This is a genomic window from Sorangium sp. So ce124 (assembly GCF_051525235.1).
GTDB classification, from domain to species: domain Bacteria; phylum Myxococcota_A; class Polyangia; order Polyangiales; family Polyangiaceae; genus Sorangium; species Sorangium atrum.
In genome coordinates this window covers 13,313,330-13,544,015 of record NZ_CP150312.1, presented here as the reverse complement: position 1 = coordinate 13,544,015, position 230,686 = coordinate 13,313,330, and the positions used below count along the sequence as shown (strand labels likewise).

The 230,686-nt window shown below is 71.1% G+C and carries 178 protein-coding genes, 1 tRNA gene, 1 other RNA gene, 4 pseudogenes and 1 CRISPR repeat array (2 of these 185 cut by a window edge); of the genes and pseudogenes, 81 read left to right on the top strand and 103 right to left on the bottom strand.

What is annotated here, in order from left to right:
- A protein-coding gene (locus tag WMF19_RS50820; RefSeq protein WP_437896958.1) for a hypothetical protein crosses the window boundary here: on the top strand, positions 1-1,353 show its 3' portion. Its footprint begins 675 nt before the window's first position; only the last 1,353 of its 2,028 coding nucleotides appear in the window; the start codon falls outside the window, past its left edge; its stop codon occupies positions 1,351-1,353.
- 227 nt (positions 1,354-1,580) lie between these two features.
- The gene (locus WMF19_RS50815) at positions 1,581-2,006 is read left to right on the top strand and encodes a TraR/DksA family transcriptional regulator (RefSeq protein ID WP_437326622.1); all 426 of its coding nucleotides are present in this window, start codon (positions 1,581-1,583) and stop codon (positions 2,004-2,006) included.
- Between the two features lie 159 nt (positions 2,007-2,165).
- Here the strand turns inward: WMF19_RS50815 and def are convergent, their stop codons facing one another.
- Positions 2,166-2,741 carry a peptide deformylase gene (gene def / locus WMF19_RS50810; RefSeq protein WP_437326621.1) on the bottom strand — a complete coding sequence of 192 codons (576 nt, stop codon included), beginning with the start codon at positions 2,739-2,741 and terminating at the stop codon, positions 2,166-2,168.
- 104 nt (positions 2,742-2,845) lie between these two features.
- Here def and WMF19_RS50805 point away from each other — a divergent pair, with 104 nt between their 5' ends.
- Positions 2,846-3,769 (top strand): hypothetical protein, encoded by a 924-nt coding sequence (locus tag WMF19_RS50805; protein WP_437896957.1) that lies wholly within the window; start codon positions 2,846-2,848, stop codon positions 3,767-3,769.
- Positions 3,770-3,859: 90 nt separating this feature from the next.
- Here the strand turns inward: WMF19_RS50805 and WMF19_RS50800 are convergent, their stop codons facing one another.
- Entirely contained in the window at positions 3,860-4,648 is a 789-nt protein-coding gene (locus WMF19_RS50800) for a hypothetical protein (RefSeq protein WP_272096757.1), read from the bottom strand.
- A gap of 345 nt (positions 4,649-4,993) precedes the next feature.
- On the opposite strand from WMF19_RS50800, the gene ffs reads away from it, so the two are divergent.
- An RNA gene (gene ffs, locus WMF19_RS50795) (signal recognition particle sRNA small type) lies at positions 4,994-5,083 on the top strand.
- Between the two features lie 91 nt (positions 5,084-5,174).
- On the opposite strand, the gene WMF19_RS50790 is transcribed toward ffs, so the two are convergent.
- Positions 5,175-6,644, bottom strand: a complete 1,470-nt coding sequence (locus tag WMF19_RS50790; protein WP_437326619.1) for a hypothetical protein — start codon at positions 6,642-6,644, stop codon at positions 5,175-5,177.
- A 55-nt stretch (positions 6,645-6,699) separates the two neighbouring features.
- A complete protein-coding gene (locus tag WMF19_RS50785) occupies positions 6,700-11,055 on the bottom strand; it encodes a serine/threonine-protein kinase (protein ID WP_437896956.1) in 4,356 nt (1,451 codons plus the stop codon).
- A gap of 300 nt (positions 11,056-11,355) precedes the next feature.
- Between WMF19_RS50785 and WMF19_RS50780 the strand changes: the two genes are divergently transcribed.
- Positions 11,356-12,849: a sigma 54-interacting transcriptional regulator gene (locus tag WMF19_RS50780; RefSeq protein WP_437896955.1), complete on the top strand. Its 1,494-nt coding sequence runs from the start codon at positions 11,356-11,358 to the stop codon at positions 12,847-12,849.
- A 78-nt stretch (positions 12,850-12,927) separates the two neighbouring features.
- Here WMF19_RS50780 and WMF19_RS50775 read toward each other — a convergent pair whose 3' ends face one another.
- Positions 12,928-13,368 (bottom strand): deoxycytidylate deaminase, encoded by a 441-nt coding sequence (locus WMF19_RS50775; protein WP_437896954.1) that lies wholly within the window; start codon positions 13,366-13,368, stop codon positions 12,928-12,930.
- 323 nt (positions 13,369-13,691) lie between these two features.
- Here WMF19_RS50775 and purD point away from each other — a divergent pair, with 323 nt between their 5' ends.
- From purD to WMF19_RS50755, 4 genes are all read left to right on the top strand, one after another.
- Positions 13,692-14,984: a phosphoribosylamine--glycine ligase gene (purD, locus tag WMF19_RS50770; RefSeq protein WP_437896953.1), complete on the top strand. Its 1,293-nt coding sequence runs from the start codon at positions 13,692-13,694 to the stop codon at positions 14,982-14,984.
- A gap of 9 nt (positions 14,985-14,993) precedes the next feature.
- Positions 14,994-15,443 carry a hypothetical protein gene (locus tag WMF19_RS50765; RefSeq protein WP_437326615.1) on the top strand — a complete coding sequence of 150 codons (450 nt, stop codon included), beginning with the start codon at positions 14,994-14,996 and terminating at the stop codon, positions 15,441-15,443.
- A gap of 202 nt (positions 15,444-15,645) precedes the next feature.
- Entirely contained in the window at positions 15,646-16,524 is an 879-nt protein-coding gene (locus WMF19_RS50760) for an FHA domain-containing protein (RefSeq protein WP_437326614.1), read from the top strand.
- Between the two features lie 3 nt (positions 16,525-16,527).
- Entirely contained in the window at positions 16,528-17,376 is an 849-nt protein-coding gene (locus WMF19_RS50755; protein WP_437326613.1) for an FHA domain-containing protein, read from the top strand.
- Here WMF19_RS50755 and WMF19_RS50750 read toward each other — a convergent pair.
- The 3 genes from WMF19_RS50750 to WMF19_RS50740 all read right to left on the bottom strand — a co-directional run bounded on the left by WMF19_RS50750 (position 17,267) and on the right by WMF19_RS50740 (position 19,384).
- On the bottom strand, positions 17,267-17,986 hold the full coding sequence (locus tag WMF19_RS50750; RefSeq protein WP_437901772.1) for a DUF721 domain-containing protein: 720 nt from the start codon (positions 17,984-17,986) through the stop codon (positions 17,267-17,269). The two genes, WMF19_RS50755 and WMF19_RS50750, sit on opposite strands and share 110 nt — an antisense overlap.
- Positions 17,987-18,255: 269 nt before the next feature.
- Positions 18,256-18,338, bottom strand: a tRNA-Leu gene (locus tag WMF19_RS50745).
- A gap of 182 nt (positions 18,339-18,520) precedes the next feature.
- A complete protein-coding gene (locus WMF19_RS50740) occupies positions 18,521-19,384 on the bottom strand; it encodes a Crp/Fnr family transcriptional regulator (protein ID WP_437896952.1) in 864 nt (287 codons plus the stop codon).
- 386 nt (positions 19,385-19,770) lie between these two features.
- Here WMF19_RS50740 and WMF19_RS50735 point away from each other — a divergent pair, with 386 nt between their 5' ends.
- Positions 19,771-20,757, top strand: a complete 987-nt coding sequence (locus tag WMF19_RS50735; protein ID WP_437896951.1) for a hypothetical protein — start codon at positions 19,771-19,773, stop codon at positions 20,755-20,757.
- Positions 20,758-20,768: 11 nt separating this feature from the next.
- The gene (nadE, locus tag WMF19_RS50730) at positions 20,769-22,688 is read left to right on the top strand and encodes an NAD(+) synthase (RefSeq protein ID WP_437896950.1); all 1,920 of its coding nucleotides are present in this window, start codon (positions 20,769-20,771) and stop codon (positions 22,686-22,688) included.
- Between the two features lie 99 nt (positions 22,689-22,787).
- Here nadE and add read toward each other — a convergent pair whose 3' ends face one another.
- Together add and WMF19_RS50720 are read right to left on the bottom strand one after the other, a co-directional pair.
- Positions 22,788-23,981 (bottom strand): adenosine deaminase, encoded by a 1,194-nt coding sequence (gene add, locus WMF19_RS50725; protein ID WP_437896949.1) that lies wholly within the window; start codon positions 23,979-23,981, stop codon positions 22,788-22,790.
- Positions 23,982-24,038: 57 nt separating this feature from the next.
- Complete coding sequence (locus WMF19_RS50720) at positions 24,039-25,433, bottom strand: vitamin K epoxide reductase family protein (RefSeq protein ID WP_437896948.1); 1,395 nt, start codon at positions 25,431-25,433, stop codon at positions 24,039-24,041.
- Positions 25,434-25,536: 103 nt separating this feature from the next.
- On the opposite strand from WMF19_RS50720, the gene rnr reads away from it, so the two are divergent.
- From rnr to WMF19_RS50675, 9 genes are all read left to right on the top strand, one after another.
- Complete coding sequence (gene rnr / locus WMF19_RS50715; RefSeq protein WP_437896947.1) at positions 25,537-27,909, top strand: ribonuclease R; 2,373 nt, start codon at positions 25,537-25,539, stop codon at positions 27,907-27,909.
- Positions 27,910-28,300: 391 nt separating this feature from the next.
- The gene (locus WMF19_RS50710) at positions 28,301-28,783 is read left to right on the top strand and encodes an MSMEG_0572/Sll0783 family nitrogen starvation response protein (RefSeq protein WP_437896946.1); all 483 of its coding nucleotides are present in this window, start codon (positions 28,301-28,303) and stop codon (positions 28,781-28,783) included.
- Between the two features lie 14 nt (positions 28,784-28,797).
- A complete protein-coding gene (locus WMF19_RS50705) occupies positions 28,798-29,826 on the top strand; it encodes a Nit6803 family nitrilase (RefSeq protein ID WP_012241613.1) in 1,029 nt (342 codons plus the stop codon).
- Positions 29,771-31,102 (top strand): MSMEG_0568 family radical SAM protein, encoded by a 1,332-nt coding sequence (locus tag WMF19_RS50700; RefSeq protein ID WP_437896945.1) that lies wholly within the window; start codon positions 29,771-29,773, stop codon positions 31,100-31,102. Before WMF19_RS50705 ends, WMF19_RS50700 begins: the two co-directional genes overlap by 56 nt.
- The gene (locus WMF19_RS50695) at positions 30,999-31,505 is read left to right on the top strand and encodes an MSMEG_0567/Sll0786 family nitrogen starvation N-acetyltransferase (RefSeq protein ID WP_437896944.1); all 507 of its coding nucleotides are present in this window, start codon (positions 30,999-31,001) and stop codon (positions 31,503-31,505) included. Before WMF19_RS50700 ends, WMF19_RS50695 begins: the two co-directional genes overlap by 104 nt.
- Positions 31,505-32,530 carry a sll0787 family AIR synthase-like protein gene (locus tag WMF19_RS50690; RefSeq protein WP_437896943.1) on the top strand — a complete coding sequence of 342 codons (1,026 nt, stop codon included), beginning with the start codon at positions 31,505-31,507 and terminating at the stop codon, positions 32,528-32,530. The genes WMF19_RS50695 and WMF19_RS50690 overlap by 1 nt, the downstream gene beginning before the upstream one ends.
- The gene (locus WMF19_RS50685; RefSeq protein WP_437326605.1) at positions 32,527-33,723 is read left to right on the top strand and encodes an MSMEG_0565 family glycosyltransferase; all 1,197 of its coding nucleotides are present in this window, start codon (positions 32,527-32,529) and stop codon (positions 33,721-33,723) included. The genes WMF19_RS50690 and WMF19_RS50685 overlap by 4 nt, the downstream gene beginning before the upstream one ends.
- 20 nt (positions 33,724-33,743) lie before the next feature.
- Entirely contained in the window at positions 33,744-34,031 is a 288-nt protein-coding gene (locus WMF19_RS50680; protein WP_012241608.1) for an MSMEG_0570 family nitrogen starvation response protein, read from the top strand.
- 40 nt (positions 34,032-34,071) lie between these two features.
- Entirely contained in the window at positions 34,072-34,983 is a 912-nt protein-coding gene (locus tag WMF19_RS50675; protein WP_437896942.1) for a methylenetetrahydrofolate reductase, read from the top strand.
- A 77-nt stretch (positions 34,984-35,060) separates the two neighbouring features.
- Here the strand turns inward: WMF19_RS50675 and WMF19_RS50670 are convergent, their stop codons facing one another.
- The 5 genes from WMF19_RS50670 to WMF19_RS50650 form a co-directional block, all read right to left on the bottom strand.
- Positions 35,061-36,224, bottom strand: coding sequence for a flavin reductase (locus WMF19_RS50670; RefSeq protein ID WP_437896941.1), 1,164 nt, complete (start codon positions 36,222-36,224; stop codon positions 35,061-35,063).
- Positions 36,225-36,364: 140 nt separating this feature from the next.
- Positions 36,365-36,733, bottom strand: a complete 369-nt coding sequence (locus tag WMF19_RS50665) for a cupin domain-containing protein (RefSeq protein ID WP_437326602.1) — start codon at positions 36,731-36,733, stop codon at positions 36,365-36,367.
- 14 nt (positions 36,734-36,747) lie between these two features.
- Positions 36,748-37,212, bottom strand: a complete 465-nt coding sequence (locus WMF19_RS50660; RefSeq protein ID WP_437896940.1) for a 1,2-dihydroxy-3-keto-5-methylthiopentene dioxygenase — start codon at positions 37,210-37,212, stop codon at positions 36,748-36,750.
- A 56-nt stretch (positions 37,213-37,268) separates the two neighbouring features.
- Complete coding sequence (locus tag WMF19_RS50655) at positions 37,269-38,267, bottom strand: FHA domain-containing protein (RefSeq protein WP_437896939.1); 999 nt, start codon at positions 38,265-38,267, stop codon at positions 37,269-37,271.
- Between the two features lie 34 nt (positions 38,268-38,301).
- On the bottom strand, positions 38,302-40,290 hold the full coding sequence (locus tag WMF19_RS50650) for a methyl-accepting chemotaxis protein (protein ID WP_437896938.1): 1,989 nt from the start codon (positions 40,288-40,290) through the stop codon (positions 38,302-38,304).
- Positions 40,291-40,697: 407 nt separating this feature from the next.
- On the opposite strand from WMF19_RS50650, the gene WMF19_RS50645 reads away from it, so the two are divergent.
- The gene (locus WMF19_RS50645) at positions 40,698-42,476 is read left to right on the top strand and encodes a sensor histidine kinase (RefSeq protein ID WP_437896937.1); all 1,779 of its coding nucleotides are present in this window, start codon (positions 40,698-40,700) and stop codon (positions 42,474-42,476) included.
- A 97-nt stretch (positions 42,477-42,573) separates the two neighbouring features.
- On the opposite strand, the gene WMF19_RS50640 is transcribed toward WMF19_RS50645, so the two are convergent.
- The 4 genes from WMF19_RS50640 to WMF19_RS50625 all read right to left on the bottom strand — a co-directional run bounded on the left by WMF19_RS50640 (position 42,574) and on the right by WMF19_RS50625 (position 50,384).
- The gene (locus WMF19_RS50640; RefSeq protein WP_437901771.1) at positions 42,574-46,458 is read right to left on the bottom strand and encodes a DUF4215 domain-containing protein; all 3,885 of its coding nucleotides are present in this window, start codon (positions 46,456-46,458) and stop codon (positions 42,574-42,576) included.
- 417 nt (positions 46,459-46,875) lie between these two features.
- The gene (locus WMF19_RS50635; protein WP_272096723.1) at positions 46,876-47,085 is read right to left on the bottom strand and encodes a TOBE domain-containing protein; all 210 of its coding nucleotides are present in this window, start codon (positions 47,083-47,085) and stop codon (positions 46,876-46,878) included.
- Between the two features lie 136 nt (positions 47,086-47,221).
- On the bottom strand, positions 47,222-48,151 hold the full coding sequence (locus tag WMF19_RS50630) for a phosphatase PAP2 family protein (protein WP_437896936.1): 930 nt from the start codon (positions 48,149-48,151) through the stop codon (positions 47,222-47,224).
- Between the two features lie 40 nt (positions 48,152-48,191).
- On the bottom strand, positions 48,192-50,384 hold the full coding sequence (locus WMF19_RS50625; RefSeq protein WP_437896935.1) for a beta-propeller domain-containing protein: 2,193 nt from the start codon (positions 50,382-50,384) through the stop codon (positions 48,192-48,194).
- 179 nt (positions 50,385-50,563) lie between these two features.
- On the opposite strand from WMF19_RS50625, the gene WMF19_RS50620 reads away from it, so the two are divergent.
- The 6 genes from WMF19_RS50620 (at position 50,564) to WMF19_RS50595 (ending at position 53,860) form a co-directional block, all read left to right on the top strand.
- The gene (locus tag WMF19_RS50620; RefSeq protein WP_437896934.1) at positions 50,564-50,755 is read left to right on the top strand and encodes a hypothetical protein; all 192 of its coding nucleotides are present in this window, start codon (positions 50,564-50,566) and stop codon (positions 50,753-50,755) included.
- Positions 50,756-50,843: 88 nt separating this feature from the next.
- A complete protein-coding gene (locus tag WMF19_RS50615; RefSeq protein WP_437896933.1) occupies positions 50,844-51,767 on the top strand; it encodes a DMT family transporter in 924 nt (307 codons plus the stop codon).
- A gap of 168 nt (positions 51,768-51,935) precedes the next feature.
- Positions 51,936-52,070, top strand: coding sequence for a hypothetical protein (locus WMF19_RS50610; protein WP_437896932.1), 135 nt, complete (start codon positions 51,936-51,938; stop codon positions 52,068-52,070).
- Between the two features lie 36 nt (positions 52,071-52,106).
- Positions 52,107-52,823, top strand: a complete 717-nt coding sequence (locus tag WMF19_RS50605; RefSeq protein ID WP_437896931.1) for a hypothetical protein — start codon at positions 52,107-52,109, stop codon at positions 52,821-52,823.
- A gap of 19 nt (positions 52,824-52,842) precedes the next feature.
- On the top strand, positions 52,843-53,358 hold the full coding sequence (locus tag WMF19_RS50600) for a hypothetical protein (RefSeq protein ID WP_272096718.1): 516 nt from the start codon (positions 52,843-52,845) through the stop codon (positions 53,356-53,358).
- Positions 53,359-53,362: 4 nt separating this feature from the next.
- On the top strand, positions 53,363-53,860 hold the full coding sequence (locus WMF19_RS50595) for a hypothetical protein (protein WP_437896930.1): 498 nt from the start codon (positions 53,363-53,365) through the stop codon (positions 53,858-53,860).
- A 15-nt stretch (positions 53,861-53,875) separates the two neighbouring features.
- On the opposite strand, the gene WMF19_RS50590 is transcribed toward WMF19_RS50595, so the two are convergent.
- The gene (locus tag WMF19_RS50590; protein ID WP_437896929.1) at positions 53,876-54,304 is read right to left on the bottom strand and encodes a MarR family winged helix-turn-helix transcriptional regulator; all 429 of its coding nucleotides are present in this window, start codon (positions 54,302-54,304) and stop codon (positions 53,876-53,878) included.
- 93 nt (positions 54,305-54,397) lie between these two features.
- Here WMF19_RS50590 and WMF19_RS50585 point away from each other — a divergent pair, with 93 nt between their 5' ends.
- From WMF19_RS50585 to WMF19_RS50570, 4 genes are all read left to right on the top strand, one after another.
- Entirely contained in the window at positions 54,398-55,483 is a 1,086-nt protein-coding gene (locus WMF19_RS50585; RefSeq protein WP_437326591.1) for an aldo/keto reductase, read from the top strand.
- Between the two features lie 93 nt (positions 55,484-55,576).
- Positions 55,577-57,427, top strand: a complete 1,851-nt coding sequence (locus WMF19_RS50580; protein ID WP_437896928.1) for a DUF459 domain-containing protein — start codon at positions 55,577-55,579, stop codon at positions 57,425-57,427.
- A 306-nt stretch (positions 57,428-57,733) separates the two neighbouring features.
- Positions 57,734-58,348 carry an RNA polymerase sigma factor gene (locus tag WMF19_RS50575; RefSeq protein ID WP_437326589.1) on the top strand — a complete coding sequence of 205 codons (615 nt, stop codon included), beginning with the start codon at positions 57,734-57,736 and terminating at the stop codon, positions 58,346-58,348.
- Positions 58,335-59,072, top strand: a complete 738-nt coding sequence (locus WMF19_RS50570) for a hypothetical protein (protein ID WP_437896927.1) — start codon at positions 58,335-58,337, stop codon at positions 59,070-59,072. The genes WMF19_RS50575 and WMF19_RS50570 overlap by 14 nt, the downstream gene beginning before the upstream one ends.
- A 124-nt stretch (positions 59,073-59,196) precedes the next feature.
- Here WMF19_RS50570 and WMF19_RS50565 read toward each other — a convergent pair whose 3' ends face one another.
- Positions 59,197-59,697, bottom strand: a complete 501-nt coding sequence (locus WMF19_RS50565) for a VOC family protein (protein WP_437896926.1) — start codon at positions 59,695-59,697, stop codon at positions 59,197-59,199.
- A gap of 154 nt (positions 59,698-59,851) precedes the next feature.
- On the opposite strand from WMF19_RS50565, the pseudogene WMF19_RS50560 reads away from it, so the two are divergent.
- Positions 59,852-60,721: pseudogene (locus WMF19_RS50560) on the top strand (PA4780 family RIO1-like protein kinase); the annotation flags it as partial.
- 234 nt (positions 60,722-60,955) lie between these two features.
- Here the strand turns inward: WMF19_RS50560 and WMF19_RS50555 are convergent.
- From WMF19_RS50555 to WMF19_RS50535, 5 genes and pseudogenes are all read right to left on the bottom strand, one after another.
- Positions 60,956-61,297 carry a hypothetical protein gene (locus WMF19_RS50555; RefSeq protein ID WP_437896925.1) on the bottom strand — a complete coding sequence of 114 codons (342 nt, stop codon included), beginning with the start codon at positions 61,295-61,297 and terminating at the stop codon, positions 60,956-60,958.
- The gene (locus tag WMF19_RS50550; protein WP_437896924.1) at positions 61,297-62,391 is read right to left on the bottom strand and encodes an esterase/lipase family protein; all 1,095 of its coding nucleotides are present in this window, start codon (positions 62,389-62,391) and stop codon (positions 61,297-61,299) included. The genes WMF19_RS50555 and WMF19_RS50550 overlap by 1 nt, the downstream gene beginning before the upstream one ends.
- A 49-nt stretch (positions 62,392-62,440) precedes the next feature.
- A pseudogene (locus tag WMF19_RS50545) lies at positions 62,441-63,348 on the bottom strand (hypothetical protein).
- An 880-nt stretch (positions 63,349-64,228) separates the two neighbouring features.
- Complete coding sequence (locus WMF19_RS50540; RefSeq protein WP_437896923.1) at positions 64,229-65,101, bottom strand: alpha/beta fold hydrolase; 873 nt, start codon at positions 65,099-65,101, stop codon at positions 64,229-64,231.
- A 38-nt stretch (positions 65,102-65,139) separates the two neighbouring features.
- The gene (locus WMF19_RS50535; RefSeq protein WP_437326583.1) at positions 65,140-65,268 is read right to left on the bottom strand and encodes a hypothetical protein; all 129 of its coding nucleotides are present in this window, start codon (positions 65,266-65,268) and stop codon (positions 65,140-65,142) included.
- Positions 65,269-65,424: 156 nt separating this feature from the next.
- Here WMF19_RS50535 and WMF19_RS50530 point away from each other — a divergent pair, with 156 nt between their 5' ends.
- Positions 65,425-66,411, top strand: coding sequence for a LysR family transcriptional regulator (locus tag WMF19_RS50530; RefSeq protein ID WP_437896922.1), 987 nt, complete (start codon positions 65,425-65,427; stop codon positions 66,409-66,411).
- Between the two features lie 19 nt (positions 66,412-66,430).
- Here WMF19_RS50530 and WMF19_RS50525 read toward each other — a convergent pair whose 3' ends face one another.
- Positions 66,431-67,639, bottom strand: coding sequence for a winged helix-turn-helix domain-containing protein (locus WMF19_RS50525; protein ID WP_437896921.1), 1,209 nt, complete (start codon positions 67,637-67,639; stop codon positions 66,431-66,433).
- 210 nt (positions 67,640-67,849) lie between these two features.
- On the opposite strand from WMF19_RS50525, the gene WMF19_RS50520 reads away from it, so the two are divergent.
- Positions 67,850-68,284: a VOC family protein gene (locus WMF19_RS50520; RefSeq protein ID WP_437901770.1), complete on the top strand. Its 435-nt coding sequence runs from the start codon at positions 67,850-67,852 to the stop codon at positions 68,282-68,284.
- Positions 68,285-68,479: 195 nt separating this feature from the next.
- Here WMF19_RS50520 and WMF19_RS50515 read toward each other — a convergent pair whose 3' ends face one another.
- A complete protein-coding gene (locus WMF19_RS50515) occupies positions 68,480-68,785 on the bottom strand; it encodes a hypothetical protein (RefSeq protein ID WP_437896920.1) in 306 nt (101 codons plus the stop codon).
- Positions 68,786-69,343: 558 nt separating this feature from the next.
- Here WMF19_RS50515 and WMF19_RS50510 point away from each other — a divergent pair.
- Complete coding sequence (locus WMF19_RS50510) at positions 69,344-69,520, top strand: DNA-binding protein (protein WP_437896919.1); 177 nt, start codon at positions 69,344-69,346, stop codon at positions 69,518-69,520.
- 41 nt (positions 69,521-69,561) lie between these two features.
- On the opposite strand, the gene WMF19_RS50505 is transcribed toward WMF19_RS50510, so the two are convergent.
- Positions 69,562-70,758: a glycosyltransferase gene (locus WMF19_RS50505; RefSeq protein WP_437901769.1), complete on the bottom strand. Its 1,197-nt coding sequence runs from the start codon at positions 70,756-70,758 to the stop codon at positions 69,562-69,564.
- 346 nt (positions 70,759-71,104) lie between these two features.
- Between WMF19_RS50505 and WMF19_RS50500 the strand changes: the two genes are divergently transcribed.
- The gene (locus WMF19_RS50500; protein WP_437896918.1) at positions 71,105-72,217 is read left to right on the top strand and encodes a hypothetical protein; all 1,113 of its coding nucleotides are present in this window, start codon (positions 71,105-71,107) and stop codon (positions 72,215-72,217) included.
- A gap of 162 nt (positions 72,218-72,379) precedes the next feature.
- Here WMF19_RS50500 and WMF19_RS50495 read toward each other — a convergent pair whose 3' ends face one another.
- Both WMF19_RS50495 and WMF19_RS50490 read right to left on the bottom strand, forming a co-directional pair.
- Positions 72,380-72,892: a hypothetical protein gene (locus tag WMF19_RS50495; RefSeq protein WP_437896917.1), complete on the bottom strand. Its 513-nt coding sequence runs from the start codon at positions 72,890-72,892 to the stop codon at positions 72,380-72,382.
- A 42-nt stretch (positions 72,893-72,934) separates the two neighbouring features.
- Positions 72,935-74,008, bottom strand: a complete 1,074-nt coding sequence (locus tag WMF19_RS50490; protein ID WP_437896916.1) for an ABC transporter substrate-binding protein — start codon at positions 74,006-74,008, stop codon at positions 72,935-72,937.
- Positions 74,009-74,413: 405 nt separating this feature from the next.
- Between WMF19_RS50490 and WMF19_RS50485 the strand changes: the two genes are divergently transcribed.
- Positions 74,414-75,262 carry an SDR family oxidoreductase gene (locus tag WMF19_RS50485; RefSeq protein ID WP_437896915.1) on the top strand — a complete coding sequence of 283 codons (849 nt, stop codon included), beginning with the start codon at positions 74,414-74,416 and terminating at the stop codon, positions 75,260-75,262.
- Between the two features lie 34 nt (positions 75,263-75,296).
- Positions 75,297-75,863, top strand: coding sequence for a hypothetical protein (locus WMF19_RS50480; protein ID WP_437896914.1), 567 nt, complete (start codon positions 75,297-75,299; stop codon positions 75,861-75,863).
- A gap of 109 nt (positions 75,864-75,972) precedes the next feature.
- On the opposite strand, the gene WMF19_RS50475 is transcribed toward WMF19_RS50480, so the two are convergent.
- Entirely contained in the window at positions 75,973-77,994 is a 2,022-nt protein-coding gene (locus tag WMF19_RS50475) for a hypothetical protein (protein ID WP_437896913.1), read from the bottom strand.
- Between the two features lie 346 nt (positions 77,995-78,340).
- On the opposite strand from WMF19_RS50475, the gene WMF19_RS50470 reads away from it, so the two are divergent.
- From WMF19_RS50470 to WMF19_RS50460, 3 genes are all read left to right on the top strand, one after another.
- Positions 78,341-79,567, top strand: a complete 1,227-nt coding sequence (locus WMF19_RS50470) for a hypothetical protein (RefSeq protein ID WP_437896912.1) — start codon at positions 78,341-78,343, stop codon at positions 79,565-79,567.
- Between the two features lie 220 nt (positions 79,568-79,787).
- The gene (locus tag WMF19_RS50465; RefSeq protein WP_437896911.1) at positions 79,788-80,711 is read left to right on the top strand and encodes a nucleoside hydrolase; all 924 of its coding nucleotides are present in this window, start codon (positions 79,788-79,790) and stop codon (positions 80,709-80,711) included.
- Positions 80,712-80,851: 140 nt separating this feature from the next.
- The gene (locus WMF19_RS50460; protein WP_437896910.1) at positions 80,852-82,534 is read left to right on the top strand and encodes a DEAD/DEAH box helicase; all 1,683 of its coding nucleotides are present in this window, start codon (positions 80,852-80,854) and stop codon (positions 82,532-82,534) included.
- A gap of 27 nt (positions 82,535-82,561) precedes the next feature.
- On the opposite strand, the gene WMF19_RS50455 is transcribed toward WMF19_RS50460, so the two are convergent.
- The gene (locus WMF19_RS50455) at positions 82,562-83,155 is read right to left on the bottom strand and encodes a hypothetical protein (RefSeq protein ID WP_437896909.1); all 594 of its coding nucleotides are present in this window, start codon (positions 83,153-83,155) and stop codon (positions 82,562-82,564) included.
- 195 nt (positions 83,156-83,350) lie between these two features.
- Here WMF19_RS50455 and WMF19_RS50450 point away from each other — a divergent pair.
- Positions 83,351-83,527 (top strand): annotated as a pseudogene (locus WMF19_RS50450) (FAD-dependent monooxygenase); the annotation flags it as partial.
- Positions 83,528-83,541: 14 nt separating this feature from the next.
- Positions 83,542-84,114, top strand: a complete 573-nt coding sequence (locus WMF19_RS50445) for a hypothetical protein (RefSeq protein ID WP_437896908.1) — start codon at positions 83,542-83,544, stop codon at positions 84,112-84,114.
- Between the two features lie 154 nt (positions 84,115-84,268).
- On the opposite strand, the gene WMF19_RS50440 is transcribed toward WMF19_RS50445, so the two are convergent.
- On the bottom strand, positions 84,269-86,713 hold the full coding sequence (locus WMF19_RS50440; protein ID WP_437896907.1) for a cellulose binding domain-containing protein: 2,445 nt from the start codon (positions 86,711-86,713) through the stop codon (positions 84,269-84,271).
- A 687-nt stretch (positions 86,714-87,400) separates the two neighbouring features.
- On the opposite strand from WMF19_RS50440, the gene WMF19_RS50435 reads away from it, so the two are divergent.
- Complete coding sequence (locus tag WMF19_RS50435; protein WP_437896906.1) at positions 87,401-88,690, top strand: peptide-N-glycosidase F-related protein; 1,290 nt, start codon at positions 87,401-87,403, stop codon at positions 88,688-88,690.
- Positions 88,691-88,818: 128 nt separating this feature from the next.
- Here WMF19_RS50435 and WMF19_RS50430 read toward each other — a convergent pair whose 3' ends face one another.
- Positions 88,819-90,066, bottom strand: a complete 1,248-nt coding sequence (locus WMF19_RS50430; protein WP_437896905.1) for an MFS transporter — start codon at positions 90,064-90,066, stop codon at positions 88,819-88,821.
- Between WMF19_RS50430 and WMF19_RS50425 the strand changes: the two genes are divergently transcribed.
- From WMF19_RS50425 to WMF19_RS50405, 5 genes are all read left to right on the top strand, one after another.
- A complete protein-coding gene (locus tag WMF19_RS50425) occupies positions 90,039-91,094 on the top strand; it encodes a LysR family transcriptional regulator (protein WP_437901768.1) in 1,056 nt (351 codons plus the stop codon). The genes WMF19_RS50430 and WMF19_RS50425 overlap by 28 nt on opposite strands.
- A 114-nt stretch (positions 91,095-91,208) precedes the next feature.
- Positions 91,209-92,429: an FAD-dependent monooxygenase gene (locus tag WMF19_RS50420; RefSeq protein ID WP_437896904.1), complete on the top strand. Its 1,221-nt coding sequence runs from the start codon at positions 91,209-91,211 to the stop codon at positions 92,427-92,429.
- Positions 92,430-92,618: 189 nt separating this feature from the next.
- On the top strand, positions 92,619-93,215 hold the full coding sequence (locus WMF19_RS50415; RefSeq protein ID WP_437896903.1) for a DUF4291 domain-containing protein: 597 nt from the start codon (positions 92,619-92,621) through the stop codon (positions 93,213-93,215).
- 31 nt (positions 93,216-93,246) lie between these two features.
- Complete coding sequence (locus WMF19_RS50410; protein WP_437896902.1) at positions 93,247-93,930, top strand: hypothetical protein; 684 nt, start codon at positions 93,247-93,249, stop codon at positions 93,928-93,930.
- Positions 93,927-94,985 (top strand): AraC family transcriptional regulator, encoded by a 1,059-nt coding sequence (locus WMF19_RS50405; RefSeq protein WP_437896901.1) that lies wholly within the window; start codon positions 93,927-93,929, stop codon positions 94,983-94,985. The genes WMF19_RS50410 and WMF19_RS50405 overlap by 4 nt, the downstream gene beginning before the upstream one ends.
- On the opposite strand, the gene WMF19_RS50400 is transcribed toward WMF19_RS50405, so the two are convergent.
- The 12 genes from WMF19_RS50400 to WMF19_RS50345 all read right to left on the bottom strand — a co-directional run bounded on the left by WMF19_RS50400 (position 94,961) and on the right by WMF19_RS50345 (position 112,558).
- Positions 94,961-96,256, bottom strand: a complete 1,296-nt coding sequence (locus tag WMF19_RS50400; RefSeq protein ID WP_437896900.1) for a tyrosinase family protein — start codon at positions 96,254-96,256, stop codon at positions 94,961-94,963. The genes WMF19_RS50405 and WMF19_RS50400 overlap by 25 nt on opposite strands.
- Positions 96,257-96,506: 250 nt before the next feature.
- Positions 96,507-97,082 (bottom strand): hypothetical protein, encoded by a 576-nt coding sequence (locus WMF19_RS50395; protein WP_437896899.1) that lies wholly within the window; start codon positions 97,080-97,082, stop codon positions 96,507-96,509.
- Between the two features lie 312 nt (positions 97,083-97,394).
- A complete protein-coding gene (locus tag WMF19_RS50390) occupies positions 97,395-98,225 on the bottom strand; it encodes a DUF4328 domain-containing protein (protein WP_437896898.1) in 831 nt (276 codons plus the stop codon).
- Between the two features lie 135 nt (positions 98,226-98,360).
- Complete coding sequence (locus tag WMF19_RS50385; protein WP_437896897.1) at positions 98,361-99,371, bottom strand: UDP-glucuronic acid decarboxylase family protein; 1,011 nt, start codon at positions 99,369-99,371, stop codon at positions 98,361-98,363.
- 69 nt (positions 99,372-99,440) lie between these two features.
- Entirely contained in the window at positions 99,441-100,640 is a 1,200-nt protein-coding gene (locus WMF19_RS50380) for a CgeB family protein (RefSeq protein ID WP_437896896.1), read from the bottom strand.
- Positions 100,631-101,821 carry a glycosyltransferase family 4 protein gene (locus tag WMF19_RS50375; RefSeq protein WP_437896895.1) on the bottom strand — a complete coding sequence of 397 codons (1,191 nt, stop codon included), beginning with the start codon at positions 101,819-101,821 and terminating at the stop codon, positions 100,631-100,633. The genes WMF19_RS50380 and WMF19_RS50375 overlap by 10 nt, the downstream gene beginning before the upstream one ends.
- Positions 101,808-103,100, bottom strand: a complete 1,293-nt coding sequence (locus WMF19_RS50370; protein ID WP_437896894.1) for a TIGR04295 family B12-binding domain-containing radical SAM protein — start codon at positions 103,098-103,100, stop codon at positions 101,808-101,810. Before WMF19_RS50370 ends, WMF19_RS50375 begins: the two co-directional genes overlap by 14 nt.
- Positions 103,097-104,185, bottom strand: a complete 1,089-nt coding sequence (locus WMF19_RS50365; RefSeq protein WP_437896893.1) for an SDR family NAD(P)-dependent oxidoreductase — start codon at positions 104,183-104,185, stop codon at positions 103,097-103,099. Before WMF19_RS50365 ends, WMF19_RS50370 begins: the two co-directional genes overlap by 4 nt.
- A gap of 896 nt (positions 104,186-105,081) precedes the next feature.
- Positions 105,082-106,440, bottom strand: a complete 1,359-nt coding sequence (locus tag WMF19_RS50360) for a hypothetical protein (protein WP_437896892.1) — start codon at positions 106,438-106,440, stop codon at positions 105,082-105,084.
- Positions 106,441-106,721: 281 nt separating this feature from the next.
- Positions 106,722-107,780, bottom strand: coding sequence for a hypothetical protein (locus tag WMF19_RS50355; protein WP_437896891.1), 1,059 nt, complete (start codon positions 107,778-107,780; stop codon positions 106,722-106,724).
- A 97-nt stretch (positions 107,781-107,877) separates the two neighbouring features.
- The gene (locus WMF19_RS50350) at positions 107,878-110,199 is read right to left on the bottom strand and encodes a substrate-binding domain-containing protein (RefSeq protein ID WP_437901767.1); all 2,322 of its coding nucleotides are present in this window, start codon (positions 110,197-110,199) and stop codon (positions 107,878-107,880) included.
- A 124-nt stretch (positions 110,200-110,323) separates the two neighbouring features.
- Positions 110,324-112,558 (bottom strand): substrate-binding domain-containing protein, encoded by a 2,235-nt coding sequence (locus WMF19_RS50345; RefSeq protein WP_437896890.1) that lies wholly within the window; start codon positions 112,556-112,558, stop codon positions 110,324-110,326.
- Positions 112,559-112,814: 256 nt separating this feature from the next.
- On the opposite strand from WMF19_RS50345, the gene WMF19_RS50340 reads away from it, so the two are divergent.
- The 4 genes from WMF19_RS50340 (at position 112,815) to WMF19_RS50325 (ending at position 115,995) form a co-directional block, all read left to right on the top strand.
- Positions 112,815-114,026, top strand: coding sequence for a hypothetical protein (locus WMF19_RS50340; RefSeq protein WP_437896889.1), 1,212 nt, complete (start codon positions 112,815-112,817; stop codon positions 114,024-114,026).
- A gap of 94 nt (positions 114,027-114,120) precedes the next feature.
- Positions 114,121-115,539, top strand: a complete 1,419-nt coding sequence (locus WMF19_RS50335) for a helix-turn-helix domain-containing protein (protein WP_437896888.1) — start codon at positions 114,121-114,123, stop codon at positions 115,537-115,539.
- Positions 115,536-115,688 (top strand): hypothetical protein, encoded by a 153-nt coding sequence (locus WMF19_RS50330; protein ID WP_437896887.1) that lies wholly within the window; start codon positions 115,536-115,538, stop codon positions 115,686-115,688. Before WMF19_RS50335 ends, WMF19_RS50330 begins: the two co-directional genes overlap by 4 nt.
- A gap of 79 nt (positions 115,689-115,767) precedes the next feature.
- Positions 115,768-115,995 carry a hypothetical protein gene (locus WMF19_RS50325; protein ID WP_437896886.1) on the top strand — a complete coding sequence of 76 codons (228 nt, stop codon included), beginning with the start codon at positions 115,768-115,770 and terminating at the stop codon, positions 115,993-115,995.
- Between the two features lie 417 nt (positions 115,996-116,412).
- On the opposite strand, the gene WMF19_RS50320 is transcribed toward WMF19_RS50325, so the two are convergent.
- From WMF19_RS50320 to WMF19_RS50285, 8 genes are all read right to left on the bottom strand, one after another.
- Positions 116,413-117,240 (bottom strand): hypothetical protein, encoded by an 828-nt coding sequence (locus WMF19_RS50320; protein ID WP_437896885.1) that lies wholly within the window; start codon positions 117,238-117,240, stop codon positions 116,413-116,415.
- Positions 117,241-117,547: 307 nt separating this feature from the next.
- The gene (locus tag WMF19_RS50315) at positions 117,548-118,024 is read right to left on the bottom strand and encodes a hypothetical protein (protein ID WP_437896884.1); all 477 of its coding nucleotides are present in this window, start codon (positions 118,022-118,024) and stop codon (positions 117,548-117,550) included.
- 56 nt (positions 118,025-118,080) lie between these two features.
- Positions 118,081-118,836, bottom strand: coding sequence for a hypothetical protein (locus WMF19_RS50310; RefSeq protein ID WP_437896883.1), 756 nt, complete (start codon positions 118,834-118,836; stop codon positions 118,081-118,083).
- A gap of 288 nt (positions 118,837-119,124) precedes the next feature.
- A complete protein-coding gene (locus tag WMF19_RS50305; RefSeq protein WP_437896882.1) occupies positions 119,125-119,538 on the bottom strand; it encodes a hypothetical protein in 414 nt (137 codons plus the stop codon).
- Positions 119,539-119,685: 147 nt separating this feature from the next.
- Positions 119,686-121,233 (bottom strand): hypothetical protein, encoded by a 1,548-nt coding sequence (locus WMF19_RS50300; RefSeq protein WP_437896881.1) that lies wholly within the window; start codon positions 121,231-121,233, stop codon positions 119,686-119,688.
- Between the two features lie 37 nt (positions 121,234-121,270).
- Positions 121,271-122,896, bottom strand: a complete 1,626-nt coding sequence (locus WMF19_RS50295) for a hypothetical protein (RefSeq protein ID WP_437896880.1) — start codon at positions 122,894-122,896, stop codon at positions 121,271-121,273.
- Between the two features lie 224 nt (positions 122,897-123,120).
- The gene (locus tag WMF19_RS50290) at positions 123,121-123,699 is read right to left on the bottom strand and encodes a c-type cytochrome (protein WP_437896879.1); all 579 of its coding nucleotides are present in this window, start codon (positions 123,697-123,699) and stop codon (positions 123,121-123,123) included.
- A 488-nt stretch (positions 123,700-124,187) separates the two neighbouring features.
- A complete protein-coding gene (locus tag WMF19_RS50285; protein ID WP_437896878.1) occupies positions 124,188-125,021 on the bottom strand; it encodes an alpha/beta fold hydrolase in 834 nt (277 codons plus the stop codon).
- Between the two features lie 268 nt (positions 125,022-125,289).
- Here WMF19_RS50285 and WMF19_RS50280 point away from each other — a divergent pair, with 268 nt between their 5' ends.
- Both WMF19_RS50280 and WMF19_RS50275 read left to right on the top strand, forming a co-directional pair.
- Complete coding sequence (locus WMF19_RS50280; protein WP_437896877.1) at positions 125,290-126,342, top strand: alpha/beta hydrolase family esterase; 1,053 nt, start codon at positions 125,290-125,292, stop codon at positions 126,340-126,342.
- 79 nt (positions 126,343-126,421) lie between these two features.
- Positions 126,422-127,690: a DUF3237 domain-containing protein gene (locus WMF19_RS50275; RefSeq protein ID WP_437896876.1), complete on the top strand. Its 1,269-nt coding sequence runs from the start codon at positions 126,422-126,424 to the stop codon at positions 127,688-127,690.
- 79 nt (positions 127,691-127,769) lie between these two features.
- Here the strand turns inward: WMF19_RS50275 and WMF19_RS50270 are convergent, their stop codons facing one another.
- The 5 genes from WMF19_RS50270 to WMF19_RS50250 form a co-directional block, all read right to left on the bottom strand.
- Positions 127,770-128,801 carry a hypothetical protein gene (locus WMF19_RS50270; protein WP_437896875.1) on the bottom strand — a complete coding sequence of 344 codons (1,032 nt, stop codon included), beginning with the start codon at positions 128,799-128,801 and terminating at the stop codon, positions 127,770-127,772.
- Positions 128,798-129,466 carry a hypothetical protein gene (locus WMF19_RS50265; RefSeq protein ID WP_437896874.1) on the bottom strand — a complete coding sequence of 223 codons (669 nt, stop codon included), beginning with the start codon at positions 129,464-129,466 and terminating at the stop codon, positions 128,798-128,800. Before WMF19_RS50265 ends, WMF19_RS50270 begins: the two co-directional genes overlap by 4 nt.
- A gap of 277 nt (positions 129,467-129,743) precedes the next feature.
- Positions 129,744-130,919, bottom strand: coding sequence for a glycosyltransferase family 4 protein (locus WMF19_RS50260; RefSeq protein WP_437896873.1), 1,176 nt, complete (start codon positions 130,917-130,919; stop codon positions 129,744-129,746).
- Positions 130,916-132,286, bottom strand: coding sequence for a phenylacetate--CoA ligase family protein (locus WMF19_RS50255; protein ID WP_437896872.1), 1,371 nt, complete (start codon positions 132,284-132,286; stop codon positions 130,916-130,918). Before WMF19_RS50255 ends, WMF19_RS50260 begins: the two co-directional genes overlap by 4 nt.
- Before the next feature lie 320 nt (positions 132,287-132,606).
- On the bottom strand, positions 132,607-136,548 hold the full coding sequence (locus tag WMF19_RS50250; protein ID WP_437896871.1) for a protein kinase domain-containing protein: 3,942 nt from the start codon (positions 136,546-136,548) through the stop codon (positions 132,607-132,609).
- Between the two features lie 130 nt (positions 136,549-136,678).
- On the opposite strand from WMF19_RS50250, the gene hisC (WMF19_RS50245) reads away from it, so the two are divergent.
- The gene (gene hisC / locus WMF19_RS50245; RefSeq protein ID WP_437896870.1) at positions 136,679-137,761 is read left to right on the top strand and encodes a histidinol-phosphate transaminase; all 1,083 of its coding nucleotides are present in this window, start codon (positions 136,679-136,681) and stop codon (positions 137,759-137,761) included.
- Between the two features lie 16 nt (positions 137,762-137,777).
- On the opposite strand, the gene WMF19_RS50240 is transcribed toward hisC (WMF19_RS50245), so the two are convergent.
- Positions 137,778-138,497, bottom strand: a complete 720-nt coding sequence (locus tag WMF19_RS50240; protein ID WP_437896869.1) for a hypothetical protein — start codon at positions 138,495-138,497, stop codon at positions 137,778-137,780.
- 352 nt (positions 138,498-138,849) lie between these two features.
- Entirely contained in the window at positions 138,850-140,043 is a 1,194-nt protein-coding gene (locus WMF19_RS50235; protein WP_437896868.1) for a cytochrome P450, read from the bottom strand.
- Between the two features lie 42 nt (positions 140,044-140,085).
- Between WMF19_RS50235 and WMF19_RS50230 the strand changes: the two genes are divergently transcribed.
- Both WMF19_RS50230 and WMF19_RS50225 read left to right on the top strand, forming a co-directional pair.
- Positions 140,086-140,832, top strand: coding sequence for a helix-turn-helix domain-containing protein (locus WMF19_RS50230; RefSeq protein ID WP_437896867.1), 747 nt, complete (start codon positions 140,086-140,088; stop codon positions 140,830-140,832).
- A gap of 99 nt (positions 140,833-140,931) precedes the next feature.
- A complete protein-coding gene (locus tag WMF19_RS50225; RefSeq protein WP_437896866.1) occupies positions 140,932-142,104 on the top strand; it encodes an aminotransferase class V-fold PLP-dependent enzyme in 1,173 nt (390 codons plus the stop codon).
- Here WMF19_RS50225 and WMF19_RS50220 read toward each other — a convergent pair.
- From WMF19_RS50220 to WMF19_RS50190, 7 genes are all read right to left on the bottom strand, one after another.
- Complete coding sequence (locus WMF19_RS50220; RefSeq protein WP_437896865.1) at positions 142,050-143,354, bottom strand: phosphatase domain-containing protein; 1,305 nt, start codon at positions 143,352-143,354, stop codon at positions 142,050-142,052. The two genes, WMF19_RS50225 and WMF19_RS50220, sit on opposite strands and share 55 nt — an antisense overlap.
- 108 nt (positions 143,355-143,462) lie before the next feature.
- Complete coding sequence (locus WMF19_RS50215) at positions 143,463-144,803, bottom strand: PAS domain-containing protein (protein ID WP_437896864.1); 1,341 nt, start codon at positions 144,801-144,803, stop codon at positions 143,463-143,465.
- 346 nt (positions 144,804-145,149) lie between these two features.
- On the bottom strand, positions 145,150-146,274 hold the full coding sequence (locus WMF19_RS50210) for an alpha/beta hydrolase family esterase (protein ID WP_437896863.1): 1,125 nt from the start codon (positions 146,272-146,274) through the stop codon (positions 145,150-145,152).
- Between the two features lie 76 nt (positions 146,275-146,350).
- A complete protein-coding gene (locus WMF19_RS50205) occupies positions 146,351-147,409 on the bottom strand; it encodes a poly(ethylene terephthalate) hydrolase family protein (protein WP_437896862.1) in 1,059 nt (352 codons plus the stop codon).
- A 334-nt stretch (positions 147,410-147,743) separates the two neighbouring features.
- Positions 147,744-149,153: a c-type cytochrome gene (locus WMF19_RS50200; protein ID WP_437896861.1), complete on the bottom strand. Its 1,410-nt coding sequence runs from the start codon at positions 149,151-149,153 to the stop codon at positions 147,744-147,746.
- Entirely contained in the window at positions 149,150-151,498 is a 2,349-nt protein-coding gene (locus tag WMF19_RS50195) for a PKD domain-containing protein (protein ID WP_437896860.1), read from the bottom strand. Before WMF19_RS50195 ends, WMF19_RS50200 begins: the two co-directional genes overlap by 4 nt.
- A 3-nt stretch (positions 151,499-151,501) precedes the next feature.
- Positions 151,502-153,250 (bottom strand): Ig-like domain-containing protein, encoded by a 1,749-nt coding sequence (locus tag WMF19_RS50190; protein ID WP_437896859.1) that lies wholly within the window; start codon positions 153,248-153,250, stop codon positions 151,502-151,504.
- 402 nt (positions 153,251-153,652) lie between these two features.
- Between WMF19_RS50190 and WMF19_RS50185 the strand changes: the two genes are divergently transcribed.
- Entirely contained in the window at positions 153,653-154,954 is a 1,302-nt protein-coding gene (locus WMF19_RS50185; protein ID WP_437896858.1) for a glycoside hydrolase family 43 protein, read from the top strand.
- A gap of 58 nt (positions 154,955-155,012) precedes the next feature.
- Here WMF19_RS50185 and WMF19_RS50180 read toward each other — a convergent pair whose 3' ends face one another.
- The 4 genes from WMF19_RS50180 to WMF19_RS50165 form a co-directional block, all read right to left on the bottom strand.
- Positions 155,013-156,398, bottom strand: a complete 1,386-nt coding sequence (locus tag WMF19_RS50180; protein WP_437896857.1) for a phosphatidylglycerol lysyltransferase domain-containing protein — start codon at positions 156,396-156,398, stop codon at positions 155,013-155,015.
- A 104-nt stretch (positions 156,399-156,502) separates the two neighbouring features.
- Positions 156,503-157,495, bottom strand: coding sequence for a hypothetical protein (locus WMF19_RS50175; protein WP_437896856.1), 993 nt, complete (start codon positions 157,493-157,495; stop codon positions 156,503-156,505).
- A complete protein-coding gene (locus WMF19_RS50170) occupies positions 157,492-158,082 on the bottom strand; it encodes an RNA polymerase sigma factor (protein ID WP_437326513.1) in 591 nt (196 codons plus the stop codon). The genes WMF19_RS50175 and WMF19_RS50170 overlap by 4 nt, the downstream gene beginning before the upstream one ends.
- A gap of 409 nt (positions 158,083-158,491) precedes the next feature.
- Positions 158,492-158,731, bottom strand: coding sequence for a helix-turn-helix transcriptional regulator (locus WMF19_RS50165; RefSeq protein WP_437896855.1), 240 nt, complete (start codon positions 158,729-158,731; stop codon positions 158,492-158,494).
- A 451-nt stretch (positions 158,732-159,182) separates the two neighbouring features.
- Between WMF19_RS50165 and WMF19_RS50160 the strand changes: the two genes are divergently transcribed.
- Positions 159,183-159,878 (top strand): HAD family hydrolase, encoded by a 696-nt coding sequence (locus WMF19_RS50160; protein WP_437326511.1) that lies wholly within the window; start codon positions 159,183-159,185, stop codon positions 159,876-159,878.
- A 119-nt stretch (positions 159,879-159,997) separates the two neighbouring features.
- On the opposite strand, the gene WMF19_RS50155 is transcribed toward WMF19_RS50160, so the two are convergent.
- Positions 159,998-160,717: an RNA polymerase sigma factor gene (locus WMF19_RS50155; protein WP_012241508.1), complete on the bottom strand. Its 720-nt coding sequence runs from the start codon at positions 160,715-160,717 to the stop codon at positions 159,998-160,000.
- Positions 160,718-160,933: 216 nt separating this feature from the next.
- On the opposite strand from WMF19_RS50155, the gene WMF19_RS50150 reads away from it, so the two are divergent.
- Positions 160,934-162,295, top strand: a complete 1,362-nt coding sequence (locus tag WMF19_RS50150) for an ATP phosphoribosyltransferase regulatory subunit (protein ID WP_437896854.1) — start codon at positions 160,934-160,936, stop codon at positions 162,293-162,295.
- Positions 162,296-162,407: 112 nt separating this feature from the next.
- The gene (locus tag WMF19_RS50145; RefSeq protein ID WP_437326509.1) at positions 162,408-163,691 is read left to right on the top strand and encodes an adenylosuccinate synthase; all 1,284 of its coding nucleotides are present in this window, start codon (positions 162,408-162,410) and stop codon (positions 163,689-163,691) included.
- Between the two features lie 57 nt (positions 163,692-163,748).
- Here WMF19_RS50145 and WMF19_RS50140 read toward each other — a convergent pair whose 3' ends face one another.
- Both WMF19_RS50140 and WMF19_RS50135 read right to left on the bottom strand, forming a co-directional pair.
- On the bottom strand, positions 163,749-165,029 hold the full coding sequence (locus WMF19_RS50140; RefSeq protein ID WP_437896853.1) for an esterase/lipase family protein: 1,281 nt from the start codon (positions 165,027-165,029) through the stop codon (positions 163,749-163,751).
- A gap of 438 nt (positions 165,030-165,467) precedes the next feature.
- A complete protein-coding gene (locus tag WMF19_RS50135) occupies positions 165,468-166,004 on the bottom strand; it encodes a hypothetical protein (protein WP_437896852.1) in 537 nt (178 codons plus the stop codon).
- 926 nt (positions 166,005-166,930) lie between these two features.
- Between WMF19_RS50135 and WMF19_RS50130 the strand changes: the two genes are divergently transcribed.
- On the top strand, positions 166,931-167,734 hold the full coding sequence (locus tag WMF19_RS50130) for a class I SAM-dependent methyltransferase (RefSeq protein WP_437896851.1): 804 nt from the start codon (positions 166,931-166,933) through the stop codon (positions 167,732-167,734).
- A gap of 467 nt (positions 167,735-168,201) precedes the next feature.
- On the top strand, positions 168,202-169,053 hold the full coding sequence (locus WMF19_RS50125; RefSeq protein WP_437896850.1) for a DUF4142 domain-containing protein: 852 nt from the start codon (positions 168,202-168,204) through the stop codon (positions 169,051-169,053).
- A gap of 132 nt (positions 169,054-169,185) precedes the next feature.
- On the opposite strand, the gene WMF19_RS50120 is transcribed toward WMF19_RS50125, so the two are convergent.
- Positions 169,186-169,854, bottom strand: a complete 669-nt coding sequence (locus tag WMF19_RS50120; protein ID WP_272096606.1) for a hypothetical protein — start codon at positions 169,852-169,854, stop codon at positions 169,186-169,188.
- A 186-nt stretch (positions 169,855-170,040) separates the two neighbouring features.
- On the opposite strand from WMF19_RS50120, the gene WMF19_RS50115 reads away from it, so the two are divergent.
- The 4 genes from WMF19_RS50115 (at position 170,041) to WMF19_RS50100 (ending at position 174,269) form a co-directional block, all read left to right on the top strand.
- The gene (locus tag WMF19_RS50115; protein ID WP_437896849.1) at positions 170,041-171,219 is read left to right on the top strand and encodes a hypothetical protein; all 1,179 of its coding nucleotides are present in this window, start codon (positions 170,041-170,043) and stop codon (positions 171,217-171,219) included.
- Complete coding sequence (locus tag WMF19_RS50110) at positions 171,216-172,250, top strand: tetratricopeptide repeat protein (RefSeq protein ID WP_437896848.1); 1,035 nt, start codon at positions 171,216-171,218, stop codon at positions 172,248-172,250. Before WMF19_RS50115 ends, WMF19_RS50110 begins: the two co-directional genes overlap by 4 nt.
- Positions 172,196-173,608: a hypothetical protein gene (locus WMF19_RS50105; protein ID WP_437896847.1), complete on the top strand. Its 1,413-nt coding sequence runs from the start codon at positions 172,196-172,198 to the stop codon at positions 173,606-173,608. The genes WMF19_RS50110 and WMF19_RS50105 overlap by 55 nt, the downstream gene beginning before the upstream one ends.
- A 208-nt stretch (positions 173,609-173,816) precedes the next feature.
- Positions 173,817-174,269, top strand: coding sequence for a hypothetical protein (locus tag WMF19_RS50100; RefSeq protein ID WP_437896846.1), 453 nt, complete (start codon positions 173,817-173,819; stop codon positions 174,267-174,269).
- 12 nt (positions 174,270-174,281) lie between these two features.
- Here the strand turns inward: WMF19_RS50100 and WMF19_RS50095 are convergent, their stop codons facing one another.
- Positions 174,282-179,630 carry an AAA family ATPase gene (locus WMF19_RS50095; protein ID WP_437896845.1) on the bottom strand — a complete coding sequence of 1,783 codons (5,349 nt, stop codon included), beginning with the start codon at positions 179,628-179,630 and terminating at the stop codon, positions 174,282-174,284.
- A 249-nt stretch (positions 179,631-179,879) separates the two neighbouring features.
- Here WMF19_RS50095 and WMF19_RS50090 point away from each other — a divergent pair, with 249 nt between their 5' ends.
- The gene (locus WMF19_RS50090) at positions 179,880-182,543 is read left to right on the top strand and encodes a hypothetical protein (RefSeq protein WP_437896844.1); all 2,664 of its coding nucleotides are present in this window, start codon (positions 179,880-179,882) and stop codon (positions 182,541-182,543) included.
- Positions 182,544-182,576: 33 nt separating this feature from the next.
- On the opposite strand, the gene WMF19_RS50085 is transcribed toward WMF19_RS50090, so the two are convergent.
- Together WMF19_RS50085 and WMF19_RS50080 are read right to left on the bottom strand one after the other, a co-directional pair.
- A complete protein-coding gene (locus WMF19_RS50085; protein WP_437896843.1) occupies positions 182,577-184,529 on the bottom strand; it encodes a protein kinase domain-containing protein in 1,953 nt (650 codons plus the stop codon).
- Between the two features lie 77 nt (positions 184,530-184,606).
- On the bottom strand, positions 184,607-186,484 hold the full coding sequence (locus WMF19_RS50080) for a sigma 54-interacting transcriptional regulator (protein ID WP_437896842.1): 1,878 nt from the start codon (positions 186,482-186,484) through the stop codon (positions 184,607-184,609).
- Positions 186,485-187,055: 571 nt separating this feature from the next.
- On the opposite strand from WMF19_RS50080, the gene WMF19_RS50075 reads away from it, so the two are divergent.
- Complete coding sequence (locus WMF19_RS50075) at positions 187,056-187,697, top strand: mannan-binding protein (protein WP_437896841.1); 642 nt, start codon at positions 187,056-187,058, stop codon at positions 187,695-187,697.
- Between the two features lie 145 nt (positions 187,698-187,842).
- Here the strand turns inward: WMF19_RS50075 and WMF19_RS50070 are convergent, their stop codons facing one another.
- The 3 genes from WMF19_RS50070 to WMF19_RS50060 form a co-directional block, all read right to left on the bottom strand.
- Entirely contained in the window at positions 187,843-188,406 is a 564-nt protein-coding gene (locus WMF19_RS50070) for a sigma-70 family RNA polymerase sigma factor (protein ID WP_437896840.1), read from the bottom strand.
- A 193-nt stretch (positions 188,407-188,599) separates the two neighbouring features.
- Positions 188,600-189,496 carry a helix-turn-helix transcriptional regulator gene (locus WMF19_RS50065; RefSeq protein WP_437896839.1) on the bottom strand — a complete coding sequence of 299 codons (897 nt, stop codon included), beginning with the start codon at positions 189,494-189,496 and terminating at the stop codon, positions 188,600-188,602.
- A gap of 120 nt (positions 189,497-189,616) precedes the next feature.
- Entirely contained in the window at positions 189,617-190,747 is a 1,131-nt protein-coding gene (locus tag WMF19_RS50060; RefSeq protein ID WP_437896838.1) for an RNA polymerase sigma factor, read from the bottom strand.
- A 427-nt stretch (positions 190,748-191,174) separates the two neighbouring features.
- On the opposite strand from WMF19_RS50060, the gene WMF19_RS50055 reads away from it, so the two are divergent.
- The 3 genes from WMF19_RS50055 to WMF19_RS50045 are packed head-to-tail and all read left to right on the top strand — an operon-like array spanning position 191,175 to position 195,353.
- The gene (locus tag WMF19_RS50055; RefSeq protein ID WP_437896837.1) at positions 191,175-192,095 is read left to right on the top strand and encodes a hypothetical protein; all 921 of its coding nucleotides are present in this window, start codon (positions 191,175-191,177) and stop codon (positions 192,093-192,095) included.
- A 20-nt stretch (positions 192,096-192,115) separates the two neighbouring features.
- A complete protein-coding gene (locus WMF19_RS50050; RefSeq protein ID WP_437901766.1) occupies positions 192,116-193,753 on the top strand; it encodes a hypothetical protein in 1,638 nt (545 codons plus the stop codon).
- A 37-nt stretch (positions 193,754-193,790) separates the two neighbouring features.
- A complete protein-coding gene (locus WMF19_RS50045; protein ID WP_437896836.1) occupies positions 193,791-195,353 on the top strand; it encodes a hypothetical protein in 1,563 nt (520 codons plus the stop codon).
- A gap of 188 nt (positions 195,354-195,541) precedes the next feature.
- Here WMF19_RS50045 and WMF19_RS50040 read toward each other — a convergent pair whose 3' ends face one another.
- The 5 genes and pseudogenes from WMF19_RS50040 to WMF19_RS50020 form a co-directional block, all read right to left on the bottom strand.
- The gene (locus WMF19_RS50040; RefSeq protein WP_437896835.1) at positions 195,542-195,703 is read right to left on the bottom strand and encodes a hypothetical protein; all 162 of its coding nucleotides are present in this window, start codon (positions 195,701-195,703) and stop codon (positions 195,542-195,544) included.
- 143 nt (positions 195,704-195,846) lie between these two features.
- Positions 195,847-196,422, bottom strand: a complete 576-nt coding sequence (locus WMF19_RS50035) for an energy transducer TonB family protein (protein WP_437896834.1) — start codon at positions 196,420-196,422, stop codon at positions 195,847-195,849.
- Positions 196,423-196,548: 126 nt separating this feature from the next.
- Positions 196,549-196,944 (bottom strand): hypothetical protein, encoded by a 396-nt coding sequence (locus WMF19_RS50030; protein ID WP_437896833.1) that lies wholly within the window; start codon positions 196,942-196,944, stop codon positions 196,549-196,551.
- A 682-nt stretch (positions 196,945-197,626) separates the two neighbouring features.
- Positions 197,627-203,604 (bottom strand): annotated as a pseudogene (locus tag WMF19_RS50025) (RHS repeat-associated core domain-containing protein); the annotation flags it as partial.
- Between the two features lie 1,011 nt (positions 203,605-204,615).
- Positions 204,616-205,380: a CRISPR direct-repeat array (repeat unit 31 nt; unit sequence CCTCCGCCGCTGAAAGGCGGCGGCCCCATTG).
- Positions 205,381-205,674: 294 nt separating this feature from the next.
- Positions 205,675-206,058: a hypothetical protein gene (locus tag WMF19_RS50020; RefSeq protein ID WP_437896832.1), complete on the bottom strand. Its 384-nt coding sequence runs from the start codon at positions 206,056-206,058 to the stop codon at positions 205,675-205,677.
- A 113-nt stretch (positions 206,059-206,171) separates the two neighbouring features.
- On the opposite strand from WMF19_RS50020, the gene WMF19_RS50015 reads away from it, so the two are divergent.
- Positions 206,172-207,113, top strand: a complete 942-nt coding sequence (locus tag WMF19_RS50015) for a hypothetical protein (protein ID WP_437896831.1) — start codon at positions 206,172-206,174, stop codon at positions 207,111-207,113.
- A gap of 490 nt (positions 207,114-207,603) precedes the next feature.
- On the opposite strand, the gene WMF19_RS50010 is transcribed toward WMF19_RS50015, so the two are convergent.
- Positions 207,604-208,446, bottom strand: coding sequence for a Uma2 family endonuclease (locus tag WMF19_RS50010; protein WP_437896830.1), 843 nt, complete (start codon positions 208,444-208,446; stop codon positions 207,604-207,606).
- A 510-nt stretch (positions 208,447-208,956) separates the two neighbouring features.
- Between WMF19_RS50010 and WMF19_RS50005 the strand changes: the two genes are divergently transcribed.
- The gene (locus WMF19_RS50005; protein ID WP_437896829.1) at positions 208,957-211,464 is read left to right on the top strand and encodes a beta-propeller domain-containing protein; all 2,508 of its coding nucleotides are present in this window, start codon (positions 208,957-208,959) and stop codon (positions 211,462-211,464) included.
- A 64-nt stretch (positions 211,465-211,528) separates the two neighbouring features.
- Here WMF19_RS50005 and WMF19_RS50000 read toward each other — a convergent pair whose 3' ends face one another.
- A complete protein-coding gene (locus WMF19_RS50000) occupies positions 211,529-212,257 on the bottom strand; it encodes a glutathione S-transferase family protein (protein ID WP_437896828.1) in 729 nt (242 codons plus the stop codon).
- 85 nt (positions 212,258-212,342) lie between these two features.
- Between WMF19_RS50000 and WMF19_RS49995 the strand changes: the two genes are divergently transcribed.
- A complete protein-coding gene (locus WMF19_RS49995; RefSeq protein ID WP_437326491.1) occupies positions 212,343-213,071 on the top strand; it encodes a helix-turn-helix transcriptional regulator in 729 nt (242 codons plus the stop codon).
- 42 nt (positions 213,072-213,113) lie between these two features.
- Here the strand turns inward: WMF19_RS49995 and WMF19_RS49990 are convergent, their stop codons facing one another.
- Together WMF19_RS49990 and WMF19_RS49985 are read right to left on the bottom strand one after the other, a co-directional pair.
- The gene (locus tag WMF19_RS49990) at positions 213,114-214,226 is read right to left on the bottom strand and encodes a M23 family metallopeptidase (protein WP_437896827.1); all 1,113 of its coding nucleotides are present in this window, start codon (positions 214,224-214,226) and stop codon (positions 213,114-213,116) included.
- Positions 214,227-214,443: 217 nt separating this feature from the next.
- A complete protein-coding gene (locus tag WMF19_RS49985; protein WP_437896826.1) occupies positions 214,444-215,310 on the bottom strand; it encodes a helix-turn-helix transcriptional regulator in 867 nt (288 codons plus the stop codon).
- Positions 215,311-215,465: 155 nt separating this feature from the next.
- On the opposite strand from WMF19_RS49985, the gene WMF19_RS49980 reads away from it, so the two are divergent.
- Complete coding sequence (locus WMF19_RS49980) at positions 215,466-216,230, top strand: SDR family oxidoreductase (RefSeq protein ID WP_437896825.1); 765 nt, start codon at positions 215,466-215,468, stop codon at positions 216,228-216,230.
- A 54-nt stretch (positions 216,231-216,284) separates the two neighbouring features.
- Here the strand turns inward: WMF19_RS49980 and WMF19_RS49975 are convergent, their stop codons facing one another.
- Complete coding sequence (locus WMF19_RS49975) at positions 216,285-217,073, bottom strand: Uma2 family endonuclease (protein WP_437326487.1); 789 nt, start codon at positions 217,071-217,073, stop codon at positions 216,285-216,287.
- A 216-nt stretch (positions 217,074-217,289) separates the two neighbouring features.
- On the opposite strand from WMF19_RS49975, the gene WMF19_RS49970 reads away from it, so the two are divergent.
- Entirely contained in the window at positions 217,290-218,075 is a 786-nt protein-coding gene (locus WMF19_RS49970; RefSeq protein ID WP_437896824.1) for an HAD family hydrolase, read from the top strand.
- Positions 218,076-218,104: 29 nt separating this feature from the next.
- Here WMF19_RS49970 and WMF19_RS49965 read toward each other — a convergent pair whose 3' ends face one another.
- Genes WMF19_RS49965 through WMF19_RS49950 form a run of 4 tightly spaced genes read right to left on the bottom strand, consistent with a single transcriptional unit; the run spans position 218,105 to position 220,210 of the window.
- Positions 218,105-218,410: a type II toxin-antitoxin system RelE/ParE family toxin gene (locus WMF19_RS49965; protein ID WP_437896823.1), complete on the bottom strand. Its 306-nt coding sequence runs from the start codon at positions 218,408-218,410 to the stop codon at positions 218,105-218,107.
- The gene (locus WMF19_RS49960) at positions 218,407-218,646 is read right to left on the bottom strand and encodes a hypothetical protein (RefSeq protein WP_437896822.1); all 240 of its coding nucleotides are present in this window, start codon (positions 218,644-218,646) and stop codon (positions 218,407-218,409) included. The genes WMF19_RS49965 and WMF19_RS49960 overlap by 4 nt, the downstream gene beginning before the upstream one ends.
- A 30-nt stretch (positions 218,647-218,676) precedes the next feature.
- Positions 218,677-219,618 (bottom strand): hypothetical protein, encoded by a 942-nt coding sequence (locus WMF19_RS49955; RefSeq protein ID WP_437896821.1) that lies wholly within the window; start codon positions 219,616-219,618, stop codon positions 218,677-218,679.
- Between the two features lie 34 nt (positions 219,619-219,652).
- Positions 219,653-220,210 (bottom strand): glycine cleavage system protein R, encoded by a 558-nt coding sequence (locus WMF19_RS49950; RefSeq protein WP_437896820.1) that lies wholly within the window; start codon positions 220,208-220,210, stop codon positions 219,653-219,655.
- A 204-nt stretch (positions 220,211-220,414) separates the two neighbouring features.
- Between WMF19_RS49950 and hisC (WMF19_RS49945) the strand changes: the two genes are divergently transcribed.
- On the top strand, positions 220,415-221,512 hold the full coding sequence (gene hisC, locus WMF19_RS49945) for a histidinol-phosphate transaminase (RefSeq protein ID WP_437896819.1): 1,098 nt from the start codon (positions 220,415-220,417) through the stop codon (positions 221,510-221,512).
- A gap of 15 nt (positions 221,513-221,527) precedes the next feature.
- Here the strand turns inward: hisC (WMF19_RS49945) and WMF19_RS49940 are convergent, their stop codons facing one another.
- Positions 221,528-222,139: a hypothetical protein gene (locus WMF19_RS49940; RefSeq protein WP_437896818.1), complete on the bottom strand. Its 612-nt coding sequence runs from the start codon at positions 222,137-222,139 to the stop codon at positions 221,528-221,530.
- Between the two features lie 601 nt (positions 222,140-222,740).
- Between WMF19_RS49940 and WMF19_RS49935 the strand changes: the two genes are divergently transcribed.
- Positions 222,741-223,553: an alpha/beta hydrolase gene (locus WMF19_RS49935; RefSeq protein ID WP_437896817.1), complete on the top strand. Its 813-nt coding sequence runs from the start codon at positions 222,741-222,743 to the stop codon at positions 223,551-223,553.
- Positions 223,554-223,641: 88 nt separating this feature from the next.
- Here WMF19_RS49935 and WMF19_RS49930 read toward each other — a convergent pair whose 3' ends face one another.
- The 3 genes from WMF19_RS49930 to WMF19_RS49920 all read right to left on the bottom strand — a co-directional run bounded on the left by WMF19_RS49930 (position 223,642) and on the right by WMF19_RS49920 (position 226,299).
- On the bottom strand, positions 223,642-224,439 hold the full coding sequence (locus WMF19_RS49930; RefSeq protein WP_437896816.1) for a helix-turn-helix domain-containing protein: 798 nt from the start codon (positions 224,437-224,439) through the stop codon (positions 223,642-223,644).
- A 57-nt stretch (positions 224,440-224,496) separates the two neighbouring features.
- Positions 224,497-225,513, bottom strand: a complete 1,017-nt coding sequence (locus WMF19_RS49925; protein ID WP_437896815.1) for an aldo/keto reductase — start codon at positions 225,511-225,513, stop codon at positions 224,497-224,499.
- Between the two features lie 123 nt (positions 225,514-225,636).
- Entirely contained in the window at positions 225,637-226,299 is a 663-nt protein-coding gene (locus tag WMF19_RS49920; protein WP_437896814.1) for a glutathione S-transferase family protein, read from the bottom strand.
- A gap of 108 nt (positions 226,300-226,407) precedes the next feature.
- Between WMF19_RS49920 and WMF19_RS49915 the strand changes: the two genes are divergently transcribed.
- Positions 226,408-227,298 carry an AraC family transcriptional regulator gene (locus WMF19_RS49915; protein ID WP_437896813.1) on the top strand — a complete coding sequence of 297 codons (891 nt, stop codon included), beginning with the start codon at positions 226,408-226,410 and terminating at the stop codon, positions 227,296-227,298.
- On the opposite strand, the gene eutB is transcribed toward WMF19_RS49915, so the two are convergent.
- Entirely contained in the window at positions 227,288-229,489 is a 2,202-nt protein-coding gene (eutB, locus tag WMF19_RS49910; protein WP_437896812.1) for an ethanolamine ammonia-lyase subunit EutB, read from the bottom strand. The two genes, WMF19_RS49915 and eutB, sit on opposite strands and share 11 nt — an antisense overlap.
- 39 nt (positions 229,490-229,528) lie before the next feature.
- Positions 229,529-230,686, bottom strand: partial view of an ethanolamine ammonia-lyase reactivating factor EutA gene (locus WMF19_RS49905; protein WP_437896811.1) — the 3' portion only. The gene runs 255 nt beyond the window's last position; only the last 1,158 of its 1,413 coding nucleotides appear in the window; its start codon lies off the right edge, out of view; the stop codon is at positions 229,529-229,531.

The following is a 230,686-nucleotide window of genomic DNA, read 5'->3' as shown; positions in this document are numbered from 1 at the left end:
GAGGTCCGCTTCGTCCCGCTCAGCACGAAGTTCGGCGGCATGGCGAAGCAGCAGCTCGGCGGGCTCCCGATCCTCGCGCAGAGCCAGCTCTCGATCGGGCAGCCCCAGTTCGACCGGGCGCTCACCGACGCGGCGACCGGCGTCCAGCAGGAGCTCGAGGCGCTCATCAACGACGCGAGCAAGGCGGTCGTCGATCTCCAGGTCGACAACCAGTCCTGCGTGAACCTCACGGCTGCCCTGGAGCTCCGGGGCCAGTCGTCGTGGCTCGCCAAGACGATGGCCGACAGGGCGAAGCGCGCCGGGGCCGCGCCGGAGCTCTACTGGCGCGCGCCGAAGGACAGCGCCGGCGCGTTCTTCGACCACGGCTACGACCCGGCGCACTACGGCGGCATCCTGAAGACGCTGCGCGAGATGCTCGAAGGGTGGCTGGAGAAGGAGAAGATCGGCAAGCCCGCCGATCGCAAGGCGCTCGCGGACCTCCTCTCGCTGCCGATCAACCAGGGGCCGAGCGTCTCCGCCCACGGGTACCCCGACGCGCCTCCCGCCGCTGCCCAGGCCGGGAAGCCGGCGCCGAACGAGGCGCTCGACAAGATGATGGGGGGCTTCGTCGGCTGGAACCTGTTCGGGTTCGAGGAGGCCCCCGACGCGCTCATCAAGTACGTGAAGAACGCCGTCACCGCCTACAACACGCCCGGGCTGCGCAAGCGGCTCCCGGAGATCGACGTCGATCCGAAGGATCTGCCGACGGTCAAGACGGTTCAGGCGCCGAAGGAGCTCGGGAAGACGTCGCTCGCCGTCGAGATCCAGATCGTCCGCGATCTCCCGCCGCTCGACGGCGACGCGGGCTCGACCCCCGCCGCCAAGGGCAAGCAGAGGCCCAAGCTGACGATGATGCTCCACCTCCTCGTCATGGGTGAGGAGAAAGCGACGTGGATCGCCTTCGGACACGACAAGGGCGACCTGCTGAGGCGGCTCGCCACGGTGAAGGCGGGCGCGCCCACCGCAGCGACGCTCGCGTCACGTCCCGGGCTCGAGAAGCTGAAGACCGGGAAGTTCGCCTGGGGTGGATTCTCGACGCTCGCCCCGATCACCCGCACGTTTCAGAGCGTGCTCTCGACGCTGGATCAGCCCGGCGCGGCGCCGGTGGCGCTGCCTCAGGAAGCTCGAATCTTCGGCGAAGCGCTGGCAAAGCTCCCCCACAAAGGGGAAGGGCTGATGTTCGTCACGACCCAGCAGCAGGGCGGCGCCGCGCCGCGGGCCGAGATCTCGATCAACGTGTCGAAGCCCGTGCTCGAGGACATCGGCGCGCTCGTCGCGGCAGGGCTTCGAATGGCCGGCATCACGAAGCCATAGGCTCGTGGATGCGCTATCAACACAACCAGTAACCTGGCGCGGCTGCTCCTGCTCGGTCGTGTTCCCTGGTCACCGCGCCACGCGCGTGCTTCGTCCGCCCACGTTCAAGATCGGTACGCGAATTGCCACCGAAAAGATGAGAGGAAACAATGAACAACCGTGAAGGTGCGAGTCGCGACGGAATGAACCCGGCGCGGCCGGAGACGTCCGCCACGACGGCAGCCGCCATGCCGAGGCCGCCTGTGCGCCGCGCGGCGCCCGAAACGGACGACTCCGATCTGCCCGATCTCACGCAGGAGCAGCTCGACGAGCTCAGGCAGGCCCTCGAGGAGCGCCGGGCGAGCCTCGTCGCCAACATCGATGAGCGGCAGCACGCAGAGCGCGACATCTCGCGCGAGGTGGGCGACGAGATGGACGAGGCCAACGCCGAGGGCGCGACGTCGCTGACGTCGAAGCTCCTGGAGCGCGATGTCCGCGTGCTCGCCGAGATCGATCGTGCTCTCGCCAAGATGAAGGAGGGGAGCTACGGGATGTGCGAGGGCACCGGCGAGCCCATCGGTTACCGCCGCCTCAAGCTGCGTCCATGGGCGCGCTACAGCGTCGCGTACCAGGAGCAGATCGAGCGCGAAGAAAGAACCGGCGGCGGCTCCTGATCGCTCCCCGCCGGCAAACGCCGCACGTCCCTCCCCGCCAGCGCGGGCGAGAGACGTGCGGCCGGCGCTAGCGGAAGCGCATGTCCGCGAGGGCGCTCGAGCTCGTGCCGAGCGCTCTGATCCACGCGATCACGCGCACCGCGCGCGCGACGAGGCACATCAGCCGCCCATCCGCTGGATGAACGGGACGATGCGCTCGACGAAGGGCTGCTTGTGATAGCGGTCGAACTCCGCCCAGGTGCAGAGCGTCCGCGGATCCTTCACGCGATCGACGAAGAGCACGCCGTCGACGTGATCCTTCTCGTGCTGGAAGGTGCCCGCCGACAGCCCGCGCACGATGCGGTCGATCGGCCTCCCGTCGCGATCGAGGCCGGTGAGCCGGATCTCCGTATAGCGGTCGACAACACCCCTCAGGTTGGGGACGCTCAGGCACCCTTCGTAGTTCTCGAACGTCTCCTGCGTGAGCGGCTCGATCACCGGATTGACCACGACGGTGAGCGGGATGTTCGGCTTGTACGGGTAACGAGGGTTGTTCTGCACCTCGACCGCGAAGATGCGCACCGGCGCATGGACCTGAGTGGCGGCGATGCCCGCGCCGTTCGCGTCGCGCATCGTCTCCACCAGGTCGTCGATGAACGCCTGCATCGCAGGGGAGGAGAGCTCTCCTGGCGTGACCTCACGCGCTCGCTGCCTGAGGACGGGGTTGCCGATGTGGGCGATTTTCAGGAGCGTCACGCGGCGATCGTACCATGCACGCGCGCCGTCGGCCTGGCCGGCGATGGCGGCGCCCGGGCGCTGGCCCATGCGGCGCGCGGCGGCGTCAGCTATGGAGACGGGGCATGCATTACTTCCCTGACGAGCCTTGCGTCCCCGAACAGCAACAGGCGACCGCCGTCATGCACCTCCGCTTCGAGGACGTCAGCCAGAACGGACGGGTGATGCTGGACGCGCTGCCGCACGGCCTCGGGCCCGCGGTCTGGGTGAAGCTGCTGCAGGCGAGCCCCGTCGAGGCGCTCATCCGCACGCAAGGGATCGTCCCGATCCTCACCCGCCTCATCATCGAGGGCGGAGAGGGGCCGATCGCGACGCGGGAGGCGCTACAGCTGCAGGGCCGCTACCAGCTGGCGCACACGGAGGACGCCACCTCCCAGGTGAACCGGCTGATCCTCGCCATGTGGCTCTCGGCCGGCGGGCGCCGCAGCCGGACCTACGGCCCGCCGCCGCCCGGCGCGGGCGAGCCGATCCAGGTCGGTCGCGTGTTCGCGGAGCACGTCTTCACGCGGCCCTTCGCGGCGCCCGAGGCGCGCAAGGTGCTGCGCTTCGAGTCCCCGGATCTGCCGGCGGTGCCGCCCGAGCGCTACGACTTTCGCTCGCCGGAGGCGTTGATGGGCCTGCCCGAGGGCGCGGAGCCGCTCGACGCGAAGCCGACCCTGGATCCGATCCCCGTGGCGTTCGGCCTGGATCACACGGACGGGAACCAGCACGTGAACTCGCTCGTGTACCCGCGGCTCTTCGCGGAGGCCGCGCTGCGGCGTCTCTCGGCGCAAGGCCACAGCACGGCGGTGCTCGCCCGGAGGGTGGAGATCGCCTACCGCAAGCCGTGCTTCGCGGGCACGCAGGCGAGGATCCTGCTGCGCACGTTCACCCTCGGCGGCGCGCTCGGCGCGCTCGGCGCGTTCGTGCCGGACTCGCCGGAAGACCCCGCCAGCGCAGCCCCCGGCGCGCGCGCGTACTGCTACATCCGCACGCTGTTCCAGGGCTGAGCCGGCGCGAACGCGAAGCCGGCGCGCCCTTGGAAGGACCGGCGTTCCCGGTCGGCGCCGCGCGAAGCGGCGCGCGCGATGACCAGCCCGCTACGCGCTCGCCGGGCGGGGAAGGCCGGCGCGATCGGCGATCTCGTCGTGGAAGGCGCGGAACGTCGACTCCTGGGGCCAGGAGGGCGCGTCGGCGAGGAGCTCCTCGACGCGGGTGAGCTCGCCCTCGTCGATGGCGACGACGGCCGCGGCGTAGCGCATGGCCCAGAAGACGAGCGGGCTGGCCTCGCTCGCGCGCTCCAGCAGCGCGCGGTCGCCCGGCACGCTCGTGTGGGCGAAGGCGCGGGCGAGCGCGCCGGCCGCCGACCGCAAGGTGACCACCCGGCTGCGGAATGGCGAGCTGATGTCCGGGAGAGGGAGGCGCGCCAGGCGACCCGCCTGCGCGAGCGCCGTGTCGCGATCGCCCTCGAAGGTGCAGAGGAGCGTGTCGAGGAAGAGGCGGTGCTCGAGGGCCGCTTCCCACGCGGGCCCCCGCTCGGCGGCGGCCATCGCCGCGCGCGCCTTCTCGACCCAGCCATAGGCCGCGAACGCGGTCGCCGTCATGAGCGGAGCCATCGTGGCGGGGTGCGGGACGCGGTGAAGCGACGACGACCAGCGCCGCAGCACCGAGCCCACATCGCCCGAGCGCAGCAGCCGGCGCAGCTTGCGGCGAGCGAGCCAGCGGGCCGCGCCGAACGCGAGAACGACGCTGAGCACCGCCCCCATGATCACCGGCTGCTGCCAGGCGAACCGGAGCGCGGCCGCTGCCAGCGCTGCGGAGCCGATGAAGAGAAGCACCGGAGTCAGCCGGCTGCCCCGTCCCTCGTCCTCGGAATCGAACGGATCCACGACGCCTCCAAGCGTACGGGGCTTCCTGAACGAGGCAAGTCCCGGCCGATGCCGCACCGGGTCGATCCATCGCGCCGCGCTCACACCTCCACCCTTTGCACACCTCGATCGCATCTCACGCTCACACCTCACTCGCACCGCGCTCACCCCCGATGGCTCCGAGGAGGGAACCAGAGACGTCAAGAGAGACGTAGCCGTGAGACGTGGGTGGCGTAGGCGGCGCTGCGTTCGCCAGGAAGCCGGAACGCCATGGCCCACGAATCGCCGCCGCACGCGTCGAGGGGCTCGACATGGGGACGAGGTTCGACTACGAAGTCCCTGCATCAGGCGAAAGCGCCTGGGACCTCATGGGTCCGCCGACAGCGCGCCGTGAACCCCGCCAGGCCCGGAAGGGAGCAACGGTAGCGGAAAGCGAGTGTGGCGGGCCCACTTACTTTTTGTCGGTCCAGTTGTGGACCCGACGCGCTCCTGCGCTCATCTCGGGGCGCGGTCCCAGAACCGGGCCGTCGCCGCGGTGATGCAGGCCTCAAGGGGCGTCGAGCGCCGCGGGCGCGATGGGCGCGACGGGCACGGAGAACAGCGCCTCCGGGCTCGTCACGATGCGCGGGACATCCGCGCCGCGCAGCGGGCTGACGCCGCCAGCCGGCAGACGCTGCTGGACGATGCCCGCCGCTTCGTCGCCGCCCTCCAGCGTCACGGCGGAGAGGCGGCTGTCCGGGCCGACGCCGCCGTCGATGAGCACGCTCGCGCGGCGGGACGGGCTGATGGAGGGGTTGAGGGACTCGAGCCCGTTGCCGCTCAGGACGAGCCCGAAGATCGCGGCCTGCGCGCGCTCCTGCCAGCTCACGCCGTCGCCCACGACCTCCTGGGCGAGCCCGCCGTCCGCGCTCACCACCGCCGAGTCGGCGAAGGTCCCGGCGATGCGCATGCCGTCGATGATGATGCCGTGCGCGTCGCCGCTCATCCCCAGGCCGATGGCCCGGTTCTTCTCGAGGAGGCCTCCCGTGAGCTGGACCGTCTGCTCCGGCGTCGTGTTCTGGATCCAGATGCCGGGCTGGTTGCCGCTCACCTCGAAGCCCTCGCCGCTCTCGCCCAGGGCTGCGTTCGCTCGATCGATCAGGAGACCGAACCCGGTGTTGTCGGCGATCGTGAGGGCCGCCGCGTCGAGGGTCGAGCAGCCGGACGCGGAGATGCCGCCGCTCGGATCGAACCCGCTCAGGCCATTGCCGCTGACCTCGACGCGAGACATCGTCGCGCGCGCTCCGACGAGGGACACGCCGATCACCTTGCTGTCGCGGACGAGAGCGTCCTCGACGTGGAGCTCCACCGGCGCCTCGCAGTCACAGCCGCCGGTGCACTGCGCCCACAGCCCCGGCCCCTGCGAGCCCGAGACGACGGACCGCACGACGGCGACGCGGCCTGCGTCGAACGCGCTCAGGCCGTACCGCGCGGAGCCCTCGATCGCCGACGCGACGAGGTCGAGCGACGCGCCGAGGCCGAGCGTCACGCCGTCGGACGCGCTGCCGACGACGCGCACCGCCTCGATCCGCGCCCGCGCGCCGGCCGCGATCCGCACGCCGCCCTCGCCCACCGTCAGCCCCCGGAGGACGGCGCCCTCGCCGGCCGCGAGCGAGACCGCCGCGACGCTCACGGAGCCAGCGCCCCGGCCGAGGAGGCTCACGCCGGGGGGCAGATCGATCGGGCCGTAGGCGCCAGGGCCGAGCGCGATGCACGCCCCAGGTCGCGCGGCCTCGGTGGCCTGCGAGAGCGCGGCGGCGCTCGAGACCTCGACGACCTCGGCGCAATCGACCGAAGCGGCGCAGAAGTCGCTGTCGCAGAGCGCCCCCGCGGGGACGCCGATGCACGCGCCAGTCGCCGCGCGCGCGCCAGGGCATCCGCCCGGCGGCGCGGGATCCGACGCGCACCCGAGCGCCGCCGAGCCGAGCGCGGCCGCGGCGATCAGAACGAGAGCTGCCTGATTCCAAGCCTTGGTCATGACGAACGTCTCCCGCGCGACACGTCGCGCTACCTGACGAGAAAGGGTCAACCCCTCAGGGATCCGAGAGCAGCGCGCGGCACTCGTCGGCCCGCGCCGCGAGCTCACCGTCCCGGAAATGCGCCCCCAGCGAGGCGGAGAGCTGCGCCACGGCCGCCTCGGCGCGAGGGCGGGTCGAGGCGTCGCGGAGGGCCGCGCGGCAGATCCGCGCGAGGCCGAGCGCCACGTCCGCGAGGTACACGCGCCCGCCGCCCACCTCGGCGAGGCGCAGCGCCGCGCAGCCGGAATCGAGCGCCTCGCCGACGTGGCCGGCCGCGAGGAGCGCGGCGGCGAGGTTGCGGTGCGCGTCCGGGAGATCGGCGCCGGCCCCGGCCTGCTCGCCCAGCCTCACGGCGCGCCGCGCGTGCTCCAGCGCGGCGTGCGGGCGCGCGAGGCGGAGCTCGACCTCCGCGAGGTTGTTGTGCCCCGACGCGATCGCCTGGAGATCGCCGAGCCGCTCCTTCAACGCGAGCGCTCGGGCGAACACCTCCCGCGCGCCGCCGAGATCGCCCTTCGCGAACAGCACGGCCGCGACGCCGTTCAGCGCGAAGCTCAGCGCCTCGGGGTACGCGCGCTCGTCGACGGCCCGCGCAGCCTGGCGGTAGCAGCGCTCGGCCTGCACCAGCCGACCGCGCGAGTAGAACACGGTCCCGAGCGCGAGGAGCAGCTGCGACGCCGCCGCGCGGCGGCGGTCGTCGCCTCGAGGCAGCGTCCGGCAGATGCGCAGGCTCCGGAGCGCGACCGCGCGACAGGCGTCGAGATCGCCCGCGCGCCGGTGGAGCGCCGCGAGCAGCCCGTACATGGGGAGCGTCTCCGGGGCGGCGCCGCCGCGCTCCGCGAGCGCGATCGCGCGCTCGACCAGCGCGCGCGCGTCGGCCGTCGCGCCGCGCACCTTGAGCGCGAGGGCGAGGCGGAAATCCACGCGCGCATCCCAGAACAGCGCGGCCTCCGGGCCTTCCGCGGGCGGCGCGGAGGCGCGCCGCTCGACGCGGAGGATCCGCGTCCGCGCCTCGATGTACGCGCGCTCCGCCTCGTCGAGGCGGCCCGCCCTGCGGAGGGCGTCGCCGACGTCGAGCAACAGCGCCGCGCGCTCGTGCCAGGCGAACAGCCGGCGCTCGTCTCCCCCCGGCGCGGCGGCCGACGGGGCGCGCGCCGCGGAGCCCCTCGCCGGGGCGCCGTCCGCCGCGCTCGCGTGGATCTCCCGGGCCCGCTCGAAGTGCCGCAGCGCCTCGGCGTTCTGCCCGAGCGACGACGCGCTCGCCGCCGCGCGCGTGTAGGCGCGCGCCGCGGCGAGCGCGTCGCCGCCGCGATCATGGTGGAGCGCCGCGAGCGCCTCCCCGAGCCCCCGCGGCGCGCGCGCAGGCGAGCGCCCCGCCGAGACGCCGTCGACCCAGGCGGCGACCGCGCGGTGCATGGCCCGGCGCACCTTGAGGCTGAGCGTCTCATAGGCGATCTCCTGGGTCGCCGCCTCGGCGAAGACGTACTCGCAGTCCTCGGGGAAGGTCGACGCGTCGCGCGCCTGGATGAGCTGCTGATCCCGGAGCCGCCGCAGCACGTCCGCGGTGCTCGATCCGCCGCCGTGGAGCGGCGCGGCGCCGCGGAGGTGGTCGATCGCGCCCTTCCAGAACGTCCTGCCGACCACGGCCGCCTGCGCCAGGACCGCCCGCGCCTCGCCGTCGAGCCGATCGAGCCGCGCCTGGACGATGCCCTGGATCGTCGCCGGCAACGAGAGCCGGGCGAGCTGCTCCTCGTGCAGTATCCAGGGCTCGCCGAGGCGCCGCTCGAGCGCGCCGGCGTCGATGAGCAGGTACAGCGTCTCGGTCAACGTGAGCGGGTTGCCCTCGGCGCGCTCCGCCAGGGCGCGGAGCGCCTCGGCGGAGCAGCCCGCGACGAGGCGGAGGCGCTCGCGCGCCATGTCCTCGATGTGCCGCCGCGGCAGCGGGCCGAGATCGAGGCGCGCGTGGCTCGCTTTCCCTTCGCCCCAGTGCGGCCGCCGCTCGTAGAGCTCGGGCCGCGCCGCGCCGATGATGAGCAGGGGCGCGTCCGACAGGCGCACGGCGAGGTCGTCGAAGAGGTCGAGGCTGGCCTCGTCCGCCCAGTGGATGTCGTCGAGCAGCACGACGACGGCTCCGCGCGCGGCCATCGCCCGCAGCAGCATCGCGACGGCCGCGGCCACCCGCTTCGCCACCTCGACGCCGCCCTCGTCGGGGACGATCGCCGTCGCGGGCGCGGCTCGCGCCGCCGGGGACGGGCAGAGCACGGCCGCGACCTCCGCCAGCGCGTCCTCCAGGGCGATCGGGTGCGGCGCGCCGCCTGCCTCGCCTCCGGCGTCTGCGCCCGCGACGCCGCTCGCGAGCTTGCGCAGCACGACGTCGCGCGCGTCGCCGTCCTGGATGCGGAAATGCGCGCGAAGGAGCGACGCGGCGAGGTGGTAGCTCGCATCCATCGACAGCGACGAGCACGCCGCGCCGAGCACGATGCACGGCTCCGCCTGCGACAGCGCCCTCGTCCGGACCTCGGCGAGGAGGCGGCTGCGGCCGATGCCGCCCGCGCCGATCACCGAGACGAACATCGCGCGCCGCTCCGCGATGACCGTCTCCAGCGCCTCCGAGAGCCGCTGCACCTCCCCCGCACGCCCGACGAAGCGGGTGTCGAGGCCGAGGAAATCGGATCCCGCGCCCGATCCGCTCGCGAGCTTCAGCACACGGAAGCCCGTCGCGCCGTCGCCCTGCGGCTCGACCTGGAAGAGCCCGGCCACCTGCCGGAACGTCGGCTGAGCGATCAGCACCGCGCCGGGCGCGGCGGCCTGCTGGAGCTGGGCGGCCGCCTTCAAGGCCTCGCCGGAGGCGTCGACCGGGGCGCCCCGCCCGGTCGCGCCGCTCACGAACAGCCTTCCCGTGCTGATGCCCACGCGCAACATCGGCCGGGAGCGCCGCGGCAGGTGGACGGGGAGCGACGCGGCGTCGAGCGACGCGAGCTCCAGCCCGGCGCGGACGGCGCGCTCGGCGTCGTTGTCGCTCGCGCGCGGCGCGCCGAACAGCGCGGTGACGACGCCGTCGCTCCTGCCCTTCACGACGCCCCCGAGCGCCTCGACGCGCTCGCGGACGAGCTCGCGACACGCCTCGCGTAGCTCGAGCTCCTGCTCGGGATCGAGCGGCTCCTGCCCCTCGTCGCCGGCGACGATCTCCGCGGAGAGCACGGTGCAGACACGGTACTCACCCGCGGGCGCCGCGACCTGCACCGCGCCCGCAGGCGCCGTGACCTTCGTGGCGTCGGCGGGCGCCGGGGCGGCCAGGAGCGCCGCGCTCGGCCCCCGCGGAGACGCCTGGTCGGCCCTCGGCGAGATCGTGGAGAGCGGGGCAGCCGGCGGCCTGTGCGAGGAGCCGGCGCGCGCGGACGCGAGCGCTTCTCCGAGCTCGCGCGCGTCCCGGAAGCGCGCTGCCGGATCGACCGCGACGGCCCGCGCGACGACCGCCTCGAGCGCGGGGCTCGCCTCGACGCCCAGCCCCGCGAACGACGGCCGCCTGCGCGGGTCCACGGCGGCGAGGTAGAGCTCGGCCCAATCACGCCCGTCGATCGGCGGCTTCCCCGAGGCCAGCTGCAGCAGGACGAGCCCGAGCGCGAACACGTCCGTCCAGGGCCCCGTCGCGCCGAGCTTCGGCTCGAACTGCTCCGGAGCGCCGTAGAGCGGCGTGAACACGTGCAGCGTCGGCGACGTCGCGAGCACCTGCGTCGTGTCGCTGGCGCTCGCGCCCTGCGCCGCCGCCGCGGCTCGCCTCGTCTCCGCGAGCGCCTTCGACAGCGGCATCGACGCGTCGATCACCTTGGCGATGCCGAAATCGACGACCTTGATCGTCGTCGCGCCGGGCGTCTCGACGAGGAACAGGTTCGCCGGCTTGACGTCGCGGTGAGAGACCCGCTCGTCGTGCGCCATCGCGAGCGCCCCCACCGCCGGCGCCAGGAGCTCGATCGCCTCGTCGACCGAGTACGGCGCGCGCCCGGACGCGCGCCGCGCCTCGATGTGCTGCGCGAGCGTCTCGCCCTCGAGCCACTCCATGACGATGTACGGCGTCCAGCAGCCCTCCGGCGAGGTCGCGGCAGAGACGTCGAGCGCCTGGACGATGCCCGTCGTCCGGCGCGAGAGCCGGTGCAGCAGCCGGGCCTCGCGCTCGAACGTGTCGAGCAGCGACTGCCGCTCTTCCGGCAGGAGATCCGCGGGGATTTTCAGGCACTTGACCGCCACCTGCTCCTGGAATCCCAGGTGGGTCGCCCGGTAGACCACGCCGAACGTCCCCTCGCCGGCCACGGCGTCCACCATCAGCTTGCCGCCGATGGAGCTGCCCACCCAGCCGAACGGGTCCCGCGCGATCATCCGCGGAAACTCTACTGCCCGCGCCGCGGCGCCGGGAGCGCGCCGCCTCGCCGCGATGACGATCGCCGCCCCGCGCGCGCTGGACCACCTCGACCGCCACAGCGGGGGAGCCCCGCGAGCGGAAGGTGAGCGCGACGGAAGTCGCCCTGCGCGCGCGTCCGTGCTACGCCGCCGGCTGCTGGGCGCGCCCTCGGTCCTGGCGACCGTCCTGCGAACGCTGCCGCAACGGTCCCCGGAGCGGATCGCACACGCGCAGCGGCGGGGCGCCGCTCGTCGTCCGGCGCGACTCTGGGGTGCGATGTGGCTGATCCGGAGATTCTTTCCCGCGACGGTGGCTCGCTCGAGCTCCTGATCATCACCCAGAGCTCGATGAGCACCCGGCAGCTGCCGGGCTCGGGCAGCGTCGTCCTGGGCAGGGACGAGGACGCCGACATCTGCGTCCCCGACTCCTCGGTGTCGCGCCGCCACGCGGCGCTGCACCTGGGCCCGCCGCTCCGGATCGAGGATCTCGGCAGCAGCAACGGGACCCGCGTGCGCGCCCGGCACTGCAGCGCGGCGACCGAGCGCCTGATCGACGTCGGCAAGGGCGCGTCCGCGCGGGGCGCTGCGGTCGAGCTCTCGCCCGGCGACGTCATCTACCTGGGCGCCGCGCGCGTCGTCCTCCGCCAGAAGGGCGGCGAGCGGGACGCGGGCAAGGACGTCATCGTCAAGGACGACGCGATGCGCGCCGTCTACGAGCTGGCCGAGCGCGTCGCGAAGGGCCCGATCAACATCCTCCTCCTCGGCGAGACGGGCGCCGGCAAGGAGGTGCTGGCCGAGTCGATCCACAGGGCCTCGCCGCGCGCGAGCCGCCCGCTCCTGCGCCTGAGCTGCGTCGCGCTGTCCGAGTCGCTGCTCGAGAGCGAGCTGTTCGGCCACGAGCGCGGCGCCTTCACCGGCGCCGTCCGGGCGAAGCCGGGGCTGCTCGAGACGGCCGAAGGGGGCACCGTGTTCCTCGATGAGATCGGCGAGCTGCCGCCCTCGATCCAGGCCAAGCTCCTCCGGGTCATCGAGGAGCGGAAGGTGATGCGGGTCGGCGGGCTGACCCCCATCAAGATCGACGTCCGCTTCGTCGCGGCGACGCACCGCGACCTCGAGGCCGAGGTGAGCCGCGGCGCGTTCCGGCAGGACCTGTATTTCCGGCTGAACGGCGTGACCCTCGTCATCCCGCCGCTGCGCGAGCGGCCCGGGGAGGTCGCGGCGCTGGCGCAGCTCTTCGCGGAGCGCACGGCGAAGGAGCTCTTCCCCGGCGAGGCGAGCGCCTTGGCCGTTCCGATCTCGCCCGCGGCCCTGGCCGGGCTCCAGCGCCACAGCTGGCCAGGCAACATCCGGGAGCTGCGCAACGTGATCGAGCGCGCGGTGATCCTCGCCAACGGGGCGCCCATCGAACCGGAGCACCTGCTCCTCTCCCCGCTGGCCGATCCCACCCGTCCATCGCATGCCGTGCCCCTTCCGGTGCGCCCGCCGCAGGCGCCCGCCTCGGCGCCCTCGGACACGAGTGCGGCGGCATCTGCGAATGCGTCTGCGTCTGCGAGGAGCGTGCCCGACGTCGCGAAGAGCGCGCCGGACGGCGTGGACCCGGGCCCCACGCGGCTGCGCGACGCCATGGAGGCCCACGAGCGCGAGCGCATCGTCCAGGCGCTCGAGCAGTGCATGGGGAACCAGACGCGCGCCGCGGCGCTGCTCGGGATCTCACGGCGCACGCTGGTCGAGCGGATCCGCGTGTACGGGCTGCCGCGGCCGCGCAAGGCCTGAGCGTTGCGCAGGTCGCCGCGCAACCTGGCGTCGACTGCGCGAGGGCTCGCTCAACCGAGCGCCCGCCCGCGCAACGCCTCAGGCAGGCGTCTCGCGCTGCTCCAGCGGGGCGAGCTCGATCCCGAGCTCCGTGGCGAACCGGAAGATGCGCTCGTCGCGGTAGAACTCGCCGAAGACGACGCGCGAGAGCCCCGCGTTCGCGATCATCTTGAAGCACCCCCAGCAAGGCGAGGCCGTGACGTAGACCGTCGCGCCGTCGATCCGCACCCCGTTCCGCGCGGCCTGGATGATGGCGTTGGCCTCCGCGTGGATCGTGCGCACGCAGTGGCCGTCCTCGATCAGGTGCCCCTCCTCGTCGCAGTGAGGCAGCCCCCGGATCGAGCCGTTGTACCCGGTCGCGAGGATGCTCTTGTCGCGCACGATCACCGCGCCGACGTGCTTCCGATCGCAGGTCGCCCGCGACGCGACGACCTCGGCGATGCGCATGAAGTATTCATCCCACGAAGCCCGATGCGTCATCGCTCACCTCCACGACGGGGGATCCGCGCCCGCCGCCCCCTCGACGTCCCCTCGACGTCGAGCGGCCCGCGCTCGCCGATCCCTCCAGAATGTTCAGGGATCCGCCCTCCGGTCCCCCTCGCGAAGGGCCCGGCGGCGCGCGTCCGCAGCCCCGGCTGAGCCGCGCCGCGCGCCCCGCGGGCGCTTCTATCACGACGCCGGGCGCCGCGGAGCCCCCCCGCGGGCACGGGACCGCGCGAGGCGCCTCGACAGCGAGGCCCGGCGCGTGGTAGCGCGCGGGGGTGAGCTCCGCCGCCCCCCGAAGGTCAGATCGCCGCATCCTCGTGCTCGGCTCCGGGGGGCGCGAGCACGCCCTCGCGCGTGCGTTCGCCCGATCGCCCTCGGTCGCCGAGGTGATCGTGGCGCCCGGGAACGCCGGGACCCACGCGCGAGCAGGCGCCGGCCGCGCCCCGATCCGCCGCGTCGACCTCCCGTCCCTGTCGCCCGCCGAGGCGACCCGGCTCGCCGTCCGCGAGCGCGCCGACCTGGTCGTCGTCGGCCCCGAGGCGCCGCTCTGCGCCGGCGTCGCCGACGCGCTCGCCGCCGAGGGCGTCGCCGTCTTCGGGCCGAGCCGCGAGGCCGCGCGCCTCGAGGGGTCGAAGGCGTTCCTCAAGGAGTTCGCCGCCCGCCACGGGATCCCGACCGCGCCGTTCCGGATCGTGCGCTCCTTCGACGAGGCGGCCCGCGTCATCCGCGAGCGCGGCGCGCCCATCGTCGTGAAGGCCGACGGCCTCTGCGCCGGCAAGGGCGTCGTCGTCGCGACGACCGTCGACGAGGCCCTCGCGGCCGCGAAGGACATGCTCGTGGATCGCCGCTTCGGCGACGCCGGCGCGACCGTGATCCTCGAGGACGCGATCCTGGGCGAGGAGGCCAGCGTGCACGCCATCAGCGACGGTGAGGCGATCTTCGTCCTGCCGGCGGCGCGCGATCACAAGCGCGTCGGCGAGGGCGACACCGGGCCGAACACGGGCGGCATGGGCGCGTTCGCGCCGAGCGCCCGCGTCACCCCGGCCCTGACCGCGCGCGTCGAGCGCGAGATCCTCCGGCCGACGATCGACGGCATGCGGGCGGAGGGGAGGCCCTTCCGCGGGGTGCTGTTCGCGGGCCTGATGATCACGCCCGCCGGGGATCCCATGCTGCTCGAGCACAACGTCCGCTTCGGCGATCCCGAGTGCGAGGCGCTGATGGAGCTGATCGAGGGCGACGTCGCCGAGCTCTGCGCGTCTGCCGCGGCGGGCGCGCTCGCTCCCGGGGCGGCGCGCGTCGCCCCCGGCCGCCACGCGCTCACCGTCGTCCTCGCGGCGCGCGGCTACCCCACGGCGCCGGTGACCGGCGACGTCATCCGCGGCCTCGACGCCGCGGCCTCGGTCGAGGGCGCCTTCGTGAACCACGCGGGCACGGCCGAGCGGGACGGCGCGGTCGTGACCGCGGGGGGCCGCGTGCTCGCCGTCACCGCCGCGGGCGATTCGCTCGCCGAGGCGCGGGAGCGCGCCTTCCGCGCCGCGGGCGCCATCGACTTCGACGGCAAGGTGCTCCGCCGCGACATCGGGGTGGACGGAGCGCGCGCGGCCGGGTGAGGGGGCACCATGGAGCCCATCGTCGATCTCGCCCCAGGCGCTGAGGAGAACCCGCTCGCCGCCTACCTCGGCCAGCTCATCCGCGAGCACCTCGCGCGCGACCCGAAGCGCGCCGCCGATTTCCGGGCGCTGCGCGGGTCGGTGCTCGTCGTCGCGCAGGACGCCGACACGTCCATGACGATGCGCTTCGACCACGGGCGCCTCACCATCCACGACGGCGCCATCGGCATCCCGTCCGTCACGTTCTGCGGCGACGAGTCGGCGCTCCGCCGGCTCCCCGACGTCGCGTTCCACCGCTGGCTGCGCCTCCCGAAGCTGGGGGTGCTGCACCGCCGCCAGAGCGGCCCCCTGCGCGACCTCGCGCGCCTCGTGGCCAGAGGGGAGCTCAAGATCTACGGCCTCGTCGCGCACCCAAGGCTCCTCCTTAGGCTGCTCCGGGTCCTCTCTCGCCTCCCCTGAGCCTCCCCGAGCCGGTCGTAAGGGCGCGCGACGACACGCCACGCGACGACGACAGCGACGAGGACGACTGGTGTGATACTGTAAGACGGTAACAGACGTCCCGTCCGTAGTGCACGGCCCTTCTTGTGGGCTTGCAAACCAATGCTACGCGGCCCGAAAGCTGTCTTTTGACGGCCTGTTGGGCTGTTGGTATGGCTCGATCATGGGCATCCGATTGCGCTACCTCGCCCACGATCTCGAGGTGCCGCTCGGCGAGTTCTTCATCGGACGGAGCGCGGACTGCCAGCTGTCGCTGGACGACCCGCTGGTGTCGCGCAGGCACGCGCTGCTGACCGTCGGTGAGGGCGGCGTCGCGATCGAGGATCTCGGCAGCCGCAACGGCGTGCTCATCAACGGGGCTCGGATCGCGGGGCGCCAGATCCTGTCGGACGGCGACAAGATCGCGATCGGGGGGCAGGAGATGTTCCTGCTCGGGGCCATCGAGCCGAACTCGGCGCACTCGCCCCGGAGCGCGCCGCTCTGGACGAGGCAGCAGAACGCGCGCACGGTCGACATGAGCGAGATGCCCGGGGGCGAGGACGACGGCGCGACGGCCATCGCCTCCCGGAGGTCGCTCCCCGGGCTCGTCCCGCAGCACCCCGACAAGCGCGTGCACGCGCTCAGCCTCATCGGCAGCGTCGCCGACAAGGCGCTCGCCCTGGGGCGCGTGGATGAAGCCGAGCGCATCCTCCAGCGCTCGCTCACCGACATCCTCACGAAGGCGCGGGACGGGGGCGTCGGCGCCGTGCAGCCCGAGCTTGTCGAGAAGGCAAGCATGTATGCGGCCCGCCTCGCCGCGGCGACGGGTCGCGGCTCGTGGATCAACTACATTTTCGAGCTGAATACCCGGCTCGAGCTCCTCCTCCCCGCTTACCTCGTCGATGAGCTGTATAGTGTCCTGCGCAAGGTGAAGGCCGTCGACATGTCCATTCTCCGTGGCTATGCGAAGCGGCTCCGCGAGCGCGCAGGCGAGCGTACGCCGGCGGAGCGGTTCATCCTCCAGCGTATCGAAGGGCTCGAGCGCCTCGGCGCACTGAAATAGACCATGCCTTTCCGCCTCCGGTACTTGGCGCACGATTTCGAGCTCCCTGAAGGGCCCTTCGTGATTGGCCGGAGCGGCGACTGCCAGCTCTCGCTCGACGACCCGCTGGTGTCGCGGCGCCACGCGACGCTGCAGGTGCGCAGCGACGGCGTGGCCGTGCACGATCTCGAGAGCAGGAACGGCGTGTACGTCAACGGCACGCGCATCTCCGGCCAGCGCGAGCTGACCGACGGCGATCGCATCATCATCGGCAGCCAGGAGATGCTGCTCTACGGCGGGGAGGAGTCGCGCCCCCACGACGCCTACGGGGTCGAGTTCCGGCGCGCGACGGCGACGCTCGGCGCGATGGCGCTGACCGAGATGCGCAAGATGTCGGACGACCCGACGGAGCTCACGAGCCCGACGGGAGACGGCGGGTCCAAGGGCTTCCAGTCGCTGCGCCTGCTCGCGAGCCTCGCCGACAAGGCGCTGGCGATGGGCCGCAGCGAGGAGGCCGAGCGCATCCTGCAGACGGTGCTGATCGACATCCTGAGCCGCGCGCGGACGAACGTACCGCTCGAGATGCCGGCCGCGGAGCTCGCCGCGCGCTACGCGGCTCGCCTCGCGGGCGCCACGACCAAGGGGACGTGGGTCAACTACGCGTTCGAGCTCTTCACGATCGCGCGCCGCCCGCTTCCCGGCCCCGTCGTCGACGAGCTCTACACCGTCGTCCGGCGCGTCAAGACGCTCGATATCCAGCCGCTCAGGATCTACCTCGACGACCTGCGCCGGATGGCTCCGTCGTTCGGTCCGACCGAGCGGTTCTTGATGCAGCGGATCGAGGGTCTCGAGCGCCTCGTCGCGGCGAAGTAGCGGCCGCATCGCCGCCGGGCGTCGCGGGAGCGGCGGCCTCTGGCGACACGCGCGACGCGCGCGGAGCCGGCGGCTGCGCCGCGCGGGCGGCCCCGTGTGGGGCAGGCGGCTGCGCCGCGCGGGCGGCCCCGTGCGGGGCAGGCGGCTGCGCCGCGCGTGGAGCAGGCGGCGGCACAGGTGGGGCCGGCGCGGCGGAGGGCTGGAGCGGCGGCGGCGCGTTGCGGGGGCGCGCGCCCGCCTCGGCTTCCTGCCAGCCGAGGTTCCTCGCGGCGGCCTTCGCTATCGCATCGCGCAGCTCGGTATCGGCGACCTTCCCGAGCTCTCGCCGCACCTCGACCGGGAGCGGCGCCTCCTTCGGGGTCGGGCGGACCTCCTCGCGCCACGGCGGCCGCGCGACCGGCTCCACCTTGCCGACGCGGAACCGGAGCGACTGCACCGGGAGGCCGCGCGACCGGAGCTGCGCGGTGATGGCATCGCCGAGCAGCGAGAGCTCCTGCGCCCACATCGAGCTCGCCGCGCGGACGTGGAGCACGCCGCGCTCCAGCTTGAGCGGCCGCGCGCGCGCGGCGATCCGGGACCCCACGGCCGCTTCCCAGTCGCGGAACGGCATTGGCGAGGTGTCGACCTCCGCCGGCGCCGAGAACGAAGACGCGCGCTGGATCAGCCCGCCCAGCCGTTCGATCCCACCTCCGCTCCGACGCGACATGCGCGCCGAGCGTAGCAGCCTGACAGCGCCGTGCTCCGACAGAGCGCGCCGTCCAGGCTCGCCCAGCGTCACGGACGGTCAGCCTCTAGGGGCCGCCTGGTGACCAGACGGTGGCCCGCCAACCATCCGTCCTCGGCTGCCTGGCGACGAACGATCGTGAGAGGCGCTCTCGGTACCGAAGGTGGGACTCGAACCCACAAGCCCTTGCGGACAGCGGATTTTGAATCCGCCGCGTTTGCCATTCCGCCACTTCGGCTCAGCGCTGTGATGTCAGCGAGCTCCTGGAACCGTAGATCACCGGGCACGATCCTGGCAACCGTCTCAAGGCTGAAGGCTGAAGGCTGAAGGCTGAAGGCTGAAGGCTGAAGGCTGAAGGCTGAAGGCCTGAGCGCCTGAAAGCCTGAGAGGAGCAGCGCGGCCCGCGAGCGCGGCGAGAGGTCACACCACGAAATCCAGCATCTGGAGGCGTGTCAGGTAGTCCTGGAGCGCGGCGGCGTACTCGTCGATCAGGAGATCGAGCTTCACCAACGCGCCGTGATCGTCGACCGCGTCGATGGTCCCGCTCACCGGGATCTCGCGCCCGGGCAGGACGAGCACGCCGCTCCAGTGCGCGTCCTTCGCGACGTCGCGCACACCGGCGAGGCGCAGCCAGCCGTCCGAGAGCTCGACGACGGTGACGAGGGCGCCGCTGTCCAGGCGGACCGAGCTCTTCAGCGTGTGCGCCGGCTCGACCATGTAGTGGGAGCGCCGGTTCTTCTCGATGAGCTCCTCCAGGGTCGCGCAGATGACCTTGCTCAGCGGCGTCTCCTCGCTGTCGAGCACGAGATCGAGGAGCCGCTTCATCGCCTTCTGCGTGCGGATCAGGTTCGCGCGGGTCTCCTCGAGGCGGCGCGCGTCGCGCCGGATCTTGCCGGCCACGACGTTGAGCAGGTTGTTGTAGAAGGGGTACGCGACGTCCCCGTGGTCCTCGAAGAAGTTCTGGAGCTCGGCGACGCCGATGCGCCAGATCTCCGAAGGCTGCGTCGTCACCGCCGTCGTCGTCCGCCGGAAGCCGGTCAGCGCGCCGAGCTCGCCGATGGGCGAGATGGGGCTCAGGCGGAAGCGCGTCTCGCCCGCGTCGAGCAGCGCGACCTCGCCCCGGACCAGGAGGAACAGGTGCGCCGGGGCGCTCCGGGCCTCGAAGAGCACGTGGCCGGACGGGACCTCCTGGCGCTGGAACGCCTTCATCAGATCATCGAGGTGATCCTCCGTGATTCTCTCGAACAGGGGGATCGCGTGCAGGTCGGATGGGCGGACCGCCATGGGATGACACTCCTCTTCAACATGGGTCGGGCTCGGCGTCCGCGGCGTCGCGCGGCACGGAGCCTTGCGGCGCGCACGAGCTCTGCGTGGACCGCGGGAGCGGCATCCTACTCCAGGTCCCGAGCCGAGGAAGAGGGATGGCCTCGCCGCAGCGAGGTGCGTGCGCAGGACCGCGAGCCCGCGCACCTTCTCGCATCGTCGCCGTGCAGCGCGTCGTCGCGACGCGCGTCGACGAGCGGCGAACGACGATCGAGCAATCGGGCAATCGGTCGGTGGACAGCCGGTCGATAGCCGGTCGGTCGATGGGCGCCGACGCCACGCCCGGGCGCCGAGGAGGTTTGCCCCGCTGGCAGGATCGGGTAGGTGCCGGTAACGTCGTCCGGGTGATGTCGTCCGTTCGCCAAGGGCTCCCCGCCGCGATGCGCGTCTCGCCGCTGCGCCGCTCGCTGCTGCGGCTCGTCGTCATCGGCCTCGCCCTCCTCGCCGCCTCGTGCGGCTCCGCGTCGTCCGGAGCGCCGGTCAGCGCCGAGACGCCGCCGCCGCCGAAGCCGCGCAACGCGGCCGCGATCGCGCAGTCGATCGCCGGGGGGAAGGTCTCTGTGCTCGTCTACGGCGACAGGACCCGGGGACACCCCATCATGGCGCGGCTCGCGGCGCTCGATCTGTGGGGCCCCGTGCTCGCCGGCACGGGGCTCGATCCGGAGCGGGACGTCGAGCGCGCCTTCGTCACCGCGCCGCGCGCGGACGCGGCCCACGAGGCGGTGGTCGTCGTCCAGCACAGCGTGCCGCCGGACAAGCTGGCGTCCGGCCTCGACGCGCTCCTCTCGCGCAGCCAGCCGCCAGGGACCCGGGAGACCGAGCTCGGCGTGCCGGCGGTGCGCGTGACCATCAAGGGCCACACGCGCGTCGTGGCGACCGTGGAGCCCGACTTCCTCGTTGTGTTGCCGGTCGCCCGGGCGCGCGAGGCGCGGCGCTTCCTGGGCACGGGCGGCTTCCCCGATCCGACGGGCGACGAGGCCGCGATCGCCGCGGCGATCGATCCGGCGCGGACGCTGAAGGGACCGCGAGAGGCGCCACGGGTGCCGCCCACCCTGAGATCGCTCGAGGCCACCGTGACGCTGACCAAGGACGGCGGCGCCACGGTCGCGCTCGACGGCGCGAGCGAGAGCCCTGAGCTCGCCGCCCGCGACGCGGCCTTCCTCAACGAGGAGATCGAGCGCGCGACCTCGTTCCGCATCGCCATCGTGACGGTCCGCGTCGTCGACCCGATCGTCTTCTTCGCCGAGGGGGACCGCGTGAAGTCGAACCGGCGCGTGACCCCCGGGGAGCTCGACAAGCTCTTCGGCCTGCTCAGCGCCGTGCTGCCGCGGTAGGCTGCCGCCCGATGCGACTCGTCAAGATCGGAATCGCCAACGTCAACGCGACCGTCGGCGCCGTCCGCTCGAACACCGACCGGTGCCTCTCGCTCGCCCGCGCGATGGCGCGCGACGACGTCACCCTGGCGGTCTTCCCGGAGCAGGTCATCGGCGGCTACGCGGCCGAGGACCTGGTGCAGTGGCCGGCGTTCGTCGCGAGCCAGCAGCGCGAGCTCCGCCGGTTCGCCGAGGAGACAGCGCAGCTCCGCACCGTGTTCGTCATCGGCGTGACCGTCGGCGTTGGAGGCGACCTCTTCAACGCGGGCGCCGTCGTCCACGCCGGCCGGGTGCTCGCCTTCTCCCCCAAGGAGAAGCTGCCGACCTACAACATCTTCTACGAGGCGCGGACGTTCTCGCGCGGCATGCCGTTCATGGAGCTCGACGCCGACGGCGTGCTCTGCGGCGATCGCGTCTACGCCTTCGATTTCGGGACGATCGCCGTCGAGGTGTGCGAGGACATCTGGTCGCCCGACGGCCCGATGCGGCGCCGCTGCTACGCCGGCGCCGAGATCGTCTGCAACATCTCGGCGTCGCCGTTCCGCGCCGGGGTGACGAGCACCCGGCGTGAGATGCTCGCGACCCGCGCCTCGGACAACCAGTGCACGATCGCGTACGCGAACCTGGTCGGCGGCAACGACGGGCTCGTCTTCGACGGCGGCGGGTTCATCAACCAGAACGGCCGGCCGATGCTGGAGGCGCCGCGCTTCCGCGAGGGGTTCTCCGCGGCCGTCGTCGACCTCGACCGGACCACCCGCTGCCGCCGCGAGGCGAGCACCTGGCGCAGCGATCTCGAGGAGTTCCGCCGCGCCTCCGCCCGCATGGTGCAGGTCCTCCGGATCGGCGGGGAGACCGCGGACCGCGCGCGCCTCGCCTACCCCGCCCCGCCGGCCGGCACGACGCCGTTCCTGCCTTCGGCGGCGCTGCCCGCGATCTCCGCGCGCGACGAGCTGCTCGACGATTTCTACGAGGCGCTCGCGCTCGGCGTCGCCGACTACTACCGCAAGATCGGCGCCTTCAAGAGCATCGGCCTCGCGCTCTCGGGCGGACGCGACTCGCTCCTCACGTTGCTCGTCGCCTGGCGCGCTGTGCAGCTCATCCACCCGGGCCTCGAGGGCGCGGCGCTGCGCGAGCGGATGAGGTCGTCGCTCCACGCGTTCTTCATGCCCTCCCGCTACTCCAGCGACGCCACGCACCGCGCCGCCGCGCAGATCGCCGACGATCTCGGGGTGTCGTTCGCCGTGATCCCGATCGAGGACGCGTTCCCCAGGGAGCTCGAGGCCGCCCAGGCGATGGTCGGCGAGGGCGGGCAGCTCACCGAGCTCACGAAGCAGAACGTGCAGGCGCGCATCCGCGGCGGGCGCATGTGGAACTGGGCGAACACGAGCGGCGCGCTGTTCCTGCAGACGGGGAACATGAGCGAGAAGGCGCTCGGCTACACAACGGTCGGCGGCGACCTCGAGGGGGCGTTCAGCGTCATCGCCAACCTGCCGAAGACGGTGGTCATCGCGCTGCTCGAGCGCCTCTCGCAGCGCTTCCGCTTCCAGGGCATCCAGCAGACGCTCGCCACCACCGCAGGGCCGGAGCTCGCCGAGAACCAGTCGGGCGAGGCCGAGCTCATGCCCTTCGAGGTCCTCGACGCGTGCCTCCACCTCTACGGCGCCGAGAAGCTCGCCGCCGACGAGGTCGCCAGGGCGCTCCCGAGCCTGTTCCCCGACAAGGATCCCGCCGCGCTGCGGGCCTGGGCCGAAAAGTTCGCGACGCTGTTCTCGAGATCGATCTTCAAGTGGGTGCAGTCGCCGATCGCGATCCACCTCGGCTCGCTCGATCTCGACCGCGAGCGCGCGCTGCAGCTGCCCGTGGTGCAGCGGACGGAGTGGAAGGGCGGCTGAGCCCGCCGCGACGGCGCGGCCGCCGCCGTGCGCAGCGCGATCGGCGCATCGCTCCGCGGCGCGCGGCGCATCGCACGCGGCGAATCGACGGGCAGCGCGTCAGTTGGCGGCCTTCTCGACGGAGGCCGGGGCCCCCTGCCTGCCGTCCTTCCCGTCCTTCGAGGCGAGCTCGATCCCGTCGTGGCAAGCAGCCGCGCCGGGAGCCATAGGCGCCACCGCGGGGCGGATCGAGCCGTCGGCAGAGAAGCGCTCGAGATCCTCGGTGACGCGGCGGAGATAGGCCTGCTTGATGTGGAACGGCAGGAAGGCGCTCTTGAAGCCGGCCACGATGGTCGCCTTGATCTCCTTCAGCCCGAACCCCATCTTCGTGTGGCAGTGCCAGAGCTCGTGCGACACCGTCGTGTCGGTGACGAGCCGGTTGTCGGTGTTGACGGTCACGCGCAGGCCGAGGCTCTGGTAGAGCTTGAGCGGGTGCGAGGCGAGGTCGCGGACGGCGCCGGTCTGCACGTTCGACGACGGGCAGCACTCGAGCGGGATGCGGTGATCGTTGATGTAGTGGAGGAGGTCGCCGTCCTCGCGCAGGCGACAGCCGTGGCCGATCCGGTGCGCGCCGCAGACGTGCAGCGCCTGCGCGATCGACTCGGGGCCGTACGCCTCGCCGGCGTGGATGGTGCAGTTGATGTTGTTCTGCCGCACGAGCTGGAACGCGGCCTTGTGGTGCTTCGCCGGGTGGTCGTACTCGGCGCCGGCCAGGTCGAACCCGACGACGCCGCGGCCCTTGTACGCCACCGCGAGCTCCGCCATCTCCAGCGACGACTCCGGCGAGATGTTGCGGATGCCGCAGACGATGACGTTGCTCTCGATGCCCAGCGCGTCGCGCGCCGTCCTGAGCCCGGAGAGCACGGCCTCGACCACGCTCGTGAGCCGCAGGCCGAGGCGGGTGTGCAGCATCGGCGAGTAGCGGACCTCCATGTAGCGCACGTTCTCGCGCGCGGCGTCCTCCGCGAGCTCGTAGGCGACGCGGTAGAGGGCCTCCTCGGTCTGCAGGACGCGCAGCGTGATGTCGAACGCCTTGAGGTACTCGACGAGCGAGCCGCAGTTCTGGCCCAGGTTCATCACCCGGCGCAGCTCCGCCGGCTCGTACGTCGGGAGGTTGACGTGGTGGCTGCGGGCGAGGTCGATGATCGTCTCGAGGCGCAACGAGCCGTCGAGGTGGACGTGCAGATCGGTCTTGGGTAGTTGCCGGAAGAACTCCAGGGGGAGCTTGCCGGCTAGCTCGGGGTGATCACTCATGAGCTATTCTGTCACCCGGCGACCAGCCGCGAAAGGCAGCGCGGGGCGCGACGTCGCTCACGATCGCTCTGGCGAGGACGACGAGGGGGCGGCGCCGCCCTCGTCCGCCGCGCCGCGCGAGCGATCCCTTCCGCCCACGAGCACGGCGACGGCGGCCGCGCCGAAGAGGGCGACGAAGAGCCACGGGAGCGGCAAGCTCATGTCGTCCCCGGCGGCCTCACGGCGCAGCGCATCGCGGATCCGCTCGGGGTTGTACGCCACCACGAGCCGCCGGCCGACGTAGGTCGTGGGGAGCCCGCGCGCCTCCATCCGCCCATACAGCGCGACGTCCGCGTCGATGGCGGCCTGGGTCTCGGGCGCGGCGAGGCAAGCCGCGAGCTCCGCGGCGGAGAGGCCGAGCGGCGAGAGGACGGACGCGACGCGCTCGTCCGTGAGCTTGCTCGGCGGCGCGCTGTAGAGCAGCGCCGCGGCCTGCTCGCGCTTGTCCTCGGGCGTGCAGACGTAGGCCTTCGCGGCGGGGAGCGCGCCGGGGTGGATCGGGAGCGGCACCATCTTGCGCACGTGGCGCACCCTGTCGCCGTAGGGTTCCTCGATCTTGCTCAGCTCGGGGTGCAGCCTGCGACAGAAGGGACACTCGAAGTCGGTGAAGGCCACGATCGTGATCTTGCCCGGCTCCTGCAGCGCCGCGAGCTCCGGCGGGAGCGGCGGAACGACCGGGTGGCTGCCCCAGAGGAACGGCAGGCCGACCGCGGCCGCGGCGGCCGCGCCCCACACAGTGACGCCTAGCGACCCGCCCTGAGCAGCGCGCTCGAACGCCCCGGCCGGCATGCGCCACGCCTGCCGCGCGACGAGGGCAGACGTGATCGCGGCGGCGAAGGCCGCGAGATCGACCGCGACGCACCACGCGCAGAACGCGCCGATCACGAGGCTCTGGAGCGCGAGGAGCGCCGCGGCGGCGAGGCCGCCGACGGCCGAGGCGGCCGCGATCGCGGCGTGGTGCCAGCGCGCCCGCGCGAGCAGCGAGGCGGTGAGGAGCGCCGTGAAGGCGGCGAGGCCGAGGTTCGGCAGCGGGACGCCGAGGAAGCGGCTGTACGGCGAGATCCTGACGGCGAAGCACCCCGACGTGACGCCGCAGAACGCGGGATCGCCCGCGTTCTGGTACTCGACGACGAGCGCCGCGCTCGCCGCGATGGCGACGAAGAGCGCGAGCCGGAAGAGCGTGACGAAGAACCGGACGCGCCCAGCCGGCCGCTCGCCGCTCGAGGGCAGCGACGCAGGGGCCTCGGGGCTCGCCTGAGACGCTTCCAAGGGCGCGCGCCCAGCCCGTCCGTCGCGTCCTTCACGTCCTTCACGTCGGTCACCGGCCGGACGCACCGCGAAGACGTTGCCCCTGCCGGCGAGGGCGACGAGGAGCACCAGCGCGAGGAGCAGGGCGATCGAGTTCAGCAGCATCGGTCGTTGCGGGTGCGTTGCAGGTGGAGGAGGGGTGGGTTCGAGGCATACCGGACCCGGGCGGAGACAGCCAGCGCGAGGAGACTCGTGCTAGTCGAGTTTCATGCGTTCTTCATCCCGTGGAGATCCCCCGACGGCCGCCTCCGGCGCGCGCCGCCGGGAGGCCGTGGTCGACCTGCTGTCCACGTTCAAGCGCGCCCTGCACGCGAACGAGATCGCCGAGCGCCTCGGGGTCGAGCCGAGCCGCTACGCGAAGCTGCAGCGGCTGCTCGAGGAGCTGTCGCTGGAGGGCAGCATCGTCGCGCTCCCCGGGCAGCGCTTCCGCACGAGCCAGAAGCAGGTCGAGGCGCGCGGCGCCGAGCGCGAGGGGACGCTGACCGTGCACCCGCGCGGCTTCGGCTTCGTGGCGCTCGGAGGGGCGGCCGAGGACGTCTACATCTCGCCCGAGGCGATGGGCGGCGCGCTCCACGGCGACACCGTCGTCGTGCGCATCTCGACCCGCTCGCGGCGCGGCGTGGAGGGGGAGATCGTCCGGGTCGTCAAGCGGCGCCACGCGCGCGTGGCGGGCGTGCTGCGGCGGCGTGGCAGGAGCGCGTGGCTCGAGCCGGACGACGGGCGCGTCCGCGGGCCGATCGTGATCGTGCCGCGCGAGCAGGGTGGACCGCTCGTGCCGCCCGACGCGGAGGACGGCGCCGCGGCGGTCGTGTCGATCGCCCGCTTCCCGGACCTGGCCGACGAGAACCCGGAGGGCGTGCTCGAGGCCGTGCTCGGGACGCCCGGCGACCCGAACGTCGAGGTCGCCAAGATCCTGGTGCGCGAGGGCATCGAGGAGGAGCACTCGCCGGAGGCGATCGCCGAGGCCGAGGCGTTCGGGGGCGAGGTGCCGGCCGAGGCGCTCGAGGGGCGCACGGACCTCACCCACCTGCCCATGCCGACGATCGACCCCGAGGACGCGCGCGACCACGACGACGCGGTGTGGGTGATCCGCGAGGAGGACGGCTCGTACCGCGCCTGGATCGCGATCGCCGACGTCTCGCACTACGTGCGGCCGGGCAGCGCGCTCGACCAGGCGGCGCTCGGGCGGGGCAACTCGGTCTACCTGCCCGATCGCGCGATCCCCATGCTGCCGCGGGCGCTGTCGTCGAACCTGTGCTCGCTGCTGCCGGGGGTGATCCGCCTCTGCCTGTGCGTCGAGGTCGAGCTCGACGCGACGGCGACGGTGCGGAGGGCCCGCGTCATCGAGGGGTACATCCGCTCGATCGCGAAGCTCACCTACCCCGGCGTGGCGCGCGCGCTCGGGTTCACCCCCGAGCCGCCGCGCAGCCCCGAGGCCGAGGCGCTCAGGAACGACCTTCAGGTGATGTGGGACCTCGCCCGGCTGCTCCGCGGCAGGCGGATGCGGCGGGGCGCGCTCGACCTCGACCTGCCCGAGGCGAAGGTGGTGCTCGACCCGAAGACGGGCGCGCCCGTCGACGTGCAGAAGCGAAGCCACGACCCCGGCGTCGCGAAGGCCTACCAGCTCATCGAGGAGATGATGCTCCTCGCGAACGAGACGTGCGCGCAGTTCGTCGTCGACCAGGGCATCCCCACGGTCTTCCGGTACCACGCGCCCCCGGACCAGGCGAAGCTCGAGCGCTTCGCGACGATGTGCGGAGAGCTCGGGCTCGCGTTCGACCCGGAGGACGCGGCCGACCCCAAGCGGCTGTCGGTGTTCCTGAAGAAGCTCGACGCGCACCCGCAGAAGCAGGTGCTGCACATGCTGCTGCTCCGCGCGATGAAGCAGGCGGTGTACGACGTCGCCAACGTGGGCCACTTCGGGCTGGCCTCGAGCGCGTACCTGCATTTCACCTCGCCCATCCGGCGGTACCCGGACATCACCGCGCACCGGGCCATCCGCGCCGTGCTGCGCGGCGAGCGCGTCGACAGGAGCGAGGCGGCCACCGAGCGGCTGCGCGAGGCGGCCATCACGGCGTCGGAGCGCGAGCGAAAGGCGATGGAGGTGGAGCGCGAGGTGGTCGACCTGCACCGCGCGCTCCTCATGCGCTCCCGGCTCGGCGACACCTTCGAGGGCACCGTCACGGGCATCGTCGGAGGGGGCGTCTACGTCAACATCGAGGATCCCTTCGTCGACGTGCTCGTCCGCATGGAGTCGCTCGGCCCGGATCAATACGAGATCGACGACGAGGGGCTGCGCGTCATCGGCCGCCGGTCGGGGGACCGGATCGCGATCGGCGACGCGATGCTCGTGCAGATCGAGGACGTGGCCATCCTCCGGCGCGCCGTCTATGGCCGGCGCCTCGCCGGCGAGCCGGCGTCGGACGAGACGAAGCCGCGCCGGCTGCGGCGCGACGCGGCGGACGCACGGCCCCCCCGTCGTGTCAAGATCAGCAAGAGCACCAAGCCCCTGAAGGGCATTAAGACCAGCAAGCGCACCAAGGGCGGCAAGAGCGCCAAGGCGCGAAAGAAGCAGCGGTAGCAGCCCGCCCGAGGGCTCGATTCCCTGCAGGCTTTGCCGCCCGAACGCACGAGCGCCCAGCTCCTTCCCAGCCACGCTCGCTCTCGCGGACAAGCACGAAACCTCGTCGAAATCGCCGAGACGACCCGGCGAAACAGAACGAGTCGAACCCGTCGAAGCGCACGAAGCGCACGAAGCGCACGAAGCCGACGAGGCGCTCTAGACACACGCAACGACCCAGGCAAACAGCCGACCGGGGCGCTGCGGACGTCGGCGCTAGATCCAAAGTCGCACCCCCTCCGCGCCCCTCTGCGACTGACACCCGCTCAAAAGAGGGATGGCTCCTGCATTTTCCTTGCGTCCAGAAAACCACTATGTTCTCAACTAATTCATTCTAGGAGAGAGGTAACCAATGCCCAAGCCGACGTATCCCGCTTACAACGCTGGTGACTTCCTGGTCGATTACGAGGAGAAGGTCTTCGAAGACGTCAAGGCGAAGCCGGGAGAGAAGGCGCTGGTTACCTTTCACACGGTGGCCTTCGAAGGATCGATCGGCCTCGTCAACTTGCTGACGGCGATCCGCCTGCAACGTAAGGGATTTGAGACATCCATCCTGCTCTATGGGCCGGGCGTCACGCTGGGGCTCCAGCGCGGCTTCCCCAAGCTCGGCAGCGAGGCGTTCTCCGGGCACCTCGCGGTGAACCAGCAGATCGGCCGGTTCATGGAGGAGGGCGGCAAGGTGTACGCCTGCCGGTTCGCGCTGCAGGCGCTCTACGGCCACGGCGAGCACGCGCTGATCCCGGGCATCAAGCCCATCAGCCCGCTCGACGTGCTCGACATCCAGCTGATCCACCGCCGGGACAACGCATTCATGGTCCACTCCTGGACGCTCTGATCCGAGCGCCGTCCATGGAGTTCAACCGCAAAGTCCGGGCGGCCGCGGTGCAGGCCAGTCCCGTCCTGGGGAGCCGGGACGGGACGACCGAGCGAGTCGTCGCCGCGATCGCCAGGGCCGCGAAGGAAGGCGCAGAGCTGTGCGTCTTCCCCGAGGCGTTCGTCCCGTATTACCCGTACTTCTCCTTCGTGCTCCCGCCGCCCGCCATGGGGAAGGAGCACATGCGCCTTTACGACGAGGCGGTCACCGTCCCCGGCCCGGTGACGCGGGCCGTGGCGGCCGCCGCGCGCGCGCACGGGGTGGTCGTGGTGCTCGGCGTGAACGAGCGCGATCACGGGACGCTCTACAACGCGCAGCTCGTCTTCGACAGCGACGGCTCCCTGGTGCTCCACCGGCGCAAGATCACGCCGACCTACCATGAGCGCATGATCTGGGGGCAGGGCGACGGCTCGGGGCTCAGGACCGTGGACACCGCGGCCGGGAGGCTCGGCGCGCTCGCCTGCTGGGAGCACTACAACCCGCTCGCGCGGTTCGCGCTCATCGCGCAGCACGAGCAGATCCATTGCAGCCAGTTCCCCGGCTCCCTGGTCGGGCCCATCTTCGCCGAGCAGATGGAGGTGACGATCCGCCACCACGCGCTGGAGTCGGGCTGCTTCGTTGTGAACGCCACGGCCTTCCTGACGCCGGAGCAGGTCCGGGAGGTCGCTCCGAACGAGCAGATCCAGGGCGTGCTGCGCGGCGGGTGCATGACGGCGATCGTGACGCCCGAGGGCGTGCACGCGTGCCCGCCCGTGACCGACGGCGAGGGGATGGCCGTCGCCGAGCTCGATTTCGCGCTGATCACGAAGCGAAAGCGGATGATGGATGCGGCGGGGCACTACGCCCGGCCCGACTTGCTGCGGCTTTGGATGGATACGGCGGAGCGCTCCATAACGCTCGGCGCGGGCAGCCCCAAGGCCTCCTCCCTTGCCCCTGCGGCGGTGGACCATGGATACCCAGACGCTGATCACCGAGCTCCAGTCGTTCGGCCTGAGGCTGGCTGAAGCCCCCGAGGGCGCCCCCGAGGCGGGCGCCGCGCCCCCGCCGGAGCCCGCCTCCGGCGAGGCCTCCGACGAGGGAGAAGGCCGCCGCGCGGCGTGGACCTCGCGGCGCGGCGGCGCGGGGCCGACCCAGCACGTTGCGGCGACGCTGCGCGGGGCCACGGTGATGATCCCGATCCACACCGACCAGGCGGCGGCGTCGCCGTTCGTCGCGCGGCTCGGGCGCGACGGCGCGGGGACCGTGGAGCGGGACGGCCAGGAGCTCGCGCCCATCGCCCTCGTGAAGACGCCGCGCTTCTATGCCCTCTCGACGAGGGACGGCATCCCCTACCCCAAGATCGCGCTGCTGCACGGCGCGGACGTCCTCGCCTCGACGGTGCTCCAGACGTGCATCCGGTACACGGAGCGCGAGAAGGCCTGCACGTTCTGCGCGATCGGGCAGTCGCTCGCGGCGGGGCGCACCATCGCGAAGAAGACGCCGGAGCAGCTCGGCGAGGTCGCCGAGGCGGCGGCGCGGCTCGACGGGGTGCGGCACGTGACGCTGACGACGGGCACGCCGCGGTCGGCGGATCGCGGCGCGGCGCACCTCGCCGACTGCGCGCGCGGCATCAAGGCGCGCGTCGATCTGCCGGTGCAGGCGCAGTGCGAGCCGCCCGACGATTTCGGCTGGTTCGAGCGGATGCGCGCGGCCGGCGTCGACAGCCTGGGCATGCACCTCGAGGCGGTCGAGGACGAGGTGCGCGCGGCCGCGATGCCGGGCAAGGCCGAGGTGAGCGTGGCCCGCTACTTCGAGGCGTTCGAGGCGGCCGTGCGCGTGTTCGGGCGCGGCCAGGTGTCGACGTACCTCATCGCGGGGCTCGGCGACTCGCTGGCCTCGCTGCTCGACGCGAGCGAGCGGCTCATCGCGCTGGGGGTCTATCCGTTCCTCGTCCCGCTCGTGCCCATCCCCGGGACGCCGGGGGCCGATCGCGCGCCGCCCTCGGGGGACTTCATGCGGGCGCTCTACGAGCACATCGGCCCGCTGCTCGCGCGGGCGGGGCTGCGCTCGACCGACGTGAAGGCGGGCTGCGCCCGCTGCGGCGCCTGCTCGGGGCTCTCGGGCTTCGAGGCAGAAGGCCGGCCCGCGGCGCGGCCGGAACCCGGCGCGGCATGGACACCAACCTCGGAGAGCTCCGATGACGCCACGTTACAGCTTCGAGCTTGTGCAGAGCAGGGACACGTACATCGAGTACCTCCGCTTGCGCCGGGCCATCTTCTGCGACGAGCAAGGGCTGTTTAAGACCACCGACGAGGACGACTGGGACGGCTCCGCGTTCCCCATCGCCGCCCTGGAGCACGGGGCGCCTGGGGGTCCGCGGCTCGTCGGCACCGTGCGCATCTACGAGGCGGAGCCCGGCCTCTGGTACGGCGGCCGGCTCGGCGTCGAGCGCGCCCACCGCAAGCAGGGCGTTGTCGGCCGCGGCCTCGTCCACAAGGCGGTCACCACCGCCCACGGCTGGGGGTGCCGCCGGTTCCTCGCGCTCGTTCAGGCGGCCAACGTCCCGTTCTTCGAGGGCATCCACTGGCGCTCCCTCGAGGAGCGATCGCACCGCGAGAGGCCGCACCACCTGATGGAGGCCGACCTCGACAGCTACCCGCCGAGCGACGAGCCCCGCCCGCCGCCCGGGCAGAGGTTCCGCTGATGCTGGGCGGCATCGCGGCCGAGCTGCGCGGCGCGTTCGGGATCCTCGCGAAGCGGGACGTGCAGCTCCCGGCGCGGTACCTGTCCGGCGAGCCGGGCGCGGCCGGCGCAGCGCTCGCGGCCAGCGCGGGCGATACGGCCGCCGCGGCCGGCTCCGTCGAGCTGCCCGCGGCGCTCGGCGACGACTGCGCGGCCATCCCCGACGGAGACGGCTACCTGCTGCTCGCCGCCGAGGGGATCTGGCCGGCGTTCCTCGAAGGGGACCCGCGGTTCGCCGGCTACAGCGCCGTGATGGTCAACGTCAGCGACGTCTACGCGATGGGCGGCCGCCCCATCGCCGTGGTGGACGTCGTCTGGGGGACCTCGGCCGGCGCGCTGGAGCCGGTCTGGGAGGGCATGGTCGCCGCGTCGCGCGCCTACGGCGTGCCGATCGTTGGAGGGCATACGAGCGCGCGCAGCCCCTACAACGCCCTCGCCGTGGCCATCGCGGGCCGGGCGCGGCGGCTCATCACGAGCTTCGCGGCGCGCCCCGGCGACGTGCTCGTCGCGGCGATCGACCTGCGCGGCGAGATGCACGCGGAGCACCCGTTCTGGAACGCCTCGACGGGCGCGGACCCGGCGCGGCTGCGCGGCGACCTCGAGGTCCTGCCCGCCCTCGCCGAGGCGGGCCTGTGCGACGCGGGCAAGGACATCAGCATGGGCGGCGTCGCGGGGACGCTGCTCATGCTCCTGGAGACGTCCTGCGCCGGCGCGGTGCTCGATCTGGAGGCCGTCCCCAGGCCGCGCGACGTCCCGCTCGCGCGCTGGCTGCTCGCGTTCCCGAGCTACGGCTTCCTGCTCAGCGTGCGCCCCGGGGTCGCCGGCGACGTGCTCTCGGCGTTCGCGCGGCGGGGCATCGCGAGCGCGGCGGTCGGCGCCGTCGACGGCTCGCGGCGGCTCACCCTCCAGGCCGCCGGCGAGCGGCAGACGCTCTGGGACCTCTCCGCGGAGCCGCTCACCGGGCTCGCGCGCGAGGGCGCGCGATGAGCGCCCGCGCTGCCTCCGGCGCGCCGCTCTCGGTCGCGCTCCTCACCTACTCGACCAAGCCGCGCGGCGGCGTCGTGCACACGGTCGAGCTCGCCGAGGCGCTCCACGACCTCGGCGTCTCGGTCTGCATCTACGCGCTGAACAAGGACCAGGGCGGCTTCTACCGCGCGCCGCGCTGCCCCTCGGTCCTCGTGCCCGCCGCGCCCCCGCAGGCGGGGATCGACGCGGTCGTGAAGCAGCGCATCGCGGAGTTCGAGGACGGGCTGCGCCGCCTCGGGGCGCGGCACGACGTCTGGCACTCCCAGGATTGCATCAGCGCGAACGCGCTCGCGGCCCTGCGCGCCGAGGGGCGCGTCCCGCATTTCATCCGGACGGTGCACCACCTCGACGACTACGACAGCCCGTACCTGCGCGCCTGCCAGGACCGCTCCGTGCGCGAGGCCGACGCGTGCCTCGTGGTCAGCGAGGCCTGGAGGGAGGCGCTCCGGGCCGAGCACGGCGTCGGCGCGGCGATCGTCCCGAACGGCGTGAGCCTGCGCCGCTACACGTCCACGCCCGACGAGCGGGACGCGGCGCTGCGCGCGCGCCTCGACGCCACCGGATCGCCGCTCTACGTGACCGTGGGCGGCGTCGAGCCGCGCAAGAACTCGATCGGCCTGCTCAAGGCGTTCCTGTCGGTGCGGAGGCGATTGCCCGGAGCCCAGCTCGTCATCGCCGGCGGAGAGACGCTGTTCGACTACGCGCCTTACCAGCGCGAGTTCGAGGCGATCGCGCGCGAAGGCGGTGTATGGCCCCCGCCTGCGGGCGCATCGCCGCCGCCGCTCGTCCTCGCGGGCGTGCTGCCCGACGCGCTGATCCCGCCGCTCTACCGGCTGGCCGACGCGTTCGTCTTTCCGTCCGTCCGCGAGGGGTTCGGGCTCGTCCTGCTGGAGGCGATGGCCTCCGGGGCGCCGGTGGTGAGCTCTGCGCAACCTCCCTTCACCGAGTTCCTCGCGGACGGCGAGAGCGCGCTGCTCGTCGATCCCTCGAGAACAGACGATCTCGCCGGCGCAATGGAGGCTATCCTGGACGAGGGCGTGAGGCGGCGCCTCCGCGCCGCGGGGCTCGAGACCGCGGCCCGGTACACGTGGGATCGATCGGCCCGCATCGCGGCCGGCGTGTACCGCGAGTTCCTTGGATCCCGCCGAACCTAGGGCGAGCGAGCGAGCGACATATGCCGGAGATGCGATTCGTTATCGAGTGGCCGAGCGGCGAGCAGCAGGTCTGTTACTCTCCGTCGCTCGTCGTGAAGGAGCACCTCGACGTCGGGGAGAGCTACGATCTCGACGACTTCGTGTCGCGCTGCCGGACGGCGCTCGATATCGCGAGCGAGCGGGTCTTCAAGAAGTATGGGTTCCCATGCAGCCTGGCGCGGGCCGAGGCGGCGCGCATCGCGAGCGCGGCCGCGCGGTTCCACGGCCGGAGCGGGGCCAAGGTCCGGGTCCTCAGGTTCGTCGAGTGACGGAGTCCTCAGGTTCGTCGAGTGACGGAAGGAGCAGGAGATGGTGACGAAGTCGAAGATGGAGCGCCTCCTCAGCGAGCGCCAGTTCCTCGTTTCCGCCGAGCTGACGCCCCCGCGTCACTACGATCTGGAGAAGCTGCTGAAACACGCCCGAAATATGGCGGGCTGTGTGGATGTGGTGCAGATCAACGATCACCTGCTCTCGCAGGCGCGCTGCGCCAACATGGCAGTCGGCCATTTCGTGAAGCAGGAGGGGCTCGAGCCGGTCCTCCAGTTCTCGCTCCGCCACAAGAACAAGATCGCCCTCCAGGGCGACCTCCTCGGCATGGCGGCGCTGGGGCTCTCGAACATCATCGTCCTCGGCGGCTACCCGTGCGCCATCGGCTCCGATCCCGACGCGAAGGAGGTGAGCGACGTCGACAGCTACGCGGCGATCGAGCTGACCCGCCGACTGACGCGCGAGGGGAAGCTCTTCAACGGCGACGTCGTCTCGCCGGCGCCCTACTTCCACGTCGGGACCATCGATTTCCCGTGCGCGGAGCAGGCGATCCCCGGGGCGATGGACCGGCTCGCCGCGAAGATCGACGCGGGCGCGAGCTTCATCCAGGTGCAGGCGGTGTTCGAGCTCGCGCCGATGCGCCGCTGGATGGCCGCGGTGGTCGAGCGTCGGCTGCACGAGCGGGCGCACTTCATCGCGGCGATCTTCCCGTTCGCGGGCGTGGATCGGCTGAGCTTCCTGCAGAAGGTGCCCGGCCTCGTGGTCCCCGAGCACCTGATCGAGCGCGTCCGCCAGAGCGGCGACGCGGAGGGGGAGAGCTACCGGATCACGCTGGAGCTCATCCGGGGGCTCCGCGACATCCCCGGGCTCTCGGGCATCCACATGCGGTCCATCGGCGCGGAGGACTGGGTGCCCCGGCTCGTCGACGAGGCAGGGCTCCGGCGGGCGTCGTGAGCACCTAGCGCGGGGCTCCGCGCGCCGGACGAGACCGAGCGCCGGTGCGTGGCGACGGGACGCTTCGAGGGGCGCGCTCAGGCCTTGCTGGCGATCCAGAGCAACGCGAGGCCGTTCATCCGGCGCTCGCGGCGGTCGACCTGGAGCCCTGCGCCGACCAGCTCGCCGCTGAGCTTGTCCTCGGTGTGACGGTAGGTGACCTCCGCCGCGTCGGCCCACGCCAGCATCGCGTGGGCCGTCGACGGGTTGTACCGGTGGCCGCGCAGGTAGCCGGCCATCGCGGCGCGGCTCATCGTGGCCGTGGGCTCGAGCAGCGCCAGGCGGCCGCCCGGGCGGAGGACGCGCGCCGCCTCGGCCAGCACCGGGCCCGGCTCGGGCAGGTGCAGGAGCAGGTTCGACGCGGTCACCACGTCGAACGAGGCGTCGGGGAACGGGAGCCGCGTCGCCAGCGCCTCCCGGAACGTCACGTTGTCCAGGCCGAGCGCCTTCGCCCGCTGCGCGGCGCGCTCCACCATCGCCGCCGTCGCGTCGATCCCGATCGACTCGTGGCAGCGGCGACCCATCTCGCGCGTCAGGCGCCCCGTGCCGCAGCCGAGGTCGAGGCACCGGTCCTCGACGCCCGGATCGACGAGCGTGACGAGCTCGTCGACGAGCGTCGCATAGGGGCCCTCCGCCTGCATGCGATCGAAGAAGTCGACGAGCTCGTGGAACGGGGTCGCCTGCTCCCGCGCCGCATAGCGATCGCGCCATCGCCAGACGTCGTCGAGGGCCTGGTACGTGCCCCGGTAATACAGGAGCGGCGCGCCCGCCTCCCCTCGACCCGACGAGAGCACGCGGCCGACATAGACGATGTGATCACCCCCGTCGTACGCGTGCTCGACCTTGCAGTCGAGGAAGGCCAGCACGTCCTTGAGGATCGGGCTGCCCGACTCGGCCACATGAGCCTCCGTGAGCACCGCCTGCCGATCGATGTCCGTGCCCTTGCCGGCGAACAGATCCGAGATCTCCCGCTGCTGCTCCCGCAGGATGTTCACCGCGAAGACCCCGGACGCCGCGATGGCCGCGCTCGTGCGCGACCGCCTGTCCGCGCAGAACAGCACGAGCGGCGGGTCGAGCGAGACGGCGCTGAACGAGTTCACGGTCATCGCGTGCGGCGCGCCGTCCTGCACCGTGGTCACGAGGGTGACCCCGGTCGCGAACTGGCCCAGCACCTTCCGGAACTCCGCGGGATCGAAGAGCATGGGACATAGTACGCGCTCGGCGCCCAGCAGGGATCCAGGATCTGCGCAGCGCGCGCGCTGTCACCGCGCACCCGCGATGCGCGGATCCCGCGGCGGCGCCGCGCAGATCACGCGCCGGTGCCGCGCGCGCACTGCGGAGCTCACTCGGCGTCGCGCCGCGCCAGGTCGGGCGCGAAGGCCGGTATGCAGAGCGCGAAGTACTCGCTCTCCTCGTCGAACGGGTTGCTGTAGCGGACGCGCTGATCGGGCTCCGTCCAGAGGGCCTGGCCGGCCGAGACGTCGACCGTCTCGCCCGCGATCTCGGCGCGCACACGGCCGCGGATCACGAGCGTCAGCTCGCCGAACGAAGGCGTCTGCGCCGGCTCGCTCCAGCCCGGCGGGGCCACCATGTGCGCCAGGCTGAACCCGTCCGTGCCGGTGTTCACGCGGCCGAAGAGCTCCTCGATCAGCTTGCCGCCAGGGACGGGGATCCGGGCCCTGGAAGTGACGAGACGGTAGGGATGCGCCATCGGGTACCTCGAGTTCACATCGCGCGCGTCCGATCGTCGGACACGCGGTAGAGCTGCATGAGCAGGTGACGGCCGCCGTACGGCTGCAGGTAGCGGATCGCGCTGGCCTTGCTCGCCATGAAGCGATGGTAGCGCCGCGCCGGCACGGCGATGAGATCGCCCGCGCCGACCCAGATCCGCAGCCACTCGTCGTTCATGCAACGGACGTCGTAACAGCCGTGTCCCTCCACGAAGAGCCGCACCTCGTCGCCGAGGTGGCAGTGCTCATCCGCCTCTCTCGCGCTCTCCGCCTCGTCGCGCGGCTTGCTCCCGTCGCGGCGGACGTCCTCGTGCTCCGTCCATCCGCGGTCCGCGATCACGCGCTGCAAGGCGAGCGCCGCTGCGCCCGGGTCGAATGCGCCGCACTGGATCCCTTCCGCCTGAAGCTCCGCCTCGGTGGCCTCGCCCTCGCCGTCAGCTCTCATTCGGATCGCACGCATGCGCACCCCTCCGGGACTGCGCTCTTCGAACCCTGCGCGCGCGCGACGTCAAGACACTAAGAGCGCCCCAGCAGCCACAACAGGCCAGCAATGCTGAGCGCCAGCACACCAAGCGCGAGCAGGGCAATGAGCGCCTCTGTGAAGCCCCATCCACTTCCCTGCGCGGCGCGAGACACCGGAGCCGCTTCAACGGGCTGTGCGAGCGGCGAACTCGTGCTCACCGAGGCAGGCGGAGGCGTCGGCGTGGAATGCGCTGCCTTCGGCTCCTCGAGCGAAGGCGCCTCGAACACCGCATCTGGACGGAGCGGCTCACACGGGCTTCGCTCGATCTCCGCGAGCGCCTCGGCGGCCGGGTGCTCGAAGACGAGCCGATCGCCCGAGATCGCGAGCACCTGTCCAGGACGCCAGACCGTATCGAACTGAGGCACTGGAGCGCCGTCGAGCGAAGCGCCTGAGCGCGATCCGAGGTCCTGAACCGAGAATTGATCGCCCCTGCGGGTAATGGCCAGATGACGGCGCGAGACGTCCGGGTCGTCGAGGACGAGATCGGTGTCCTTGGCGCGCCCGAGGATGTAGGGCCGCGCCGCCTCCTCGATCCGCAACGCGCGGCCGCTGTCGGGGCCCTCGACAACGACCACGCGCGGCGCCGGATCCTCCCCTTGCGCCGCGAGGCCGCGCGCGACGAGCTCGAGGGCGAGCTCCTTGGCGGCCGCCGCGGGCGCGGCCTTCGCGACCGCCGGCTCGATCCGGAGCAGGAGCCACACGCGCCCGATGCGGATGCGGTCGCCGGTCTTCAGCGGCATCGCCGTGCGCGGGGCGATGCGCGTCTTGCCGAGGAACGTGCCGTTGTCGCTGCCCTCGTCGAGGAGCAGGTACGTGGCGCCCCGCTGCCGGATCGACGCGTGCCGGGGGCTCACGCTCGTGTCGGGGAGGCGCACCTCGCAGCTCTCCGCGCGGCCGAGGATGATGCGGGGCGCGTCCAGCGTCAGGGAGAGCCCGCCCCCGTCCACCTTCCCCGCCCCGTCGGGCGCGAGCACCACGATCGTCAACGCCATCGGTGCTGCCTGCGCGCGAGGGGGCGGCTCGGCCTCAAATCGCCGCCGTACGGCGCATCCGCTCGGAGGCGCTGAGGAGCTGGCGCACCGCCTGGTCCTGCTGCCGCGCCGCCTCCTCGATGCGCTTGCCGGCCTCGACGAGCTGCTCGCCGCCGCGCGTCTGGCTGCGGTGCGAGGCGTTGAGGCTGTGGACCATGTTCGAGATCTGCTCGATCGCGCTCGTGATCTGGCGCCCGCCGCGCGCCTGCTCCTGGCTCGACCGCTCCACGTGCTGCGTGATGGTCCGCATCTTCTCGGCGCTCTTCATGATGAGCTCCGAGCCGCGCGCCTGCTCCGCCGTGGCGGCGGCGATCTGCTGCACCGTCTCGGCGATGCGCCCGATCGCGTCCGTGACCTGCTTCGACCCCTTGGCCTGCTCGACCGTGGCGCGGGCGATGGCGCGCACCATGTTGGTCGACTTCTGCGAGCTCTCCAGGATCTTCTTGAGGGCCCGCTCGGCCTCGTTCGAGACCTCGACGCCGCGGTCGACGTTGTGGGCGCCGCGCTCGACGGCGGCGATCGCGTTCTTCGACTCGGACTGGATGGTCTTGATGAGTTCGGCGATCTCCTTCGTGCTGCCGCCGGCGCGCTCGGCGAGGTCCTTGATCTCGTCGGCGACGACGGCGAAGCCCTTGCCGTGCTCGCCGGCCTGGGCGGCGATGATCGCGGCGTTCAGCGCGAGGAGGTTCGTCTGCTCGGCGACGTCGTCGATGACGGCCAGGATCTGCCCGATCGCCTCGATGCGGAAGCCGAGGTTCGAGATGACCGCCACGGCCTCCTGGCTCGACTCCTTGATGCGGTAGATCTCGCCGATCGTCTTCAGGATCGCCTCGGCGCCCTTCTCGGCGTCGGTCGCCACCTCCTCCGAGAGCCGCGCCGTCTCGTTCGCGTTCGACTGGACCTGGTCGATCGAGACGTCCATCTGGTTCATCGAGGAGCTCGTCTCCTCGGCGGTCAGCGCCAGGGCGTCGACGTTCTTCGCGACCTCGCGGATGGAGTAGGCCATCTCCTCGATCGAGGAGACCGTCTCGCGCACGCTCGACCCGAGCTCGCCGACGTTCTCGGCGACCTCCTCGTTCGTGGCCGTCATCTCGAGGATGCTCGAGCTCGACTCCTCGGCGCTCGACGCGAGCGACTCGACCGACTGCGCGATGTTGGCGAGGGCGGTCGTCATCTCGCGGATGTACACGGTCGCCTGCTCGCTCGCGTGCATGACGCTGCTCACGCCGTCGCTGAGCTTGGGCAGCAGCTCGTCGAGGAGCACCGTGGCCTGCGCCAGCTCCGAGCGGCGCTGCTTGTCGCGCAGCTCCGCCTGGGTGATCCGCTCCGCGATGCCGCTGAGCTCCGAGTAGAGGCGCGAGAGCTCCTGCGGCGAGCCCGGCGGGACGCGCACCCGCTCGCCGGCGGTGGCGCGGAGCACGGCGTCCACGAGCGAGTCGACGTCGATGTCGGGGCCGCGCTGCGCGAGATCGTTCACCTTGCGGGTGAGCGTCGTGCACTCTCGCTCGAGCGTGTCGCGCTCCTTCGCGAGCCCGTCGCGCTCCCGGCTCAGGTTGTCCCGCTCCCGCTCGAGCGTGTCGCGCTCCTTCGCGACGCCGTCGCGCTCCCGGCTCAAGCCGTCGCGCTCCCTCGCGAGCTTGTCGCGCTCCTCGGCGAGCGCGTGGCGCTCCTCCGCGAGCTCGAGCTGACGGCCGGCGATCTCGGCGATCTGCTCGTAGGTCTCGGCGACGTCGGCGGGGGCGCCCTCGGGGAGCTTGGGCCGCTTGCCCCGGGCGGCGCCGCGGAGCGCGTCGCGCAGGCCTCCGAGCGGGACGCCGCCCTTGGCCCCGAGGCTCGCGTACAGCACCGCCACCGCCGCGGAGAAGCCGAAGAACATGAACAGCTGGCCCGAGAACTCCGCCAGCGACTTCGACGCGAAGCTCAGCCCGAAGCCGATGAGCGCCAGGATTGCGGCGATGGGGATGGAGAGCTGCTTGGAGTTCATTTCGTGCGTTCCAGCGCGGTCGAGCTGCGGCGCGCGTTGGCCGGCGCGCCCCCGACGACCCCGAAGGACGACCGAGCGTAAGAGGCGAGTGCCCCCCGGTGCAAGGAGAGCGCGCGGCAGAGGCGCGGCAAGCTGCCGAGGGCAGGCGAGCCGCGAACCGAGATCTCCTGGGCAGAGGCGCAGGGGGCGGGCCCGCGCGGCTGGGGGAAACGCGATGAACTTGGACGATCTCGACCCGATGGCGTATGCACGGAGGTTGCGGCGGAGAAGGAGCCCGCCGCGGGGGCTCGGCGCGGGCGCCGTTTCCTCTAGGTTCGACCGCACCGACCCTGAACACCGCCGCGGACCGCGGCGGCCGCCCGGCCGTACCGGCGGCCGCGCGGCCGGGCGGGCGTGGCCGTCCTGCCATGTCCCTCGCCGCTCGCCTCCTGCTCGCCTTCGGGCTCGTCGCGATCATCGCGACGGCGTTCGTCGGGCTGACCCTCCGCGAGGCGTCGCGCGAGATCATCGAGGGCGACTTCGCCGAGCGGATCGACGCGGCGCACGCAGGCGTCCGGCAGCAGCTCGCGTGGGAGGCCGACGCGCTGCGCGATCTCCTGCCGCCGCTCTGCCGGCACGACACGTTCGTCGACAAGGCCCACGTCGAGCTCGAGCGCGCCAAGGGCGACCCGGACGCGATGGAGCCGGGGAGCCGCATCGCCCTCCAGCGGCTGGTCCCGAGCCAGGCCAAGGCGCTGCGCCTCGACGAGCTGTCGCTCGTGGCGGGCGACGGGAGCGTCCTCGCGGCCGAGGACGCCGCGCGCATCGGCGCGCGCGACCCGCGGCTGGCGGAGCTGATCCAGGCCCCCGGGGGCGCGCCGCGGCTCCGGCCGGCGAAGGCGGGCGGCGAGCCGTCGCTGGAGGTCCACTGCGCCCTGTCGAACCACGGGGTGACCATCGGCCTCGTCGGGTCGCGGCGGATCGGCCCGGTCCTCGCGCGGATCGGCGAGGCGTACCATGTGCGCCTCACGGCGGCGCGCCAGGGGGAGCTCGCCCCCCGGAGCAGCGAGGCGGAGGTCGTGCGCGTCCTCCATTTCGCGGAGATCCCGGGCCTCGACGTCGTCGCCTCCGTGCCGCGCGATCCGCTGAGGCAGGCGCTCGCCCGGCTCGATCGCGCGATCGCGCTGACCGGCGCCACGGTGCTGGCGATCGCCGTCGCGATGGCTGTCGTGCTGGCGCGCAGCCTGTCGCGGCCGCTCGTGGCGCTGGCCCGCGAGACGCGCGAGGTGATGAGCGGGGCGCCGCGGCGTGTGGAGGGGCGCGGCGGGCGGGAGATCGCGGATCTCGCGGCGGCGTTCAACGCGACCATCGACGAGCTCGCGGCGATGCGCAAGCGCCTGGCCGCGACCGAGCGCATCGCGGCGCGGCGCGAGGTCGCGCGCCAGATCGCCCACGAGATCAAGAACCCGCTGGCGCCCATCCGGGCGGCGGTGGAGACGCTGCGCCGGCTCCGGCAGCGCGACGACCCGGCGTTCGACGACTATTTCACGGAGGCGACGTCGACGGTCCTGAACGAGGTGCACCGGATCGCGAACATCGTGACCGAGTTCACCCAGTTCGCGCGCCTGCCGCCGCCGAACCTCACGCCCATCGATCTCGTCGCGGTCGCGCGCGGGGTGGTCACGCTGCACGCCGCGCCGGCGTCGGTCGAGGCGACCTCCGGCGCGGGGTCGACCTCCGGCACCGGCGCGCCGTCGCCGCGCGTAGAGCTCGTTGCGGATCCGATCCCGCAGGTCTCGGCCGATCGCGATCAGCTGATCCAGGTGCTCACGAACCTGGTCCAGAACGGCCTGGACGCGGCGAGCGCCGTCCGGCGCGACCCGCGCGTCTCGGTGACGATCGGCCCGCTGCCGAACGACCGCGTGCGCATCGTGGTGCGCGACAACGGCCCGGGCGTAGCGGAGGAAATGGTGCCGCGCCTGTTCGAGCCCTACGCGACCAGCAAGGACAAGGGGACGGGGCTAGGCCTCGCGATCGCGCAGCGGATCGTGTTCGAGCACGGAGGGGAGATCACCTACCGCAAGGCCAAGAAGGGGGGCGCGGTCTTCGAGATCTGGCTACCCGTCGCGGGCCCTCCCCTCCTCGAGAAGCCCCTGGGCGACACCACGGTACGGCCGAGGTCGGAGGCGCCGAGATCTGGGGGATAACTCTCCCGCGCCGCGCGCTCACGTGACGGCGCGGCTGCGGGGGTGCGAGGGGGCGCGCGCCTGGGCAGCGCGCGCCACGCCCGCGGGCCAGCGGTGGCTATTGAGGCTGGCCGTCGTGCTTGCACGCGGAGCTGCAGCCATCGCCGCTCTTGTTGTTCCCGTCGTCGCACTCCTCGTACAGGCTCTGCCGCACGCCGTCGCCGCAGTACGGGCCGTAGACGCACCCCGGCGCGCACTTGCCGTAGCCGCCGGTGTTCTTGCCGTCCCCGTCGTCGCACTGCTCGGGGCCGTTGACCACGCCGTCGCCGCAGCGCGGGCCGTACAGGCAGCTGGGGCCGCACTCGCCGTAGCCGCCGTCGTTCACGCCGTCGTCGCACTGCTCGCCGAGGTTGGTCTGCACCACCGAGTCGCCGCACTGGGCGCCGAGGCGGCAGTTCTCGCTGCAGCCGGTCGCCGCGTTCGGGGGATCGCACTGCTCACCCCAGTCCTCGTCGACGCGGCTGTCGCCGCACTTGGCCGCCGGCGTGCAGTCGGGGAAGCAGCTGCCGTAGAAGCCGTCGTTGACGCCGTCGTCGCAGGTCTCCGTGCCGTTGACGGCCGCGTCGCCGCAGTACGGCCCGTACGCGCAGTGCTGGGTGCACCCGTTGTAAGCGCCGTTGTTGTCGGCCTCGCCGAGGTCGCAGTCCTCCTCGTCGGGCTGCACCACGCCGTCGCCGCAGCGCGGGCCGTAGAGGCACATCGGCGCGCACTCGCCGTAGCCGCCGTCGTTGACGCCGTCGTCGCACTCCTCGCCGTAGCTCGCTTGCACCACCGCGTCGCCGCAGAGCGCCCCGAGCTGGCAGCCCACGCAGTTCGGGTCGGCCGGGTCGTCGCACTCCTCACCCCACTCATCGTCGACGTTGCCGTCGCCGCAGCGCGGGGCGGGCGTGCAGTTCGGGTTGCACGTGCCGTAGAAGCCGTCGTTCCGGCCGTCGTCGCACTGCTCGGGGCCGTTCGTCGCGCCGTCGCCGCAGTACGGCCCGATCTCGCACTGGCGCGTGCAGCCGCCGTAGCCGTTCGCCGTGTTGCCGGAGCCGAGGTCGCACGCCTCGTACGGCGTGTTGACCGCGCCGTCGCCGCACCGGGGCGGGGCCACGCACCCCGGCGCGCAGGCGTTCGAGGCGTTGGCGTACGCGCTGTTGTTGACCCCGTTGTCGCAGGTCTCCATGCCGTTCCTGACGCCGTCGCCGCAGTACGGACCGAGCTGGCAGTTGTTGCACTGGCCGTAGCCCGTCCCGTTCTTGGTGCCGTCGTCGCACTCCTCGCCCGGCGTCACGACCGGCGGGTCGACCCCGCACTGCGGCGTGCACACCGACGTGCCGGCGCTGAAGCCCGACAGCGTGAGCTGGTAGTTCGACCCGGTGACGTGGCGCTCGGCCTGGAACACCGCGATCTCGTAGACCTTGCCCGGCTCGAGGTTCAGGTCGACGTCGTAGGGCGTGCGGGCGTCCGCTGGGCAGGTGTTCTGGGTGCAGGGGGTCACGCGGGCGTCGCCGTTGTCCAGGATGGTCACGCTCTCCTGGAGCTGCCCGTGGATGCCGCCGATGTCCGCGGTCAGCGTGTTCTTGATGAACACCCAGACGTCGTCATCGCCGAAGAAGGTGAGCACCGGATCGGCCGCGGCGCCGTTCGGCGTGAACTGGAACCAGTACCGGACCTCGCTCGTGAAGTAGTAGTTGTGCGAGGGGTTGCTCTGCTGCGCCTTCTCCAGCCCGGCGGAGACCAGGTTGTTGCTGAGCACGGGATCGCCGTTCGGCGGGGTGGGGTCCACGGGCCAGAACGGGCTCCGCTGGTACACGTACCTTCCGGCCTGCGGGGTCAGCTCGATGGAGGTGACGAGCGTCCTATTGTACGTCGGGTTGTCCCGGTACCACCACTGGAAGTTGTTCTGCCCCGTGGTCCAGCCGTTCGCGTCGCTCGGCGTGACGAAGCCGGGGCCGAACCTGCTGACGGGCTTGCCGGCGGCGTCGAGCGTCGGCTGGACCATTTGATCGATCTGATTGCCGCTGGGATCGATCTCGAAATCGAAGTGCCCGACGAGGGTGTCGTTCAGGTTGTTGTCGCACGCGCTGTTGCTGACGGTGCGATCGTACGAGGTCGGGCACCAGCCGATGAAGTCGCGGATGACCATCGGCAGCCGCATCTCGGTGGGCTGAACGGTGCAGGCGTAGCCCGGCTCGATCGTGCACGTGGCGGAGCAGCCGTCGCCGCTCGCGGTGTTGCCGTCGTCGCACGCCTCGGTGGGGTCGCCGGGCAGGAGGATGCCGTCGCCGCACCTCGAGATGCACGCGCCGCCGCTGCAGTTCGGCTCGCCCTTGCAGTCCGGCGTGCAGCCGTCGCGCCAGTTGCCGTTGCCGTCGTCGCAGGCCTCGGTGCCCTCGCGGACGCCGTTGCCGCAGACGGAGTAGCCCGTGCAGTCCTGGGGCACGGCGCTATTGCACACCCGCCCGGGCTCGATGCGGCACGTATCGTCGCAGCCGTCGCCGGAGAGGAGATCGCCGTCGTCGCACTGCTCGGCGCCGCGCTTGAGCCCGTCGCCGCAGATGGTCTTGCAGGGGAACCCGACGCGCGAGCAGTCCCAGCCCGTCTCGATCGTCTGGCAATCGGCGCTGCAGCCGTCGCCGCTGGCCGGCGGCTTCTGCCCGTCGTCGCACACCTCGGTGCCGCCGATCTTGCCGTCGCCGCACACGGGCGGCGGCGGCGGGGTGCAGCGCCCGCCGGCCGGCGGGCACGTCCAGCCGACCTCGATCTTGCACTGCGCGGTGCAGCCGTCGCCGCCCGCGGGGGACGCCCCCCCGCCGTCGTCGCACTGCTCGCCGAGCTGCACGACGCCGTCGCCGCAATAGGTCCTCACGGTGCAGGGCTGGCCCGGCCTGCAGACCCAGCCCTCCTCGAGCCGGCAGTCCGCGCTGCAGCCGTCGCCGCTCTCCGGCGGGTCATCGCCGTCGTCGCACTGCTCGTTGCCGCTCACGCGGCCGTCGCCGCACTCGTAGAGGGGGATGCAGGGCTTGCCCGGCTCGGGGCACACGTACGCCGGGTCCTTCACCTGGCAGTCGGCGCTGCAGCCGTCGCCGTCCGCGGCGTTGCCGTCGTCGCAGAGCTCACCCGGCTGCACCTTGCCGTCGCCGCACGCGATCAGCCGCACGCAGGGCGATCCGGGGGTCGGGCAGTTGTAATAGGGCTCCTGCCGGCACAGGCTCGAGCAGCCGTCGCCGCTCGCGGTGTTGCCGTCGTCGCACCCCTCGCCGGTCTCCTTGGCGCCGTTGCCGCAGACGGGCAGCCGCGTACACGGCTGACCGGGCCGGCTGCACTGGAACCCCGCCTCGCGCTTGCAGTCCGCGCTGCAACCGTCGCCGGAGGCGGGCGGGTCGTCGCCGTCCTCGCACTCCTCCGAGCCGTTCACGCGGCCGTCTCCGCAGTCGTAGAGCAGGATGCACGGCTCGCCCGGCTTCGGGCACACGTACGAGGAGTCGACGTAGTAACAGTCGGCGCTGCAGCCGTCGCCATCCACGTTGTTGCCGTCGTCGCAGAACTCGCCGGGGTCGACGACGCCGTCGCCGCACGCGATGGTCAGCTCGCAAGGCTGGCCCGGCGTCGGACACGCCCAGTAAGGCTCGATCTGGCACTGCCCGGAACAGCCGTCGCCCGGCAGCGTATTGCCGTCGTCGCAGGCCTCCGACGCCTGGTTCAGCGCCGCGTCTCCACAGGCGGGCCCGGGAGGCAGGAAGCACTCGGGGGGCGGATCATCGACCTCGCACGGGTCCGGCGCACCGCCGCCGTTGCCGCCGAGCCCGATGCCGCTGCCCACCGTGAAATCGGGCTCACCGCCGGTGCCGCCGGCGCCGCCGACGCCAGGCCCGCCTCCGCCGGAGTTCGCGCCGCTCCCGGTCGCCTCGCTCGTGGTCGCGCCGCCCCCGCCGCAAGCGACCGTGATCTGAAGCAATCCCACCGCCAAAGCCAGATAAGAAGTCCTTAAACCCACGGCCACCTCGATAACGCACGTTGCGCTCCGCCCGAGCAAACGGCGCTAGACACACTTTATCGTAAAAGTGCACCCCGGCTCCAGGCGAAATCGGCGGCGCTGCTGTGCTCGGCGCAGGTCTTCATCGTCCTCGCCATCGTGCTCGCCCGCCGATAGCCGCGTGGGTTCTGCGCCTCGGCTTCCACCTCGGCTCTGCACCTTGGGTCTCGGTGTAAATTTTGATAATAATGTCTATTTCCACCGTGACTCAACTCGACTTCTGCCGAGGAGCTCGCGGCTTGATGTCGAATCGAGCACGGCCGGAGTTCGATCTTGACATCGCCGGGCTCGCTGCGGATCAGGGCAGCGGCGGCGAGGTCCACGCGGATCAGCCGGCGTTCACCCGGCGATCACCATGATCTCGGTCGCCTTGATGAGCGCCTGCACCTCCTTGCCGACCGCGAGGCCGAGCTCCTTCGCCGCGTCGCTCGTGATGACCGCGACGAGCTCCGTGCCCCCCGGCCCCTCCATCACGACCTTGGCCATCACGTCGCCCACCACGAGCTCCGTGATCTTCCCGGGGATCTTGTTCCTGCCGCTGATCTGCATCTCCTGCCTCCTCCCGCGCGATCGTAACGCGGGGCGGCCGGGGCGTCGGCCCGCGCGCGCGCCGCGGGCCGGCGGGCGCCGGAGCCGCACAGGCCGCCTGCGACTGGCCACCTCGGGCCGGACGCGACTGGCCGTCTCAGGCGGGCAGCGACTGGCCGTCGATCCGAGCCGGCCTGCGCCGCGCGACCTCGATCCCGGAGATGCAGACGGCCAGCCACACGGTGCCTGCGGCGAACCCCGCGAGCACGTCGCTCAGGTAGTGCACGCCCAGGTACATGCGGCTGAAGCCCATCGCCACGGTCCAGCCGAGCGCGAGCGCGACGAGCGCGAGGCGAGCGCGCAGCGTCCGGAGGAGCAGGATGCCCAGGTACGAGAGCATGCCAAAGGCGACGAACGTGCCCATCGAGTGTCCGCTCGGGAAGCTCCACCCCGCGGCCACCGCGAGCGGATCGGCGAACGTCGGCCGCGGCCGGGCGAACAGCGCCTTGAGCGCGGTGTTGAGGAGCCCGCCGCCGGCGAGCGCGAAGAGCCACCCGACCGCGAGGACGCGCCGGCCCCGCCTCAGCAGCGCCGCGGCCACGACGACCGCGAGCAGCGCGAGCGCCCAGAAGGTGCCGAGGAGCGTGAAGGCGCGGAGCGCCGCCACGCCGGCGCTGCTCGACGACGCGTGGAGCGCGCGCGCGAGCGCGAGATCGACGCCCACGATCGGCTCGCCGTCGCGCACCCCCTCCGCGAGCCAGACGAACACGAGCGCGGCCATGCTGAGCGCCAGCCCGAGGCCGAGGTGGATCACGAGGTACTCGGCCGCGGAGAGCTCGCGCAGCACCCTCGCGATCGCGGGGAACCGGGCCGAGAGGCGCCGCGTGACCGGGTGCGCGGCCGCCGCGGCGTAGGCCCGGACGGCCAGCGCCCACAGCGCCCGCGCGTGGCGGCCGGAGAGGCGCGCGACCGCGACGAGCCCGAGGAGCACCCCCACCGTTCCGGTCACGAGCAGCGCGAGCAGCAGAAAGGGCCGCGCGCCGACCGCCGAGGCCAGCTGCTCGGCGGGGAGGCCCAGCGCTTCCATAGAGGGGGGCTCTAGCACGCGGCCGCGCCGCGGAGCTCGCTCAGGGGACGAGCGACACGACGGCTTCCGGCGCCGCGAGATCGCTGATGTTGGCGACCCGGATCTCGTCCTCGGAGACGGAGTAGACGTGGTCCTCCATGAAGACGCTCCGCTTCACGAACGACGTCGCGCTGCTCCACCAGTTCCCGCAGCTCGGGCCGTTCCCGTCCGCGCTCGCGTCGGGCAGCGGGTGGGGCACGCCGCCGACGGACGTGAAGCCCGCGCCGGGATCCACCTTGTAGACGAGCAGCCCGCTGAACGTCATCGTGTCGCCGAAGTCGCCGCCGCTCCCGCCCTCGCAGATGACCATGGGGATGCCGAGCAGCCCCCGCTGGGTGAAGTAGTTGAACGCGAGGTGGTTGGTCGCGGCGTCGCTCGCGGAGCCGCGCGTCCCGATCACCTCCTTGTGCGTGAGCGTCGGCGCGTCGAGATCGGTCACGTCGAAGATCTGGAGCAGGATCCCCTGGAACCAGGCGAAGTCTCCCTGGTCGTCGGCGTCGTAGCCGATGCTCATGACGTGCCCCTCGTCGATCATGTGCATGTACGTCGAGAAGCCGGGGATCTTCAGCTCGCCGCGCACCCTCGGCGCCTCGGGCTCCGAGAAATCGATGGTGTAGAGCGGGTCGGTCTTCTTGAAGGTCACGACGAACCCGACGTCGCCGTAGAAGCGGGCGGATCGGATGTCCTCGCCGGGAGCGAGGTGGTCCACCATCCCCTTGACCACGAGCTCGCCGCCCTCCTGCTTCAGCGACGCGACGGTGTTGTGCGTGTCCGGGTCGGGCAGGTGCCCGGTGGTGGTCGCGACGCGGAGATACCCCTCGTGCTCGCTGAGGGCGAACTGGTTGAGCACGCGCCCCTTCACGACGCCGCTCCCCAGGTACGCGCTCGGCGCCGCGCGCTCGCTCAGCGCGAACTTGTGGATGGTCGTCGCGTCGGGCGTCGCCTTGCCGTCGTCGTAGAACCAGCCGTACGTCTGGCCGTACTGGTGCCGGCTCGCCACGTAGAGAGAGTCCGCGGTCGCGTAGACGGCGCCGGGCCTGCCCACGATCGTCGTCTGGCCGAGCGCCTCGGTGCCGAGCTCGGTCGAGACGACCGAGAGGAAGCTCTGCCCGTCGCCCGTGTTCGACAGGTAGAAGTTCTCGCAGCTCGCGAACGGCTCGTGGCTCTTCGGGGACGCCACGCCGTCCCGGTACACCGTGTCCTCCACGCTGGGCAGCTGGATGTCGAGCGGGGCCGCGTCGATGAGGGCGATGTTCTTCTCAAGGAGCTTGTCATACGCGCTGTTCACGGCGGCCACCGTGGACGGGTTGACCCCTTGGTCGGACAGGGAGCAGACATCGAGTCCCTCCGGCCAGGTAGAGAGTCCCTCCACCGTCGGCTCGTGGGAGGCGACGATCGTGTGCACCGCGGCCCCGATGCGCCGGGCGTTGATGAACGATCCGGAGAACTTCAGCGTCCGCACGACGGTCGGCGCCGTGAGGTCGCTGATGTCGAATTCGGTGACCAGGAGCGGCGTGCCGTCGCCCGTGAACTCGCAGTCGTATCCGTACGTGCACTCACCGCTGGAATAATAAGCGATCTCGCCGTCAGGCGACGAGGACGCGGACAGCGAGGAGTACACGAGGGCGCGCTTCTCGTGCACGAAGAGCTTCTTCGGCTCCCCCTCGATCGCGACCGACGCGACGCGGTGGATGTCGGCGGCGGGCCACGCGTCGAAGATCTGGAATTGCCCGTGCGCCAGGATATAGACGTTCTCTCCGTCGTTCTTGATGAAGTCGGCCTCGTCGACGTCGGCTTCCTGCGTGTTCGTCGTCGAGTACTCCTTGGCACCCCCGTCGTCGACACCCCCGCCCCCCTCCTCGGTCGGCGCCGAGACGGGCCCTCCCGAGGAGGCGGAGCCGGAGCTGGAAGCGCCGACTGGCCCGCCGTCCTCTCCGAACCAGACGCACCCGGCCTCGAGCTGCTGCAGGGCGGACTCCCGCGCCGCTTCGACCGACTTGGCCATGTTCTGCTTCAGCCGTTCGCGGAGCAGCGCCTCGACATCGTCGCAGCTCGTCGCGGGCGTGAGGGCGCTCTGTGCCAGGCCCGTCTGCGCGGGTCCGCCAGATCCGCCCGATCCGCTCGAGCAGGCGGCGAAGCCGGCGCCGAGCGCGAGCAGAGAAACAAGCGTACAACCCCTGTAAAATGATCGCATGTGAGTCTCCGTGTCCGTCTGTCGTTCGAATCGCTTGCCGCAGGAGAAGCACTCGACATGCCGAGCCATTTCGTTAGTGATTACCGCGAGATACAATCCGCACCAGCTGGCACATGTCGGCACATAGTGCGCCTCATGCATGATCGCGTCGAGTCGGCGCCCTCGGTCTGCGAGGCGCGATGCTGCGACGGTTCGCCGAGGAGTGGACGGTGGGCGTGGAGGACATCTCGGAGCTCGTGGCAGCGCAGAGGGAGGTGCTGCGCGGCCGGGGTGCCGGACAGATCGAGATCCCGCGGGAACGGGAAGAGGTGTATTGGCCGACAGCCGCGCAGGCAGCGAGGCGGGTTGGTATAGAGCGCTGGGAGGCGTAGCGCGCGGACGACCTGCTCCGGACACGGCCCGGCAGCGCCAGGGAGAAGCCCTGGCCATGGTAGCGGCGCTCCCCTACTGTCCGCGCCAATGGCCTCCACCTCTCTCGGCTTCGCCGAGTCCCGCCAGCAGCGCATCGCCCAGGTGCTGCTGTTCGTCACCCCGGCGCTCTTCACCGCCAACATGCTGCTGGCCCGCGCCACAGCCGATTTCATCCCGCCGGTGGCGCTGGCGGAGCTCCGCTGGACGGGCGTCGTGCTGGTGCTGCTCCCCTTCTGCGGCCGCGAGTTGTGGCGCGCCCGCACCGCGCTGCGGCGGGACTGGGCCCGATATGCCCTGCTCGGCCTGCTGGGCATGGGCATCTGCGGCGCCGGCGTCTATTACGGCGCCGCCACCACCACGGCCACCAACATCGGCCTGATTTACGCCGTCTCGCCGGTGATCATCATCCTGCTGTCCCGGGCCATGTTCGGAGAGCGGCTCAGCCGGCGCCAGGGCCTTGGCGCGGCGCTGGCGCTGGCCGGCGTGCTGGTCATCGTGCTGCGCGGCGACCCGGCGGCGCTGCTGGCGCTCAGCTTCAGCACCGGTGACCTGATGATCCTCGGCGCCGCGATCTCCTGGGCGCTTTACACCGTGCTGCTGAAGCGCTGGCCCGATCCGCTGGGGGTCCAGGCGCGCCTCACAGCGATCGCGCTGGCCGGGGCGATCCTCCTGCTGCCGCTGCTCGGCTGGGAGCTGTCCAGCCGCGGCGCGCCGCATTTCGACCTGCGCACCGTCGCCACCGTCCTGACCCTGGTCCTGGTCCCGGGCGTCGGCGCCTATGCCACGTACGGCTATATCACCGAGCATCTCGGCCCGAGCCGCACTGGCCTGCTGCTCTATCTGTCGCCGGTCTATACCGCCGTGCTGGCCTGGCTCCTCCTCGGAGAGGCTTTTGCCCTCTACCATTGGCTCGGCGCAGCGCTCGTATTGCCGGGCCTCTTCTTCGCCACCCACAAGCCGAAGGCGACCTGAGCACCCCGCGCCTCGTTTGGCGCCGTAGTGCCCTGCGCCTCATTTGGCGCCATGGCGAGAGGGGCCCGCTCCGAGCCCAGGAGCTCCGCCGAGCGGGCTACGTCCGCGACCTCGGCGAGCGGGTGCGGTTCGCGGAGGACGCCGGTTACGCCACCGCGTCGGGCGTCGGTGTTCGCGGAGACGAACGCGCTGGGCTCTGCCTGGAGGGCCCGGTCGGGGAACATCTTGCCGATCCGGGTGTTCCAGCTCGACGCGGATCCGTGCGCCGCGTTCGAGCTCGAGCGCACCGCCCCGCCTGCTTGACAGAATCCCCCGTCGGCACCAGACAGATTGTTCCAGATGATGATGAAGACCACCCTGCCCGTCGTGCTCTTGACAGCCCTCGCCGTCGCGACCGCCGGTTGCGATACAGGCGGCGGGCGGTCCAAGGACCGGTGGGCGACCACCGAGAACACCAACGTCGAGCTCGACTTCGACAAGGTCAACGAAGCCTACAAGGCGGCCGAGGGGCCCGAGGACTTCGAGCGGCGCGTCAACGAGATCTACCAGGGGAGCGAGGTCATCAGCGTCGCCGTGCAGGACCTGGACGCCAAGACGCAGGTCGTCACCGGGTTCTTCGACAAGAACAGCGACGGCAGCGTGCAGGACCCCGAGAAGGTGTTCACCATCCGCCGTGACGTCTCGGGCGAAGGCGCCGCGCAGATCCAGACGTCCGGGTTCGGCCACTACGGGTACTACCACTCGCCGGTGATGAGCCTGGCGTCGGGCATGCTCCTCGGCGCCATGGTGTCGTCGGCGCTGCGCCCGAATTACGTGCCTGTGTACACGCAGCCGTACGCCACGCCGCCCGGCCGCTCGCTCGATCTGCGATCCCACCGCGAGGCGTACCGCGCCTCGAACCCGTCCAGCGTCGACCACAGCAGGTCGTCGCAGACCGGGCGGCGCTACAACAACGCTGGCGGCAGCCGCTTCGGGAGCGGCAAGTCCGGCGCCGGCTCGCGCTTCGGCGTCCGCCGCGGCGAGCGAGGCCGCAGGCCCGAGCGCCTGGTCGCGTAGCCGCGCGCCGGCCGCCGCGATGCAGCCTCTGCGAAGCATCTCCGAGCTCCCGTTCCGCTGCCGTCCCGCGCTGGAGCTGCTGAACCTCGAGCAGCACCGCGACGAGCCGGACGTGGAGTCCACGCAGTTCGGCTGGTGCCGGGTGGACGCGCTCTGGCTGGATGGCCGCGCGGATCGAGGGCCGCTCCGGGTGACCGACGCGCTCGTCGTGGCCGTGCACTCCGCGGACGAGCCGGAGGTGCTGCCCGATGACGTGGAGCTCGAGTTCTTCGTCGAGGAGGTCGCCAAGGACTACTCGGTGACCGTGCTCCTGTCGGCGTTCCTCGAGCGCTGGCTGCCGGCCGCGTTCTCCGGCGAGCGCGCCATCGTGCTCGCCATGTGCAACCCCCACGCCGCGCGCATCCGGCGGCCGGAGGCGGCGGGGCGCACCCCCGTGTACTACGCCGACGGCGACGTCGACGCGTGGCTCGACACCGACCCAGACGGCCGCCGGCACATCCGCCTCGAGGCCGATGCCTGGCGCACCGCGGAGTGAGGCGATGTTCGAAGGACGCAGACAGCCTATCGTGTCGCGCGAGCAGAAGCTGGTCTATGCCGGCATCTACGTGCTGAAGAAGATGGACCTGAAGCCCGCCGATGGAGGCATGGAGATACCGCTCGTGCTGCCGTCCGAGCTGAGCCCGCTGGAGGACGTCCTTCAGGAGCTCGTGAACGCGGACCTCGTCGAGGTGAACCGCCGCAAGGCGCGGTTCGAGCTCACCAAGAAGGGGCTGGCCTACCTCGGCGAGATCATCGATGAGGCGGAGGCGCTTGTCGACGAGTTCGACGACGAGTCGCTCGAGGACGCGGTGGCCGAGCTCCGCAGGCGAAACGTGGACGTGCTGCGGGCCCGGTTTTTGTGGGGCTGGTACGACGGCGAGCTGGACGATCTGGTGCTCTTCCAGCAGCGCCGGGGCGCGACGCCGGTCGAGCAGTGGTGGGCAGACTACCTCATGAGCGACGCGTTCTACGACGAGCTGAGGCGCGACTACGAGTGAGCGCGAGGGCGGCCGTCAGCGCGGACGGGCGCGCTCCCCCATCAGCCGCGTGAGGAGCCGCGCCAGCTCGGCGCGCTCGCCTGCCGAGATCCGCGCCAGCCGTCGCCCGAAGGCGTCGTCGAGGATCGCCCGCGCCGCCTCCATCGCCTTGCGCCCCGAGCGGGTGAGCGTCAGGCGAAAGCGCCGCAGATCGCCCGCCTCCGTCTCGCGCTGGATGAAGCCAGCCGCCTCCATCCGCTTCACCATGAAGGTGATCGAAGGCTTGGGCGTGAGCAACGCGCGCGCGAGCTCGGCAGGGTAAGGGTGATCGTCGAGCTTGCCGAGGAGGAGGAACTCCTTCATCTCGAGCCCCAGCGCGCGCACCTCGGGCTCCACCTCGGCCATGACCGCCATGCTGAACTCGAAGTTCAGCGTCCAGAGCTCCCAGGGCGAAGGCTTGTCCATGTTCTCTCTGCTCGCGCTTGACGATGGAGCGATGCAGCGCTACTAGTTTAATATTGAACTGTTCGAAATGGAACAAGTTCCGGAGGTGATGCGATGCCGCTCGATCATTATGTCACGCTCGGTCGCTCAGGGCTGCGGGTGAGCCCCTTTTGCCTCGGCGCCATGACGTTCGGCGAAGACCTGGGCTGGGGGAGCAGCGTCAAGGACTCCGAAGCCATCCTCGACCGCTTCATCGAGCTCGGGGGGAACTTCATCGATACGGCGAACCTCTACACCAAAGGGCACTCGGAGAAGATCATCGGTGATCACCTCGGCCACGACCGGCAGAAGCGCGACCGGCTGGTGATCGCCACGAAGTTCAGCGGAAACCTGTACGTCGGCGATCCCAACGGCGGCGGCTCGAACCGCAAGTCGATCCTCGCCGCTTGCGAGCAGTCGCTCCGCCGGCTGCGCACCGACTACATCGATCTCTACTGGCTGCACAACTGGGACAAGTTCACGCCGATCGAGGAGACCATGGCGGCGCTCCACGATCTCGTCCAGTCGGGGAAGGTCCGCTATATCGGCGTGTCCGACACCCCCGCGTGGAAGGTGACTCAAGGGCAGCTCATCGCTCAGTTCCGCGGATGGGCGCCGTTCGTCGGGCTGCAGATCGAGTATTCGCTCCTCGAGCGGACGGTCGAAGGGGAGCTGATTCCCATGGCCCAGGAGCTCGGGCTGGGGGTGACGCCGTGGTCACCCCTGCGGAGCGGGATCCTGAGCGGCAAGTACACGCGGAAGAACGCCGCGACGGTCAAGCCGGAGGGGCGGCAGTGGACCGCGAGCTACCTCGACGAGCGGAGCTACACGGTGATCGACGAGCTCGAGCGGATCGCCAAGCAGCTCGAGACCACGGTCGCGCGCGTCGCCCTCAGCTGGGTGCAGGCGCGTCCGGCGGTGTCGTCCACGATCATCGGGGCGCGCACGCTGGCGCAGCTCGACGACAACGTGAGGGCGCTCGAGGTGAAGCTCACGCCGGAGCAGACGGCGGCGCTCGACGCGCTCACCGCTCCGAAGCTGAACTTCCCGGCCGATTTCCTCAATCTGGCGCACATGATCCAGGCCGGGGGGACGACGATCAACGGGCAACCGTCGCAGCTCATCCCCTTCGGCGTCACGAAGAAGGGGGATCATTACTGACGAGTAACCTCGACCACGGCGCGATCCGCGCGACGCGAGCGCGCGGCATGAGAGGCGCCGCCCGGGCGTTTTGATAGTCTCGCCCCTCGCCTCGTGGACACTCCCGCCCGCCGCCCGCTCTTCCCTCACCTGCCCGCGCTCGACGGGCTGCGCGGGCTCGCCCTGCTCGGCGTCCTCTTCTTCCACGCGAACGGGATGCTGCGCGGCGGCTTCCTCGGCGTCGATCTCTTCTTCGTCCTCTCGGGCTACCTCATCACGTCGCTCCTCCTCGCGGAGCACGAGGCGCGCGGCTCGATCTCGCTCAAGGACTTCTGGATCCGCCGCGCGCGCCGGCTCCTCCCCGCGCTCCTCGCGCTCGTCCCGGTCGTCGTGCTCCACGGGCGCCTCTTCGGGCCGCCGAGCGCGCTCGCCGGCCTCCGCGCCGATGTCCTCGCGACGCTCGGCTACGTCGCGAACTGGCGCGCCATCTATGCGCACAGGAGCTACTGGGAGATCTTCACGTCGCGCTCGCCGCTCGAGCACACGTGGAGCCTGGCGATCGAGGAGCAGTTCTACGTCGTCTGGCCGCTCGTCATCGTCCTCGTGCTCTCGCGGTGGGCGCGCCGCGGCGTGCTCGTCCTCACGCTGACGCTGGCCGCGCTCTCCGCGATCGCGATGCTCGTCCTCTTCGCGCCGGAGAGCACGACGCGCGTGTACATGGGCACGGACACGCGCGCCTCCGGCATCCTCCTCGGCGCCGCGCTCGCGACGGTGCTCACGCCGCGCGCCGCGCTCTCCCCGGGCGCGGTGCGCCTCCTCGACGGCGCCGGCGTCGCCTCGGCGATCGGCCTCGCGATCGCGTGGTCCGTGTTCGACGGCCAGTCGTGGCTCCTCTACCACGGCGGGTTCTGGCTGACGGAGCTCGGGGCCCTCGTCCTCATCGCGTGCGCGGTGCAGGGCTCGCGGAGCCTCGTCGCGCGCGCGCTCGCGTGGCGCCCGCTCGCGTGGGTCGGCACCATCAGCTACGGCGTCTACCTCTGGCACTGGCCGGTGCACGTGTTCGTGTCGAGCGATCGCCTGCACGGCCCCGCCCTCACCGCGCTCCGCTTCGCGATCACCTTCGCGGTCGCGCTCGTCTCCTACCGCTTCCTCGAGAGGCCGATCCGCGAGCGCGGGCTGCCGAAGGGGCGCTCGTTCTGGGCGGTGCCGGCCGGCGTCACGCTCGGCCTGCTCATCGCCGTCCGTGCGACCCACGCGCAGGACGGCGAGGCGCCGAAGGGCTCCGCGATGATCAACGCGCTCGTCAGCGCGGTCGTGAAGGACGAGGCCACGTTCCGCGTCGTCGTCGTCGGCGATTCGACCGCGAACACGCTCGGCTGGGCGCTCCGCGGTCTGCAGGAGCGCGGGCTCGCGGTGGACCTCCACGGGCGTGACGGCTGCACCATCATGGCGGACCTCTGCGGCATGACCGAGTGGCCCGCGCTCCTCGCGCAGGCGAAGCCCGACGCCGCGGTCCTCTACCTCGGCGGCGCCTTCATGCACGGCATCACGGTGAACGACGAGTGGACGAAGGCGTGCAAGCCGGCGTGGCACGAGCGTTTCGAGGCGAACCTCGTCACCAACCTCGACAAGCTCCAGAACCCAAACGTGCGCGTCTGGATGGCGACCGTCCCCTACGCGCTCGGCGACTGGGAGACGAAGGACGTCCGCGACCAGGTCACGTGCATCAACCGCTCGATCCGGAAGGTCGTCGCGACGCTGCCCGACGTCGCGCTCCTCGACCTCCAGGAGCAGATCTGCCCCGGAGGCGAGTGCCGGCGCATGTACGAGGACGGGGCGATCCGGCCCGACGGCGTGCATTTCACGATCGAGGGGGCGCGCGGCGTGGCGCGGTGGACGCTCGCGGAGCTCCGCGCGAAGCCGCGCGTGACCGGGGCTGCGGCGGACTCCGGGCCGCCCCGCTGAGCGGGCACGCCTCCTAAATGAGCCGCCGGTCCGCCTCGAGAGTCGGAGAAAGCGCGCCGTGAGGTGGAGCTGCAGAGATACGAGGCGCTGTTCCACGCATTCCTCGAGTACATGCCTGCCATGATGTTCGCCAAGGATCGGGACAGCAGGGATGTCGTGATCAACTCTCAGCGACCATCGCCATCATCGACATCACGGGGGTGAGCGCCGTCGCCGGGCGGTCGTCCAGACCGGCCGCAGCCGATGAATCGACCGCTCTCCTGTCACCTTCCGGCGCCTCTACCGTAGAGGAGGGTGAGCCCCGCGATGAGCTTTCTCTGGCCCTCCCGCGATGACCACCACTGCGAGCTGATCGAGGCGTCCCGGCGCGGCGATCGCGGCGCGTTCCGGGCGCTCTACCTGGAGCTGTACGACCCGGTGGCGCGCTTCGCTTCGCGACGCGTGCGCCGGCGAGAGGACGCGGAGGATCTGGTCGCGCGGGTCTTCCACAGGCTGCTGGAGCGGCTGGGAGAGTTCGATCGGCGCAAGGGGACGCCGCGGATGTTCGTGCTGGCCATGGCCAGGAACCTGGTCATCGACCACCTGCGGGCGGCGCGGCAGGAGGCGCCGGTCGACGATCTCGCGGGCGTGCTCGCGGACGAGTCCGGGACGCCGCTCGACGCGCTCGTGCGGGGCGAGGAGCTCCGCGCGGTCAGGGAGGCGCTGGCGGAGCTCGGGGCGGAGGCGAGGGAGGTGCTGGCGCTGCGGTACGGCGACGGGCTGAAACACCAGGAGATCGCGGAGCTGCTCGGGCTCCGTGCGGACGCGGTGAAGCAGCGGGCGTCGCGGGCGCTGCGCGAGCTCAAGGCGCGGCTAGAGGCGCGCGCCGAGCAGGACGCGGGTGAGTCCCGCGGAGAGGGTGTTTCCAATGCTGGACTTTGAGGTGCGACGAAAGCTGCGCCGGCTGCTCGGGGAGCCGGCGCCGCTGAGGCCAGAGCACGCGCGCGAGCTCGAAGGCGAGCTGATGGCGGCGTTCGGCCAGCTCTACCCCGAGCAGGAGGTGATACCGATGAAGCGGCTCTGGTTGCGCAAGGCGCTGGTGGTGGCGGCGGCGGCAGTCGTGTGCGGGGCGGCGGCGTGCGTGGCGCCGGCGGACGTGGAGGTGCCCGTGGGACGGAGCATCAGCATCCAGGTGGCGGACGGCGCCGAGCTGCCCGAGCCCGAAGCGCTCATGGCGGCCGTGCGCGGCGAGGGGAAGACGGCGCGGAGGGCGCGGGTCATGGTGCGGGGGCGGCGCGGCGACGGGGCGACGACGCTGACGCTCGATGTGTGGGGCGACGAGGTGCCGGAGGGCGACGTGGCCGAGCGGATCCGGGCGGCATTCCCGGCGCTCGCCGGCGCGGAGATCCGGGAGGACGTGCTGGCCGGGACCGTGCGCGGGACGCTGGGAGCAAAGCTCGGGCACGAGCTGCTCGATCTCGATGTGCTCGACAAGGACGACGTGGAGGCGGCGCGGCGGCAGGTGATGGATCAGCTCGCGGCGCAAGGCGTCGAGGGGAAGGTCGACGTGCAGATCGAGGGAGACGGAGAGAAGCGGAAGGTAAAGGTGCAAATAAAGCTGGACGGCCCTCCGCAGGACGAGGCGGAGATGGCGCCTCCGCCGTAGCCGAACGAGGCGGAGACGGCGCCTCCGCCATGGCCGCACGAGGTGGAGGGGTGTCCACGGAGCTCGGCAGCGCGCGAAGGTCACGCGCTCGTCGCACGATGAATCCCGCGAAGACCGCGCCTCCTCACGCTTGCTCGGGCACGCCTCCCGGGACGCGCGCGGGCAGCGGAAGCTCGATGCCTTCGGACAGGTTGCCCTTGCCGGGCACGTGGTTGATCTCGAGCCGGATGCCGTCCGGATCCTCGAACAGGATCGAGTAGTAGCCGGCCGCCCACGCGCCGTCCTGCGGCGCGTGCACGAGCTTGCCGCCGAGCGCGGCCAGCGAGCTCTCGAAGAACTCGTGGAATGCGTCGATATCCTCGCGGCTGCGGGCGCGGAAGCACAGGTGGTGCAGGCCGGGCTTGTACTGGTGAAAGCGGGCGTCGGCGTGCTCCGGGTTCACGGGGCGAATCAACAAGCCGGTCTTGCCCCCGATGTAATAGAGGATGGGCCGTTCGTTCTCGCTGCCCGGATCGTCGTACTGGCAATGCATCTCGAAGTGCTCGCACAGCGCGCGGTAGAACGCGCGGCTGCGCGGGAAGTCCGTGACCGACAGCTGGATATGGGCGATTCCGGCGAGGTTCATGGCGATCACGGTAGCCCGGATCCGACCGGTGGAGCGCTCTTCGTGGTGTCGTCCGGGGTGTCCGCGGAAGCGGCGAGGACCAATCCAGTTGCGGCGCCCCAGGGGGTGTGGCTAAAAGGCGGAGATCGATCCCCGGCGGAGAAGCAAGAACGAGATGCGAATTCCCAGCAGCCTGATGTCTCTGGCCGACGAAGGGCTCATCGAGGAGGTCGTGCGCCCGCTGATGAGCGGCAAGGAAGCGGAGGTCTTCCTGGTGCGCTCCGGCGGCGAGCTTCGGGTGGCCAAGGTCTACAAAGAGGCGCAGGACCGGACCTTCAAGAACCGGGCGGAGTACACGGAGGGGCGCAAGGTGCGCAACAGCCGCGATCAGCGCGCGATCAACAAGCGCTCGCGCCATGGTCGTGCGCAGGACGAAGCCGCCTGGAGATCGACCGAGGTGGACATGATCTTCCGCCTGCGCGGCGCGGGGGTGCGCGTCCCGATACCCCACCATTTCATTGACGGTGTGCTGATCATGGAGCTCATCACCGGCGCCGACGGCGGCCCGGCCCCGCGGCTCGCCGAGGTGCGCCTGAACCCCGACGAGGCGGTGTGGGTCTTCGACCGATTGCTGGCAGAAGCGGTCCGGATGCTGAGCGCCGGGGTCGTGCACGGCGATCTGTCCGACTTCAACGTGCTGATGGGGGCGGACGGGCCGGTCATCATCGATTTCCCGCAGGCAGTGGACGCTTCCAGCAATCAGAACGCGCGAAAGCTGCTGCTGCGCGACGTCGACAACCTCCAGCGCTTCCTCTCTCGGTTCGCTCCCAATCGACAGCCCCGCCCTTACGCGCAGGAGATGTGGGAGCTCTACTCGTGCAGCCAGCTCACGCCCGAGACACGGCTGAGCGGCCGTTTCCGGGCGTCTTCGAGGCGGGTCGACACCGAGGCGGTCCTGGAGCTCATCGGCGATGCCAACCGCGACGAGCGCCGCCGCCGTGAGACGCAGGGGCTGAGCATGCGGGGCGTATCGTCCCCGCCTCGCAAGGTCGAGGTGGTGATTCTACCGAGCGGCCCGCGAGACCGCGCGCGCCGGAACGCTCAGGGAGCACAGGCGAGCAGCGCGGCGAACACGCGCCCAGCACAGGCGGGCAGCGCGGCGAACACGCGCCCAGCACAGGCGGGCGGCGCGACGAACACGCGCCCAGCACAGGCAGGCGGCGCGAGGAACACGCGCCGGGCTTGACGCCTCCGGGCCGCTTGCCGGTTTTCACAGCGCTCAAATCGCCTTGTCGTCCGAGCTCCCGGAAGGCGCGTCCGGCGCGGCGCCCTCGCTGCCGGCCGGCGGCTCCGCCGGCCGTGCCTTCTGCTCCACGAGAAAGAGGACCACATCCACCGCGCCCCCCACAGCGCGGTTGACGAGGCGGATCGCCCCGTGGACGCCGGATAGCGTCGTATCGTGGATGAGCCGGATCCCCCTCACGGGCGCCTGGATCGGGGGAATCTGCTCCAGCAGGTCGAAGGGCAGCTTCGCCGCGTGCTTCTGGAGGCGCTCCACGCGCCGGGAGCCGTGGTCGACCGCGTCCTGCACGAGGTCCTTCAAGCCGCGCCACCGGTCCATCACACCACCTCCTCACACCACGCGCGGATCTGCGCGTAGACGTCCGGGTCGTGAGCCAGGCGCAGGTGTCCGAGCGACGGCATGATCCGCGCGTGCTCTTGAGGGAAGGGCGAGCACCGGTCCTCGGCGACCGCCCGCCCCGTGGCGCTCCGCAGCGAGACCATCGCGTCCCCGAACAGGAGGGAGAGCCTCGGGTCGGCCGTGAGCGCGCCGGCGATGAGGTGATGGCGAATGTGGGGGAGCAGGGGCACGGGATGGCGGCGATTCTGGAGCAGGGCGTTCGCGCTGGCGCCCTCCCAGTCCTCGCGGCGGAGATTGGCATAAGCCAGGTCCTTCATCCCGCCGCTGCGGAGGTTGACGATGTCGGCGATGAGCTTCGTGTACGGATTGTCGATGCTCGCGAGCGCCCACGTGACCACGTTGCCAAAGCGCTCCAGCGGGGCGCCGAGGTGCGGTGTGCCGAGATAGAAGGCCCGCTTGACGAGGGGCAGCCACCGTCGATCCTTGTCGCTCGCCGCGTGCGCGGCGCTGCGCGCGACGAGGCCGCCCATGCTGTGGCCGATGAGGACCAGCTCCTCCACGGCAACAGGATAGGCAGAGACGAGCTGTTCGAGGAGGACATCCAGGGCCTCGCCGTTCTCGGAGACACGGAGGCCGCTGTTGTACCGCACATAAAGCGGCGTGTACCCGAGGTCGCGCGCAAGGAGCGATCCGTAGGTCTCGCCGTCCGGCATCGTCCAGACTTCCTCGGTGCTCATCAGCCCGTGCACGAGCACGACGACGCGGGGCGTGGCCTGGGCAAAGACGGCCGCGGGAAATGCCCTGGCAAGCGGCACGGGGTGCCCGTCGCGGACGAGCTGCATCGCGGTCGCGAGGCCGTTGCTGGTCCGCTTCAGGTAGTCGCCGAGGACCCCGTTGAGCACCCCGACGACCCGCTCCAGGTGGTTTCCCATGCGACGATCCGGCCGCATCCTGGCACGGATCGGCGCCGGGGGCGACGCTGGGCCCCGCTGCACAGGGGCCGCGGGCGCGTCGCCGGTCCGCATCTTCGCCGGCAGGTGCTCGGGGAGCAGCGTGTCCCCGGTGCAGAGCATGACGGTGTGTGCCGCCAGCCGCTCGACGGCTTCCCGACGCGGTGCGCGCTCAGGAGCCGGTCGTCGCGAGCAGCTCCCTGGCGTCGCCGACGGATGCAGCGCGGCGGATCCAGCGGTCCAGCTCGGCCGGGTCGGTGCTCGCGAGGACGCGCTCCCGTACCTCGGCAGGGACCTCCAGCCCGCGGGCCTCGAGGACGGCCAGCACGGCCTGCACCTTCCCTTCGAGGAGCCCCTGCTGCCGCCCCTGCTCCCGCCCCTTCTCCACGCCCTTGGCCACGTAGCTGCGCGCGAATTCGCTCTGAAACTCGTATCCGCTCTTCATCATCGCCTCCAACATCCGCCTCGCCGCTGCGTTCAGCGAGGATAGCACCAGGTCCCCGTAGACGGCGCGGCGCTCCTCATCGAGCTCGGCTGCCGCCGCCAGAAACGCCACGCCGATCGCCTCCCCCACCTCGCCCTGCCCGTGCGCCATGGCCGAGAGCACGACCACCTCGGGCGCCGCCCTCGCCTGCTCGGCATCGGTGATGACCGGGACGCCCTCGGGCCCGAGCACCAGCGGCGTCAGCGTCAAGCCGGGGTGGCCCGCGTCGATCGGCTTCGCGCACCACCGCGCGATCTCCGCGTCGATCGTCACGACCAGCAGCCACGTCGGGCAGCGGTGCCGGGCCCTCGTCTGGGTGACATACACCGGCCAGACGTACGGCTTGTCCGGGTCCACGCCGAGCTGGACCTCGACGACGATGGCCATCGCGGGCCGCTGCTGCTCGCCGACCAGCAGCACGACAATGACGTCCGCGCGGCGGTCCGAGGGAACGATCTCGGCGAGATCGGAGGACTCGACGCGCGCCTCCGTAAACGTCGGGACCGGCTGGCCGAGCGCGTCTGGAGCATCTCGGCGGCCAGCGTCGGCCGGTTTTTGAACAGCTCCACCAGGGCTTCATGGGTCACGGAGGGCATCAGGGCGTCTCTCGAAGGGTTGCAGCCATGTTGAATCGTCAAGCGGCACGCCAAGCCCATGCGTGCGGGGACGCAGGGGCCGGAGCAGCCGCCTCCACTGCTTCAATTCCGGGCAGCTCCCTCGAGTCGTCACGCCGTGTGACCTGTATGCGCCCCGACGCCAGGGCACGTCACGAACCGCACCGCGGCCCGCGGCAGCGCCCCGGCACAGGGCCAGTCTCGATGGACACGACCTGGTGCGCGCCCTCGTCTCCGAGGGCCGGCCCATCAACGTCCTGGGCTGGGTCGACAGCCAGGTCACGCAGGGTGAGCGTCGCGACGCCCTGGGAACACCCGAGCGCCCGAACCCACCGACGGATCCGCGACGCGAACAGGCGGCGCGCGAGGCGGAGCCGCGTGGCGCCCAGGTCGCGAACCGTCCAAGATGCCACGAAAGATGCGACCGACGGAGCGCTGGTGCTGACCCTGCCCGCGGCGCGGCAGCGCACCACCGAGCCGTTGGGCGGACCGACCGCATTGACAGGTTTTCATCATGGGGATGTTCGACTGGTATACGCCGGTGCCGCAGCTCGCTTGCCCCAGGTGTGGGACTACGGTCGACGGCTGGCAGGGAAAGGACGGTCCCTGCGGCCTGTTCGAATGGGTGCAGGGGATGCCTTCACCGCCGCGGCAACACGTCGACGAGGAATGTGCCCTACCCGCGCCCGACCGGGAGCGCTTCCGGCTGCCCGCGCGCTTCGAGATCTATACCGAGTGTGAGCTCTGCCGCGCTTGGATCGAAGCCGAGGGTTCGTGTGAGGGCGACGTGTGGAGCCGCATCGAGCTCGTCGGAGCGACCCGACCGAGGTCGGGGTAGTGTCGGAAGAGGTTCTCGCTGAGCTCAGGCGCCATCTTCCCTGAAAAACCCGCGCAGGGATTGCGCGACGAGCTCGGGGCTCCCTCCCCGATCGGCGTTCCAGGGAGCCTCGTGACCGACGCCTTCGAGCTCTGTCCGCTGGACCCTGGGGAGGATCGTCTCCAGCGCATCGAGGGCGTTCTTCAGGTACCTCGGGCTCTTCGTGCCTCCGAGCAGGAGGATCTCGGCTTCGATGGCCTTGAACGAGGTGATGCTTCCTCCCCTGTCGACGACCATCTTGAAATCGAAGCGCATCGCCGGGAGCAACTCGCGCACCGGCGCGTACTGCCCTGAGCCCCTCCTGTCGTCCAGGCGGAGAAATCCCCTCGTCGCCAGCGCGAGCAGCGGGCGCGGGACCGCGGCGAGGAACCCCGGGGCGAGACGCACGATGTTGCTCACCGTGACGAGCGCCGAGGCCAGCTGCCCGCGGCGGATCTCGTCGTTGAATCTCGCGATCTCATCAAGGGGCACTCCCTCGAGATAAAACGGGGGCTCGTAGACAGCCGCCTTGCGGACGGAGGGCAAGGCGCGCGCGGCCTCGAGCGTGATGATCGCTCCCGAGCTGAGCCCGAACACGAGCTGGGCGCCGCTTCGTGAGAGGAGGCCGTCGAGATCCTCGACCTCTCTCTCGATGGAGTGCCCGGCGTCGTACTCCCGCGGGCTCATGCCCCGCCCCCGCCGGTCAGGGAGGTAGACCGTGAAGTCGTTGGCCAAGGCCCTCGCGAGCTGGTCGTAGTTGGCGGCGGTCCCCATCGCTCCTTGCACCAGGATGACGCCGGGACCTCGGCCGATCTGGCGGTAGCCGATCGTGGTGCCGTCCCTGGAGGTCACGGCGCCCGCCGCGTAGGGTTCTTTCAATGTCGAAGAGCGGCCCACTCGGCCGCTTCGTGCTTCCGTCACCATCGCGCGCTCCTTCCCGGCCCCTTGTGAATGAGCTCGGAGACGTTCGCGAAGCTGACGCGGATCTCCGGGCGGTCTCTCTCGAGCCCCTTCAGGGCCTCATCGACGAGCTTCGCGGCGCTCATGAGCGGCGTGCCCCGGAGGTGTTGCCTTGGAGTTTCATGATTCGACCTCTTCTTCGAGCTCCGAGGGAGCGTTCACGCGTTCGACGCCTCCGCCAGCGCCGCGACCCACGGAAAGGAGTACGGCGGAGCAAACAGAAATGCTAACGGATAGTCGTGATGGGGAACATAAACCATGGTTATGGCCGCGATCTCGACCTGAACCTGCTCCGCGTGTTCGTGGTGGTCGCGGAGGAAGGGAGCCTCACGCGCGCTGCGTCGCGCCTCTACGTGACGCAGCCGGCCGTAAGCGCCTCGATGCGGAGGCTCGCGACCTTCGTCGGCGCAGAGCTCATCACCCGTCAGGGTCGCGGCGTCGCGCTGACGACGCGCGGCGCCGAGCTGCTCGCGGCGGCGCGCGCGCACCTCACGCCGCTCATCGCCGCCGCGACGGCGGCGCCGCGCTTCGATCCGGGGCTCTCGACCGCCACGATCCGGTTCGGGCTCGCCGACGGGCTCGAGTCCGTGATCCTCCCGAGGTTGATAGCCCAGCTCCGCGCCGAGGCGCCGCGCATGCAGTTCATCGTGCTGCCCGTGCAGTTTCGGACCGTCGAGGAGAGCCTGCTCTCGAGCAAGATCGACTTTGCCGTCACCGTGGCGGACGAGCTGCCGAAATCCATCCTCCGCCAGCCGCTCACCGCGCACCCGAGCGGGCCGAAGGCGTTCGTTTGCCTGTACGACGCGCGCTTCACCAGGCTCCCACGCCCGCTCACCGAGCGCGCTTACTTCGCCCAGGAGCATGTCGTCGTCTCGTATGCCGGCGACACGCGAGGCGTCGTGGAAGACGCGCTGGGCAAAGCCAGGACGGTCCGCGTCTCCGTGCACTCCTTCGGCTACATCGCGGACCTCGTCGAGGGCTCTCCCCTCGTGGCCACGGTGCCGTCGTTGCTCGCTGGCCACCTCATCCGGGCGCGGTCGCATCTGCGCGCGGTCCCCGTGCCGTTCTCCCTCGAGGGCGCGCAGCTCGAGCTCTTGTGGTTGCGCGCCACCGACGAAGATCCGGCGAGGCGGTTCATCCGCGACGTCGTGGCGAACGTCGTCGGATCGCTGGAGGGGAAGAGCGCAAAGCCGCTCGCCCGCTCCGGCGCGGTGAAGCGCACGCGGTGAAGGAGCGTGTTGTTCGTGGCTATCTGCCCGACAGGGCCTTTGCCAACCGCTCCGCCAGGTCGCCCTTCGGCTCCACCCGCACGCGCTCCAGGCCCAGCCACGCGGCCATGGTCCGCAGCTCGCCCGCCAGCCGTTCCGGCGTCTGCGCGCCCGCCCAGGGCTCGGCGTGGCTTGCCTGCACGACAAGCACGCCCGCCTTGCGATCGGCCTTCAGGTCGACCCGCGCGGTGATCGCATCGCCCTCGAGGAACGGCAGCACGTAGTAGCCGTGGGTCCGCTTCTCCGCTGGGGTGTAGATCTCGAGCCGCACCCGCACGCCGAACATCCGCTCGGTGCGCTCGCGGAACCAGATCAGGTTGTCGAAGGGCGAGAGGAGGGCGCAGGCCTCGATCCGACGCGGCCGCCGGGCGGCGGGATCGAGGAAGGCCGGCTCCCGCCAGCCCTTCACGCCCACGGGGATCAGCTCACCGGCTTCGACGAGCTCGGTCACCCGCGCCTTCGTCTCGGCGACCCCCATGCGGAAATGGTCCCGCAGGTCCCGCTCGGTCGCCACGCCCAGGGCCCGGGCGGCGATGCGGATCAGCGCGCGCTGTGCGTCCTCGCGCGCGGGCGTCGGCGCCTCGATCACGGCCCTGGGCAGCACCTTCTCCGGCAGGTCATACACCCTCTCGAAGGTCCCCCGCCGGGTGGCGGTCGTCAGCTGGCCGATCCAGAACAGGCACTCGGCCGCCCGCTTGGCGTCGCTCCAGCCCCACCAGCCGCCCGGCCCCTTCGCGCCAATCTCGAGCTCGGAGGCGGCCAGCGGCCCGCGCTCGCGGATCTGCTCCAGCGCCCGGTCCACCACCGGCCGGTGCTCGCGCAGGAAGCGCGCCACACCCTTCCAGACGCCCACCCCGTCGTGCGCGTCGGCCATCCGCCAGCGCAGCAGCGGCTGGGTGGTGAGCGGCAGCAGCGAGGCCTCGTGCGCCCAGTATTCGAACAGCGGCCGCTTCCTCGCCCACGCGAGCTCCTCCAGCATCGGCCGCGGATAGGCCCCCAGCCGCGAGAAGGCCGGCAGGTAATGGGTGCGCGAGACGACGTTGACGCTGTCGATCTGCACCACGCCCAGCCGCTCGATCAGCCGGGTCAACTGCTGCTTCGTCGTCGCCGGCCCGGGTCGCTCCGCCCGGAAGCCCTGCGCCGCCAGCGCGATGCGCCTGGCCTCCGCCGCCGACAGGGTGTCCTTCATCCGCGCCTTCCGTCCGTTGGGGCCCGCACCCTAGCTGGCCGTGCGGACTTGGCAACAGATCATCGACGCCCTCCTCAACTCCGAGCCCGGTGCGGTCGTCGCCATTGCGCTGGAGCTCACGCCGACCGTCGCCGACGAGCCGCTCTCCTCACGCTCGACGTGCTGCCGACATGCGCGCACGAGCCGATGATCGACTATGCTGCCGGAGCCATGGCGATCGGCGGCGTCAACCACGTGACCCTCGCGGTTCGAGACATCGACCGCGCCGTGCATTTCTACGTCCAGGTGCTCGGCGGAGAGCGGCGAGCGCAGTGGGCCAGGGGCGCATATCTCGAGCTGGGAACGCTCTGGCTCTCTCTGGAGCTGGACGCGCGCGCCGCGCGGCAGGGCGATGACTCGCACCTCGCGCTCTCGGTCGATGCACAGGGCTTCGCCTCCCTGGAAGAGGCCATTCGCCTGAGCGACGCCCGGATCTGGAAAGAGAACCGCTCCGAAGGGGCGTCGCTCTACTTCGAAGACCCAGACGGACACAAGCTCGAGATCCACGTCGGCGACCTCCGGACGCGCCTCGCGTCCTGCCGCGACAAGCCCTATGACGGGATGGAGTTCTTCGACGACGGCGAGAGCGAGACGCCGGTGCGGTGAAGGTGCGCAGCTGCGCGGCGGCTCCGTGGGCGTCAAAGCGTCGGCGCTGCGCGCGCTGAGCTGCGCTTCGCGAGCCGCCGCGCACCTCGACGTCGAGGTTCGACGCATGGCTCTGGCCGGGCGCCGGCGCGAGATCGGGTCGATCGCGCGCCAGCGTGCCGCGGCCGAGAGCCTGCGCTGACGTCAAGCGTCCGCTCAGCAGCGCCAGCAGATGACCCCGTAGTCCCCCGCCGTTCCACAGCACAGCTTCACGCCAGGGGCATTGGGACGATCGGAGCGCGCGGCGGTGCTCATCAGAGAGGCGTCGTCGGCATCGGTGACGTCACCACGCGCATCGTCCGCAGCGCCGCCGAGCTCCGCCGACGCGTCCGCGGCCGTGGACTCGACCTGCACGGCGCTCGTGGCAGAGGTCGGGCCGGTCTCGGCCGCCGAGATCGCGGGGACGGCAAAGGCGGCGAGCATGAGGGGGAGAGCGCAGAGCGCGAGTCGGATCGTCTTCATGGTCATTGTCTCCTTCGGGCCTCGTGGCCCACATGAAGGCGCCAGGGGCGCCGGCCGAGCACAGCCCGCTGCGGGCAGAAGCGCCCACAGCCAGGTGTCTCCCCGCGCCGCAGCGGCGAGCGGTACGCCTGCGAGCGCCCCGTAGGGCGCTGCTGTCGGCGTTGGCGGCGCGGAGATGCCACCTCTACGCGGCGGCGGGCGGGTGGTTTCACGGAAGCTCATCTTCCCGTCGTTCGTGCTCTCTTTCGCGCGGGTGCGGCGTGTCGCCGACGAAACATGCCGACGAAGCGCAGCAACCCGACCCGGGTGGGGGCGATCCGGGTCGGGCGGCCATCGCGTGGCGCTGGGGCATCGCTGACGATCCGGCTCGAAACGGCTCCGCATGGCAAACCGTTACTCCCGAACGCTCCGTGATCTTCCTCTCTCCAGCCTCACCCCCCATCGGCCGTTGCGCTCTCGGGACGGATGGAACCGCCTTTCTCCGCCGGGATTCATCGCTCGCTGGCCCGCCCGTATACCGGGTGACGAGCCAGGGTCGCCCGAGGTACACTGCGTCCCATGGAGCTCGCCATCGAGCTGTCGCCCGCGCAAGCCGACCGCCTCCAGGAACGTGCAAAGAGCCTCGGCTTGCAGCCGGAAGAGCTCGCGCGAGCCGCCGTGGCGGATCTGCTGACGACACCGGACGACGAGTTTCGCGCTGCAGCCGGGGTTGTCCTCCAGAAGAACGCAGAGTGACCTGCTGACACGGCCAGACGAACGCGGCCATCACCCGCGGTTCACGCGGAGGCCCGCTCGACAAGGTCGGCGGCGACGGCCGTTCCATCCACCGTCACGGCGCCCGCGCTCGCAGCCGCCCGGGCAGCGACCCCGTGGTCGAGGGCGCCCTCCAGCGCGGCCAAAAGGGCCTCCGCGCTCAGCGCCCCACGGGCCACGGACGTGCCGATCCCGAGCGCCCGGACGCGCGAGGCCCAGTAGGGCTGATCGGCGAACATCGGGACGATCACCTGCGGGATGCCCGCCCGCGCCGCCGTCGTGGTCGTACCCGCCCCGCCGTGGTGCACAACCGCGGCGACCCTCGGGAACAGCGCCTGCTGGTTGACGTCGCCGATCGCGATGCAGTCGAGGGCGTCATCGATCAGACCAAGCTCGGCCCACCCCTGCGACAGCACGACGCGGCGCCCCGCCGCCCGCACGGCCTCGATGACCCTGCGGCCGGTCTGCCTGTCGACAGGCATGCTGCCAAAGCCGATGTAGACGGGCGGCTCGCCGGCGGCGAGGAACGCTTCCAGCTCGGGGACGAGCGGCGCATGATCCGGAAGGAGCCAGGCTCCCGTCTGCGTGACCTGCAGGCCGGGCGTCGCCGGCAGCGGCCCAAGGACCGAGTCCGCCGAGAGCCACGGCGCCTTGCCCAGGACATGGCTGAGGACATCGCTCAGCGGACCCAGGCCGAAGCGCTCTCGATGGGCGTTGAGCCGCTCGAGGAGGCGCTCGTTCCAGCTTTGCGATTCGTCCTGCCAGCGTCGGAGGTTGGATTCCGGGTCGCCCCCGGGCTCCCCGCCGGGCGCATGATCCGGCGACGGCAGGGCCACCGGCGCGTACACGGCGACCATGGACGGGATACCCAGCCGTTCCGCGATGGACCGCGCGGCGTACTGGTGCGCTCCGCCGGCCACGATCACGTCGCATCCCTCGGCGGCCGACGCTGTCGCCTCGAACTGGTCTCTCGCGAGGTGCTCGAGCAGCGCGCGGACCTGCTCCGGCGTCGGCGGGGAGGCCGGCGCGGCGGCCCCGCTCGGTTGCCGCATCGCGATCCCGATCGGGGTCGCCGTGAAGCCCAGGCCGCGCACCCAGTCGATGAAGTTCGGCGGAACGCACAGCCTCACATCGTGCCCCCGGCGCCGCATCTCGACAGCCAAGGCCACCACGGGCTGCACGTCACCGCGAGTCCCCACTCCCGTCAGCAATACCCGCATCGTCTCTCTCCCTTCGGCCACGCGCGTCGCGTGGATGACGGAGGCGACGATGGCATCGAAGACGCGTTTTTTCATCGTATCAACGCCAGAGTTCCGGTATACACGCTCAAGTGGGAGGCAGGGCGAGGACGCCCGTACCACGGAGCATCCGTTCAGGCCGAGACGGAGCCCTCTGGAGCTGAGCTGGCCTGTCGAGCCGTGTGAGCGGAAGGAGCTCCTCGTCTGCGAGGGAGCAGGTGAATCCTTCTCCGCCCGACCAAGGCGATAGCCGATCTCGGCAGTGCTGCGAACGGGCTCGGCCTCGGCGCCCGCGGGGCGCGGAATGCATCTTGAACCGCCTTGATCCATGAGCGACGAGGCTGCGCATCCTGGTGACGCAGCGGGGGCCGCGGCGCTCCCGCTGAGCGAGGCGACGAGCGAAGCGGGCGTGCACGTGCGCCCGGTCGATGCATGGCTCGCGGAGGTCTTGTCCAGCGCGGTGCGCCGCTACAACCGGCGGCCTCGCCCCGCGACCATCTCGGCGTCGAGCGGCGTGACGGAGCCGACCGACGCGCGCGCGGTCATCCGGCGCGCCTGCATCGGCTCGGCGCTCGCGGGCGGCGCGACGGGGGCGCTCTCGACGGGCGCGGCCGTGGCCACGGCCGAGACGAACGGGCTCGGCGGGCTCGTCGCGATCCCCGCGGCCATGCTCGCGATGGGCGCTGAGACGGTGCTCCGGCTGCTCCTGCACGTGCGGATGCTCTGCGAGCTCGCGGATCTCTTCGGGCGCCGGTTCGATCCGGACGAGCCGGCCGACGTGTGGGCGCTGCTCGCCCTCTCGTTCGGCGTCGTGGAGCACCCCCAGGACACGGACGATCCAGCGGGCGTTCTCGTGCGCGCGGCGCGCGGGCGCAGCTCGGAGGTGGCGAAGCAGCTCGCGGCGCGGCTCGCCGGCGAGAGCGTGGCGCGCAACCTGGTGCCCGTGCTCTCGGTCGCCTCGTCGTCGATCACGAGCTGGGTAGTCACCCGGCGCCTCGGGGATACAGCGCGCCGATACCTGCGTTACCGGTGCGCGCTTGACGAGGCGCTCGGCGACGAGACCCTGCGCCCGCACCTCGATCGGCTGTTCGAAGGGCTCTGGTTCATCTTCACCGCCGACGGGCGCCTCACGCCGGAGGAGTCCGCGCTGCTCGCGGCCGTGCTGCGGCGCCTGCCGGCCCCGGCGCGCGTCGGCCTGAACGAGCGGCTCGCCGACGACATCACCTGGATCGAGCGCCTCCGCGGCGTGCCGGAGGGCGCGCGCGCCCCGCTGCTGCGCGCGCTCGAGATCGCGGCGGCCGCGGACAAGGTCGCGTCGCTGCGGGAGCGGAAGCTCCTCGTCCACGCCGCGGCGGCGCTCGGCCTCCGCGTCGACGAGGGCGGTCTCGATCGGATGATCCGCGAATTCGAGGAGATCGGCACCCTCGGCGCGGCCGCGTAGCGCGGGCCCTAGCGCGCCGGCCAGGGAATCACGAAGTGGTCGAGGGCGGCGGCCTCTCTGTCGCCCTTGGGGAGCCCGTGGACCTCGACGGCGAGGCCGTCCGGCGCGGGCGCGATCAGCAGAAAATGAAATCGAGCAGCGCGGCGGAGAGGACCCGCCCTCTCACGGCCCCGACGATCGGCGGAGGGCGGGTCGGCCCTTCAGAAAGACGCCGACGAGAACGCCGAGGTAAGCGCCGGCATGGAGCCCCCAGCAGACGAGGTATCTCGTGGTGGCGCCGCGGGACCAGACGCCGAGGCTCGCCTCGCGCACGCCGAACGGGTCGAGCGCCGCCATGACGGCCGGGCAGAGCGCGAGCGCCGCGGCGACCGCCGCGATCATCCTGCCCAGCCAGGCGCGCCACGAGAACCGGTCGCTGCGCGCGGAGCGGAGGAGGCCCACGCCCGTGACGAGGGCGCCGAGCGGCAGACCTCCCCGGAACCCCGTCCACGCGACGGCGAGCCGGAACGGCAAGCTCGACGCGGCGAGGCCCTTGCCGTCGAGGAAATACTCTGGAGAGAGCGTTGCGGTGGCCTGATCGAAGAGCGCGCCACAGGCACCCGCGGCCAGCGCACCAGCGAGGATGGCCAGGTACTCGCGAAGACGGGAGGGCGAGGCGGGTGGGCTAGGCCGCACGACGCCCACGATACGACAAGCGGAGGCGATCGCGCCGAGCACCTACCGAAGCCCGAGGGCCTCCCGCATCACGCTGTCGTCGACCAGCAGCGCGAGCTCCGCGCGGGTGCGCGGGGTACGGTTGCTCTGGGCGGCGACCCAGCCCTCTTCTTCCTCGAGGACATCCAGGATGTCGGGCACCAGCGTGCCCTGGAACCGCTCGTCCTCCCAGACCTGCTCGAGCACGGAGGGCTCGATGCCGATCGCCTCCGAGATCCTCGGCCAGACCGCCTCTGGCTCGGTGCGATACAGCTCCTGCGCGCTCGCGAGCGATCGCACGAACGCGACGATTCCGCGCCGCTTCTCCGGATCCGCGAGCTTCTCGGCGGTGCTGTGGAGGTTCACGATCTCGCGGTAGAGCGAGCGATCCTGGAACACGACGGCGTTGCTCCCGATCGCGTTCGCCGCGAGCTGGGTCGAGGGCTCCCAGAGCGCGACGGCGTCCACGGCGCCCTCCTCGAGCATGGCCGGCAAGGTGTTCCTGCCGCAGGGCGCCGCCATGCAGATGCTCCCGGAAACAACCGTGTAGTCGGCGTCGGTCAGACCCACGGTGCCCAGGTACTTGTGGATGAAGAAGGCCGCGGACGTGCTGGCGATCGAGCCGATCCGCTTGCCCCGCAGATCGGCCAGCGAGCTGATCCCCGCCGACCGGTTGGCCACGATCCGGTAGAACGTCTCCGTCACCGTGAAGATGATCCGCAGGTTCGGGTGAGCCACCGACTGTCGCAGCGTCTGCGTCTCCGCGTTCGTGCCGAGATCGACGCTGGTGTCGTTGAGCATGCCCACGATGCCGCCGGACTGGACGGTCGCTTCACCGGGGTAGAAGTCCTGCGCCGCGATCAGCGCAGGAGTGAACTCGATGGACGCCGTATCGCTCGAGATCTTGAGCGGAGGAAACGACGCTGCTCCGCCCTGCCCCCCCGCGCCGACCTCACCGCCCGCGCCCGCGCCGGCCTGACCGCCTGTGCCCCCGCCAGCCTCACCGCCTGTACCCGCGCCGGCCTGGCCGCCGCTGCCGCTGCTCGCATCGGCGGCGCCGGGGCCCGCGCCGCCCGAGGCCCCCGCGCCGCCAGCCACGGCCCCACCCGTCGAGCTGGAGCCTGCCGATGCTACGTTCCCATCAGGATCAGACTTGCCGTCACAAGCGATCAATCCAATCACAGAGAAAAATACGGCACGGAAGAGCGGACGCATGTTCGGTCTCCTTCGACCGGCGGCTTATAGCGCAGTCTCCGGCAGGCAGGGCCGCCCGCGCGAGCGCTCGAAACGGTTCGACATCATAGCGATCCAGCTCGGCTGACAGAGCACTTCCAGCGCGGAAGGGCACGGTGGGCAGGCAACAAACGAGCAGAGTTATTCCAACACATTGGCACGTGATCCGACATGCGGGAGGCGTTGTTGCACGTTGCTCTCCGGACGCGGCCCGCCGACGAGGCGAGGCGGTGCATCCTGGAGGGTGAACGCGATGAAAGGGAGCGGCGAATGATCCTCGTGACCGGAGCGACAGGGAATGTGGGCGGTGCGGTGCTCGAGCAGCTCATCGACGCGGGCCAGCCGGTCCGCGCGCTCGTGCGCGATCCGGCGAAGCTCGGAGAGCTCGGCGGCAAGATCGCCGTCGTGAAGGGCGATCTCTCGAAGCCCGAGACGCTCGACGCGGCGTTCGCCGGCGTGGACAGGGCGTTCCTTGTCTGCGTGGGCGGCGACCTGCCGAAGCTCGCCGGCAACGCGGCCGACGCCGCGAAGAGGGCGGGCGTGAAGCACATCGTGCTGCTCTCGTCGTCGAGCGTCGCCCGCGCGCCCGACGTCCAGATCGCCCGCTGGCACCGCGAGGCCGAGGCGAGGGTCAAGGCGTCGGGCGTCGCCTGGACGATGCTCCGGCCGGGAGGGTTCGCCTCGAACACGCTCCGGTGGGCCGCGTCCATCAAGGCGCAGGGCGCGGTGTTCCAGCCCCTGGGCGACGCCAAGGCGAGGCCCATCGACGAGCGCGACATCGCGGCGGTCGCGGTGAAGGCGCTGACCTCGCCGGGGCACGAAGGCAAGGAGTACGAGCTCACCGGGCCGGAGGCGCTGACCGCAGCGGAGCAGGTGGCGAAGATCGGCGCCGCGATCGGCAGACCGCTCAGGTACGTCGATGTCAGCGAGGACGCCGCCCGCGAGGGGATGGTGAAGGCGGGGCTCCCCGAGGCGTTCATCCGCGCCTTGCTCGAGGCGTTCGCGTTGATCCGGACCGGGAAGGGAGAGGAGCCCTCGCCCGCCATCGAGCAGCTCCTCGGGCGCAGGGGGCGGACGTTCGACGAATGGCTGGAACGCCACGTGAAAGCGTTCCAGTAGGGCGCGGCGGCAGATCGCGAGGTAAGGAGAGAGCATGGCATCGAGAGCGACAAGGATCCTCGTCATCGGCAAGAGGGCCGATGTCCTCGAGCGGGGCGTGGCAGCGCTGAACGCGCAGGGGCACTCGGCCGTCGGCACCTTGAGCGCGTCGCCGGACACGGAGTTCCACGCAGGCGACTTCGACCTCATCACGCTCGGCGGCGGCGTGGACGCCGCCACCCGCGCGCGCCTCCACGCGCGCTTCAAGGAGCAGAACAGGGACGTGATGGTGCTGGACGTGTACGCCCCGATCGCCAGCCAGCAGATCGCCTGGGCGCTCAGGAGATCTTCCGTCGAGGGAGAGCTCGGGAGCGCCTTCTCGGTGACGGAGGCCGATGACGCCTTCGTCGCGCGCGCGACGATCGAGCGCGCCTGCACGCTGCGCCTCGACATCTACAGCTACCCCGGCGGCGCCCTGGAACCGAAGGTCACGCGCGTCGTCGACACCTCCGTCACCCAGGGAACGCACGAGCTCAGGATCGAGAAGGAGCTCGCGCGTGAGGGGTTCATGGCGGTGCTGACCTTGAATGGCGAGGAGCACCACCTGCAACGCCTGCAGTAGCAACCAGGCTGAGCCGTGCGGCGCACGTGCCGCGCGGCGGGCGTGCGCTCCGCCTCGCTCGCTCCGCTGGCATCCCCGCCCGTGGGACGCGCGGGCTCGACATCTCTCGCTACCTCTGCCCGCGGCGGCGCCGCGAGAGCGAGAGGCCAAGGAGCGCCACGGAGAGGAGGGCGACACAGCGGCCCGAGCAGGCCGCCTGACCGATGCTGCACGCAGCGGCAGCCGACGGCTCCTCGTCGGGCGCGCGGGGGCCGGCGTGCGTTGCGGCCCCTGGATCGCGAAATGACGCCAGCGAGGCGCCAGGCATGTGCAGGAGGTCCCCCGAGCGCGTCCATGGATCCAGGGGCTCGCCCGGCGCGAGCGCGGTGAGCGTGAGGTCGTGCTGCGCCTCTTCCGCGGCGTCGCCCCGCACCTCGCCCGGCGACGCGACGAGATGGAGGGCCGGCGCCTCGGTGCTCATCACCTTGAACAGCGTGTCACCGATGGCCACGTACCAGTCCCCATCGAACCAGCGCCCGTGTCCGAGATCGCTGCTGATCTCCTCCGGGGCGGCCCCAGGCCGCCCGATGTAACGCTTCCTGTCGTTGAGGAACATGACCTCGCCGGTGTCGCTGATACCGCCGTGCCCGACGCGCAGCTCCTGCTGATCGAGCTGGCTCGGCGTCACGAAGTCGCTCACCTGGTGCTCGTCACCCGCGGGGGTCCGCAGCCACACCTGGTTGACGGCGCCGTCGCTCTTCAGGTAGGCCGCGTACCCTGCGTGCAGCAGCAGCCCAGCAGCGTCGCCGGTCTTCGACTCGCCGAGGAACACCTCCGCGCCATCGGCCGTGTAGAGATAGCTCGAGCTCACCGACCCATTCCACCACCGGCCCGCGACGTTCGTCCCATCGGAGATGGGCCGTTGCAAGAAGCCGGGGTGGTCCCCGAGGCGGATCCCGCCCGGCCCGTGGATCCACGGCTCTTCGTGCGTGCTGTAGTAGATGTCGCCTGACGCCGTGATGTCCGCCTGGAACTGCGACGCGCTGCCGGGCGCGAGCCCGAAGCTCGTCGCGGCGCCCGTCGATAACGTGTGCACGAGGGTCTCGTCGTCGTCGGCCCTCGTCCACAGGAGCGTGTCGCCGTTCACCCCGTCGAGCCGCCCCTTCCTGGGCGTCCGGTCCAGCACGCCGTCTCTCCACATGAAAATGTACCCGTACCACGCTTGCATGACGACGCCGGACGGCGTGAGCGCCCCCTGACCGGGCTTGTGCATCCACTCATGATGGGGCTGCAGCTCTCCGTGCCACGTCACCTGCTGAGTCACGCGATCGACGACGCCGATCTGGAGCCCGTGATCGATGAACAGGACGCGCGTCGCGTCGAAATCGAGGATGGCGCCAGGGGCGCGCTGGACGGCGGTGAGCCTTGGGCTCCGCTCGACGTAGGTGCGCGGGAGCGCCCAGTCGTAGAAGCCGAGTCCCCCGCCGATGGTCGGCCCGTACCAGACCGGTCCCACGCCGTCCATGGCCTCGAGCCTGACCGTGAGCACCTCGCCCGACTGGAGCGGCGATGACAGGGTTTGCAGCACGTCCATCCTCCCCGGCACCGACGACGGGACGCCCACCAGCACCTCATCGCGCACCTGGCTCCGGACGCGCGCCTTGAACTGCGTGCAGGAATAGGGAGGGGTCCCGACGCACGTCGCAGCGATGCGGGTGTCCCCGGTCAGCGTGCGGTTGGGCCGCGGGCTCGTCACCCAGACGCTGGGCGGCGCGTACTTGTGCACGATGTACTGCCTCGTCCGCACCTCCCCGCCCTTGTCGTACGCGATGAACGTCAACGTGTGAGGACCGTAGGGCACCGCGCTCGTGTCGATCTTCGCGTAGTAACGATGGTTGTATTCGTTGAACGTGAGCGGGGTCGTCACCCCTGCGTATTCCGCTTCGACGGAGTAGACATCTTCGTACGGTATCGCGGCGATGCTGACGTCGATGACGTTAAAGTCGCATATTGCGCTCTTGTAATCTTTTCTCCACGTGGTTCGCCCGTAGAACTGAATCTGGTCCAGGACCACCTCTGCCGACGCGTTCGTGGTCGAGAGGGACATCCACGACGCGACGGCACAGCCGATGAGCGCACGATGGGAATGCATGGGGCCTCCCTGGCTACCACGCGGCTCTGATGCCGCCGCGGTGCGCCCCATTCAGGCGGCTTGGCGTTCAGCACCACCGGCGACCTCGGGGCAATGCAGCCGCTCGCGCGCCGGCCGTACCTGCGTTGTCGAGCTCGCCCGGCAGGCGCTCATCCGGCGTCCCCGCCAAACGCGCAGGGCTGCCGGCACACGTTGACACACGGTGACATGCGACGGGTACGGGAACCCACGAGAACCTCGCGGCGGCCCGGGGAGTCGCGACCGGCACGGAGTCTGCACATCGGCGCGTGTCTGCACACGCCCGTGCGGGGTTGACCCGCGTCGGGTCGCTTGAGGAGGAACTTCGATGCCTTATTCTCGTTTCACCGCGTTGACTCTCGCCGTCATGGGAGGCCTGGGCGCTCTCGGTATCTCCCGTCCGAGCTCTGCCTGTACGCCTCCGCCGGACGGCCCCTACGCGTCCGGGGTCACGCGCGTCGTGCCGCTCGACGGGGTCATCGTGGCCCGGGTCTCCTGCTACTCCCACTGCCCAGAAGGCGCGCCCGAGCTCGTGGTGAAGGACAAGGACACGGGCGAGGCCATCAGCGGCGCCCAGGAGGAGGTCGCCGACGTGCCCGCCGGCCAGGGCGAGCGCTTGCTCGCCTTTCGCCCCGCGGCCCCGCTCCTCGACGGCCACACCTACCAGGTCGAGGTCGAGGGACAGAACCGCAGCGTCATTGTCTGGGAGACCCAGGCCAGCGCCGCTGTCGACATGGACGTCGGCGCCATCCCAGTCCAGGCCAATATCACCCTGGGAGAGCGCTGGCACGGCGAGACGAGCTGCTGCACCGCCGATCTGGGCCCGGGGAGCTGCGGTCCGCAAGAGAGCTGCGTGGCGGAAGAAATGGAGCGCTACGTCACCGTCTCCCTCGATGTGAGCGGGGGAGCGGACCACGGCGTGGGGCAGTACGTGCAGATCTTCACCTTCTCGAGCCCGGACGGGAAGGAGCTCGCCAAGAAGACGGTCTGGGAAGGGTACCTGAGCCAGACATACGACGTCGCGGCGACGGAGTACTGCTACCAGCTCACGTACAAGAGCCTCATCGACGGCGCGACGGTCGAGTCGGAGCGCACCTGCGTTCCGCACGGCGACGCGGGCGCGACGGGCGTCTTCCCGGCCGACGCGTCGCGCATCGGCGAGGCCGTCGCGGCGTGCGCTTCCCCGCCCGAGGGCTTCGAGGAGGCCTGGTGCAGCGCGAGGGCGGCGTACTGCGAGGGGCGCGGCAACCTCTGCGCCGAAGATGACATGAGCTCCTGCGAGGACACCGGCGCGGGTGCCGGCGGCTCGGGGGGATCCGGGGCGGGCGGTGGCGGCTCCGGGGGATCCGGGGTGGGCGGTGGCGGCTCCGGGGGATCCGGGGCGGCTGGAGGCGGGGACTCTCCGGAGGACCCGGATGGCGGGGACCAGAGCGGCGGCTGCTCGGTCAGCGCCGGCAGCGCGGGCCGCACCGCTTCGCCGGGCTGGGCGCTGCCTGCGATCGGGCTCGCGCTGTCCCTCGTGAGCCGCGCGCGTCGTCGCCGCGACCGCCGCTGAACGGTCCAAGCGTCGCGCCGAAGTCGATCCAGCGCGACGCGCGTCGCGCGCAGCGGACGCTCTCCGGGGAGAGAATGGCAGCGGCGACGGGATGCGATTTCATGGTCTCTTGCGCCCTCGCGCCTTTGCCCTGAAATTCTCCTCGTCGCCGCCAGGCAGATCCCGGTCGGGCTCTCTCTCGCGCGCGGCGCCACCCCTCCGCGCTCGCAAGGAGCTCTTCATGACACGAACGCGCGTCCTCATGGATCACGACGGCGGCGTCGATGACTACCTCGCACTGCTGCTCCTGTTGACGATGGACCACGTCGATGTCCTCGGCGTCGTCGTCACCCCTGCCGACTGCTACATCGAGCCCGCCGTCAGCGTCACGCGAAAGATCCTCGATCTGGTGGGCCGCCACGACGTGCCCGTCGCCGAGAGCACCGTCCGCGGGCTCAACCCCTTTCCGCCCATCTTCCGGCGCGACGCCTTCTGCATCGACAAGATCCCCATCCTGAACGAGCGCGAGGAGCTCCTCACCCGGCGCGTCCCCGAGACCGGACAAGCCTTCATGGCGAGCGCCCTGCGCGCCGCCCCCGAGCCCGTGACGCTCCTCGTGACCGGGCCGCTCACCACCGTCGCCGCGGCGCTCGACATCGATCCTCGCATCGAGGGCAATATCCGCGAGATCGTCTGGATGGGCGGCGCGCTCAACGTGCCCGGGAACGTGCAGACGGCCTTCGAGAGCGGACAGGACGGCTCCGCCGAGTGGAACGTCTACTGGGACCCGATCGCCGCCGACCGCATCTGGAAGACCGCCATCCCGATCACCCTCTGTCCGCTGGACATCACGAACCTCGTCCCCGTCACCCAGGCGTTCCTCCGCCGCCTGTCCCGGCAGCGCCGATACCCCCTCTCCGACCTCGCGGGTACCTGCTACGCGCTCGCCGGCCACCAGGACTACTTCGCGTGGGACGTGCTGACGACCTCGTATGTCGGCAAGCCGGAGATGTTCACCCTCCGCGCCTGGGAGACGGAGATCGTCACCACGGGCCCCTCGCAAGGGCGCACCAGGGTCGTGCCCGGCGGTCGCCCGGTGCAGGCGCTCGACCAGGTGGATCTCGAGCAATTCTACGGATACCTCTTCTCCCAGTGGTCGAGGTGACATCGATCGTTCGGGGACAGCGACGCAGTCCCGCCCGCGCCGCCCCCGGCACGCCTCGCCGACCACAGAGCGGACCCGGGCCGTGAGGCGTACGGACAGGGGCTCCGGGCCATGCTATCGCCACGCCCGCGCGAGAGCTCATGACCATCCCCACGACCGTCTCTGCACCGGCCGGCCCCGGCGCGCCCGCCCTGCGCCCTTACCAGCGGGCCGCCGTCGAGGCCGTGCTCGCGGCCCGCAGGCGCGGCGTCCGGCGCATGGTCGTGTGCCTCCCCACCGGCGCTGGCAAGACGGTCATCTTCTCCCATCTCGCCCGCCTCGCCAGGCGGCAGGTCCTCGTCCTCGCCCACCGCGAAGAGCTCCTCTTCCAGGCCAAGGACAAGATCGAGCGCGCCCTCGCCGGGCAGGCCACGGTCGCCGTCGAGCAGGGCGAGCTCCGCGCCCCGGCGGACGCGCGCGTCATCGTCTGTTCCATACGCTCCCTCCACGAGAAGCGTCTGGAGCAGGTCACCAGCGGCCGCGATATCGGCCTCGTGATCTACGATGAATGCCACCACGCCCCCGCCGAGGACAACCGCCGCGTCCTGCGCCAGCTCGGCGCCTTCGACCCCGCGTGGACAGGCACCCTCCTCGGGTTCACCGCCACGACGGCCCGCGGCGACGGCAAAGGGCTCGACGATGTCTTCGAGGCGATCGTCTACAGCCGCTCCCTCACCGAGATGATCGCGGACGGCTACCTCGCCCCCCTCACCGGCTACCGCGTCGCCACCGCCACCGACCTCTCTCGCCTCGACGCCGGCGGCCTCGACTTCGCCACGGAGGAGCTCGAGGAGGCCGTCGACCTGGAGGAGCGCAACGCGCTCGTCGCCCGCTCCATTCAAGAGCTCGCCCGCGACCGCCGCACCATCGCCTTCTGCGTCACGGTCGCGCACGCCAGGAACCTCTCGAAGGCGCTCAACCACCTGGGCGTCCGATCGGCCTACGTCCACGGCGACATGCCCTCCGACCTCCGCGGCCGGATCCTCGCCGATTTCCGGGAAGAGCGCGTCCAGGTCCTCACCAACGTCGCTGTCCTCACCGAGGGCTTCGACGACCCTGGCGTCTCCTGCATCGCCATGGCCCGCCCCACCCGCTCGGATGGGCTCTACGCCCAGTGCGTCGGGCGCGGCACGCGCCTCCATCCAGGCAAGAAGGATTGCCTGATCCTCGATTTCGTCGACCTCTCCTCGCTCCAGCTGTGCACGCTGCCCTCGCTCTTCGGCATGCCCCGCGACCTCGATCTCGAGGGCAGGGACGCCTCGGAGGCGAGCCGCTTCTACCGGCAGGTGACGTTCGACTACCCCGGGTTCGAGGTCGAGGCGGGCCGCATCACGCTGCGCGAGATCCAGGAGCGCGCCGCGCACTTCGATCCGCTGAGCCTCCGCGTCGACCCCGAGGTGATGGCCATCTCGCGCAATGCGTGGGCCTCTCTCGGCCGCTTCGGCCTCGCGCTCCATTACGAGAAGAAGCCCGGCGCGATCAGCGAGGTCGTCGTCCTTACCCGCGGCGGTCGGGGGAAGCGGTGGCACGTCCTGCTCGATGGCAAGCTGGTCGAGCGCTTCTCCACCCTCGAAGAGGCGGTCGCCGCTGTCGATTACGAGGTCGCGCGCCGCGGCCCCGCGGCCGGGGCCTCGGCGCGGCACGACGCGCCATGGCGCAGGGCAAAGCCCCCCGTGCCCCTGCCGGCCGAGCCCCCGAAGGGCTATCCCCCGCCGAGCACCGTGGAACAGGCCATGATCCTTGCAGTGTGGGCGAGGGTCACCGCGCCCCGCGAGGAGCGATGAGTCGACCAGGAGCTTCATCGCGGATGCTCAAGATCGCCTCTTCGCAGTCGCCTTCCCGCCGCTCTTCGCAGCCGACGTCACCGCTGCCTTCGTCGCCGGCGCCTTCTTCGCCGCCGCCTTCTTCGCCGGCGCCTTCTTCACCGCTGCCTTCTTCGCCGCCGCCTTCTTCACTGCCCTCTTCGCCGGCGCCTCGCCCCGCTTCCGCCGCTCTCCCGGCACCTTCCCGATGCGCGGATCGCCCGCCTCGATGAGCGCGCAGGCCCGCAGCGCGGCTTCCTCGAAATCGGGCGCGTCCGCCGGGAGCACCTGCCAGCCCGTCACCCCGCTCCCGAGCACCTCGATGCTTCGCATGCTCGGAAAATCAGGGCGCAGGGCCGCATGGTGCTCCTCCGTCGTGGCGAGCCAGACGCCGTTGTCCTGCGCGGGCGCGGGCTTGTCGCGCAGGATGAGGACGATCTTGTCCTCCACATAGACCGCCAGGCAGCCGAACATCGGCCGCGTCTCGGGCCCGAGCGGGGCGAGCGCGTCGAGCACGAACTCGTGCGGTACCGGCTTGCGCTTCCTCGCTGCGAACACGTCATCCGCCGGCGCGACTCGGCTGCTCCCGCTGCGCTTGATCATGGCGACCAGGATAGACGAAGCGGCGGCCGAACGCACCGCCAGGCCGGCGCCCGCACGACGCCCCGAGGATGCCCGAGGGCCCGAGCCCCGCCGAGCGGACCGCGACGCGACAGCCCGGCGATGATCCTGCCGCGGTGAGGATCCGGTCGGACCGGACGGGGTTGACACCTGCCCCCGCCCGGTGACACTCCACAGGTGGAACATCGGACGGTTTTGATCTCGGGGGCGAGCATCGCCGGTCCCGCCCTCGCCTTCTGGCTTGCGCGCTACGGATTCCGACCCGTCGTCGTGGAACGCGCCGACGCACTCCGGTTCGGCGGGCAGAACCTCGGCGTCCACGGCGCGGCGCGGAAGGTCGCGCGCCGCATGGGGAATGGAGTCACAACATGGCCGTAGACTTCACCGCCATCGTCGACCATGGCCTATCCTGGGATGAGCTGTATGAACTGCCAGGCGCGCTCAACGCTGCTTGGGCACTACCGCCCGCGCTCCGTCCATGGGCGCAGGAGTGGGTCCGGGCTGGACGAGCGTCCTGGGGATGGAAGCTGAGCGGGCTCAGCTCGAACGCCGCCGAGGAGCTATTCAACGAGGGCTACGTGTGGATGGCTGGCCCAGACGGGTTTTGTGCCAGTGTCCACAAGAGGTTGATCGAATTCACGCATCTGGCGCGATGGTCGTCATTTCTTCACGAGCGTGACGTGCGGCAGGGTCTGCGAGAGTCCCTTCGGCTATTGTCAACGGTGGTCCGAGCGAGCATGGTCATCTACCTACCGGACAGCTGCTTCAAGCCGTCAGAAGCGTCCGATCTGCTGTTCGAAGACGCCGGAGCTGGCGACGTGAAGAAGTGGCTGGAGACGAACGTCGGACCACCGATGGCCGACGCGGGGAGCCTCCTCGATGTAGACGACGATTCCGCAGAGACCGCCTATTTCATCGAGGAGGTCAATCCAGGTCGTTGATGTCAATGAACCAGGGAGCGCCTCCGGCATGATCGAGAGGTCGAATCCCCCGATCATCCCCGACAGCAGCGAGAGCCCCACGGTGCCTCTCGCTGCGAGCGGGCGGCGCGCCCCGGCTGGTCCTCGATGCAGGCCAGGGCGCGCCGTCGTCGGCTCAGGGAGCCAGCGCCGTCTTGTCGAGGTGACCGAAGTCCCAGGCCACGGAGGAGCCTGGACCGTAGTCGACCCTCACCGGCTCCTGCGCACCGAGGCGATCGAAGGCGGCGCGCGGGAGCAAGAATTGAACGGTGTTGAGATCACCGTTCGGATGGCGAGCCGCGATGCTTCGCTCGGCGCCGACGGTCAGCACCAGGTTGGTGGCGCGGAGGTCGAAGAACTCGGCGCTGGTGAGCGTGAGCTCGACAGCGTCGGCCCCGCTGCTCCTCACGCTCTGGATGGCATTGCCCGCCACGATCCGCCGCTGCTCGGGGAGGGTCGTGCCGGCGGCGCGCGCACGGGAGGCGGGCGGCGCCGCGCTCGACGCGATGGAGGCGAGCTGCCCCGAAGCGGCCAGGGCCTCGGTGGTGGCACGGGTGGCGCGGATGTTCGCCAGGTACAGGCTATTTCCGTCGAGCGGCGTGGTGAAGGTCAGACGAACCCCGCGCACCGACGCGAGCGTGGCGCCGCTGAACGAGGACAGCGGAATGCGCGCGGTCGGCAGCGTGGTGCCGCCGCGCGGCGGCGGACCGAGCTCCAGGAACTCATCGATGGCGACGGCGCTCGACCGGGTATCGTCGGCGTTCACGAGCTCCACGAGGAACGAAGCCTCGGTCGGATCGGAGCCCCAGCTGCGGTCGGCGCGGAGATCGAGGTAGTCGTACCCCGTGAGATCGAAGCCGGTGCCGGCGGAGGACCAGTTCGACTGGAAGAACGTCGAGCTGCCCGCGACCACGTCGTGGATCCACGCGCCCGAGAGCGAAGGGTCGTGTCCGCTCAGGGGCGTGTGCTCCACCGAGAGGGTGCCGCCGGTGGTGTTCGGCAGGCCGTAGGAGCTCGTGCCGGTCGGATTGATGAAATCCTCGAGCAGCAGGCTGTCGGCGGCGTCTCCGCCCGGATGATAGCCGCGGCGGACACGGTACGGGACGTCCGGAAAGGGGAAGGCAGGGTCGAACAGGGCGTTCGCGGCCTCGTCGCGATCCGCGCCCACGTTCGCAATGAAGAACTCGACGGCCGCCAGGCGACCCGTCTCGCGCTGCGCCGGCGAGCCGTACTCCAGCGGATCGAAGAGCTCGTCATGGTCGATGCAGCCCGTGATCCCGCCGCTGTTCCCGTCCGCGAGCTGCCACTCGCTGTTGTAGTAATTGTGATTGGCGCCCCACACATGATAGAAGGACTTGGAGAGGGGCTCCGGCTCGGCGATGCTCAGCATGCGATCGAACGGGCGCATCCCGGGCAGATCGCTCAGGTCCCAGTCGCAGGCCGGCAGGATCACGTTCCAGGCCGTCTGGTCAGCGTTCAGGCGCTGGCCGTTCTGGCCCTGATCGGTCGGACCGATCTCGAAGATCCCGCGGATGCTCACGGGGCTGTCTATCAGCGCAGGCCAGGGGCTGCCGCTCCGGCGGTACTCGTTGTAGGCGAACCGCACGGCCTCGCCGCCGCGCGAGTGCCCCAGCAAGCCCACCTGGTCGAAGTCGATGCGATCGAGCAGATCCACGCCGAGCTCCGGGGGCGTCGGCTCTGCGCCGCTGTCCCAGCGGCTCAGCTGCTCCAGGTGGCGGAGCAGCAGGCGTCCGCGCGGCCCGATGACCAGCTCGTCGTCGGGCGTGCCCGACGCGGCATGGATACCCCGGTTCGTGTTGATGGACACCACGAAATAGCCGCGCGCGGCGAGGTCCTCGGCCATGTAGTCGTAGCCGCGGTGGTTGGGGACGACGACGTAGTTCGCCGGGCACGTCCCCGTCGTGGCGTACTGGTTGTTGTTGTCCGTACGGGGGTTCACGCCCGTGCCGCACGTGGGGTGGTTCCCGTGCATGAACACGAGCAGCGGATACTGCCGGCCGGCCTCGAGGCTCGCAGGGCGGTAGAAGGACGCCCAGAGCTCGGTCGCGTAGTCAGGGCTGACCATCGCGTCGATCGCGGCCGGGAACTTGTACTCCGCGATCGCCACGCCGCTGCCCATCGGCGGCAGGTCGCTGCTCACCGACAGAACGACCGGCTCGATCCCCGGGCTCGGGGTGCTGGCGCAGAACCCGAACTGGCGGCTGCCCGACGGGGGGATCGCCGCATTGCCGCCCTGGGGCGTGACCGTGATCTGACCCGTGCTCCCGCTGAACGTGCCATCCCACGACGAGAAGATGGCGCCCGGGCCGACGTCGAGCGCGACGCTCCACGTCCCCGTCGTGGCGCTCGGGTGCTGGTTGCTCACGACGATGCGCGCGCAGTACCCCTGACTCCACTGCGAGTCGATCACGCGATCGGCGCTGATCCCGTTCGCGCCCTGCAGCGCGGCCTGCGATGTGCCGATCGGCTCCGCCGAGCCGTCGCTGCATGCCGGCAGCAGCGACAGCGCTGCAGCGGCCATCCACATGTCCCATCTGCTCTGGAAGCTGAAGTTGTGCATGGATCTTACCCAAGTTGGTGGTGAAGCGTCCGGTCGTCGCGCCTCGTTCGGCAGGGCGACGAACCACCCCGTGCGCCGCGCAGATCTGCTGACGCTCGAACCGATCTAGCGTCCGGACTCATGGCCTGGCAAGCGCCGGGGATGACCCAATGCGCATGCCCGATGCCGTGATTCAGCGGTGATGCCGGGGCTCACACCTGCACGACGCACGCCGCGCCCGTACCGGCGTGGCGGGCCGTCGCTTTCGGTGCGACGAACGCTATTGGCAAACAAAGGAGCCTTGTCAAGCTCAACCGTATGAAATCATCTCTCCCATCGCCAGACAGCCGATGATGGCGCATTGCATAGCCCCTCTTCGACCCCTGCGCCAGTAAGGTTCTTCCGTAATTCGGCACGGGTCCTCATGCGCCTGGCGCCACCCTCTCTCGGCGACATGGCCCCATGTGCGAGGCGCGCTCTCGTCGGGCTGATTTCGAAAACTATCGTGTTAAACAATGCAAAGAAGCATGAATTTGATTGCCTCCGGGCGCATGGGCCCGCGCGTCGGGGCGACGCCGCGACGCGCGGCCCCGCGGTTCGTGCTCCTCGTGGAGGGTCGTCTCACGCCTATCGAGCTCCCCCCGAGCGATGGCTAGATATGCTCGCCTGAGGAACGCGCGCGGCGCCGCCATGGCGTAGGATGAGAGCATGCGATCGACGCGCGCCTTGCTCCCGCTGCTCCTCGTTGCCCTCGCGACCGCGTGCAGCGGCAGCGAGACCAGCCCCGGCAGAACCACGGGCTCGGGCGGCGCCAGCTCCGGCAGCACCACAGGCTCGGGCGGCGCCAGCTCCGGCAGCACCACAGGCTCGGGCAGCGCCAGCTCCGGCAGCACCGCAGGCTCGGGCAGCGCCAGCTCCGGCAGCACCGCAGGCTCGGGCGGCGCCAGCCCCAACAGCACCACCGGCTCGGGCGAAGGCGCATCCGGCGGCGCGGGCAGCGCGGGGGGCGCAGGTGGCGCCGGGGGCATGGTCGAGGGACCGGGCACTGACACGACGGTGACCCCGTTCGACGAGACGCCCTTCTATCTCACCAGCGACGACGACCGGCGCGTGGTCGACGCGCCGGTGTCGTTCCCGAGCACAGGCACCTACGAGAGGATCACCTTGCATCTCTCGCTCGAGTGCCCGCCGGGCGGCTGCGACCCGTGGGCTCGCCTGGCGTCGCTCGGCCTCGTCACGGCCAAGGATCCCGCGGGTGACACGGTGATCGAGCTGATGCGCTTCTTCACGCCCTACCGTGTGGGTGCGAGCTGGGATCTCGACGTCACCGACCTGCGCCCGCTGCTCGCCGGCGAGGTCACCTTGCGCGCCTTCATTGATACCACGGTGGGGCCGGGATCGCCGTACGGCGACGGCTGGCTGCTCCATGCCAGCTTCGACATGAAGGGCGGCGTGCCCGCGAAGATCCCGGTCGCCGTCATCCCGGTGTGGAGCCCACGCCGCGTGGTCTACGGCGACCCCGCCAGGCCCATCGCCGGGGCGGCTCCGCCCGCCGACATCCCGCTCCCCGCGGGCGCCTCGTCCTTCGCGCTGCGCTCGTTCATCACCGGCCATGGGCAGGGAAACGCCGACAACTGCGCCGAGTTCTGCGAGAGGGAGCACACCCTCACTGTCGGCGCCGTGCCCCACGCCGAGAGGATCTGGCGTGACGACTGCGCCACCACGGCCGCACCCGGTCAGCAGGGCACCTACCGCTACCCGCGCGCCGGCTGGTGCCCGGGCGCCGACGTGCGGCCATGGACCATCGAGCTCACGGCCGACGTCGCGGGGACCGGGGCGGCGAAGGTGGCGTACGACGTCGCTGGCTACGAAAACACCTGTCGGCCCGACAGCCCCATTTGCGATGGGTGCACGCTGGGGGCCGGGTGCGCCTACGATGGCGGGACCCATACGGAGCCGGGGTACGAGCTGTCGACGGTGCTGATCGGGTATCGATGATCCTCAGTCGAGGGGCCCTGTCCCGCCTGAGCGCACCGGCAGCGCTCGATCTCGTCGCTGCGCGTGTGGCCATCCTCGTGATACAGGGCCCGCGATTCGACATCAGGGCCGCCAGTTCAGGCGAGCGGTCACGCGCGCGGAGACGGGCGCACCGCCGGCCAGAGCCGGACGAGGAGCGCGCTGGCCGCCGCCGACGAGGCGAGGGCCGTCACCGCCAGCCAGCCCCACCGGGCGAAGAGCACGCTGCCCAGCGCGGCGCCGGCGGCCATACCGACGAACATGCCGACGACCAGCACGGCGTTGACACGGCTGCGCGCGCCGGGCTCGATGCCATAGACGATGGTCTGATGCGCCACCAGCGCCGCCTGGATGCCGAGGTCGAAGGCCACGGCGCTGGCGCCGAGCAGCCACAGCCGTCCATGCGCCGACAGCAGGGGCGACAGCGCCATGGCGGCGAAGGCCACGAACGCGAGGGCGGCGCCCATGCGCGTCACCCGTTCGGGCCCGCTGCGGTCGGCGATGCGGCCGGCCAGGGGCGCCGCCACCGCGCCGGCCGCTCCGGCCAGGCCGAAGGCGCCCGCCACCGCGCTGCCGAGGTGGAACGGCGCGCCGTGCAGCATCACGGCGAGCGTGGACCAGAACGCGCTGAACCCCACCGACAGCAGCCCCTGGGCCAGCGTCGCGCGGCGCAGGGCGCCGTGGCGCTTCCACAGCTCGGCCAGGGAGCCGAGCAGCGCGGCGTAGCTCAGCTGCGTCGTCGGCGCGAAGCGCGGCAGGCTGCGCCACATCGCCGCGCCGAGCAGGGCGATGCTGGCCGCGGCGGCGACGAACACCGCGCGCCAGCCGAAATTCTCCGCCACGAAGCCGCTGATCACGCGGGACAGCAAAATGCCCAGCAGCAGGCCGGTCATCACGGTGCCGACCACCTTGCCCCGATGCGCCTCCGGGGCCAGCGTCGCGGCGGCGGGCACGATGTCCTGCGCCAGGGTCGCGGCCAGGCCGGTGACCAGGCTGGCGACGAGCAGCGTGCCGATCGCGTGCGCCGCGCCGCCGAGCAGCAGCGCGGCCGCCAGCAGGGCCGCCTTGGCCAGGATGATGCGCCGCCGGTCGTAGCGGTCGCCGAGCGGCGCGAGCAGCAGGATGCCCAGCGCATAGCCCAGCTGCGTGAGCGTGGGCACGAGGCCGAGCGCGCGGTCGGAGGCGCCGATCTCGGCCCCCAGCACGCCGAGCATGGGCTGGCTGTAGTAGATCGAGGCCACGGCCAGGCCCGCTCCGGTGGCCAGCAGCAGCACCAGGGCGGCGGGCAGGGGCGGCGCGGACGCGGCGGGCGGCGGCTGGTTGGCGGGGGCTGTATGCGTCAACTGAATGGCGTGCATGGTACACCGAGTATGGGAAGCATCGCTCGAGCGCTGTAGTGGCATGGAACGCACGATGGTTATACCGTCGGCGTATGACCAGGCCGGCACCCCCCTCGCCCTCGTCGCTCGACCCCATCGGCTTGCTGCAGACCTTCGTGAGGATCGTCGAGGCGGGCAGCCTGTCGGCCGCGGCCACCCTGCTCGGAACGACGCAGCCCACCGTGAGCCGGCGCCTGCAGGCGCTGGAGCGCTCGCTGGGGCTGCCGCTGCTGCAGCGCACCACGCACACGATGAAGCTGACCGAGGACGGCGAACGGTGCTTCGAGCGCGCCAAGGCGCTGCTGGCCAGCCTGGAGGCGTTCGCGTCGGACATGCGAGGCGACCGCGACCAGCCCGACGGGACGCTCCGCGTGGTCGTGCCGCACGCGTTCGGCCAGCACCAGCTGGTCAAGCCGCTGGCCGACTACCTGCGCCGCTACCCGCGCGTCTCGGTCGAGTGGCTGCTGCACGACCGGCAGCCGAACTTCATCGCCGACGGCATCGACTGCGCGATCCTGGTCGGCGCGGTGGCCGATCCGGCCGTGGTGGCGATCCGTCTGACCGAGGTGCCGCGCATCGTGGCCGCCGCGCCCTCGGTGCTGGGCCGGGGAGCGCGGCCGGCTCATCCATCGGACCTGGCGGACCTGCCTTGGCTTGCGCTGCGCACCTACTACCGCGACACGATCGCGCTGACCCACGCTTCCGGCGGTGAACGGGTCGAGCTCGCGATCCGCCCGCGCATGAGCACCGACAGCCTGTATGCGCTGCGCAGCGCAGCGCTGATGGGCCTCGGCGTCTGCGTGGCCTCGTCCTGGCTTCTGACCGACGATCTGGCGCAGAAGCGGCTGCTGCACCTCGCGCCGTCGTGGCAGGCGGATCCGCTGCCGGTCCACCTGGTCTACCCGCAGGCCCGCTTCTATCCGGCCCGGCTGCGCCGCTTCATCGAGGCGATGCGGGAGTCCGTGCCGGCGGTGGTCGACGGCGCCGCGGCGGCCCGTCGCGGTTGATCCGCTGGAGGTTCGCGGCCTACATGCGGGGATGGGATAGGCCATGCGCCACGATGGATCGCGACGCCAGCAGGACGCTTCGCGCGGAACGTAAGACACAGGAGCTGATCATCCGTGGAACATCGTACTGTTTTGATCTCGGGCGCGAGCATCGCCGGTCCCGCCCTCGCCTTCTGGCTTGCGCGCTACGGATTCCGACCCGTCGTCGTGGAGCGTGCCGGCGCGCTCCGGCTCGGCGGGCAGAACATCGACGTCCAGGGCGCGGCGCGGGAGGTCGCGCGCCGCATGGAGATCGAAGGCGACATCCGAGCCGCCACGACGGGGGAGCAGGGGCTCCGCTTCGTCGACGATCACGACGTGACCGTGGCCGAGTTCCCCGCGGCGACCTCGGAGCGGGTCGGGTTCACACAGGAGCTCGAGATCCTCCGCGGCGACCTCGCCAGGATCCTCTACGAGCGCACCCGAGACACGACGGAGTATCTCTTCGGCGACCAGATCACGGGCCTCCGAGATCACGGCGACCGGGTGACGGTCACCTTCGAGCATGGCTCGGAGCGCGACGTCGACCTCGTGATCGCCGCCGACGGCATCCGCTCGCGGACCCGTACGCTCATCGTCGGCGATGAGCCCAGGATTCGCCCGCTCAATCTCTATGGCAGCTACTTCACGATTCCCCGCGGAGCGTCCGACGGCGCCTGGGCTCGCTGGTACCTCGCCCCCGGCAGACGATCGATCATCCTGCGTCCAGACAATGTGGGCACCACGCGGGCGTCGCTGTGGTTCCTGTCGCCCCCCCGCGGCTACGAGAGGTTGAGCGCCGCCGAGCAGAAGGCGCTCATCGCGAGCGTCTTCGCCGATGCCGGTTGGGAATCGCCGCGGGTGCTCGCCGCGCTGCGTGACGCAGAGGATGTCTATTTCGATGCCGTCAGCCAGGTCATGGCGCCGCGCTGGTCCCACGGCCGCGCCGCGCTCGTGGGCGACGCTGCGTACTGTGCGTCGCCGCTCAGCGGAATGGGCGCGAGCCTCTCCCTCGTCGGCTCTTACGTGCTCGCGGGAGAGCTGTCGCGGCACGCCGACCATCGAGACGCCTTCGCGGCCTATGAAGAGCTCATGCGGCCCTACGTCGACCGGGCCCAGAAGCTCCCGCCGGGCGTCCCCTGGATCGTGTACCCGAGGTCGAGGCTCGGCGTTTCACTCCTCCACAGGGTCCTTCGGCTCGCGTCCAGTCCCCTGTTGCGGCGCGGCGCGGGGTGGATCGGCTCCTCGGCGGACGACACGATCGAGCTCCCCGATTACTCGAAACCCGGTCCCTCCGCGCGGGCGCGAGCGCGGTGATCGGATCTCCGGCGGCCGCTCATTCGCGCGCTCGTCGAGGTCCACGCGCCTGGGCCGGCCGCGCACGGCGGCGTGGTCGTGCGGCGCGCCGCGCGCGCGGACGCCTCATGCTCATCAAGTCCTTCGCCTGAGCGCCGCCTTCGGGGGTAGTCTCCCCTCAGACCACAGCGATCGCGACGAGTGGACCGCATGCCGAAGCTTCACGAGATCCGAGCGGACTACGACGCGGAGACCATCGTCATGTACCAGGCCTACGCGCCGGCCATCGCCGAGCCTGCGCTCGCTGCCCAGCGCTTCGTCGCCCCGTTCTCGTTCGGCCGCATGACATGGATCAAGCCGTCGTTTCTCTGGCTCATGCACCGCAGCAACTGGGGGCGCAAGGCCGGGCAGGAGCGGATCCTCGCCGTCCGCATCCGGCGGACAGGCTGGGAGCAAGCGCTCTCCCTCGCCGTCCTCACGTCGCCCGAAGCGACGGTGTTCCGCTCGCCGGACGAGTGGAGCAAGGCGTTCGCCGAAGCCAGGGTCCACATTCAATGGGACACCGAGCGCAACCTCCGAGGCGGCCCGCTGCCTTGCTACAGCATCCAGGTCGGCATCGGCCGCGATCTCATTCGCGAGTACGCGGAGAGCTGGGTCGTCGCCATCGAGGATCGAACTCCCCTGGTCCGGAAGATGTACCAGCAGATTCAGGACGGCCACGCGGACAGCGCGGCCAAATCGCTGCCTCGCGAGAGGCCCTACGCCGTCGATGAGAGGATCGCCAGGCGGCTGCTCATCGACCCATGACGAGGCACGCCGCCTCCGGACACCGAGGAGCATGCTCGCATTTCTTCATACTTCCCCCGTCCACGTCGAGACGTTCAGCCGCCTCGCTCGGGACGCGGACGACGCGATTCCGGTCCGGCATGAGGTCCAGGAGAGCCTCCTCGCGGATGCGCTGGCGGCCGGCGCGATCACCGACGGCATCCGCTCGGCCACCGCCGCCGTCGTTCGGGCGCTCGCGAACGAGGGCGCGAGGGTCATCGTGTGCACCTGCTCGACGCTCGGCGGCGTCGCGGAGGCTGTCCCCGTCTCGGACTGTCTCGTGATGCGGATCGATCGCCCGATGGCAGAGCAAGCCGTCGCGAGCGGCCGCCGGATCCTCGTCGTGGCCGCGCTCCGGAGCACCTTTCAGCCAACCGGCGCGTTGCTGCGTCAGATAGCCTCCGACGCGGGGCGCTCGATCGATGTCGTCGACGTCCTGTGCGAGCGAGCGTGGCGGCTCTTCGAGAGGGGTGACCATCCTGGTTATGCCGGCGAGATCGCCGGGACGATCGAGGCGACGGCGCTCCCGGGCGATCTCGTGCTTCTGGCCCAGGCGTCGATGGCCCCCGCGGCCGAGCTGGTCCGTCACCTCGGGATCCCCGTTCTGAGCAGCTCGAGATCGGGCGTGGAGGCCGCCGTGTCGCGTTATCGATCGAGAGCGGAACACCATGCCTCCCAGCTCCGCGGAGAGCCGTGAGCGACATCTCCGTGAAGGTCTTCCAGGCCGTCGTCGCCGGCGCGGCGGCCGACGGCGTGGCGCCCGCGGAGCTGCTCGCCGCCGCCGGGGTCGATCCGGGGGACCTCGCCGATCCGGACATGCGCTTTCCGCGGGCGATCGAGGCCCGGCTCTGGAGCGAGGCCGCCCGGCTCGTCCGCGACGACAGCTTCGGCCTGCGCCTCGCGCAGAGGCTGCCGGTGGGCAGCCTCGGGGCGCTGGGGTTCGCGGTGCGGAGCAGCGCAACCGTCGGGGAAGCCTACGCGCGTGCGGCCCGCTACCTCCGCGTCGTGGCCATCGGCCCCTCCCTCGACATCCGGATAGAGGGCGATGTCGCCCTGCTCCGCCACGAGCCGCCCCGGAGCAGCCCCGCGCCCTCGCGCCACGCGGTCGAGTTCTTCCTTGGCAACCTCGTCGTCCTCGCGAGGCGGGGCGCGGACCCGGCGTTCACCCCGCGCGCCGCGCGGTTTCGTCACGCCGCGCCCGCGCGCGTCGACGAGCACCGCCGCCTCTTCGGCGCCGGCCTGCGCTTCGGGGAGGCCCACGACGAGCTGGTGATCGATCGCTCTTTCCTCGCGAGGCCCCAGGCGCACGCCGAGCCCCTGCTCTGCGAGGTGCTCGACCAGCACCTCGCCTCGCTGGCCGCAGCGCTGCCGGCCGAGGCGAGCTTCCTCGAGCGCGCGCGCGCCGCTATCGCGGCCGAGCTCGCCCACGGCGAGCCGGGGCTGCCGGCGATCGCGGCGCGCCTGCGCATGAGCCCGCGCAGCCTCCAGCGGCGGCTCAAGGAGGAGGGCACATCGCTCTCATCGGTGCTCGATCGGCTGCGCGCCGATCTCGCCGTGCGCTATCTGAGCGAGTCGCGCGACGCGATCTCGGAGATCGCGTTCCTTCTCGGGTTCTCCGAGGTGAGCACGTTTCACCGCGCCTTCAAGCGCTGGACCGGCGTGACGCCGGCCGCCTACCGCCGCGGCGAGGGGCGTCCAGCGCGAGAGCTCCCCCGCGCGGCGACGCGTCACCCGTCGAACAGCACGTCGTAAACATACGGCAGCGCGTCGTGCGCGGTGAGATCGTCGAGCGTGTACGTCTTTCCGCCGCCGTACCAGGCGCCCTCGCTCGCGGTGAGCGGGTTGAAGCTCCGGTCGTCGCCCTCGAGCGGCGGCTCGTCCGCGTGCGTCTTCTCCCACGTATACCAGGTGCGATCGAGCTCGCCGTGGAGCATCCAGAACACGGGATCGACCGTCAGCTCGTTGAAATACGTCACGGTCCCGCGCACGTCCGCGTTCGCCGGATCGAGCCCGCCCGCCCACAGGTGCATCCGGACATGGGGCATGAAGTTGAAGAGGCCATAAACATCCTTGACGGCGCCGACGAGCTCGGTGTCCGGCGCCGCTTTCTGCGCCTCGACGGCTCCGAGCCAGCCGATCTCGAAGAGGGCGTTGGTCGTCTCCGCGCCCTGCTGCGAGCTGCTCGGGGGTCCGCCGAAGGCGTCGACGAGCGTCTGGACGGCCGCGCTGTCCGGCAGCTTCACCTCCAGCACATCCAGCGCCGCCCGCGCCTTGGGATAGTTCTCGACGCGGAGCTCGGGGGTGACGTCGAGCGCATCGTAGAAATCGGCGAACGTGCGCTCGGCGAGGATGCGCTCGACGTCTTCGGGCGCCTGCAGCGTATCGAAGACCAGGTTCTTGCCCGGCCAGCGCCCGAAGACGATGTCGTAGCGCTCGCCCACCGCCTTGCCGTACCCGGCGTGCCCCTCGGGCAGGCCGGGCGGCACGATGGCCGTCCCGCCCTCGGGCTCGAAGCCGTGGACCCAGTGCGGCAGGTCCTGATCGTGTGCCGCGTCCCAGTACGGAATGAACAGGAGATCGGCTTCGCTCGGGTCCATGCCCTCTTCCTGGTCTCGCTGGCGGAGGGCGGCGCGGAGCATTTGCTCCGCCTCGAGGAGGAAGGCCCGGTGCCACGGCAGGAGCCGGTAGCCCGACGTTTCGTCCATGACCATGATGGTCATCGGCGAGGTGGCCTGCAGGTCGGCGCCGTGGTGGCGATGCCGGTGGTGGTCGTAGTGCTCGTCGTTGAAGACGTCGAAGAAGCCGTTCGCCACGGCGTACTCGTAGGCTCGCTTGAACCTGTCGATCTCTTCGCTGGTCATCGCCGAGGCGCTCTTGCGGACGATCGCCTGCGCTCCCGGGCTCGCGTCGCCGGCGTCTCCCGAGGTGTCGGCGCCACAGCCGAGCGAGAGCCCGAGCCACGCCGCCGACGCCGCTGCGATCATCCCACGCACGAACGCTCGTCGATGCACTTGACGTGTCATGTCCTGCCTCCTTCGGACGGGAGCTCCGTCGTTCATGAGGCGTTTATAAAGACGCGAGCGCGCCCCCGCATTGGCCGAGCGCGACGAAAGCGTTGGCCTACCGCGCCAGCGGTCGGCGCCGCGTGGACGCACGATTTCGAGGCTCGAGGGATCCATCAGGGGCGCGACATCGGCTGCGCCTTCACAGAGGGGAGCGAACGCGTTACATGCGCGCGTGAACGCATTCATATACGCATGCAACGCGCGTGGTTCAGCGACACACCTGCTGGTAGTCGGGGCAGCAATCCCCGGACACCGTGCAGAGGTTGTCGCAGAAGCACACCGGACCTCCACCCGCGTCCTGAGGGCCGGCCCCGCCGCAGTAATTCCTGGTCCTGCCGGCGCAGGTGTAGAGGTTGCTGCGCGCCTCGAAGCTCGTGGCCGTGCACGTTCCTCCGCCCCAGAAGGCGTTCGTGTGCACATGGAGCCTCGCGCGACAGTCGGCCGGATTGCCAGGGTTGACCCAGCCGGCGAACTCGCAAGCTCCATTCCCGTTCCAGCTCACGTCGACCCTCACCCGCTCATACCCCGGAGCGCACATCCCGCCGAACTCCGGGTAATGGTCCTCCTCCACGATGTTCCCGCCGTAATGCTGGCTGAAGCTCGCACGCCGCCGCGGCGCGCCGACGGCGAGCGCCTCGGCGTCGCTCCTGACGGCCTCCTCGTCGGCGGCGCCATCGAGCTCCACGCGATCCTCATCAAGATCGCCCGTGTCCCCAGCGTCGACGGCGCACCCGAACCCGAGCAGAGAAGCCACAACGACCGCATACGTATTACGGATCAACATAGTTTGCTCCTCACGAAGAAGAAAATTGCGATGGTCAGCGCGACAGATCGGCGCTCTTCAGCGCCCCCGCTCCTCGTGTCGTCGCGACGCAATGCCATTCAGCAACAGCCATGCCGGGCGAAAAATCGGCTGATTTCCTAGCGCCCCTCGCCCCTGGCCTGCTCCACCACATCGCCTCGTGGCCGCCATGCCCGCGGAGGCCCGACGCCGGGGGCCGCCTGGGTGCAACCGGGTGCAACGGGTGCAACGGGTGCAACACCGCCGGTCTGAAGCTGCGCCGCCGAGAGAGATCTCAGCCGGGAGGCCCGGGCCCTACTCGCGATCGTCGAAGTCGGCGATCTTCGCCATGTCCCGCCGCAGCTGGAGATCGCGCTCCACGAGGAGCTGGTCGAGCTCCTCTTCGGAAGCGTGCGCCAGCCTGCGATGGCGCTCCGCGACCCGGCTGTCGATCGCCCGGACCATCAGCACCGCGAGCCACGCAGCAGCGATCGACGCCGCGTCGGACGCAATGAACGCAACCCGGGACCGGATGAACTCCGCCGTGGTCAGCTCCGGCATGACAGAGGCCAGCCACCCGAGCCCGCGGCTCGCGACATAACACCCCCACCACGCGCCGAGCGCGGCATGGTGCACCGCGCCCGCCCGCGGGGCGCGCGCCATCTCGACGCGCCGGTAACCACCCCCGCCGTCCAGGAGAGGGCGCGGCGCAGGCTCGGGCACGCCCGCCGGAGCAAGGCCGTCGTGCAGATCGCGCAGCACCCTGTACGGCTGCACCAGGTTCACGATGGGAATGAAGAATCCCAGGACCGCCTCGGACGGCGTCCAGTGAAAACCCCGCACGGGATCCAGCTCACCCGCCAGCGCGACTGCCCTGGAGAGCCAGCGCAGGAACACAACGCTCGCAAGGAGCCCAAACCCCAGCTCGAGCAGACCCCCGACCTCACGGAGCGTGTTGGCAAGCCGCCACGTCGGCGCCGAGACGTCCGTCGAGCCGAGCAACACGACGTGCCACGCCCCGACCAGCGCCGTGAACGCCGCCACCGCCCCCATCGCGATCAGCCCGGCAATCGCCAGACGAGCGCGCCGGCGCACGACGCGGACGTCGCGGCTCCACCCCTCCCGAGCTTCGGCCCAACCGCTCACGGTGAGCGAGGCTATCAGCGGAATGCGCCGCATCGCAACCGATGCGGCCGAGGAGCACACGTGGCAATCGTGCGCTTCGAGGCGCCCGCTCCGCCCCCGACACCGCGGACACCGCAACCGCAGGGCGGCAATCCGTCAGCTCGCCATCGCCGGCTCCCCTCGCCGCGCGCATTCGTCCAGCCCCGCCAGCGCGCGGCGGAAGCTCTGGATCGTCGCGTAGAGCCCCTGCCGGAGCGGCACCCGCGGCTCGAACCCCAGCGCCCGCCGCGCCAGATCGATCGCCGGACGCCGCCGCATCGGATCACCCTCCGGCAGCGGGCGGAACGCGATCCGGCTCGCGCTCCCCGTGAGCCGCACGATCTCCTGCGCCAGCTCGAGCACCGTCACCTCCACAGGATTCCCCAGGTTGACGGGCCCCACCTCCGCCGGGTGCTCCATCAGCCGCAAACACCCCTCCACCAGGTCGTCGACGTGACAGAAGCTCCGCGCCTGCGACCCGCTGCCGTACACCGTCAGCTCCTCTCCCCGGAGCGCCTGGGCGATGAAATTGCTCACCGCGCGCCCGTCGTCGACCGCCATCCGCGGCCCGTACGTGTTGAAGATCCGCGCGATCCGCCCCGACGCACGCCCCTGACGGTGAAAGGCCATCACCAGCGCCTCCGCGCAGCGCTTGCCCTCGTCGTAACAGGCGCGCACGCCGACCGGATCCACCCGCCCGAGGTAGCTCTCCGGCTGCGGGTCGACGTCGGGATCGCCATACACATCGCTCGACGACGCCAGCAAGAGCCGCGCGCCGTGCCGCTCGGCGCACAGGAGCGCGTGCAGCGTGCCCATCACGTTCGTGAGCGTGGAGCGCACCGGATCGCCCCGCCAGCGCGCAGGGCTCGCCGGCGACGCCAGGTGGTAGACCCTGTCGACCTCGTAGTCGAACGGCAGGGCCACGTCGTGCTCGACAAGCCAGAAGCGGCTGCTGCGCATCAGGTGAGCCACGTTGGCCGGCGAGCCCGTCGAGAAATCGTCGAGCGCGATGACCTCGTGGCCGTCCACGAGCAGCCGCTCGCACAGGTGCGAGCCGATGAAGCCGGCGCCCCCCATCACCAGGACGCGCATGCCGCTCCCCACCGTCCTCCCGTTCGCGTCACCCATCGGAACACCTCCGTCGTCGCAACACCGCCCCTCGTGAACCGCCGAGACCGCCCTGCGCCGCGCAGCGCCTCACGCGAGCGGGCTCCGGCAGCGGCCCGGGTCGCAGCGGCGAACGCCGGACGCAGGGCCGCTCCGCTCCACGTCGTCGTCCGCCGCCTCGCCGAGCCGGTAACACGGCAGCAAGAGCAGCTCGTCGATCAGATCGAGGAGCGTGTCCACGCGGTGCGCGCACGTGTGGCGCGCGAGCACCGTCCGGCGCCCGTGCTCGGCGACGCCGCGCGCGAACTCCGGGTCCGAGAGGAGCGCGCGGAGGTGCTCCGTCATCTCCGCGCCCGTGCGCGCGACGAGGTAGTCCCGGCCAGGCGAGAAGAGGCGCTCGACGTCGGTCCACGGCGCGCTCACGAGCGGGATCCCGCACGCGAGCGCCTCGAACGGCCGGATCGTGGGGATGCCGGGGAGCCACGCGGCGTACGGCCGCCGCGGGACGTGCACCGTGATCCGGGCGCGCGCATAGGCGTCCGGGACGCGGTGGTTGGGGAGCCAGCCGGCGTACTCGATGCCAGCGTCCGCGAGCGCCGAGAGCGCGCGATCGGGGTAACGCACGCCGTGCACCCGCGCGCGGAGCCCGAGCGCTTTCACGGGCTCGACGAGGAACTCGTGGAGCTCCGCCGTCCGCTCGCCGTCCCCCCAGTTGCCGATCCACACGAGATCGCGCTCCTTCTCGACCCCGGGCAGCGGCCGGAACAGGCGCACGTCCGCGGCCTCGTGCCACACCACCGCGCGCCGCGCGACGCCGCGGCTCAGGTAGAGATCGCAAACGCTCTTTCCAAAGCCGAGCACGCAGTCGTACCCCGAGAGATCGCGCCGCACGATCGCGGCCGGATCGGTGATGAGCCCGTGGTGCGTGTCGTGAAAGAAAAGGCGATAACGATCCGTGCGCGCGCGGTGCTCGCCGAGCCGCCGCACGAGCTCCGGGTCGCTCCGCTCGTGGACGAGCACGACGTCGACCCCGGCGAGCGCCGCGTCGAGGTCCAGCGTGGAGAGCGCGTAACGGCGCGGGCGGAGGCGCGGATAGACGGCCGCGGCCTCGCGCAGCGCGTCCGGGCCGTACGCCGCGACGAGGCCCAGGGCGCTCCAGGCGTCCTCGGGCTCGAAGGCGAGGACGTCATGGCCGCGCGCGTCGAGCTCGGCCGCGATCCCGCGGAGGAAGTGCGCGTCCGCGTGGTCCCAGTCGGAGAGCAAGGAGTGGCAGAAGAGGGCTATTCGCATGGTGTCCCGCAGGGTGAAGGCGACGAAGGAGGGCGGACCCGCCGGGGGGCCGGCGGGCGGGCGGCGAGCGCGACGGCGTAGACATCGAGGTAGCGGCGGGCCATGGCGCGCGGGCTGAAGCGCACCGCGCGCCGGCGGGCGAGCGCGCCGAGCGCCTCGCGGCGCGCGGCGTCCCGGACGAGGTGGTCGAGCGCGGCGTGGAGCGCGCGCGCGTCGTCCGCGGGCACGTAGAGGGCGGCGTCGCGCCAGACCTCGCGCAGGCTGGGCAGATCGCCGAGCACGAGCGCGCAGCCGGAGAGGGCGGCCTCCAGCGTGGCCATGCCGAACGGCGCGTACCGCGCCGGGGAGGCGTAGATCGCGGCGCGCGACATCCACCACGCGAGCTCCGGCTCGTCCACCCACCCGAGGGAGCAGAGGCTCTCCCCGGCGCGGCGGCCGACGCCGCCCGGCGCGACGTCGCTCCCGGCCACGATCACGGGCCACGCGAGGTGGGGCGCGACCTTCTCGAGGGCGGCCAGGTTCTTGGCCTCGTCCCAGAGCCGGCCGGCCGCGAAGACGAACGGCTCCTTCGGCGCCGGCGCGAACCGCCTGCGGTCGCGCGCGTGCGGGATGACATGGCCGCGGCCCAGGCCGAGCGCGCCGTACTCGCCCGCGAGGGCGCTCAGCATCGCCGCGCTCGGCGCGACGACAGCGTCCGCGGCCCGGAGGCCCTCGGCGACCCGCGCGCGGTAGCGCTCGTAGCGGACCGGCGCCGGCAGGCGGTGCACCGCGCGCCACCACGACAGCACGCAGGAGTGCGCGACGACGACGCGAGGCGCCCGGAACGGCAGGGCCGCGTGGCAGTAGCCGTTCAGGTGGACGAGGTCCGGCCGCACCCGCTCCTCGAGGTCGAGCAGCCAGTCGCCGGCGGCCGCGACGTCGTCCCACGGGTCATCCATCCATTCGAGCCGATAGGCGCTCTCGACGAGCTCGAGGCCCGGTATCGCGGCGGCCGCCGCGCGCGCCGCGGGCGACAGCGGCCCGCCCATGATCGCGAGCACCGTGGCCACGCCGGCGCGAGAGAGCGCCAGCGCGAGCTCGATCGCGACCGTCCACACGCCGCCCTGCGTGTCGGCCGTCATCAGCACCCGGCCGGGCCGCGGCGCGGCGGCGCCCGGGGATCCGCGGTCAACGCGCGCCATGCTCGAGCTCCGTGAGCGGCAGCGGCCGGCTGTCCGGCAGATCCCCGAACGTCCGGTGCTCGGCGATATAATGGGCGTGCGCCCGCTCCCAGGCGCCGTCGTCCGGCGCCCCCCAGCGCCGGGTGTACGCGGGGGAGCCGGGGTACGGGAACGCAGGGACGGGCTCGTTGGCCCACACGCCGAGCCCGAGGAGGCGCTGCCGCCACGACGCCGCCTCGGCCGGGTCGCCGGAGCCCGCGTCGCTCAGGTTGGCCTGCACGAAGGGCACGCTCCGCCGGGCGTGGACGAGCAGCGCGGTGAGCTCCTCGGTCGACGCGCTGCACCGCCTGGCGAGCGTGTCCATCCCATCGATCGACGGGCGCTCGACGCTGGCCTCGATCGAGACGCAGCCCGCGCGGCCGAGGAGATCGAGCATCTCGCGCGACCAGCTGTCGATCCTGAGCTGGACGCCGAACACCACGTCCCGCGCCCAGAGCTCCTCGAGCAGGGCCCGGTCGGGCAGGAAGCGCTCGTCGATGAAATAGACGTGGCGCACGCCCTCGGCGAGGAGCGCGTCGAGCTCGTCGAGCACCGTCGCGAGCGGGCGCTTCCGGAGCCTGTCGCGCGCGCCGTCCCTGGCGCAGGAGGCGCAGCGGCAGGGGCTGCCGCGCGAGGTCTCCATCTCGGCGCTCGGCCCGTCGGGCACGGCGTCGAAGCGGTGGTGGTGGTGGACGTGCCGCGCGATCGTCGCGCCGTCCCACCGCAGGGCCGGCAGCGTCCTCAGGCAGGCGGCGTAGGGGCCCCCCTGCACGTGGTCGATGCCGTTCCTGCGGTAGGCGATCGACGGGATCTGCCAGAAGCGCGACTCTGTCGCGCCGGCGAGCATGACGAGGACCTCCTCGCACTCGCCGAGGACGATGACGTCCACGCCGAGCTTGCGGAGCGCCGCGCGCGGGGTCGCTGAGCCGTGAGGCCCGACGGCGACGAGGAGGCCGCCGTGGCCTCGCAGCGCGGCGACCGCCGCCATGGGCACGCGCAGCTCGGGCGGGGGGCTGCGCCACGAGAGGTAGCTCGGCGCCGTGGCGATCACCGTCATGTCGGGGCGGAGCGCCGCGACCTCGGCGCGCAGCGCGATGAGGTCGATCCCGCGCGCCTGGGCGTCGAGGAGCGCGGCCTCGTGGCCCGCGCGCTCGAGCAGCGCCCTGGCGTACCCGAGCTCGATCGGCAGGTGCGGCTCGCGGCAGCCGAGGTAGACGCTGCCGTGGAAGGTCCAGGGCGGGTTGACCAGCGCGACCTTCACGAGGCGGCCTCCAGCCGGTCCATCCGGACAGACGCGGGGATGTCCGCGTAGACGGCCCCGAGGCGCGCCTCGACGCCGAGGCGCCATTGATAGAGCGCGCGCAGCCCGTCGCGCAGGGCGACCCGCGGCGCCCAGCCGGTGAGCGCCTGGAAGGCGCGGCAGTCGGAGACGTAGTACCGCGGATCGCCCGCCCTCCACGCGGCGAGCGAGACGACCGGGCGGCGCCCGTCGAGCTCCGCGAGCAGATCGAGCAGCTCGACGAGGCTCACCGCCGTGTCCGGGCCGCCCCCGATGTTGAAGGCGCGGCCCGAGGCGGGCTTGAGCGCGCGCCGCGCGCGCAGGAGGGCGTCGACGAGGTCCTCGACGAACAGCGCGTCGCGGACCTGCAGCCCGTCGCCGTAGAGGGTGATCGGGTCGCGGCGGATGGCGCGCGCGACGAAGTGGGCGATCCACCCCTGGTCCTCGTTGCCGAACTGCGGGGGTCCGTAGACGCAGCTCACCCGGAGCACCGCGGCGTGGAGGCCGAAGGTGCGGGCGTAATCGAGGACGTACTGGTCGGCGGCGCCCCGCGAGCACCCGTAGGGGCCCCGGAGATCGAGCGGCTGGCTCTCGGAGATGCCGTGCTCGCGCGCGCTCTCGCACAGGGGTCGATACCGCTCCTCGCCGCGCTCGACCGGCAGATCGGGCAGCGCGCCGTAGACCTTGCTGGTGGAGGCGAAGAGGAGCGGCGCAGGGCGGTCGAGCTTCCGGAGCGCCTCGAGCACGTTCAGCGTGCCGCGCGCGTTCACCTCGAAGTCGAGCGCCGGGTCCGCGACGCTCCTCGCGATGGCGACCTGCGCGGCGAGGTGGAAGACGAACGAGGCGCGCCGCACGGCGTCGCTCACGGCCTGCTCGTCCCGGACGTCGCACACCCGGACCTCCACGCCGGCGCCGTGACGCCCCTTGAGGCGCTCGACGTTGCGCTCGACGAACCCGCGCGAGAGGTTGTCGAGGACGAGGACCGGCTCCCCCTTTCGGAGCAGCTCGTCGGCCAGGTGAGAGCCGATGAACCCGGCTCCCCCCGTGATCAGGACATGGTCAGGCATAGGATGCTCCGTTCCGGTCTGGACGAGCAGCGGGCGAGCGGGTGAGCGGGCGATGAGAGAGAGCGCCTCGCGGGCGGACGGCGCACGACGGCGCAGCGCGACAGGCAGACCGAACGCCCGCCCGCCGCGCGGGGTCCCCCCGGCTCTGCGCCTCGCTGCGCGGGAGTCGCTGAGGAGACACCGATTAACATGCGAGCTGGAGAGCCGCAATCGATCGAAGGAGCTTTGTCTGACGATCGATATCGCGACTTCCGCGGCTCCTGGAGAGGGTACGGCGCCGCCGGATGGCAGCGGAGACTCGATGTGTCGCAAAGGGGGTTTGTGGCGAGGAGCGCCCCTCGGACAGGCGATGAGAGCGGGCGGGGACGGGGGGGAGAAGGGAGGAGCGCGCTCGGCGCGGGGCGGAAACGGAGGGGGACCTCGGCGTTGACCAGGCCCGTTCAGTCGCGCTCGGTGCCCAAAGCCCGAGCCCCGGCATTGCTCGCCAACGCGGTCGTGAACGTGGTCGTGGTCGTGAACGTGGTCGTGGTCGTGAACGTGGTCGTGGTCGTGGTCGTCAACGGCTAGGTCGTGAACGTGAACGTCACCCGGAAGTCACGGCTCTCATTCGTTGACCAAGGTTTCGGCAGAACGTTTACGTCCACGTCGTGTCGTCGACGACCACGACCACGACCACGACCACGACCACGTTCACGTCCACGACCACGTTCACGTCCACGACCACGTTCACGCCGACGTTGGCGAGGGATGGTTGGAAACGGGGGTCAGGCTTCGTGCCCCGAGCGCGACCGAACGAGCTTGGCCAAGCTCGATGAGCGAAAAAGGTGATGCGGCGAGAGCGCGGGGTGCGCGGCTTGCAGGGCGGAGGGCTGCGCGGGAGCGAGCCCTCGTGAGGCTCAGCTCGCGGTCGGCTGGCCCGTCAGGCGCAGGTAGATGTACGCGAGCCCGATCGCGACCACCGGCCCGGCCACGAGCGTGCCGAGGCAGCAGGCGAGCACGCCCGCAAGCACGAGCGCGCAGGCGAGCAGTCCATAGACGAAGATGCCGCCCTTGTGGCCGGTCGTGATTCGCCAGCTCTCCTTCATGGCGTCGATGGCGCCCAGGTTCTTATCGACGATGACGAGCGTGGTCATGCTCAGGCCGAGCCCGAGGATGACGCCGGGGACGATCAAGAGGAGCGTACCGACGCCGACAGCGAGGCCGGTCAAGAGCTGGGCGCCCAGGATGGACAGGAACCACCGCCCGCCGCCAAGGACGTCGCTGAACGAGTACGGCTCGCCGCGCGCGACCTTCAGGAGGAGGTTGTTCATGCCCCCGGCGAAGTAGGCGCCGACAACGAGCGCGACGCCCTGCATCAGGAACTGGATGGCCGCCCCCGCGGAGGGCGCGTCCCTCGCGAGCGCCGCCTGGATGCCTCCGCCAATGCCGTTGGGGACGCTCGACGCGAGCCCGACGACCACGATGGCGCCGATGAGGACAGCGGGGTCGCGCTTCAGGCGCTCCCAGCCGAAGGACGCCGCATCTCCCGCTCCCCACGACGCCGGGCCGCCCATGCCCGGGGGTGAGCCGTAGCCCGCGCCGCCGCCCGGGGGCTGGTAGGGGTTGGCCCCACCCCAGCCGGCGCCGCCGCCCGGAGGCGGGCCGTAGCCGCCGCCGCCACCGCCCGGAGGCGGGCCGTAACCGCCGCCTCCCGGAGGCTGGCCCCAGCCGCCACCACCGCCCGGGGGCGGGCCGTAGCCGCCTCCTCCCGGAGGCTGGCCCCAGCCGCCGCCGCCCGGAGGCTGCCCCGGCGGCTGGCCGTAGCTGCCGCCCGGAGGCTGCCCCGGCGGCTGGCCGTAACCGCCGCCCGGAGGCTGCCCCGGCGGCTGGCCGTAGCTGCCGCCCGGAGGCTGGCCCGGCGGCTGGCCGTAGCCGCCGCCCGGAGGCTGCCCCGGCGGCTGGCCGTAGCTGCCGCCCGGAGGCTGCCCCGGCGGCTGGCCGTAACCGCCGCCCGGAGGCTGCCCCGGCGGCTGGCCGTAACCGCCGCCCGGAGGCTGGCCGTAGCTACCGCCCGGCGGCTGGCCGTAACCGCCGCCCGGAGGCTGCCCCGGAGGCTGGCCGTAACCACCGCCCGGGGGCTGACCGGGGCCAGCGCCCCCGGGTGGCTGTCCGTAGCCGCCGCCCGGAGGCGGACCGTAGCCACCCCCCGGCGGTTGCCCGTAACCACCACCGCCCTGACCGCCCCCTGATCCCCCGCCCCAGCCACCTTGGCTCATCTTGTCTCCACTGGGTGTGAATACCGACTACCCCCAACCAACTACCCCCCACTATACGTGGAGGGCGCCGGCACGGAACAACTAACTTCCGCCGCACGGCGGCGCGGTGCGCGCCCGCACCGCGCCGCCGCACGCCACGCAGAAGTGCGACGACCGAATGCCGCGCGCGCTCCGCGATTGCTGCGCTGTCCGCAATCGCGGAGCGCGCGCGGCATTCGGCGATCAACAGCGATTGAGCGCTCGATGTCCATTGCTGGACGCGGCGGCGAAACACGCTCCGATCACCGCGGTGGCGGGCCGCTCAGGCACAGCCCGGCGATGCTGCTCGTGAACGACGTCCCATCCTCGCGCCGGACCTCGACGGAGTTGCCCGTGAGCGGCGACGAGAACACCCCCTGAACGACGCCTGCCCCCTGCTTCGCCGTCACGGAGCGGCCGACGAGGGATCCGGGCGACACGGCCTCGATCGGAGCTCCCGGCGCGATCGCCTGCTCCTCGGGCAGCTCGTCGCGCCGGAACCCGCCGAACCGCACCGCCGCGCCGCCGTCCTTTCCTTGCACGCTCTTTCCGATGCACCGCCCGAGCGGCGTGCCGACGACCGCGTACGTCACGGCGGCGTCCACCGGCAGCCGCCTCGATTCGCCCACCAGGGTGACGGTGACGCCGAGGGCGAACGAGGCGACAGGAACCGCGAGCGCGGTCGCCACGACGACCGCGGCGGCGCCGGACGTCGCCCTGCCGAACGCGGCGAGCTCGGCGCTCACGGCCTGCTCGAACGACCGCAGGATCACGACCTGGCGCGCGCGCACCCGCTCGAGGACGGCCGCGGCGACCAGGTTGTCGGCGGCGCAGAAGCCGCACCGCGCGATCGCGCCGTCGCCCGCGCCGAGCGGCGCGCCGCACACGTGGCACGCCGCCGGCTCGCCCGGGGCCGCCGGTGGGCGCGCGGCGCACGCCTCCTCGAGCCGCCGCTGCTTGCTGCGCATGACCGCGAGCACGGCCGCGCCGGTCCCGACGGTGCCGAGCCACGCCGCCGCCGCCATGCCGCCGGTGATGAGGTTCCCCTCCGTGTCGGGGCTGACCCAGACCCCCAGCACGATGAGCGCGCCGAGCAGGGTGATGGGCACCGACGCGAGCGCGAACACGACGAGCAGCCGCGCGTGCCGCTGCGACGCCGTGATCAGCCTCCGCCGCAGCGCCTCCGAGAGCTGGCGGCGGCGCACGTCGGTCTGGAAGACCGCGTGCGCCGCGGCGCGCAGGCCCTGCGCCGCCTCCGCAGGCAGCGGGCCGCGGTAGTGGCAGGCCGCGCAGGCCATGAGATCCGGGCTGGCCAGGGACACAGGCGCTGGTCGCCCGCAGCGCGGGCAATGCACGGCGAGCACGGACCGATTCTACGCCAGCCGCGTCTCGGCAGGTCAAGGCGCCTCGCCGCGCGGCTCACGGCGCCCCCCGCCTCGCCTTGCGCGCGCGCCGCCCCGCCGGCGCGAGCTCGCTGAGCGCGGCCGACAGCGAGGAGAACGTGCCCAGGACGCCGAGGTCGACGCCGACGAGGCTCATCGCGATCTCGGGGCGCACGCCGACCAGATAGACCCGCGCCCCGAGCAGCGCGGACGCGCGGCTGGTCATGCCCACCGTGTCGGCGACCCGGGCATCCACGAACGGCACGCCCGTGAGATCGAGCAGCACGGAAGATGCCCTGTGCCGGCTCACCCCCTCAGACACCTTCTCGAGCACCTGCCTGGCGCGGCCGCCGTCGATCATCCCGATCAGCGGCACGAGCAGCACGCCGGGCAGGAGCGGGATGAGCGGACAGCCCAGCTCGCGCACCGTCTCCGAGAGCGCGCGCTCGATCTCGTACGCCTTCTGCAGGTCGGAGTGCTGCGACGACAGCGACTCCAGCAGCGCGTCGCGCTCCAGGGCCGCACCGAGCAGCGTCCCCCAGATCGCGACCGTCCCCTCGTCTCCGGCCATGGCGACGAGGGTCGGGCCGACGAGCACCAGGATCCCCCAGTCGCGCCGGGCAGAGCGTATCGGCAAGAGCAGCACCATGTGCGTGCCGTCCTCCGCCGACGGCGGCAGCATCGCCGCCGGCAGAAACGCCTCCGGCCGACAGCGGCGGCCGATCGGCGGGGTCGGGCTGCCGTCGCGGCTGTAGGCGCCGGCGACGACGAGGCGCGCGCGCGCCTGCGGATCATCCCACAGCGCGAGGCAGCCCCAGACCACCGTGGTCGTCTCGAGCCACGAGAGCGACCGGGACGCCTGCTGGGTGCCGCCGAGCAGGGCAAAGCTCACATCGTAATTGGTCCTCGCGAGCACCCCGAGCTGGCGGACATACTGACTCTCGGCCTCGAGCCGGGCCCGCGCGATCGCGAGGCGCACGAGCTCCAGGAACGCCTCCACCCGCCGCCTCGCCGTGTCGTCCAGGGACGCCCCGCGCCGCTCGTGAAACTGGCCCAGCAGGCGGATCGCCGCCAGCAACGTCCCCACATCCATCGTGATGTCGACCGCCTGCCGGCAGGCGCCCCCGAGCTCGGCCGCCGAAGGCAGCGCGGCGCCCCGAAGCGCCGCGAAATAGCCGTCGATCAACGACGTGACCGCCGGCCATACCTCGGTCGGCGGGAGGTCGGGCGGGAGCGGCTGGGGCAGGAGCAGGAGCTCGACCATCTGCCGGGCCAGGACGCCGCCGGCGTCCTCCTCGGGCGCCGCGTCCTCCTTGTCGAGGAACTCCTGGATGGTGTTGCACCCGCACGAGCTCCGCACGGCGAGCGTGTTGGCCGTGCGCACGCCCTCGGCCGGGAAGGCCTCGCCGGCGATCATCGACGCGAGGAGATCGCACGCGGCGCTCCCCATCATCTCGAACCGCTGGCGCACCGTGGTCAGCGGCGGATCGGCGCTCTCCGCGTCCGCGATGTCGTCGAAGCCGATGATCGCGAGATCCTCGGGGATGCGGACGCCCGCCGCCTTCAGCAGGGGCATCGTCCCGAGCGCGTTCTTGTCGGTCGCGAAGACCGCCGCCGTGCACCCGGGCAGCCGCGCGAGGAGCGCCGGCGCGGCGCTCTGGCCGCCGCTGTACCAGTTGTTGTCGCTCCGGATGACCAGATCGGGGTCGAAGGCGATGCCCGCCTCGGCGAGCGTGTCCTTGTAGGACGCGAAGCGCTCGCGCACGTCGTATGCATCGAAGTAGCCGACGAACGCGATGCGCCGGTGCCCGTGCTCGATCAGGTGGCGCACCGCGCTCCGCATCCCGCCGTGGTTGTCCGGGATCACGGCTGGACAGGCGACATCGAGGGCGCGCGTGCCGACGGTGATGAACGGGACCCCGCCGCGCGCGAGCGCCTCGAGGCCATGCAGCTCGATCAGGACGATCCACCCATCCACCTGCTCCCCTGCGAGCGACGGCGCGTGGACCTCGAACGGCGTACCGCGCATCACCAGCGTGCGAAACCCGCGCTGCTGGGCCGAGTCATGGATGCCCAGCAGGACAGGGTTCCAGAACGAGCCGTCGAGAAAGGGGGAGATCACCCCGAGGGTGCGAGGGCGGGCCGCGGCGCCGGCTGCCGGGACATGGAGCGGCGGGGCGTCGGTGCGGCGCGCCGGGGGAAGAGAAGAGCGGCGCGCCGGAGGGAAAGAAGAGCGGCGCGCCGGAGGGAAAGAAGAGCCGGTGCCGCGCCCCGAGCCCGCCGCCTGCCCCGGAGCGCCGGAAAGCTCGCCCCACTGCTCCGGCACCACGATGCCGCTGTCGCGGCGCCCCTGATCCATCCTCGCGCTCCCTCCCGCCCTGCTCGCCCACGTCCGGCCGAGCCTCTCCACTTCCGTGGCGAGCGCCATCCTTAATCGATTTCGAGCGGGATGTGAGGAAAGCGACAGTGCCCTGGCGCGCCCCTCACCTCGCCCTGGGCGCGCCCCCGGCCGCCGGCGTGAGCTCGAGGAGCGCCGTCGCGAGCGAGGAGAACGTGGCCAGCTCGCCGAGGTCGACGTCGATGAGGCTCTCGGCGATCTCGGGGCGCACGCCGACCAGGTAGACCCGCGCGCCGAGCAGGGCAGCCGCGCGGCTGGTCATGCCCAGGAAATGGGCGACCTGGATGTCCACGAACGGAACGCCCGTGAGGTCGAGCAGCACGGACAGCGCCTCGTGCCGGCTCACCCCCTCGGCCACCTTCTCGAGCACCTGCTGGGCGCGGCCGTTGTCGAGCATCCCGATCAGCGGCACGAGCAGCACGCCGGAGAGGAGCGGGATGATCGGGCAGCCCAGCTCCCGCACCGTCTGCGACAGCGCGCGCTCGCTCGCGAACGCCTGCTGCAGGTCGGCGTGCCGCGCCGACAGCGACTCCAGCAGCGCGTCGCGCTCGAGGGCCGCACCGAGCAGCGTCCCCCAGATCGCGACCGTGCCCTCGTCCCCGGTCATCGCGACGACCGCCGGGCCGATCAGCACGAGGATCCCCCAGTCGCGCTCCACGGAGCGTATCGGCAGGAGCAGCACCATGTACGTGCCGTCCACGGCCGAGGGCGGCAGCATCTCCGCCGGCGGGAACGCCTCCAGCCGATGGCGGCTCCCGTTCGCGGGGACCGGGCTGCCGTCGCGGCTGTAGGCGCCCGCGACGACGAGGCCCGTGCGCTCCGCCGGGTCGTTCCACAGCGCGAGGCAACCCCAGACCATCGTGGTCGTCTCGAGCCACGAGAGCGACCGGTACTCCTGCTGGGTGCCGCCGAGCAGGGCGAAGCTCACATCGTAATTGGTCCTCGCGAGCACCCCGAGCTGGTGGACGGAGTGGGTCTCGGCGTCGAGCCGCGCCCGCGCGCTCGCGAGGCGCGCGAGCTCCACGAAGTCCTGCACCCGCCGCCTGGCCGCGGCGTCCAGGGACATGCGGCGCCGCTCCGGGAGCTGGTCCATCAGGCGGGCCGTCGACAGCAGCGCCCCCAGATCGGGCGTGATGGCGACGGCCTGGCGATAGGCTCGCTCGAGCTCGGCGGCCGGGGCGGGCGCGGTGCCCCGGAGCGCCGCGAAATACATGTCGACCACCCGCGTGACCGCCGGCCAGACCGCGGCCGGCGGGGTATCCGGCGGGAGCGGGCGCGGCAGGAGCAGCTGCTCGACCATCTGTCGGGCCAGGGTGTCGGCGGCGTCCTCCCGGGAGGCCGCGTCCTCCGTGTCGAGGAAGTTCTGGACCACATTGCAACCACACGAGCTCCGCAGGACGAGCGCGTTGGCGGTGCGCACGCCCTCGGGCGGGAAGGGCTCGCCGGCGATCATCGACGCGAGCAGCTCGCACGCCGCGCTCCCCATCATCTCGAACCGCTGGCGCACCGTGGTCAGCGGCGGGTCGGTGCTCTGCGCTTCCACGACGTCGTCGAAGCCGATGATCGCGAAATCCTCGGGGACACGGACGCCCGCCGCCTTCAGCTCCGACATCGTCCCGAGCGCGTTCTTGTCCGTCCCGAAGACGGCCGCCGTGCACGCGGGCAGCTGCGCGAGGAGCGCCGGCGCCGCGGCCCGGCCTCCGCTGTACATGTTGTTGTCGCACGGGATGACCAGATCGGGGTCGAAGGGGAGCCCGGCCTCGGCGAGCGTGCTGATGTAGGCGTCGCGGCGCTCGCGCACGTCGTACGCGGCGAAGTTGCCGACGAACGCGATGCGCCGGTGCCCGTGCTCGATCAGGTGGAGCACCGCGTTCCGGATGCCGCCGTGGTTGTCCGGGAGCACCGCAGGACAGCGGAGGTCGACGGGGCGGGCGCCGAGCGTGATGAACGGGACCCCCGCGCGCTCGAGCGCCTCGAGACCGCCGAACTCGACGACGACGATCCACCCGTCGACCTGCTCTCTGCCGAGCGAGGGCGCCAGGACCTCGGACGGCGTGCCGCGCAGGACCAGCGTGCGGATCCCGCGCCGCTGGGCCGACTCATGGATGCCGAGCAGGATAGGGCCCCAGAACGCGCCGGAGAGAAACGGGGCGACGACCCCGAGGGTAGGAGGGCGAGCCGCCGGGTGCGCGCTCTCGGACCGGCGCGCATCAGGACCGGAGACGCCGGCGTTTTCCCTGGCCTTCCACCGCGCGGCGCCAGGCAGCTCGCCCCACTGCTCCGGCAACGGTACTGCACTGCCCTGGCGACCCTGACCCATTCCCGACGGCCTCCTGCTCCACAACCTGACCGCCCTCCCCACGACCGCTGAGGACCGGCTACATCGTATACGCTGCGCCGCCGGCCCGGGCGAGAAGTCTTGCGTTCTGCCGTGGAATCCGGAGCGTGACGTCGGACTGCCGACATGGCGGCCCCACACGCTGCGTGCGTGTCGACGCGCTTCGACGCGTCTCGACGCGTCTCCACCACCGACGCGCCGCCGGTGCGGGCGAGCTGGTCGGTGGTATCGTCGAGCAATGCAATACCGCGACGAACGAGACGCGCTGCGGGGGCGTGTGGACAGCCTCGAGGAGCAGCTCGCGGCGGCCAGGAAGGAGCTGGAGGAGAACCGCGACGGCGATCGGGCGGCGCGCGTCGAGCAGATCGAGCGCCAGATGGCGGAGGCCCGCCGCGTGCTCGACCAGCTCGGCCGGGAGCTCGACGCGGTGCGCGGCCAGCCGAAGCGGTCGTCGGCGGTGCCGCTCCTTGTGACGATGGCGGGCGTGGGGCTCTGCGCGATGGTCGCGAGCTTTCTGCTGGCGCGGTCCGGGCGCGAGACGATGGCGATCGTCCAGCAGCAGGCGGTGCCCCCGCCTCCCCTTCCCCTCCCGGAGCAGCCTCCCCTCCCCGAGCCGCCGGCGCCTGTCCCCGAGCCAGCGCAGGCGCCGCCGGAGCCGGCCGCGCCGGCGAGCGAGGCGCCGTCGCGGACCGCGAACGCGACCTGGAGGGCGACCGTCACGCGCGCCACGGGGCTCCCCCTCGCGGCCGGCGCGGCGTGCACCGTCGAGGCGGAGCTCGCGAGCTCGGGCAGCGACATCCGCGTGCCGGCGCTCCGGGTCCTCTGCGGCGGCAAGCCGATCTACCGGTCGAGCGATCCGCTGAACGGCATGTCGATGTTCAGCGCCGGCGTGGAGGAGGACTCCGGCGCTGCGCCTGGCACGGTTGCTTATGCCCTCTCGTACCAGGACAAGGGCTCGCGCGCCGGGGAGCGGGCCGAGGTCTCGCTCGACAGCATCCGCAAGGCCGGCGCCGTCTGGCGCGACTCGGTGCCCGCGTACCGCGTCGAGTTCACGCTGGCTTACCAGAGCCTGCCCGTCGCGGGGGAGCCGCTCCTCGACGCGACCCGGAGAGCGCTGCGCCGGTCCGCGCGCGTGACCGAGTCCACGGGACCGAGCCCGGTGAAGGCGGGCGCGAGGTGCGCGCTGCTCGTCTCGCCGCTCCCGCGAGGCGGCAAGTGCCTCACGCGCCTCGCGTGCGCCGGCCGCATGCTCTACGGCGCGGGCACGACCGGCGTCTCGGAGTGCACGGTGGAGGGCGACAAGGTCGTCCGCGTCCACGACGGGAACACGACCCCGAACGGCGGCGACCCGGCGTTCGAGCTCGACGCCGCGACAGGGCGCGTCACCGTCAAGGACGAGGCGGGCGGCGCCGCGTGGACGGTCGGCGTGCAGCTCGATCCGGGCGGGTAGAGCATGTCGCTGCGCAGTACAGGCTCTCCGCGCTCTCCGGGGCCCCGGCAGCGAATCTCCCTCAGGTGGGATCGTGGTGCCCACCGAGCACCAGGTGAGCTACATTTCTCGCATGAACGCGGTGACCCGAGCGCTCCTCGCCGCCAGGGACGCGATGCGGCTCGACCAGAACAATTTCGCCGCGCTCCTCGATATCGACGTGGCCGAGGTACAGGCGTGGGAGGCGGGGACGCGCAACGCGCGATCGAGCGCCCTCATCCGCTGCGCGCGCGCTCTCGCGCTCACGGTCGAGGAGGTGCTCGACGGCGAGATCGGTCGCGCGTCCGTACCCAGCCTGTTCTTGAGGGCGACCGAGCACGAGGGAAAGCTCAGCGATTTGCTGGAGCTCTCCCCGGACCTGGCGCTGTTCGTCGAAGTGGCCCGAGCCCTCGATCGCCTTCAGCGCGGCGCGCTCACGCCTGTTCCGCCGCTGCCGGTGCCGCCCGCGGACGCGCGGTGGGGCGTTGACAAAGCGCCCTACCGCGCCGACGAGCTGGCTACCTGGCTGCGGTCGCAGCTGGGCATCACCACGGCGGCCATCCCCTCGATGCGCGCCATCTATGAGCGCCTGGGCATCGGTATCGTATGGGCGCGGCAGGCGGAGATGTCCCCCTCCGTGGACGGAGCCTCTTTGCGCTCGCCCCGGCCCACGGTGCTCGTCCATCTGGTCGAGGGCCCGGCGTGCTGGTGGCGCACGCGGATGACGCTGGCGCACGAGCTTTGCCACCTTCTCTGCGACCTCACCGACGAGCGCCACAACCTGGCGCTCATCAGCCCGGCGAGCACCGGCGACGCAGAGGCGGCGCCGGGCAGCCGGGCGGCGGGTGCGCGCACGTTTCACCTGTTCAGCGATTTCGCCTGGATCGAACAACGCGCGAGCGCGTTCGCCTCGCACTTCCTCGTGCCGGACCACGCGCTCCGCGCCACGCTCTCCGGGCGCGATCCCGTAGCAGAGGACGCGGTCACCACGGTGTGCACGGCCTTCGGTGTCGGGCGCATCACGGCCGTGTCGCGCATCAAGCACGTGTTCGGGCTCAGCGAGGATCTCCGGCTCCAGATGCTGCGCAGACCTCACGAAGAGCGGCACGCCAGCACGCACCCCGACCTGGCACCTCCGCGCTGTGGCCTTCGCTCAGGGGTCCTTCTCGACGAGGTCGCCGCCGCCCTCGCGCAGGACCGCATCGACCGGGTGGAGGCGCACCGCGTGCTCGGCCTCGCCCTCCACGAGCCGCTGCCTGAGCACCCTGAGCTCTCTGCATCGCAGCGTCTCCCGCTGCGCTCGGTGGGCGATAGCGTGCGCGATATCGCTCGCGTGGCGCTCGCGCGCGCCGGGGCCGCCGGCCTGAGCCCGGGGGAGGTTCGCCGCGGTGACGCCGGCTGGTGCGTGGCTATCGTCGACGCCACGGGGCGCGCCGTGCGGGAGGAGGTCCTCTCCTTCTATCTCGATGCCGAGCGCGCCAAGATCTCGGCATGAGCGCGAACGCGTCGAACATCGCCGCCCAGCGCTGGCACCGCCTTCAGAAGGCGCCCGGCTCGTGCGTGGCCGCGTGCCGCGCCATCGTCAACGCCTGGCGCGGCGGTGAAGGCGAAGAGCAGGGGGGGTTACCCTTCGCTCGGTGGTGAGCCGCTCGACGCCTCGGTCCCGGAGAGCTTCGATGCGCTCGTGGCCCGTGTGAATCGCGGAGAGGTTGCAATCGTGACCGTGAGCGGGGCGCGCTGGATGGATCTGGCAAGAGATCGGAAGCTGCGCTCGCCCTACGGCGATCTCGGCGATGGCTTGCACGCCGTCGTGATCATCGCCGCAAGCGACAAATTCTTCGGTGTTCTCGACCCGTACTTTCCGACGAAGGACCAGCCCGTGCGGGTGTCGCGCGACGACTTCGCCACCGCGTGGAGCGGCGAGGTGGATTTCTGTGGCCCTGAAGGCTGAGCGCGCGCGGGTCGACCGCGCGCGCCCGTCGAGCGCCGCGGAGCTCACCGGTAGCTCGCCGGCCGATGATGACCACATCGCCAGGCCATGGCTCCGGTCAGCGTCGCCTGACCGGGAGCACGCGGCCCCTAGCTCTCCGCGCGGCGTGCAGGGGCGGCCGAGGCGGCAACCCTGCACAGATTGGAGGGACCACAGCTCGGCCGAGGCGGAAACCTTGTACAAACTGAAGGCAGCCAGGGTCGGCCGAGGCGGAAACCTTGTACAAACTGAAGGCAGCCAGGGTCGGCCGAGGCGGAAACCTTGTACAAACTGAAGGCGCCAGGGTCGGCCGAGCCCCCGACCCCCACCCTGCAAGCGCTGCCGCGGCGGCCACGAGCCAGCGCGATCGGCGCCGCCGGCTCCGTTCGAACGGGGCGGCTACTGCGGCACGTCCGGGACCGGCGCGTCGAGCTCGATCTCGGGCAGCGCCTCCTCGTCCTCCTCGTCCGCGGCCGGCGCGCCCTTGCCGCTCTTGCCGGCCGCCCGCCGGGCGGCGGCCTGGCGCAAGCGGTCCAGCGGGGCCAGCGCGGCGCGCGCCGACTGGACCGTCTCCGGCCTCTCGCGATCGACGCCGGCGACGACCTGAAGCAGGTAATCGCCGATCGCGCTCACGAGCTCCCGGAGCGGCTCACGGAGGGCCGCCACGTCCGCCGGTGTCTCGTGCGCCTTCGTGATCCCCAGGACCTCGCCATAGGCCTCATGGGCGGCGCGCACCTCGGCCAAGAACTCAGGACCCGCGATGGCGACAAGGTCCTTGCCGAGCGCGTCGTCCTCGGCGATCCGGCCGAGGAGGGCGTTGCTCTCGGCCCACTCGAGATCCATCGAGAGCTTGAGGAACTCGAGGCCTTCCGGGAACAGGATCTGCGAGATCTCCTTGGCTCGCTCGGCCCTCGGGTGCGCCGGTTCCGGCAAGAGCGCGCAGGCGTCGACGCGCATCTTCAGGGCGGCCCAGGCGGTATCGATGCGGTAGTCCGCCTTGGCCTTGCTCGCGGGCTTCGGGGCGCCGGCCGCGCGCCGCTTCTGGTCCCACGCCTTGTTCATGGCGAGCGTCGCCTTGCGCACGACGCGCGCGGTGCGCTTCATTCCGTCGGTCGCGTCCTTCGGCAGCGCCGAGAGGAGCGCGATCGCGAGCGCGACGGCTTGCCGGACATCGAGCTTCGGAGGACGCAGATATAGAGTCGGATCGAAGGGGATGGACTTTGCCATGGTGAATACCTCCCTTGACTGTCATCCACATCATGGGCAGGCGGGCGGAGTCAAGGGATTTTCTCGAAGGCTCGTTCCTTCCCTGGTTCCCTGGTTCCCTGGGCGCTCCGGAGAGGGTCGCATCAGCAGGCGCACGACGACGAACCAGCGCGTCCGGTGGGACCGGCGCGCTGGTGGAGGCGCGTCAGCCGGTGGGCTGAGGAGCGACGCGCCGGCTCTCGACGCGCCTGCCGGCGGCCCCGCTCCAATCTGTCGCATAACCATGGATAGGCGGCGCTTTTCAGGAGGCCATCGATGCCATGTGAGCTCACATCGACGTGTGCGCCTCGTCCTCGTCTGAGGGGCCTTCCCATTGGTCCCAACCTTCTTCCGGTTCCGGCAACCCGAACGCTCTTAAGTAGTCCCGCCCGGCCTGCACTAGCGGCGCTGGGGCGTGACCAGAGAAGTCCCACGTCTCGATCAGCTTGCGCACCCTTCGCGCAGACTCCTCTGTTCGTTGGATGTCGCCCTTTGCGTCCTGGAAATTTCCATTCTTGACTGCCTCAATAATGGCCAAGTAACCATCGAGGAGTTGCATGGCGTGTTCCTGGGTCACCGCCGCGGAACCGCCGGCGGCTATCCGAGCGAGGAGGCGTGGCGCCGCGAGGATGGACATCAGACCCATGACGCGACCTAACGAAGATAGCCCCTCCAGAGCCTTCTCTTTAGCCGACGCATAGCGCTCTTCGTCGAGCCGAGCCGCAGCGAGCACTTCTTGACGCCGCCTCTCCAGATCTTCGCTCATTGTGCCTCCACCTGAAATCCTGTCTGAAACGGCATGAGGTTCGCCGGAGCTCGTCACTAAGGGTACGGGAGGCAGAACGTCCCTATGAAGTGGTTCCCAAGCGGAGATATTCCGCCTGCGCCTACGGCTACGATATTTGGCGTTCTCGTTCCGTCCTCTGTGCACACATAAGAACACCATGCCTTGATGGCGATGTTCTGCAGTAGCGTGTTCACAAAGTCTGGACAGGTAGAGCACTTTGCCGTGCCGCAGTCGTCGACGTAGCAGGAGTGCGCCACGTTTGGTATATAATTTAGCGAACACTTGGTCCAATATTCGCAGCCGTGCGTGCGCTTGCACTCAAACTTCGGGCCGTTGACGGCGGATACCATCGACGAATCAATGTTCTCCGAAAACCAAGTGTCAGCTAATTCCGCTGCCGCGGGGCCGTACTGCTCGATGAGGCTCATGAGGGTCGCGTCGTCGAGCGTGGACGGATCAAGGTTCAGCGAATCGAGCGTGCCTGCCAAAGCACATGAGAGATGGCCGGCCTTGGCCTGGGCGAGCGCGAGCTCATGCGGATCGAGCTGGGTATACACCTGCTCGCCGATGTCCTCCTCGCTTTGAGAAGGCTGATCCGTGGCGATGTCATTTGTGTCACTTCTTCCGTCTTGTGAATTGTTATCTGCGCTGCTTGCGTCATCCTGCACACTGTCATTCTTTCGTGCGCCGATTGTAATGGTGCAAGCTGGTACCATGATGAAGGCCAGAAGACCCCAAGCGCCAATTGCGGCAACAGTCGAAAGAGGTCGTTTTGTGATGGCAATTTTCATGGCCAACATGGAAGGCGTGGAGGTTGCTGCTGTCAAGCCGCCCGTGGAGAACGCCGCACCGCGCCCTGGACACTCCGGAGGGCTGGGGCGGAGCCTCGCTAGCTCTCGCGATGCTACGGGCGGATTTCACCTACCGGGCACTTGCCTCTGCGCGCGTGGGCACGAGCACGATTCAACGGCACGACGACGCGCGTTCGACGGGCTCAGGGAAAGATTTCCACGCTCGTGGATCCTTGGTCGTGAACAGGCAGGTCCCAATAACCGCCTCGTGCACGGCGATCTCAGGTCTCATCGAGGATCGCCGCCCGTGGGGTCCGTGGATTGACCGCCCGTGAGGATCGGTCCTGCCGCTTCGTCTGATCCATCCCACGTATCCCAGATTTCGTTTCGCGGGTCGGGGAAGCCGAGGCCAGCGAGGAAGCGCCGTGACTCCTCCGCGATCTCGGGCGGAACGTCGAGGGACGGTGTCCATTCGCTGAAGAGCTCGCGAAGCCTCACGGCATGTACCCATGACATCGTCTTTTTAGGTTGCGGCCCAGGCTCTCTCGTATCGTGTTCCCGTGCAATCGGCAGATAGGCGTCCAGATGATGGAGGACGTGCTCGCGGGTCGGCGCGCCTGTCGCTTTCGCCCTGAGTTTAGGGAAAGCACAGAATGACGCGATCTCCATCAGGCACATGAGGTGCATCACGAAGTTCTTCATGGCAGCTTGCCCGGAGGGGTCCGACTCGTCGCTGCTCCTATGCGCGTCCATTTCCCATCCAAATACTCGAACGAAATCTGAAACCCACGCAAAGCGGTCCCTCCTGCTCCCTTCCAGGCAGGCGGAGGCGAGCATCGAGGATTCCAGCTACTCGGGGAACCGCAGCGTCTTGGCGACGGTGCCTTCCTCGCCCGAGATCTCCTTGCCGGACCAATCCCAGCTGACGCCGCCCTTGCCCGGCGGTCCGAGATCGTAGGTGACGCCCTCCACCGTGAGTTGGTCCTCGTCGAGGTACGCGATGCCGATCGAGTCTCCGCCCCGCCCCGGGCCGCCGTAGCCGCCGGGGCCGCCGTCGCCCCCGTTGCCGCCCGCACAGGACCAGGTGCCATCCCCCAAGGCGCCCCCCGGCGCGCCTCGGCCGCCCAGGCCGCCGTCCTGGGGCTTGCCCCCAGCACCCCCCGGGCCGGCGGAACGCGTGATGATCTCGCTGTCGCGCACCGTCACCTTCGCATGGAGCGCGAGGATGCCGATGCTCGGGTGCCCGTTCTCGCCTCCGCGACCGCCCCTGCCGCCGCAGCCGCCGGCGCCTCCGGAGCCACCGCCGGCGCCTCCCTTGCTGGCCAGGCCGCACACGCTGAGCCCGCCCCTCCGCCCGCCCCCTCCGCCGCCGCCCTGACCCGGCATACCCCAGCCGCCATCGCCGGCTTTATCGCCGTGCCACCCCGTCTCGTCGATCCGCCCGATTCCCCGGCCTGCAACGCCGACGGCGCCCCAAGGACCGTAGATCCCATAGGACCCGCTGCTGCAGTGGGTGCCGGGCACGTCCCCGCGTCCTCCCCCTCCGTACTCCGTGGACGTCGGCGCCCCGTCGTCCCCGTCCTCGGCGCCGTCGGAGAGCCCGTCGCCCCCCTTGCCGCCGGTGCTCGGGAGCCCGCCGTCGCACGGGTTCAGCACCGCCGCGCCGCCGGGGACCGTGTCGACGGAGCACGCATCCCCGCCGTACAAGCCGTGCCGTCCGTCGGATGCCTGATCCAGTCCGGGCAACTCCTCACCCTCATGGCCCGCCCATCCCTCGGAAGCTTTCATGATGCCTCGGAGGAACTCGACCGTCGTGCCGGACTTCACGAGCACGGCGATCGGGCCGTGCGCGGCCACCCTGAAGTCGACGATCCTCGATACGCCGTCCGCTGCGCCCGTGTCCTCGGGGCCCGCCGGCTCGACGGTCAGGAGGAGGCTAAAGTCGGTTGGGGTCTGCAGCACCGACCGAATGCGGTCGCCGTCGAGTCGGGGGATCATGCGTTCCCACGTCCGGCAATCGAACCCGCCTATGAGATCCACGCCGGAGGGCAGCGTGAGGGGGTCGAAATAAGCTTCGTGGCACGCGAACACGCGCCCCCGTCCCTTTCGCGCCAGCTCGACGGCGCGCTGGAGCGTCCGCACCGGCTTGTCCTTCGTGCCGGGGTTCGCGTCGTCTCCGCCGCCGAAGACACCGCCGGCGAACACCCCGCAGCCATCGTCCAGCACATCGGCGGCCAGGTGCTCGAGACAGACTGACTCCGCCGGCGGCTCGTCGAGACACGCCGTGCCATCGTCGCACGACGCTGGGCCCGGGTCGAGCGGGCCCGGCGTGGTCCCGCAGCCGATGACCGAGAGCGGAAGGGCGAAGGCGAGATGGACGGGGAACGTCGGCTTCATGGTGCTCCTCCACGCGACGCCGCGCGCACACGGCCCATCAACGGGGCGGCTCGGGGTTGGACACGTCGAATTGACGCCAGGGCATGTTGTCGCCATCGGCGCCCTTGCCCGCGTCGTCATCGGGCGCTGCGTTGCCGGCGACTCCGCCGTCGCCGCCCGCTCCCCATTCTACCGTGGCGTACGGCCCGAACTCTACGCGGGCAGCGACGGACGCGACGCCGTACGAGGGGCCCCCGAGACCGCCGCCGGCATCGCCGCCGCGGCCTCCATTGCCACCGCGGCCTCCGGGGCATGCGCTCCAACGCACGCCGGTGGCTGTCGCGAAACCGAGCCCACCTTGCCCGCCCAGTCGACCGACGCCGCCCGGTTGGCCCGTTCCGCCCACGCCACCGCGGCCGCCGTTGCCTGTCTCTACCCTCGTCGCCTCGAGGGTGAGCGCGCTCCCCTGCAACGCGACGACACCGATGCTTGCCCCGCCATAGCCGCCGGCCTTGCCTCCCAGGCCGCCACAGCCGCCGCTCCCGCCCGAGCCGCCGGCCGCGCCGGCCTGCGCGCTGCCTGCGCGACACGCGACCATGTCGCCTCGCCCTTTGCTGCCGCCGCCGCCGCCCCCACCTTGGCCGAGGCCCCCTCGTGTCCCGTCCTGGCCCCGAACACCGACCCAGCCTTCTCGCTCGGTGAGCTGGCCTGGACCAGCGGCGCCGGCAGCGCGGCCCCCATCGGTGCCTTCGGCGCCGTCTTTCCCCACCGTACACGGCTCGCTGCCCGCGCCGAGCCCTTCGCGGCCCTTGCCCTCCGGATTTTCCGCCGGCTTCGGCTGCCCCGGCGCACCGTCGCCCCCCGATTCGAGCCCGCCGTCGCCGCCGTAGCCTCCCGTGGACTCGATGCCGTCATCGCACGCGGTCGCGACCGGAAGGGCGCCCGTCTCGGAGTCGGCCGAGCAGGCGTCCGCGCCGTCGTTCCCCAGCTCTCCGTCCTTTGCCCGCTCGCTGTCCGCGTCCTCCCCTGGCTCCCCATCCTTGCCGTTGCCCGCGACGATCGCGCTGTCCCGCACGACCGCGCCGGCCCCCGGGCTCAAGATCATCGCGATGGACGACTTGCCGTCGCTCGCCGAGGCGTCCGCCGCGACGACGTGCACGCCGACGATCGTCGATGTCGTGTTGTCGCCCGCGAGGACCCGCACCGGGATCCCCGCTGGCGGAGCGATCGTGGTCGGCTCGTCGGGCCCGCCGAACGACCACGCGTAGGACCAGTCGCCGCCGTCACCACAGCGACGGCCGCCCCAGAGGTCGAGCCCGGAAGGCAGCGCGATCTTCTCCTCGAACGTCTCGCCGCAAGCGTACACGCGCCGGGTCGGCGTCTCGCCGTCGCGTCGCCCGTACGCGGCGAGCCCGATTGCGTGTTGCAAGGTCCTCACCGGCGCGCCCTTCGTGCCAGGGCTCCCGTCGTCGCCTGACGACGCGCTGACGAACACCCCGCACTCGTCCAGGGCCGGCGCGGTGCCGGGCGCTCCCTCGCACGGATCGGGCGGAGGCTCCGGATCCGGGGCGCACGCCAGCGCTTCCCAGCAAGCGTCGGAGTAACCGCACCCTATCAGCGTGCTCGCGCCGCACATGCAGAGCGCGAGCGCGACGACGGACTTCGCAACGCTCCGGCCTTTCATCGAACGCACCGCCTCGGCTCCCGATGTCCTCACCCCATCCCCACGATCCTCACGCCGGTCGCAACGAGTGAGCCGTGGATCCGATCCTGAGCCGGCGTGAGCCCCAGGTAAGGAGAAGTCCGTGAAAGAGGACGTGGCGGCCGCGGTCTGAAGGGCAGACAGAATGCCCCGCGAACCGCGCGCATGACCCACGCGCGGACGGTAGCTACGCCGGACGCACGGCGTCAACCGGAGAAAACGCCATCAAGCAACCTACTTCGTGAGAAATTCCAGTCCGACAGCGGAATGCTGCCCTCTCCTCTTGCCCCGAGTTCAGTCACCCCGCCCAAACGCACCTGCGCGCCGCAAGCGAGGTAGACCCGGAGGGACGGGATCGTCGCGTCCGGGAGCTTCCCGCCCAGAGGCATCGCGCCCTCCGAGACCGCCGCGTAGATCTCGGCCTTGTTGCTGCGCACTTCATCGAGGTCGTCGAGGTTGATGCCTTCGGGTGCACCGCCGCGCGCATTGCCGCTCTTGGTCGTGGTGTGACCGGCGGTGCAGCTCTGCTGGAGCGCCTGGGCCCCTTCCGCCTGCTGCGCGCTCGAGTCGGGCGCGCACTCCCCGAGATCGCCCTCGTCATTGCCGCACCCTGGGAACGTGCCGAGGGTGTCGTGCCCGGCCGCCCGAATCCGCCGATCGGAATCGCTGGGAGATCTCGAACTGCCGCGACGCGGGGACGTGCCCCGCTCGCCTCCGCGCGCGAAAGCACAGCTAGTACTACAGCCGTACTTGCGGCCCATCTGCGGCTGTAGGCGGGCGGACATGGATTTCTCGACGATTTTGATGCTTACAGCCGCACCTGGGACCAAGTGCGGCTGTAGTACTAGAGTGAGGGGCAGAAGTCTGCGGCAGAGCGACCCCTGGTGCATGCTGGGCGTGGAGGACGTCGAAAACCAGCTTCACGTCGTCCCGCCCTCCGCCCTCGTGCCGTGGACCATCCGCGACTCCATGGATCCCGTGGGAGGCCCCCCTACCGCCGTGCCCGACCTCTGCTGTCTTCCACGCCTCCGCGTCGCAGGACACCGGCATCGGACTTCAGGCCGCGTGGTTCCCGGCCGGGTTGCGCTTGCGTCGCGCCGGCCCCGCTCTCCAGATGTTCTTCAGGTCGTGCGGCAGCTGCGACTCGACCTGCGCGACCTCCTCGGCCGCGATGGTACCTCGGACCGGACCGCGATCGACCGCGCGGACGAAGCCGCTGCACGAAGATCGAAAGCGCCTCGCGCGCGTCCTCCCTCTCCCTGGGCCGTCCCCGTCAGGGGTGTGCCATGGTCCCGGCCACGCGCTCCGGCCACTCCTTCACGGCCGCCTCGAACAGCGCCGGCTGCTCGGTCTGCAGGTTGTGGCCGGCCCGGTCGAGCAGCACGAACGACGCCCGCGGGTACGCCTCGAGGATGCCCCAGAGATCGCGGTAGCCGGTCACGCAGTCCTGGCGCCCCACCAGCATCAGGGCCGGCCCGGGAAACGGCACCTCCAGACGGTCGACCGCGAAGCTGAAGGGGATCTTCCGGCTGAGGTGCTGCTCCAGGAAGACCGCGTCCGCCGCGCGCAGGCCGGGGAGGATCTCGTCCCGGAACCGCTCCCAGACGGCGGGCACCTGGCGCACGTGAATCGCCTCGAACGCGCGCCGGTCCTCGCCGGACAGGGTCCCGAGGAACGCCTCGTCGCGCTCCAGCACCCGCAGCGGGGGCGCGTTGGCCTCCCGCGTCTCCTGCACGGCCACCGGACACACGAGCAGCAGGCCCGCGACGCTCCGCGGCCGCTCGTGGACCACGCCCCGGGCCAGGTAGCCGCCGTACGACTCGCCGGCGACCAGGAACCGCTCGCCGGGGAGCACCTGATCGACGATCCCGAGCACCACCTCCAGCATGCGGTCCGACCCGTCGATCCACGGTTGCCCCGGGGTCCTTCCCATGCCCGGCAGGTCGAAATAGACGCGCCTCCAGCTCCCCGGCGCCGACCGGAACACCGGCTCCATGCACCCCTTCATCAGCCTGTGGTCGGGCACCCAGCCGTGGAGCATTAGGACGGGGGTCCCGGAGCCGATCACCTCGACATCGATCTCGAGGTCCTTCACCCTGCATCGCATGGGCGCACTCTAGCCGCGCACCCCCGTGCCCTCCGCGTCGGCCTGCGCCGCCGCGGCCGGGCGCCGGCCGCGGCGGTCTGGACGCTTCGAGCTCGACCCTCGCCCGCGCCGTCCAGTCGGCCCCTCTGGGCGTGACGTCTCGCTTCGAGGCATAGGCGAGTATGCCTATGCCTCGGGCGTGAGGCACAGGGTACGACGTCGTCGCAGATCACCTGCATCGGGTGATGCGAGGACGGACGGCGATCTTAGAATAGAGAGGCGAGGACGAATGAAAACGCTTCGCAATTTCGGCGCGATCGCTCCAGGGATCGTTGCGCTCGCGGCGTTCGCGGCGCTGGGCTGCTCCAGCGAGGGAGAAGCGACGACCGAGGCATCTTCCGGCGGCAGCGCAGGAGGGCCCGCCGGGCCCGGATCCAGCGCCTCCGGCGCCACGGGTGGCTCGTCGGCAACCGGTGGCCCGTCGGCGACCAGCGGCTCGTCGGGGGCGGTCAGCGGCGCAGGCGGCAGCGGCGGGCGCCCGGACTCGGGGGAAACTGGCGCAGGCGGCGGGAGCGTTGCCGGCTCCGGATCGAGCGGCGCTGGAGGAGACGCGCAGAGCGCGGGCTGCGGCAGCGCGACCGCGCCGAAGAGCGGCCGTTTCAGCATCGATGTCGGGGGCACGTCGCGCGAATACATCCTCGCCGTGCCGGACGGCTACGATCCGAACCACCCTTATCGGCTGATCTTCACCTGGCATCCCCGAGGCGGCTCGGCCCAGCAGGTCGCGACCGGGTTCGGCGGCGGCTACTACGGCCTCCAGAGTCGCGCCAACGGCTCGACGATCTTCGTCTCGCCCGAGGGCATCGAGCAGGGCTGGGCGAACACGGGGAACCGCGACATCGCGTTCCTCCGCGCCATGCTCGACCGCTTCCGCACCGAGCTCTGCATCGACGAGAACAGGATCTTTTCGACGGGGTTCAGCTACGGCGGCATGATGTCCTACGCGATCGGCTGTGCGATGGGCGACGACTTCCGCGCCATCGCCTCCATGTCCGGCGCGCTCTACAGCGGCTGCGACGACGGCGACAGCCCCGTGGCCATGTGGGGCTCCCACGGCAAGAGCGACAGCGTGGTTCCGGTCGCGAACGGTCAGAGCGCTCGCGATGTCTTCCTCGAGCGAAACCACTGCGGCCAGCAGACCACACCGGTCGAGCCGAGCCCCTGCGTCAGCTACGAGGGCTGCGACGCGGGCTACCCCGTCGTCTGGTGCGAGTTCAACGGGGACCACGCCCTGCCGGACAACTCCGGCGAGTCGATCTGGAGCTTCTTCTCGCAGTTCTGAAGCGAACGTCGCTCGAACCAGCGCCACGTTTTCAGGGTGCATGGAATCGCATGCGTGGATTGAATGGATGGGTCCGGCAATGGTGATCAAAAATCTGCCAGCGAAGCTCTTGCTAACTGGAATCCTGGGCATCTGCTCTGGAGGGTGTGGTTCGTCGACCGACGATACCAGCGGAGGGACGACGAGCAGCAGCTCCGGCGGCGCGGCGTCGAGCGGTTCCGGCGGAGCGACCGGCACGGGCGGCGACGCCGGTACGGGCGGCGCGGGTAGCGGAACCACCGCGGGTGGCGGAACCACGGGAGCCGGTGGCGCTGAGGAGACGGGCAGCAGCAGCAGCAGCGGCGGCGCAGGCGGGGCGCCCGGCACCGGCGGCGGCGAGAACGGCAGCGAGGAGGCGACGATCGTCCCCGATCCCTCGTGGACCTGCGGGATGCCCAACGGGATTCCGCTCCCCACGCGCGGCGAGCTCGTCCTTCGGGCGACGCTCCAGCTCGGCGCGACCCACGATGTCGGGACCACCCAGTTCGGACACCGCCGCCTCCTCGACGTGAAGGGGGGCACGCTCACGGGCGACAAGGCCCAGGCCACGTTCCTCACCGGCGGCATGGATCTCGAGCTCACGCTGTCGAACGGATCCGTTGAGCTCGAGGAGATCAACATCCTGAAGGCGAGCGACGGCACCCCCATCTTGATGCGGACCTGCGGCGTGGCCGCCGCCGGCGACGACGTCGTCCGGATCGTCCCGGACTTCGAGGTCGCCACCTCGAGCTCGCTCGCGTGGCTCAACACCGGGAAGTTCGCGGGCACCCGTGTCGTCGACGCCGCGGCGGGCACGATCCAGCTCGACATCTACGACATCAGCAAGGTGGACGCCGGAGAGCCGAAGATCCAGCTCAAGGATCCCGCGGGCGTCCCCAACCAATCGTGGGAGTGCTCGACGGCGACCGGGGCGAAGGGCTCCAGCGTGTTCACCGAGTCCGTCTCGCTCGGCGCATCCGTGTCTGTCGGCGCGAGCAAGCGCGGCACGCGCAACATCATTCCCATCACCGGGGGCACGGTCACCGGCGGAATGCTGCTGAGCGGCCTGTCGGGCTCGGTGCTCCCCGGAGGCGCGGATTACCAGCTCATCGGGTCAACCACGGTGCTGGACGCCAGGTACGCGCTGTCCTCGAAGGACGGCGAGGTCATCGTGGTGAGGAACTGCGGACCTTTCGGCGCGCTCGTGCCGGTCTTCGAGACGCGCGCGGACGGCCCCTATGCGATCCTCAACACGAAGCAGTATGTGAGCTCCGACCCGGGTGGCGCGGCGGGGGGCGGGGTGAGCCTCACCTTCTACGAGCGCAAATAGAACAGCAGAGCCGCGGTGACGCGGGCGCGTCCGGGTGGCAGGAGCACGACGACCACGGAATCGGGCGTCTCGGGTAAGGCTACCAGGGCCTCGGGATGTGGTCGGCCATCGCCTCCGATGTCTCCCGCGCGGCGCGGACCGCCGCGAGCCAGTGGACCTGGGCCGGATCGCTCTCCCACGGCGGCACCTCGCGCCAGCGCGCGTCCCAGTACTCGCGCGCGGCCGCCTCGGCCGTCGCCAGCTCGCTCTCGTCCTCGGGCGCGTCCTCGACGCGATCTGCAACGAATCGCCACGGTTCCGAGTCGCGGTCGCTCCGCTTCGCCCAAGGGGGCGCAGGCTCCCCGTCGAGGATTCCGTCGCTGCTCCGGAGATAGGCCTCGTAGGCGCTCTGCGCCACCACGTCGCGCCGGTGGACGATGACCCAGTGCGCGCACGACTCGCGGTACGCCGCGGCCCACGCGCGATCCTCTTCGGGCACATCATCGCGCCAGGCGCTCGCGTGGAGCTCGCGCAGCGCTCGCTGGCTCGCCTCCACGTCCTCGCGACTCGCGCCACTCGCGCGCCATGCGGCCACGAGGGCTAGCTCGCGAGCTGCGCTCGGTCCCGGCAAGTTCGCCTCCGCCTGCTGGCGGTACCAGTGATAGGGAGGATCCACCATCCGGGGGATGTTCCTCTTCGTTGAGAAGGGTCTCTCGCTTCGTCCCAGCCGGAAGCCCCGCTGGAAGGCGCGGAGCGCCTCGGGGCCGTGGCCCTGGGCCACATCCTCGGCCATCAGCAGCTTCCAGAGATAGGTCCTGTCCAGGCGCGCGAGCGCCTCGGCCTCCGTGGTGGGCTTTCGCTCGAGAGCCCCATAACCGGCGACGAACGCGCGCTTCACGGCGGCGATCAGCATCGGCCACGGCGGGGCGGCTCTGCCGTCGACCCAGTGGTGGAACTCTTTCCGGTGCGCCTCGGCCCACGCGCGATCCTCCTCCTCTGACAGATCGTCTCGCCATGCCGCGCCGCACACCTCGCCCAGGTTCTGGAGGTAGGACTTCCATTTTCGTGGGTCCTTGGTCCTGAACATGACCGACCCATTGCCCGCCTCGTGCACGACGAGATGACGTTTCACGGTTGATCCCCGCCAGGAGGGTCTGTGGGCTCTCCGCCCGTAGGGAACGAGTCGGACGGTCTGGGAGGGCATCCCCAGCCCTCCCCTGCGCCGAGCGGGCAGAGGAGCGGCGCGAACCGAGGAATAGCCCACCCTGGAGGCGGCCCCGGAAGGGTGATCATGGCTTGGATGATATCATCCGACTCGATCGCATCGATATCGACCATCTTCGGATCCACCTTCTCGGGGTCGTATCGAAAATCCCACACATATTTGCACTCGATGTCGGTGTACGCGGGCAGCAACTTCTCGATCTCATTCTTCGCGTCAGGGACGACCCACGACGCAAATTCATCGGCGCAAAAGAGATAGTTCGGTAGGTTGGCCTTCTTTCTGAGACAGGTAAGCATATCCTCCACGGTGATGTACTTATTCGGACGATCGTACCATCCGCTCCATAGCCCGCCCTCGTTGTCGCGGCACACCACCTTGCCCACCTGGTCGTTCTTGTCCCTTGTCTCCAACCATTTCTTCGCCAGCTCGTGCATGGTCCAGCGCTTCATCTCCGTCAGATTGTCGTTCGGAAGCATCGCGATCTGACGTCTCAGCTCCGCGCGATCTTCTGGGTCCAGGATCGAGCAGCCGACGACGAGCGAAACGAGCACGGCGACACGCAGACGTCTCATACCCCTCCCTCCTGAGCGTGACGCACGCTACACCGCGCCGCGTCGCCGGACAAGGCGTCCCGCGGCCCGTACAGCGCGAGCGGCAAGGCTCCCCTTGTGAGCACGGCGTCCGCAGCGTCGGCCTTCGCGGTCCCCTCACATGCGGCGACGACGGCAATTACAAGGCTCAGCCGCGAGCCGTGGCACAATATCACCAGCCGCTGCTTGTCGTGGGGGCGAAATCGAAGGCCGCGCGTTCACCTATGGTTCAGACGTTCGCTGTCGTGCGCTGCGAAAGCTATCGCCCAAGAACCTCGTCATAGAGGTCCTCGTACGCGCGCGCCATGCGGTCGAGCCCGAACCGCTCCATCACCCGCGCCCGCCCGCGCAACCCCATCTCCGCGCGATCATCCCGCACTGCCACCGCCTCGAGCGCGCCGGCGAGGGTCTCCGGCGCTCCAGGCGGCACCAGCATCCCTGTCTCGCCGTCCACCACGATCTCCGGATTGCCCCCCACCCGCGTCGCGACGATAGGCAACCCCGCCGCCGCCGCCTCGATGAGCGTCAGCGAGATCCCCTCCGTCAATGACGCGAGCGCGAACACGTCGAACGCCGGCAAGAGCTCCGCCACGTCCCCGCGCGTCCCCGTGAACGTCACCGCCCCGCCGAGCCCGAGCCGCGCCGCCTGCGCCTCGAGCGCAGGCCGCCGCGGGCCGTCGCCGATCAGCGTCAGATGCGCGTCGGGCCGCGCCGCGCGGAGCCGCGCGAACGCGTCGAGCAGCGTCGCGTGGTCCTTCTCCGGCGACAGCCGCGCGACACACCCCACGTGATAGCCCGTCGCCGGCACCCCGAGCCGCGCCCGCGCCGCCCCCGCGTCGCCCGGCCGGAACACGTCCGTGTCGACGCCGTTCAAGATCGTCACGACCTTGGCCGGATCGACGTGCTCCACCTCGAGCGCGACAGCGCGCGCGTCGTCGCTCACCGCCACAACCCGGTCCGTGAGCGCCGCGGCCAGCCGGTTGACCAGCACCTTTCGCTTCTGCTTCGGGTAGTTGCGCCCGTGCTTCGTGTGGATGACTCGCGGCCCGCCGCCGCCAGGGAGCGCCGCCGCCCGCAGAAGGGCCGCCGCGAGCGCGCCATAGAGGTGCGGCCCCGGGTTGTGCGTGTGCACGAGCCCGATCCCCTCGCGCCGCAGCCACGCCGAGAGCCGCAACGGCAGCCCCGGGTCGAGGCCGTGCTTCCGCGAGAGCACCACGAGCGGCACGCCGAGCCGCGCCAGCTCCTCGGCCAGCGCGCCGGGCTCCTGGAGCGCGCACACCACCGGCGCGAACCGGTCGCGCGCCATCCTGTCGAGCAGCCGGAGCACCACCCGCTCGAGCCCACCCACGTTGAGCGACAGCACGACGTGGGCGACCTTCGCGGGCCGGCCCGGCGCGGCATACGGCGCCGGCCGGACCCCGGGCGCCCCGATCATGCCGCGGCCTCGCGGCCAAACTCGATCGGCACCTCGGTCATGGTGAAGCGGAACTTCCCACCCGACGTGACCGGGATGTCGCTGACGAGCTGCACCCGGATGTCCGCCCGCTCCCCGAGGAACCGGCGCAGATCGCGCTCGATGGCCTGCGACGTCTCCGGCCCGTACCCCTCGCCAGGGATGATCTTGATCGTGATCGCCCGCGTCTTGTCCTGGTGGACCTGATACCGCTCCACCGTCGGGTTGTCCTTGAAGAAGTAGGGGAAGAACACGGACGAGAGGAGCTGGCCGTCCGTCCCGACGATCATGTCGAGCACCCGCCCCTCGACCGAGGCGAGCAGCGGCAACCCGCGGCCGCACGAGCAGGCCTTGTCGGCCGCGACCACCACATCCTCGTTCTTGTAACGGATCAGCGGCATCGACCGGCACACGAGATCGCTCAGGATCACCTCGCCCGGCTCGCCGGGCCGCGCGTGCCGGCCGCCGCGCAGCACCTCGAGGAAGACGTTCTCGATGTTGAGGTGCTTGCCCTCGTGGCGCTCACACTCCGCGCCGATCAGCATCATCTCCCTGCACCCATAGCGGTCGTAGACCGGCGCCTGGAACGCCCGCTCGATCACCTCGCGCTGGTGAGGGAAGAGCCGCTCCGCCGTCGCGATGATCCCCCTCGGCGTGGGCAGCCGGTGCCCCGTCTCGAGCGCATAGCGCGCCGTGTAGTAGAGGGGACTCGTGTACCCCACAACGAGGTTCGGCTGGTAGCGCCGGATCTCGTCCACCACCCCCGCGAGCCGCTCCTCCGCCAGGTTCCACGCGCTGACCGTCTTCTTCCGGATCAGCGCCTCGTGCAGCGTGCGCTTCGCCTTCTTCCAGCGGGGCTCCAGGGTCGGAATCCCCCAGATGTACAGCTCCTTGTCCCCGATCCGGCCGCCAGCCCACGCGTCGGAGCGCAGGGCCGCGGCGCTTCTACACTCGTACGTCGTGTGATCGTAAAAGAAGCGCGCCGGCTCTCCGGTCGATCCGCCCGTACCGCTCCTGAAGAGCTTGCCGCGCCACCCATCAGCGATGAGCTCGCTGCCGTGCGCGCGGAGATCGGCTTTGGTCAACACCGGAAAGCGCGCGAGATCCTCGGGCGCGTGCACGTCCTTGACCCGCACCCCGTATTCGGCGAAGCGGCGCCGGTAGAAGGGCACGCTCTGCTCGGCAAAGCGGAGGGCCGCCAGCATCTTTCTCCAGTTGAGCTCCCTGAGCTCGCGCTCCGGACGCCACTGGGACCGCTCCAGCTCCCCCAGGTAGGCCAGCGTGGCTCTCCCTCGGAGTTTCGTCTCGTAAAACGGAAAGAGCACGTTCCGAAAGAGGGCTGAATACATGGCTGCTGAGGATTCTTCCGAACCTCGGCCACACAGTCAAGCAACGGCGGCCGGGTCGCCGCTTCCCCACGCGCGCGCCACCCACGCCCCACCCACGCCCCACCCACACGTTGCACACGCTCCTCCACCCGCAGCCACGATTGGTTACCGCGGAGATGGCGTGAGTGAACTCCTCATGACAGCGGCTCAGCTCGACGCGCCCACCGCGGCGCGGTGACACACGCGCTGCGCGTCGCCCTCGCCCGCCGGCGCAGCCGGGCGAGCCAGCACACATGAGCTCTTCAGCTCTTCCGTCCGCAGCGCGGCCGCGACTCGCGGCCTCACTGCAGGGTGGGCTCCGATTCTTGCTGCCAGAGCGCCGCCAGCGCGAACGTCTTGGCGTTCTCCGGCACGGCCTGGCAAAAGCTCTGCCGCCGCGCCGGGTCCTGGATCCATTGCGCCCGCGCGACGAGCCGCTGCATCGCCACCGTGATCGCCTCGCGCGCCGCCTCGTGGTGGCCGCAGGCGCGGAGCGACTCGGCATACACGAGCCGGATCTGCGCCTCGCCCTCCTCGGTCCCGCCGACCGACACGAGCAGACCGAGCCCGCGCCGGGCCGCCTCGAGCGCCTCCTCTGCCCGGCCCTGCTCGAGCAGCACCCGCGCGCGCACCGAGAGCGCGTGCGCCTGGAGCGTCGGCACGTGCGCCAGCATCGCCACGGCCGCGCCCGCCTCGTTGTCCGCCGCGTCGAGGTCGCCGAGCCGCGTCAGGATCGCCGCGAGGTACGCCCGCGACCGCGCCTCCTGCCGCCGGTTCGCCTGCGCCACGAACGCGTCGATCGCCTCGGCCGTGGCCGCGCGCGCCGCGCCGAGATCGCCCTGCTGGATCCAGAGCAGGCCCTGGTTCTGCTTGGCGAACGCCGCCACGTTGTAGAGCCCGAGCCGCCCCGCCTCCGCGAGCGCGTCGCGCAGCTCGGCCTCGGCGCGGCCGTACACCCCGAGCTGCAGCAGGCAGTGCGCCGCGTTCACGCGGCTCAGGCACGCGTTCCTGAGGTCGCCTGTCTGGAGGTAGGCGGGGATGCTCTGCTCCGTGCACGCGAGCGACGCCGCAGGGTCGCCGTAGCACAGCGCCCGCGACGCCCGGAGCGCGTGGATGCGCGCCGCCACCGCCGCGTCGCGCTCGGCGAGCGGCATCGCCACCCGCGCGAGCTCCTGCACGATCTCCTCCGCCGCGGCGTACTGGCCCCCGTGCAGGAGCGACCCGGCGATGCGCGCCAGCGCGCTCACGGAGGCGCCGGTCGCCTCCCCGACGTCGATCCACGAGCCGCGGTCCCCGCTGCCAGGGCCGGCCCCCCGGAGCTCCTCGACGAGATCCGCGAGCCGGTCGCCCATGCCGAGGCGCACGCGCATCGACGCGGCCTCCCCGGCCGCCGCGTACCAGAGCGCGCTCTTCCGGGGGAAGCCCCGCATCGCCATGACGGCGCACCGCTCGGCCTGGGACGCCTCGCCGAGCCACTTGTGCGCCTCGGCCTGGACGAGGCGCAGCGCCGCGAAGAACTCCCCGTCCACGTCGGCGCTCGCGGCCCCCTGCTCGGCGCGCTGGATCGCGGCGCGGAAGTCGTTCGCCCCGAGCGCCTGCTCCGCCGCGCGCCGGAACCAGACCACCGCGCGCTCGGCGTCGCCGCCGCGCTCGAAGTGGTCCGCCAGGAGCGCCGCGTCGCGCTCGCCGGCCGCGTCCAGCCACTCGCCGGCGAGCAGGTGGCCGAGCGCGCGATCCTCGTCCGTGAGCGTCGCGTACGCCGCCTCGCGCACGAGCGCGTGCCGGAACGCGTACTCGTCCTCGCTCCGGAACTTGCCCTCGCCCCGCCGCGCGATGAGCTCGCGATCGACGAGCACCGCGAGCCACCCGTCCACCTGGGGGGCGCGGCGCTCGCCGCCGAGCAGCGCCATCAGCCCTCCGCGCCAGAACTTCTGGCCGAACACGCTCGCGGCCCGGAGCACCCGGCGCGCCTCGCCGTCGAGCGACTCGAGGCGGGCCTGCACCATCGACAGCACCGTCTCGGGGAGCGCCTCGGTCCGGCCCGAGGCGGCGGCGCGGATGAGCTCTTCCAGGTAGAACGCGTTGCCTCCTGCCCGCTCGCACAGGCGCGCGCAGAGATCGGGCGTCACGGCGTCGCCGAGCACCTCGCGCACGAGCCGCTCGCTCCCCCGCCGCCCGATCTCGCGCAGCCGGATCTCCTGGACGCCGCGCGAGACCCACACCTTCGGGAAGACGGTCTCGACCTCCGGCCGCGCCAGCGCGAGCACCATGAGCGGCTGGTCACGGAGCGCGAGGGCCGCGTCGATGAGCTTCACCGTGGGCACGTCGCCCCACTGGAGATCCTCGAGCACGAGGAGCACCGGCTCGGCCCGGCACTCGGCGAGCACGAAGTCCTCGAAGGCGCGGCGGATCTGGTCGCCCATGAGCATCGGGTCGCTCCGCGCGGCGCGCAGCTCCACCCTGCCCTCGTCGGAGAAGCGGATCCGCGCCACCTCGCCGAGGAACTCGGTCACGCGGTCGAGGTCGGCGTCGCTCAGGTACCGGCCCACGCGGGCGCGGAGGCGCTGCTCGCGGACCTCCTGCGGCTCGCCGCCGGAGAGCCCGGCCTCGCGGCGGAGCATCTGGCGCAGCATCCCGAAGGGCGAGCCGGCGCTCATCGGGTCGGCGTGGCCGAGCCAGACCTGCACCCGGTCCTTGCGCTCCTCGACGCGGCGCAAGAACTCGTAGCGCAGCCGGCTCTTGCCGAGCCCCGCGGGCGCCGTGATGAGCACCGCGCGCGCGGTCGGCTCGGAGACGCACTCGTCGAGCACGGCGTCGAGGATGGCGAGCTCGTGGTCGCGCCCCACGAACGGCGTCGTGCGCCCGAGCAGCGTCCGCGCGGCCTCGACGAGGTCGCGCTCGGCGCGGAGCACGAGGCCTGTCGCGTCGCCGCCGACCTCGAAGCGGGCGTCGAGCAGGCCGGCCATCACCTCGTCGAGGCGGATCGACCCGCCTTCGGCGCGGTCGAGCAGCCGCACGGCGCGGTCGATGGTGGGCCCCATCGGGAGCCGGTCGTCGGCGGAGCCGCGTCCGGCGACGAGGGCCATCTGCACGCCGGGCAGGAGGTCCCGCACCTCGATCGCGCACCGCGCCGCGCGGGCGGCCTGGTCCGTGATGAGGCCGCGCCCCTCGAGCGTGATGAGCAGGAGCCCGTCGGCAAGCGTCTGCAAGGCCCCGCCGAAGCGCGACGCCACGCGCTTCACCTCGTCCTCCGGGACGGTGCGCGCGAGGGGCACCGTCATCGGGAGCGTCATCGGCATGGTGGGCCCCTGCCACGAGGGGGCCTCCGGCGCCCCCACGCGCGCGAGCATCAGGCACAGCGTGCGCCGCTCGCCGGTCGTGAGCGCGCTCGCGCGCCGGCTCACGGGCGCGGGAGGGGTGCTCTTGATCTCGCCGACGCGGAGCAGCTCGAGCGCCACGGCGGCGCCGTTCGCGGGCCGTTCCGCCGGGGCCTTGGCGAGCATGCGCGCCACGGCCATGTCGACGTTCTCGGGGACGTCGGCGCGCAGGTCGCGGAGGCGCGGCGCCTCGTCGAGCACGACGCGGAGGAGGGCGGTGTGGATGTCGTCGCCGACGAACGGCGGACGCCCGGTGAGGCAGTGGAACAGGACGCAGCCGAGCGCGAACACGTCGGCCTGGGTGCCGACGTCGCGCTCGCCGCGCGCCTGCTCCGGCGCCATGTAGAACGGCGTGCCCATGACGACGCCGGTCATGGTGAGGGGCGCGAGCGACGTGAGGCGGGCGATGCCGAAGTCGAGGAGCTTGACCTGCTCGACCGACTTGTCGACGAGGTACAGGTTGCTCGGCTTGAGGTCGCGGTGGACGACGTTGTTGCGGTGCGCCTCGGCGAGCGCCTCGGCGATCCGGAGGCCGAGCGTGACGCTCTCGGCGATGGTGAGCCCGCGCCGGCGCAGCCGGTCGCCGAGGCTCTCGCCCTCCAGCCACTCGAGCGCGAGCCAGGGCTCGCCGCTCTCGGTGGCGCCCTGCGCGATGTACCGGACGATGCCGGGGTGCCGCAGCTCGGCGAGCACCTGCGCCTCGCGCGCGAAGCGCTCGCCGTGCTCGAGGCCGCGGCCCGACATGACCTTGAGCGCCGCCGTCTCGCCGGTGTGCCGGTCGAGGGCGCGGTAGACGGAGCCCATCCCGCCCGACCCGGCGAGGCGCTCGATCAGGAAGCGGTCGGCGACGATGTCCCCGGGTTTCATCGGGACGGCGAGTATCACACGGAGCCCCATGGGCGAGGCCAGATCCCGGCAACTCCCGGCGACGAACCCGCGGCAGGGCGCCTGCGAGCCGGCTCACTCCCCACGGCCAAGGTGTGATAGGGTGCGCGCTATGTCTGCGATAGTCCTGCCCTCTGTCGAGCTGCTTTCGCCGTACGAGACAGGGAAGCCCCTCGACGAGCTCGCGCGCGAGCTCGGCGTGACGGACGCCGTGAAGCTCGCCTCGAACGAGAACCCGCTCGGCCCGAGCCCGCGCGCCCTCGAGGCGGCGCGCCAGGCGCTCGCGAACGTGCACCTCTACCCGGACGGCGCGGCCTACCGGCTGCGCGAGCGGCTCGCGGCGGTCCACGGCGTCACGATGGAGGAGATCGTCCAGGGAAACGGCTCGAACGAGCTCCTCGACCTGATCGTGCACACCTTCGCGACGCCCGGGTCGCACATCGTGTTCGCCGACCCGGCCTTCGTCGTCTACAAGCTCGCCGCGCTCGCCTACGGCGTCCCGTTCACGGCCGTCCCGCTGCGCGACCTGCGGCACGACCTCGAGGCCATGACCGCGGCCGTCACGCCGAAGACGCGCCTCCTGTTCATCGCGAACCCGAACAACCCGACGGGCACGCACGTGGGCCGCGGCGCGGTCGAGCGCCTGCTCAGGGAGGTCCCGCCCGAGGTGATCGTGGTCATGGACGAGGCGTACATCGAGTACACGGACGCGCCGGACTTCCCGGACTCCCTGCGCCTCCGCGGGCTCCGCGAGCGGCTGCTCGTGCTCCGCACCTTCTCGAAGATCTACGGCCTGGCGGGCTTCCGCGTCGGCTACGCCGTGGGCCCGGCCCCGCTCATCGACTACATCAACCGGGTGCGCGCGCCGTTCAACGTGAGCGCGCTGGCGCAGGCGGCCGCCGTCGCGGCGCTCGACGACGCCGAGCACATCGAGAAGAGCCGCGCGCTGAACCTCCGCGAGCGCGACCGGCTCACGCGCGAGCTCACGCGGCTCGGGCTGTCGGTGGCGCCGAGCCAGGCGAACTTCGTGCTCGTGGACGTCGGGCGGCCGGCGCGCCCGGTGTACGACGCCCTGCTCCGGAAGGGCGTCATCGTGCGGCCCTTCGGCAACCTGCCGACGAGCCTGCGGGTCACCGTCGGCACCGAGCGCGAGAACCAGCGATTCCTCGACAGCCTGTCCGACGTGCTGGCCTGACCCGGCGAGCGGCGCGCTACCCGCGCTTCGCCTCCGGCGGCGCGCAGCGCACTGCAGCGCGCAGCATGCCGCCGAGGCGCAGCGGCACGAGCGTGATGAGCCCGCGCTCCTCCACAGCGCCGGGGCGCGCCGAGGGGTTCTCGTAGACGTGCAGGAAGTCGCAGCCGCCCGCCGGCTCGGCCGCCGTCTGCCCGACCTCGAAGACGAACGGGCCACCTCGATCGTTCGCCTCCGGGTCGAACGAGGAGGCGAGCCTGGACATGAGCTCGTCGGCGCCCTCCGGCGGGCTCGTGCGCGCGATGTCGACGAAGCGCGAGAACAGCGCGTAACTCGACGGGTGAGCCACCGAGCACAGGCAAAACACGGGTCGACCCGGGTGGGCGAGCATGTACCGGATCAGGCGCAAAAGGACGTGGCGGAGGACGTCATCGTCGCCGGCGTGCTCGCCGAGCGCCCCGGACTCGCCACGGAAGATCGCGACCTGCGGGCCGGAAGGCTCCGGATCCATGATCTGAACCGCGAAGTAGCCGGTGATCTGGCTGTCAGCGCCCCTGTGGACCACGACGGCGCCGTGCTCCGCGCCAGCGTCGATGACGTGGGTGGCGAAGCTCTTCTCCCTCTGCGCGCCCTCGAAGATCACGCGGCGTAAGCCATAGAGCTCGTCGATGAGCTGCTGTCTCTGATCCCAGGACATCTCACGTGGAACAAAAACCTCGACGGAGGTCTGGTCTTTCATCGAATCCTCCATGCCTGCCCATCCCATCGCCGACCTCGGCCGCGGGACGGCGGTCCGCCGGGCGCCGTCAGCGCCGCTCATGCTGTCGACGCCAGCGGCATCAGCGCGTCAGCGCGTCAGCGCGTCAGCGCGTCAGCGCGTCAGCGCCATCCGATTCAGCAATGGTGGTGCCACCGGTGGGAAGAGCGGCGACGACGCCGCAGCGGTCATCGCCGGCGTCCGAGCCGCGCGCGCCGCGCCCGCCTGGGCTCGGCGACGCGGCGGATTCAATCGCCTGGCGCGGTACAGCGGCCGCGTTCGCCGGAGCGCGCTGCGGAGCAGGTGAGGCCGGCGGGCATCAGGCCGGCGAGCATCAGCTCGGAGCGCCGCCGAGGCGCGGCCCAGGCGTGAAGCGGATCGGCAGGCGGGTCGGGCCGTGCACGTGGATCGCCCGGCGCGGCTCCCACGGCGCGTCGCTCGCGAGCTCGAGGCCGCCGAGCCGCGCGACCAGATCGGAGAGCGCGACCCTGGCCTCGAGGCGCGAGAGCGGCGCCCCGATGCAGAAGTGGATGCCGTGCCCGAACGCGATGTGCGGGTTGGGATCCCGCGCGATGTCGAAGCGACCAGCGTCGCGAAATTGCACCGGATCTCGGTTCGCGGCGCCGATCATCGCCAGCACCGCCTTGCCGGCCGGGATCACCTTTCCGTGCATCGGGACATCGCGCCTCGCCACGCGGAACATCGCCTGGACCGGCGAGCGGTAGCGCAGGACCTCCTCGATCGCGGAGGGCAGCAGATCGGGCGCGGCCCGGAGACGGGCGAGCTCGTCCGGGTTCTCGAGGAAACACAGCATCGCATTGCCGATCAGGTTCGTTGTCGTCTCGTGGCCTGCCACGAGGAGGAGCTGGAAGAAGCCCAGGATCTCGTCCTCGTTCAACCGCTCTCCGTCCACCTCGGCCTCGACGAGCCTGGTCAGGAGATCATCCTCCGGCGCCGCCCGCCGTTGCTCGATGAGGCCTCTCAGGTAGGCCTGCATCTCGGCCGTCACCGCGGTGAACTCGACGAGCGCCCGGGCCGCCTCCTCGCTGCCGGAGACCGTGGTGCTGAGGTCCAGGATCGCGTCGCTCCAGCGTCTGAACCGCGGCTGGTCCGCAATCGGGGCGCCGAGCATCTCGGCGATCACCAGGAGGGGGAGCGGGACCGTGTAGTCCTCGGCGAGGTCCATCTGGCCGCTCTCGATCGTCCGGTCCAGGAGCTCGCGCGACAGCCGGCGGATGCGCGGCTCGAGCCCCGCGACCGCGCGCGGGGTGAAGGCCCGCATGACGATCGCGCGCAGCTTGGTGTGGCGCGGAGGGTCCGAGAAGATGAGCCACTCGGCGGTCCTGGTGCCCGGCGGCGACACGACCGAGCTGAACGCCTCGTGATCGTGGAGCGCCCGCTTCACGCCCTCGTAATCGAAGATCATCCACGCGTCGGACGGCGGGTAGTGGAGCACGGGAGAGCGGCTCCGGAGCTGGTCGTACACGGGGTAAGGGTTGCGGCGCATCTCTTCCGAGAACAGGTCCATCGCTCACGACCTCCAGCGGAGGCCAGGGTAGGATCGGGGGTCGTGGGCCGCTTGAACGAATCCCGGATCGGCGCCGTGATCGCCGACGCCTTCGCGGTGCGCGCCTCGACGGCGATGAGGTCGACGCTCCACGCCGAGCACGGCGCGGCGATCCTGGTGGGGATCGAGCGCGAGGTGACCGTGACCGAGCCGGGCGGCGCGGTCGTGCGCGGGCGCGCGGTCGTGGTGCCCCCCGACCTGTGGCACGCCGCCGCGAGCCCTGGACCGACGCTCGGGTTCCTGTACGACCCGCAGGAGATGCCGCACGTGGCGGGTCATCCGCGCCTGCGCGGCGGCCCCTGTCCGCTCGAAGGCCGGCTCCTCTCGCGCCTCGACGGGGCCGTGGCGGCGCACCGAGCGTCCCTGTCGCGCCCCGACGTGCTCGACGGCCTCGCGCGCGAGGTCGCGTCCTGGCTCGCGAGGGAGTCGCCGCGCCGCGCCCTGGATGGGCGGGTCGCCCGCGTCCTGGAGGCGCTGCGCGAGCCGGCCGCGGACCGGCGCCTCGCGGTCTCGCGCGCCGGCATCTCCGAGGCGCACCTGCAGGCGCTGTTCGTGCGCGACGTGGGGCTGCCCATCCGCACGTTCCAGCTCTGGCGCCGGCTGCTCTTCGCGCTCGGGGCGTTCGCGCGCCTCGACGCCACGGGCGCCGCCCACGCCGCGGGCTTCGCCGACCTCGCGCACTTCTCGCGGACCTGCCGCCGCATGCTCGGCTACTCCCCGAGCGAGCTGCGCAGCGGGCTGATGGAATAGCCCTCACCGCGCTTCACCGGCGAGCTGCCGCCGGCGGCCGCCGCGATTGACGTGGAGCTGCCCAGCCGGCAGCGTGTCGGCCTCTCGAGGAGATGACTCATGACGATGGATATCGCCGCGCTGCGCCGCGACACCCCCGCCTGCGCCAGCGTCCTGCACTTCAACAACGCGGGTTCCTCGCTGCCTCCCGCCGTGGTGGTCGACACGGTGGTCGAGCACCTGCGCCGCGAGGCGGCCGTCGGCGGCTACGAGGCCGAGGAGGAGGCGGGCGCGCGGCTCGAGGCGGTCTACGGCTCGATCGCCCGGCTGATCGGCGCGGCGCCCGACGAGATCGCGCTCGTCGAGAACGCCACGCGCGCCTGGGACATGGCGTTCTACTCCCTCCGCTTCGGCCCGGGGGATCGCATCCTGACCGCGCGGACCGAGTACGCCTCGAACTACATCGCGTTCCTGCAGGTCGCGCGGCGCACCGGCGCGGAGATCGTCCCGATCCCGAGCGATGAGCGCGGCGCGGTGTCGCTGCCCGCGCTCGATCGCCTGATCGACGAGCGGGTCAAGCTGATCGCCATCACCCACGTCCCCACGAACGGCGGGCTGATCAACCCGGCGGAGGAGATAGGCCGCCGCGCCCGGTCGGCGGGCGTGCCCTTCCTGCTCGATGCGTGCCAGTCGGTCGGGCAGCTGCCGCTCGACGTCGAGGCGATCGGCTGCGATCTCCTGTCGGCGACGGGGCGCAAGTACCTGCGCGGGCCGCGCGGCACCGGCTTTCTCTATGTCCGGCGCGCGCTGCTCGACCGGCTGGAGCCGCCGTTCCTCGATCTCCACGCGGCCCGCTGGACGGCGCCGGACCGCTACGAGCTGCGGCCCGACGCCCGGCGGTTCGAGAACTGGGAGAGCTACGTCGCCGGCCGGCTCGGGCTCGGCGCGGCCGCGGAGTATGCGCTCCGGCTGGGTCTGCCGGCGATCCGCGACCGGGTAGGTGCGCTGGCCGAGCGCCTGCGCGCGCGGCTCTCCGAGATCCCTGGTGTCACCGTGCGCGACCTCGGCGAGCGGCGCTGCGGCATCGTGACCTTCACCAGGGCCGGCGAGGACGCCGCGGCCATCAAGGCGCGGCTCGGCGCCCAGGCGATCCACGTCAGCGTGTCGACCGCCGCCGGGACGCTGCTCGACTTCGAGGATCGCGGGATTCCCGATCTGGTGCGCGCCTCGGTCCATTATTACAACGACGAATCCGAGATCGACCGCTTCGTCGCCGCGCTCACCGCGGCCTGATCCATGTGCAGCGCCTCGTTCAGCCGGGCGACGTCCCGCGCCATCTCGCGGCGGCGCGCCTCCTGGTCCGCCTGCGACGGGAACGGGATCGCGGCGAACGCCGCAATCGCGGCCTCGGCCACGCGCGCCGCGCCCTCGGGGCCGAGGAGGCCGCGCTCGAGGGCCGTGAGCGCGGCGCCGATGTACGTATCGAACAGGTGAACGCCCGAGGTCGCGAGCTCCCTCCGCGCGAGATCGGGTGTCGCGACCACGTCGTGAATGAAGACCGCTCTCACCGCCTCCGAGGCGAGCTCGAGCATGCGCTGGCCAAAGTGGATATCGCCCTGCCCGCTGTCGCCGACGAAGACGAAATCGTACTCCGGGTACAGCCGCCGGTACTCGAGGAAGTTCTCGAGCTTCTTCTCCGCGATCGTGCGGTTGCCGATGAGGCGGGTGAACGAGCCCGTGAGCACGTTGGCGGTGAGCTGACCGCGCTCGGCGAGCGCCTTGATCGTCGCGTCCTCGACGAGGCCGAGGCGATCGCCGGGGCGGGCGGTGACGAACGTCAGATCGCCGGCCCGCCCGGGCGCGGGGCCAGGGCCGCGGTCGAGCTCCGCATAGAACTGCAGGACGCCGGGATAGACGGTCTTCTTCGGGTACCGGGCGTCCTTCCAGTTCGCATAGAACGTGTCGTCGATATCGGACAGGATCTTCACCTCGCGCACCGACACGGAACCTGAAGCAGAGAGAGCGTCAGACGCCGAGGCCGCCTCCCGCGCGAAGTGCGCGAGGAGCTCCTCGCGCAACGCGTCATCATCGATATCGTGGTAGAAGAGCTGGTGAAGGTCGCGGTAGCCGCCCCGGCCGTCGAGCGCGTTCTTGAGCCGCGTGACGTCCGCGCCGCGCGTGCCGAGCCAGAGGCGGCGCAGCGCCTGCTCGTCGAGGCTGCCCGTGCGGCCGCGCTGCAGCGCCGAGGTGAGCGCCGCGCGCGCCGGGATCCCGAGATCACCGAGGCGCTCGGCGGTCAGGAGCTCGAGCAGCGCCGTGCGGTTGTCGGGGCCGATGAGGCGATCGTCGATGTCTCCCAGCAGGGCGGGCAGATCGAGCTGGAGGAGCAGCTGGTCGAGCTCGATGGCGGTCGATCCCGCGAGGATCTCCAGGATCCGCCGCTCGTCGTCCCGATCGGTGTGGGAGACCATGCGCCGCCGGATCTCGTCGAGCTTCGACAGCACCGACGGGATGGGCGCGTCGGGAGAGGTGTCGATCGTCATGGGGTCCTGACACCGTAACCGATCCGTCGGGCGCTGGTAGGAGCCCGCCGCCGCTTGACGAAGAACACGGATGCCAGGCGGTTCGAGCTTCTGCTCTTCCAGGCGGATTCAGCCTGCTGACCGCTGGTGCCCCGGGTGGCGGAGGGCGTGCGCGATGCCGCTTTGCAGGGTGCCCAGCGTGGTGATACCGGACAGATCCGCGCCGAGGGTGATCAGCGTCTGCGCCACCTCCGGGCGCACGCCGGTGAGCACCACGCGCGTGCCGAGCAGCTGGGCGGCGCGCGCGGTCCGCGTCAGGGCATCGGCGACGTGCTCGTCGACAGCGCGCACGCCGGTGACGTCCAGGATCGCGGTGTGTGCGCTCTGATTGCTGATGCCGGACAGCAGCGTCTCCATGATCTGCGCTGCGCGCGCGCTGTCGATCGTCCCTACGAGCGGCATCGCCACCACCCGGTCGGCGATCGGGATGAGCGGCGTGGACAGCTCCCGGAGGGCCGCCTGCTGGGCGACGATGATCTTCTCCTGCAACGCGGCCCGCTCGGCCTCCGCGTGCCTCAGCGAGGTGATGTTGGTGACGACGCCGCCGAGGCCGACCGGCTCGCCGCGTCCGTCGAGGATCGGGAACTTGACGGTGGAGAAATGAATGCTCGTGTCGCCGAGCAGCAGGCTCTCTTCGTACTGCATCGCCTTCCCCCCGGCCATCACGTCGCGCTCTCTCACCAAGAGGTCCTCGATGGCCTCGGGGGCCAGGGGGCTCAACTCGACTTCATCCTTGCCGATGACCTCGAAGACGTGCCGCTGGAGGACCTCGGCGTGAGCTCGGTTGACGAAGACATAGCGCCCTTCGGTGTCCTTGACGAAGATGGAATTGCGCGAGTGGTCCAGCAGCTGAAGGAGCAGCTGGAGCCGCCCGAGCAGCACGTGCTCCCTCCACGGCGGGTCGCCGGCATCCTCGACGATCGCCGCGATCTCGCGCGCGCCGCCGCGGTCGTCGCGCAGCACCGCGTGGGTCCACCGGAAGAGGCGCGCCTGCCCGTCTTTCGTCGTGCCCTCGCTCGTGGCCGAGGCGAACCGGTTCTCCGTCCAGTCGAGCAGGAGCGCACGCACCGCGTCCGGGGACACGGGATCTGCGCCCACGAGCTCGGAGAGCCTGCGTCCGACGGCCTCGCCCTCGCTCCAGCCGAAAACACGTTCGGCGCCATCGTTCCAGCGCGTCACCGTGCCGTCGGGGCTCCAGTGGATCAGCGCCGGCGCCGGCGTGAGCAGCCACGCCAGCGCGCCGAAGGCCGCGTGAGCGTCCGCGCCCGCCGCGCCGGGCGGCGCCACCCCCTCGGCCGCGCCGCCGCTCGACCGCTCCGCCAGCGCGCTCTCCAGCTCCTCGACGCGCGCGTGCAGCGCTGCGATCTCTGCCCTTAGCCGCCCGATCTCCCCCGATCCCTCATCTGCCATCGGCCGGACGGTATCCACAGCGTGCTCGGCGTTGCAAGCTCGACATCCCCGAAGAGTACGCAAGATCCGTACGCCGGCGCACTACGATACCGCCGGTCGCGACATTCCTCAATCAAGCCTCCGATGGTTGATGGGCTCGTGCCGCCGGTCGGCCGCATCGTCCTCCCCTCGCGCGCTATCGTTCTCCCCTCGCGCGCTATCGTCCTCCCCTCGCGCGCTGCAGAGCGGCGGTCTCCCGCACAGGAGACGGGCCCAGATCGGCGTTTTCGGCGCGCAAGCGCACTCTCGTGCGCTGAGCACCGAAAACGCCGAGGTGGGCCCGTATCCGAAGCGGGTGACCGCCGCTCTAGAATTGACTCAGGAAGGACCAGACTTCCTGGGGCATCCACGACATGTTCTGCCCGGCGTCGTTCGGCGATGGAGTATGGCCGCCGTCGTAATCACACCAGCGGGTGGGATTCCCCTCGGAGCAGCCCTTGTAGTCCGAGCAGGCGTGGCCGCCTCTGGGCGCCTTGGCCAGGGACTCCACCGTGCATCCATTTTGCTTGGCGAAGAAATCGCTGTTGGAGGTCTGTCCGGCCCCGCCGCTCTCCTGCTGGCCGAGCGAAGACATGAAGGGGACCGGCTGGCAGCTCGCGGGCCGGGGGAGACCGCCGCCGGAGTGGACCACCGCGGCGCGGTAAACGTCCGGACGCGCGCAGGCCAGCGTCCACACCATGGCACCTCCCTGGCTGAAGCCTTCGAGCTCGATGCGCGAGGTGTCGATGCAGAGATCGCCTGTGACCTGCTTGAGGATGTCGTCGACGAAGGTCACATCGTCGCCGGCCGACCAGATCCCGCCGACGGCGTCGGGCGCGATGAAGATGGTGCTCCCCTCGGAGAGGGACCAGAGCCCGAAGTACGAGGGCGCAACCTGGCCGCTGTTGCCCGTGGCCCCGTGGAAGGAGAGGATGAGCCGGTACGGGTGGTCGTTGTCGTAATCGTCGGGGACGCGCAGAGCGTATTTGCGGCTCTTCCCGCCGCTCTGCACGGAGCCAGCGCCGTTCTGGAGCGTGCGCGTCTTGCCGCAGCCGGCGGACTTCATCGCGTCACCCCCGCCTCCGCTGCCGCCGGCCCCGGCTGTGCCGGCACCGCCCGCGCCGCCGGCCCCGGCTGTGCCGGCACCGCCCGCGCCGCCGGCGCCACCCGAGTCGGCTCCACCCGAGCCCGCTCCACCCGAGTCCGCTCCACCCGAGCCCGCGGTCGCCCCGTTGCTGCTGGAGGTATTGCCGCTGCTCGTGCTACCGGAAGCCGCGCCACCGCCGGAGCCGCTCGCGGAGGTCTCACCGGCGGCTGATCCGCCGCCATCGGCGTCGTCGCTACAGCCGACGCTGAGCGCGGCGCAGAGGCCCAAGGCGCCCCAGATCGGCCGCAGCCAACGCGAGTGACGGTGCATGCAATCGGAGCTCACGGAGCCAATACTGGACGACATGGGTGCTCTCCTCGGTTGGCATCCAACCCAAGGGGTTACAAGGCAGGCGTGGACGGGCGTCTTTCTCGGCGCGAGGTCATTCCCAGTTCTTGCGCTGGGGATTCACCCAGGGCGAGGTGCACATCACGCAATCATCACCGTAGAAATAGTGCTTCCCACCGGTGTCATTGTAGATCCAGTAACGCAGCCAAGCCACGATCGCTGGCCGCTGGACGCCTCCCACGTCGCGCGTGATGTACCCGTGATCCGCGCCCATCACCGTCGCCAGGAACGTCTGGGTCTGGGACATGTCGTACGTCTTTTGCTGCATCGGAAGCCCGACCGTGTCCTGCGTTCCGCTGGTCTGCAGCATGGGCCCGTGCAGGGCCGCTGTCGCGATGTGGCCGTGGATGGAGACGACGGTGGCCACGGCCTCATGGCCGCCGAGCTCCACGGCGGCGGTGCCGCCGACCGAGTAGCCCATGGAAACGGCATGGCGCACGTCGATCTTGCCCTCGTAGATGCTGCCCGCCTTGCTGTTTTGCGCGATGATCCAGTCGAGCCCCTCGCGCATGGCCGCAAGGTTGTTCGGGGCGTTGGGGCCGCCCGTGAGGAGGTTGGCGCCGACCACCACGAAGCCGTGAGAAGCGAAGTTCGACAGGAGAGCCGTGTAGGCGGTCACCTGCGTATTGATCCCGGGGCCAAAGCTGATCGGCGCATGCAAGAAGCCGTTCTCACCCAGGCGTTCGGGCCTGAAGATCGTGTGGTTTCCGCTGGGCCCCGCGTTCCGCTCCACGGTCGTCGCGAACGGCCCCTCGGCAGAGTAATCCGTGATCGGCGGGAGCGGCGAGCCGCCGGCTCCGCCCGCTCCGGCGCCTCCGTCACCTGCCCCGCCCGTGCCGCCGTCACCTGCTCCGCCCGCGCCCGCTCCGCCCATTCCACCGTCGCTCACGTCGGCGCCGCCGCTGCCGCTGGCAGCGCCACCCGACCCAGCGGTCACGCTGGCCGACGCCCCGCTGGCGGCTGACACGCTCGAGCTGCCCGCGCCCGCGGCTTGCGCCGCGCCGCCGCTCTCTTCGCCGCACGCCAGCATCGCGACGCTCGAGAGCAAGCAGAGGACATGGAAGCGCCTGACGGCTTTCTTTTCGTGGTACACGATGCCCCTCTGGTTGCGTCACGCCAGCGCGAAGCGCTCGCTTCAGGCCGATAAGGATGAAATTGGCAGACTGGTGATTGCCAGACGTTCCGAACCTGGAGCGCGCCCTGATGTCGTCCCCAGCCGAGCCCAACTCCTGCGCTTTTCCCCCTGCGTGCGCCTCGTCTGGAACATTGGCGCGACCGTGGATGGTGAACGCGCAGGAGGACGCGGGGCCCGATGCGCGTGATGGCCTACCCAGGGCAAGGCAGAAGAAGTTCTGGAGCGATCAATGTGAACGCTCACACAGCCGGCGTCAATCACAAACTGGCGCGCGGCGGCTACGCGGACGGCGCTACTTGGCCAGCTCTTCGATGGCGGCGGCGAGCTCCGCGGGGGGCAGCGCGTCGGCGGCGCGCCACGGCGGCATACGCAGCGGCGAGGTCGCGGGCTCCTGCAAGCGAAAGATGGCCTTGTCCTTCGTCTCTCGAGACATGCCGTCCAGGTTCTTCACGTTGAACTTGGCGCGGTTCAGCGCCGGGTTCCCGCGACCGTCGTGACAGCGCGAGCAGAGCTGCGTCAGCACGGCGCGCCCGCTCGCTCCCGGCGGCGGCACCAGGCCGAGCTTCACCTTCGCGTCCGCGGAGAACAGGTCGCGCAAATCGAGCAGGGACTGTCGCGGGGCCGCGCCCGTCACCACGTCGAGGTAGGACCTCGTCCGCTCCGCGCGGAGCGCGGGATCCGTCACGTCCACGAGCGGGTAAGGCACCGAGATCGAATCACCCGCCAGCGACACGGCGAACTGCTTCTCCCAGATCGCGCTCGACGAGCCGGCCTTGGCCTCGGCCTCGATGCGCGGGTCGAACGCGTTCGGCTGCGCCGCCTGGCCTTCGGCCACGAGCAACGCCTCGAGCTGCGCGCCGCTGCCCTCGTCGATGGCGTTCTGGATGGCCGCGATGGGGATGCCGCCGTACTGCGCGTCCCGCGCGTGGGCCTCCAGGAACTGCGCCGTGAGCACCCGATCGGACTCCGTGCGCTGCACGAAGCGCTGCGGGAACCAGTGCATCCAGGGGAACTCCAGCTCCTGCATGCGCAAGATCTTCTTCGTGCCGTGTCCGTCGGGCTGATGGCACGAGCGACAGTCGAACGACGTATTCTCGACGTCTTCCTCGCTGTAGATGCTGAACGCGGTCCAGCCGTGCTCTATCTCCTCGGTGAGCAGGCTCGCCAGATCGCAGCCGCCGTCGTAGTCACACTGCCGCTCGAACGTGAACAGGTAGAAGTTGTAGTCGCCGGTCGAGAGGTCGCGGCTCACGACCTCGACGAAGGGCTCGCCGCGAACGAAGCCGAGCGCGGTCATTTCAGCCGGCCTCTCGCGCAGCTCGGTCACGCGCGGAAAGAGGATAAGGCGCGGATTGATGGCGGAGACGGAGCTCTTCACGAGCGAGGTGGAGTTGCCGGTGAGCGCGAAGGCGCGATCTTCGTCGAGCTTCGCGACGCCGAGCAAGCTGGCGAGGTCGGTGATGTTCGGCCGGGGCTCGGCGCACACCGCCTGCCAGAAGCTGTCGCCGCGCGGCGTCGCGCAGAGCGCGCGGTGCTGCGCCTCGCGCCTGGGTAGGTCCGACAGCTCCGGGTCGGGAGCGTTCACGGGCGGCAGCGTGTCCCAGTCGGTCGTCGTCTGGTCAGTCACAGCGCCGCCGCCGATCTCGCCGACGCACGCCGCCAGCAGCAGCGAGACGAGACACAGGCTCGGCAGGCGCCTCACGTGGCCCTCCCTCGGCGGGCGCCGAACGTCATCAACCCGGCCGCGAGCGCGAACGCCAGGAGCGGCGCGTGGCTGTCGCCGCGCCCGCCCGTCACGCTGCAGCCAAAAAAGCGCTCCTCGCTCGGCTCCTCACCCGCGCCGTCCCCCTCGCTCGGCTCCAGGTCGACGGTGCCGTCCAGCTGCTGCACATAGGCGATGAGCTGCCCGAGCTCGGCTTCGCTGAGCCCGCTGATGAAGGCGTGGCGATCGTCGGGGTTGGCCGTGACGAGGACGTCGCGCAGCGTCGGCGCGGAGCCGTCGTGCAAGTACGGCGCCGTCTCCCACACGCCGTTCAGCGTCGGCGTGTCGATGCCGAGCAGCGGCTCGCCGGCGCGCATCCCGGAGGACGGCTTCACGGTGCCCACGTCGTGCAGCTTGCCGCGCGCGCTGTCGGTCCCGTCGGGCCCCGTGTGGCAGAAGTCGCAGCCCAGGCGCTTGAAGATGGCGCGACCCGCGACGCCGTCCTCGGTGAGCGAGCCGTCGGGGTTGCGAAAGGGGCTCGGCCGGTACGTGTCGAGCGAGCCGAGGAACGCCGCCAGCGCGTCGAGCTCGGGGCTCAGGCCGGCCTTCTTGTCTCCGCGCGGCGTGCCGACCGTCCCCACGGCGAGCTGCTCGGCGGCCAGAAAGCCCTTCCCGCCGAACAGGTGGCGGATGTTGTCGTCCGAGTCCTGGATCTCGTCGAAGCTGCCGCTCCAGTTGACGTTGCCGTGGCCCGTGCCGCGCCGCCCCAGCAGCGAGACGGTGTTGCGGAGCCCCTCCCCCGCGCTGCCGAAGTCCCAGACTCGCCCGTCCTCCGCGCCGTCGAAGTGACACGAAGCGCAGCTGATGTAGCCCTGGTCGCTCATGCGGATATCGGCCGAGTTGAAGAACAGCTGCTTGCCGCGCAAGACCTGCGGGTCGAGCTTCTCCACGGCGACCGTCGGGATCTCGGCCAGCTTCTTGGTGATGAGGTCATGCGAGCTGACGATGTCGGCGACGTCGTAGACCGTCACCGTGCGGCTGAGCGACGCGTGCACGAACAGCTTGTTGGTTTCGGTCAGCGCCAGGCCGCGCGGCGCGAAGCCCGCCTCTTTCAGCGCGGTCACGAACTCGCCCGTGTAGGCGTCGCGGACCTCCACCAGGGCCGAGCCGGCGACGCTGATGAACGCATAGTCGCCGAGCGGCGTGAACACGACCTGGTTCGGCAGGTTGCGATCGTCCAGATCGATGCGCCGCGCGACGTCCTCGGCGCCCTCCGCGAGGTTCAGCAGCGCCACGAGCGGACGTACCGTGTTGTCGTCGGTGAGGTCGAGCCCATCGCGAAATGGACCACGAAAGATGTTGTCCTTCTTGCCCGGCACCCACGCGAACGAGCCGTCGGGCGAGAGCCCCACCGAGAACAGGTAGTTCGGCAGGCCGCGCCCTTGTTGGTCCGTGTCCTCCGTCGTGGTGTCCGCGGCGAGCGCGAAGCGCGTGCTCACCTGGAAGGTCGCCGCGTCGATGCGCGCCACCTCGCCGTGGCTGTCCTCGGAGAGGAAGCGCGTGACGTAGATCTGCGAGCCGTCGTGCGACACCGAGACGCCCCGCGGCGTACCGCCGAGCGAGAGCTCGGCCACGACGGCGCCGCTCGCCACGTCCAGCTTCAGCACCTTGCCGACCGCCATCAGCGTCACGTACGCGGCGTCCCCGGTCGGGCTGATCGCGAGGCCCATCGGTTGCGACGCGTACGGCAGCGCGATCTCGCGCTCCACCGAGAGCGAGGCGGTGTCGAGGACGGAGACTGAGCGCGCATCCCGGTGCAGCACCCACAGCGTGCCTTGCGCGGTGAGCGCGAGCCCGACCGGGCCGCGCGCCACCGGCACCTCCGCGACCTTGGTCAGCGCGCTCGCGTCGAGCACGCTCACGCTGTCGTTCTCGTAATTGGCCGTGTAGACCTTCGCGTTCGGCGGGTCGTACACGAGGTCGGTCGAGCCCGCCGCGCTGCCCGTGACGAGCGACCGGTGCGCCGTGTGCACGAACGAGACGCTGGTGAACCCGACATCGTCTTTGACCGTCGCCAGCACCGGGTAGTGGCCGGGAGCGGCGTAGGTGTGCACCTGCTGCACGTCGCCGACCGTGAACTCGGTGCGTGTCTCGTCTCCCATGTCCCAGCGCACCTGAACGGGGCCGACCGCGTCGCCGATCGTCAGGTCGAACGTGACGGCCTCGCCGGCGAGCGAGGGCGCGCGCACGGGGACGCTGGCCGTGACGGCACGCGCCTCGGCCGGCCAGGCCGCCGCCGCGCAGATGCCTCCGAGCAGGCCGAGGAGCTTCGGGAGCGAGCGCATGGCTCAGGGACCGGTCGTGAACGTCGACTTGAACTCAGCCGCGATGCCGTTGCCGACGAGATCCTTCATGCCGTCCTTCGGCAGGACGATCTCGTAGGTCGTGTTCGGCATCAGGTCCTCGTCGGGATCGAAGTTGACGATGCCCATGTACAGGCCGAACTTCCCCTTCAACGGCTGCCCGCCCATCGGCCGTACGATGAAGCTGCCGTGGTGAACCGTGGCGATCTCGACGTTGTCGGTGAGGCTGAGGCCGATGCGCGACTTCCTGGACAGCCCCGTCGCCCCGTTCTTCGGAAGCACCGTGTCGACCGCCGGGGGCGTGGTGTCCGGCTCGGTCGAGTGCGCGGCGATGACCATGCCGCGGTAGGGCAGCTCGTCGTCGGCCAGCACCACCAGGCTGCCGACAGGGATCGAGAACTGGTCGTCGCCGTTCGTGAACTCGAGCCGCCCCCAGACCCGGCTCTTGATCGACATCTTGTGGATGTCGCGCACGTCGATCTTGGAGACGCCGGCGTCCGGCCGCAGGTGACCGAGGAACAGAGTGCCGTCGGAGAAGCTCATGTACTCGGACCCGGCGGGGTAGCCCATGGCCCTGAACGCCGAGTCGGGCAGCGTGGCGATGGGTGAATTGGCCGAGCCGATGTCGGTGGGGTCGGTCAGCACGTCCCACACGCGCAGCGGCGACTGCACGTAGACGTGCTTGCCGTACAGACCGCAGATGTAGCTCTTGCTCGGGGTGATGAAGTCGAGCGCGACCGGGTTCATCGGATCGCTGATGTCCATCGTCGCGATGCCGCCGTTGTCCTTGGGCGTCGTGATGACCAGCGTATTGCCCACGGCCCACAGCGGACCGGCGCTCACGCCGCCGAACTGCGAAATCGGGATCTTCTTGACGAACTTCACGTCCTCGGGATCCGCGGCGTCCAGGATGTGCAGGCCCGTGTTGGTGCCGCCGACGTAGATGACGCTGCCCTGCCAGTACATGCCCCAGACGGCGTCGGTGAAGTCCCCGTATTTGATGCCGTCGAGCTTGACGAGCCTCACGTGACGAGGCGCGCGGGCGTCGGTGACGTCCCAGATGTCGACGCCGGTGCCCGAGGTGGTGACCTGGTAGAACTTGTCGCCATAGCGGCCGAGCGAGGTCTGGTGCGACTCCGCCTCGCCGACGCCCTTGGGCCCTCCCCTGGGATCGAAGCCAGGGCTCTGGAGGCGCGAGAGCATCTTCGGGTTGGTCGGATCGGCGATGTCGTAGAAGACGATCTCGGCGTTGCCGGCGCCCTGAACGTATCCGTTGATGACGATCGGCTGGTTCTGGTGGTGGCCTGCCTCGAGCGTCGGTGACACCAGGCCGTCTCGCCAGTTGTTGCGCGGCAAGTTGACCTTGTTCGCCGGCATTGGCATGTTCGGAATCTTGCCTTCCGGCGCGGTGATCGTGTCCGGGTCGATTCCGCCCGAGCCGCCGCTTCCGGTCGTTGCGCCTCCACCCGAGCCGCTCGTTGCGCCGCCGCTCGTGGCGCTGCTGCTCGTTGCGCCGCCGCTCGTCGCACCGCTGCTCGCGGCGGTGCTGCTCGTGGCGCCGCTGCTCGTGGCTCCTGCCGCCGGTATCGGGGCTGCGCCGCCGCTGCCCGTCACCACGGATGTGGTGTCGCCCGAGCCACCGCCGCCATTTCCTTCCGGTGAGCCGAGGTCCCCGCCGGAACACGCCGCGAGCAGGGCGGCGAACGAAGGAAAGCCGAACCAGCGTAGTCCCATCCTCGTCGAACGCATTCCTGACCTCTTCTGTAGCGTGTGGGTCATGACAGGTGGCCGCCCCGCCGGAGCTTGGAGCCGACAGCACCCATCGCAATCGCGCGGACGCACAGGCACACGAACGCGCGACGCGCCCCCGTCAATGAATCGGTTAAGTATTCGCCAATGTGAGCGCTCACAATTGAGATGTCAAGCGCGATCGGCCGCGCGCGTTTTGACGCGATCCGGCGGCGCGACTCCGCAAGCTGCGGCGCAAAGGATCGCCGGTTTTCGATTGACGCTATAAATGTGAACGCTCACATTGACTGGCCGGAAACCGGACTTCCGGACGGTACAGCTTGGCGTGGTGGTGCTCACCGTCGCCATGGTCGTCGTGTTGGATAGGCGGATGAGGAGGTGCTCGACATGGACTACGCTCGTTCGAAGCTGATTGCTGGTCTTGTACTTTCGGCATGGCTCGGGGCTTGCGGCGGTGGTGAGGAGAAGCCGGACACGGCGGCCTCGGGCCCAGGAACGTCGTCATCGAGCTCCAGCAATAGCTCGAGCAGCAGCGGCGCAGGCGGCAGCGGCGGTGAGGGCGTCAGCAGTGGCACGATGGGCAGCGGCGGCGCGACGGGCAGCGGCGGCGCAGGCGGCAGCGGCGGCGCGACGGGCAGCGGCGGCGCGGACGGCGGCGGCGGCGGCGCAGACAGCACGCCGCCCCCGACAGAGTTCGACAACCCCATCATCAAGTACGATGCGCCAGATCCGACCAGCGGCCCCGGAGACTACATCTTTACCGCGGACGGCGCCGCCATGGCCTGGAACAACAAGGTCTACCTCTATACCGGCCATGACGAGCAGGTCGAGGGTGCAGAGGGCTACCGCATGTTCGACTGGCGGCTGTGGACATCGTCCGACATGATCCGCTGGGAGAACAAGGGCGCGGTGATTCGCTACGATGTGTTCTCCTGGGCTCGCGGCAGCGACTCGACGGGCAACGCCAATGCGGCTCAGGTGGTCGAGCGCGACGACGAGGACGGCAACCCGAAGTTCTACTTCTACGCGCCGGTGCAGGGCGGCCAGTCGGCTTATGGGATCTCGATCGGCGTCGCGGTCGCGGACAAACCGGAAGGACCGTTCAAGGACGCACGGGGGATCCCGCTCGTCTTCCTGGCCGACACCGACGGCACGGCGGACCATTCGTGGCGAAACCTCGATCCGACGGTGTTCGTCGACGACGACGGCCGGGCCTACATGTACTGGGGGAATGGAGTCCTGTACTGGGTCGAGCTCGAGGACGACATGATCCACCTGAAGGGTGAGACCTACACGACCGACGGCGGCGGGAAGATGCAGAACCGCAGCATCGGCAGCGCCCAGATTCACGTGCTCAAGAACATCCCCGGCTACACCGAGGCGCCTTTTCTGTCCAAGCACGGCGGCCTCTATTATTTGACCTACGCTTCGGGGTTCCCGGAAAGCATCTCCTACGCGACAAGCACGTCGCCGGAGGGGCCGTGGCAACATCGGGGCGTCATCCTGGATCCGGTGCCGAACAGCAGCACCATCCACCAGTCGCTCTTCGAGTTCAAAGGGGCCAGCTACCTCACGTACCACGACGCCGCGCTGCCGACCGGCGGCAGCTACCGGAGATCCACCTGCGTCGATCGCGCCTACTACAACGACGACGGGACGATCCGAAGGATCGTCCCGACACACAGGTGATTCGCACGGCGCGAGCCGGCTCTGACGATCCTGGAATAGCCCTCATCGCCGTGAGAGCCTATCCGAGGCGCCGCTCCGGCTTGTGCATCCGCGCGCTCCACAGCAGCGCCGCCGCGACCGCCGGCGCCGCCACCGCCGTCGCCACGACCGCGGCCTCGAACGCCCCCCGCGCCCGCGGCACGTTGAACAGCAGCGCCTGCCCAAGCGTCAGCGCGGCGTCGCAGGTCACCAGCGCGGCCAGCGCCAGCGAGAGCCGCTGCCCGTACCGGCGGCTCAGCCGCAGCATGGCGGGCGCGAGGCCCACGTCGAACGCCACCCACGCCCATTTCACGGCGGGTGACGGGAACCACCGCGCCGCGGGCGCGAGCGCGAGCAGCGCGGTCCACGGGACGAGCAGCCAGCCGAGCACCTCGAAGATCACGGCTGGCCCGCGCAGCAGCGTCGAGAGCCCGAAGCGCAGGAGCCCCCCGCGCGAGAACGCCGCGAGCGTGTCGTAGATGGCGATGAGGCCATGGCCGCCCGGCGGGACCACCAGGTAAATCGGCGCCCATCCATCGGGACGCAGCTTCGCCTTGAACGCGTAAAGCCCCTGGAAATCGTACAGGCGAGCGCCGAGCCGCCGCGCCGCGCGCAGCCCGCGCCGCACAGGCCCGGCGAGCGGCGCGAGGCCGAGCGTCACATACAGGCGCTCCTCCGCCGCGGCGGCGCGCATCGCCTGATCGACGAGCAGCTCCGTGGTGCCGTTCGGCGCGGACGGGTCGCGGAGCAGGTCCTCCAGAAAGAGGCCGCGCCGCGCGTACACGGGCACCGCTGCGAGGAAGCCGACCACGGCGCCTCCGGCCTCCGCCACGACATAGCGCCGCTCGCCCGCGAACGAGAACGGCTCCAGCTGCACGAGGAAGCCCATGGGCGCCATCGGCCGCGACGAGGCCCAGCGCGCCATGAGGCGCTCCACCTCGCCCCGCAGCGGGCTCCCGGGGTCCTCGAGCTCGCCGCGGCTCACCGAGCGCGCGACCACGCCCTTCGCGCGCGCGCGGCGGAGCTGCTCGCGCAGGCTCCGGCTCGACCGGAGCACGCCGCCCCAGCGCGCCGGTTCCCACACCGGCTGCTCGCCGACGAGCATCGCGCTCCACGACACCCGCTCGCAGAACCGCGCCTCCGCGCCGAAGAGGCACGCCCGCCGCCCCTCCGCCGCGGCCGCCTGCACGAACGCCTGCGCGACCTCGGCCAGCTGCTCGGCCGCCGTGATCGGCGCGCCGGCGGCGACCCAGGCGCCGCCGGTATCGACGTAAGCCACGCAGGCGTCGTCGCCATGGAACCAGTAGCGGAAGTCGGACTCCAGGGTCTGGAACGAGGTCGCGTTCCATCCGTGGCGTTTGAGCAACGCAAGGACGCGCTCGCGGTCGGAGCGCTGGTTCGGCGGCGGCACGGTCCGCCGGAGCATACCTCAGGGGCGCGTGGCCGGCGTCGCGCGCGCCCGTGCTCCCCGAGCAACAGCAGCGCATGGACGCGGTCTTCCGCCGCGCGATGGCGAGGCCCCCTCCGGTATCAATCTGCGGGTCCGTTCTTCCGGTGCGCGGACCCTTCGCTCACGCCGAGCCCGGCGGCCGACTCGACGCGATCGGCGTGAGGGCTGCCCGGGTGTGCCTCGAGGAAGCGCCGCGCCGCCGCGTGTGCGCCCGCGCGATCTCCCTTGCGCGCCAGCGCCTCGACGCGGATCGCGGCGGCCTCGTCGGAGAGCTGAGCGCTCGGGAACTCGCGCGCGTGGCGGGCCAGGAGCGCGAGGGCCACCGCCGGATCACCGCGTCGCAGCGCGCGCCGCGCCGTGTCGAGCAGCGCCAGCTCGGCGGCCAGCGTCGGCGCGTTCCTTTCGCGTGCGCGCGGGCCGCTCGCCGCCGCGGCAGCAGGAGCCGTTGCGGCGGGCGCGGCCAGGGGCGGAGCCTCGTCCGCTCGCTCCTCCGGGAAGCGCTCGTGCAGCTCGGCCTCGACCGCGCCATGGGCGCGCGGCGCGACGAGCGCCCCCGGCGCGCTGGCCGCCTCCTGAGCGCGCCTCGCGGGCATCGGCGCGTCGACGTGCGTCCATTCCGCGACCCCGAGCGTGAGGACCCCCGCAAGCGCGCCTATCCCGAGCGCGCTCAAGATCCCGCTCCCGCCCGCCACCTTCAGCGCGGCGCTCGCCCCCGCCGTGGCCGCGCCCCCCGTCGCGGCCGCGCCCCCTGCCCCCGCGCCCGCGCTCCCCGCCGCGGCCGCGCCCCCTGCCCCCGCGCCCGCGCTCCCCGCCGCGGCCGCGCCCCCTGCCACGGCCGCGCCCCCTGCCCCCGCGCCCGCGCTTCCCGCCGCGCCCGCGCTCCCCGTCGCGGCAGCGCCCCCCGTTCCCGCCGCGGCCGCGCCCCCCGTGCCCGTCACAGCCGCCCCGACGCCGACCGCGACCAGCATTCGCCGCGTCAAGCCGCTCGGCGGGCTCTCGTCGAGCGCCGCGCGGAGGAGCGTCGTTCGCAGAGCATCCCCCTTCTGGTCCAGAAGGCGCTCGGGATCGGTCATGGCGATTCACCTCGGAAATGGGCCCGCGCCTCTATCCGCCTCACGGCGGCCTGGAAGTGCTCGCGCGCCCGGCGGAGGCGAGACGCGACCGTGCCTGCCGGAAGATCGAGCAGCGCCGCGATGTCCGCCGTCGTCATCTGCTCCAGCTCGAACAGCACGAAGACAGCGCGCTGCTCGAGGGGCATCGTGTCGAGGATGGCATCGAGCGTCGCGCGGGCGCGAGCGCGATCCATCATCTCCTCGGGGTCCGGCGCCGGGTCGACGCGCTCGCAAGGCGCGTCCTCCAGCACCTCTCGACGCCGCTGCTGTGTCCTCCGGGCGCGCGAGGCGATCCGCAGCGCCGTGCTGAACAGGAACGCGGCCTCCCGGCCCGATTCGATGTCCCCGAGCCGCCGGGCCGCCACGAGGAAGACCTGCTGCGCCGCGTCCTCCGCGTCGGCGCGCGGCAGGCCGAGCCGCACCAGCGAGCGCCAGACGAACGCCGAATAGTCCATCACGAGCCCGGTGAGGCGCCCGGCCGCCGCCCGGCTGTCGGGCGGAACTGCGGCGGGGAGCTGCATCAGGGTCAGCGCTTCACCACGGCTCACGCCTTGTGCAATCTCCGGATCGAGGCGAACCGATCACGAAATCGACAGGCCAGCGCCGAGCAGCAGCACGGGTGACCGCGCGGACCTCGTGGAGAGCTGCACCGGGCGTGCGCCGCGAGCGAGCGCCGCACCAGCGCAAATTGCGGTCCTTAGTGCACATCGACGCGCACGAGCGCGCCGGACGTGGGCTCTCCATACCGCATCCGCGTCACCTCACGCGTTGAGCACGGCCGCGCGCGCCGCGCCTTCGTCGTCGCCGACGCTCGTGATCACAACGACGCTTCCTCTCTTGTGCCCTTGTTCGACACCGGCGTGGGCCTCGGCCATTCGCTCGAGCAGATAGCGTCGATGGATGATCGCGCACCGCGCGCACGCTGCCGCCGGCGCTGGCACCCGACGGGCGCGCGGCTCAACCCCGCTCGCCCGACGCGCCGCCCTTCCACTGAAAGACGTGCTCGAGCGGCACGCCGAAGGCCGCCGCGATGCGGAAGGCGACCTCGAGGGAGGGCGAGTAGCGGCCGTGCTCGATGGCGACGATGGTTTGACGGGTGACGCCGACCTTCTCGGCCAGCTCCGCCTGCGTCATCTCGCTCGCTTGAAACCTCAGCGCGCGAATGACGTTGGTGATCTGAGGCTGCCCCTTGCCCATCGGGCTATCCGATACCGCTCACGGCATCGAGCACCAGCCAGCCCGCGATCAGCGCCTGGCCAGTCAGCAGGATCGCCGCGTTCCATTTCTTGAACGTCATCTCGCCCTCCGAGGCAGCGCGACCTTCCGCAGGAGACGAGCTCCGCCCGCCACACATCCGGCCGCGCATGGCCGGACGCCTGCGCCGCTTCGCGCGCGGCCCTGGCTCTGTTTCCTCGCGGTTTCGCCTCGCTCCGCGCTCGCGGCGCCGACGTCGCGGCCGCGCTGGTTCGAGGTGCCAGCGATCCCTGTCGGGGTTGCTGACACCTCGAACTCGTAACTGACCCGGTGGTCAATGTCAATTTTTTAATACACAGAGTTGTGATTAACGGACACCACGTCCTGTTTCTATGACATCGCGGTGCTCGCCGTACCTTCCGTCAGCGAAGGCGCCGGCGTAGGCTCTGCGGCGATGCTCACTCCCACGGTGGTCGTGTTCGACCTGGACGGCACGCTAATCGACAGCCGGGGCGACATCGTGGCGGCGGTGAACCATGCGCTCGTGGCGACGGGCCGGGCCCCGCTGCCAGGGCAGGTGATCGTCCGGTACGTGGGCGACGGCGCGCGCGCGCTGTGTGCGCGCGCGGCCAGGCTCCCCGAGACCTCCGAGAGCGTCGAGGAGCTCCTCCGGCACTTCCTCGAGTACTACGCGCGGCACCCGCTCGACTTCACGCGCTGGATGCCCGGCGCGCAGGAGATGCTCGAGAGGCTCTCGGACCTCGGCGATCTCGCGCTCTGCATCTGCACGAACAAGCCGCGCTCGACCACCGACGCGGTGCTCGCCGCGCTCGGGGTCGGCGCGCGCTTCCGCGCGGTGGTCGCGGGCGGCGACGTCGCCGACAAGAAGCCGGATCCGGCGCCGCTGCTCCACCTCGCGGCGCGCCTCGGCGTCCAGCCGCACAAGATGGTGATGGTCGGCGACGGCCCCCAGGACATCGAGTGCGCGCGCCGCGCGGGCGCGCGGTCGATCGCCGTCCTCGGCGGCTTCGCGTCGCAAGACGAGCTCCTCGACGCCCGCCCCGACGTGCTCCTCCGTACCATGGGCGAGCTCTGGGACGTCCTCCGCCGCTGGCGCGACGCGACGGTCCGGCTCTCCACCGTTCGTTAGCTGCACACCCGCGCGCGTCGGATCGGCGTGCGCGTCGGATCTGCGCGCGCGGCCGAGCTGCACGCGCGGTCAGCCTCTCTCCCCGCCGCACGCGCAGGACGTCGTCGCCCGCGCGCCCCTCAGGCCGCGACGCCCTCGGCGATCTCGCGCCCGAACGCGGTCGCGTTGAGGATCGCCCGCAGGCGCACGCGCGCCCGGTGGAGCCGCGAGCGGACGGCGCTCTCGCTCACGGCGAGCTTCTGCGCGATCTCCTGGAGGCCGAGGTCCTCGTGGTAGTGCGCGAGCACCACGTCGCGGTAGTCGTCCGGCAGCTCGCAGAGCGCCTCGCGGACGTACGCCTCCCGCTCCGCCGCGGACGCGGCGTCGTCCTCGCCGATCGTGCTGCGCATCGTCGGCAAGAGGCCGAGCTCCTCGAAGTCGAGCCCCTCGACGATGCGCGCGCGCTGCCGCCGCTGCGACCGCATCAGCATGAGCGCCTCGTTCGCCGTCACGCGGAAGAGCCACGTCGTGAAGCTCGAGTCGCCGCGGAACGAGCGGATCGTCCGCACCACCTGCAGCAGCGTCGACTGCACGAGGTCGAGCCGATCCTCGTCGGACACGGGGTAGCGCGCGAGCTGCCGCTCCACGTGCGGGCGGATGAGCCGCGTGAGCTCGTCGAGCGACTCCCGATCACCGTCCTTCGCGCGGCAGATGACCTCGGCTAACGGGCCCGCGCTCGCGGCGCGGGGCGACGGGCGCGACCCGACCGCGCCGGGCGGGGTGAGACCGCACGGCGCCAGAGGAGTCTCAGGCCTGGTGCTGGCGCTCGGTACATCGGTCGGAACGGCGGTCAGAGCCATGAGCCATCTCTCCGTCGAGGGCGCCGCGTGCGCTTCCGGCCCACGGGCCCGGTGGTGCGCACCGACCAGCAAACGCCTTGCCACGGCAAGCTCAACGGACGTGCGCGCCACGTGCGCACCGCGTGCTCAGCCGGTATAAGCGGGGCCACGATGTCCAGCGACGCTCCGCGATGGGAAGCCCCCCGAGGGGGAAACAGCCACGTTCCGACGCCCGAGGTGGACCGGTCAACGCCGTCCGCCTCCGCCCCGCCGCGCGCGCTGGCGCACCCGCTGCCCGCTGGCATGCGCGATCTCCTCCCCGAGGAGGCGCGGCGCCGGCGCGCGCTCGCCAAGCGTGTGCTCGATCACTTCGTTCTGTGCGGCTACCAGCCGGTCTCGCTGCCGGCGTTCGAGTTCGCCGAGGTGCTCGAGCGCGGGCTCGGCACGCTCGACGCCGCGGACGTGCTGCGCTTCATCGAGCCCGAGTCGGGCGAGGTGGCGGCGCTCCGCCCGGACATGACCCCTCAGATCGCGCGGCTCGTGGCCACGCGGCTCGCGGACGCGCCCCGCCCCATCCGCCTCTGCTACGAGGGCACCGTCCTCCGCCGCCGCCAGGGGCGTGCGCGGCGCCACCGGCAGATCCCGCAGGCCGGCGTCGAGCTCTACGGCGTCGGCACGCTCGCCGGCGAGCTCGAGATCCTCCGCCTCGCCGCCTCCGCGGTGCGCGAGGCCGGCCTGGAGCACTTCGTTGTGGACCTCGGCCACGCGATGATCGCGCGCGCGCTGCTCGACGCCGTCCCGGCGGGGCTCGCGGCCGAGCTCTCGGAGGTGCTCGAGCTGAAGGACGCCTCCCGCCTCGCCGCCGTGCTCGCGAGCCCGAAGGCCGCCGACGTCCCGCGCCGCATCGTCGCGGCCATCGCCGCGCTGCCGGACCTCGCGGGCGGCGGCGCGGCTGACCCGGACGGCGCCGCGGTCTTCGACCGCGCCACGAGCCTCCTCACCGGCACGCCCGCCGAGGCGCCGCTCGCCGAGCTCCGCGCGCTCTGGGACGCGGCGCGGGCGAGCCCCGAGCTCGGCCCGGCGCTCCGGGTCGACCTCGGCGAGCTCCGCGGTCTGGCGTACTATACGGGTGCAATTTTCCACGTGCTCGCCGATGGCCCCGGGGAGGCGATCGCGGCGGGCGGGCGCTACGACATGCTGCTGTCCCGCTTCGGCCTGCCGATGCCGGCCGTCGGCTTCGCGCTGAACCTCGACGCGATCGCCTGGGCGCGCGACGTCGCGGGCGCAGCGGACGAGCCGGCGCTGCGGGTGCTCGTCGCTGTGCGGCCGGAGCGCGCCTCGTCGCTCGCGGCGGCCCTGCGGGGGCTGGGTCTCCCGGCCGTTGCGCACGCGCCGGACCAGGATCCGGAGGGGTACGCGCTGTCCTGGCGGTTCTCCCACCTGGTGCGCGAGCGGGACGGTGCGCTCGTTGTCGAGGCGACATCCGGCGGCGGCGAGGCCGCGACGAGCGCGGGCGAGGTCCCGGCGGCCCTCGACGACGCCGCGGCGGCCCAGGCGATCGTGCTGAAGACGGGGGCAGGACGTCCGGGCGGCAAGTAGACGCTCGCTCGGCAAGCGAGCCTGGGGTAAAGGCGAACCTGGACCCGGACGGAGCCGCTCGGAGTGACGAGCGGGCCGAGGCCGGGCCACGTGATCCAAGAGGAGCTTCGGAATGACCGCGATCGTGATCGTCGGCGCACAGTGGGGCGACGAGGGCAAGGGCAAGGTCGTCGACCTTTATACGGAGAGCGCCGACCTCGTGGTGCGCTACGCCGGCGGGCCCAACGCCGGCCACACGCTGGTGGTGGGCGGGGAGAAGCTCATCGTACGGCTCATCCCGAGCGGCATCCTCCGCTCGAACGCCCGCTGCGTGATGGCGCAGGGCATGGTGGTCGATCCCGGGGTGCTCGTCTCCGAGATCGACGCGGTGGAGGCGCGGGGCTGCTCGACGCAGGGGCGGCTGTTCGTTTCGGATCGCGCGCACCTGATCTTGCCGTTCCACCCGCTCGTGGACTCGCTCCGCGAGGCGGCGGCGGCCGACGGCGTGCGGCTCGGGACGACCAAGCGCGGCATCGGCCCCTGCTACGAGGACAAGGCGTCGCGGCGCGGGGCGCGGCTCGGCGATCTGCGCGACATGAAGCGGCTGGCGCAGCTCGTGTCGCGCTCGATCGAGGCCTGGACGCCGACGCTGCGCGCCCTGGGCGGCGAGCCGCCGTCGCTCGACGCGATCCTCGACGAGCTCACGCCGCTGGCGAAGCGCATCACGCCGCTGCTCGCCGACACGTCGCAGCTCATCGACGGCGCGCTCCGCCGCGGCGAGCGCGTGCTCCTGGAGGGGGCGCAGGGGACGTTGCTCGACATCGACCATGGCACGTTCCCGTTCGTGACATCGTCGTCGGCGATCGCGGGCGGCGCGTGCGTCGGCGCCGGGGTCGGCCCGACGCGCATCCGCCGCGTGCTCGGCCTGGCCAAGGCGTACTGCACGCGCGTGGGCGAGGGGCCCTTCCCGACCGAGCTCGAGGGCCAGCTCGGCGAGCGGCTCCGGTCGGTCGGCGGCGAGTACGGCTCGGTGACGGGCCGGCCGCGGCGGACCGGGTGGCTGGACCTGCCGGCGCTGCGCTACGCCGCGCGGGTGAACGGCCTCGACGGGATCGCGCTCACCAAGCTCGACGTGCTGACCGGCATGCCGGAGCTCAAGGTGTGCGTGGCCTACGACACGCCGTCGGGGCGCACCCGGGAGTTCCCGATCGACGACATCGCGACGGCCAAGCCGGTGCTCGAGACGGTGGCCGAGTGGAGCGAGTCCATCGACGCCGCCCGCTCCATGACCGAGCTGCCCGCGGCGGCGCGGCAGTACGTGGAGATGGTCGAGAAGGAGACCGGCGTGCCGGTCGACGTCGTCTCCGTCGGCGCGGACCGCGAGGCGACCATCGTCCGGCGCAACGCGTTCGCCTGAGAAAGCGGGCTCGCCGCGCGGGGAGGCCCCTCGTGGAGCCCTCCTCCCGCGCGTCGCTCACGGCGCGGCGCCTTCGGCTCCACGGATCGACGAAGGGACGCTCGCCTCGGAGCGAGGCGCCGGCGTGCTGTCCGCGGCGGCGCCGGCCTCGGGATCGGTCCTCCTCGCGGAGAACACCGGCAGGACGACCCGGGAAGAGCGCGCCTCTCTCTCCCGACCCGACTCGGCGGCGAGCGCAAAGCCGCGGACCGACCGCCACACGTCCAGGAACCGCTCGCGGCCGAAGCCGGAGCTGGACATGAAGAGGCCGTATCGCTTGTAGTCGCGGCCAGGGCTCACGACGTCCTCGTCCGGCGCGTCCGAATCGCCGTAGTGCCCGATGATGTCCGCGTGGTCCGCGTCGACGTAGACGCTCTCCTCCGGCGTGGGCCACACCATGGATACGGAGTTGACGATGCCATCGTTGTGCGCACGGACGAGCGCCACGCTGCCTGCGGCGTCGAGCCTGCGAACGGAGCAGTCCGGACCGAGCTCCGCTCCTGGGTTGTGCGCAGTCCACCGGTGACAGATCTTGAACAGATCCCAATCAGGCGCGCTCGGGTGCGGCTCGGCCCTTGTCACGATGGATCGGACGCGCACGTGCCCGTAGGTCGTCCTGAAGATCTTCGCGTGGAGAAGGTCCTCGACGTGACGGGCCGGATCGAGGTCCGCCATGGCGCCGAAGTCGTCCGAGGCGTCGTTCAGCCACCTCAGCGTATCGAAGTAGCTGGCCCTCGCCCGCGCGCGGACCAGGCCATCCGTCGAATCGAAGGAGCCGAGCAAGCTCGTCGTGTCGAGGAGCGCGTCGATCCAGCCGGCGGACCACCCGAGCCGCTTGATCGAGCTGGCCAGGAAGCGCGAGCCCGGCAGCCGCAGGGCGCGGCAGGTCTCGTACAGCACCGTCGCGAGCAGCTGGAGCTCGCCGGACCAGCGGGTGAACAGGTGGGCCAGGTTCGAGCCCCGGTGTGGCGTGGAGAGGAACTGCACCGAGGAGATGCTCTCGATGATCAGCTCCGCCGGCAGCTCCTCGACCTGCGCGCCGTCCGCCGCGTGCTCCGCGTGATCGTGGAGGAGCTTCATCATCCACCGGATATCCATGCCGCCGGTGGAGTGTCCGACGAGGTGGAGGGAATCGCCGCGGCTCAGGCGGAGGATCCCGCGCTTGTACCGCTCCAGAAGCCAGTCGAGGAGGAGCCGCGCGCGCGTCTCGATGGCGGCCGTGGGCACGTTCGGAAAGTAGTGCAGCGTGAGCGGGGCGTCGTACATCGCGCCCTTCCAGCCGCGCAGCGCCTCGGTCACGCCATGGTAATATTGAAGCGATCCCAGGGCATCGAAGCCACCGAAACCGGGTACGAGGACAACATGAGTCCTTGGCACGTCCGTGCGAGTCGTCGCGTCCATGAATGCGTAGTCTCCGCCCTGTGATCGCCCTACCGCGCTCGGCGTGTGGGCGTGAACCGTTATCCGGGATGAGACAGCCGACCGGACCGGGTAGTCCCCGCCGCTGTCGCCGCGGAGTCAGGCATCTCTCACGCCATCCGCGCTCGCCCCACGATCTCGGCCCGACTCACCGCCGGATCGCGCGCGACGCGGCAGTCGCGGCGGGCGATCGCGCGGGAGGTCGAGCCGAGGGTTGCGCGATCGCGCGGGAGGTCGAGCCGAGGGTTGCGCGATCGCGCGGGAGATTGCGCAGGGTCGGTCGCTGCGATGGGAGATGAGGCGGGAATACCTTGAGAATTACTGCCCCGAGCCGCCCCCATGCGTGTGGGAGCCGCCGCTCTTGCTTCCGCCGCCGGGCGTGCCGCCCCGCTGGCCGCTGCCGCCGCCCGGCGTGGTGGTCCCGCCCGGCGTACCGGTTCCGCCGCTCGGCGGCGCGTAAGCCCCGCCCCCCGGCGTTCCGCCGGTGCCGCTGCCCGGCGTGCCGCCCGTGCCCGGCGTGCCGCCCGTGCTCGGCGTGCCGCCCGTCGTGCCGCCGGTGCCCGGCGTGCCTCCCGGCGTGCCGCCAGTACCGCTGCCCGGTCTGCGTTGCGTGCCGCTGCCCCACTCCTGCGTGCCGCCCTGGGTGCCTGGCGCGCCCTGGGCGCCTGTGCCTGGCTCTCCCATCTCTCCTTCAGTTCCAGGCATCGTGCCTGTGCCTGGCGTTCCGCTCTCGGGCGCGCCGGGGGTCTCTCCGCCGGTCGGTGCGGGCGCCGGCGAGGCCGCCTGTCCGCCTTTATTGCCCCCGCAGGCCATGAGCGGCAGCGCGGTCAGGACTACCAGAAACATGCTTCGCATGATGTGTCTCCCAGGTCGTTTGCGTTGCGGTTCGTGCCGAGCCGCCGGCGATGCGGACGCGCCCATGCGCGAAGGCCGCCTCCGGTGCCTGGCGGCGTAGCGTCCCGCGCTCGACATGCTGGGGCCGAATCCGGTGCTCGGGATCGAGACGACGCCGGAACAACGCATCGGGCCGCGCCCGATCGAAGGCCGATATGCCCTCGAGACATGAACAACGCCTGACGCCGGCCGGCGCGCGCTCGACGACAGGCGCTCAGCCGGTCACGGAGCGAGCGAATCGATCCACACGCGCCGCGCAAACCGCCCTCGCCGCGGCTCGCCCGGCGATTGCATTGCGAAAGGGCCACCTGTGACCGCCGCGCTGCGCCCGCGCGCGGCCGCTCGCAGCGCGGCGCACGTCGGAGGGGTAGTCTGAGGCAGGAGCTCAGGCTGCTGCGCGCCCGCTACATCCATGTCTGCACCGTCGTGCCGGCGACGGTCGACACCCCGCTCTTTCGGCACGCAGGCAACTACGCGGGGCGCGCGCCCAGGGACACGCCCCCGATCGTCTCACCTGAACGCGTGGCGCGCGCCATCGTTCGCCTGGCACGGACGCCTCGGCGAGACATCTTCGTGGGCAGCGCGGGCCCACAGCTCGCCTTGCTGTCTCTCCTCGGGCCGGGCTCGCAGCCCTCGCGCCCGCCGCGCCGGGCCTCTTGTGGCTCCGCCCAAGGCTGCTCGCGTGGACGCCTGGCGGTGACGGCGCGCTCCGCTCCCTTGAAGTCGTCTGGACATATCGTCGGGACAAGCGCGCTTTACAGCCCGGGCCGAACAGCTCAGCCGCTGTGCGCCGCTCAACAGATGGATGACGCTGGAAGAAGGTCGGGCGAAGTCAGCAGGGAGAAGCTCGCTTTTCCTCCACGGGATGGACTATTCTGTCCATTCCTATGGCCGAGGACAGCTACGTCTTTGCGGGTTCGGAGCGTGCGCGAGAGCTGGAGCGCCTGCGGCGGATCGAGGGCTTCTTCGACCCCGGCAGCCGGCGCCTTCTCAAGGCGTCCGGGATGGGGCCCGGCTGGAGCTGCCTCGAGGTAGGAGCCGGCGCCGGCTCGATCGCCTGCTGGATGGCAGAGCGCGTGGGGCTCGAGGGCGAGGTGGTCGCGGTCGACCTCGATGTCGGGTTCATGGACGCTTCTCCGCCGCCCGGGGTCCGGATCATCGAGGGCGACATCCGCCAGCTCAATTTCCACGCGGCGCGCTTCGATCTGGTGCACGCGCGCTACGTGCTCATCCACAACGCGGATTTCCAGGATCTCCTCGACGCCATGCTCGCAGCGCTGAAGCCCGGCGGCCACCTGGTGCTCGAGGAGCCTGACTTCACCGCGGCGAGGGGCGCCTCCGGTCCGGATATCGAGGCGTTCGATCGGGTCAATCGGTCGATCCTCGCGATGTTCGAGGCCGACGGCAAGGACCCCGGCCTCGGCCTGCGCCTGCCCGCGATCCTGACGTCGCGAGGGCTCGCCATCGAGGCCGTCGAGAACGAGGCGCCGCTGTGCCCGGGCGGTCACCCGCTGTCCGAGATCATGAGCATCTCAGCCACCCAGCTCCAGCACAGGTACCTCGCGACAGGGCGGGTCAGCGCGGAAGATCTCGCCGGCTACGCCCGGTTCGCGGCCGATCCGTCGGCGTGGGGTGTCTACTACGGCACCGTCGGCGTCCTGGCCCGCAAACCGGCCAGGACCTCCGACTGACGTCCTGCTCCCGCCCCGGGGCCGGGTGGCGGTGCCAGGTGACGGTGACCAAGAGCCCGATTCCGGGCCCGTCCTCCAGCAAAGCGGCGAACTCCGTCCTGCGATCTCCGTCGAGCCCGGACATGGCACCACGCTGATCCTCCGACAGCGCCGCTCCCGGCCTCCGCCCGCCCTCGCGCAAGGTTTCCAGGCCCGCCGCCCGTGCGGCGCCCGCGTCCGTTCATCGACGTCGATAGGTGGCACCTCTGCGCCGGTCCGTCGCGCGGCACGGACGATTCAGCCGATCCTGCGCGCTGGTGAGAATTGACTATTTGATGTTCTCGCGGCTTGCGCCGCCCAACAACGGTTCAAGATACGTGACGGGGCGGGCCAGGCATCACCGCCGAGCGCTCCAGCGCCGGCCCCGCTTCCGTCAATGACATGGGGGAACTATGAACATTCGAGTCGATTCTCTTCGTTTTGCATGCATGGCAGCCCTCGCGCTCGCGGGAACCAGCGCTTGCTCCGTCGCGGCGGAAGACGGTGTTCTGGTGGCGGCGGACGAGGACAGCTCGGAGGCGGTCGATTCCACGTCACAGGCCTTCTCGCTCAGCATGCCGCAGCTCGCCGCCGTGCTCGCCGCCTTCAACGCGACCGAGATCACCGACGCGCAGATGGCCCGGGCCAAGGCGTCGGACGCGCACGTCGTCGAGCTCGCCGCGCAGCTGTTCGACTATCACACCGCCGCGAGCCAGCAGCTCGCGCTCGCGCTCACGCAGATGGGCATGGCGCCGGTGGACAACGAGATCAGCCTGTCGCTGATCGAGCAGGGCACGGCGGATCGACAGCAGCTCGACGGGCTCGCGGGGCCCGGCTTCGACTGGACGTTCGTCAACGTTCAGATCTATCGACACCGGGAGTTCCTCGCCCATCTCCAGGAACAGATGGCCATCGTGGGGCCCGAGCTGCACCCGGGGCTCTCTCACCTCGTCCCGGAGGTCCTGAGCGCCACGAAGCGTAACCTCTCGTTCGCCACATCGCTCCTCGCGCTCATCGGCAGCCCGTACATTCCGGAGAGCGGCTATCCATCTGGCGTTCCCTATTCCGGCAATTACGGCACCTACGGTAATTACATCGATTACGGCAATTACGGTAACTACGGAACCTACGGCAACTACGGCAACTACGGCGGCGGCTTCGCCAACAACGCGCCTTCCTACGGCCCCGTCTACTTCGGCGCCAACGGGCCCTATTCGCCCGCCGCCTCCCCCTACTACGGGGTTTACGGCCGCAGCACGCCGCCTGGCTTCGGCGCGCCCAGCCCGTACCCCCGCCCCTGAGGCCGGCCCGATAGGGCTCGCTCGCGCCAAGGCGCCTGGCGAGGGGGACATGCGCGTCGCCGCCCCACGCTCGAAATGAGCGGGAAGCAGCCGGTGGGTTTCTGACGGGCCTACGGGGAAGGGCGCGGCGCGCTACAGGCGTCGCCGTGCCCGGCCGCGATCCGGGATGACCGCGTGGATCTCCGCCTCGCTGAAGCCAGCGGCCCTGTAGAGGCGCTTCAGGTGCACCAGCTCGATGTGCGCGCTCTTCGCCACCGAGGCGCGGATGCGGTCGAGCACGCTCAGCCGCTCGAGCGGCAGCCGGGTCGCCTCGACCGTCGAGCGCACCGCCGCCGCCGCCGACTTCACCTCGGCCGCCGCGGCCTGCGCCTTGTCCAGGCTGAGCTTCGGGTGGATCCCGGAGCCGAGGAGCTGCGCGAGCACCTCCAGCCGATCCGGCTGCCCCGTGAGGTCGCCGTCCTCGTTGTCGGCGAAGTAGGCGACGCCGCCCGGGAACAGGATCGACAGCGCGGGATCCGCGGAGGGGCGGCCCACGGCGTTCCAGACGTCGTCGGCGACCTTGCCGAGCGCGTCGTCGGCGCGCGCGGACTCGGCCTCGACCTTGGCGAGCAGCGGCTCCGCCTCGGAGCGCGCGGCGTTGCGCTGGGCCTCCACCCCGTCGAAGAGCGTCAGCACGGGCACGAGCCGCTGCTCGGCGAGCTCCCGGAGGGGCCCGCCCTTCGCGGAAGCGCTCTGGAGCGTCGCGCGCACGTCACCGATGATGTCGTCCGCTGGCGCATCCTTGCGAATCACCTCGCCCATGATGTCGATCCTCCTCAGGCTCCAAGGCTGCGGAGTCCAGCGATACACGACCCGCGAACGCCCCCCGTCGACGCTGTCACCTCGGGCACCATAACGGACCGACGCCCACCCGATCAACCGGATCGCAGCCCGGCGCCGTCGGCCCCGGCATGAGCCTCCAGTGCGCCTCCCTGGTACACTCTGGCCGTGCACCTCGGCCCGCTGCTGCTCACGGCCCTGCTCGTCCTCCCGCTCGCCGCGCACGCCGGACAGGCCGGCGATCTGGTCGCCGCGGCGGCGGCGGCGGGGCGCCCGCCCGAGTGCTCGGCGCGGTCCGGCCGGGCCATCGCCCGGGGGCCCACCGTCTGGGAGCGCGCGCGGGCGCCCGAGCTCCCGCGCTACTGCGACCTGCTCGCGCGCGGCCAGGCGCAGCTCGGCGGCGACGCCGAGGCGGCGCGCGAGTCGGCGCGCCTCGCCGACGAGCTCCTCCCGGGGCACGCCGCGCCCCAGGTCCTGCTCGCCCGCGCCGCCCTCGCGCTCGGCTCGCCCGAGGACGCCGCGCGCGCCTTCGAGCGGGCGCGGAGCGTCGATCCCCGCAGCGTCGAGGATCCGCAGACGATGCACGACCTCGCGCGCTCGCTCGCCCGCACCGGCAAGCGCGGTGAGGCGATCGCGATCTACCGCGCGCTCGTCCCGCGGATCGATCTGCTCGGGACCGCGGACCAGCGCGCGCTCGTGCTGCTCGAGGCGGCGCACCTGTCGATGGCCACGGCGGGCGCGGCGTCCGTCGCCGACGCGAGCGCGAGGCCGCCCGCCGGCGCGCACGGAGAGGCGGCCGCCCGCGGGGCCCTCGACGAAGCGATCGCCTACCTGCGCGAGGCGCGCCTGCGCGCGCAGACGCAGCTCGCCCGCGACGTCACGCTGTCGCTCGCGCTGGCGCTGGACCGCGGCGGCGACAAGGCCCAGGCGGACGCCGCGCTCGAAGGCGAGGCGGCCACGCTGGAGGCCCCGCGCGGGCGCGCGGCAGAAGATCGGAGCGCCGGGGCGGCCGCGCGCGAGCGGGCCGCGGACGACCTCGCCAGCGCGGCGGCGCGCCTGCGCACCGTCGAGTACCTCGCGGTCCCGGAGGACAGGCTCGCCCTCGAGGCGCTCGCGCTGGAGCGGACCATGACGGCGGCCGCGATAGCGCGCTGGGAGGCGTACCTGTCGGGCGCCAGCGGCCAGGGGCCGTGGGCCCCGGCGGCGCGCGCGCGCCTCGACGCGCTCCGGCGAGGCGGCGGCGGGGGCCACCGGCCCGCGCGCGCGGCGACGGGCGCGGCCGCGCGCGGCCCGCAGGAGCGGAGCGCGGCGCCACCGCCGCGGCCGAACCCAGGAGGAGCGCGGTGACGCGGCGCTCGCCCCTGCCCCGGCGCTCGCCCCTGCCCCGGCGCTCGCTCCTGCCGGGCGCCGCGGCGCTCCTTGCGTTCTCGCTCGCGGCGGGGTCCCTCCGCGCAGCGCCGACCGTCTGGTCCCGCGCGCTCGATCCGGCGGCCGACGAGCGCGAGGAGCTCATCTCCCAGGCGGACGCGCTCCTCGCGCGGTACGACCAGCTCCGTCGCTCGCCGCTCCTGGAGCGGGTCGAGGAGATCGGCCCGCTCTGGCTGCGCGAGGCGCGCGCCCTGTACGAGCGCGCCGGCGCGGCGACCTCGCGCACCCCTTCGGTGCGGCTGCGCTACGCCGACATCCTGGAGCACCTCGGCGACGTGCAGGGCGCCGTCGCGGCGCTCGAGGGGCTCCTGCGGCTCCATCCGCCGGCGCCTTTCCGGGCCGACGCGTGGCACGCGCTGGCGGTCTGCTACGCGCGGCTCGGCAGGTACACGGACGAGATCGAGGCGTACGACGAGGCGCTCGTGCTCGAGCCGCACGCGGCCTCGCGCGCGCTGCTGCTGGCGAACCAGGCCGAGGCCTACATGGCGCTCGGCGACATCACGTCGGCGGTCGAGGGGTACCGCGCCTCGCTCTCGACCCTCGGGTCGCTCGACATGGTCCGTTACGGCGTGACCACGCTCTGGGGGCTCGCGGTGGCGCTCGACAGGTCGGGCGACCTGGAGGGAGGCATCGAGAGCATCCGGCTCGCGAGGACCTATGACCGGGCCGACCAGCAGATCAACGGCGCTGGCTGGTTCTACGTGCCTTCCTACGACGAGGCCTGGTACGCGGCGCTCGGCCACTGGGCCGCGGCGCGGAGCGCCGAGCTCGGCGCCGCACGCGCGGAGGCCTACCTGCAGGCCGTGACCGCGTGGGAGTCCTACATCGCCCGCGCTCCCGGGAACGATCACTGGCTGCCGCTGGCGAAGGCGCGGCGAGCGCAGTGCGAGAGGGAATGGGAACAGACGTTGAAGCGCCTGCGCAAGCTCGCGGCGCCGCAGCGGCGCTGAGCCGGGGCGGCGGCCGCTGCAACGTCTGGACGGCCGGGCGCCGCTTCCGCCCGCGCGCGGCGTACGGCGCGTACGGCGCGTACGGCGAAGGACGGCCGCGCGTGCGCGTGGTGCGCGTGATCACCGATGGTGCTCTGGTCGTACAGCGGCGCGACGGCGAGAGCCCCCTTTACGACCCCGGCCGGCGGGTTCACCTTAACGTGGTCGCCCTCGCGCGCGGGGGCGGCGCCGGCCAGCTCACCCCGAACGGAGGCTCCATCGAGATGCGTGACTCGGTGTTCGATGAGGTCGTGCTCTGGTCCGGACGCCCCAAGGTCGTCGCGACGCCGCTGCTCTACCTCGTGGGGGCGGCGGTGTGCGGCGTGACCTCCGCGATCAGCACCGCGTCCGCCGTGGTCGTGAGCAAGGCCCTCGACGCGTCGCCGAACCAGCTGCTCGCCTTCGCGGCCTGGATGGCGAGCCTCGCGGTGGCGTTCAGCTACCTGCCGCGCTGGTGGCGCTCGGAGCTGGAGTACATGCTCACCGATCGGCACATCGTCGTGCAGCGCGGGAAGCTCCGGCGCTCCATCGAGCGGCGGTCGATCAGCTACGCGCGCATCCACTGGAACCCGAAGCACCCCGGCGTCGGCGACCTCGAGCTCGTCAGGGCGGTGCCGACCGGCGCCCTCCGGCGGCGGCTGTCGATCGTGCTGACCGGCGTCGTGGCCCCGGATCGCGTCTGGGCGATCCTCCGGGGCGTCGTCCCGTCGGCGCCCGCGGGCGACGGTCACCGCCTGCTCTCGCAGCGCCTCGACGAGGGCGAGCGGGTGCTCTGGTCGGCGCACCCGGCCGACGGCTGGCACAAGTGGCTCCCGAACGGCCTGCGCGGCGTCGGCTCGGTGCTGCTCGGCGTGCTCCTCGGCGGCTTCGCGGTGGTCACGGCGGTGCACGCCGTGCGCAGCATCCGCATCGTGACCGCGGCGGGCATGGATCCGGAGAGCGTCTCCTTCGTGGCGCTCGTCGCGTCCCTCTCGCTCACGATCGTGCTGCTCGTCGCCGCGGGCGCGGCGATGCTCTACATGTCGGTGGTGCGCCCGGCGCGGCTCGCGGCGCGGACGCGGTACCTCATCACCGACCGGCGCGTGCTCATCCAGCGCGGCGACGAGGAGCTGCACCTCGATCGCTCGCGCATCGTCGACGTGATCGACGCGCCGGGCGCCGGGGGCCTGCGGGACGTGTTCCTCGTGCTCGACGGCCCGCGCGCCCGCGCCGTCGCCGCGAGCGGCGCCTTCGGCGAGGCCCCGGGCGCCGGGCTCCAGCCGGTGCTGCACCGGGTCGCGGACGTGGACTCGGTGCGGCAGATCCTGCGGCCGGCGTAGTCCACCGTCGCCTGCGCGCGCCGCGTGCCCTGCTCATCGCGCGAGCCCGTCCGCGGAGGCATGGTCGCTGCTCCCCGGAGCAGGATCGGCCGTTGCGAGGTGCCGTTCAGACTGGATCTCGAGCGCTGCCTCACACCCGAGCCTCGGATCCTGCGCTCCCGAGCTCGGCAGTGTACCCCGCGCACGTTGGATCAGGGTAAGGAGCCCCATGCCGATCGTTCAGATCAACGACCCGCAACAGTCGGCGCCGACGAGCTGCGGCGTCATCATCTTCCGCGTCGATCTCCAGACGGGCAATGTCGACGGCACCTTCGCCCTCGCCCTCTACGAGGGGGAGCTCGCGCGCGAGATCGGAACCAAGATCAGCGGCCCGACGGGAGATTTCGCGGGCGCGTACTCGGTCACCACCCTGCGCCCCGACGGGACCACGTTCGCCGTGGGCGACATGATCGCCAGGCCGCTCGGCCAGGAGGGCGTCTACCTGGTCCGCTGGGTTCTACGGCCGGTCGAGCTGGCGCTCGAGGAGCTCGGCTATGTCCCGGGAACGCAGCTCATCTACGAGGCGATAGGGATGAAGCTCAACGGCGGCGCGGCGGTCGCTGTCGCCTGGGACAACAACGTCTTCGCGCGGCGCTGGCCCCAGGGAACCGCGCCGCAATAGAGAGCCCCGGCCTCAGCCAGGCAACGCGACGATGAACGTCGCGCCCTCGCCCTCCTGGCCATCGACCCTGATCGTGCCCCGGTGGGCCTGGACGATGTCGTAGCTCAGCGACAGCCCGAGGCCCGTGCCCTGGCCCGTGGGCTTCGTCGTGAAGAACGGGTGGAAGATCTTGGCCCGCAGCGCCTCGGGGACGCCGACCCCGTTGTCGCGCACCCGGATCTCGACCTCGCGCCCGAGCCGCCGCGTGCTCACCACCAGCGTCGGCACGTACGGCCCGGCCGCCGAGCGCTGCTTCTCTCGCAGCGCGTGGAAGGCGTTCGTCAGCAGGTTCACGAACACCCGCCCGATCTCCTGCGGCACCAGCTCGATCGCGCCCACCGCCTCGTCGTAATCGCGCTCGATGATCACGTTCAGATCGAGCTTCTGCGCGCGCATCCCGTGGTAGGCGAGGCTCACGTATTGATCGAGCAGCCCGTTCAGCCCGACGCGCTGGCGCTCCCCCGTGCCGCCGCTCGCGTGCTGCATCATCCCCCGCACGATCCCGTCGGTGCGCCGCCCGTTCTCGGCGATCTTCTCGGCGCTCTGCTTCAGGCTCACCACCAGATCCTCGATCTCGGCGACCTTGAGATCCCGGTTCGACGCGAGCCCGTCCAGGATCTCGGCGGCGATATCGACGTTCGCCTCGGCGAAGTTGTTGATGAAGTTGAGCGGGTTCTTGATCTCGTGCGCGATGCCCGCGGTGAGCTGCCCGAGCGAGGCCATCTTCTCCGATTGCACGAGCTGGAACTGCGTCGCCTTGAGGTGATGCAGCGCCTCCTCGAGGTCGGCGTTCTTCTTCTGCAGCTCCGCCGTCCGCTCGCCGACCCGCTGCTCGAGCTGCCCGTAGAGCACCGCGTTCTCGATGGACACGGCCACCTGGGCCGAGAGCAGCCGCAAGACCTCCAGCCGCTCCTGCGTGAACGCGCCCGTGGCCAGGTTGTTCTCGAGATAGAGCACGCCGATGAGCTTGCCGTGGTTGAGGAGCGGCATGCACAGGACCGACCGCGTCTGGTTCCGGGTGATGTAGGGGCTCTGGGTGAAATCGCCCTCGTGCGCCGCGTCGGCGAGCACCACGCTCTCGCGGGTCCGCTCCACGTACACGGCGATGCTCTCCGCGAACTGCCCCCCCTCCACGGACGACACGAGATCCAGCTCCGTGACCGCGGGCGCGGCCCGCGGGTCGGCCGGATCCACGCGCGCCTCCACGCTGGGGATGAGCTCCTCGCCCTGCGCGAGCAGCAAGACGCCGCGCTCGGCCCCCGCGTTCTCGATGACGATGGTCATCAGCTTGGTGAGCAGCCGCTCCAGCACGAGCTCGCTGGCGATCGCCTGCGACGCCTTGAGCACGCTGCCCAGATCGAGCACCCGCGACGTCTGCTGCCGGGTGCTCGTGGTGGTGAGCGTCGTCCTGTCGAGGGGCGCCTCGGCCAGCGGCTGCGGCGGGTTGAGCTCCGCGTCGAGCAGCGCCACCTTGCGCCGCGCGCCCCAGAGCTCGAAGCCATAGCGGGCGTCGGCAAGGTAATCTCTGCCGAGCCGCTCCTTTCCGCGCCGGAGCCAGAACCTGCCGTAGAGCTCGCTCGCGAGCGCCTCGTCCTGGAGGAACCCGTGGGCCCTCGCCGAGGTGATGGCGCGCTCGTACAGCTCGATGGCCTCCCCGATCTCGCCCGCGAGCCGCGCGAGCTCGGCCCCGACCAGCGCGTGCATGTGCGAGAACGTCTCGGGGCATACCTCCGCCCAGCGCCCCAGCTGATCCCGCCTCGCCGCGGCGGCCTCCTGGAAGGCCCTCCGCTCGTCCGCCCCGGCGCCGTCGGCCAGCGCCGCGAGGCAGAGCGCGTGATGAAACTGGTGCTCCGCCGACGCCACGTTGCCGGTGACCGCCGAGATGAGCGCCTCGGCCCTCGTCGCCGCGGCGCGCGCCCCCGCCAGATCGCCGTGCAGGTACAGCGTCTGCGTCTTCAGGATGTGATGGTAACAGAGGGCCATCACGCTCTGGTTCGCCTCGCACGCGGCCAGGTAGTCGGCCTCGGCGGCAGGATCCGGCGCGGCGGCCCCGGCCCTGCCCGAGAGGTCCGCGAGCGCGAGCTCCAGCCCGCGGATGATGTCGATCGCGATCTGGTTCTTGCTCTTCTGGTTGAAGTGCAGAAACTCCGGCAGATCCGCGAGCACCTGCGCGAGGGGCCTGCCCTCATAGAGCTGGTTGAACAGCTTGTAGATGAGGATATAGCCCGCGTACCGCAGCTCCCCGGCCTCGAGCCCCGCCTTGTATCCAGCGTCGTTGACCGCCTGGGCCGCCGGCAGGTGCTTCACCCACGGTAAAAGGAAGTTGCCGAGAGCGAAGCAGCTGTTGCAGACGTCGCCGGGGCTGTTGAACCGCTCGCCGAGCCGCACCGCGAGCACCCCCATCTCGTAGCCCGCGACCGGCTGGCCCCGGAACCCCGAGAGCACGATCCCGAAGAACGCGAAGATCGAGCAGGCGCCGGGGGCGAGCCCGTACTGGAGGCTCAGGCCGACCGACTTCGTGACGGTGAGCCCGTAGAGCTGCCGGTCCACGTAGAACGTCGCCGAGAGCACGTTCGAGAGCAGCTTGAGCGCGGCCTTGCCGGCGGGGTCCTCCACGGCGGGCGCCTCCAGCAGCGACTCGAGGGCGCGATCGCCGAGCCGGCGGTCGACGTCCGCGAGCTCCGCCTCGAGCGCCGCGCCGAGATCCCTCTCGGGCAGGTCGATGCCGAGCAGGGCGAGCCCGCGCCGGGCCACGTCGATGGCTTCCGCGTACCGCCCGATCATGGTGCAATGGCTGACCAGCGCGTCGTACACGCCGGCCTGCTCGAGCGGCGTCCGCGCCTGATCGAGCAGCGCCCGGGTGAGCGCCTCGGCGCGCTCGTGGTTGCCGTTGAGCCCCTCGGCCTCCGCGAGCTCGCGGTGGAGATCCGCGGTGAGATCGTGGTGCTCTCCCCAGGAGCCCTCGGGCAGGAGCGCGAGCCCCGCGGCGAGGTACTCCCGCGCCGCGGCGTAGGCGGTGGAGCTCTTCGCCCGCTTCCCGGCCTCCAGGTTCAGCCGGGCGATCTCGAGCCGCTCGACCGGATCCGTGACGAGGCCTTGCCCTTGGTTCAGGTGCGTCGCGAGCTGGAAGATCCGCTCGGCCCGCTCCGGCCCGCTGATCTTCGAGAGGAGCAGCCGCCCGATCCTGAGGTGCACCGCCGGCCGCTCCGCCTCCTCGACGAGCGCATACGCCGCCTGCTGCACCCGGTCGTGCAGGAACCGGTAATGCCGCACGAGCAGCGAGGGATTCGTCGAGTCCTGGACCACCTCGAGCTCGGAGGCCGGCAGCAGGAGCCCCTCCAGCGCCGCCGCGAACAGCGGCTGGGACAGCGCCTCCTCGGATCTGCCCGCCACCAGCGAGAGCGCGCGCAGATCGATCTCGCTGCCCATGCAGGCGCCGAGGCTGAGCGCCTGCTGGGTCGCGGCCGGCAAGCTGCGGATCTTGCCGATCATGAGATCGATGATGCCGTCGGTGACGCCCTTCGCCTCGATCCGGCCGAGGTCCCATTGCCACCGCCCCCGCTGCCGGTCGAAGGCGATGAAGCCTTCCTTGTGCACCGCCTTCAGGAGCTCGCTCACGAACAGCGGGTTGCCCTCGGTCTTGCGCAGGATGAGCTCCGCCAGCGGGCGGACCCGCTCCGGATCCGCGTGCATGGCCTGGCCGAGCAGCTCCTCCACGTGCTCGCGGCCGAGGGGCCCGAGGTGGATCTCGTGAACCGCCGTCCCGTACGCCCGGATGGCCGCGAGCGTCATCGTGAGCGGGTGAGCCGGCCCCACCTCGTTGTCCCGGTAGGCCCCGATCAGGAAGAGGTACGCCGGTCGATCCTCCCCGAGCACCCGCTCGAGCAGCCGCAGGCTGGCCGCGTCGGCCCACTGCAGGTCGTCGAGGAAGATCACGAGCGGGTGCTCCCGCTTCGCGAAGACCCGCAGGAAGCGCTCCAGCACCAGGTTGAAGCGGTTCTGCGTCTCCGTCGGCCCGAGCTCGGGCGCGGGCGGCTGCGGCCCGAGGATCGCCTCCACCTCGGGGATCACGTCGAGGATGACCTGCCCGTTCTGGCCGAGCGCGCCGCGCAGCGCCTCCTGCCACCCCGCGAGCCGCGCCTGGCTCTCGCCGAGGATCTGCCGCACCAGCGACCGGAACGCCGCCACCACGGCCGCGTAGGGCGTCGCCCGCTGGAGCTGGTCGTATTTCCCGCCGATGAAGTACCCCCGCCGCCGCGTGATCGGCTCGTACAGCTCGCGCACGAGCGCGCTCTTGCCGATGCCCGAGGAGCCCGTGACGAGCAGCAGCTCGGCCGCGCCTCGCGCCCCCTCGACGGCGCTCTTCGCGCCCTGCGCGACCCGCTCGAAGGTCGAGAGCAGCGCCTCCACCTCGCGCTCCCTGCCGTAGAGCCGCTGGGGGATCTGGAACCGCTCCGGCACGTCGCGCGCCCCGAGGTCGATCGCCCCCACCGCGCCGGTGTCGCGGAGCGCCGCGATGCACGCCGCGAGGTCCGCCTTGATGCCGTACGTGCTCTGGTATCTCGCCTCGGGCGCCTTCTCCAGGAGCCGCATCACCACGTCCGACACCGCCCTCGGCACGCCTTTCGTCCGCGCGTGAGGCGGCGCCGGGAGCCTCGCCAGGTGGCAATGCACGAGCTCCATCGCGTCCTGCGCCGGGAAGGGGAGCGCCCCGGTGAAGAGCTCGTAGAGGGTGACGCCGAGCGAGTAGAAGTCGGTGCGGTAATCGATCGCCCGGTTGGTCCGGCCGGTCTGCTCGGGGGCGATGTACATGAGCGTCCCGTCGAGCACGTCCGGGCTCTTGAGGACGGGGTTCTCCCGCGACAGCACGGTGGAGATGCCAAAGTCGATGATGGCGAGCCGCTCGCGCTCCGCGCTCCAGACGATGTTCGAGGGGTTGATGTCCTTGTGGATGATGCGCTGCTCGTGGAGCTGCCCGAGCGCGTCCACGATGCGGACGGCGATGTCCAGCGCCTCGGCGAGCGGCGGCGTCCCCCGGCGCAGCAGCCTGTCCAGCGACTCCCCGCCGAAGTCCTCGATAGCCATGGTCCAGCCCTGCAGCTCGAGCCCGAGGCCATAGGCCCGCGGGACGCACGGCAGCTCGAGCCCGCGCTGCATATCGTATTCGCGCTGGAACCAGGCGAGCCGCTCGGGAGACGGGCGGAGGGGCTTCAGGATCTTGAGGATGAGGGGCTCCCCGTCCGCCTTGCGCAGGGCGCGGCAGACGCGGGTGTTGGTGCTGTCGTAGACCTGAGCCTGTATCTCGTACCCGGGCAGGACCATGCTGGATCTAGCCTCGATGCGCCGCGGAGCTGCGGGGCGAGTGGCGGAGGGCGGCGCTCATGGGAGCGGATTGGACCACGGTCCGCGGGACAAAGCCATGTCCCCGCCGGGGCGGCGCTCGTTCGACGCTCGTTCGCTCGTTCGACGCTTCTTCGACCGAAGGCGCGCGCTGCGCCACCTCGCGCCGGAGGTGGCCGCGAGGTGACTCACGTTGACGCCCGCATTGCGGTGCTGATAACAAGGACCCTCATGCTCCGCTCAATGGGGGGAAAGGTCCTCGTGCCGTGGATCCTGCTGCTGGGCCTCGGAGGTTGTCCCAGGCCGCCCCCGTGCGCCCCCGTCCAGATCCAGGAGCGGAAGCACCCGTTCATCGCCTTCGATCGCCACGACATCCCCGCCCTCAGGCAGCGGGTCACCCAGGACCCTTACAAGACCTGGATGGACGATGTCCGCCGCGGCCCGCCGGGGCAGGGCCACCCGTGCGCGGCCCCCTCCACGAATACGGACGTAAAAGAATACCAGCTCTCCAACTGCGCGCTGTACGGGGCCCTCTCCTGGGTGATCGAGCAGCGCAGCGACGCGCTGAAGACGGCGCGCGATACGCTGCTGAAGGCGGGCGACACCAGCACCGGCTGGAACCAGACGCCTGGCGCCTGGTACTGGGGCGGAACCCTGCTCAACTATGCCTACGCCTACGACCTCGTGCAGCCGGCGCTGAGCGCGGACGACGACGCGGCCATCCGCGACAAGCTGGAGGACGCGCTCGGAAAGACGATGGGGGTGTACGGCGAGTTCAACACGACGTACGTCACCAACTTCCGCTATCGCGTTGGCAGCGGCGCGGCCACGCTGAGCTACGCCCTCGGCGAGCACGACCACGCTTGCACCGTCGAGCGCGATCTCTTCGGCGACGAGCCGCTGGACTCGCTCGTCGCCCTCCGCTCCTACGGCCCCTACATGCAAGCCTGCCTGACCAAGGACGGCACCTACGTCGAGGGCCCGAGCTACCAGGACGACGTGTTCTCGGTGATGCTGCCCTACCTCCAGGCCATGAAGAGGCTCTCCGGCGGGGCTCGCGACGGCCGTGATTACATCAACGCGGTGAACACCCCCGCGGCCTGGGGCGATGACACCCGCATCGCCCGCATGCTCCGCTACGGGGGCGCCCTCTCCATGCCGGACGGCAACGCGGCCACCCTCGAGACCGGCTGGCGCGAGCCCCTGCAGCTGAGCAGCATCGCCGCCAGCGCGCTCAGCGACAAGGAGGGGCGCCGCGACGCGAAGGGCTTCTATGGCTGGCTCAGCGCGAAGGGCAAGGCCGTCGTCAACAACCCGGTCTACAGCATCCTCTATACCGATCCGGACATCGCCAGGGCCGGCGCCGGGGCGCAGGAGCCCAAGGAGCCCACGTACACCTCGCTCGTCACCTCGGACATGACCTCGCTGCGCTCCGGCTGGAGCGCGGACGCGGTTCACCTGCTGATGACGACCGAGCACGAGTACCGCCCGTCCTCGCACAGCCAGCCCGATCAGACGAGCTTCCTCCTGCACGCGAAGGGGCAATACCTGATCATCGATCCGGGCGACGGCCGCAACTACGACCCCGCGGGCAGCTCCCACACCTCGCTGTTCTACTGGGTCAACTTCAGCCCGGAGTCGCACAACCTGGTCACCATCGACAGCTTCAAGGGGATCCGGGATACGTACCAGACGCCCGCGTGGCGCCAGCTCGGCATCTTCAGCGACCTGACCCGGCCCGTGGACGATCCGGCGATCCTGCAGGCGTCCTTCCTGACCGGGGAGCTCGACTCCTCGACGGTCACGATCGACGACTACGTCAACGTGCCCGACGTGTCCACGCGGCGGACGGCGACGCTCGCGCGGAGGAGCTACGTGGTCGTCTTCGACCACATGATCTCCGCAGCCATCGGCTCGGCCCAACCGATGCTCCACTATTACGACACCCACCTCCATTACAGCGGTTGGCTGGGCTGCCGGCCGGGCGCGCCCGCCATCTGCACCGACTACGCCACTTCCAGGCCCACCTCGTCCAGCACACAGGTGGACTGCGGCGACGTCTGCGGCGAGGTCCGGATGGCCAGCGACCTGGCGGCGGCGGGGGCAGCGACAGGGCTCGCCCCGAGCGAGCCGATGCCTCCGGGCGCCGGCGGCGGCGCTCCGTCCGCGCCCACGGCGGGCCGGCTGGTGTGGGCCACGCGGACCGACGACGGGAAGCGCGATCTCGAGCTCGACGTTGTCTACGTCCCACGACCCGACGCCTTCTCGGTGAATCGAAGCGGCTTCACCAACTTCTTCCCGAACATGACCTTCCGGCACCCATTCTCGGTGGCGCGCTACATCGCCTCCAGCACGCAATGGCTGACCGTGCTCTACCCGCGCGACCTCACCGCCGGCGAGCCGAAGCCGGCGATCGAGGCGCTCAAGGTGAGCGGCGGGAGCGGCTCGGCCGCGCTCGTCTCCATCGCGGAGCAGGACACGCAGGATCTCGCGCTGGTCTCCGACGGCGCGCAGCCGGTGGAGGTGGGCGACGCTTCTCGCGTGCCCGCCGTGCCCGCCGTGCCCGCCGCGAAGCTGCAGGGCCGCAGCGCGCTGCTGCTCCTGCGCCACAGGGCGCTCGAGCGCGCCCAGGTCGACGCCGGCACCTCGCTGAGCGTCGGCGGTCGCGCCCTGCTGCTCGCCGCCTCGCCCGTTTCCGCGTCGCTCCGGCCCGAGGGCCCCGGCCTCGCCGCGGAGCTGGTGCTCTCGAGCGCGGCGCAGGTCGGCCTCGCCGTCTCGCGCCAGGACGCGCAGCTCTACCTCGACGGCAAGCCCGCGCCGACGCGCTACGACGCTGCCAGCGGCACGGCCTCGACGAGCGTGCCCCAGGGCCGCCACCGCCTCACGGCGCGCTGAGGCGCTTCGAGCCGGCGCCGGCGCGGCGCGACCTCATCGCATGGTGGTCGTCGAGTGGACGCCGATGGTCGGCTCGCTGCCTGCGACGAAATCGACCGGAGCGCGCTTCACCAGGTTGAAGACGCTCACGGGGGGGGCTCCCGGCAGCAGGCTCCGCGCGCCGACGTCTTCGAAATCGAAGAGCTGCTGCGCGGCCTCGCGGACCGTCGCCTCGACGAGGATTTCCCCTGGCCGCGACGCCCTGGCGAGGTGCGCGGCGGCGTTGACCACCTCGCCGAGCACCGTGTAGTCGAGCCGGCCGTACGCCTGGGATCCGACGCTGCCGGAGAGGACCTGCCCCGTGGAGAGCCCGATGCAGATCCCCTGCGTGTACGGCGAGCCCTCGCCGGCACGGCGCGCCACCGCCGCCATCTGCGCGCGGACGGCCACGCACGCGCTGAGCGCCCGAGACAGGTGATCCGGCCCCTGGAACACCGTCATCACCGCGTCGCCGAGGAACTTGTCCACGACCCCCCCCTTGGCGACGAGCTCCGGGACGATCACCTCGAAGTTCGCCCTGAGCAACCGCATGGCCTCGCCGGGCAGCCTCTCCCTGGTGACGGGCGTGAACTGGAAGATGTCGATGAACGCCACCGTGGCCATGACCGCCTCGCTCGCGAGCGCGATCGCGGGGCCCATCTCCCGGATCCGCTCGATCAACGCCGCGCTCGTGAACTGACGGAGGATCTTGTTCTCCTCGTCCGAGCGGGCGTTCCTCCGCAGCTCCGCGACATGCTTGATCGTCTTGTCGATGGTCGCCTCGAGATCGCCCCGCTGGATCGGCTTGAGCAGGAAATCGAACGCGCCCTGGTTCATCGCGCTCCGGATGTTCCCCATGTCGCCGTAGGCGGACATCATCACCGTCCTCGCAAAGGGGCTCACCTCAGGGACGCGCCCGAGGAACGTGAGCCCATCCATCACGGGCATGTTGATATCGGTGACGACGACGTCGATGTCGGGGTGGCGCCGGAGCTCGTCGAGGGCGTTCTCACCGTTGTCAGCGAAGATGAACTCGTAGACCCGGTCGCGGATCTTCTGCCGGAAGAGCAGCTTCATCATGAGCGCCACGTCTGGCTCGTCGTCGGCGATGAGGATCTTGGCGGGGCCCCCGCTGGCCTCGATCACCGCCGCGAACGCCGCCACGAAATCGGCCGCGGACTGGAACCGCTGCGCCGGGTCCTTCGCCAGCGCGTGCTCGAAGAAGCCGTCGAAGCCGGGCAGCAGGCCCGGCACGAGGCTCGACGGCGGCGGAAACGGATCGGTGCAGATGCTGATGAGCAGCTCCCCGATCCCGCTCGCCGCGAACGGGAGCCGGCCCGTGAGGGCCCTATAGGTGATGACGCCGAGCGACCAGAGATCGCTCAGGTGATCCGGCACGACGGCGCGCACCTGCTCGGGGCTTATGTACGACGGCGTACCGACGACCCTGCCGAACGATCCCTGCTGTTCCTCGTCCGACTCGAAGACCGTCCACACCACGCCGAAATCAAGGAGCTTCACGCATTCTCCTGGCTCCTTCCGCGCCAGGAAGACATTCGCCGGCTTGAGATCGCGGTGGATGATCCCCGCGGAGCTCGCCACCTGCAGGCCAATGGCGATCTGCCGGAGCAGAGCGAGCGTCGCCGACGGCGAGAGCTGCCGCTCCCGGGTGAGCCTGGCCTCGAGGTCCTCCCCTTCGAGCAGCTCCATGACGATGTAAGGGCAATCTTCGTCGATACCGTAGTCGTGTATCTGGATGATGTGCTCGTTGCGGAGCCGCGCGATCGCCGTCGCCTCTCGCTCGAACCGGCGTCGCGCCGGGTCGGAGCTGACATGCTCGGGCGTCATCACCTTGAGCGCCACGGGACGCCGGAGCACCTGATCGAACGCCTCCCAGATGACGCCCATCCCGCCGCGTCCGATCTCTCGTCTCAGCGCGTACTTCCGCGCGATCGTGCGATTCAGCATGGTGAGCGCAGTGTAGCGAGCTCCCAGCGCGCTTGCTCAGGTTCGAGACGCGGGGGCCCGTCGACAGCAGCCCTGCATCAGCGAGGAGAGGGCCGCTTCACACCCAGGACCTTCATGCGGTAGGACAGCGTGCGCACCGGTATCCCCAGCCGCCGCGCGGCCTCGGTCCGGTTCCAGCCCGCGGTTTCGAGCATGTCCTGGAGCAGCTTGGCCTCATACCGCTGCACCTTTCCCCGGACCAGCCCGCCCTCGGGGGGCGCCTCCTTCGGGGCCGACGGCGTGGGGCAGAACACGGCCACGTCGGGCGGAGCGCGGCCGAGCTCCGCTTCCTTCCCCAGGTCCGCGGGGCGCTCGGACTCGCCGCGCGCCGCCGCCGCGCGCACCCTCGGGGGCAGATCCTCCAGGCCGACGAGCGCGCCGGGCGTGACCACCACCGCGCGCTCGATCACGTTGCGCAGCTCGCGCACGTTGCCAGGCCACGCGTACGCGCAGAGCAGGGCGAGCGCCTCGGGGGTGATGCCCTCGACGCGTCGTCCGTTGGCCGCGCTGGCCGCGCGCAGGAAATGCCGCGCGAGCGGCTCGATCTCGTCCTTTCGATCGCGCAGCGGCGGGATGTCGATGACGACGCCGCCCAGCCGATAATACAGATCGGCCCGGAACGCGCCCGACGCGGCCATCGCCTCGAGATCCCGGTGCGTCGCCGCGACGACGCGCACGTCGACCTCGATCTCGCGGCTCGAGCCGACGCGGCTGAACGACCCCGACTCGAGCACGCGGAGCAGCGCGGCCTGGGCCGGCGGCGGCAGCTCGCCGATCTCGTCCAGGAACACCGTCCCGCCGTCGGCCTCCTCGAACACGCCCTTCTGCTGCTGCAGCGCGCCGGTGAACGCCCCGCGCTCGTGGCCGAACAAGGTGCTCTCCACGAGGTCCTTCGGGATCGCCCCGCAGTTCACGCGCACCACGCGCCGCCCCTTGCGCGGGCCGCCCTCGTGGATCATCCGCGCGACGACCTCCTTGCCGGTCCCCGTCTCGCCGTGAAGGATGACCGGGATGCGCGAGGCGCCCACGCGCCTCACCGTCTCGATGACCTCGCGCATCCGCTGGCCGGCGATGATCCCCCCTTCCTCCGGCTCCTCGCGCGCGAGCACCGAGGTCGCGGCCGGGCCGCACGCCACCGGGCGCTCGGGCGAGGCGTGGCGGGCAGCCCCGCGCGCGGCCGCGAAGACCTCGTCCGCGGTGCTTCCGGCGTCCGGGTAGAGGGCGAGGCCGACGAGGAGCCGGGCGTCGCTGCCGACGAAGGAGGCTGCGATGGCCTGCGCGGCGCGGTGCGCCTCCTCGGCGCCGGCCTCGGGCAGGAGCACGTGGGCAGCGCAGATGCCGTAGAGCGCCACACGATGGACGGGCTGAAGACAGGCGCGCACGGCGTTGATCCAGCCCTCCGCCGTCTCCGCCGCGCTCATGCGCACGTGGAGCAGGGCGAACGGACGGCGAAAATGTCGGGCGCGCGTCAGCTCGTCCTCCACGCGGCGCAAGAGCTTTTCCTCTCCCTCGAGATCGAGGGACTCGCCCCCGGCGCCGAACGCCTGAACCCGCAGCGCGACGCTGCCGAGCACGACCTCATCCCCTATCGCGATCCCGGCGCGGGCGACGCGGCGGCCGTCGAGGAACGTGCCGTTCTTGGATCCCAGGTCATCGACCCACACCCGCCCGCGCGAGAGGAGGAAGCGGGCGTGCTCCCGCGACAGGGTACGATCGTCGATGCAGAGCGCGGCAGGCGCGGCGCGCCCCACGACAAGCGGCGTGTCGGGCGAGAGCAATCGTCTCTCCGTCTTTCCGGCGTGATGCCAGACGAGCGCGATGCCCAGCGTCGCGGTCTGCTGAATGGCAGAGATCGACCTCCCCGCCAGGGTCCAGGTCTTCGCCGCGTCGTCCTGCACCGACTTGCCTGACCGCATGCACTCCGCCTCGCTGGTCTCTATATCAGGCTCTTTCGGAAGGTCCAAGAGCCACCACGGACCTCGCCGCTCATGAGTCTCCGCCGCGCTGCGCGGCGCTGCGCTGCGCTGCGCCTGTTTGTGTCGCCAGGTCGCCGCGGGCGGGCGAGCCATTTTCATTGCGCGCAAACGTTTGCCGAGACGCCCGACCACGCGCGGTGGGCCTGGGCCCGAGGGCTCCAGCCGGCTCACGTGCCGGGCGGAGCGACGATCTGGACGAAGGCCGCGGTAGCCGGAAGGACGCCGCTAATACGTTCGGCCCATCCTTGCCGGCAAACTCTTGCCGGGCAACTCGCGACGGCGATCTCTTGCGGGCAAGGTCTTGCCGAGGCGGCCATGGGCGGGCGCGCCGCGCCCCCGGGAACGAGCAGGCGCCGCTCGCATTCTGCGCGCTGACGTGGAGGACCGAGCGCTTCCGAGGAGGGCGCGCCCTGGTGGCACGCAGGCTGCAAACAGCAGAAACCAGAATCGGACGGGCGGCGAACATCGCGACCCAAGACATCGACCTGACCGACCACTCCAGGAGCCGACCATGAACACGAAACACATTCTCTCCGCACTCTTCACCTCCAGCGCGCTCGGCATCATGCTCATCGCGGGTTGCAGCGTGCCGATGGACGAAGGCGACTCCGAGCAGGCGTTCTCCGACGAGGAGACCGTCGAGGAGGCGTCGCAGGCGCTCGGCCCTGCGTGCGTCGCCAAGAATCTCGCGCTGGAGGCCGGGCCCATCTGGAACACCACCGATGCCCAGACCAAATGCCCGAACGTCTGCAACCCCCAGAACATGAACTGGAACGGGCAGTGGTGGACCACCGTTCCAGGCGCGATGTCGGTGTGCGAATGCAGCCCGCGCCCCGCCGCCGTCGTGCAGGCCGGCCCCATCTGGAACAACACCCATGCTCAGACGCAGTGTCCGAATACCTGCGCCGCGTTCAGCAGCGCGACGAAGTGGGACGGGCAATGGTGGACGACCGTCCCGGGCCAGATGTCCGTCTGCGAGTGCGCCTACAAGCCGCCGGCGTCGGTGTCGCAGGAGGCCGGGCCCATCTGGAGCAACGCCGACGCCCCGAGCAAGTGCCCGGTCGCCTGCGGCACCACCCGAGCCTGGAATGGGCAGTGGAGCACGACCGTCGCTGGCCAGATGTCCGTCTGCAGCTGCGAGTGCACGCCCTGAGGTCACGGCGACCCGTTTGGCGGCCGTGCCGGACCCAGGGCGTTCCTTAGGTTCAGCGTGTCAGGACCCAGTTCCGCCCGCCAGAGGGCCGGCCAGGGATCCGGAGCGAAGTCGCGCCGGAAGTGAACAACCAGGCCTTTGATGCTCATCGCGGCCCCGCTCTCCGGTCGAAGTCCTCCATGGTGTCCCGAAGCCGGATGATGTCGCGCAGCGCACGAATGGCCTTGGTGCGTCGCTTGTAAATCACAGAGCGAGGTAGCCCCACCTCTTCGGCGATCTGGGCCATGGAGACGCCGTTCAGGTCGTGTGCCACGAGAACGAAGCGCAGCTTCGGTTCGAGTTCGTTCACCGCATCGATGGCGCCCGCCCTGATGCTGTCGGATTCCATCGTAGCAGCGGCATCCGGCGCTGGATCGGCCACATCGATCAAATCGATGAGTTCCTCCCTGCGATGCCGCATGCGCTCGTGATAGTGCGAGGCAACGTGTACAGTGATCGCGTTCAACCAGCGTTCCGTCCTGCCGCGCTTCGGCTCGAACCTGGGCCAGCTCTGCCAGGCGTTGAGCCAGACTTGGCCTGCGACGTCGGTACGATGGCACCGTGGGATCCCCAGCCTCCTTAGCCAGCCCAGCACGGCACGAACCAGCGCCGGGCAAAACAGGCGCGCGTGCGCGGCGGCGCGCTCGTCTTCATTCGACAGACGATCCATGGCGTTACCCTCCCCCGCGGGCAATCACCCGTAAGCGGATGATGCCGCGCGTCCGCACTCCTGCGGCACCGGTTCGCGGTCTTCCCCGTCCGCTACCAAAGGAAGACGTCAGCCGTAGCTGCTCAGTTCCCGTAGCGGTGGCGCGCTCGCCAGCAGACGCCTGATGGCGTGTAGCTGCAAGGCGCGGCGGCGCTCACCCATGGCCTCCTACTCCCGGAAGCGTAGTGTTCAGCGGCGAGCGCTGTGCGTCCTCCCAATCGGACCGGTTGGCGGAGCTCGCCCCTCCTTCGTCAGGCTGTAGCGGGAAGCTCGTCAGGGTGGCAGCACGACGGGCGAGCTCTTCCCCCGCGACGGCACGGACAGGGCGCGGCGACCGAAGCCGCGGCATTGGAGGCGGCGGGAGCTTCGCCCGCGGGCTCCTGGCCACAAGCTCGGGAGACGGCACCACGGGCGGAGGAACGTCGAGCGCGCGGGGAGGTATCGTCGGCGGAGTCGGTGGCGCCGAGCTCGGCGCCGACGACGCCGCCGGACGCGCCGAGCTCTCGCGCTTTGTGGCGGGCTCGCCCAGCTGGATCACCACGGTCTCCTCCGCGTCCGATCGGTGGTCGTCGTATAGCCGCCAGAGGCGCTCCCAGTACCGCGCCGGCGCGCCGGTGAAGGCCTCCAGCTGCCGCGCGAGGCCGGGCGTCATGGGGAGGTCGCTCCTCAGCAACCGCTCCACCTCCCTCGGTTCCAACCCCGTGCTCTCGGCCAGCTTTCTCCTCCACGAAGGCGTCATCGCGCAGAACGACTCGAGGACCCTTCCTGGCCAGGGGACGGGGCGCGCTCGGGCGTCTGTCAGCTCGGCGAGCGCCGCGTCGACGTGACAGTCCAGAAGGCGCCGATATCGGTCGCGCTCCCTCGTGGCCTGCTCCTTCGCATCGGTGAGGGCCGCCTCCTCGTCATCATGCGCGTGCTCGCGCGCCTCGCGAAGCCCGCGCTCTCGTCCCAGCGCTTCGCGCGCGGTGACCGCGAAGCCGATCGCGACGCACGCGATCATCGCGAGCCCGAGCGGCGACACGAGCCACATCGCACCCAGCATGTCTTCCATGATCTTTCGCCTCCTGGACCTGAGCGTTCTTGTCCGACACAACGCGGATCTCGGCGTTGCGCTGCGCGAAAGCAGCACCGCTATCCCCGCCTGCCTAGCTGTTGATGGGTAGCCGACGATTCAGCGAAGCTGCCTGAGCAGCGCTTCGCGCTCCGCGGCGAGCCGCCCTCGCGGGAACTGCCGCGCGTGGGCCTCGAGCAGCCGGCGAGCCTCGACGTCGGCCATGACGTCGTTGGCCTCGATGGCCCTCCGCGCCTGGTTGACCAGGCTCCTCTCGACCTCGCCGGCGGTCGGTCGAACAGCGCTCGCCGGAGGCGCGGCCCGGCGACGTCTCGTCTTCGCGTTCGAGGGAGCGGGCGTGCCGGTCGCCATCGCTTCGCCGCGCGCGCTTCCGTGTTCCGTGCGCGACGAGATCTCGTGCGCGGGCGCTGCGGCGGGCGCCGCAGCGTCGGGCGCCCCATCTCCGCTGGCGGGCCCCGCGGCGCTCTGGGCGCCATCTCGCGCGGTGGGCGCGACGGCGTCCTGCTCCGCGGGCGCGGTGGCAGGGGCGCGGACCGCCGCCGGCCTGAACCACGATTCCAGGTCGGGCAAGGGCGGCACGGTGGAGACGAGCGCGCCGGTCAGCAGGACGAGCGCGGCCTGAACGACGATCCTCAGGCCCAGCCGGCGCAGCGAGGCCACCCACGACGCACGACGGCCGAAGCCCAGTGCAAGCGGCACGCAGATGCTCCCGTCCCTTCCCTGAGAGCGCTCCTGCGCCTGCCACCGTCCCCCCTGCACCTCGAGCTCCTTGTGCGCCCGCCGGTGTCGCGTCTTCACCGTGTCCAGCGGGAGCCCCTGCTCGGCGGCGATCTCGGCGAGCGGGACCTCCTCGAGGTCGTGCTTGATCACGAGATCCCGGTACTTGGGATCGAGTTGGTCGATCAGCTGCCGGGTGAGCTTTTCCCGCTGCCGTCTGCGGAGCAGCTCTTCCGGCGTGAAGAGCTCATCTCGGATCTCGCGCTCATCGAACGACGTGAGCACCTCGCCGCGGCAGCGCGCGTCCCGGACGTGATTGCGCGCCTGGTTGACGGCGATCGTGACGCGGTACGGCCCCGGGTCGCCGCCCGGCTCGATCCGTTGGTCGGCGTCGAGCCCCCGCAGCAGCGCTTCCTGGGCGATATCCTCGGCGTTTCGCGCCGGTACACCGTGGCGCCTGGCCAGGCGCCGGAAGAGCTCGAAGCCGGGAGAGTCGGTCGCTGGCTTGGCCACGGTAAGCAGCACACGTGAGGCGACCCAAACGGTTCAGAAAAATGAGTCGAGGAGCAACTTCGGTCGGACAGTGTGCCGCCGTGTAGTCGCCCAGACTACGCTGGGCAATGTCTGATGCATTGTTGAACGCATTCCCTCATCCGACCGCCGATTCTCGCGCAAGCCGCCGAGACGTGCCGATTTCTGCCGGTTGACGTCGAGTAGCCGGCGTCGGTACCGTCGCGGCATGCGTTGCCTTGCGCATTCGCTCTCGATTCTTCTTGCGCTCGGGGCCGCAACAGGCTTCCCGAGCTCGTCCAGTGCGGACGTCACCCATCCGAAGGCGGGACCGAGCAACCGATCGACGGTGAAGGCGCATGTTCGCCGTGGTCAGAAAGCGCGCAAGGCCGGGCTGTGGACCGAGGCAACCGCTGAATACAAGGCAGCTTTGGAGGCCGCCGACGCGGCGACCAGCACCGAGGTGGAGCGCGCGGAGCTCGCCGGCGAGCTCGGCCTTTGCGAGCTCGCGCTGCACAAGTACCGCGACGCGGCGGAGCACCTGGCCAGGAGCCTGGAACAGCGCGAAGCGTTGCCGGAAGCGCTCCAGCAGCGATTCGAGGCAGGGCAGCGCAAGGCAGCGCCGCACGTCGCGCGGCTCGTGCTCGGCGTCGATCCGCCCGACGCCGAGGTGCTCGTCGACGGCAAGCGCATCGGCCGGACCGCGCGGACCTACACGCTGTTCTTCGAGCCAGGCCAACACATGGTGCGGGGCCGTGCACCGGGCTGTAAGGACGCTCTTCATTCCTTGCGCGCCGTGGCAGGCGCGGAGCACGAGTTCACGATGCCGTTGCTGTGTGCGGCGGCGAGCGGCACCAAGGAGGCGAGTAGCGCCAAGGGGACCACGGCCACGACGGCGACTCCGGTGCGCGCTTTGCCCGCTCCGCGCGCGCACGCCCCCAGCCCGTGGGCCTCGTGGCCGGGCACGCTGCGTGTCGTGGGAATCTCGCTCGCGACGGGCACCGTATCGGCAGGCGCCATCCTCATGATCAGCGCCAGCAAGCTCGATCAGGACATGAGCGCGCGGCGTGACCAGCTCGAGAGCGACCCGAGATCGAGTTCGTCCATGTGCTGGCAAGCGCCGGAGCGCTCGCCGTGCGGCGAGCTGCGGCGCCTGCGCGACGCGCGCAACCTGTCCGACCGGGTGGGCATGGCCCTGGTCATCACGGGCGGTGTGATCGGCGCGGCCACCGCCGCGTCCTTCTTCACGGACTTCTCCTTCCTGGGCCGCACGTCAGCTCAGGATCGGGTCCAGATATCGCCCGTCGTGACCGGGCACGAGACGGGCGTGAGCATCGAGGGGGTGTGGTGACGATGCCGAGTACCGAGGGGATGCGGCCACGGGAAGACCGAAGAGCGTTCGCCGCCGCCGTTGCTGTCGTGGTCTGTGCGTGGGGAGCGAGCAGCACGCTGCTAGCTTGCACTTCGTACCGTGACGATTGCTGGGAAGTGATGGAGTGCGCCCCTGCGCCTGAGCCGACTCTCTGTGACGGCGACCCAGCGACGACAATGGCGCTCGACGAGTGCGGGGTGTTCGTCAGCCCGTTGTCGGGTGACGACAGGAGCCCTGGCACGAAGGACGCACCGGTGAAGACCCTGCAACACGCTATTGGGCTCGCCGCGCATGGGCGAAGCCACGGCGAGGAGCCGACCCGGCGCGTGTACGCGTGCGGCGGGTCGTTCGAGGAGAAGATCACGCTGCCCTCGGGGGTTGACGTCTGGGGCGGGCGCCTGTGTGACGGCGGGGATTGGTCGTATGAGGGGTCATTCGGCGGGCCGGATCACCCGACGATCATCGCTCCGCCGGGGGGGATCCCGCTGCGGGTCCTCGGGGAGGAGGGTATGGCGCTCGCGGAGGACGACGCGACGTCGGTGATTGCCGGCGTGCGCGTCGTGGCGGCGGACGCATCGGCGCCAGATGGAAAGTCGTCGATCGCGATGATTTTGAGCACGGGGGCCACGGCGTTCGTGCAGGACAGCGTGATTGTCGCCGGCAACGGCAAGGACGGGGAGCCGGGAGAGGACGCCGACACCGAGCGGGCAGCGGACGGCCTTGAGGGGAACGACGGGGTGTCCGCCTGCACCACGGACTCCCCGACAGGCGCCCTCCCGGTCGTGACGGTGTGCGACGATGGCATCGAGTCCATCGGCGGCTACGGGGGCGACGGCGGGCTCGAGTCGGGGAGCGATGGCGCTCCGGGACAGCCGGTGCCGGCGGACAATCCGGAGGGCCTCGGCAGCGCAGGTGTCGGCGCAGACGTCACGTTATGCGACGACGGGCGCAGGGGCGCACACGGCGCCGACGCCGGTCGCGCGGACGGCGCGGTGGGGGTGGGCCACCTTGGCAAGGACGGATGGATCGGCGTCCGGGGCAAGGACGGGAAGCCCGGCGGCACCGGCCAGGGCGGCGGCGGCGGTGGCGGCAGCAAGTCGCGTGGGGAGATGGTCGCGTGTCGGGCAGGCCTGCCCCAGGGGGGCGCCGCCGGCGGCTCGGGAGGGAGCGGCGGCTGTGGCGGTCGGGGCGGCTATGGAGGTGGCTATGGCGGGGCGGCCATCGGCATTATCGTGCTGGACGGCGCGGAGCTGACGATTGGGACCAGCGACGTGATCACGGGCAAAGGCGGCCAGGGCGGAGTGGGCGGTAGGGGCCAAGAGGGGGGCGTCGGGCGATATGGCGGCAACGGCGGAAAGGGATTTGGAGCCGACATGCCGGGCGCGTGCTCGGGTGGCCTGGGAGGCAACGGCGGTCGCGGAGGTGACGCCGGCGGCGGGCTCGGGGGCGCAACCATCGGCATCGCCTATGTGGCGCCCAACTTCGCCATTCGACCCGGGACCTACATCCAGGTCGGAGACCCCGGTCATGGCGGCTATGCGGGGAACGCCGGTGCCAGTGACGAGGTGGGCGAAGGGCAGCTAGGCCCCACGGGTGAAATTCATGCGTTCAGCGTGGGGAACGAGCCGCCCCATTGACTCGTGCCTTGCGAGACGTCGCCAACGAGGGATGCCCATGAGCCTGAATTCCGCGATCCTCCTGTTCTTCGTTCTTCCGCTCGCCGCGGCCGGTTGCGGGACCGCGCCGGCGGTGGACGGCCCTGGCGGCGCGCCGCCGTGTGACGGTCCATCGACCTGTGCGAGCGATCCCGTCCCCGAGTCGGTCTGCCTGGAGCATCTTGCGGCGCGTCGGGCGACGGACGGCTGCGGTGTGTTCGTCATCCATCCGTTTTTCGGCGGTGACGACGGGAATCCGGGCACGAAGGACAGGCCGGTTCGTTCCGTCCGGCGCGCGATCGAGCTCGCGCGCACCGGGCGCGGTCGCGTGTTTCTTACCGACGATGCGTATCAGGAGACCGTCACGCTCCCCTCCGGCGTGGATATCTACGGAGGCTTCGAAACCGCCATCGGATGGGAACGCCAAAGAGACCTCGAAAACCCGGTGCACATGCTGGCCAAGCTCGGTCCCGCCGATCCCCGGCTCATCGCGCTGACCGTCGAGCCGGCCCGCGCCGGTGACACGGGGGCAGCGGACGGGGTCTCGATCGTCGATCATGTGTTGGTCAACAGTACAACGCATGTCGGGATGGTCGTTCGGTCGGGCGCCGCGGTGGAGATCGTCGGAAGCTGGATCCGAGCCATGGCAGGATTGAGGGGCGACCATGGGGAGGAATGGCCCTGGCCGTACCAGGCAGCGACGGGACCGGATGGGCAGTACGGGGAAGACGCGTGCTCCGCCGCCACGGTCCCGGGCGGGGCTCGCGCGGTGAACCCGTGCGAAGGAGGAATCCCGAGCTTCGGCGGCGCAGGCGGTGAGGGGCTTCCCGACGGGGCGGGCGACGGCGGGGACGGGCAGCCGCGCGTAGCGTCAGACCCGACGGCCGGACGGGGGGGCGATGGGGACGCGCCAGGCGTCCATTGCCGACCAGGTCAGGTGGCGCTCCACGGCGATCCAGGCATCCCCGGTGAGCCGGGAAAGGGCCGCGGTCGGATCGATGAGACCGGATGGCACCCTGACAGGGCCGGCGACGGCACCCGGGGGACGCCCGGGCAAGGCGGCGGCGGGGGCGGGGGCCGCCGGGGCGGGCTCGCGGTGTGCGGCGTGGCCTCCAAGGGAGGCGCCGGCGGCGGCTCCGGAGGTGCCGGCGGCTGCGGCGGTCGAGGCGGCCGAGGGGGCGAGAACGGCCAGCCGAGCATCGGTATCCTGGCGCTCCACGCCAAGGTGACGGTGCGCGACAGCACCATCACCGCGCGCGACGGTGGCCCCGGCGGCGACGGCGGGGGGCCGGAGGATGGCGGCAAGGGCGGCAGGGGCCTGCCAGGCGGCGCCGTGGGGGACGGCACGTGGTCCTGCGGCGGTGCCGATGGCGGCGACGGAGGCCCTGGCGGCCGTGGCGGCCCCGGGCGCGGCGGCGACTCGATCGGCGTCGCCTACCTCGACGAGGACCAGCTCACGCTGGAGGCGGTCACCTTCGAGCTGGGGCTGCCGGGCCCAGGCGGCACGAGCTGGAATTGGTCTGGCGAGGAGATCACGGGGGAGGACGGCATCAAGGTCGAGACGCTTCGATTCCCCGAATAGCTTGTTGTGCTGATGTCGACCGGCGGCGCCGCCGGTCGTGGCGCTCCACTGCATCAGATGCGGACACACTCGGGTGGGCGCTGTCTCGAGCGTCTTGAGCCGTTCGATGCCATGTCGCTGGATTCGATGATGCGCTGTACTTCGGGATGATTGAGGTACCCTTCGCAATTTTCATCGACCGGAAGCGGCTATCCCGGCGCGAAGCCGCTCGGATCCACGAAGCTAAGCGGGCCATTGAGCAAGCAGCTGTATAGATTCCAGCTCTCCCCGAAGTACGGAATCGAAACGATCGGAGCCATCGTCAAGAGCCGCCCGATCTTCAGACCGTAGGTCCTGCCCTTTGTGTTCACAAGCTCGAGCTCATCGTCGCTCTCGTGCCCGGTGAACTCCTACGTCGCCTTGCAGGAGAACGATGCCGGAGCAGGCTCTCCCACACGAGGTTCTGTGCTACCCGAACGGATCGTAACTCCGCTGTTCGGCCGTGTCGCCGCTCTCAAGGCCCATGCTTGAATGCGCTCGTGGCAGTCATCGAGGAAGGTGCCTTGGCAAGCAGGAATGGTCTCGCGTTCCTGGGACTACATGCCTGATACGGATCAGCATGAAAAGTCCAGTGCACATAGACCTTGCCGCCCGGGGACGAGATCGAAGGTGGTGGCACGTCGAAGCGGGCTGCGCGTCGCAATGCCGAGAGCGCGACCACATCGAAGACGACGGATCCACTGGATTTGGCGACGCCCAGCTTCGCGATGCGGCCATCCACCTGATTTACGACGATCTCGATCAACACCGCGAGATCCACCGCATCGCGGAGCTCGGGGTTCGCTTCGCGCGCGGCTGTCAACTCCTCCTCATATACGTCGTGGAGGCGTTCGTGCATGGAAACGATATAGAGGGCAAAGGGAACACGTAACCGGCCGAGCGCGGCGGTGTTCCCGACCTGGACGTCGGGAACATAGACATCGCTGAGCGCTCGTGCGACTCGCCACTCTTCGACGTTCGGTCGGTGATGCGGGGCGGTGGCCCTCGTCGGAGGCGCAATCTTGGAGCAGGAGACCGTGACAGCTGCCATCGCCCAGAGGATCAGTACGGCCCATAGCTTGTTTCGCCTCCATGGCAAGACCTTTCGCCGCATGGCTATCCCGTCAAGCCATCGAGCACAGAGACAATCGCTCGAGCGCATCGGTCCGTGAGGGCATCAGGGAACGCTTGGGGCATTACCAAGTAGCTCAACCCATATTTCAGCTGGGTGCATCTCGTCATCCACTAGCACCCTAACATTCGCTCCAGGACGATTGTTTTTCATCTCAAGCAACACTTGGTTCTCGGATGTGACCAGTGCCACCCCTCCTCCAGGGGTGTCGACTGTTCCACGGAATACTTCTATGCCACCTATGGTGGCACCAGGCGGGAGATCTGCCCCAAGAGTCAAGGCTACGTCACCGTCGACATCGGCTATCGTACGAATTGAGATGCAGGATGCGTTTGCGGAGACCACCTGCTCTGGATCGTATGCGGGTACATTCATGTCGTTGTTTGACGGATCGAACACGAAGACGATCGGGTGCGTGGGGGAGTACGTTGTCGTTTTCATTCTACTCTCTCCTTCTCAGTTCTCGCAGAACTTCGCCACCTTGGCGCGCCTTGCAGTGGTTGCAATGCGGAAGGAATATCTTTGGCTCATCAAGTGCTTGTGGTGGTTGATGGTCGGCAATAGAATTCCCGCTCTTCGTTCCAGGCTCCTTGGTGCCACAGGTGTGGCAGCCGTGCTTCTCCATTAGTGCATTAACTTGCTTCTGCTCACTCGCGGTTGGCCGACCTCGGTGGGCGGGGATCGACTCCTTTGCGAACGGACCTGGCTTTAGGGTAGTAGGGCCATCTCCAGCAGGCGCCGTCCCCTGGGGGCCCGTACTGCCCGACCCGCTCGACATCAGCGCCTGCGTCAGCCCCTGAATCCCCGCCGCGATGTTCCCGACCCCACCGACGACCAGCCCGGCCGAGACGGCGATCGCGGGCACGCCGATCGCCGCGCCGATGCCGGTGGCGCTCGTGACGCCACCGAAGACCTCCCCGGTCACGCCCCCGAGCGTGAGCGCGATCCCGCCCACGATCTGCCCGATGGCCAGGCCCATCCTGGCTTCCGGTGTCCCATGCGCCAGCACGCCCCCGGTGTCCAGGAGCTCGTGACCCACCCCGGCGAAAGGAACGGCCCCGAGCAGCAACCCGGCGACGAACCCTCCCTCGATCTGGACATACGGGTTCTGCGACCAGTCGATCGGCGCCGTGGTCACCGGCTGGGGCACATACCCGGACGAGTTTCCGGTCGTGCTGACATCGACCGGCGGGGCCGCCGCGCCGACCTCCACAGCTTCCCGCGGACCTTCTACCAGGTTGGGAACCGTCTTGAGGCATTCGAGGCCCATGCACCCGGACTCGATGATGCGCTGTACTTCGGGATCGTTGGTATACTCCGGATCGACCGGAACCGGGGGACCCGGTTCGAACCCGCTCGGATCCACGAAGTTGAGCGGGCTGTTCAGCACATAGCTGTACGGATTCCAGCTCTGCCCGAAGGACGGGATCGAAACGATCGGGTCCGTCGTCAAGAACCGCCCGATCCTGGGATCGTAGATCCTGCCCTTCATGTTCACGAGCCCGAGCTCGTCGTCGCTCTCGTGCCCGGTGAACCCCTGCGTCGTCTCGCTCGGGAACGACGCCGGCGGGCGCTCCCCCCATACGGGGTTCCTGCGCTGCCCGAACGGGTCGTAGCTCCGCCGCTCGACCACGTCGCCGTCCTCGTCGGTGAGCGCATCGATCGAGCCGAGGTGATCGACATGCACGTAGCGCGTGCCGTCGTCCGAGCCTCCCCGGGTCACGATCGCCACCACGCGCTCCGGCGAGTGGACGTGGTACCGGTGCTCCACCGTGCCCGACGCCGCCTCGGTGACCCGCTCGTACAGGTCGCCGAAGTAGAGCGTCTCCTTCTCCGGCGTGGTCTTGCGGATCCGCTGCTGGTCGCCGTCGTAGCCGAACGTGATGGTGCTCGCGCCCTGCGTGATGCGCTCCGGCAGATCGAACGGCGTATAGCGCACCGTGGTGCCACCGGGCCGCGCCGCCTGATTACCGACAGCGTCATGCGCGAAGGTGTCCGTACCCGCGCCGGTGATCGCATGCGGGTGCAGCGGGTCGTCATACGAGAGGTCACCGACGTCCGACTTGAAGGTGAGATTGCCGTTCGGGTGGTAGTCGTAGCGGAGCGCGCAGGGCGCCGTCGCGCTCTCGAGATCGCCGAAGTACGCGCACGTCAGCCGATGGAGCGAATCGTACCGGAAGCGCTCCGTCGTGTTCTCGGGCTGGAGCGCATCGGTGCGGCGCGTGAGATTCAGGAGATCGTCGAACCCATAGTCCAGGTCTTGCACCTCCCCCGCGCCGCTCTGCGTCGCCATGTGCCTCAGGCGCTGCTTGTCCGCGAAGTAGCTCCGCTCCGTGACGGCGCCGTTGCCGAACACCTCCTCCCGGAAGCGCCCCGCGTTGTCCACGTCCGACAAGCGCCAGTAGGCGAGGTTCGTTCCGCTGTCGCGCACGGCGAGCACGTGGCCGTGCGCGTCGCGATCGTGGGCCACGACGAACGGCGCCGCGCTGGCAGGCGCCGGATACGTGACCGTCTCGACGCGACCGAGCGCGTCGTAACCCAGCCTGGCCTCCAGGGGAGAGCGCTCGCCGTCGATGCGGAGCGCGATCGTGTCGAGCTGCCCACGGCCCGTGTACCCGTACGTCTTCTCCCCGTCGGGGCTCGCAAGCGTGTGGAGCTTGCCGACGCCGTGCGCCGCGGTGTCCCAGGTCCACGTGGTCGTCCGGCTCTCGGCGCCGTCCTGGTCCACGCGCGAGCGGGGTCGACCGAGCGCGTCGTACGCCCACGTGGTCTCTCGCCCGAGTGCATCGCTCTGCGAGATCTGCTCGCCGAAACCATCATGCACCGAGACCGTCGTGCCCCGATCGGGGTCGTCGAGCTGCCGGACACGGCCGAACGCGTCGCGCGTCGTGCGCGTCACCGCCTCGCCCGGATCGGTGACCGTGTGCAGCAATCCGAAGGGGCCGTACGCGTAACGGGTGATCCCTTCGGCCGCGTCGGTGATGGTCGTGATGCGCCCCAGCGGATCCTGCTCGGTCACCGTCACGTGATCGAGCGGGTCGGTGACGCGCACCCGCAGGCCATCGTACTGCGTCGTTGTGGCCGCGTTCCACGGCGTCGTATGCCGCACTTCGCGGCCTACGGCGTCGTACTCGTAGCGATCGTACAGGATCCCGCTCTCGGGCGTGTCCTCGCTGACCGGCACCGAGCGCCGCGCGATGTGCTCGCCCAGCGCGTCGTACCCGATCTCCTGCATGATGCGCTTCGCATCGCCCGAGCCCTCCGACGGCTCCGGTTCGGGCCCGTATCCCAGCCACCGGATCGGGCGGCCGAGGCTGTCGAACTCCACCGTATCGTCGGCACCGCCGGTCGTGATGCTCTGCTGCCTCACCCGCCACGCATCCTGCTCCGGGCCACCATCCTTGCTGCGAGCGAGGGAGACGGTCGTCGTCGTGCCGTCCGGGCGCCTTTCGATGCCGAGCCGTCCGAAGCCGTCGTGCGCCCACGTCGTCACGAGCTGATTCGGATCGACCCGCTTGAGGAGCACGCCGAGCGCGTCGTCGAACTCCACGAGCGTGGTGTGCCCGGCCGCATTCACGTGCTTCTCGGGGAAGATGCCCTCCTCGTCGAAGTCCACGCTGGATGTGCGCGTGTGCCCGAAGGCGTCCTCCGCCGTGACGCTGGTGATGTTCCCGAAGTCGTCGCGCGCATAGGTGAGCTTCAGCTTCGTGTCCGGCAGGCCATCGTCGCTCTCGGTGGACTCGGTCTCCACCTCGCCGTGGATCGTGTTCGTTCGCTTGAGGGTCCTGCACTGCGACATCCCCGCCGCCGCGCTGCACTCCTTCTGCGCCTCGAGCTGGCCGAGGACCCAGCGCTCGGTGTCGTTCTTGAACGACCGCGTGACCTTGAGCGTCAGGTCGACGCCCTCCGTCGAGACCTCCTCGGCACGCACGTTGCCGAACGTGTCGAAGTCCGTCACCTTCGATACCGAGTCGCGCAGCAGCATCGCGCCGTCGCCGCCGCGCTCGATCTCCCGCACGTACGCCTCGACGGAGGGCGTCGCACCGCCCGGGGGCGGATAGACCCCTTGCGCTCGCCTCACCCGGCGCTCGGCGGGCAGCGTGAAGTACGTGGCGCCGTCGTTGGTCGGCACGAGCGTCCGCGTCACGTCGCTGAACGAGAGCTCGATCTGCTCCGGTCTGGGCTGGCTCGCGAGCCCCGGAGCCCCGCGCCACGTCCGCTGGACGCTCCCCGCGAAGGGAAAGACCTGGAGCTCGTCGTCGAAGGTGACGTGGTCGTAGACGTCGATCGTCACGGCACCCGTATCCAGGTCGGTGACGATCCGCTCGCCGAACCCGAGAAATCCGCGGCCCAGCCGGTGGTAGCGCCCGTCGCGGTAGCCGATCTCGAAGCGCCTCGCTCGATCCGCGCCGTTGTTGAGCGCGTACGCGCTGACCACCCGGCGAGGGCCCACGACGCAGCGCCGCGGATAGCCGCAGTCATCCGCCGCGCCGGAACGCGCGACGTAGAGCGCGCTCCTCCGCTCCGGGATCTCCTCCGCGCCTCCGTTCGTGACCAGCGCATCGGTCAGGTGGCCGTACGAGATGCTCACGTCGGGCACGAAGCCCGGCTCGGTCGGCTCGTGCGCGTTCATCCCGTCAGAGACTGCGACCAGGAGATCCTGGTCGGCCGAGAGGTTCTGGAAGACGTTGAACACACCGCCGAGCGCCAAGATCACGTCCTGGGCCCGTCCCCGTTGAGATCGCCGGTGCGCGGCCCGCGCGGGTCGGCGAGCGTGATCGCGTCACCGAGCTTGGCCTCGAAAGGAACCCCTGCATCGACGAGCTTGAACGGCGGCCCCGCCAGGTCGCCCGTCGCTTGCAGGACGGCCCAGGACGGGAGCACATCGGAGCCACCCAGCAGCATGCCTGGTGGGACGGGCATGAGCAGATCCTGCCGTCCATCGCCGTTGAAGTCGAGCGGAACCGCGAGGCGGAAGAGCGCGTCCTGATCCGGGATACCCAGCAGATCGCCGAAGCTGAACGCGTTGACGGTCCGGAAGGGCGACATCACGAACGTCGACCCCGTGTTGAGGTAGGTGATGAGCTCATGACTGTTGAAGCCGGATTCGACGGCATCGGGCAGGCCGTCGCCGTTGACGTCGAGAAAGACGACGCGGCCCCCGGGCCGCACGACAGGGAGCTTGGTATCGACGACCTCCCAGCGTCCCTCGCCCCGGCGCATGATGGCCTCGTAGCTTTCTCCGATGAGGACCGCTCCGGCACCAAACACCTTCACGGAGGGCACGATGAGATCGATCTTGCTGTCGGCGTCCATGTCGAGCGTGTGGAGCTCCATCGCGCAGGGATAGCCGGTGAGCAGCTCGATCGATTCGCCCGTGGGGCCGAACCCCGCGGGCGTCGCGCCGCGCGCGGGCCTCCAGAGGTGGACGGTCCACACGGCGGACAGCGGGTCCGGCACCAGCTCCTCGGCGTGGTCCTGGCACTGGATCAGATCCGGCACCGAGTCGCCGTCGAGATCGGCGAGGTGCACCGAGGCGCCGGGGCTGCTCAGGCTCGGCGGTTTTGGCGTGCTCCCGAGCGGGAACGGCCGGCGGATGCCCGTGTCATGGAGCGCGAAGGTCCGGTTTGGCTGGGACAGGAGCACGTGCCATGTGGTCCTGGTGTCGAAGACGTCGTGGAGAAAGACGTCCATCTGCCCATCGTCGTTGTAATCGAGCACCGTCCCCAGCTCGGGCTGAAGAAGGGCCGGGTCGGACGGTCCATCCGGATCGGCGACGAACAACCAATCCTGGAGGAAGGCGCGCTCCGGCGCTGCGAGAAAGGACGGCGAGGCGCGGGGCCCGAGGTTGCGCGCCACCTGCCACGCGGTGATCGGATGCGACGGCGTGCTGGACCCCGCGACGATGTCCGGAATCACGAGATCGTCGAGGCCGTCGGCGTCGATGTCGAACACCATCGGGCTCGCCTTCTCGGAGACCGGCTTGTCGATGTCCGTCGTGAGCCGCTCGAATCCGGGCTTTCCGCGGCTGTACTGAAACCGTGTCGGAGGCTTGCAGACCCCGTCGCTCGCGCACTCCTCGACCTGGGTGAGGAGCGTCCGGCTCGTCGTCGGGCTCAGCTCGTAGCGGAAACCGTAGCTCCGGACCAGCGCGTCGCCCGGACCGAGCATCTGGATCTCCTCCAGGCGGAGCGAGCGCTGGAGCGCCATGCCGCCCGAGTAGCCCATGCGAACCGCGGCCGAGTCCTTGGTCCCGTACACGAAGCGCACCGCCCGGGAGGGAGCAAGCGACGGCGTGCCCTCGAAGCTCGTGTAGCGGATCTCGTCCACCGCATATTCGGCGGTATGGCCGTCCTCGGCCTCGGCGAGGCAATATGCGTACGTCATCGCGTTGCCGCGGCCGTCACGGGCCTCGTTCGCGAGCCACGCGTGCGCGACGCCGCCCCGCGCGAGCGGCTTGCTGCCCTCGGTGCGCCCGTATTCCACGACGCGGCCGGAGGGCAGATACGCCTCGAAGAAGAGCGCCTCGGCGGGCGCACCGCCTTCCGGAGGGTAGTGACCGACCACCTTCACGAAGGTATCCGGGAATGTCCGGTACTCGATGGTTCCCGGCCCCTCTCCCACGGGGACGAGGCGCTGGCCGTCGAGGCAGAGCGCGTCGTCGCCGTCGTACCGCACGCCGCGGATCTCCCCGTCTTGCGCGAGGCTCTTCGGACATCGCGTGATCGCGGACAGCCCGGTGATGGAGAAGCCGTTGCCGAGCACGCCGTCGCCACCGTCGCTGCGGTAGACGAGCTGGAGCCCAGGACCCATGCCCGCGCGCGAGGGCGGCGAGGCCAGATCCATGGTGTACACGGCCTCACCGGTGCTCGTCATAGAAAACGCCCCGGGGATGGTGCCGGCGGCGACGGTCTCGACCTCCGGCGCCGGACGGGACGTGGCAGGGCCATGCGCGCGCTGCGTCCGGCAGGCGACGAGGCCAGGCGGCTCCGGAAGCGGCTCGCCGAAGACGCACTGGCACCCGCCCGACCCGAGCACGCAAGCCAGAAACATCCAGAGCGGGATCAATGCCCGGAGCACACAACGCGGAACTGGCGACATCGCAGCCTCCCCGGCGAACAGCAGTGCCATGGCGCTGCATCGCGCGTCAAGCGCTGCGCTCATGCCGAATCGCGCCATCCATGCCGAGGTCGAGGCATTCGTGACTGCATCCGTGCCGATTCGGTGTGCGCGCGGCGGGCGACACAGCTGCCCTCGTCGAGCAGCGATTGGCCGTCCGTGATGAAACCGCGGCGAGGAGTGAGCGAGCCGGGTGGGAGAGCGCTCGGCTCGGGCGGCGTGCGCAGCGCCTCGACGACCATGAGCGCGGAGTTCGGCTGAGCCTGGTACACCTCGATCTTGAATGGATTGAGCCGGTACGGGAGGTCAGCGCGCACGACGGCGTGATCGGGACGCTCCACGGCAGCCCAGGCGCGGCGGCGCGCCGTGCGGCATTGGCTACCTCGACGAGGACCAGCGCACGCTGGAGGGGTACCTACGCTCTGGAACCGCCGGGCAAGGGCGGCATCAGCTGGAGCCACGACCGCCGTATGGCGTTGGGGCAGGACGGCGACGGCGTCGAGACGATTCGCTGCCCCGACAGGAGCAGCGCACATCAGCCGGGCGTGCACGCGCGGCAGGACCTGGCGGACGAGCTGGGCGGCGGAGCGGTGGCGCCAGGAGGGCATGCGGCGAGGGGGGCATGGGCGCGGGCGGCCGTGGTGGTGCCTGAGGCGGCTGCGCCCATGGCCCTGACTGAAGCGCCCGCGGCGCTCCAATCAGGAGCCGGAGCTCACGCCGCCGGTGACGGCTGCTTGACGGCTGCCCACGAGTGACTGGACGGCGGGGGAAGGTGCCGTGTAGAAGGGGGACGGCAGACCGGTTGCGAGAGGGGGAGTGACACGAAAATCCGAGGAGGCGCTCGCAACGCTGGCAGGTGTTTGAAATGACGAAAAAATTGGGACGACCTGGGGTGTGCGGAGCGCCTCCGGTGCCCGGAGCGAGGAGTCGATCGGGAACCTCTCGCAAACCGGATCGCAAGTGCGCGAAATGTCTCGTAGTCTTCGTGACCACCCTCCGCCGCTGAAAGGCGGCGGCCCCATTGAAGCTTCTCCTCGTCCTCGCCGCGCGTCGCGCCCAACACCCACCCCTCCGCCGCTGAAAGGCGGCGGCCCCATTGAAGCAACGTCTCGACGGACGACACCGCCGAGCACATCGCCCCCTCCGCCGCTGAAAGGCGGCGGCCCCATTGAAGCGGTTTTTCGCGCGTCTTCAGTGTGGCTCGGTCCAGGTCCCTCCGCCGCTGAAAGGCGGCGGCCCCATTGAAGCCCCGCCCTGTGCGAGCTCGTGCACGCCAAGGACAGCCCCTCCGCCGCTGAAAGGCGGCGGCCCCATTGAAGCCCCGCCCTGTGCGAGCTCGTGCACGCCAAGGACAGCCCCTCCGCCGCTGAAAGGCGGCGGCCCCATTGAAGCTCGCTCTCCATCTGCGACTGCGCGTCAAGGCTCGTGCCTCCTCCGCCGCTGAAAGGCGGCGGCCCCATTGGAGCAAGTCGACCGTGGCCTCGCCCGCCTGCGCGATGGATCCCTCCGCCGCTGAAAGGCGGCGGCCCCATTGAAGCGTCGCGTTAATCGCGTCCTGGAGCGTGAAGATGTCGCTCTCCGCTCTCCGCCGCTGAAAGGTGGCGGCCCCATTGAAGCGCGCCCGAGCTCCCCGCCTTGGGGCTGCTAGAGCACCTCTCCGCCGCTGAAAGGCGGCGGCCCCATTGAAGCATCGCCGAAGTGCGTCCCCTGATAGGCGCGATTGGCGCTCTCCGCCGCTGAAAGGCGGCGGCCCCATCGAAGCAGCGCCCGCTTGTCATCGACGTCCAGCCAGATGACCAGTCTACCAGGGCTCCCGGTCGATCAAGTCTCGACTACGGCCCGGAGGGGTCTCAAGCACAGTCCGAAGGGGTCTCGAGCACAGTCCGGAGGGGTCTCGAGCACAGTTCCAGGGGGTCTCGAGCACAGTCCGGAGGGGTCTCGAGTACAGTCCGGAGGGGTCTCGAGTACAGTCTGGAGCGGGCTCCGCCACGGTCCGAGCGCCCGTGACGGCAGGTCGCACCGCTCGTCAACCCCACCAGACCCCCGGGGCCTTCAGACGGGACCGCGCCCATCGGGGTCGAGCCCGCCGCGGTCGTCCGAAGGATGACCCGCCGGCAACTCCAGCGCCCGCACCGACGCGGTGCCAGGCCGCCCGTCCCTCGCGCCGCGCGGTCGGGCGACGGCGGCGACCGTGCGCGCCAGGCGTCCTGCCGCGCGCGCGACCACCTCGCGGACCCGCGGGTCGCCGGTAAGCGCGTTCACGATCTTGTCGGTGTCGTTCTCGTTCGCGCGGAAGCTCGTGACATGGAGCCTGTCGTCGGGTCCGAAGACGATGGCGTTCGGGCGGTATAGATCGCACCCCCACGGGTCATCGACGAGGACGCCGAGGAACGCACCGGTGTCGGAGTCGAAACTCGGGATTCGACCGTCGAGCATGTTTTGCTTCCCGCCTTCATGTGAACTCTCTCTGGGCAAAGTCGACCACCCCCGCGCGCCTGGGGATGACATGAGCCCGCTCGCCGGTGTAGCCTCCCATGCTGGAGGATCTCATGAGCAAACCCAAGACATCGAAATCCCCGAAATCCCCGAAGGCAACGAAGGCCGAGCGCAGCAAGGCCGAGGCGCTCGCGCCGCTCGACAAAGCGCTGGAGGACGCCAGTCCGACGGAGCTCGACGCCGAGACGACGGCCTTCCTCGCCCGCGTCCACACCTTGCTCTTTAACATCCCGCGGTACCTCGAGCGGGCGAGGCGCCACGGATACACGCAGAAGGAGCACGATCTGGGCTGGGAGCTGTACACCACGGCTTCCGGCAAGAACCGCCGTTTCGAGCACTGGCTGGCCGAGGGCGATCAACGCGAGGTCGCGGCCGGCGGCTCCGTTGAGCGGATGCGCTTGCTCCAGGAGATCGACGACTTCGAGAACCTCTGGTTCCCGCGGATGCGGATGATCATCCCCCGGGTGATCCCGCGCGAGAACGCCGCCCGGTTCACCGCCGCGTTCTTCAAGAACCTCTCGCAGCAGCCGCTCAGCCCCGCGGTGGTGGACTCGGTAAAGACGTTCCTGAACCGCGTCGACGAGCTCGCGTCGAGCGCCGAGCCCGGCGCGCAGGAACTCTACCGGACGCTCGGCGAGCGCGGGCTCACGCCGAAGAAGATCGAGTCGATGCGCCGGCTGATCGCCGCCGCGGAGGAGCACCGGACTCCAGACAGGACCGCGCCCGCGGTGGGCCCGGCGGAGATCGCGAAGGCCAAGGAGGCGCAGCTCGCCGCACTCCAGTCGCTCCGCCTCTGGTACAACGACTGGGCCACGACGTTCCGCGGCATCTTCAACACGCGCGAGCAGATCACCCTCGGCCTGACGACGCTCAAGCGACGGAAAAAGGACGCCGAGGCCGAGGATGCGGAGGCCGAGGACGAGGACGACACAGAAGACGACGAGGACGCGGGAGACGACGAGGAGGAGGACGACGACGGCGCCGCCGACCAGTAACGGCGCTGGCGCTCGGGACGCCCCTGTGGCTCGAACCATCCTCACGCCGGTGAGCGACGGCAGCCACCCGGACCGTGAGCCTGTGAGCCCGGAAAGTGGCACCTGGTTCCGCCCACCAGGGATCTGGAGAGAGAGCTCAACGCAAAGGCGCACAGGCACAAAGGCGCAAAAGAAAGAACACATGTCGTGCATTTTTGCGTCTTTGCGCTCTTGGCGTCTTTGCGTTCAATCTCTCTCCGCTCGCGACGCAGATCCCTGGCAGCATTTCTGACCCGAGATACCAGCGTTTCGACGGCGGCGACGGAACGCTACCAGCGCAAGGCCCATGGCGACGGCCGCTGCGTACGAGCTCTTCGGCGTCGCATCGCCGGCTACGATCGCGCCCCCGCCCGATTCACCGGATTCACCTGAAGAATCTGAGCCGGCGCCGGCGCTGCCACCGGTGTCGCTCGGATCGCTGCCGCCCGTCGTGGCGCGTGGGCCACCGCGCTCACCTCCGGGTCACGCGAGCCTCCAGGTCGCGCACCCGCGCCTCGAGCTCGCGGACCCGCGCCTCGGCGGCGGCGCGGGCGCGCTGCTCGGCGACGCGGGCGCGCTGCTCCAGGGCGCGCGCCTCGCCCTCGGCGCGGAGGGCCTCCTCCTCGGCTGGCACGAGATCCGTCGCGCGGGAGCTCCGCGCGACGCGCAACGTCGGGTGCGGGCCGTCTTTCAACACGACGAGGTGCGCGTCGAGCGCCTCGATCCAGACGGGATCGCCGCTTCCGTGGACCCGCAGGTAGGTGCCATCCGCGTCTCGCCGGTACAGCTGGAGAGGCACCCGCTCCTCCGCGAGCGGCGCGCGGGCGGCAGCCGCCTCGGGATCGAAGAGCAGGAGCTCGGGACAGCCGAGCTGCCAGTACTTCGCCGGCGCATCCTCGTAGATACGGCGCCAGTCGCCCGAGACCACCTCCAGCGCGAACCGCGGCGGACGATGTCCGGGCAGCCAGGTCTGCCACTGCCGCGGGACGGGCGGCAACGGGCGGTGATCGAGGACGTAGAGGTCCGGCAGGACGCGCACCAGCGGCTCGCCCCGCACCCACCCGAAGAGTTGCCCGGTGCCAGCGTACCAGTCGGCCCAGCCACGCTCGCGCGCAAGCTGGGCGACCACCGACAGCAACAGGCGGACGATCTCGGACCGCTCGACCTTGTCAGGACGCTCCGCGTCATCGGGCAGATACCAGCCGGACCAGTCGATCGCGGCGCCGGCCTCTTCCGGCGACAGATCGCGGAGCACGAGCGCGCGGGGAGAACGCCGAGGGGTAAGGGGGAACCCGATGCGATTCGGCGATGCCACGCGAGGAAATTAGCACCCCGACAGGCCCCGCGGGGCGCCGAATTTCAACGAGCACTGCCCGGCCTTCGCGCCCGACGACAGGCGGATCGCGTTCAACAGGACGTTTGGTCCGGGGGAGATGTACTATCATCCCGACTCCGGGTTTCACGTCATCCCCGCGGCCGGCGGCGCGCCGACGCGGCTCGCGGCCAACGACCCGCCCGCTTGCCTTGGGTCACGAGCCCTGGAATCCACGACAGCTGCCCTCGAGGGTCGCCCAAGGCCACCACCGTCGACGTCAAGACCTGTTGCTGGGTCATCTTCTCGTCGTCGCGCGACGGCTACGCTCCGATCCCGCACTGACGGAAACCAACCGTCATACCATCTGTTTGGCACACGTGTGCCAAACGGCCTGCGGCCAGTGCTTGCATGTCGTGCTCTCCGCTGCGCGGCAGGAGCAGCGCGCGGGCGAAGCGCGGTGAACCAAGCGAGCGGGCGGCTGGCGCGGGCCTTGCGAACGCAGCAGGCACCATGCGAACTCACCGCACCCATTCCTCCCTTTGGCTACTCCTGGCAACAGGCCTCCTCGCCGCCGGATGCGAGACGGCGTCCGCGCCTGTCGACCAGGTCGGCTCTCAGCGCGCTGCGCTCCACCGGGCTCAGTCCTGCAACGACCTCGAAGCGCTGCTGAAGCAGGACGCGCTCGCCAAGATGAACGCCCAGATCGACGCCACGATCGCGAGCTACTCGGCGTACGGCTACCCCCGCGGCGTCGTCGTCGGCGGCGTCGACAACGGCAGCGTCGGCGTCCCCGGAGGGGCCCAGGATCCCACGGACACGCCCGCCCCGGTGCCGCCCAGCGCAGACGGCGGGGAAACAGGCCAGGAGACCTCGGCAGATGGCAGCGGCAGCGGCGCCGACCCTGCCCACTCCGAGACGAACACCCAGGTCGCCGGCGTCGATGAGGCGGATATCATCAAGACCGACGGCAACAACATCTATGTGCTCCACGGCCAGAGCTTCTACACCCTGACGGCGTGGCCGGCGTCGTCGCTCGCCGTGGGCAGCTCGCTCGCGATCGAGGGGTCACCCCACGAGATGTTCGTGGCAGACGACAAGGTCGTCGTCTATTCGTCGGTCAACGGGGCCGCGATCTACGAGCAGGCGGGCGTCACGCCGCGACCGGGGTACTACGACTACCTGCTCGTCGACACCATGGTCGGCGGCGGTGGCGTCATGCCGACGCCTGGAGCCCCCAGCGCGCCGAGCAGCAACCCGGGGACCCCTGCCGACGGCGGAGACGCGAAGCCGCTGCCGCCGGACGACGCCGAGCCGCCGCCCGACGGCGGCACGCCTTCGTCCGACGACGCGCCCGACGGCGGCACGCCTTCGTCCGACGACGCGCCCCCGGACGCCGAAGCGCCGTCCAGCGGCGACGCGCCCGCGCCCCCGCCGCCGGACGGCGGGGCCGCTGAGCCGCCGCCCGACGTCAGCGACCCCGGCACGGGCGGCGTCTGGGCCCCCCTCACGAAGGTGACCGTCCTGAGCCTCGCCGGCGGCGCCCCCAGCGTGGTCAAGGAGCTCTACTTCGAGGGCGGCTACACCTCGGCGCGGCGCACCGGCCCGAACGTGCGCACGGTGCTGACCGGCGGCGCCCACGGCCCCGCCCTCCCCTACTGGCCCTCTGGCCTGACCGAGTATCCCGAGACCGCCGAGGCGTGGACGGCGGCGTTCGAGCAGCTCCGCGCCGAGAACGCGGCGATCATCGAGGACGCCCCGCTCTCGACGTGGCTGCCGTACCGCTTCGAGAAGCAGGGAGAGGCCGTGGAGCTGCTCGACGCGAGCTGCTCGGACTTCTATGTTCCGGAGGCCGGCACGACGTCGTACGGCCTGACGCAGATCGAGTCGATCGACCTCGCCGACCTCGCCGCAACGCCGGAGTCGACGTCGATCGTCGGCGCGACCGACACCGTGTACGCGAGCCACGACGCCCTCTACGTCGCCGCGCGGTCCTGGGATCATCAGGCGGCGCCCGGCGAGGTGTTCGTCGGCACGAACGTCACCCATCTGCACAAGTTCGATCTGATCGCCGACCCGAGCCAGCCCGGGTACGTCGCGTCAGGCTCGGTGTCCGGCCACATCATCAACCAGTTCTCGCTCGATGAGCACGACGGCAAGCTCCGCGTCTCGACGACCTCGCAGGTGCCGGCGGAGCCCAGGTGGACGACCAGCAACAACGTGTTCGTCCTCGAGGCGCAAGGGACCGATCTCGCGCAGATCGGCGCCGTCACCGACCTGGCCCCGGGCGAGACCATCCAGTCCACCCGGTTCGTCGGCGATCGCGGCTATGTCGTGACGTTCCGCCGAGTCGATCCGCTGTTCGTGATCGATCTCGCGGACCCGGCGTCCCCCTCCGTCGCGGGTGAGCTCAAGATCCCCGGCTTCAGCGAGTACATGCACCCGCTCGACGACGGACACCTCCTGACGATCGGCAGGGATGGCGAGGAGGACGGCACGGTGACCGGGCTTGCTCTCCAGATCTTCGACGTCACGAACGCGTCGGCGCCCGCGCTGCTGCACAAGGAGGCGCTCGACGGGGCGAAGTACATGCACTCCGAGGCCGAGTACAACCACAAGGCGTTCACGTACTATGGCGAGCTCGGCGTGCTGGCCTTCCCGCTCGTGAGCTTCGACGGGGAGACCGGCGTGATGTCGAGCACGCTCGAGCTGTTCAACGTCGATATCGAGGACGGGTTCAGCCGGCTCGGCGCTGTCGACCACAGCGGCTTCTTCAGCAGCGTGCCGTCGGGGTGCTACTACGGCGGGGCCGCCGTGCAGCGCGGCCTGTTCATCGAGGACTACGTGTACTCGTACTCCCAGGGCGGCGTGCTCGTGAACGCGCTCGACGACCTCGAGACGCCGGTGGCGTCGCTGCCCCTGCCCACCCCGGACTCGGTCGGATACGCGTGCGCCGGCGTCGGTGGCGGCGTCACGGAGCCCGCGCCGGCGCCCGAGCCGGCTCCCACCCCCGAGGAGTAACGCCGAACAGGCAGCGATCGGCCGCAGCGCCGCCGCCCCGTCCGGGCCGGCGGCGCTGCGCCGCTCAGGCGCCCGGCCGCGGCGCCTCCCACGGGTGATCCGGGTAGAACTCCTTCATGAGCCGCGCGGTGTACGCGGTGAGGTTCGCGAACCCCTCGGCCCTGCGCCGCAGCGGCGAGTCGAAGAACGGCGTGAGGAGGCCCGCCAGCGCCGCGAAGGCCGTCGCGTCGACGCCCGCCGGGCGCGCTCCGAAGAGGTACGGCTTGTCCCCGAGCAGCACGGAGAGCGCGGCCAGCGAGCGCGCGCCGAGCTCGACGACCTCGTCGTTCGCGTGGCGCGCGACGCCGACCGCGCGGAGCGCCTCGCGGACGCGCGCGACGAGCTCCTCGCGCAGCTTCGGGCGCGCCTCCTCCGGCGCGCCGTTGAGGAAATTCGCCGGGCCCTTCGCGAAGTTCTCCGGGATGAGCCAGCGGGAGTACACCATGGTCGGCGTGAGGCTGTTCTCGATCATGCGCTCGATGGCCCACGCCTCGGCGCGCTGCCGGGCGTCGAGGCCGGCGTCGAGATCCTTGCCGTGCTTCTTCTCGAGGTGCTCGCGGATGAAGTGCGAGTCGGCGATGCGCGCGCCGCCGTCGTCGATGAAGGGGAGCTGCCCCTTCGGCGACTGATCGGGCCGGGCGCGCTCCTTCGTGTAGGGGAGGCCCAGCAGCTTGAGCTGGACCTCGGTCTTGGTCACGTAGGGGCTGGCGTCCGGCAAGCCGAACATGGGGCCGAAGCTGTGGAGCGTGATCATGTGCAATCTCCGAGCAGTTGTGGGTCCGCCGTGGACTGCGCTTGATGTAGCCCTGCCCTGCTGACAACCTGGTGTCAGCATCCCCGTGCGACGCGCCGATCGCCTGTTCCAGATCCTGCAGATCCTGCGCCGGCAGCGGGCGCCGATCACGGCGGCGGCGCTCGCCGAGGAGCTCGAGACGTCGAAGCGCACCGTCTACCGCGACATCGCGGACCTCCTGGCCCAGCGCGTCCCGATCCGCGGGGAGGCCGGCACGGGGTACGTGCTCGATCGCGGCTTCGACATGCCGCCGCTGATGCTGACGCCCGACGAGATCGAGGTCGCGGTCCTCGGCGCGCAGTGGGTCGCCCAGCGCGGGGACGTCGCCCTGCAGCGGGCGGCGCAGGACCTCATCGCGAAGATCGCCGCGGCGGTCCCCGAGCGGCTGCGGCCCTTCGTGTTCGAGCCGGCGACGGGCACGCCGGTCGGGGCGGTCCAGACGCCCGACACGCTCGACCTGGCCCAGGTTCGGGCGTCGATCCGCGCCGGCACGAAGATCGCGCTTCGCTACCGCGACGAGACGGGGCACGAGAGCGAGCGCGTCGTGTGGCCCGTGATCGTGGGTTATCTCGAGTCGACGCGGCTCCTCGCGGCGTGGTGCGAGCTCCGCCAGGACTTCCGCCACTTCCGCACGGACCGCGTGACCGGCGCCAGGTTCCTCGACGAGCGCTACGCCGAGAAGCCGAGCGCCCTCCGCGCGCGGTGGCGCGCGCACATGCGCGCGCGTAGGGAGCTGCGAGAGCGCGCCGGCGCGGCGTCGATCAGGGCGCGCTAGCTCCGCGTGTCAGACGAGGCCGCCGGGCGGCCTCGCCGGCGGTCACCTCCGCTGGCGCCGGGCGCCCGACGCGGCCGCGCGCGGCTGCGACACCGAATCGTTCGCCGGCGACGACGGCTCGTCCCCGCCTCCGGGCCGCGACGCCGCGGGGAGGGGATCCCCGATGTCGTCGAGCTCTCGGTCGAGCTCGCCCTTCTCGGCGCGGAACGCGTCGCGCTGCTCGGCGGGGAGCTCCCGCAGGCGCATCGCGAGCAGCGTCTCCGCGTCGAAGTAAACGCCGTTGCGGCTCGCGCTGAAGTGCAGGTGCGGCCCCGTCGAGCGCCCGGTCGACCCCACGTAGCCGACGAGCTGATGGGTCGCCACGTGGTCCCCGCACTTCAGGCCCGCCGCGAACCTCGAGAGGTGCGCGTAGCCTGTCTCGACTCCGTTGTCGTGCTGGATCGCGACCCAGTTGCCGTGACCACCATGCGGCCCCACCCAGGAGACGCTGCCCTCGAGCGCGGCATAGACCGGGGTTCCCGACGGCGCGCCGTAGTCCGTGCCCTCGTGCGGCCTCACGCGGTGCAAGATGGGGTGCATCCGCTTGGGGTTGAACGGCGACGTCCGACGCAGCGTGGCGAGCGGCGCCTGCCACGGGTTCGGCACGAGCTCGCGTCCGTCATCGTCGACCAGCCGCCCCGTGGCGTTGTCGTCGAACCGGTAGAAGCGGGCTTCCGGCTGCCCGGCCGCCCGCACGTCGAGCGCCAGAACGCGAGGCTCCTCCGGCGCCCTGGCGGCCTCGGCCACGGCGCGGATCACCGCCCCGCGACGGAGGCCGTGAGGGAGACGCCGCGCGAGCAGCTCCTCGGCTGCCCGCCGCACGCTCGCCAGCGGCTCCGCCGGCCCGTCCGGGGCTCCCACGGTCCAGGCCAGCGCGAGGTGCGGTTCTGCGCCCGCGTCGGGAGCCGGCGCGGGCGGCGGCGGCGCGTCCGGAGGCCCGGCGCTCGCGAGCTGCCGGCTCGCGGCGTCGAGCGACCTGTCGATCTCGATGGCGCGCACCGCGAACCACGCGACCCCGACGCCGAGCAGCCCGAGCCCGAGCCACACCGAGGCCTCGGTGCGGGGCGACCAGCCGTCGGAAGGGGGCTCGGATCGCTTGAGGCTTCCACCGGGCATCAGAGATCACCCTGCGCCATGGCACCGGCGAGCCTTGGCGGCAGTGACAGGGGCACGAGACATGCGGACGCTATGCGCGAGCGTCGTTCCCGTCAACCCCGGCCGCCCGGCGGGCCCCCTTCGAGGACGCATCGCTGGCGCGACAGGTCTCCTCGGGCACGCACGCATCGAGCGCGCTCAGCTCTCCTACCGCGCAGCTGGATCAGCGCGCCCCTCATCATCCGCTGTCAGCCCCGCACAGCGCCGTGAGGCGGCGCTCGTCCTCGGGTCCGCCCGCCGCGCGCGCCGTGTAGTAGACGAGCTGCTGGCGGCTCGACGTCGTCGAGGCGAGCGTGTGCCACTCGAGGACGAGCGGCCCGGCGCCGTCGGCGTCGCGGCCCCCCGCGGCCTGGACCTCGACGCGGAAGGCCTTCGCGCCGCTCACCTTGGCGCGGACCTCGTGGTGCGCCCAGATCGCCCGGAACGCCTCGCTCGTCTCGAGCAGCTCGGCGACGAGCGCGTCGAACTCCGGATCTCCCACGTACGAGCTTGCGCTGAAGCGGAAGGCGGCCACGACCTCTCGCTCGATCACGCCGATCTCCGCGTAGCGCGCGCGGTAGGCCGCATGGTGGAAGGTCATCCAGAGCAGGTTGCGCCTTCGCGGGGGGACGTCGCCGAAGTCCACGAGCAGGCGGCGCGCCGCGCCGTTCCACGCGAGCACGTCGAAACGGGGGCTGAAGACGAGCGCCGGGACGCGCATCGCATCGAGCGCGCGCGCCATCGCCGGCTCGGCCCTCTCCTGGCGCGCCGCGGCCCGCGCGGGCTCGGGCCGCGCCAGGTAGAACAGGTGACCTCGCTCGTCGTCGTCGAGCTTCAGCACGCGCGCGATCGCCTCGAGCGTCTCGCGCGACGGGTTCACGTCACGCCCTTGCTCGAGCCGCGTGTACCAGTCGACGCTGAGCCCGGCGAGCTGCGCGATCTCCTCGCGCCTGAGGCCCGGCGTGCGCCGCCGCTTCCCCGCGAATACGCCGCCCGCGATCGGCGCCGCGCGCATCCGCCTCCCTCGGAGGAAATCCGCCAGCTCGCTCCGCCTGTCGCTCACCATCGCGCGCGCCCCGGGCACGCACCGAAAGATGCCCTGTTCGCGCTCCCCTATCCAGGGATTGCGGATCCTAGGTTTGCGGCACGTCTGCCTAGCCTCGACGCGGAGCTCCAGATTGCGGGCACCCCCGATCGGGGACCCAACCAGGAGCTGGCACCATGTCTCAGCATCTTCCTCTCGCAGGTCGCATCGCCGTCGTCACCGGGGCCTCCAGCGGCATCGGTGAGGCCACCGCGCGCAAGCTCGCAGCGCAGGGCGCCGCCGTCGCGCTCCTCGCGCGTCGCAAAGACCGCCTCGATTCGCTGGCCGAAGGCATCCGCGCCGCGGGCGGGCGCGCGCTCGCGCTCGCCTTCGACGCCAAGGACAGGGCCGCCGTCGCCGGCGCCGCGCGGTCGATCGCGGCCGAGCTCGGCCCCGTCGACCTCGTGATCAACAACGCCGGCGTCATGTTGCCCTCCGGCGTCGAGGAGCACCGGATCGCCGATTTCGAGCAGATGATCGAGGTCAACCTCACCGGCGCGATGCGGGTCGTCGACGCGTTCGTCGATCCGCTGGTCGCGGCAGCGAAGCGGGGCGGCCCGTCGGACCTCATCAACATCTCGTCGATCGGCGCGCACGGCGTCTTTCCGACGTTCGCCGTGTACTGCGCCACCAAGGCCGCTGTCACCCACCTCTCGCGCAACCTGCGCGCCGAGCTCGGACCGAAGCACGTCCGCGTCTCGGTCATCGAGCCTGGGTTCGTCAACACGGAGCTCCAGAGCCACATGACCGACGAGGCCGCCAAGGCGTGGATCGCCGAGGCGAGGCAGCAGATCACGTGGCTCACGGCGGACGACCTGGCGAGCACCATCGCCTTCACGGCCGCCCTCCCGCGGCACGTCAACCTGGCGCACGTGACCATCATGCCGACCCAGCAGGTGTGACCGGCGCCTCCTCGCGACCGGAACCGCTCGCGGCGCCGTGACGCGCGCTGCGCGCTACCCGTGCTCCAGCTGCTCCAGCTCGCGCACGCGCGCCTCCAGCTCGCGCACGCGCGCCTCGGCCGCCTCCCGCGCGCGGGCCTCGATCGCCGCCGCTTCCTCCTGGGTGGGCACGAGCTCGCCCTTGCCGCCGGGGCGCGTGAGGCGGAGCCGGGCCTCGGCCCCGCCGCCGATCACGCAGAGCCAGCTGTCGAGCGCGGGGCTCCACACGCGCCCGGCGCCGGCGTACACGCGGACGTACGCGCCGTCGGGGTCGCGCCGGTAGGCCTGGAGCGCCACGCGCCCCGCCGGCGGCCGGTGCGTGGCGGCCAGCGGATCGAAGATCGCCAGCTCTGGGCAGCCGAGCTGGCAGTACTTGAGCGGGACGTCCTCGTAGGCCTTCTGCCAGTCGCTCGCCACGATCTCCAGGGCGAAGCGCGGCGGCCGGTGGCCGGGCAGCCAGGTCTGCCACTGCTTGGGCAGCGGCGGCGCGGGCCGGTGATCGAGGAGGTAGACGTCCGGCGAGACGCGCACGAGCGGCTCCTCGCGCACCCAGGCGAAGAACCGATCCGCGCCGGCGTGGTGGTCGGTCCAGCCGCGCTCGCGCGCGAGCTGCGCGATCGAGGAGAGGAGCAGGCGGGAGATCTCGTCGTGCTCGCCCCACGCGCCGATGCCGTCCGCGTCGTCCAGGTACCAGTCCGACCAGTCGATGGTCGCGCGGAGCTCCTCGGGATCCGGGTCGCGGACGACGAGCGCTCGCGGCAGGCGCGTCGCAGGGGGAGCGGCTCCGGAACGGGCAGGCAGCACGAGCCCGCACGGTAGCACCCCGAGCGGAGCGGCGGGAGCCACAGGGGGGCGCGATCGCCTGTGGCGGGCGGCCGTGGCGCGCCGCCGGACGGAGCCGGAGGAGGCGCGATACGGCGCCGCGGGCGGCTGTCGCCGGCGCGCTCCAGCGCGCTGTGCGCCGCGTCGTCGAGGCGCCGCGGGGCTCCCGATCCGGCGCGCCGGCGCCATGTCAGCGGCATGCGTCCTCTCGGGGGAGTCCTCTTCGACGTCGATGGGGTGGTTGTCGACTCGCCGCATGAGCGCGCCTGGCAGGAGGCGCTGGAGGTGCTGATGGCGACCGAGTGGCGCGCGATCGCGCCCGAGACGCGCTACGCGCCGGAGCGGTTCACGACGGCCGTCTACCAGAGCGAGGTCGCCGGCAAGGCGCGCGAGAGCGGCGCGCGCGCGGCGCTCGACTACTTCGGCGTGCCCGACGCGGCGGAGCGCGCCGGGGTGTACGCCGAGCGCAAGCAGGAGGTGCTGCTCCGGAAGATCGCGGCGGGGAAGTTCGTCGTGTTCTCTGACGCGACGCGGCTGATCCTGGAGCTCAAGGCGCGCGGCGTGCTCCTCGCGGCGGCGTCGTCGTCCAGGAATGCCAGCGAGCTCCTCCGCAGGATCCGCGTCGACGCCTTCGTCGAGCACCAGAACCCCCGCCGCGCGCCGGTCGCGCTGGGCGCGACGCTGCTCGACCTGTTCGACGCCGACCTCTGCGGCGCCGCGGTGGCGCGCGGAAAGCCGGCGCCGGACCTGTTCCTGGCCGCCGCGCGCGCGCTCGGCGTCCCGCCGCCGCGCTGCCTCGTCATCGAGGACGCCCCCTCCGGGGTGCAGGCCGCGAAGGCGGCCGGGATGACGTCGATCGGCGTGGCGCGGCTCGCCGACGAGGCGCTGCTGGCCGCGGCGGGGGCGGATCGCGTCGTGACGACGCTCGACCAGCTCGATCCGGACGCGCTGGTCGAGGGGCAGATCGCGGCGCGCGCGGCGTGAGCCGCGGCGCGGACCCGAACGCCAACGGATCAACGAAGCGACGGCGGCCGCCGTCGGCGCGTGCTCCAGACGGACAGGATGACGACGAGCGCCTTCGTCGGATGATATCGGTAGTACGCGTAAAACTGCGTTCTTTCGAGCAGCAATCGTCGAACGCCCTGAGTCCTGGCGGCCTGGTACTCGTGCCCGAGCTCAGGAGCGGTCCGGAGGAGGCGAACGGCTTGCGCGAGCTCGGCGATGAACACGGGCCACAGCGCCGGCCGATGCGTCTGACACCACGCCTCGATGCGATCGAGCTCGTGCGATGCCCGCCGAGCAAAGCGAACCGCTGTCACGACGCGCGAGCACGGAGGCGGGCGAGCACCTCGTCGGCGTCGAGCGTGTCTCCTGCGTCGTCCTGCATAATGCCCTCAGCGAGCGCCGCATGGAGGGCTCCCCGCTCCTCGTCATCGAGCTCATCGAGCGCGTCTCCCCCCACGGCGACAAGATCCACCACGGCCCCCTCTGGCAACTCGGTGGGCTCGTCGAGCACGAGGTGGCCGTTCCGCACGGTGGCTTTCAGCGAGAGCATCGAGGGATCATAGCACCGTGCGGCGTCCCCTCAGCCGCCCTGCTTGCGGACGATCGCCAGGCTCCAGATCTCCCCGGCGCTCGTCCCGACCCACAGGCTCGGCGAGCCCTTGCCGGCGACCGCGAGCACGGCCGGCTCGCCGCGGGCGCCGAGCGTGACGCTCGCCGTCGGCGCGATCGGCGCGCCGGACGCGGCCTCGATGGCGGCGCCGTCGAACAGCGCGACGCGGCCGTCCGCGAAGGCCACGAAGAGGCTCGACTCGAGGACGGCGACGTCGGCGACGGGATCGGCGAACGCGAGCATCTTGGCCGCGAGCTTGCCCGACGACCTCACGACCGCGCAGGCCGCGCTCGCGCCGCGCTTGTACACAGCCGTCAGCTTCGGGCCGCCGCGCACGCGATCGAGGTTCTGGGCCGCGCGCGGCAGCGAGGCGCGGAGCGTCGGGCCCGGCTCGGGTGTCGCGCCGGGGTGGACGCGGAGCTCGCCTCCCTCCCCCGCGCCGTCCATCACCACGTGCGCCTCGGTCTCGGTCAGGTCGAACGCCCGCGCGGAGCCGCGCACCGCGAACGTGCGGCCGTTCACCTCGGTCTTGTCGAGCTTGAGCTCCGTCGCGCTGCCGTCCCAGCCGAGCGCGAGCGCCGTCTCGCCCGACGGCCGCGTGGCGAGCTGCCGCGCGTCCCGGCCGACCTGATCGAGCTTCGGGCCGTGCGTGATGCCGAGCAGCGCCCACACCGCGTCGTCGCCGCTCCGCACCACCGCGACGTCCTTCGACAGGAGCGCCACGTCGTGCGCCGAGGGCAGCGACAGGTTCGTCGTCTTCGCGCCGGAGCCGCCGATCGGGCAGACGCCGAGGCGCACCGGATCGGTCGAGATCATCGCGACGAGCCCGGGGCTCGCGAGGACCGCGGCGCCTCGGATCTCCGCGTCCAGGCCGTGCACCTTGCGGGGGGAGCTCAGATTGCTGAAGGGCATGGCCCGCTAGGATACCGGTTCTCGCGCGGCGCGGTCAGCCCTTGATGAGCGAGCGGACGTCGATGTCGAGGTTCTCGGACTCCGCGACCGCATCCATCGCCTTGCGGAGCTGGGTAACGGTCACCCCGGCGGGGACGTCGACGCGGGCCTCCATCCGGAAGAGCTGCGAGCCGGTGACAGGCGCCTCGTAAGCCGAGGTCTCGAGCGAGACGATGTTCACGCCGACGCCGTGGAGCGCGCGCGACACCGCGCGCACGATGCCTTCGTGATCGAGCGCGTCGACGGAGATGACGCAAGGGATGGTCGCCGCGCGCCGGTGCGACTCGGGGCTCTTGGTCCTGCGGCTCTGCACCGTGAGCCCCGTCGCCCGGGTGAGCGACTCCGTGTCGCGCTCGACCGCCTCGATCGCGCCGGGGGGCCCGGACGCGAGCAGGAGGATGCCGAACTCGCCGCCGAGCACCGCCATCCGGCTGTCCTCCACGTTGGCGCCGCGCTCCGTCAGGTAGTGGGTCACCTCCGCGACGATGCCCGTCCGGTCAGGGCCGAGGCAGGAGAGGACCAGGAAGATTTCAGGCTCGGGCGTCGTCGTCATGCGGCGCATCTTAGTCCGATCCGCGCAGCCCGCGCACCTCGCCGCGGGCCGCGCGGGTCGCACGACGAGCGCCCGGGCAACGCCGTCCGTGTCCTCCGGCCGAGCTCCCGCCGAGGGCGGCCGGGATCGAGCGTCGCGCGCGCCTCCCGCCGACGACGAGGCGCTTGTCTCCGGCGAGCCAGTGGGCGAGAGACGGCCATCCCCATGCTGTACGAACGCGACAACATCCATCGCCTCACGCCCTACACGCCCGGTGAGCAGCCGCAGCGGGCCGACGTGGTCAAGCTCAACACGAACGAGAACCCGTACCCGCCGCCGGCCGCCGTGCTCGAGGCGATCCGGGACGTCTCGGCCGATCAGCTCCGCCGGTACCCGCCGCCCCGGGCGCAGCAGTTCCGCGAGACCGCGGCGCGGCTCCATGGCCTGTCGCCCGAGCAGGTGATCGCCACGAACGGCGGCGACGAGCTGCTCCGCATGGCCGTGACGGTGTTCTGCGAGCCCGGCGGCCGCGGCATCGGGGAGACGTACCCGACCTACTCGCTCTACGACGTGCTCGCGGAGATCCACGGCACGACGATCACCCAGGTCCCCCTCGCGGAGGACTGGTCGGTCCCGGAGGATTTCGCGCAGCGCCTGAACGAGCAGGGCTGCCGGCTCGCGCTCCTCGTCAACCCGCACGCGCCGTCGGGGCGGCAGGAGCCGCTCGACAAGCTCGAGCGCGTCGCGCGGGCGTTCCGCGGCGTGCTCCTCATCGACGAGGCGTACGTCGACTTCGCGGAGTTCGACGCGACGCCGCTGCTCGACCCGGCGCGGGGGCTCGACAACGTGCTTCTGCTGCGGACCCTGAGCAAGGGCTACTCCCTCGCGGGGCTGAGGTTCGGGTACGGGCTCGGGCACCCGCGGCTCATCGAGACGCTCGACAAGGCCCGCGACAGCTACAACACGGATATCCTCTCGCAGGCCGCGGCCACCGCGGCGCTGTCCGCGCGGGACGAGGCGAGGAAGAGCTGGGAGAAGGTGATCGCCGAGCGCGCCCGGCTCACGGGGGCGCTCCGGCAGAAGGGGTTCGCCGTGGCGCCGAGCCAGAGCAACTTCGTCCTGGCGAGTCCGCCGGGAGGAGGGCTGTCGGCACAGGCGATGTACCGGGCGCTCTACGATCGCGCGATCTTCGTGCGCTACTGGGACGCGCCGCGCATCCAGGACAAGCTGCGGATCACGGTGGGCACGCCGGAGCAGAGCGACGCGCTCCTCGGGGCGCTCGACGAGCTGTCGCGCGCCGCCGGGGCCGCGGGGGCATCATGAGCTGAGCCTAGGCTTTCAGCGCAGGCAGGTGACACCACGTCGAAGTCCCGCTTGGTGGCCGTTCATGAAGCCACCCACGTAACCGCGCACCTTGCAGAACTCGTTGGCGGCGCGCGCCGGCTGGGCCCAGTGGAGAGCATTCACATCGTCATCGATCGGCCAGCCCACGTTGCGGAAGTCCGCAAGGAGCGCGTCGATGAAGGAAGCGGCCGTTGCGTCGACGCACACGACCCCGCGCATCTCGCCAGCCTGATGACCGTTCATCCAGCCGCTGAGGAATCCCCTCGCCTTGCAGAACTCGTTGGCGGCGCGGGCCGCTTGCGCCCACGGGACGACATCGAGGTTCCCGCTCACGGGGAAGCCGGTCTGGCCCAGCTCCGAGAGCGTGGCGTCGATGAAGCGGGCGTTGGCTGCGTCCACGCAGGTCGCGCCGCGCATCGCCCCCGCCTGGTGACCATTGAGCACGCCGGCAAGGAACCCGTTCCCTTTGCAGAACTCGTTGGCCGCACGGCGCGCCTGGGCCCAGTTGGTCGCGTTGAGGTCGCCATCGATGCCGAAACCCACCGCGCGAAAATCCTGGAGATTCGCGTCGACGAAATGGGCCGCCGCGATGGCTTCGCCAGACATCGATGCGACCCATATCACGGTTGAGAAAACCACCCATGCACGGCGCATAACGACCTCTTCACCTCGGGTTGCGTTGGCCAGAGCAAGAGCGAGACCTCGCCCTCGCGAGCGTTCCGTGCGCGGTCATGAGGCGCGCCCTCGTCCGCGGAACTTTCACGCTCGGCCCGCCCCTTCCGAATTGCCATGGGGTCCGGAGACTGCTAGCTTCGGACACACCTCGCCAGCCCAGCCACGGCTGGCGTTTCTGTTTCCAGAGTAATGCCTGACCGCGCGATACAGCGGCCAGATAAGAACCGCCAAAGGCGCGAAAGACGTCGAGAGCACCCAGAAAATTCTCTCCCTGGCGCCTTCAGCGGCGCCAAGGATGTACTTTTCTCGCCTAAACGCCGCTCTCGAGGCGTCTGATCCCCTTTGTCCGACCGCCCGGTAAGCCGCCACCGGGCTATGAGCAGCGCGTCGTCCTCGGTGCTCCGCGCAGCTCGGCAGATTGAACCTCGTCGGCTCGCCCGCGCGGGCTGTGCGCACTTGCGTCCGGGAATCCCTGCGCGGTGCGCTGTCATCGAGCGGCGCTGGTCGACACCACAGCAGAGGAGAAGCACAGATGAGCCAAGAATCCGAGCGAGCCCAGATGATGAAGAAGACGGCGGTCCTCGAGATCCCCGGAATGGATGCCGTCATCCTCCGCAGGGATATCGAGTACCAGGCGACCGACGCAGGCGCCCTGACCTTCGACCTCTACGCTCCACCAACCTCGGTGGCCGTGGCACGGGCGCCTGCCGTCGTCTTCGTGTCCGGATATCCGGATCCGGGGTTCGAGTCGGTGTTCGGCTGCAAACGCAAGGAGATAGGGCAGTCCACGTCGTGGGGACGGCTGGTGGCCGCTTCCGGGCTCGTGGGCATCAATTACACGAACCGGGAGCCGTCCGATCTTCATGCGCTGCTCGAGCACCTGCGGCAGAACGCCGCCTCGCTCGGGATCGACGAGCGCCGGATCGGCCTGTGGGCCTGCTCCGGCAACGTCCCCATGGCCCTGTCGGCGCTGATGCGGGGAGCGAGCGGCTCGCTCCGGTGCGCCGCCCTCTGCTACGGCTTCATGCTCGATCTCGGCGCGTCCACCCGCGTCGCGGAGGCGGCGGCGCAGTTCCGGTTCGTCAACCCGTGCGCCGGGAAGTCGATCGACGACCTCCCTCCGGACCTGCCCCTGTTCATCGCCAGGGCGGGACAGGACAGGATGCCCCACCTGAACGAGACGATCGATGACTTCGTCGCCGGAGCGCTGGCCCGCAACCTGCCAGTGACGCTCGTCAACCTCGCCGCGGCGCCGCACGCGTTCGATCTGCTCGACGACAGCGAGGCTTCGCGAGAGACGATCAGGAGCATCCTGGGGTTCCTGCGGTTCAATCTCCTGGGGTAGGGCGATCCGGCCTGCGCGCTCGGCTCACCGGGAATGCCTGGAACGAGGAGCCGGATGTGCGGTGCCTTCTCCTGCCGAACGCAAACGCCTAAGCTGGATCATCAGCCTGCATGCAAGGAGGACTGGTCATCCGGCCGCCCGCGCGTTTGAGGAACGCGCCCGGTGTGAGCCCGACGAGCTGACGGAAGTCGGCGATGAGGTGGGCCTGGTCATAATAGCCCGCGTCTGCGGCGATACGCGCCCAGTCGCACGAGGTCGCTGCCATTCGCACCGCGCGTTGCAGGCGGACGGTCCGCGCGAACTCCTTCGGGCCGATGCCGACGTTCTCGATGAAAGCGCGGCGGAGATGCCGCGCCGTGACGCCGAGCCGATCGGCGACACGCTCCACCCGGACCTCGCCCCCTTCGAGCAAGCGAACCGCACGACGGGCGAGCTGCCCCGATGCCGTTTCGAAGGGTCGGCCGGCGCGGAGGGCGAGCGCCCGGGCGACGCGGTCCATCAGGTCCGCGCGGCTCCTCGCGGCGAGCAGCTCACCGCAGAGCTCGCACGCCGCGCGGCCCCACACGTCCTCCAGCGGAACGATCTGGTCCGTGAGCTCGCTCGCTGCCACGCCGAGCAGCGGAACCGACCAGCCAGGCTTGAACCGAAGGGTGACCGTCCGCGCGATGCCGGTCTTGCTCTTGAATACCGCGCGCGTCCGGGGGCCCGCGACCCACACGTCCCCCTCGCGCCCACCCTCGAGCGCTCGAAAAAAGAGGCCCGTTCTGCCGTCGGGAAGCCACTCGACGTCGAACACCTGACCGGGGGGTGCCGCAACCTCACGGACGTCCTCGACGAAGCGCGGGAGCGTGAGGGTGGGGAGATCCATCGCTGCGGCCACGTTCATCACTCTTACGCCTCTCGTGCGGCCGTTCAAGCCGACGCGGGTGGCCGCATCGGTCGGCTACCGCTCGCTGTCGAGAGCCTTCATGTGCTGGGCGGGGTAGCGCGTGCCGCCGATCGCGCCCGCTGGCACGATGCTCTCGAGCACCGCGACGTCGCCCGCCGACAGCGGCTTGTCGAGGGCCACGAGGGCGTCGTCGAGCTGGGCTCGCGTGCGGGCCCCGACGATCGGCACCAGCGTGGGCTGCTTCGCCAGCACCCACGCGAGCGCGACCTGAGCCGGCGTCATCCCTCGCTCGCCGGCGAAGGCGTGGAGCTTCTCGACGACACTCGCGTTCTTTGCGCCCTGTTCGCCTGCGAAGCGTGGCATGTGCTGCCGGAAGTCCCCCTTTCCCGAGGGCTTGCTGCCGGTGAGCAGCCCCCGCGAAAAGACCCCGTAGAGCGTCGCGCTCATCCCGAGCTCCGCAAGGACAGGGAAGATGGACGTCTCGGGCCCGCGCGTCGCGATCGCGTACTCGATCTGCAGGTCCACGATCGGGTGCACCTCGCTCGCGCGCCGGATCGTCTCGACCCCCACCTCGGACAGCCCGATATGCCGGACGAAGCCGGCCTTGATGAGGTCGGCGATGGCCCCGACGGTGTCCTCGATGGGCACCTGCGGGTCGAGACGAGCGGGGCGGTACACATCGATGACCTCCACGCCCAGCCGATGCAGGCTGTACGCAGCGAAGTTCTTCACGGCCGCCGGGCGGGTGTCGATGCCCAGCGCGGCGCCGTCCGGGCCGCGCATCGCGCCGAACTTCACCGAGAGCTGGACCTTGTCGCGCACCCCCTCGATCGCGCGCCGGATGAGGAGCTCGTTGTGCCCGTTGCCGTAGAAGTCTCCGGTGTCGATCAGGGTGATCCCTCGCTCGATGGCGCGGCGGATCGTCGCCACGCCCTCGGCGTCCTCGGCCGGGCCGTAGGCGCCGGACATCGCCATGCAGCCGAGGCCGACGGGAAAGACGCTGGGTCCTGTCTTGCCCAGCGGAGTCGATCGGATCGGGGAGCGGCTCATCGTGGCGTCGAGGTGGGTCATGGGGTGTTCATGCCACGCGCCCGCGGCCTCCGATTGGAAGAACCGGACATTCGGGGACCCCGACATCTCGCTCCGACTGGGCGCCAGGCCCGCGGATCGGGTCCGGGGCCGACGGCCCCTCGATCATGGAGCGGCCCCCAGCAACGGCGTCATGTCCGGATCCGCCTTCTGCATCGCGCGCCGATACGCGGGGCGCGCGCCGATCCGCTGCAGATAAGCCAGGATGTTCGGCCACGGCGAGAGATCGTACGGGTTGAACCGCCGCATGGTGGTCAGCGAGAACACCGTCATGATGTCCGCCGCCGTCAGCTCCGGGCCGGCGAGATAAGGCGCCTCACCCAGGCGCTGCTCCACCGTGGAGAAGATCAGGTTGAACCGATCCTTCGCCGCTTGCAGCGCCACATTCTTCTCGGACGCATCGACGCGCTCCAGGTACCACACCCGCAAGACGGCCGGCTGCAAGGTCCCGTTGGCGAAGTGGAACCAGTAGAGGTAGTCGGCGAATCCGGGCTGGCCGCGCTGCACGGCGAGCCGTCCCTCGCCATGGGTCGCGATCAGATAGTCGACGATCGCCCCGGATTCACCGAGCACCAGCTGTCCGTCGGTGATGATCGGCGCCGTCCCCATCGGGTGCAGCGCCTTGTATTCCGGCGGCGCCATCCTGTTGTCCCTTCGGCGCTCATACCGTTTCAGCTCATAGTCGAGCCCAAGCTCCTCGCAGAGCCAGACGATCCGCTCCGATTGGGAGCGCCCGAGGTGATGCACGATCAGGGTGTTGTTCGGCATGAGCTCAATGTACGACTGCAGGTCGCGAGATGCTTGCCGGTAGCTCTTTGCTTCTTGCTCGATCCTCTCATCGGAGACACAAAAGCGCGATGGTGCTACGCTCGCCGCATGAACCTCGCGGCTCTCGCCGAGCTCGCCGCGCGCCAGCTCCCTCGCCCGAACGGCCGCGCTAGCCAGTACGTGCGACCGCTGAAGAACCTCGGCGTCCTCCGGCATCACCAGCCGACCTCGTTCGAAGCCGCTGTCTACGAGCCGGTCATGGGCCTTGTCCTCCAGGGGCGAAAGGAAACGGTGCTGGGAGCCGATTCGTTTCCGATGGGCGTTGGCGAGTGTCTGCTCATCAGCCACGACCTTCCGGTGATCGCGCGCGTCACGAAGGCCCCTTACCTCGTGCTGCTGTTCGATGTCGAGCTGGATACGCTGCGCGACCTGTACGAGGCAATGGCTGACTTGCCCCCTTCCGCCGCGCAGCCTCGCTCGCTCGCGGTCCACACCTGCGATGCAAGGCTCGTCGACGCGCTCCACCGCCATCTCGCGCTCGCGGGCGCGCGGACGGACGCAGCGGTGCTCGGTCCGCTCGTCTCGCGCGAGATCCACTACCGGCTCGCGACGGCGCCGTTTGGCGGCATGCTGCGCGACCTGATCCGCCATGACAGCCACGCCAGCGCGATCGCGCGCGCGATCGCACAGCTGCGGCGTGACTTTCGATCGCCCGTCGAGATTCCCAGGCTCGCGCGCAGCGTGGGGATGAGCGCGTCTTCGTTTCACAAGCACTTCAAGGCGATCACCGCGTCGTCACCGCTCCAGTATCGAAAGAGTCTGCAGCTCCTCGAGGCCCGCCGCCTGTTGCGCGCCGGCACGATCTCGGTCTCCGCGGCGGCGTTCGACGTCGGCTACGAGAGCGCGGCGCAGTTCAGCCGCGATTACACGCGCAAGTTCGGCGCATCGCCGAAGCACGACGTCCCGGCAGCGTCTCTGCCCCGGGGTGCTAGCCGGTGAGCAATGCCTCCAGCCGGTTGCCGGCCGCGCGGTGGGCGAGCACCGCCAGGGCCTTCTCGACGATCACGCCCCCGGCCTCCGCGGCGGGCAGCCCGCCAGCGTGGATGTTGGAGATCACCGTGTATTCGAAGCCGATCATGGGATTGCCGCTGAAGGCGGCGGCCGCCTCCTGGTCCGCGCCGGGCGTGAGGCGATAAGCGAGGTAGGCCGAGAGGCTGCTCGACGCCAGCTCGCCGCTCCCCGGGCGCTCGCCGAGCAGCACGACGACCAGCCGCGCCCCGAGCCGCTCGGCGAGGGCCTCCGCGAGCTTCACCCGGCCGTAACGCGCGAGCAGCGGCTGGCCGACGGTCACGCCGCGCGCCCCCAGGCCGTCCAGCAGGACCGGGAGCAGGTCAGGGATGTTGCGGTGAACGGCCTCGGCGCTCAGGCCGTCCGACACAACGATCTGCACCTCGGCCTCCTCCGGCGCGAGCCGGGCGGCGCTCTCCGGGGAGAGGCGCGCCCCCGCGTCGGCGGAGCCGAGGTGCTCTCCCTTGCTGACCGCCGTCGTGGAGATGAGGCGGAACGCGGCGACGCGGGCCAGCTCGTCCTCGCGCAGCTCGGTGGCGAGCGCCGCCCGCGCGATGGCCTCGTCGCGGCGACCGCGGCGGCTCACCGCGTTGGCCGGGCGCGGACCGGCGGTGGCGAAGCCGTGGGCGGCGGGCGTGGCCGCGAGCAGCTCGGCGAGCTCGGCCTCGTCCGGGCAGAACTGCCGCACATCGCCGAAGCGCGGCCCGCGCGTGATCGCGCCCGCCTCGCCCTCCCCCTCCCCCGCGCGCGCCAGGATGCCCCGCGCGAGGGCCCACTCCAGGAACTCGGCGCCGGGCGCGCGGCCGTGGATTTCCCGCAAGGTCTGCACGTCGTGCCCGCTCGTGTCGAAATAAGCGAGCATGCGATCGGTGTTGAGACAGACATCCATGTAGTAATTGGCGCCCGCCGCGGTGAGGAGCTGCGTCGCCATCTGCTGGCCCTCCAGCGTGACGCGGGCGTGGAGGGTGTAACAAGGGGCCATGCCCATGGGCACGCCGAGGAGCTTGCCCATGAAATGGTCCTGGAGGTTCGCGAGGATCATCTCGCGGTCGTCGAGGTGCGTCTCCGGGCCGATGAACCCGGTGACGTTGTTGAGCATGAACGGGTCCCAGCGGCGGGCGAGGCCATAACAGAGCGACTCGGCCGTGGCCATGTCGATGCCCTCGTGCTTGCCGTACGTGAGCTCGCTGCCCTGGCCGGTCTCGAAATACATGAACTGCTCGGCCTGGCCCGCGAGCGGGCCGCGCGCGGCCATGCGGCGATAGCCCTCGTCGATGAGATCCACGGTGACGTCGAACTCGGTGACACAGCACGACTCGGTGCCGGCCAGGCTCTGAAAGAGGATCTCCACGGGCGCGCCCTGGTCGAGCGCGGCGAGCTGCACCTTGAGGTGCGACAGGCAGCAGATCTGCGTGGGGACGCCGGCCGCGCGGCGCATGCGGTCGAGGTGGCGGAGGATCGCGGCGGTGGTCTCCACCGTGCCGGCCGCGGGGTTGACGCCGAGCAGCGCGTCGCCGGCGCCGATGGAAAGGCCCCAGTAGAGCAGCAGGGTGATGCCCCGGAGATCGTCGGTGGGGTGGTTCGGCTGGAGGCGAGAGGCGAGCGTGCCGGGGGCGCCGAGGAGCGTGCGTGCGCGGGTCGGGCGGCTGATCTTGCGGGCGAGGTACACGAGCTCGTGCACGTCGCAGAGCTTGGCGAGCGCCGCGGCCATGACGCCGGTCAGGGCGCGGCCGAGGCGCGCCACCTCCGGGCCGGACGCGCGGAGCAGGTGGTCCTTGAGCTCGCCGAGGCGCAGCGAGGCGATCCGGGCGAAGGCGTCGCTGTCGATGTCGTAATTGACGCGCATCACCGCGTCGATCTCGCCCCGCGCGTCGGTGAGCGGGTGATCGTGGAGGTGCTCCAGGGTCAGCTCGCCGAGCAGCTCCCGCGCGGCTTCCCGTTCCGCGTCGTCGCTCGCCGCGAGGCCTGCGTGGCGATCGCCGGCCTTGCTGCAGTCGGCGGCGCCGAGGAGCCGCTTCAGGCCGCGGAACGAGCCGCCGGGGCCAGGCAGGCGGGCCGCATAGACGACGTCGGTCCGGGGGCGAGGGACCTCGATCCGATCGAGCGGGGTCGGTTCCTTCACGGCGCGCTCCTCCCTTCACGGAAGGTTCGCCGAGCGACGTCATGGCGTCATCCCGTAGAACGAGACCGGCAAGATCTGATCGCACAGGCGGCCGACCTGGACGAACCGTGCGCCGTGCGCCTTCACCTCGTCGATGACGAGGAGGTCGATCGGCAGCGCGCCCCAGCCGGTCACGTAGCCCCCGAGCGTCTTGCCCGCGTTCTTCGCTGTGAGCAGCACGAGGGGGTGCTCCGGGATCGATCCGGCCCGGCGCAGCGCGCCGGCGATGCGCGCGCCGAGGCGCTTGAGGGTGGCCGCCGAGACGTCGTCGAGGGCGATCTCCAGGCAGCCGCCGCGGGTGCTCCGGCAGAAGAGGTCCACGGCGTGATCGAGCTCGGCGTCGGAAGAGACCGGCGAGAGGCGCGCCAGGATGGGCAGGTCGCGCAGGGGCAAGCGCTCGGGGCGCGGGAGGAACAGCGTCGCGCCGGAGAGCTGGGTGGCGTGGCGCAGCAGGCCGTACGCCGTCGCCCGGCCCATGCTGGCCGGCGTCGCGACCCGCGCGCTCAGCCGAGGTGAAGCGAGGATCGCGCGAGCGAGATCCACGCCGAGATCGCCGTGGTGAGCCGGCTCGGGCAGGGGGCGCCCGGCCAGACCGGCGTAGATCAGCTCGCCAACGCCCCCGGAGAACGTGAGGGTGGGCGCCGCGATCCCCTCTGGCAGCGCGAAGGGCACCTGCACGTGGCGCGCTGCCGCGGGCGCGTCGAGAGCGCCGGCGCGCCCCGTGATCGCCGCCTCGATCAGATCCACGTAGAAGGCGACGACGACCTCGGCCTCGGCCTGCGAGAGCACCTCGCCCGGGCCGCGGCGGAGCCCGAGGTGGTCGAAGGCGGCGCGGGCCTCGGGCGAGAGCGCGCGGAGGCGGCGCGAGCGCGGGTCGAGCGCGACGTGGCGCGCGCCCACGAGGAGGCAGCCGGTGCGCTGGACCTCGCCGGCCACGCCGAGCGCGATGTTCGTGGTGCCGCCGCCGATGTCCAGGTTGACGAGGGGCTCGCCGGGGCGCGCGCGCGACAGGGGAGCGGCGCTGCCCATGAAGGCCACCCAGGACTCGAGGCAAGGGTCCTCGGCGACGGCGAGCAGCGCCTCGCCGACGCGCGCGCGGATCAGCGCCGCGAGCGCGTCGGCGTTGCTCCGGCGCGCGGCGAGGCCGGTGATGATCGC

What these genes read in the sequence shown, in the direction of transcription:
- WMF19_RS50145 (WP_437326509.1), top strand. Translation starts at nt 162,408, where the DNA reads ATGACCGCGATCGTGATCGTCGGCGCACAGTGGGGCGACGAGGGCAAG.
- WMF19_RS50500 (WP_437896918.1), top strand. Translation starts at nt 71,105, where the DNA reads ATGAGCGACGAGGCTGCGCATCCTGGTGACGCAGCGGGGGCCGCGGCG.
- WMF19_RS50505 (WP_437901769.1), bottom strand. Translation starts at nt 70,758, where the DNA reads ATGCGGGTATTGCTGACGGGAGTGGGGACTCGCGGTGACGTGCAGCCC.
- WMF19_RS50105 (WP_437896847.1), top strand. Translation starts at nt 172,196, where the DNA reads ATGGGAACAGACGTTGAAGCGCCTGCGCAAGCTCGCGGCGCCGCAGCG.
- WMF19_RS50765 (WP_437326615.1), top strand. Translation starts at nt 14,994, where the DNA reads ATGGAGCCCATCGTCGATCTCGCCCCAGGCGCTGAGGAGAACCCGCTC.
- WMF19_RS50660 (WP_437896940.1), bottom strand. Translation starts at nt 37,212, where the DNA reads ATGCGTGCGATCCGAATGAGAGCTGACGGCGAGGGCGAGGCCACCGAG.
- nadE (WP_437896950.1), top strand. Translation starts at nt 20,769, where the DNA reads ATGCGACTCGTCAAGATCGGAATCGCCAACGTCAACGCGACCGTCGGC.
- WMF19_RS50615 (WP_437896933.1), top strand. Translation starts at nt 50,844, where the DNA reads ATGGCCTCCACCTCTCTCGGCTTCGCCGAGTCCCGCCAGCAGCGCATC.
- WMF19_RS50065 (WP_437896839.1), bottom strand. Translation starts at nt 189,496, where the DNA reads ATGGAAGACATGCTGGGTGCGATGTGGCTCGTGTCGCCGCTCGGGCTC.
- WMF19_RS50375 (WP_437896895.1), bottom strand. Translation starts at nt 101,821, where the DNA reads ATGGCGCGCGTTGACCGCGGATCCCCGGGCGCCGCCGCGCCGCGGCCC.
- WMF19_RS49920 (WP_437896814.1), bottom strand. Translation starts at nt 226,299, where the DNA reads ATGCCGAACAACACCCTGATCGTGCATCACCTCGGGCGCTCCCAATCG.
- WMF19_RS50645 (WP_437896937.1), top strand. Translation starts at nt 40,698, where the DNA reads ATGTCCCTCGCCGCTCGCCTCCTGCTCGCCTTCGGGCTCGTCGCGATC.
- WMF19_RS50005 (WP_437896829.1), top strand. Translation starts at nt 208,957, where the DNA reads ATGCGAACTCACCGCACCCATTCCTCCCTTTGGCTACTCCTGGCAACA.
- hisC (WP_437896870.1), top strand. Translation starts at nt 136,679, where the DNA reads ATGTCTGCGATAGTCCTGCCCTCTGTCGAGCTGCTTTCGCCGTACGAG.
- WMF19_RS50030 (WP_437896833.1), bottom strand. Translation starts at nt 196,944, where the DNA reads ATGAAAACGACAACGTACTCCCCCACGCACCCGATCGTCTTCGTGTTC.
- WMF19_RS50720 (WP_437896948.1), bottom strand. Translation starts at nt 25,433, where the DNA reads ATGCTGCTGAACTCGATCGCCCTGCTCCTCGCGCTGGTGCTCCTCGTC.
- WMF19_RS50130 (WP_437896851.1), top strand. Translation starts at nt 166,931, where the DNA reads ATGGCCGAGGACAGCTACGTCTTTGCGGGTTCGGAGCGTGCGCGAGAG.
- WMF19_RS50455 (WP_437896909.1), bottom strand. Translation starts at nt 83,155, where the DNA reads ATGATCAAGCGCAGCGGGAGCAGCCGAGTCGCGCCGGCGGATGACGTG.
- WMF19_RS50460 (WP_437896910.1), top strand. Translation starts at nt 80,852, where the DNA reads ATGACCATCCCCACGACCGTCTCTGCACCGGCCGGCCCCGGCGCGCCC.
- WMF19_RS50035 (WP_437896834.1), bottom strand. Translation starts at nt 196,422, where the DNA reads ATGGCAGCTGTCACGGTCTCCTGCTCCAAGATTGCGCCTCCGACGAGG.
- WMF19_RS50805 (WP_437896957.1), top strand. Translation starts at nt 2,846, where the DNA reads ATGCATTACTTCCCTGACGAGCCTTGCGTCCCCGAACAGCAACAGGCG.
- WMF19_RS50510 (WP_437896919.1), top strand. Translation starts at nt 69,344, where the DNA reads ATGGAGCTCGCCATCGAGCTGTCGCCCGCGCAAGCCGACCGCCTCCAG.
- WMF19_RS49960 (WP_437896822.1), bottom strand. Translation starts at nt 218,646, where the DNA reads ATGCTCTCGCTGAAAGCCACCGTGCGGAACGGCCACCTCGTGCTCGAC.
- WMF19_RS50590 (WP_437896929.1), bottom strand. Translation starts at nt 54,304, where the DNA reads ATGGACAAGCCTTCGCCCTGGGAGCTCTGGACGCTGAACTTCGAGTTC.
- WMF19_RS50740 (WP_437896952.1), bottom strand. Translation starts at nt 19,384, where the DNA reads ATGGCGGTCCGCCCATCCGACCTGCACGCGATCCCCCTGTTCGAGAGA.
- WMF19_RS50680 (WP_012241608.1), top strand. Translation starts at nt 33,744, where the DNA reads ATGCCGGAGATGCGATTCGTTATCGAGTGGCCGAGCGGCGAGCAGCAG.
- add (WP_437896949.1), bottom strand. Translation starts at nt 23,981, where the DNA reads ATGAGTGATCACCCCGAGCTAGCCGGCAAGCTCCCCCTGGAGTTCTTC.
- WMF19_RS50430 (WP_437896905.1), bottom strand. Translation starts at nt 90,066, where the DNA reads ATGCACGCCATTCAGTTGACGCATACAGCCCCCGCCAACCAGCCGCCG.
- WMF19_RS50385 (WP_437896897.1), bottom strand. Translation starts at nt 99,371, where the DNA reads ATGGGTGACGCGAACGGGAGGACGGTGGGGAGCGGCATGCGCGTCCTG.
- WMF19_RS50620 (WP_437896934.1), top strand. Translation starts at nt 50,564, where the DNA reads ATGCTGCGACGGTTCGCCGAGGAGTGGACGGTGGGCGTGGAGGACATC.
- WMF19_RS50215 (WP_437896864.1), bottom strand. Translation starts at nt 144,803, where the DNA reads ATGGCAGATGAGGGATCGGGGGAGATCGGGCGGCTAAGGGCAGAGATC.
- WMF19_RS49990 (WP_437896827.1), bottom strand. Translation starts at nt 214,226, where the DNA reads ATGCCCGGTGGAAGCCTCAAGCGATCCGAGCCCCCTTCCGACGGCTGG.
- WMF19_RS50095 (WP_437896845.1), bottom strand. Translation starts at nt 179,630, where the DNA reads ATGGTCCTGCCCGGGTACGAGATACAGGCTCAGGTCTACGACAGCACC.
- WMF19_RS50520 (WP_437901770.1), top strand. Translation starts at nt 67,850, where the DNA reads ATGGCGATCGGCGGCGTCAACCACGTGACCCTCGCGGTTCGAGACATC.
- WMF19_RS50400 (WP_437896900.1), bottom strand. Translation starts at nt 96,256, where the DNA reads ATGACACGTCAAGTGCATCGACGAGCGTTCGTGCGTGGGATGATCGCA.
- WMF19_RS50185 (WP_437896858.1), top strand. Translation starts at nt 153,653, where the DNA reads ATGGACTACGCTCGTTCGAAGCTGATTGCTGGTCTTGTACTTTCGGCA.
- WMF19_RS50435 (WP_437896906.1), top strand. Translation starts at nt 87,401, where the DNA reads ATGCGATCGACGCGCGCCTTGCTCCCGCTGCTCCTCGTTGCCCTCGCG.
- WMF19_RS50250 (WP_437896871.1), bottom strand. Translation starts at nt 136,548, where the DNA reads ATGAAACCCGGGGACATCGTCGCCGACCGCTTCCTGATCGAGCGCCTC.
- WMF19_RS49940 (WP_437896818.1), bottom strand. Translation starts at nt 222,139, where the DNA reads ATGTCTGGCGAAGCCATCGCGGCGGCCCATTTCGTCGACGCGAATCTC.
- WMF19_RS50630 (WP_437896936.1), bottom strand. Translation starts at nt 48,151, where the DNA reads ATGGAAGCGCTGGGCCTCCCCGCCGAGCAGCTGGCCTCGGCGGTCGGC.
- WMF19_RS50020 (WP_437896832.1), bottom strand. Translation starts at nt 206,058, where the DNA reads ATGCTCGACGGTCGAATCCCGAGTTTCGACTCCGACACCGGTGCGTTC.
- WMF19_RS50415 (WP_437896903.1), top strand. Translation starts at nt 92,619, where the DNA reads ATGCCGAAGCTTCACGAGATCCGAGCGGACTACGACGCGGAGACCATC.
- WMF19_RS50710 (WP_437896946.1), top strand. Translation starts at nt 28,301, where the DNA reads ATGCCCAAGCCGACGTATCCCGCTTACAACGCTGGTGACTTCCTGGTC.
- WMF19_RS50395 (WP_437896899.1), bottom strand. Translation starts at nt 97,082, where the DNA reads ATGTTGATCCGTAATACGTATGCGGTCGTTGTGGCTTCTCTGCTCGGG.
- WMF19_RS50160 (WP_437326511.1), top strand. Translation starts at nt 159,183, where the DNA reads ATGCTCACTCCCACGGTGGTCGTGTTCGACCTGGACGGCACGCTAATC.
- WMF19_RS50570 (WP_437896927.1), top strand. Translation starts at nt 58,335, where the DNA reads ATGCTGGACTTTGAGGTGCGACGAAAGCTGCGCCGGCTGCTCGGGGAG.
- WMF19_RS50650 (WP_437896938.1), bottom strand. Translation starts at nt 40,290, where the DNA reads ATGAACTCCAAGCAGCTCTCCATCCCCATCGCCGCAATCCTGGCGCTC.
- WMF19_RS50100 (WP_437896846.1), top strand. Translation starts at nt 173,817, where the DNA reads ATGCCGATCGTTCAGATCAACGACCCGCAACAGTCGGCGCCGACGAGC.
- WMF19_RS50785 (WP_437896956.1), bottom strand. Translation starts at nt 11,055, where the DNA reads ATGATCGCGCGGGACCCGTTCGGCTGGGTGGGCAGCTCCATCGGCGGC.
- WMF19_RS50755 (WP_437326613.1), top strand. Translation starts at nt 16,528, where the DNA reads ATGCCTTTCCGCCTCCGGTACTTGGCGCACGATTTCGAGCTCCCTGAA.
- WMF19_RS50380 (WP_437896896.1), bottom strand. Translation starts at nt 100,640, where the DNA reads ATGCGAATAGCCCTCTTCTGCCACTCCTTGCTCTCCGACTGGGACCAC.
- WMF19_RS50605 (WP_437896931.1), top strand. Translation starts at nt 52,107, where the DNA reads ATGATGATGAAGACCACCCTGCCCGTCGTGCTCTTGACAGCCCTCGCC.
- WMF19_RS50670 (WP_437896941.1), bottom strand. Translation starts at nt 36,224, where the DNA reads ATGCTCTTCGATCCCGCGGAGTTCCGGAAGGTGCTGGGCCAGTTCGCG.
- WMF19_RS50665 (WP_437326602.1), bottom strand. Translation starts at nt 36,733, where the DNA reads ATGGCGCATCCCTACCGTCTCGTCACTTCCAGGGCCCGGATCCCCGTC.
- WMF19_RS50310 (WP_437896883.1), bottom strand. Translation starts at nt 118,836, where the DNA reads ATGAAAATTGCCATCACAAAACGACCTCTTTCGACTGTTGCCGCAATT.
- WMF19_RS50690 (WP_437896943.1), top strand. Translation starts at nt 31,505, where the DNA reads ATGCTGGGCGGCATCGCGGCCGAGCTGCGCGGCGCGTTCGGGATCCTC.
- WMF19_RS49985 (WP_437896826.1), bottom strand. Translation starts at nt 215,310, where the DNA reads ATGGTGAGCGACAGGCGGAGCGAGCTGGCGGATTTCCTCCGAGGGAGG.
- WMF19_RS50165 (WP_437896855.1), bottom strand. Translation starts at nt 158,731, where the DNA reads ATGGGCAAGGGGCAGCCTCAGATCACCAACGTCATTCGCGCGCTGAGG.
- rnr (WP_437896947.1), top strand. Translation starts at nt 25,537, where the DNA reads ATGCGTTCTTCATCCCGTGGAGATCCCCCGACGGCCGCCTCCGGCGCG.
- WMF19_RS50190 (WP_437896859.1), bottom strand. Translation starts at nt 153,250, where the DNA reads ATGGGACTACGCTGGTTCGGCTTTCCTTCGTTCGCCGCCCTGCTCGCG.
- WMF19_RS50070 (WP_437896840.1), bottom strand. Translation starts at nt 188,406, where the DNA reads ATGGATCGTCTGTCGAATGAAGACGAGCGCGCCGCCGCGCACGCGCGC.
- WMF19_RS50515 (WP_437896920.1), bottom strand. Translation starts at nt 68,785, where the DNA reads ATGAAGACGATCCGACTCGCGCTCTGCGCTCTCCCCCTCATGCTCGCC.
- WMF19_RS50045 (WP_437896836.1), top strand. Translation starts at nt 193,791, where the DNA reads ATGAGCCTGAATTCCGCGATCCTCCTGTTCTTCGTTCTTCCGCTCGCC.
- WMF19_RS49935 (WP_437896817.1), top strand. Translation starts at nt 222,741, where the DNA reads ATGAGCCAAGAATCCGAGCGAGCCCAGATGATGAAGAAGACGGCGGTC.
- WMF19_RS50625 (WP_437896935.1), bottom strand. Translation starts at nt 50,384, where the DNA reads ATGCGATCATTTTACAGGGGTTGTACGCTTGTTTCTCTGCTCGCGCTC.
- WMF19_RS50350 (WP_437901767.1), bottom strand. Translation starts at nt 110,199, where the DNA reads ATGGATCAGGGGCGCCGCGACAGCGGCATCGTGGTGCCGGAGCAGTGG.
- WMF19_RS50085 (WP_437896843.1), bottom strand. Translation starts at nt 184,529, where the DNA reads ATGCTGAATCGCACGATCGCGCGGAAGTACGCGCTGAGACGAGAGATC.
- WMF19_RS50090 (WP_437896844.1), top strand. Translation starts at nt 179,880, where the DNA reads ATGCTCCGCTCAATGGGGGGAAAGGTCCTCGTGCCGTGGATCCTGCTG.
- WMF19_RS50530 (WP_437896922.1), top strand. Translation starts at nt 65,425, where the DNA reads ATGGGGAACATAAACCATGGTTATGGCCGCGATCTCGACCTGAACCTG.
- WMF19_RS50220 (WP_437896865.1), bottom strand. Translation starts at nt 143,354, where the DNA reads ATGACGATCGACACCTCTCCCGACGCGCCCATCCCGTCGGTGCTGTCG.
- WMF19_RS50445 (WP_437896908.1), top strand. Translation starts at nt 83,542, where the DNA reads ATGGCCGTAGACTTCACCGCCATCGTCGACCATGGCCTATCCTGGGAT.
- WMF19_RS50575 (WP_437326589.1), top strand. Translation starts at nt 57,734, where the DNA reads ATGAGCTTTCTCTGGCCCTCCCGCGATGACCACCACTGCGAGCTGATC.
- WMF19_RS50675 (WP_437896942.1), top strand. Translation starts at nt 34,072, where the DNA reads ATGGTGACGAAGTCGAAGATGGAGCGCCTCCTCAGCGAGCGCCAGTTC.
- WMF19_RS50685 (WP_437326605.1), top strand. Translation starts at nt 32,527, where the DNA reads ATGAGCGCCCGCGCTGCCTCCGGCGCGCCGCTCTCGGTCGCGCTCCTC.
- WMF19_RS50135 (WP_437896852.1), bottom strand. Translation starts at nt 166,004, where the DNA reads ATGCGAAGCATGTTTCTGGTAGTCCTGACCGCGCTGCCGCTCATGGCC.
- WMF19_RS50235 (WP_437896868.1), bottom strand. Translation starts at nt 140,043, where the DNA reads ATGGACCTGTTCTCGGAAGAGATGCGCCGCAACCCTTACCCCGTGTAC.
- WMF19_RS50285 (WP_437896878.1), bottom strand. Translation starts at nt 125,021, where the DNA reads ATGCGATGCAGGGTGAAGGACCTCGAGATCGATGTCGAGGTGATCGGC.
- WMF19_RS50330 (WP_437896887.1), top strand. Translation starts at nt 115,536, where the DNA reads ATGAGCGCGAACGCGTCGAACATCGCCGCCCAGCGCTGGCACCGCCTT.
- WMF19_RS50075 (WP_437896841.1), top strand. Translation starts at nt 187,056, where the DNA reads ATGAACACGAAACACATTCTCTCCGCACTCTTCACCTCCAGCGCGCTC.
- WMF19_RS50180 (WP_437896857.1), bottom strand. Translation starts at nt 156,398, where the DNA reads ATGCTCCGGCGGACCGTGCCGCCGCCGAACCAGCGCTCCGACCGCGAG.
- WMF19_RS50240 (WP_437896869.1), bottom strand. Translation starts at nt 138,497, where the DNA reads ATGAAAGACCAGACCTCCGTCGAGGTTTTTGTTCCACGTGAGATGTCC.
- WMF19_RS50360 (WP_437896892.1), bottom strand. Translation starts at nt 106,440, where the DNA reads ATGAGCCAAGGTGGCTGGGGCGGGGGATCAGGGGGCGGTCAGGGCGGT.
- WMF19_RS50305 (WP_437896882.1), bottom strand. Translation starts at nt 119,538, where the DNA reads ATGAAGAACTTCGTGATGCACCTCATGTGCCTGATGGAGATCGCGTCA.
- WMF19_RS50175 (WP_437896856.1), bottom strand. Translation starts at nt 157,495, where the DNA reads ATGACCGATCCCGAGCGCCTTCTGGACCAGAAGGGGGATGCTCTGCGA.
- WMF19_RS50125 (WP_437896850.1), top strand. Translation starts at nt 168,202, where the DNA reads ATGGCAGCCCTCGCGCTCGCGGGAACCAGCGCTTGCTCCGTCGCGGCG.
- WMF19_RS50000 (WP_437896828.1), bottom strand. Translation starts at nt 212,257, where the DNA reads ATGATCACGCTCCACAGCTTCGGCCCCATGTTCGGCTTGCCGGACGCC.
- WMF19_RS50315 (WP_437896884.1), bottom strand. Translation starts at nt 118,024, where the DNA reads ATGAGCGAAGATCTGGAGAGGCGGCGTCAAGAAGTGCTCGCTGCGGCT.
- WMF19_RS50550 (WP_437896924.1), bottom strand. Translation starts at nt 62,391, where the DNA reads ATGCTCTGCACCGGGGACACGCTGCTCCCCGAGCACCTGCCGGCGAAG.
- WMF19_RS50705 (WP_012241613.1), top strand. Translation starts at nt 28,798, where the DNA reads ATGGAGTTCAACCGCAAAGTCCGGGCGGCCGCGGTGCAGGCCAGTCCC.
- WMF19_RS50465 (WP_437896911.1), top strand. Translation starts at nt 79,788, where the DNA reads ATGACACGAACGCGCGTCCTCATGGATCACGACGGCGGCGTCGATGAC.
- WMF19_RS50735 (WP_437896951.1), top strand. Translation starts at nt 19,771, where the DNA reads ATGTCGTCCGTTCGCCAAGGGCTCCCCGCCGCGATGCGCGTCTCGCCG.
- WMF19_RS50475 (WP_437896913.1), bottom strand. Translation starts at nt 77,994, where the DNA reads ATGCATTCCCATCGTGCGCTCATCGGCTGTGCCGTCGCGTCGTGGATG.
- WMF19_RS50760 (WP_437326614.1), top strand. Translation starts at nt 15,646, where the DNA reads ATGGGCATCCGATTGCGCTACCTCGCCCACGATCTCGAGGTGCCGCTC.
- WMF19_RS50320 (WP_437896885.1), bottom strand. Translation starts at nt 117,240, where the DNA reads ATGGCAAAGTCCATCCCCTTCGATCCGACTCTATATCTGCGTCCTCCG.
- WMF19_RS49950 (WP_437896820.1), bottom strand. Translation starts at nt 220,210, where the DNA reads ATGACGACGACGCCCGAGCCTGAAATCTTCCTGGTCCTCTCCTGCCTC.
- WMF19_RS49980 (WP_437896825.1), top strand. Translation starts at nt 215,466, where the DNA reads ATGTCTCAGCATCTTCCTCTCGCAGGTCGCATCGCCGTCGTCACCGGG.
- WMF19_RS50790 (WP_437326619.1), bottom strand. Translation starts at nt 6,644, where the DNA reads ATGACCAAGGCTTGGAATCAGGCAGCTCTCGTTCTGATCGCCGCGGCC.
- WMF19_RS49915 (WP_437896813.1), top strand. Translation starts at nt 226,408, where the DNA reads ATGAACCTCGCGGCTCTCGCCGAGCTCGCCGCGCGCCAGCTCCCTCGC.
- WMF19_RS50440 (WP_437896907.1), bottom strand. Translation starts at nt 86,713, where the DNA reads ATGCACAACTTCAGCTTCCAGAGCAGATGGGACATGTGGATGGCCGCT.
- WMF19_RS50750 (WP_437901772.1), bottom strand. Translation starts at nt 17,986, where the DNA reads ATGCCGTTCCGCGACTGGGAAGCGGCCGTGGGGTCCCGGATCGCCGCG.
- WMF19_RS50535 (WP_437326583.1), bottom strand. Translation starts at nt 65,268, where the DNA reads ATGAGCGCCGCGAAGCTCGTCGATGAGGCCCTGAAGGGGCTCGAGAGA.
- WMF19_RS50120 (WP_272096606.1), bottom strand. Translation starts at nt 169,854, where the DNA reads ATGGGCGAGGTGATTCGCAAGGATGCGCCAGCGGACGACATCATCGGT.
- WMF19_RS50290 (WP_437896879.1), bottom strand. Translation starts at nt 123,699, where the DNA reads ATGTCCGCCCGCCTACAGCCGCAGATGGGCCGCAAGTACGGCTGTAGT.
- WMF19_RS50295 (WP_437896880.1), bottom strand. Translation starts at nt 122,896, where the DNA reads ATGAAAGGCCGGAGCGTTGCGAAGTCCGTCGTCGCGCTCGCGCTCTGC.
- WMF19_RS50015 (WP_437896831.1), top strand. Translation starts at nt 206,172, where the DNA reads ATGAGCAAACCCAAGACATCGAAATCCCCGAAATCCCCGAAGGCAACG.
- WMF19_RS50300 (WP_437896881.1), bottom strand. Translation starts at nt 121,233, where the DNA reads ATGAAGCCGACGTTCCCCGTCCATCTCGCCTTCGCCCTTCCGCTCTCG.
- WMF19_RS50525 (WP_437896921.1), bottom strand. Translation starts at nt 67,639, where the DNA reads ATGAAGGACACCCTGTCGGCGGCGGAGGCCAGGCGCATCGCGCTGGCG.
- WMF19_RS50260 (WP_437896873.1), bottom strand. Translation starts at nt 130,919, where the DNA reads ATGATCGGGGCGCCCGGGGTCCGGCCGGCGCCGTATGCCGCGCCGGGC.
- WMF19_RS50275 (WP_437896876.1), top strand. Translation starts at nt 126,422, where the DNA reads ATGGTGATCAAAAATCTGCCAGCGAAGCTCTTGCTAACTGGAATCCTG.
- WMF19_RS50565 (WP_437896926.1), bottom strand. Translation starts at nt 59,697, where the DNA reads ATGAACCTCGCCGGAATCGCCCATATCCAGCTGTCGGTCACGGACTTC.
- WMF19_RS50555 (WP_437896925.1), bottom strand. Translation starts at nt 61,297, where the DNA reads ATGGACCGGTGGCGCGGCTTGAAGGACCTCGTGCAGGACGCGGTCGAC.
- hisC (WP_437896819.1), top strand. Translation starts at nt 220,415, where the DNA reads ATGCTGTACGAACGCGACAACATCCATCGCCTCACGCCCTACACGCCC.
- WMF19_RS50480 (WP_437896914.1), top strand. Translation starts at nt 75,297, where the DNA reads ATGGCATCGAGAGCGACAAGGATCCTCGTCATCGGCAAGAGGGCCGAT.
- WMF19_RS50225 (WP_437896866.1), top strand. Translation starts at nt 140,932, where the DNA reads ATGACGATGGATATCGCCGCGCTGCGCCGCGACACCCCCGCCTGCGCC.
- WMF19_RS50815 (WP_437326622.1), top strand. Translation starts at nt 1,581, where the DNA reads ATGCCGAGGCCGCCTGTGCGCCGCGCGGCGCCCGAAACGGACGACTCC.
- WMF19_RS50265 (WP_437896874.1), bottom strand. Translation starts at nt 129,466, where the DNA reads ATGAGACGTCTGCGTGTCGCCGTGCTCGTTTCGCTCGTCGTCGGCTGC.
- WMF19_RS50470 (WP_437896912.1), top strand. Translation starts at nt 78,341, where the DNA reads ATGCCTTATTCTCGTTTCACCGCGTTGACTCTCGCCGTCATGGGAGGC.
- WMF19_RS50655 (WP_437896939.1), bottom strand. Translation starts at nt 38,267, where the DNA reads ATGGCGTTGACGATCGTGGTGCTCGCGCCCGACGGGGCGGGGAAGGTG.
- WMF19_RS50595 (WP_437896930.1), top strand. Translation starts at nt 53,363, where the DNA reads ATGTTCGAAGGACGCAGACAGCCTATCGTGTCGCGCGAGCAGAAGCTG.
- WMF19_RS49930 (WP_437896816.1), bottom strand. Translation starts at nt 224,439, where the DNA reads ATGAACGTGGCCGCAGCGATGGATCTCCCCACCCTCACGCTCCCGCGC.
- WMF19_RS50155 (WP_012241508.1), bottom strand. Translation starts at nt 160,717, where the DNA reads ATGGCTCTGACCGCCGTTCCGACCGATGTACCGAGCGCCAGCACCAGG.
- WMF19_RS50345 (WP_437896890.1), bottom strand. Translation starts at nt 112,558, where the DNA reads ATGGGTCAGGGTCGCCAGGGCAGTGCAGTACCGTTGCCGGAGCAGTGG.
- WMF19_RS50585 (WP_437326591.1), top strand. Translation starts at nt 54,398, where the DNA reads ATGCCGCTCGATCATTATGTCACGCTCGGTCGCTCAGGGCTGCGGGTG.
- WMF19_RS50195 (WP_437896860.1), bottom strand. Translation starts at nt 151,498, where the DNA reads ATGCGCTCGCTCCCGAAGCTCCTCGGCCTGCTCGGAGGCATCTGCGCG.
- WMF19_RS50775 (WP_437896954.1), bottom strand. Translation starts at nt 13,368, where the DNA reads ATGACGCATCGGGCTTCGTGGGATGAATACTTCATGCGCATCGCCGAG.
- WMF19_RS49970 (WP_437896824.1), top strand. Translation starts at nt 217,290, where the DNA reads ATGCGTCCTCTCGGGGGAGTCCTCTTCGACGTCGATGGGGTGGTTGTC.
- WMF19_RS50635 (WP_272096723.1), bottom strand. Translation starts at nt 47,085, where the DNA reads ATGCAGATCAGCGGCAGGAACAAGATCCCCGGGAAGATCACGGAGCTC.
- WMF19_RS50700 (WP_437896945.1), top strand. Translation starts at nt 29,771, where the DNA reads ATGGATACCCAGACGCTGATCACCGAGCTCCAGTCGTTCGGCCTGAGG.
- WMF19_RS50600 (WP_272096718.1), top strand. Translation starts at nt 52,843, where the DNA reads ATGCAGCCTCTGCGAAGCATCTCCGAGCTCCCGTTCCGCTGCCGTCCC.
- WMF19_RS49925 (WP_437896815.1), bottom strand. Translation starts at nt 225,513, where the DNA reads ATGACCCACCTCGACGCCACGATGAGCCGCTCCCCGATCCGATCGACT.
- WMF19_RS49955 (WP_437896821.1), bottom strand. Translation starts at nt 219,618, where the DNA reads ATGCCCTTCAGCAATCTGAGCTCCCCCCGCAAGGTGCACGGCCTGGAC.
- WMF19_RS50080 (WP_437896842.1), bottom strand. Translation starts at nt 186,484, where the DNA reads ATGCGGTCAGGCAAGTCGGTGCAGGACGACGCGGCGAAGACCTGGACC.
- WMF19_RS50280 (WP_437896877.1), top strand. Translation starts at nt 125,290, where the DNA reads ATGAAAACGCTTCGCAATTTCGGCGCGATCGCTCCAGGGATCGTTGCG.
- WMF19_RS50050 (WP_437901766.1), top strand. Translation starts at nt 192,116, where the DNA reads ATGCGGCCACGGGAAGACCGAAGAGCGTTCGCCGCCGCCGTTGCTGTC.
- WMF19_RS50210 (WP_437896863.1), bottom strand. Translation starts at nt 146,274, where the DNA reads ATGTCGTCCAGTATTGGCTCCGTGAGCTCCGATTGCATGCACCGTCAC.
- WMF19_RS50695 (WP_437896944.1), top strand. Translation starts at nt 30,999, where the DNA reads ATGACGCCACGTTACAGCTTCGAGCTTGTGCAGAGCAGGGACACGTAC.
- WMF19_RS50410 (WP_437896902.1), top strand. Translation starts at nt 93,247, where the DNA reads ATGCTCGCATTTCTTCATACTTCCCCCGTCCACGTCGAGACGTTCAGC.
- WMF19_RS50340 (WP_437896889.1), top strand. Translation starts at nt 112,815, where the DNA reads ATGCAATACCGCGACGAACGAGACGCGCTGCGGGGGCGTGTGGACAGC.
- WMF19_RS50365 (WP_437896893.1), bottom strand. Translation starts at nt 104,185, where the DNA reads ATGCCTGACCATGTCCTGATCACGGGGGGAGCCGGGTTCATCGGCTCT.
- WMF19_RS50255 (WP_437896872.1), bottom strand. Translation starts at nt 132,286, where the DNA reads ATGTATTCAGCCCTCTTTCGGAACGTGCTCTTTCCGTTTTACGAGACG.
- WMF19_RS50485 (WP_437896915.1), top strand. Translation starts at nt 74,414, where the DNA reads ATGATCCTCGTGACCGGAGCGACAGGGAATGTGGGCGGTGCGGTGCTC.